General features: G+C 55.9%; 205 protein-coding genes, 4 tRNA genes and 37 pseudogenes (2 of these 246 cut by a window edge). 182 read left to right on the plus strand and 64 right to left on the minus strand.

Annotated elements, in window-relative coordinates:
- The 29 genes and pseudogenes from AU14_RS12220 to AU14_RS12360 all read left to right on the plus strand — a co-directional run.
- A protein-coding gene (locus tag AU14_RS12220) for a hypothetical protein (RefSeq protein ID WP_148312746.1) crosses the window boundary here: on the plus strand, positions 1–17 show its final stretch. The gene continues 1132 nt to the left of window position 1, outside the view; only the last 17 of its 1149 coding nucleotides appear in the window; its start codon lies beyond the left edge, outside the window; the stop codon is at positions 15–17.
- A gap of 246 nt (positions 18–263) precedes the next feature.
- A complete protein-coding gene (locus tag AU14_RS12225; RefSeq protein ID WP_201773475.1) occupies positions 264–1028 on the plus strand; it encodes a glycosyltransferase family protein in 765 nt (254 codons plus the stop codon).
- A gap of 58 nt (positions 1029–1086) precedes the next feature.
- Complete coding sequence (gene rfbB / locus AU14_RS12230; protein ID WP_041341173.1) at positions 1087–2145, plus strand: dTDP-glucose 4,6-dehydratase; 1059 nt, start codon at positions 1087–1089, stop codon at positions 2143–2145.
- A 14-nt stretch (positions 2146–2159) separates the two neighbouring features.
- Positions 2160–2294, plus strand: a pseudogene (locus AU14_RS23420) (sugar phosphate nucleotidyltransferase); the annotation flags it as partial.
- Positions 2274–2618: pseudogene (locus tag AU14_RS19715) on the plus strand (UDP-N-acetylglucosamine 2-epimerase); the annotation flags it as partial. The pseudogenes AU14_RS23420 and AU14_RS19715, both read left to right, overlap by 21 nt.
- 59 nt (positions 2619–2677) lie before the next feature.
- Positions 2678–3940 (plus strand): Vi polysaccharide biosynthesis UDP-N-acetylglucosamine C-6 dehydrogenase TviB, encoded by a 1263-nt coding sequence (tviB, locus tag AU14_RS12240; protein ID WP_041341178.1) that lies wholly within the window; start codon positions 2678–2680, stop codon positions 3938–3940.
- 139 nt (positions 3941–4079) lie between these two features.
- A pseudogene (gene glmS / locus AU14_RS12245) lies at positions 4080–5920 on the plus strand (glutamine--fructose-6-phosphate transaminase (isomerizing)).
- A 498-nt stretch (positions 5921–6418) separates the two neighbouring features.
- A pseudogene (locus AU14_RS12255) lies at positions 6419–7584 on the plus strand (nucleotide sugar dehydrogenase).
- A gap of 291 nt (positions 7585–7875) precedes the next feature.
- Complete coding sequence (locus AU14_RS12260) at positions 7876–8805, plus strand: undecaprenyl-phosphate alpha-N-acetylglucosaminyl 1-phosphate transferase (RefSeq protein ID WP_236744041.1); 930 nt, start codon at positions 7876–7878, stop codon at positions 8803–8805.
- 261 nt (positions 8806–9066) lie between these two features.
- Positions 9067–10117 (plus strand): annotated as a pseudogene (gene rfbB, locus AU14_RS12265) (dTDP-glucose 4,6-dehydratase).
- Positions 10114–10985: pseudogene (gene rfbD, locus AU14_RS12270) on the plus strand (dTDP-4-dehydrorhamnose reductase). Before rfbB (AU14_RS12265) ends, rfbD begins: the two co-directional pseudogenes overlap by 4 nt.
- Positions 10982–11853: pseudogene (rfbA, locus tag AU14_RS12275) on the plus strand (glucose-1-phosphate thymidylyltransferase RfbA). Before rfbD ends, rfbA begins: the two co-directional pseudogenes overlap by 4 nt.
- A gap of 9 nt (positions 11854–11862) precedes the next feature.
- Positions 11863–12423, plus strand: a complete 561-nt coding sequence (gene rfbC, locus AU14_RS12280; protein WP_041343950.1) for a dTDP-4-dehydrorhamnose 3,5-epimerase — start codon at positions 11863–11865, stop codon at positions 12421–12423.
- Positions 12424–13533, plus strand: coding sequence for a DegT/DnrJ/EryC1/StrS family aminotransferase (locus AU14_RS12285; protein WP_041341183.1), 1110 nt, complete (start codon positions 12424–12426; stop codon positions 13531–13533).
- Positions 13534–13536: 3 nt separating this feature from the next.
- Entirely contained in the window at positions 13537–14709 is a 1173-nt protein-coding gene (locus tag AU14_RS12290; protein WP_041341186.1) for an ATP-grasp domain-containing protein, read from the plus strand.
- A complete protein-coding gene (locus AU14_RS12295) occupies positions 14699–15835 on the plus strand; it encodes a Gfo/Idh/MocA family protein (protein ID WP_041341188.1) in 1137 nt (378 codons plus the stop codon). The genes AU14_RS12290 and AU14_RS12295 overlap by 11 nt, the downstream gene beginning before the upstream one ends.
- 107 nt (positions 15836–15942) lie before the next feature.
- The gene (locus AU14_RS12300; protein ID WP_158498319.1) at positions 15943–17358 is read left to right on the plus strand and encodes a lipopolysaccharide biosynthesis protein; all 1416 of its coding nucleotides are present in this window, start codon (positions 15943–15945) and stop codon (positions 17356–17358) included.
- Between the two features lie 31 nt (positions 17359–17389).
- A complete protein-coding gene (locus tag AU14_RS12305) occupies positions 17390–18316 on the plus strand; it encodes a hypothetical protein (protein ID WP_148312747.1) in 927 nt (308 codons plus the stop codon).
- Positions 18313–19296, plus strand: coding sequence for a glycosyltransferase family 2 protein (locus AU14_RS12310; protein ID WP_236744042.1), 984 nt, complete (start codon positions 18313–18315; stop codon positions 19294–19296). Before AU14_RS12305 ends, AU14_RS12310 begins: the two co-directional genes overlap by 4 nt.
- A 126-nt stretch (positions 19297–19422) precedes the next feature.
- Positions 19423–20541 (plus strand): glycosyltransferase family 4 protein, encoded by a 1119-nt coding sequence (locus tag AU14_RS19860; RefSeq protein WP_094191214.1) that lies wholly within the window; start codon positions 19423–19425, stop codon positions 20539–20541.
- Entirely contained in the window at positions 20538–21281 is a 744-nt protein-coding gene (locus AU14_RS12320) for a Wzz/FepE/Etk N-terminal domain-containing protein (protein ID WP_041341196.1), read from the plus strand. Before AU14_RS19860 ends, AU14_RS12320 begins: the two co-directional genes overlap by 4 nt.
- A gap of 3 nt (positions 21282–21284) precedes the next feature.
- On the plus strand, positions 21285–22271 hold the full coding sequence (locus AU14_RS12325; protein ID WP_041341199.1) for a hypothetical protein: 987 nt from the start codon (positions 21285–21287) through the stop codon (positions 22269–22271).
- Complete coding sequence (locus AU14_RS21705) at positions 22268–23932, plus strand: glycosyltransferase (protein ID WP_236744043.1); 1665 nt, start codon at positions 22268–22270, stop codon at positions 23930–23932. Before AU14_RS12325 ends, AU14_RS21705 begins: the two co-directional genes overlap by 4 nt.
- The gene (locus AU14_RS21710) at positions 23932–24462 is read left to right on the plus strand and encodes a glycosyltransferase (protein ID WP_236744044.1); all 531 of its coding nucleotides are present in this window, start codon (positions 23932–23934) and stop codon (positions 24460–24462) included. The genes AU14_RS21705 and AU14_RS21710 overlap by 1 nt, the downstream gene beginning before the upstream one ends.
- Positions 24459–25424, plus strand: a complete 966-nt coding sequence (locus tag AU14_RS12335) for an NAD-dependent epimerase/dehydratase family protein (protein ID WP_052472040.1) — start codon at positions 24459–24461, stop codon at positions 25422–25424. Before AU14_RS21710 ends, AU14_RS12335 begins: the two co-directional genes overlap by 4 nt.
- Positions 25421–25972: a sugar transferase gene (locus tag AU14_RS12340; RefSeq protein ID WP_041341201.1), complete on the plus strand. Its 552-nt coding sequence runs from the start codon at positions 25421–25423 to the stop codon at positions 25970–25972. The genes AU14_RS12335 and AU14_RS12340 overlap by 4 nt, the downstream gene beginning before the upstream one ends.
- A gap of 1 nt (position 25973) precedes the next feature.
- A pseudogene (locus AU14_RS12345) lies at positions 25974–27915 on the plus strand (polysaccharide biosynthesis protein).
- Between the two features lie 666 nt (positions 27916–28581).
- On the plus strand, positions 28582–29844 hold the full coding sequence (gene tviB, locus AU14_RS12355; protein WP_041341209.1) for a Vi polysaccharide biosynthesis UDP-N-acetylglucosamine C-6 dehydrogenase TviB: 1263 nt from the start codon (positions 28582–28584) through the stop codon (positions 29842–29844).
- A gap of 173 nt (positions 29845–30017) precedes the next feature.
- Complete coding sequence (locus AU14_RS12360; RefSeq protein WP_041341212.1) at positions 30018–30386, plus strand: histone-like nucleoid-structuring protein, MvaT/MvaU family; 369 nt, start codon at positions 30018–30020, stop codon at positions 30384–30386.
- Between the two features lie 74 nt (positions 30387–30460).
- Here AU14_RS12360 and AU14_RS12365 read toward each other — a convergent pair.
- Together AU14_RS12365 and AU14_RS12370 are read right to left on the minus strand one after the other, a co-directional pair.
- Positions 30461–31419, minus strand: a pseudogene (locus tag AU14_RS12365) (diguanylate cyclase).
- A gap of 3 nt (positions 31420–31422) precedes the next feature.
- Positions 31423–32457 (minus strand): response regulator, encoded by a 1035-nt coding sequence (locus AU14_RS12370; RefSeq protein ID WP_041341214.1) that lies wholly within the window; start codon positions 32455–32457, stop codon positions 31423–31425.
- A gap of 312 nt (positions 32458–32769) precedes the next feature.
- On the opposite strand from AU14_RS12370, the gene AU14_RS12375 reads away from it, so the two are divergent.
- Entirely contained in the window at positions 32770–33678 is a 909-nt protein-coding gene (locus AU14_RS12375) for a hypothetical protein (RefSeq protein WP_236744047.1), read from the plus strand.
- A gap of 24 nt (positions 33679–33702) precedes the next feature.
- Positions 33703–35148: an exodeoxyribonuclease I gene (gene sbcB / locus AU14_RS12380; RefSeq protein WP_041341217.1), complete on the plus strand. Its 1446-nt coding sequence runs from the start codon at positions 33703–33705 to the stop codon at positions 35146–35148.
- Positions 35149–35167: 19 nt separating this feature from the next.
- Here the strand turns inward: sbcB and AU14_RS12385 are convergent, their stop codons facing one another.
- Entirely contained in the window at positions 35168–37168 is a 2001-nt protein-coding gene (locus tag AU14_RS12385) for a tetratricopeptide repeat protein (protein WP_041341220.1), read from the minus strand.
- A gap of 253 nt (positions 37169–37421) precedes the next feature.
- Positions 37422–38915, minus strand: a complete 1494-nt coding sequence (locus AU14_RS12390) for a flagellin N-terminal helical domain-containing protein (RefSeq protein ID WP_041341223.1) — start codon at positions 38913–38915, stop codon at positions 37422–37424.
- A gap of 480 nt (positions 38916–39395) precedes the next feature.
- Here AU14_RS12390 and AU14_RS18685 point away from each other — a divergent pair, with 480 nt between their 5' ends.
- The 7 genes and pseudogenes from AU14_RS18685 to AU14_RS12425 all read left to right on the plus strand — a co-directional run bounded on the left by AU14_RS18685 (position 39396) and on the right by AU14_RS12425 (position 49778).
- The gene (locus AU14_RS18685) at positions 39396–40916 is read left to right on the plus strand and encodes a glycosyltransferase domain-containing protein (RefSeq protein WP_052472041.1); all 1521 of its coding nucleotides are present in this window, start codon (positions 39396–39398) and stop codon (positions 40914–40916) included.
- Between the two features lie 12 nt (positions 40917–40928).
- Positions 40929–43664, plus strand: a complete 2736-nt coding sequence (locus tag AU14_RS12400; protein WP_236744048.1) for a glycosyltransferase — start codon at positions 40929–40931, stop codon at positions 43662–43664.
- Between the two features lie 150 nt (positions 43665–43814).
- A complete protein-coding gene (locus tag AU14_RS23425; RefSeq protein WP_041341225.1) occupies positions 43815–45302 on the plus strand; it encodes a flagellin N-terminal helical domain-containing protein in 1488 nt (495 codons plus the stop codon).
- Positions 45303–45372: 70 nt separating this feature from the next.
- Positions 45373–45807, plus strand: coding sequence for a flagellar protein FlaG (locus AU14_RS12410; protein WP_041341227.1), 435 nt, complete (start codon positions 45373–45375; stop codon positions 45805–45807).
- A 213-nt stretch (positions 45808–46020) separates the two neighbouring features.
- Positions 46021–47994 (plus strand): flagellar filament capping protein FliD, encoded by a 1974-nt coding sequence (gene fliD / locus AU14_RS12415; RefSeq protein ID WP_041341230.1) that lies wholly within the window; start codon positions 46021–46023, stop codon positions 47992–47994.
- Between the two features lie 36 nt (positions 47995–48030).
- Entirely contained in the window at positions 48031–48429 is a 399-nt protein-coding gene (gene fliS / locus AU14_RS12420; protein WP_041341233.1) for a flagellar export chaperone FliS, read from the plus strand.
- Between the two features lie 138 nt (positions 48430–48567).
- Positions 48568–49778, plus strand: a pseudogene (locus tag AU14_RS12425) (argininosuccinate synthase).
- 13 nt (positions 49779–49791) lie between these two features.
- Here the strand turns inward: AU14_RS12425 and AU14_RS12430 are convergent.
- Together AU14_RS12430 and AU14_RS12435 are read right to left on the minus strand one after the other, a co-directional pair.
- The gene (locus AU14_RS12430) at positions 49792–50823 is read right to left on the minus strand and encodes an AraC family transcriptional regulator (protein ID WP_041341235.1); all 1032 of its coding nucleotides are present in this window, start codon (positions 50821–50823) and stop codon (positions 49792–49794) included.
- A gap of 392 nt (positions 50824–51215) precedes the next feature.
- Positions 51216–52187 carry a GGDEF domain-containing response regulator gene (locus AU14_RS12435; RefSeq protein ID WP_041341237.1) on the minus strand — a complete coding sequence of 324 codons (972 nt, stop codon included), beginning with the start codon at positions 52185–52187 and terminating at the stop codon, positions 51216–51218.
- A 151-nt stretch (positions 52188–52338) separates the two neighbouring features.
- Here AU14_RS12435 and AU14_RS12440 point away from each other — a divergent pair, with 151 nt between their 5' ends.
- The 4 genes and pseudogenes from AU14_RS12440 to AU14_RS19130 all read left to right on the plus strand — a co-directional run bounded on the left by AU14_RS12440 (position 52339) and on the right by AU14_RS19130 (position 54558).
- Positions 52339–52821 carry a YajQ family cyclic di-GMP-binding protein gene (locus AU14_RS12440; protein WP_041341239.1) on the plus strand — a complete coding sequence of 161 codons (483 nt, stop codon included), beginning with the start codon at positions 52339–52341 and terminating at the stop codon, positions 52819–52821.
- Between the two features lie 129 nt (positions 52822–52950).
- Positions 52951–53931, plus strand: a complete 981-nt coding sequence (locus tag AU14_RS12445) for an MFS transporter (RefSeq protein WP_407942801.1) — start codon at positions 52951–52953, stop codon at positions 53929–53931.
- Positions 53813–54247, plus strand: coding sequence for an MFS transporter (locus AU14_RS23915; RefSeq protein WP_407942802.1), 435 nt, complete (start codon positions 53813–53815; stop codon positions 54245–54247). The genes AU14_RS12445 and AU14_RS23915 overlap by 119 nt, the downstream gene beginning before the upstream one ends.
- Before the next feature lie 3 nt (positions 54248–54250).
- A pseudogene (locus AU14_RS19130) lies at positions 54251–54558 on the plus strand (MGMT family protein).
- Positions 54559–54738: 180 nt separating this feature from the next.
- Here AU14_RS19130 and AU14_RS12450 read toward each other — a convergent pair.
- A complete protein-coding gene (locus AU14_RS12450; protein WP_041341242.1) occupies positions 54739–55500 on the minus strand; it encodes an SDR family oxidoreductase in 762 nt (253 codons plus the stop codon).
- A gap of 96 nt (positions 55501–55596) precedes the next feature.
- On the opposite strand from AU14_RS12450, the gene AU14_RS12455 reads away from it, so the two are divergent.
- The 6 genes from AU14_RS12455 (at position 55597) to gspD (ending at position 62170) form a co-directional block, all read left to right on the plus strand.
- Positions 55597–56142 (plus strand): FxsA family protein, encoded by a 546-nt coding sequence (locus AU14_RS12455; RefSeq protein WP_041341245.1) that lies wholly within the window; start codon positions 55597–55599, stop codon positions 56140–56142.
- A 197-nt stretch (positions 56143–56339) separates the two neighbouring features.
- Positions 56340–56627 (plus strand): co-chaperone GroES, encoded by a 288-nt coding sequence (gene groES, locus AU14_RS12460; protein ID WP_041341247.1) that lies wholly within the window; start codon positions 56340–56342, stop codon positions 56625–56627.
- Between the two features lie 78 nt (positions 56628–56705).
- On the plus strand, positions 56706–58358 hold the full coding sequence (gene groL, locus AU14_RS12465) for a chaperonin GroEL (protein ID WP_041341250.1): 1653 nt from the start codon (positions 56706–56708) through the stop codon (positions 58356–58358).
- Between the two features lie 165 nt (positions 58359–58523).
- Positions 58524–59315, plus strand: coding sequence for a type II secretion system protein N (locus tag AU14_RS12470; RefSeq protein WP_041341253.1), 792 nt, complete (start codon positions 58524–58526; stop codon positions 59313–59315).
- Between the two features lie 72 nt (positions 59316–59387).
- Positions 59388–60167, plus strand: a complete 780-nt coding sequence (locus AU14_RS12475; protein ID WP_236744049.1) for a type II secretion system protein N — start codon at positions 59388–59390, stop codon at positions 60165–60167.
- A gap of 32 nt (positions 60168–60199) precedes the next feature.
- On the plus strand, positions 60200–62170 hold the full coding sequence (gene gspD / locus AU14_RS12480) for a type II secretion system secretin GspD (RefSeq protein WP_041341256.1): 1971 nt from the start codon (positions 60200–60202) through the stop codon (positions 62168–62170).
- Here gspD and AU14_RS21720 read toward each other — a convergent pair.
- The 8 genes from AU14_RS21720 to purE form a co-directional block, all read right to left on the minus strand.
- Entirely contained in the window at positions 62167–62508 is a 342-nt protein-coding gene (locus AU14_RS21720; protein WP_236744050.1) for a hypothetical protein, read from the minus strand. The genes gspD and AU14_RS21720 overlap by 4 nt on opposite strands.
- Before the next feature lie 32 nt (positions 62509–62540).
- A complete protein-coding gene (locus AU14_RS12485) occupies positions 62541–64178 on the minus strand; it encodes a M48 family metallopeptidase (RefSeq protein ID WP_236744051.1) in 1638 nt (545 codons plus the stop codon).
- Positions 64179–64189: 11 nt separating this feature from the next.
- Complete coding sequence (locus AU14_RS12490; RefSeq protein WP_041341259.1) at positions 64190–64777, minus strand: LemA family protein; 588 nt, start codon at positions 64775–64777, stop codon at positions 64190–64192.
- Between the two features lie 26 nt (positions 64778–64803).
- Positions 64804–65595: a putative bifunctional diguanylate cyclase/phosphodiesterase gene (locus tag AU14_RS21725; protein WP_236744052.1), complete on the minus strand. Its 792-nt coding sequence runs from the start codon at positions 65593–65595 to the stop codon at positions 64804–64806.
- Positions 65510–66766: a diguanylate cyclase domain-containing protein gene (locus AU14_RS21730; RefSeq protein WP_236744053.1), complete on the minus strand. Its 1257-nt coding sequence runs from the start codon at positions 66764–66766 to the stop codon at positions 65510–65512. The genes AU14_RS21725 and AU14_RS21730 overlap by 86 nt, the downstream gene beginning before the upstream one ends.
- Positions 66767–67127: 361 nt before the next feature.
- The gene (gene sodB / locus AU14_RS12500; protein ID WP_041341261.1) at positions 67128–67706 is read right to left on the minus strand and encodes a superoxide dismutase [Fe]; all 579 of its coding nucleotides are present in this window, start codon (positions 67704–67706) and stop codon (positions 67128–67130) included.
- A 70-nt stretch (positions 67707–67776) separates the two neighbouring features.
- On the minus strand, positions 67777–68895 hold the full coding sequence (locus tag AU14_RS12505) for a 5-(carboxyamino)imidazole ribonucleotide synthase (protein ID WP_041341264.1): 1119 nt from the start codon (positions 68893–68895) through the stop codon (positions 67777–67779).
- Positions 68896–68991: 96 nt separating this feature from the next.
- Positions 68992–69483 (minus strand): 5-(carboxyamino)imidazole ribonucleotide mutase, encoded by a 492-nt coding sequence (gene purE, locus AU14_RS12510; RefSeq protein WP_041341266.1) that lies wholly within the window; start codon positions 69481–69483, stop codon positions 68992–68994.
- Positions 69484–69655: 172 nt separating this feature from the next.
- On the opposite strand from purE, the gene AU14_RS12515 reads away from it, so the two are divergent.
- The 6 genes from AU14_RS12515 to AU14_RS12540 all read left to right on the plus strand — a co-directional run bounded on the left by AU14_RS12515 (position 69656) and on the right by AU14_RS12540 (position 72484).
- On the plus strand, positions 69656–70603 hold the full coding sequence (locus AU14_RS12515) for a coiled-coil domain-containing protein (protein WP_041341268.1): 948 nt from the start codon (positions 69656–69658) through the stop codon (positions 70601–70603).
- 144 nt (positions 70604–70747) lie between these two features.
- Positions 70748–71629, plus strand: a complete 882-nt coding sequence (locus AU14_RS12520; protein WP_041341271.1) for a DUF2846 domain-containing protein — start codon at positions 70748–70750, stop codon at positions 71627–71629.
- A 155-nt stretch (positions 71630–71784) separates the two neighbouring features.
- Positions 71785–71979: a hypothetical protein gene (locus AU14_RS12525; RefSeq protein WP_236744054.1), complete on the plus strand. Its 195-nt coding sequence runs from the start codon at positions 71785–71787 to the stop codon at positions 71977–71979.
- 195 nt (positions 71980–72174) lie between these two features.
- Positions 72175–72250 (plus strand) — tRNA-Val (locus tag AU14_RS12530).
- A gap of 67 nt (positions 72251–72317) precedes the next feature.
- A tRNA-Asp gene (locus AU14_RS12535) sits at positions 72318–72394 on the plus strand.
- Between the two features lie 14 nt (positions 72395–72408).
- Positions 72409–72484, plus strand: a tRNA-Val gene (locus AU14_RS12540).
- Between the two features lie 43 nt (positions 72485–72527).
- Here the strand turns inward: AU14_RS12540 and AU14_RS12545 are convergent.
- A complete protein-coding gene (locus tag AU14_RS12545; RefSeq protein WP_041341274.1) occupies positions 72528–73934 on the minus strand; it encodes a 3-oxoacyl-ACP reductase in 1407 nt (468 codons plus the stop codon).
- A gap of 190 nt (positions 73935–74124) precedes the next feature.
- Here AU14_RS12545 and AU14_RS12550 point away from each other — a divergent pair, with 190 nt between their 5' ends.
- Both AU14_RS12550 and AU14_RS12555 read left to right on the plus strand, forming a co-directional pair.
- On the plus strand, positions 74125–75465 hold the full coding sequence (locus tag AU14_RS12550) for an acetyl-CoA C-acetyltransferase (protein WP_094191215.1): 1341 nt from the start codon (positions 74125–74127) through the stop codon (positions 75463–75465).
- A gap of 99 nt (positions 75466–75564) precedes the next feature.
- Positions 75565–75641, plus strand: a tRNA-Met gene (locus AU14_RS12555).
- A gap of 242 nt (positions 75642–75883) precedes the next feature.
- On the opposite strand, the gene AU14_RS23920 is transcribed toward AU14_RS12555, so the two are convergent.
- The 10 genes and pseudogenes from AU14_RS23920 to AU14_RS12605 all read right to left on the minus strand — a co-directional run bounded on the left by AU14_RS23920 (position 75884) and on the right by AU14_RS12605 (position 86269).
- On the minus strand, positions 75884–76000 hold the full coding sequence (locus AU14_RS23920) for a helix-turn-helix domain-containing protein (RefSeq protein WP_407942855.1): 117 nt from the start codon (positions 75998–76000) through the stop codon (positions 75884–75886).
- A gap of 145 nt (positions 76001–76145) precedes the next feature.
- Positions 76146–76850, minus strand: a complete 705-nt coding sequence (locus AU14_RS19865) for a DUF6351 family protein (RefSeq protein ID WP_041341277.1) — start codon at positions 76848–76850, stop codon at positions 76146–76148.
- A pseudogene (locus tag AU14_RS19875) lies at positions 76850–78591 on the minus strand (DUF6351 family protein). The gene AU14_RS19865 and the pseudogene AU14_RS19875 overlap by 1 nt, the downstream one beginning before the upstream one ends.
- 518 nt (positions 78592–79109) lie before the next feature.
- Positions 79110–79673, minus strand: coding sequence for an EAL domain-containing protein (locus AU14_RS12575; RefSeq protein ID WP_041341283.1), 564 nt, complete (start codon positions 79671–79673; stop codon positions 79110–79112).
- A gap of 10 nt (positions 79674–79683) precedes the next feature.
- Positions 79684–81960, minus strand: coding sequence for a diguanylate cyclase domain-containing protein (locus AU14_RS12580; protein ID WP_041341285.1), 2277 nt, complete (start codon positions 81958–81960; stop codon positions 79684–79686).
- A gap of 18 nt (positions 81961–81978) precedes the next feature.
- Complete coding sequence (locus tag AU14_RS12585) at positions 81979–83226, minus strand: hypothetical protein (protein ID WP_041341288.1); 1248 nt, start codon at positions 83224–83226, stop codon at positions 81979–81981.
- Between the two features lie 82 nt (positions 83227–83308).
- A complete protein-coding gene (locus AU14_RS12590) occupies positions 83309–83677 on the minus strand; it encodes a hypothetical protein (RefSeq protein WP_148312748.1) in 369 nt (122 codons plus the stop codon).
- Between the two features lie 110 nt (positions 83678–83787).
- Complete coding sequence (locus AU14_RS21735) at positions 83788–84264, minus strand: amidase family protein (protein ID WP_041341291.1); 477 nt, start codon at positions 84262–84264, stop codon at positions 83788–83790.
- A 20-nt stretch (positions 84265–84284) separates the two neighbouring features.
- The gene (locus AU14_RS18690) at positions 84285–85265 is read right to left on the minus strand and encodes an amidase family protein (protein ID WP_236744055.1); all 981 of its coding nucleotides are present in this window, start codon (positions 85263–85265) and stop codon (positions 84285–84287) included.
- Positions 85262–86269: a hypothetical protein gene (locus AU14_RS12605; protein ID WP_041341293.1), complete on the minus strand. Its 1008-nt coding sequence runs from the start codon at positions 86267–86269 to the stop codon at positions 85262–85264. The genes AU14_RS18690 and AU14_RS12605 overlap by 4 nt, the downstream gene beginning before the upstream one ends.
- 159 nt (positions 86270–86428) lie before the next feature.
- On the opposite strand from AU14_RS12605, the pseudogene AU14_RS12610 reads away from it, so the two are divergent.
- The 4 genes and pseudogenes from AU14_RS12610 (at position 86429) to AU14_RS12615 (ending at position 91956) form a co-directional block, all read left to right on the plus strand.
- Positions 86429–88182: pseudogene (locus tag AU14_RS12610) on the plus strand (autotransporter assembly complex protein TamA).
- Complete coding sequence (locus tag AU14_RS21740) at positions 88179–88604, plus strand: hypothetical protein (protein ID WP_236744056.1); 426 nt, start codon at positions 88179–88181, stop codon at positions 88602–88604. Before AU14_RS12610 ends, AU14_RS21740 begins: the two are co-directional and overlap by 4 nt.
- A gap of 17 nt (positions 88605–88621) precedes the next feature.
- Positions 88622–89185, plus strand: a complete 564-nt coding sequence (locus tag AU14_RS21745) for a hypothetical protein (protein WP_236744057.1) — start codon at positions 88622–88624, stop codon at positions 89183–89185.
- Between the two features lie 47 nt (positions 89186–89232).
- Entirely contained in the window at positions 89233–91956 is a 2724-nt protein-coding gene (locus tag AU14_RS12615; protein WP_236744058.1) for a translocation/assembly module TamB domain-containing protein, read from the plus strand.
- Positions 91957–91958: 2 nt separating this feature from the next.
- On the opposite strand, the gene AU14_RS12620 is transcribed toward AU14_RS12615, so the two are convergent.
- The 3 genes and pseudogenes from AU14_RS12620 to AU14_RS12630 form a co-directional block, all read right to left on the minus strand.
- Positions 91959–92654 (minus strand): SIMPL domain-containing protein, encoded by a 696-nt coding sequence (locus AU14_RS12620; protein WP_052472045.1) that lies wholly within the window; start codon positions 92652–92654, stop codon positions 91959–91961.
- Positions 92655–92657: 3 nt separating this feature from the next.
- Complete coding sequence (locus AU14_RS12625) at positions 92658–93416, minus strand: gamma-glutamyl-gamma-aminobutyrate hydrolase family protein (RefSeq protein ID WP_041341295.1); 759 nt, start codon at positions 93414–93416, stop codon at positions 92658–92660.
- Positions 93409–94408, minus strand: a pseudogene (locus AU14_RS12630) (amidoligase family protein). Before AU14_RS12630 ends, AU14_RS12625 begins: the two are co-directional and overlap by 8 nt.
- Positions 94409–94615: 207 nt before the next feature.
- Here AU14_RS12630 and lexA point away from each other — a divergent pair.
- Positions 94616–95227: a transcriptional repressor LexA gene (gene lexA, locus AU14_RS12635; protein ID WP_041341298.1), complete on the plus strand. Its 612-nt coding sequence runs from the start codon at positions 94616–94618 to the stop codon at positions 95225–95227.
- Between the two features lie 41 nt (positions 95228–95268).
- Positions 95269–95759 (plus strand): annotated as a pseudogene (locus AU14_RS12640) (cell division inhibitor SulA).
- 21 nt (positions 95760–95780) lie between these two features.
- Here AU14_RS12640 and AU14_RS12645 read toward each other — a convergent pair.
- Both AU14_RS12645 and AU14_RS12650 read right to left on the minus strand, forming a co-directional pair.
- Positions 95781–96041, minus strand: a complete 261-nt coding sequence (locus tag AU14_RS12645) for a hypothetical protein (RefSeq protein WP_041341306.1) — start codon at positions 96039–96041, stop codon at positions 95781–95783.
- A gap of 45 nt (positions 96042–96086) precedes the next feature.
- Positions 96087–96587 (minus strand): DUF6586 family protein, encoded by a 501-nt coding sequence (locus tag AU14_RS12650; RefSeq protein WP_041341308.1) that lies wholly within the window; start codon positions 96585–96587, stop codon positions 96087–96089.
- A gap of 355 nt (positions 96588–96942) precedes the next feature.
- Between AU14_RS12650 and AU14_RS12655 the strand changes: the two genes are divergently transcribed.
- The 24 genes and pseudogenes from AU14_RS12655 (at position 96943) to flhB (ending at position 117545) form a co-directional block, all read left to right on the plus strand.
- Entirely contained in the window at positions 96943–97272 is a 330-nt protein-coding gene (locus AU14_RS12655) for a hypothetical protein (protein ID WP_041341311.1), read from the plus strand.
- Between the two features lie 70 nt (positions 97273–97342).
- Positions 97343–98794 carry a sigma-54 dependent transcriptional regulator gene (locus AU14_RS12660; RefSeq protein WP_041341314.1) on the plus strand — a complete coding sequence of 484 codons (1452 nt, stop codon included), beginning with the start codon at positions 97343–97345 and terminating at the stop codon, positions 98792–98794.
- 252 nt (positions 98795–99046) lie between these two features.
- Positions 99047–100285, plus strand: coding sequence for a sensor histidine kinase (locus AU14_RS12665; protein ID WP_041341316.1), 1239 nt, complete (start codon positions 99047–99049; stop codon positions 100283–100285).
- A gap of 12 nt (positions 100286–100297) precedes the next feature.
- Positions 100298–101764 carry a sigma-54-dependent transcriptional regulator gene (locus AU14_RS12670; protein WP_041341318.1) on the plus strand — a complete coding sequence of 489 codons (1467 nt, stop codon included), beginning with the start codon at positions 100298–100300 and terminating at the stop codon, positions 101762–101764.
- A 270-nt stretch (positions 101765–102034) separates the two neighbouring features.
- Positions 102035–102403: a flagellar hook-basal body complex protein FliE gene (gene fliE / locus AU14_RS12675; protein WP_041341321.1), complete on the plus strand. Its 369-nt coding sequence runs from the start codon at positions 102035–102037 to the stop codon at positions 102401–102403.
- Between the two features lie 15 nt (positions 102404–102418).
- Positions 102419–104125, plus strand: coding sequence for a flagellar basal-body MS-ring/collar protein FliF (gene fliF / locus AU14_RS12680; RefSeq protein ID WP_041341324.1), 1707 nt, complete (start codon positions 102419–102421; stop codon positions 104123–104125).
- Positions 104118–105161 carry a flagellar motor switch protein FliG gene (gene fliG, locus AU14_RS12685; RefSeq protein WP_041341326.1) on the plus strand — a complete coding sequence of 348 codons (1044 nt, stop codon included), beginning with the start codon at positions 104118–104120 and terminating at the stop codon, positions 105159–105161. Before fliF ends, fliG begins: the two co-directional genes overlap by 8 nt.
- Positions 105161–106081: a flagellar assembly protein FliH gene (locus AU14_RS12690; RefSeq protein ID WP_041341329.1), complete on the plus strand. Its 921-nt coding sequence runs from the start codon at positions 105161–105163 to the stop codon at positions 106079–106081. Before fliG ends, AU14_RS12690 begins: the two co-directional genes overlap by 1 nt.
- Complete coding sequence (gene fliI, locus AU14_RS12695; protein ID WP_041341331.1) at positions 106062–107459, plus strand: flagellar protein export ATPase FliI; 1398 nt, start codon at positions 106062–106064, stop codon at positions 107457–107459. The genes AU14_RS12690 and fliI overlap by 20 nt, the downstream gene beginning before the upstream one ends.
- Positions 107459–107896, plus strand: a pseudogene (gene fliJ, locus AU14_RS12700) (flagellar export protein FliJ); the annotation flags it as partial. The gene fliI and the pseudogene fliJ, both read left to right, overlap by 1 nt.
- Before the next feature lie 127 nt (positions 107897–108023).
- On the plus strand, positions 108024–108329 hold the full coding sequence (locus AU14_RS12705; protein ID WP_041341335.1) for an STAS domain-containing protein: 306 nt from the start codon (positions 108024–108026) through the stop codon (positions 108327–108329).
- Positions 108330–108355: 26 nt separating this feature from the next.
- A complete protein-coding gene (locus tag AU14_RS12710; RefSeq protein WP_041341339.1) occupies positions 108356–110122 on the plus strand; it encodes a PP2C family protein-serine/threonine phosphatase in 1767 nt (588 codons plus the stop codon).
- Between the two features lie 24 nt (positions 110123–110146).
- Positions 110147–110494, plus strand: coding sequence for an Hpt domain-containing protein (locus AU14_RS12715; RefSeq protein WP_041341342.1), 348 nt, complete (start codon positions 110147–110149; stop codon positions 110492–110494).
- Positions 110495–110608: 114 nt separating this feature from the next.
- Positions 110609–111139 carry a hypothetical protein gene (locus tag AU14_RS21750; protein WP_236744059.1) on the plus strand — a complete coding sequence of 177 codons (531 nt, stop codon included), beginning with the start codon at positions 110609–110611 and terminating at the stop codon, positions 111137–111139.
- 71 nt (positions 111140–111210) lie between these two features.
- A complete protein-coding gene (locus AU14_RS21755) occupies positions 111211–111837 on the plus strand; it encodes a flagellar hook-length control protein FliK (protein ID WP_236744060.1) in 627 nt (208 codons plus the stop codon).
- A gap of 205 nt (positions 111838–112042) precedes the next feature.
- Complete coding sequence (locus AU14_RS21760) at positions 112043–112261, plus strand: flagellar basal body-associated FliL family protein (RefSeq protein ID WP_236744061.1); 219 nt, start codon at positions 112043–112045, stop codon at positions 112259–112261.
- An 8-nt stretch (positions 112262–112269) separates the two neighbouring features.
- Complete coding sequence (locus tag AU14_RS21765; RefSeq protein ID WP_236744062.1) at positions 112270–112557, plus strand: flagellar basal body-associated FliL family protein; 288 nt, start codon at positions 112270–112272, stop codon at positions 112555–112557.
- 40 nt (positions 112558–112597) lie between these two features.
- Entirely contained in the window at positions 112598–113596 is a 999-nt protein-coding gene (fliM, locus tag AU14_RS12730; RefSeq protein WP_041341345.1) for a flagellar motor switch protein FliM, read from the plus strand.
- Positions 113589–114077: a flagellar motor switch protein FliN gene (gene fliN / locus AU14_RS12735; RefSeq protein WP_041341348.1), complete on the plus strand. Its 489-nt coding sequence runs from the start codon at positions 113589–113591 to the stop codon at positions 114075–114077. Before fliM ends, fliN begins: the two co-directional genes overlap by 8 nt.
- 1 nt (position 114078) lies before the next feature.
- Positions 114079–114524, plus strand: a pseudogene (gene fliO / locus AU14_RS12740) (flagellar biosynthetic protein FliO).
- A gap of 4 nt (positions 114525–114528) precedes the next feature.
- Positions 114529–115305 (plus strand): flagellar type III secretion system pore protein FliP, encoded by a 777-nt coding sequence (fliP, locus tag AU14_RS12745; protein WP_041341351.1) that lies wholly within the window; start codon positions 114529–114531, stop codon positions 115303–115305.
- An 8-nt stretch (positions 115306–115313) separates the two neighbouring features.
- Positions 115314–115583, plus strand: coding sequence for a flagellar biosynthesis protein FliQ (gene fliQ / locus AU14_RS12750; RefSeq protein WP_041341354.1), 270 nt, complete (start codon positions 115314–115316; stop codon positions 115581–115583).
- Positions 115584–115586: 3 nt separating this feature from the next.
- The gene (gene fliR, locus AU14_RS12755) at positions 115587–116372 is read left to right on the plus strand and encodes a flagellar biosynthetic protein FliR (protein ID WP_041341357.1); all 786 of its coding nucleotides are present in this window, start codon (positions 115587–115589) and stop codon (positions 116370–116372) included.
- A 36-nt stretch (positions 116373–116408) separates the two neighbouring features.
- Entirely contained in the window at positions 116409–117545 is a 1137-nt protein-coding gene (gene flhB, locus AU14_RS12760) for a flagellar biosynthesis protein FlhB (protein WP_041341360.1), read from the plus strand.
- A 358-nt stretch (positions 117546–117903) separates the two neighbouring features.
- On the opposite strand, the gene AU14_RS12770 is transcribed toward flhB, so the two are convergent.
- Genes AU14_RS12770 through upp form a run of 3 tightly spaced genes read right to left on the minus strand, consistent with a single transcriptional unit; the run spans position 117904 to position 120654 of the window.
- Positions 117904–118776, minus strand: a complete 873-nt coding sequence (locus AU14_RS12770; RefSeq protein WP_041341366.1) for a class I SAM-dependent methyltransferase — start codon at positions 118774–118776, stop codon at positions 117904–117906.
- Positions 118757–120013 (minus strand): uracil-xanthine permease family protein, encoded by a 1257-nt coding sequence (locus tag AU14_RS12775; RefSeq protein ID WP_041341369.1) that lies wholly within the window; start codon positions 120011–120013, stop codon positions 118757–118759. Before AU14_RS12775 ends, AU14_RS12770 begins: the two co-directional genes overlap by 20 nt.
- Positions 120014–120015: 2 nt before the next feature.
- Positions 120016–120654, minus strand: coding sequence for a uracil phosphoribosyltransferase (upp, locus tag AU14_RS12780; protein ID WP_041341371.1), 639 nt, complete (start codon positions 120652–120654; stop codon positions 120016–120018).
- Positions 120655–120880: 226 nt separating this feature from the next.
- On the opposite strand from upp, the pseudogene flhA reads away from it, so the two are divergent.
- The 14 genes and pseudogenes from flhA (at position 120881) to AU14_RS12850 (ending at position 135179) form a co-directional block, all read left to right on the plus strand.
- Positions 120881–123052 (plus strand): annotated as a pseudogene (gene flhA, locus AU14_RS12785) (flagellar biosynthesis protein FlhA).
- A gap of 60 nt (positions 123053–123112) precedes the next feature.
- Positions 123113–124405 carry a flagellar biosynthesis protein FlhF gene (gene flhF / locus AU14_RS12790; RefSeq protein WP_041341374.1) on the plus strand — a complete coding sequence of 431 codons (1293 nt, stop codon included), beginning with the start codon at positions 123113–123115 and terminating at the stop codon, positions 124403–124405.
- Between the two features lie 102 nt (positions 124406–124507).
- A complete protein-coding gene (locus AU14_RS12795) occupies positions 124508–125320 on the plus strand; it encodes a MinD/ParA family protein (protein ID WP_041341375.1) in 813 nt (270 codons plus the stop codon).
- 36 nt (positions 125321–125356) lie between these two features.
- Entirely contained in the window at positions 125357–126097 is a 741-nt protein-coding gene (locus AU14_RS12800) for an RNA polymerase sigma factor FliA (RefSeq protein WP_041341378.1), read from the plus strand.
- Between the two features lie 160 nt (positions 126098–126257).
- Positions 126258–126641 (plus strand): chemotaxis response regulator CheY, encoded by a 384-nt coding sequence (gene cheY / locus AU14_RS12805; protein WP_041341381.1) that lies wholly within the window; start codon positions 126258–126260, stop codon positions 126639–126641.
- A 20-nt stretch (positions 126642–126661) separates the two neighbouring features.
- Positions 126662–127447, plus strand: coding sequence for a protein phosphatase CheZ (locus AU14_RS12810; protein WP_041341384.1), 786 nt, complete (start codon positions 126662–126664; stop codon positions 127445–127447).
- 17 nt (positions 127448–127464) lie between these two features.
- Entirely contained in the window at positions 127465–129570 is a 2106-nt protein-coding gene (locus AU14_RS12815) for a chemotaxis protein CheA (RefSeq protein ID WP_041341387.1), read from the plus strand.
- 47 nt (positions 129571–129617) lie between these two features.
- Positions 129618–130771: pseudogene (locus AU14_RS12820) on the plus strand (protein-glutamate methylesterase/protein-glutamine glutaminase).
- Positions 130771–131510 (plus strand): annotated as a pseudogene (locus tag AU14_RS12825) (flagellar motor protein). The pseudogenes AU14_RS12820 and AU14_RS12825 overlap by 1 nt, the downstream one beginning before the upstream one ends.
- 18 nt (positions 131511–131528) lie before the next feature.
- On the plus strand, positions 131529–132302 hold the full coding sequence (gene motD / locus AU14_RS12830) for a flagellar motor protein MotD (protein ID WP_041341389.1): 774 nt from the start codon (positions 131529–131531) through the stop codon (positions 132300–132302).
- 207 nt (positions 132303–132509) lie between these two features.
- Positions 132510–133307 carry a ParA family protein gene (locus tag AU14_RS12835; RefSeq protein WP_041341392.1) on the plus strand — a complete coding sequence of 266 codons (798 nt, stop codon included), beginning with the start codon at positions 132510–132512 and terminating at the stop codon, positions 133305–133307.
- Positions 133300–134094, plus strand: a complete 795-nt coding sequence (locus AU14_RS12840; protein WP_041341403.1) for a chemotaxis protein CheW — start codon at positions 133300–133302, stop codon at positions 134092–134094. Before AU14_RS12835 ends, AU14_RS12840 begins: the two co-directional genes overlap by 8 nt.
- A 134-nt stretch (positions 134095–134228) precedes the next feature.
- Positions 134229–134717, plus strand: a complete 489-nt coding sequence (locus AU14_RS12845) for a chemotaxis protein CheW (protein ID WP_041341406.1) — start codon at positions 134229–134231, stop codon at positions 134715–134717.
- 69 nt (positions 134718–134786) lie between these two features.
- Complete coding sequence (locus tag AU14_RS12850; RefSeq protein ID WP_041341408.1) at positions 134787–135179, plus strand: DUF2802 domain-containing protein; 393 nt, start codon at positions 134787–134789, stop codon at positions 135177–135179.
- A gap of 30 nt (positions 135180–135209) precedes the next feature.
- Here AU14_RS12850 and AU14_RS12855 read toward each other — a convergent pair whose 3' ends face one another.
- Both AU14_RS12855 and fliK read right to left on the minus strand, forming a co-directional pair.
- Positions 135210–135521: an EscU/YscU/HrcU family type III secretion system export apparatus switch protein gene (locus AU14_RS12855; RefSeq protein ID WP_041341410.1), complete on the minus strand. Its 312-nt coding sequence runs from the start codon at positions 135519–135521 to the stop codon at positions 135210–135212.
- Positions 135518–136909: a flagellar hook-length control protein FliK gene (fliK, locus tag AU14_RS12860; RefSeq protein ID WP_236744063.1), complete on the minus strand. Its 1392-nt coding sequence runs from the start codon at positions 136907–136909 to the stop codon at positions 135518–135520. Before fliK ends, AU14_RS12855 begins: the two co-directional genes overlap by 4 nt.
- A gap of 138 nt (positions 136910–137047) precedes the next feature.
- On the opposite strand from fliK, the gene ccmA reads away from it, so the two are divergent.
- The 9 genes and pseudogenes from ccmA to ccmI all read left to right on the plus strand — a co-directional run bounded on the left by ccmA (position 137048) and on the right by ccmI (position 144259).
- Entirely contained in the window at positions 137048–137680 is a 633-nt protein-coding gene (gene ccmA, locus AU14_RS12865) for a cytochrome c biogenesis heme-transporting ATPase CcmA (protein ID WP_041341412.1), read from the plus strand.
- A gap of 82 nt (positions 137681–137762) precedes the next feature.
- Positions 137763–138418: pseudogene (ccmB, locus tag AU14_RS12870) on the plus strand (heme exporter protein CcmB).
- A 12-nt stretch (positions 138419–138430) separates the two neighbouring features.
- A complete protein-coding gene (gene ccmC / locus AU14_RS12875) occupies positions 138431–139177 on the plus strand; it encodes a heme ABC transporter permease CcmC (protein ID WP_041341414.1) in 747 nt (248 codons plus the stop codon).
- The gene (gene ccmD, locus AU14_RS12880; RefSeq protein ID WP_041341416.1) at positions 139178–139414 is read left to right on the plus strand and encodes a heme exporter protein CcmD; all 237 of its coding nucleotides are present in this window, start codon (positions 139178–139180) and stop codon (positions 139412–139414) included. It begins immediately after the preceding gene.
- 14 nt (positions 139415–139428) lie between these two features.
- Positions 139429–139901 (plus strand): annotated as a pseudogene (ccmE, locus tag AU14_RS12885) (cytochrome c maturation protein CcmE).
- 39 nt (positions 139902–139940) lie between these two features.
- Positions 139941–141940, plus strand: a pseudogene (locus AU14_RS12890) (heme lyase CcmF/NrfE family subunit).
- Positions 141937–142472 (plus strand): annotated as a pseudogene (locus AU14_RS12895) (DsbE family thiol:disulfide interchange protein). The pseudogenes AU14_RS12890 and AU14_RS12895 overlap by 4 nt, the downstream one beginning before the upstream one ends.
- On the plus strand, positions 142472–142951 hold the full coding sequence (locus AU14_RS12900) for a cytochrome c-type biogenesis protein (RefSeq protein ID WP_041341418.1): 480 nt from the start codon (positions 142472–142474) through the stop codon (positions 142949–142951). Before AU14_RS12895 ends, AU14_RS12900 begins: the two are co-directional and overlap by 1 nt.
- A gap of 48 nt (positions 142952–142999) precedes the next feature.
- Positions 143000–144259, plus strand: a pseudogene (ccmI, locus tag AU14_RS12905) (c-type cytochrome biogenesis protein CcmI).
- Positions 144260–144326: 67 nt separating this feature from the next.
- Here ccmI and AU14_RS21770 read toward each other — a convergent pair.
- The 8 genes and pseudogenes from AU14_RS21770 to AU14_RS19390 all read right to left on the minus strand — a co-directional run.
- Entirely contained in the window at positions 144327–144725 is a 399-nt protein-coding gene (locus AU14_RS21770) for a BatD family protein (protein WP_236744064.1), read from the minus strand.
- 35 nt (positions 144726–144760) lie between these two features.
- Complete coding sequence (locus tag AU14_RS12910) at positions 144761–146053, minus strand: BatD family protein (protein WP_236744065.1); 1293 nt, start codon at positions 146051–146053, stop codon at positions 144761–144763.
- Positions 145941–146984, minus strand: coding sequence for a tetratricopeptide repeat protein (locus tag AU14_RS23435; RefSeq protein WP_330217900.1), 1044 nt, complete (start codon positions 146982–146984; stop codon positions 145941–145943). The genes AU14_RS12910 and AU14_RS23435 overlap by 113 nt, the downstream gene beginning before the upstream one ends.
- On the minus strand, positions 146894–147859 hold the full coding sequence (locus AU14_RS23440) for a vWA domain-containing protein (protein WP_330217901.1): 966 nt from the start codon (positions 147857–147859) through the stop codon (positions 146894–146896). Before AU14_RS23440 ends, AU14_RS23435 begins: the two co-directional genes overlap by 91 nt.
- A pseudogene (locus tag AU14_RS12920) lies at positions 147852–148874 on the minus strand (VWA domain-containing protein). Before AU14_RS12920 ends, AU14_RS23440 begins: the two are co-directional and overlap by 8 nt.
- Positions 148868–149338 (minus strand): DUF4381 domain-containing protein, encoded by a 471-nt coding sequence (locus AU14_RS12925; RefSeq protein ID WP_041341419.1) that lies wholly within the window; start codon positions 149336–149338, stop codon positions 148868–148870. The pseudogene AU14_RS12920 and the gene AU14_RS12925 overlap by 7 nt, the downstream one beginning before the upstream one ends.
- Positions 149335–150131: pseudogene (locus tag AU14_RS23445) on the minus strand (DUF58 domain-containing protein). The gene AU14_RS12925 and the pseudogene AU14_RS23445 overlap by 4 nt, the downstream one beginning before the upstream one ends.
- A gap of 182 nt (positions 150132–150313) precedes the next feature.
- Positions 150314–150478 (minus strand): annotated as a pseudogene (locus AU14_RS19390) (AAA family ATPase); the annotation flags it as partial.
- A 196-nt stretch (positions 150479–150674) separates the two neighbouring features.
- On the opposite strand from AU14_RS19390, the gene rpsJ reads away from it, so the two are divergent.
- The 28 genes and pseudogenes from rpsJ (at position 150675) to rplQ (ending at position 164291) form a co-directional block, all read left to right on the plus strand.
- On the plus strand, positions 150675–150986 hold the full coding sequence (gene rpsJ, locus AU14_RS12935) for a 30S ribosomal protein S10 (protein ID WP_041341420.1): 312 nt from the start codon (positions 150675–150677) through the stop codon (positions 150984–150986).
- A 76-nt stretch (positions 150987–151062) separates the two neighbouring features.
- Entirely contained in the window at positions 151063–151701 is a 639-nt protein-coding gene (gene rplC, locus AU14_RS12940) for a 50S ribosomal protein L3 (RefSeq protein ID WP_041341423.1), read from the plus strand.
- Between the two features lie 11 nt (positions 151702–151712).
- The gene (gene rplD, locus AU14_RS12945) at positions 151713–152318 is read left to right on the plus strand and encodes a 50S ribosomal protein L4 (protein ID WP_041341426.1); all 606 of its coding nucleotides are present in this window, start codon (positions 151713–151715) and stop codon (positions 152316–152318) included.
- Entirely contained in the window at positions 152315–152608 is a 294-nt protein-coding gene (gene rplW / locus AU14_RS12950; protein WP_041341428.1) for a 50S ribosomal protein L23, read from the plus strand. Before rplD ends, rplW begins: the two co-directional genes overlap by 4 nt.
- Before the next feature lie 17 nt (positions 152609–152625).
- Positions 152626–153452: pseudogene (rplB, locus tag AU14_RS12955) on the plus strand (50S ribosomal protein L2).
- Between the two features lie 23 nt (positions 153453–153475).
- Positions 153476–153751 (plus strand): 30S ribosomal protein S19, encoded by a 276-nt coding sequence (gene rpsS / locus AU14_RS12960; RefSeq protein ID WP_007154011.1) that lies wholly within the window; start codon positions 153476–153478, stop codon positions 153749–153751.
- A gap of 16 nt (positions 153752–153767) precedes the next feature.
- The gene (gene rplV / locus AU14_RS12965) at positions 153768–154100 is read left to right on the plus strand and encodes a 50S ribosomal protein L22 (RefSeq protein WP_041341430.1); all 333 of its coding nucleotides are present in this window, start codon (positions 153768–153770) and stop codon (positions 154098–154100) included.
- A gap of 11 nt (positions 154101–154111) precedes the next feature.
- Positions 154112–154795 carry a 30S ribosomal protein S3 gene (gene rpsC, locus AU14_RS12970; RefSeq protein WP_041341433.1) on the plus strand — a complete coding sequence of 228 codons (684 nt, stop codon included), beginning with the start codon at positions 154112–154114 and terminating at the stop codon, positions 154793–154795.
- 12 nt (positions 154796–154807) lie between these two features.
- On the plus strand, positions 154808–155221 hold the full coding sequence (gene rplP / locus AU14_RS12975; RefSeq protein ID WP_008174875.1) for a 50S ribosomal protein L16: 414 nt from the start codon (positions 154808–154810) through the stop codon (positions 155219–155221).
- Positions 155221–155412 carry a 50S ribosomal protein L29 gene (gene rpmC / locus AU14_RS12980; RefSeq protein ID WP_041341437.1) on the plus strand — a complete coding sequence of 64 codons (192 nt, stop codon included), beginning with the start codon at positions 155221–155223 and terminating at the stop codon, positions 155410–155412. Before rplP ends, rpmC begins: the two co-directional genes overlap by 1 nt.
- A 1-nt stretch (position 155413) precedes the next feature.
- Positions 155414–155680 carry a 30S ribosomal protein S17 gene (gene rpsQ / locus AU14_RS12985; protein WP_041341440.1) on the plus strand — a complete coding sequence of 89 codons (267 nt, stop codon included), beginning with the start codon at positions 155414–155416 and terminating at the stop codon, positions 155678–155680.
- Positions 155681–155695: 15 nt separating this feature from the next.
- Positions 155696–156064: a 50S ribosomal protein L14 gene (gene rplN / locus AU14_RS12990; RefSeq protein WP_041341441.1), complete on the plus strand. Its 369-nt coding sequence runs from the start codon at positions 155696–155698 to the stop codon at positions 156062–156064.
- 17 nt (positions 156065–156081) lie between these two features.
- Positions 156082–156402: a 50S ribosomal protein L24 gene (gene rplX, locus AU14_RS12995; protein ID WP_041341445.1), complete on the plus strand. Its 321-nt coding sequence runs from the start codon at positions 156082–156084 to the stop codon at positions 156400–156402.
- A gap of 15 nt (positions 156403–156417) precedes the next feature.
- Positions 156418–156957 carry a 50S ribosomal protein L5 gene (rplE, locus tag AU14_RS13000; RefSeq protein WP_041341448.1) on the plus strand — a complete coding sequence of 180 codons (540 nt, stop codon included), beginning with the start codon at positions 156418–156420 and terminating at the stop codon, positions 156955–156957.
- A 13-nt stretch (positions 156958–156970) separates the two neighbouring features.
- Positions 156971–157276 (plus strand): 30S ribosomal protein S14, encoded by a 306-nt coding sequence (rpsN, locus tag AU14_RS13005; protein ID WP_041341451.1) that lies wholly within the window; start codon positions 156971–156973, stop codon positions 157274–157276.
- A gap of 88 nt (positions 157277–157364) precedes the next feature.
- Positions 157365–157757 (plus strand): 30S ribosomal protein S8, encoded by a 393-nt coding sequence (rpsH, locus tag AU14_RS13010; RefSeq protein ID WP_041341454.1) that lies wholly within the window; start codon positions 157365–157367, stop codon positions 157755–157757.
- Between the two features lie 9 nt (positions 157758–157766).
- Entirely contained in the window at positions 157767–158300 is a 534-nt protein-coding gene (gene rplF / locus AU14_RS13015; protein WP_041341456.1) for a 50S ribosomal protein L6, read from the plus strand.
- Positions 158301–158309: 9 nt separating this feature from the next.
- Positions 158310–158657, plus strand: a complete 348-nt coding sequence (gene rplR / locus AU14_RS13020) for a 50S ribosomal protein L18 (protein WP_041341459.1) — start codon at positions 158310–158312, stop codon at positions 158655–158657.
- 12 nt (positions 158658–158669) lie between these two features.
- Complete coding sequence (rpsE, locus tag AU14_RS13025; RefSeq protein ID WP_041341461.1) at positions 158670–159170, plus strand: 30S ribosomal protein S5; 501 nt, start codon at positions 158670–158672, stop codon at positions 159168–159170.
- 4 nt (positions 159171–159174) lie between these two features.
- Positions 159175–159363, plus strand: coding sequence for a 50S ribosomal protein L30 (gene rpmD, locus AU14_RS13030; RefSeq protein WP_041341464.1), 189 nt, complete (start codon positions 159175–159177; stop codon positions 159361–159363).
- A 1-nt stretch (position 159364) separates the two neighbouring features.
- Positions 159365–159799 carry a 50S ribosomal protein L15 gene (gene rplO / locus AU14_RS13035; protein ID WP_041341467.1) on the plus strand — a complete coding sequence of 145 codons (435 nt, stop codon included), beginning with the start codon at positions 159365–159367 and terminating at the stop codon, positions 159797–159799.
- A gap of 17 nt (positions 159800–159816) precedes the next feature.
- On the plus strand, positions 159817–161139 hold the full coding sequence (gene secY, locus AU14_RS13040) for a preprotein translocase subunit SecY (RefSeq protein ID WP_041341470.1): 1323 nt from the start codon (positions 159817–159819) through the stop codon (positions 161137–161139).
- Between the two features lie 29 nt (positions 161140–161168).
- A complete protein-coding gene (gene rpmJ, locus AU14_RS19145; protein ID WP_008174902.1) occupies positions 161169–161282 on the plus strand; it encodes a 50S ribosomal protein L36 in 114 nt (37 codons plus the stop codon).
- A gap of 140 nt (positions 161283–161422) precedes the next feature.
- Positions 161423–161779, plus strand: a complete 357-nt coding sequence (gene rpsM, locus AU14_RS13045) for a 30S ribosomal protein S13 (protein ID WP_012139789.1) — start codon at positions 161423–161425, stop codon at positions 161777–161779.
- 13 nt (positions 161780–161792) lie between these two features.
- Positions 161793–162182, plus strand: coding sequence for a 30S ribosomal protein S11 (gene rpsK / locus AU14_RS13050; protein WP_007153992.1), 390 nt, complete (start codon positions 161793–161795; stop codon positions 162180–162182).
- A gap of 18 nt (positions 162183–162200) precedes the next feature.
- A pseudogene (gene rpsD / locus AU14_RS13055) lies at positions 162201–162819 on the plus strand (30S ribosomal protein S4).
- Between the two features lie 35 nt (positions 162820–162854).
- The gene (locus AU14_RS13060) at positions 162855–163859 is read left to right on the plus strand and encodes a DNA-directed RNA polymerase subunit alpha (RefSeq protein ID WP_041341478.1); all 1005 of its coding nucleotides are present in this window, start codon (positions 162855–162857) and stop codon (positions 163857–163859) included.
- Positions 163860–163892: 33 nt separating this feature from the next.
- A complete protein-coding gene (gene rplQ, locus AU14_RS13065; protein ID WP_041341481.1) occupies positions 163893–164291 on the plus strand; it encodes a 50S ribosomal protein L17 in 399 nt (132 codons plus the stop codon).
- A 92-nt stretch (positions 164292–164383) separates the two neighbouring features.
- Here the strand turns inward: rplQ and uvrA are convergent, their stop codons facing one another.
- Complete coding sequence (uvrA, locus tag AU14_RS13070; RefSeq protein ID WP_041341483.1) at positions 164384–167206, minus strand: excinuclease ABC subunit UvrA; 2823 nt, start codon at positions 167204–167206, stop codon at positions 164384–164386.
- Between the two features lie 185 nt (positions 167207–167391).
- Here uvrA and AU14_RS13075 point away from each other — a divergent pair, with 185 nt between their 5' ends.
- From AU14_RS13075 to AU14_RS13170, 22 genes are all read left to right on the plus strand, one after another.
- The gene (locus AU14_RS13075) at positions 167392–168762 is read left to right on the plus strand and encodes an MFS transporter (RefSeq protein ID WP_041341485.1); all 1371 of its coding nucleotides are present in this window, start codon (positions 167392–167394) and stop codon (positions 168760–168762) included.
- A 58-nt stretch (positions 168763–168820) separates the two neighbouring features.
- Positions 168821–169348 (plus strand): single-stranded DNA-binding protein, encoded by a 528-nt coding sequence (gene ssb / locus AU14_RS13080; RefSeq protein WP_041341488.1) that lies wholly within the window; start codon positions 168821–168823, stop codon positions 169346–169348.
- A 369-nt stretch (positions 169349–169717) separates the two neighbouring features.
- Entirely contained in the window at positions 169718–170479 is a 762-nt protein-coding gene (locus tag AU14_RS13085; RefSeq protein ID WP_236744068.1) for a type IV pilus biogenesis protein PilM, read from the plus strand.
- Positions 170476–171081 (plus strand): PilN domain-containing protein, encoded by a 606-nt coding sequence (locus AU14_RS13090; RefSeq protein WP_041341493.1) that lies wholly within the window; start codon positions 170476–170478, stop codon positions 171079–171081. Before AU14_RS13085 ends, AU14_RS13090 begins: the two co-directional genes overlap by 4 nt.
- Positions 171081–171782, plus strand: a complete 702-nt coding sequence (locus tag AU14_RS13095) for an MSHA biogenesis protein MshJ (protein WP_041341496.1) — start codon at positions 171081–171083, stop codon at positions 171780–171782. Before AU14_RS13090 ends, AU14_RS13095 begins: the two co-directional genes overlap by 1 nt.
- A 1-nt stretch (position 171783) precedes the next feature.
- Positions 171784–172131 (plus strand): hypothetical protein, encoded by a 348-nt coding sequence (locus AU14_RS13100; RefSeq protein WP_236744069.1) that lies wholly within the window; start codon positions 171784–171786, stop codon positions 172129–172131.
- Between the two features lie 17 nt (positions 172132–172148).
- On the plus strand, positions 172149–173858 hold the full coding sequence (gene mshL, locus AU14_RS13105; RefSeq protein WP_041343977.1) for a pilus (MSHA type) biogenesis protein MshL: 1710 nt from the start codon (positions 172149–172151) through the stop codon (positions 173856–173858).
- A 1-nt stretch (position 173859) separates the two neighbouring features.
- Positions 173860–174699, plus strand: a complete 840-nt coding sequence (locus AU14_RS13110; protein ID WP_041341498.1) for an ExeA family protein — start codon at positions 173860–173862, stop codon at positions 174697–174699.
- Entirely contained in the window at positions 174696–175178 is a 483-nt protein-coding gene (locus AU14_RS18695; protein ID WP_052472047.1) for a hypothetical protein, read from the plus strand. The genes AU14_RS13110 and AU14_RS18695 overlap by 4 nt, the downstream gene beginning before the upstream one ends.
- 382 nt (positions 175179–175560) lie before the next feature.
- Complete coding sequence (locus AU14_RS18700) at positions 175561–175908, plus strand: hypothetical protein (protein ID WP_148312749.1); 348 nt, start codon at positions 175561–175563, stop codon at positions 175906–175908.
- A 2-nt stretch (positions 175909–175910) separates the two neighbouring features.
- The gene (locus AU14_RS13120) at positions 175911–177677 is read left to right on the plus strand and encodes a GspE/PulE family protein (RefSeq protein WP_041341500.1); all 1767 of its coding nucleotides are present in this window, start codon (positions 175911–175913) and stop codon (positions 177675–177677) included.
- Positions 177677–178906 (plus strand): type II secretion system F family protein, encoded by a 1230-nt coding sequence (locus AU14_RS13125; protein WP_041341503.1) that lies wholly within the window; start codon positions 177677–177679, stop codon positions 178904–178906. The genes AU14_RS13120 and AU14_RS13125 overlap by 1 nt, the downstream gene beginning before the upstream one ends.
- Before the next feature lie 59 nt (positions 178907–178965).
- Positions 178966–179484, plus strand: coding sequence for a hypothetical protein (locus AU14_RS13130; protein WP_148312750.1), 519 nt, complete (start codon positions 178966–178968; stop codon positions 179482–179484).
- Between the two features lie 31 nt (positions 179485–179515).
- Entirely contained in the window at positions 179516–180052 is a 537-nt protein-coding gene (locus AU14_RS13135; RefSeq protein ID WP_041341505.1) for a prepilin-type N-terminal cleavage/methylation domain-containing protein, read from the plus strand.
- A gap of 35 nt (positions 180053–180087) precedes the next feature.
- Entirely contained in the window at positions 180088–180615 is a 528-nt protein-coding gene (locus tag AU14_RS13140) for a type II secretion system protein (RefSeq protein ID WP_041341507.1), read from the plus strand.
- A gap of 117 nt (positions 180616–180732) precedes the next feature.
- Positions 180733–181179, plus strand: coding sequence for a type II secretion system protein (locus AU14_RS13145; RefSeq protein ID WP_041341509.1), 447 nt, complete (start codon positions 180733–180735; stop codon positions 181177–181179).
- Positions 181176–181676 carry a type IV pilus modification PilV family protein gene (locus AU14_RS13150; RefSeq protein WP_330217902.1) on the plus strand — a complete coding sequence of 167 codons (501 nt, stop codon included), beginning with the start codon at positions 181176–181178 and terminating at the stop codon, positions 181674–181676. Before AU14_RS13145 ends, AU14_RS13150 begins: the two co-directional genes overlap by 4 nt.
- Positions 181676–182110 (plus strand): PulJ/GspJ family protein, encoded by a 435-nt coding sequence (locus tag AU14_RS21785; RefSeq protein ID WP_236744070.1) that lies wholly within the window; start codon positions 181676–181678, stop codon positions 182108–182110. The genes AU14_RS13150 and AU14_RS21785 overlap by 1 nt, the downstream gene beginning before the upstream one ends.
- The gene (locus AU14_RS21790; RefSeq protein ID WP_236744071.1) at positions 182107–182454 is read left to right on the plus strand and encodes a hypothetical protein; all 348 of its coding nucleotides are present in this window, start codon (positions 182107–182109) and stop codon (positions 182452–182454) included. Before AU14_RS21785 ends, AU14_RS21790 begins: the two co-directional genes overlap by 4 nt.
- Entirely contained in the window at positions 182444–182851 is a 408-nt protein-coding gene (locus AU14_RS13160; protein WP_041341512.1) for a hypothetical protein, read from the plus strand. The genes AU14_RS21790 and AU14_RS13160 overlap by 11 nt, the downstream gene beginning before the upstream one ends.
- Positions 182848–184026, plus strand: coding sequence for a hypothetical protein (locus tag AU14_RS13165; RefSeq protein ID WP_148312751.1), 1179 nt, complete (start codon positions 182848–182850; stop codon positions 184024–184026). The genes AU14_RS13160 and AU14_RS13165 overlap by 4 nt, the downstream gene beginning before the upstream one ends.
- A gap of 133 nt (positions 184027–184159) precedes the next feature.
- Positions 184160–186874 (plus strand): LamG domain-containing protein, encoded by a 2715-nt coding sequence (locus AU14_RS13170; protein ID WP_158498320.1) that lies wholly within the window; start codon positions 184160–184162, stop codon positions 186872–186874.
- Between the two features lie 93 nt (positions 186875–186967).
- On the opposite strand, the pseudogene ntrC reads toward AU14_RS13170, so the two are convergent.
- From ntrC to glnA, 4 genes and pseudogenes are all read right to left on the minus strand, one after another.
- Positions 186968–188394, minus strand: a pseudogene (ntrC, locus tag AU14_RS13175) (nitrogen regulation protein NR(I)).
- Complete coding sequence (gene glnL, locus AU14_RS13180; protein ID WP_041341518.1) at positions 188391–189485, minus strand: nitrogen regulation protein NR(II); 1095 nt, start codon at positions 189483–189485, stop codon at positions 188391–188393. The pseudogene ntrC and the gene glnL overlap by 4 nt, the downstream one beginning before the upstream one ends.
- Positions 189486–189741: 256 nt before the next feature.
- A complete protein-coding gene (locus AU14_RS13185) occupies positions 189742–190266 on the minus strand; it encodes a DUF4124 domain-containing protein (protein WP_041341520.1) in 525 nt (174 codons plus the stop codon).
- A 193-nt stretch (positions 190267–190459) separates the two neighbouring features.
- Positions 190460–191860: pseudogene (gene glnA / locus AU14_RS23925) on the minus strand (glutamate--ammonia ligase).
- 544 nt (positions 191861–192404) lie between these two features.
- On the opposite strand from glnA, the gene typA reads away from it, so the two are divergent.
- From typA to AU14_RS13215, 6 genes are all read left to right on the plus strand, one after another.
- The gene (gene typA / locus AU14_RS13195) at positions 192405–194216 is read left to right on the plus strand and encodes a translational GTPase TypA (RefSeq protein ID WP_041341522.1); all 1812 of its coding nucleotides are present in this window, start codon (positions 192405–192407) and stop codon (positions 194214–194216) included.
- Positions 194217–194312: 96 nt separating this feature from the next.
- Complete coding sequence (gene pip, locus AU14_RS13200) at positions 194313–195275, plus strand: prolyl aminopeptidase (protein ID WP_041341525.1); 963 nt, start codon at positions 194313–194315, stop codon at positions 195273–195275.
- A 102-nt stretch (positions 195276–195377) separates the two neighbouring features.
- Entirely contained in the window at positions 195378–195815 is a 438-nt protein-coding gene (dtd, locus tag AU14_RS13205; protein ID WP_041341527.1) for a D-aminoacyl-tRNA deacylase, read from the plus strand.
- A 520-nt stretch (positions 195816–196335) separates the two neighbouring features.
- A complete protein-coding gene (locus tag AU14_RS13210) occupies positions 196336–197388 on the plus strand; it encodes a porin (protein WP_041341528.1) in 1053 nt (350 codons plus the stop codon).
- Between the two features lie 103 nt (positions 197389–197491).
- Complete coding sequence (locus AU14_RS22925; RefSeq protein ID WP_269079050.1) at positions 197492–197869, plus strand: CYTH domain-containing protein; 378 nt, start codon at positions 197492–197494, stop codon at positions 197867–197869.
- Positions 197755–198351, plus strand: coding sequence for a CYTH domain-containing protein (locus AU14_RS13215; RefSeq protein WP_269079051.1), 597 nt, complete (start codon positions 197755–197757; stop codon positions 198349–198351). The genes AU14_RS22925 and AU14_RS13215 overlap by 115 nt, the downstream gene beginning before the upstream one ends.
- A gap of 9 nt (positions 198352–198360) precedes the next feature.
- Here the strand turns inward: AU14_RS13215 and AU14_RS13220 are convergent, their stop codons facing one another.
- Positions 198361–199521 carry a potassium channel protein gene (locus AU14_RS13220; protein ID WP_041341530.1) on the minus strand — a complete coding sequence of 387 codons (1161 nt, stop codon included), beginning with the start codon at positions 199519–199521 and terminating at the stop codon, positions 198361–198363.
- A gap of 81 nt (positions 199522–199602) precedes the next feature.
- Between AU14_RS13220 and glnE the strand changes: the two genes are divergently transcribed.
- The 3 genes from glnE to AU14_RS13235 all read left to right on the plus strand — a co-directional run bounded on the left by glnE (position 199603) and on the right by AU14_RS13235 (position 204005).
- The gene (gene glnE, locus AU14_RS13225) at positions 199603–202506 is read left to right on the plus strand and encodes a bifunctional [glutamate--ammonia ligase]-adenylyl-L-tyrosine phosphorylase/[glutamate--ammonia-ligase] adenylyltransferase (RefSeq protein ID WP_041341533.1); all 2904 of its coding nucleotides are present in this window, start codon (positions 199603–199605) and stop codon (positions 202504–202506) included.
- A gap of 79 nt (positions 202507–202585) precedes the next feature.
- The gene (locus AU14_RS13230; RefSeq protein WP_041341536.1) at positions 202586–203512 is read left to right on the plus strand and encodes a branched-chain amino acid transaminase; all 927 of its coding nucleotides are present in this window, start codon (positions 202586–202588) and stop codon (positions 203510–203512) included.
- 88 nt (positions 203513–203600) lie between these two features.
- Positions 203601–204005, plus strand: coding sequence for a DUF6165 family protein (locus tag AU14_RS13235; RefSeq protein WP_041341538.1), 405 nt, complete (start codon positions 203601–203603; stop codon positions 204003–204005).
- Between the two features lie 62 nt (positions 204006–204067).
- Here AU14_RS13235 and AU14_RS13240 read toward each other — a convergent pair whose 3' ends face one another.
- Positions 204068–205132: a glycosyltransferase family 9 protein gene (locus AU14_RS13240; RefSeq protein WP_041343983.1), complete on the minus strand. Its 1065-nt coding sequence runs from the start codon at positions 205130–205132 to the stop codon at positions 204068–204070.
- Between the two features lie 157 nt (positions 205133–205289).
- Here AU14_RS13240 and AU14_RS13245 point away from each other — a divergent pair, with 157 nt between their 5' ends.
- Positions 205290–206021: a 3-deoxy-D-manno-octulosonic acid kinase gene (locus AU14_RS13245; RefSeq protein ID WP_148312752.1), complete on the plus strand. Its 732-nt coding sequence runs from the start codon at positions 205290–205292 to the stop codon at positions 206019–206021.
- Positions 206022–206043: 22 nt separating this feature from the next.
- Positions 206044–206727 carry a BUD32 family EKC/KEOPS complex subunit gene (locus AU14_RS13250; protein WP_041341544.1) on the plus strand — a complete coding sequence of 228 codons (684 nt, stop codon included), beginning with the start codon at positions 206044–206046 and terminating at the stop codon, positions 206725–206727.
- Positions 206728–206729: 2 nt separating this feature from the next.
- On the opposite strand, the gene AU14_RS18705 is transcribed toward AU14_RS13250, so the two are convergent.
- Positions 206730–207608 carry a glycosyltransferase family 2 protein gene (locus AU14_RS18705; RefSeq protein WP_052472051.1) on the minus strand — a complete coding sequence of 293 codons (879 nt, stop codon included), beginning with the start codon at positions 207606–207608 and terminating at the stop codon, positions 206730–206732.
- A 242-nt stretch (positions 207609–207850) separates the two neighbouring features.
- On the opposite strand from AU14_RS18705, the gene AU14_RS13260 reads away from it, so the two are divergent.
- The 11 genes from AU14_RS13260 to AU14_RS19580 all read left to right on the plus strand — a co-directional run bounded on the left by AU14_RS13260 (position 207851) and on the right by AU14_RS19580 (position 217014).
- Positions 207851–209095 carry an O-antigen ligase family protein gene (locus AU14_RS13260; RefSeq protein ID WP_148312753.1) on the plus strand — a complete coding sequence of 415 codons (1245 nt, stop codon included), beginning with the start codon at positions 207851–207853 and terminating at the stop codon, positions 209093–209095.
- Complete coding sequence (locus AU14_RS13265; RefSeq protein ID WP_158498321.1) at positions 209025–209852, plus strand: glycosyltransferase; 828 nt, start codon at positions 209025–209027, stop codon at positions 209850–209852. Before AU14_RS13260 ends, AU14_RS13265 begins: the two co-directional genes overlap by 71 nt.
- A gap of 86 nt (positions 209853–209938) precedes the next feature.
- Positions 209939–210937: a UDP-N-acetylglucosamine 4,6-dehydratase (inverting) gene (gene pseB / locus AU14_RS13270; RefSeq protein WP_041341550.1), complete on the plus strand. Its 999-nt coding sequence runs from the start codon at positions 209939–209941 to the stop codon at positions 210935–210937.
- A 2-nt stretch (positions 210938–210939) separates the two neighbouring features.
- Entirely contained in the window at positions 210940–212100 is a 1161-nt protein-coding gene (gene pseC, locus AU14_RS13275) for a UDP-4-amino-4,6-dideoxy-N-acetyl-beta-L-altrosamine transaminase (protein WP_041341553.1), read from the plus strand.
- Positions 212097–212804 (plus strand): pseudaminic acid cytidylyltransferase, encoded by a 708-nt coding sequence (pseF, locus tag AU14_RS13280; RefSeq protein ID WP_041341556.1) that lies wholly within the window; start codon positions 212097–212099, stop codon positions 212802–212804. Before pseC ends, pseF begins: the two co-directional genes overlap by 4 nt.
- Complete coding sequence (gene pseG / locus AU14_RS13285) at positions 212801–213907, plus strand: UDP-2,4-diacetamido-2,4,6-trideoxy-beta-L-altropyranose hydrolase (protein WP_041341559.1); 1107 nt, start codon at positions 212801–212803, stop codon at positions 213905–213907. The genes pseF and pseG overlap by 4 nt, the downstream gene beginning before the upstream one ends.
- On the plus strand, positions 213904–214431 hold the full coding sequence (gene pseH, locus AU14_RS13290; RefSeq protein WP_236744073.1) for a UDP-4-amino-4,6-dideoxy-N-acetyl-beta-L-altrosamine N-acetyltransferase: 528 nt from the start codon (positions 213904–213906) through the stop codon (positions 214429–214431). The genes pseG and pseH overlap by 4 nt, the downstream gene beginning before the upstream one ends.
- A complete protein-coding gene (gene pseI, locus AU14_RS13295) occupies positions 214421–215473 on the plus strand; it encodes a pseudaminic acid synthase (protein ID WP_041341562.1) in 1053 nt (350 codons plus the stop codon). The genes pseH and pseI overlap by 11 nt, the downstream gene beginning before the upstream one ends.
- Positions 215474–215612: 139 nt before the next feature.
- A complete protein-coding gene (locus AU14_RS21805) occupies positions 215613–216539 on the plus strand; it encodes a hypothetical protein (RefSeq protein WP_236744074.1) in 927 nt (308 codons plus the stop codon).
- A gap of 20 nt (positions 216540–216559) precedes the next feature.
- Entirely contained in the window at positions 216560–216868 is a 309-nt protein-coding gene (locus tag AU14_RS23930; protein ID WP_407942857.1) for a capsular polysaccharide export protein, LipB/KpsS family, read from the plus strand.
- Entirely contained in the window at positions 216817–217014 is a 198-nt protein-coding gene (locus AU14_RS19580) for a hypothetical protein (RefSeq protein ID WP_148312755.1), read from the plus strand. Before AU14_RS23930 ends, AU14_RS19580 begins: the two co-directional genes overlap by 52 nt.
- A gap of 8 nt (positions 217015–217022) precedes the next feature.
- Here AU14_RS19580 and AU14_RS18710 read toward each other — a convergent pair whose 3' ends face one another.
- The 11 genes and pseudogenes from AU14_RS18710 to lpxL form a co-directional block, all read right to left on the minus strand.
- Positions 217023–217676: a hypothetical protein gene (locus tag AU14_RS18710; RefSeq protein ID WP_052472053.1), complete on the minus strand. Its 654-nt coding sequence runs from the start codon at positions 217674–217676 to the stop codon at positions 217023–217025.
- A gap of 21 nt (positions 217677–217697) precedes the next feature.
- Complete coding sequence (locus tag AU14_RS13310) at positions 217698–218816, minus strand: glycosyltransferase (protein ID WP_236744075.1); 1119 nt, start codon at positions 218814–218816, stop codon at positions 217698–217700.
- Positions 218817–218854: 38 nt separating this feature from the next.
- Positions 218855–219685 (minus strand): glycosyltransferase family 2 protein, encoded by an 831-nt coding sequence (locus AU14_RS13315; RefSeq protein WP_041341570.1) that lies wholly within the window; start codon positions 219683–219685, stop codon positions 218855–218857.
- 100 nt (positions 219686–219785) lie between these two features.
- Positions 219786–220694, minus strand: a complete 909-nt coding sequence (locus tag AU14_RS13320; RefSeq protein WP_041341573.1) for a lysophospholipid acyltransferase family protein — start codon at positions 220692–220694, stop codon at positions 219786–219788.
- A 2-nt stretch (positions 220695–220696) separates the two neighbouring features.
- A pseudogene (locus AU14_RS13325) lies at positions 220697–222111 on the minus strand (mannose-1-phosphate guanylyltransferase/mannose-6-phosphate isomerase).
- Between the two features lie 162 nt (positions 222112–222273).
- Complete coding sequence (locus tag AU14_RS13330; RefSeq protein ID WP_041341575.1) at positions 222274–222942, minus strand: YrbL family protein; 669 nt, start codon at positions 222940–222942, stop codon at positions 222274–222276.
- 4 nt (positions 222943–222946) lie between these two features.
- Positions 222947–223990: pseudogene (locus AU14_RS23935) on the minus strand (glycosyltransferase); the annotation flags it as partial.
- A pseudogene (locus AU14_RS13340) lies at positions 223987–225101 on the minus strand (glycosyltransferase family 4 protein). The pseudogenes AU14_RS23935 and AU14_RS13340, both read right to left, overlap by 4 nt.
- The gene (locus tag AU14_RS13345) at positions 225098–225913 is read right to left on the minus strand and encodes an ELM1/GtrOC1 family putative glycosyltransferase (protein WP_236744078.1); all 816 of its coding nucleotides are present in this window, start codon (positions 225911–225913) and stop codon (positions 225098–225100) included. The pseudogene AU14_RS13340 and the gene AU14_RS13345 overlap by 4 nt, the downstream one beginning before the upstream one ends.
- On the minus strand, positions 225853–226077 hold the full coding sequence (locus AU14_RS21820; protein WP_236744079.1) for a hypothetical protein: 225 nt from the start codon (positions 226075–226077) through the stop codon (positions 225853–225855). The genes AU14_RS13345 and AU14_RS21820 overlap by 61 nt, the downstream gene beginning before the upstream one ends.
- Positions 226078–226117: 40 nt before the next feature.
- Positions 226118–227065 (minus strand): LpxL/LpxP family Kdo(2)-lipid IV(A) lauroyl/palmitoleoyl acyltransferase, encoded by a 948-nt coding sequence (gene lpxL, locus AU14_RS13350; RefSeq protein WP_094191219.1) that lies wholly within the window; start codon positions 227063–227065, stop codon positions 226118–226120.
- A 122-nt stretch (positions 227066–227187) separates the two neighbouring features.
- Between lpxL and waaA the strand changes: the two are divergent.
- Positions 227188–228440, plus strand: a pseudogene (gene waaA / locus AU14_RS13355) (lipid IV(A) 3-deoxy-D-manno-octulosonic acid transferase).
- Between the two features lie 34 nt (positions 228441–228474).
- On the opposite strand, the pseudogene AU14_RS13360 reads toward waaA, so the two are convergent.
- Positions 228475–229529, minus strand: a pseudogene (locus tag AU14_RS13360) (TolC family outer membrane protein) (it continues 324 nt past the right edge of the window).

Below are 229529 nucleotides of genomic sequence, written 5' to 3' on the forward strand. Positions count from 1 at the left end.
CATTGTATCGAATATAGTGCAATTTTTTAATTGGCTTACAGTGGCGCCTTTGATTTATGCTTTTGTGTTAAATTCGGTTTTAAAGGTGTGTCACTGAATTGCGTTTTTTGTTTCTTCTTAAATATATCATGTGAAGTGATTGTTGAATTAAGAAAATGGTGGTTTTAAGAGAATTAAGGCGCTTAGCTGCTTGGTGTGAGCGTTTTTTATGATTATTCCGATAGTCGGAATAATTTTAATTTGATATTTATTAGGGTCGTGCTTTGAGAGTATTCATTTCAATGGTTTCGCATGGTCACGGAAAGTTAATTGATAAATTAGCTGTGGCTTCCAAGCTCTCAGAAAGTAATTCTGTCGAGGTGATAATTCGGGACAATGTAGGTGAGAAATGCCTAGAAGATTTTTGTCGTTCGTCTAATATAGTCTACGCACGAAACTATACTGCCTTAGGGTTTGGTGAGAATAATAATCTGAACTACAAATATTTTCGGAATAATTTCAGGGTTGGCGGTAATGATCTCTTTTTGGTTTTGAACCCTGACGTCATTATTACTATTGACGATATTTGGTCCGTTGGCGGGAGAATGGCGGATAAAGGTGCTCGTCTTGGTACTTGCAATTTGTTTCTGGATGATAGCTTCAGTACTTATGATAATTCGATTCGAAGATTCCCCCGTTTTTTCGATTTTTTGAAGTCTTACCTTTGTAAAAGTAACCCGACCATTATTGAAAAGTCTGCAATTACCGAGCCCGCCTTTGTGGACTGGGCAGCTGGCTCATTTCTTTTGTTCAGTTTTGAACTTTATAATGCCCTCGCTGGTTTTGATACAGGCTACTTTATGTACTGTGAGGACATAGATATTTGTTGCAGAGCGAAGTCGTTTGGAGAGCCGGGGGTGCTTTATGTCCCGGAAGCTCATGCGATTCACATGGCCAAACGAGATAGTCGTAGAATCTTGTCGAAACATTTTTTTTGGCATTTGCGCAGCATGTTTAGATATCTAATTAAAAATTCAGGTCGAGTTTAAAATTCCGTGGTTTCTTTTTTCAAGCTTCTATTAATTCGTCGGAGTCTATTTTGTTAAGATTTTGGTTACAGGAGGAGCGGGCTTCATAGGCTCTGCAGTGGTTCGCTATCTTATCGATGAGACCGTCGCTTCGGTTTGTAATGCTGATAAATTGGCGTATTCCGGAAATCTAGACCCTCTGGCTTCTGTTTCAAGTTCACCTCGTTATTCGTTTGTTTGTGAAGATATTTGCAGTGGTCCCGCTTTAGATAACGTTTTCGAAAAGCTTCAGCCGATGCACGTAATGCATTCGACTGCTGAAAGCCACGTGGATCGATCAATCGATGGTTCTGGTTCCTTCATTGAGAGTAACATTGTTGGTACCTATCAATTACTGGACGCCGCACGTCGCTATTGGAGCTGCCTGTCGGAGGACTTGCGTCGAAGTTTTCGATTTCACCATATTTCTACGGATGAAGTTTATGGAGAGCTAGAAAGCGAAGGAGGTCTCTTCACAGAGGCTACTCGATATGCGCCTAGCTCACCATATTCAGCCTCTAAGGCGAATTCTGATCATCTCGTGAGAGCTTGGTTCAGGACCTATAACTTTCCAACTTTTTTCACCAACTGCTCGAACAACTACGGCTCTTATCATTTTCCCGAGAAGTTAATTCCTCACTCGATTCTGAATGCTTTGAGTGAGAAGCCGCTGCCCGTTTATGGAGATGTGAGCCAGATTTGTGATTGGTTGTATGTTGAAGATCACGCGAGGGCCTTGGTCAAGGTTTTGACGAACGGTCAGGTTGGCGAAACCTATAATATCGGCGGTCTTAATGAAAAACGGAACATTGACGTGGTTCAGGGTGTTTGCGATCTGCTGGAAGAGTTGGCACCTGATATGCCTGAAGGTGTTTTTGCATACCGAGACCTTATTTCCTTTGTAAGTGACCGGCTCGGCCATGACCTTCGGTATGCCATTGATGCCAGCAAGATTGAGGAGGAACGAGGCTGGAAACCACAGGAAACGTTTTCAACTGGTTTGCGCAAAACGCTCCAGTGGCATCTCCGTAATCGTGAATGGTGGAAAAGGGTTTTATCTGGAGAGTATCAGTTGATTCGGGTGGGCGATTCTGTTTAAACCATCTGATTGGAATGCGAGGGGTCGAATTTAGTAGATTCAAAGGGATTGTTCTGGCTGGAGGTTCTGGCACGAGGCTGCACCCAATTACCATGGGGATTTCGAAACAGCTTTTACCTGTTTACGACCAGCCGTTGGACTACTTGCCGTTTGTTTAACTGATGAATCGCGCTTATCTGATTCTGACGGGCTCCGGGGGAATTCAGGAGGAGGCTCCATCACTCGTGAAACCTGTTCTGGTTATGCGTGAAACCCCTGAACGGCCCGAAGCCATTGAGGCAGGCACTGTAGAGTTAGTTGGAACGAACGTTGAGCGAATTTGCGAAAAGGTAAGTATTTTGTTCAACGACGTTGACACCTACATGCGGATGAGTAGGGCGCATAACCCTTACGGTGATGATCAGGCTTGTCCGAGAATTTTAGACATTATTGGGGCTAAAGAGCTTCTGCAATTTTTATTCTTCATCCTTTGAAACTATTTAAAGTCAAGTCTTTTGAGTACTATCTCTTAATTTCGTAAGGCACTCTTTCTATGAAAAAAATAGCAGTAATCGGACTTGGGTATGTAGGCCTTCCTCTAGCAGTTGCCTTTGGTGAAAAGCGATCGGTGATAGGTTTTGACATCAATTCCAAACGGATAAGCGATCTGCGGGAAGGCATCGACACGACCCGGGAGTTAACGTTGCGGGAGTTGGCTGCGGCCAGCCGCTTGTCGTTTACAGACAGTCTGGGAGAGCTGGCGGATTGCTCGGTGTTTATTGTCACGGTGCCTACGCCCATTGATGAGTTTAACACGCCGGATCTGACCCCATTGGTTCGGGCGAGTGAGACAGTGGGTAAAGTGCTCAAGGTAGGGGACATTGTTATTTATGAATCCACTGTGTACCCGGGCGCCACTGAAGAGGTCTGTGTGCCGGTACTAGAACGGGTGTCTGGCCTGTCTTTTAACCAGGATTTCTACGCCGGTTACAGCCCGGAACGCATTAATCCGGGGGATAAAGAGCACAGGGTGACCACCATCGTAAAGGTGACTTCCGGCTCGACCCCGGAGGTGGCTGACGAAGTGGATGCCCTGTATGCGGATATTATTACCGCGGGTACGCACAAGGCCAGTTCAATCAAGGTTGCGGAGGCTGCCAAGGTTATTGAGAACACCCAGCGAGACCTGAACATTGCTCTGATGAACGAGCTGGCTATGATTTTTGCGCGTCTTGGGATTGACACCCATGAGGTACTGGCCGCTGCGGGAACCAAGTGGAATTTTCTGCCGTTCAAACCGGGCCTGGTGGGCGGGCACTGTATTGGTGTCGATCCCTATTATTTGACCCACAAGTCCGAAGCCATTGGTTACCATCCTGAGATTATTTTGGCGGGCCGGCGGGTCAATGACGGCATGGGACCTTATGTGGCTTCCGAGTTGGTAAAACACATGATCAAGGCCGGCCACGCCGTAGCGAATGCGCGGGTGCTAGTGATGGGGCTGACGTTTAAGGAGAATTGCCCGGATCTCCGCAACACTCGGGTTATTGATGTAGTCAGGGAATTGCAGGACTTCGGGTGCCAGGTTGATGTAACGGACTGCTGGGCCGATAACGCGGAAGCCCAGCAGGAATACGACATTTTCTTGGTGGAGGAGCTTATTCCCCAGCAGTACGAGGCCGTCGTGTTGGCTGTGCCTCACCGGGAGTATGCTGCCATGAGCACTGCGGACCTGCGCCAGCTTCTGAGCGCTGATGGGGTGCTATTTGACCTAAAAAGTGTACTGCCGCTTGGCGAGGCGGATCTCCGGCTCTAGGCGAGTGTCATTTGTCCGAGAACGTTTCCGGGCGTCTTCCATTCGGTGTGGAAGGCTTTTCCCTTATGCATTCATGAAACATAAAAATCCTGCGAGCGGGATTTAACCAAGGATATTAACAAGGATTGTCTTTTTTTTTATCTGGGGAATAGTTGCTGCTGTAAGCCACTTCGAAGTTGCTCTTTTCTGATAAATGGCCTTAAAACCTTGGAATACAGGGGCTATGACTCTGCCGGTGTAGCTCTCCTGAATGGGCCCCTTCACCGGGCCCGTTCCATGGGCAGGGTGGCTGAGCTGGAGTCAAGAGTGCTCGACGGGGGACTTTCCGGTCAGGTGGGCAATTGCCCACACTCGTTGGGCAACGCACGGTGTGCCAGCAGAGGGGGACGCCCATCCACACGTGTCCGGAGGGCTTGCGGTAGTGCACAACGGCATCATCGAAAACCACCAGGCTTTGCGAGAACAACTGGAGGGTCTAGGCTATTGCTTTACGTCTGATACCGATACCGAAACCATCGCTGACCTTATCGAGGCCTGTCGGGCGGGCCGGCGGATAGAGTCGGCAGAGGGTGACCTTTTCTCTTCTGTGCGGTGCGCCGTGGGCTACATCAAAGGCGCTCATGCCTTGGCGGTGGTGTCTGAAGACGAGCCCGAAAGCCTGATTGTGGCCAGGGAACGTTCACCGCTGATCGTGGGGCTGGGAGAGGACGGACATTACGCCGCCTCGGATGCCTCCGCACTGCTGTCAGTCACCCGCCGGATGATGTATCTGGAAAATGGCGATGTTGCCCGTTTGAACAGGAGTGGAATGGCGTTGGTGGATGGTGCTGGCGAAGCGGCAGTACGTGAGGTAATTACTTCATCGCTCAGTGCCGATGCGGTTCGGTTGGGTGAGTTCAGCCACTATATGCAGGAGGAGGTTTTCGAGCAGCCTCAGGCACTGGGTAATACGCTTGAGATGGTTGCCGGGACGAGCAAACTCCAGGCGGGTGTATTTGGTGCTGATGCTGCCGGGGTGTGTGCGGAGGTCGACTCCGTTTTAATTCTGGCTTGCGGCACGTCGAGTTACGCTGGAATGGTGGCCCGTTACTGGATTGAGAGTATTGTGGGCTTGCCTTGCAATTTGGAGATTGCCAGCGAGTACCGTTACCGAAAATCCGTCTTTCGGCCTCAGCAGTTGGTAGTGGCTATCTCCCATTCAGGGAAACGGCGGATACCATCGCGGCGTTGCAACACGCAAAAGCCCAAGGGCACCGTCATACTTTGGCCATCTGCAATGTGCCGGAGTCGGCCATCGTTCGGGAAGCCGCCTTGCGGTTCATCACCCGCGCTGGCCCGGAAATCGGTGTAGCGTCTACCAAAGCGTTTACCACCCGGTTGGCGACCCTTTTCCTGTTAACTTTGTTGCTTGCTCGGTCCCGAAACCAGCTGCCGCCTACGTCCGAAGAGGACTATTTGGCAGAACTGCGCCATTTGCCTGTTGCGGTGGAAAAAGTGCTTGCCCGGGAGCCTGAGATCAAGGGCCTTGCCCAGCAATTCGCAGCTCGCCGGCACGCTCTGTTCCTGGGACGTGGGCATTATTTCCCCATCGCTCTGGAGGGTGCCCTGAAGTTGAAGAAGGTTTCCTATATCCATGCCGAGGCTTATCCAGCGGGAGAGTTGAAACATGGCCCACTCGCACTGGTTGACGAGGACATGCCGGTGGTGGTTGCCCCCAATGACGATCTACTCGAAAAGCTTAAGTCCAATATGGACGAAGTTCGAGCCCGCGGTGGACAGCTTTACGTGTTTGCTGATGGTGACAGCCAGGTCAGAGCGGAGGAGGGTGTTCAAGTACTGAAAATGCCTGAACACTATGGTGTCCTTTCTCCACTCCTCCACGTAGTAGCTCTTCAGTTACTTGCCTACCATGTTGCATTGGTGAAAGGCACGGACGTGGATAAGCCAAGGAATTTAGCGAAAAGTGTCACTGTGGAATAGGTGAAAGAAATCGGGGCAAGGCATTTAGCTTGCCTGGCGTGATGCTGCATGCTGCTAGGATCGGAATGATGGAGCAGCGTAAGGTGCTTTCCAACTGCGCGATCTATTCTAACAGAGCGCAACATATCGCGATGCTTTACAGCGATGAGCTTTCTCCAACGCTTGATCAGCTGATGAGGGGGGCTGAGCTAGGCATAAGCCGCGTTTTGCTCGTACCGCTCTACCTTGCACATGCCCAGTTCTTTGCTGCTAGCTTAAACCCAAAAGCTGGAGTTTATTCCAGCAGGGACGGGTCATCTAATGCGTTCCCTTTAATTTTGTTGCACCTGGCTACCGACACTAATCAGCTGGAGGCATGGCCCTGTAGGTTAGTGGAGCGTGAAGTGTTCAGACAATAGCTCCCTCCTTTCTCTGATATGTCGGACCTCTTAGCTCGCCCCCCACCCCGGGAAGGAATTGGGGGGTGAAGATTCATGAACCAAAGTGAAGATAAATCCCATGAAGATCGCGATCGCCGGTACAGGATATGTAGGCCTTTCCAACGCCATGTTGTTGGCCCAACACAACGAAGTTGTGGCTCTTGATATTGATCCAAGAAAGGTTGAGCTACTTAACGACCGCATAAGCCCGATTCTAGACTTAGAAATTGAAGACTTCTTGGTCAACAAGAAACTGAACTTTACCGCTACTCTGCATAAAGAGCAGGCGTTTAAAGGCGCGGATTACGTAATCATAGCGACGCCTACGGATTACGACCCGCAGACAAATTACTTCAACACCAAAACGGTGGAGTCGGTGGTTCAGGATGTGGTGGCCGTCAACCCGAGCTCGGTGATGGTAATCAAATCCACGGTGCCGGTAGGCTACACCAGAGACGTTTGCGAGCGGTTCGATACCAGCAATATTATTTTCTCACCAGAATTTCTGCGTGAAGGGAGTGCGTTGCACGACAACCTCCATCCCTCGCGCATTATTGTCGGCGAGCGTTCGGAGCGCGCGGAAGTGTTCGCTCACTTGTTGAAGCAGGGGGCCGTAAAAAAAGACGCTCCGGTGCTGTTCACCGACAGTACCGAAGCGGAGGCTATCAAACTGTTTTCCAATACTTACCTGGCCATGCGTGTGGCCTATTTTAACGAGCTGGATACATACGCTTCGAGCACGGCCTGAACAGCCGCCAGATAATCGATGGCGTGGGCTTGGATCCGCGCATCGGCGACCACTACAACAACCCGTCGTTCGGCTACGGCGGCTACTGCCTGCCCAAAGACACCAAGCAGCTGCTGGCGAACTACGAAGACGTGCCCAATAACCTGATTAAAGCGATTGTGGATGCCAACCGCACTCGCAAAGACTTCATCGCCGACGACATTCTTAGCCGCAAACCAAACGTGGTGGGTGTGTATCGCCTAGTAATGAAATCCGGCTCTGACAACTTCCGTGCCTCGGCCATTCAGGGGATCATGAAGCGCATTAAAGCCAAGGGCATTGAAGTGATTGTGTATGAGCCGGAGCTGCACGAAGATGACTTTTTCAATTCCCGTGTCATTACTGACCTCGATGCCTTCAAGCAAGAGGCTGATGTCATCATCGCAAACCGCCGCAGTGAGAACCTGGCGGATGTGGAAGAGAAGGTTTATACCCGCGACCTTTTTAAAAGCGACTGATCAAAAATTCCGGGCGCCTAAGTGGAGCGCAATTCTCTCGCTTGCCCTACGGCCTCTTCGTCGAGGCGGGTCACAATCGGTTACTGGTCACAAAGAGTGAAGTTAAGTTAATCTGCGCGCGGTTTTTAAATGCCAGTACGTAACTGCGAAAGTCGTCTATGGGCTTTGTAGGCTTTGGGCAATTTGGGCCTGCAGTTACCCGGTTCTTTCTGGTTAATATAGTCAAGTCTTTTGGTCTGGTTAAATCAACTGCGTAGCTCGTGTATATTACGTCTCCTAACTGAAACCTTGGTGGTCTTTAATCCAATTTGGTTTCGGTTTTTCGTTCTGATTCATTTTTCAAAAGGCATGTCCATGGACGCGGCTAGTGTAACGGGTCTTCTCTCGGGTTTTCTTGCGCTCTTTTTTTTGCTGTTGCTCAAACCGCTTGCGGTTCACGTCGATTTGATGGATCGTCCGGACCATCGAAAGATCCACAGTGGGGCTGTACCACTTGTGGGCGGCCTCAGTGCATTTTTAGGGCTGTGCGTGACGTGGCTTTTGGAAATGCCTCTCTCCGACGGCTACGGCCTGTTTCTGGCTTGCGCTGCACTGCTGGTGCTGATGGGAGCGGTGGACGATGCGTGTGATTTGCCCGCCAATTTTCGTTTGGGTTCCCAAATAGCACTGGGCGCGGCGTTGGCCTACGGCTCTGGCATTTCTCTAGATTCGTTTGGCAACCTGCTAGGTTTTGGCGTTATTGAACTCGGGCCGCTGGGGCCCATTGTTACCATCGCGGCAATCATTGCGGCTACCAATGCATTCAATATGGTTGACGGGATTGATGGGCTGACAGGTAGCTTGTCCCTCGTTGCCTTGTTGTCATTGTGCTGGCTCTTTTCAGCATCGGGCCGCTTCCCGTTAGAGCTGACGTTTTGCCTGGCGCTCGCGTTCGGCCTCGCTCCGTACCTCATGGCGAATCTTCGAATCTTTCCGTTTAAGAGGAAGATTTTCATGGGCGATGCTGGGTCGATGTTTGTCGGTTTTGCGGTGGTCTGGTTGTTGGTTCAAGGCACTGATTTGGAGCGCAGTGCGTTCCGGCCGGTTACGGCACTGTGGCTGGTTGCGATTCCGTTGATGGATATGGTAGCTATCATGGTACGTCGTGCCCGCAAGTCAATCGGTCATGATGCCAGATCGGGACCACCTCCATCATATCTTTCTCAGAGCCGGGCTTACTGACAGGCAGGCACTCTTGATCATAACTTTTCTGGCAATCTGTCTGGCGGGGTGGCTTAGCCGGAGAGGTTAAGCAGGTACCTGAAGTTATTATGTTTTCGCTGTTTCTCTGTGTTTTTCTGACTTATAACTGGTCTCTGAGTCACATTTGGCGGTTGCTGGTTCTGTTTCGCCGGGTTGGGTCAAAAGCTGGCCGTAGCTGATCCAGCTGTGCGTCGCTCCTAATGTGTGAATGTTTCAAGTGCTGTTTGGATGTGATTTGATATGAAGCTACTCGTAACCGGTGGCGCCGGTTTTATTGGCTCTGCTGTTGTACGGCACGTCATTGGCAACACGGGCGACAGTGTGATCAATCTCGATAAACTCACCTATGCAGGCAATCTCGAGAGTCTGGCTGGAGTGAGTGGTAATGATCAATACGGCTTTGAGCAAGTGGATATCTGTGATCGTGCTGAGCTGGAACGTGTTTTTGAAGAGCACAAACCTGATGTGGTTATGCACCTGGCGGCAGAAAGTCATGTAGATCGTTCCATTGACGGCCCAGCCGCGTTCGTCGAAACCAACATTGTTGGTACTTATACCTTATTGGAGGTTGCCAGGCAGTATTGGAATGGGCTCACCGGGGAACGCAAGGCTGCTTTCCGTTTCCATCACATTTCCACCGATGAAGTGTATGGTGATCTGGAAGGGCCGGAAGCGCTGTTCACAGAGCAAACACCCTACGCCCCCAGTTCACCTTATTCTGCCAGTAAAGCGAGTTCTGACCACTTGGTGCGGGCTTGGTATCGCACATATGGTCTGCCGGTGCTGGTGACGAATTGTTCCAACAACTATGGTCCCTATCATTTCCGGAAAGTTGATTCCGTTAATGATTCTTAACGCCCTCGAAGGTAAACCTCTCCCTGTTTACGGCAAGGGAAATCAAGTCCGTGACTGGCTGTATGTCGACGATCACGCCCGAGCACTTTACAAGGTGCTCACTGAAGGCGTGATTGGAGAAACTTACAATATCGGTGGCCACAATGAGAGGCAGAACATTGAGGTGGTTCAGACTATTTGCGACATTCTTCAGGAGCTGCGGCCGCAGAACGAAAGCTACAGGGCGTTGATTATGCATGTGGCAGACCGCCCTGGCCATGATCTGCGTTACGCTATTGACGCAGGCAAGATTGAGCGTGAATTGGGGTGGGCGCCGGAAGAAACGTTTGAAACCGGTATTCGAAAAACGGTTGAGTGGTATTTGAATAATCTGGACTGGTGCCGTCGTGTGCAGGATGGTAGTTATCAAAGGGAGCGGTTGGGTTCAGGCGCATGAACATTTTATTGCTGGGCAAAACCGGCCAAGTCGGCTTCGAACTCCATCGTACTCTTTCTCCCATGGCACTATCATTGCCCCCGGCAGGAAACCTTGGACCTGTTGGACGAGCATGCTGTCACCAACTTCCTGGGCGCCAATAAACCAGACTTGATCGTAAACGCCGCCGCCTGGACAGCCGTAGATGCAGCGGAAGTGCATCGAGATGCGGCCGAGCGTCTCAACGCCGGTCTTCCGACGCAGCTGGCGGAATACGCTGCTTCCAACAACGCCCGGCTGGCCCACTACAGCAGCGACTACGTCTACCCTGGCAGTGGTAAAGCCCCTTTGCAGGAAATCAGCTACTGGCCCACTTAGTCACTATGGAGCAACCAAACTCCAGGGTGATCAGGCGATAGAGCAAAGTGAGTCGGATTACCTCATCTTCCGCACCAGTTGGGTCTACAGCGCCCGTGGTAACAATTTCATGAAAACGATGCTGCGTCTTGCCAAAAACAAAAGCGAGCTCAACGTAGTAGCGGACCAGGTCGGTACCCCGACACCCGCGAGACTGATAGCCAACGTCACCGCGTTGGCTATCCGTAGTCAACTGAAAACAGGTCTTTACAACTTGACCGCTAGAGGAGCGACCAGCTGGCACGGATTCGCCAAAGAAATCTTTGAACTGGCTACCGTAACAGGGGAAGAATTAACTCTCAGTTCCGAGAATGTCTATCCAATCCCAACCAGTGACTACCCAACCCCTGCAGAAAGGCCACTTAACTCAAGGCTCGATGTAACCAGACTCGAACAGGCTTTGAGCATTCGGCTCCCGGATTGGCAAAACCAGCTGGTACTCACCTTGGGCGAATATCTGGAGAAGCGATGAAAGGCATCATCTTGGCCGGCGGTTCCGGCACCCGTCTTTACCCGATCACGAGGGGCATCTCCAAGCAGTTGCTGCCCGTGTATGACAAGCCCATGATTTATTATCCCTTGTCCGTTCTTATGCTGGCGGGAATTCGGGAAATTCTTGTCATTACAACACCGGAAGACCAGGATGGATTTAAACGGCTTCTGGGTGATGGCAATCAATGGGGTGTGGACTTGAGCTACGCTACCCAACCCAGCCCCGATGGCCTCGCGCAGGCTTCATCATTGGCGAAGATTTTATTGCCAATGATAGTGTTTGCCTTGTTTTGGGCGACAACATTTACTATGGCCAGGGTCTCAGTAAAATGCTGCAAACAGCTTCCAAGCGTGACAAGGGAGCCACTGTGTTTGGTTATCAGGTCACAGATCCGGAGCGCTTTGGCGTGGTGGAGTTTGACGAGCATCAGCGGGCTGTGTCCATTGAAGAAAAGCCCAAGAGCCCGAAATCTGACTATGCGGTTACCGGCCTTTACTTCTACGATAACGATGTAGTGGGCATTGCTAAACAGGTAAAGCCCTCTGAGCGGGGCGAACTGGAAATTACCAGCATCAACCAGGCATACCTTGAACGGGGTGATCTGTGTGTGGAGCTGTTAGGTCGGGGCTTTGCCTGGCTAGACACAGGCACTTTTGACTCTCTGCATGACGCTGCGAGCTTTATCGAAACACTGGAAAAACGCCAGGGCCTCAAAATCGCTTGCCTGGAAGAAGTAGCCTTCAGAATGGGCTTTATTGGTAAAGAGAAACTGCTGTCAGAGGCAGAAAGCCTTGAAAAGAACAGCTACGGCACCTACCTGAAAAAACTTGCGAAAACAGTCAAATAAGTGATCTACATGAAAATCATCGAAACTAGGATTCCAGACGTAGTGATAATCGAACCTTCGATTTTTGGAGATGAGCGCGGTTTTTTTATGGAAACCTGGAACGAAAAAGCCTTTCGAGATGCGGGGATTAATGCCGCTTTTAAGCAGGATAACCATAGCCGGTCCGTCAAAAACACTCTCCGGGGTCTGCATTACCAAATCGAACAGCCTCAGGGCAAGCTGGTGCGAGTAACCTGTGGCGAAGTTCTCGATATAGCAGTAGATGTTCGCCCGAAATCATCCACTTTTGGCCATTGGGTAGGGGAGTACCTTTCGGAAGAAAACAAACGCATGCTTTGGGTGCCACCAGGATTCGCACACGGTTTTCTTGTAACCAGTGAAACCGCGGATTTCCAGTACAAGTGCACTGACTTCTATGCACCTGACCAGGAACGTACAATCCGCTGGGATGATCCGGTACTGAATATAGATTGGGGAATAGAGAACACCGAAGGCCTTTTATTGTCTGCAAAAGACCGTCAGGGACAAACTTTTACTCAGGCTCGGGAAGAGTTAAGAGAGCATTACTGAATGATACCCGTCACCAAACCGTTCCTTCCCAGCAGAGAGAAGCTCGATCAGTACCTTGATGGTATATACGAACGGCAGTGGCTGACCAACAACGGTCAGCTCGTGCAGGAGCTCACGCGCCGCCTTGAAGAGTATCTGGAGGTGGATAATCTGCTGTTGGTAGCGAATGGCACTCTTGCACTTCAAATCGCTTACCGCGCTCTTGGTGTTAGCGATTCGCGGTCGGACCAGCACCCGGAGGCAATAACTACGCCCTTCAGTTTCATTGCAACGGCCAGCTCTTTAAAATGGGATGGAATACAACCCGTTTTTGTGGATATTGATCCGAAAAGCTGGTGTCTGGACCCTGATCGGATCGGCAAGGCAATAACTGATAGAACTCGGGCTATCGTTCCTGTTCACGTATTTGGCAATGCCTGCGAAGTTGAGGCCATTGATACCATTGCTCAGAGGTATGATCTGAAAGTCATTTACGATGCCTCCCACGCCTTTGGTGTAAAATATAAAGGCGAAAGCCTGCTCAAACACGGCGATGCTGCGACTCTCAGCTTCCACGCGACCAAACTTTTCCACACCGGAGAGGGTGGGGCCATCGTGTTCAAGCGTAAGGAAGATCTGGAGCGCGCGAAAAAAATGATTAACTTCGGAATCACCGGGCCGGAAACCATCGAGGAGTTGGGAATCAACGCCAAGATGAATGAGATGCAGGCGGCGATGGGGCTGTGTGTGTTGGATGAAATTGCAGATAATATGTCCGCACGTCAGCATGTGTGGGAATTCTATAAAGATAATCTCACTTCAAAATGCCAATTCCAGCAATGGAATAGTAATGCTACTCAAAATTATGCTTACGTTCCCATGGTGCTGGGTTCAGAAGATAAAACTTTGTCTGTAGTGAAAGGTTTGGGAGATATTAACGTTGGCGCCAGACGATATTTCTATCCGTCTTTGGATGAAGTCGACTTTATAAGCACGGCGAGCGGTGGAGTCCCAAACTCAAGAATGATTTCAAAAAAGATCATATGTTTACCCATCTATTCTTCCATTAAAGATAAAGATTTGTCGAAAATAATAAGCACAATTAATGGATTCGACGAAGTTAAGGGGTAATTTATGCCAACGACGCTGCTAGTTGATACGAATCGTGCTGCGGTCCCCTTATATCAGGCGCTCATAAAAAAAGGGCATGACGTTTGGGTTGTAGGCAAAAATCCAGAAGAAACACTGGCTAAAATGGCAGAAAATTACTGCCAACTGGATTATTCAGATGCGAGTGTCCTTTCAAAGTTTATCGAGGAAAGGAATATTGATTTCCTGGTTCCTGGATGCACTGACCTTTCATATACAATGTGTGCAAAGGTTGGCGACGGGAAATTTCTGGGTATTGATACCGTCGAAAATACTCACAAAATAAATTCAAAAGATGCGTTTAAAGAGTTAACCCGAAGGTTGTCAATTCCGGTGCCAAAGCTGCTTCTTCAGGATGAGGCAGTGAATTATCCATCTGTAATAGTCAAGCCAGTGGATTCTTTCAGCGGTCAAGGTATCCAAGTCCTGAGATACCCGGATGCTCAGCAATTGGGTACCGCTATTGATGCGGCGTACAAAGTTTCAAAATCAAAAACCGCACTGATAGAGGAGTACATAAGCGGGCAGCTTTACAGTTATTCCTGTTTTTTTCAGGCAGGCAGGGTTGTAGCAGGATTTTTTGTTCAGGAGGATGGCAGTGCCAACCCGTTTACGGTGGATACCAGCCAAGTTACAAATGATCTCGCAGAATCGCTGCAACTATCTTTGGAGTCTGATGTTTGTAAAATAGCCGAAGAGCTTGGCATCTCCGATGGCCTGGTGCATCTTCAATTTTTAAGCGATGGGGATAAATATTGGGTTATTGAAATGACACGGCGCTGTCCGGGAGATATTTACGCATTATTGATTGAATATGCAACAGGTTATGAATATTCGGATTCTTATATAGCGCCCTTTATTGGGGAGAAAGTTAAAGCTGCACCGCGCCCTGAGATAAAGAGGAATATAATCCGACACACGGTTACGTCGAAGCCAGGACAAACCTTTTGGGGGCTTCAGTTTGAACGAGCTACGAACGTCATTCTTTTTGTACCTTTAGTCACGTCTGGAGAAGCCGCAAAACCGAATGACTGTATTAGGCTGGGTGTTATGTTTATTGAATCTCATTCAAAGGAAGAGCAGCTACAATTGTATGAGCATCTAATTTCCAGAAGTCTGTACCAGTTAAACTTTCCAGGAGGGAGTAATGAGTCGTAGAAAAACATTGAAGCTTGGATTTGTTGGTGGTGGACTGGATTCGGCCGTAGGGTATGCTCATTTTGTAGCATCAAGAATGGACAATTTGTGGTCGCTAGATGCTGGAGTTTTAAGCTTGGAAGAGGAAAAAAACTTTCAGGCAGCCGAAGTATACGGAATAGAAAAAAAACGCGTTTACCGCAGCCTGTCGGATTTCTTATCGCATGAAAAAGATGTTATCGACGCTGTCGTCATTCTGACACCAACGCCGCTTCACTATGGGATGATTCTAGATTGTCTGCGTGAGGGCATGCCAGTTATCTCAGAGAAAGCACTCTGTCTGACATCCGAAGAAGCCTCGAAAATAAAAGCGATAGCCGAGGAAAATAACAGCTTTCTAGCTGTAATATATAACTATTCAGGTTATCCGATGGTAAGAGAGATGAGGAGGTTCATCCAAGATGGAACTTTAGGCACAGTCCAGCATTTTCAGGTGGAAATGCCCCAGGAGGGGTTCCTGCGTCGTAACAAAGATGGAGATAAGGCTACACCGCAATATTGGAGAACGCAGGATGGCGAAATCCCTACTCTGCATTTGGATTTGGCCGTTCACTTACACGAGCTGATTTATTATTTGACTCGTGCACGACCGCTGGAAGTGGTGGCTGACCAGTCGAGTCACGGTTGGTTCAATGTTGTTGATAATGCATCGTGTATGACACGGTATTCTAACCGCATGACAGGAAATGCCTGGTTCAGCAAGGCCGCCCTAGGTAGTCGAAACGGGCTAAAGTTAAGGCTTTATGGTGACGAGGCTTCCGTTGAGTGGATTCAAACTAACCCAGAGGAGCTGTTGGTCTCTTATAGCAACGGATCCAGGGAGATCGTAGATCGGGCGTCTTCTGTGAAAGTGGCCGATGCGCCGCGTTACACACGTTTTAAAGCCGGACACCCCGCCGGTTTTAACGAGGCGCTTGCGAACCTATATGCAGATATTCATGAAGCTCTGCTTGATTACCAGTCCAAAGGAACATTTGAGTCGTCAGAGGTTTTTGGGCCTGATTTGGCACTGAATGGGCTTCAGTGGCTTGAGGCAATGGTTAAATCGATAGATTCGGGAACCTGGGAAAAGTGCGACCGCCAATAAGTCGTGAGTGTTGTCGGAATAGACATAATAAAGATTAGGTTAGCTGATATTCTCGTTGTAACAGGCTTTAACGTATGAGCGCGATAAACCGGAAGATCGGAGTGGGGGTGCTCTGGAACCTGGTGAGTCTGTTTATGACACGTGGGGCCAGCACAATTTTCATGTTGTTTCTGGCTCGCCTGCTGGCACCTGAGGCCTTTGGTCTCATTGCAATGGCAACGGTGGTGTTTGAGTTGGCGAATGTGTTTGTGAATTCCGGCCTTGGTATAGCGCTCATCCGAAGCGAAACCGTGACCGATTCAGATCTCAATACGGTGTTTTTCAGCAATCTTTTGCTCAGCGGGCTGGCCTATGCTGTCCTGTTTGCGGCCGCTCCCTTCATCGCAGACTTCTACAGCCAGGCAGAGCTGTCTACAATCATTCAGGTGATGGGGCTGGTCGTATTCATTAACGCCGCTAAAGTGGTTCAAACAGCCGTACTCAGTCGTCGGATGGACTTCAAATCCCAGATGAAGGCCAACACCTTAGGTGTGGTGTTTTCTGGCTTCCTCGCTATTTCAGCTGCTTTCTATGGTTGGGGCGTTTGGAGTTTGGTGGTGCAAGTACTCAGTTCTGCGTTGATATCCGCACTTGTGCTCTGGTTAGTCAGTAAGTGGCGCCCGGCCTTGGAGTTCAGTCGCGAGTCTTTTTCAAGGCTATTCCGTTTTGGTAGAAATCTGCTGATGGAAGGACTGCTCGAGATCTTGTATCAAAACTCCTATGTTGCGGTCATTGGACGCTTATTTAGCGCGGAAATTACGGGGCTATTTTTCCTCGCAACAAAAATCAGCAATCTGGTTTCGCAACAACTAACTAACGCCGTTCAGCAAGCAACTTTTCCTGCTTTGTCCACTTTGCAGACGGATAACGGTAGTCTTAGGCGAAAGTTTAGGCAAATTATGCAGATAATGATGTTCCTGATTGCGCCGGTAATGGCTCTGTTGGCCGGGCTTGCAACTCCACTGTTTACAATCTTTCTTGATGAGCGGTGGGTGGGCGCAGTCCCTTATTTACAACTGTTGTGTGTCGTAGGTGCACTTTACCCTGTGCATGCTCTGAACGTTAATTTACTCAACGTAAAAGGCCGTTCGGATTTGGTTTTGAAGGTGGGGTTAGTAAAAAAAGCAGTAAATCTTGCTTTATTGTTTCTCGCAATACCTTTTGGGGTCCTCGGTATTGTTGCGAGCATGGTAGTTGGTTCGTTCCTGTCGCTGATTCCTAATACCTATTTTTCCGCGCGTTTGGTCGGATATTCTTTATTTGATCAAATAAAAGATGTCATAAAACCCCTTATCTCTGGTGTTGTTGCCGGAGCGGGGGCGTGGTTTTTAGTCGGACAACAGGGAAATGTTGAGTTTCTTGAGTTAGCGGGTGGTGGAGTTTTTGGAATTGGGATTTACATCGTCGCAACACTCCTGTTACGAGGAGAAGGCCTGAGTGTGCTGATCAGTGAGATCAAGAAGCGCCGGCTAGGTATATTATAGTAAAGGTAAGAAAACACTTGAGGTTGGCTATTTGAAATTTGTTATTTGGACACCAGTATACCGAGATAGCAGCGGCGGAATTATAGTGCTCCACAAGTTAGCGAGCATGCTGCGCGATTCAGGACACAATGTATCAATATGGCCAGCACCAAAACCTACGCGGCGGGACTTACGATCGTTGCGAGGCTGGGTCAAGTTATTTAGATGGTTTAAGTTATTGTTGATTAATTATACTAAAAAACGTAGTATTAAATCTCCTTATAATTTAAAAATTTCTAAAAAAAGCGACCTGAAAGGCGCGATTGTTATTTATCCCGAAATAACGGCAGGGAATCCCTTAGGTGCAAAATTTGTCGTCCGATGGCTGTTAAATAAGCCCGGGGTGATTAATGGAAACAAAGATTTTGGAAATAAAGAAATATTTTTTTTCTACGACTCTATCTTTAATGACTGGGATTTGAATCCAAATGAGGGACACCACTTGATTGTGTCGGAGTTGAAGTCAGACATCTATAGAATTAACAATGAAAGCGGTCGCGCTGGCCAGTGTTATATGATCAGGAAGGGTAGGGATAGAGCATTGGATTATCATGAGCCCGGTGCCATAAATGTGGACGGCATGACTCACGAAGAGCTGTCTATAATATTTAATGAGTGCAAGTATTTCATTTGTTATGACCTTTATACGATGTACAGTCGCTATGCTGCAATGTGCGGGTGTATTCCGATAGTTGTGCCTCAGACAGGCGTCTCGCTTGAAGAATGGTATCCTGACGTGGAAAACCGATATGGCATTGCCTATGGATGGGATAATGTGTCTTGGGCTGTCGAGAGCCGGGAAAAACTTCTTGAAACTCTCGCGGAAAAAAGGATTGTTGAATTAGAGTCTGTGGATCGTTTTGTATTGACTACTGAACGATATTTTTTCGACGAACTGAATAAAACGAGTGAGCTTTGAAAAAAGCAATGAAAATCTCTGTTGCTCTCGCCACCTACAATGGTGCCCAATACATCAAAGAGCAACTCGAAAGCTTTGTAGACCAGACCCGGTTACCGGATGAGTTAATTATCACCGACGACTGTTCCACGGACCAAACTGAAGCTCTGGTCAGTGAGTTCGCCAAAACAGCTCCCTTTAAGGTAGAGTTTCATCGTAACAAAAGAAATCTGGGCTATTGCGGCAACTTTAATGCGGCATTAATGAAAACGACAGGCGATCTGGTGTTTCTTAGTGACCAAGATGATGTATGGTTCCCCGACAAAATTCAGCACATGATAGAGCTGGCCGAGTCACATTCTGATGCACTGGTCATGATGAATGACGCGGTACTCACGGACTCGGACCTTAATGAAGTTGGGCTTACCAAGCTCGGTCAGATCCGTTCGGCGGGTATACCTCTGGAACGCTTCGTAATGGGCTGTTGCGCGTGTGTGCGCAGGGAGCTGCTGGATTTCTGTCTACCGATTCCCAAAGCAGTGAGGGGGCATGATGATTGGCTGGTCGGTCTGTCGGGTGGCCTGAATGCAAAGTTGGTAGACCCCAAACCACTCCAATACTATCGTCGGCACGAATCTAACGAGTCGCAGTTTATAGCTAACAGAACATACAAAGTGACTCGGTCACTGGCTTTTTTACATGCCGTTCAGACTACGTTCAAAAAAGATGCGCCTGAAAAAGCGCGGGCAAGTATTGACCAACAAAAGGTCTTTCTTAGGCATCTGACGGAGACCCAACAAAGAGCACCTGCTAAATATCACTCAAAATTCGTGGAGTTCAGAAAATCGACTGAAACCAGAATTGAAAGAGAAGAACGGCGTGTTGCGGTTCGCGAGCAATGGTTTGTGTCAAGGTTTTTAACGGTTTTTTATATGCTAGTGAAAGGTGATTATCGGCAAAGCAATGGCATTAAATCTGTTTTAAGGGATCTCGTGGGATAATACGAATCATCTGTCAGGTTTTGTGTCACCAATTTTTGAAGTAAACTGCCCGTTTTTCCTGTCTGCTCGTAGTCAGATTCTTCGACAATCCCATTTATCCAGAATGCTCTAAAAGAGGTGCCAATTGTGAAAGTTTTGGCGGTGATGCCTAGCTACCGAACTGCAAGCTACTCTGGGAATGTCGGTGGTGGGGAAATATCAAACCGTCTTCTCTTTCAAGGATTGGTGGAAAATGGGCATGAGGTAGTGGTTGTTACTACGAACGCAGGCGGTTGCGGTAATTGTACAGAAAATGGCGTGGACATTGTCGAACTCAGTGAACCTGCAAACTCCGTTTTTTTATATGTGAAATCGCGACTTCAGTTTCGGCGCAAGGTTCACAAGATAGCTTTGGCGGTTGTTAAACCTGATGTGATTATCACCTCTACAGAAGCGTTGGGAGTTGCACTCTCGCTCAAGAGTTCTGCGGGCGTGCCTGTGGCCCTCTTGGTGAGGGCGTATGAGAATCTTGATAATCGAGAAACACTCCCCGCAATGTTTAAGCGCATTTTTAAGAGCATTTTACTAGGTTGTTTTGGGCCGAAGTCGGTCGCGAAGGTGGACCTTGTTCTTCCGAACAGTGACTATATGGCCAGTATTTGTAACAGCTATATTCCGGCCACAGTTATGTCGAAGATTGTTTATCCGCCCGTCGATTATGAGTTGGTTCCGATGGATGAAGGTCGGTCCCTGAAAACGGTATCGATGGTGGGTACCAGCACCAAAAAGGGGACAGCGCTCGTTGAAAGGTTGGCAGAGCGTTTCCCGGATTTGAACTTTCGGATGGTTGGATGTCCGGGTGCGAATGTCCATGGAGAGCAAGCAAAGAACAACCTGACACTGGTCGGGTGGTGTGATGTCCGTAAAGAGTTTGAGGACAACGCAGATATTGTTCTTGTTCCCTCATTGTGGCCGGAACCCTTCGGAAGAGTTGCGGTTGAAGCATTAGCTGCCGGTAAAATTGCCCTGGTTTCGGATATTGGCGGGCTGCCTGAAGCTGTCGCATTTCAAAAAGTTCTGACTTTGGAGCCGGGGGACGAGGACGCTTGGTCAGAGGCCCTCCGCTGTGTTCTGCAAAACCCTGCACCTTTTTATGAGGCGATGGAAGTAGCACGTGCGCAGATCAATAGGTTTAGTGTAAATGAACAAGTAGAAGGCTTGGAAGACGCCTTGAGACAATTAGTAACCGCTGGCAGACAATTATGACGCAGTATTCGAATCAGAAGATGGAAAAGCCTGAAGAAATCGGGCTTGTTGATTTAGCGGCAATCTTAGTTGTCCGCCGTATGGTGGCGATTTCTGTCCTGCTATTAACAGTGTTTGCCGGGATTCTCTATTTTCTGATAGCTCCCGATCAATATCAGTATCGTAGCCTCTTCCTGGTGGCTCAACAAAATGGCGCAACGCCGGCTCAATCTACTCAATACTTGGTTTCAAAACTTGAAACATTTTGGCTACCGGACATGGAAAGTCTTTATCAAAAAGAGGGTAAACGTCTCGTGGGAAAGCCGACCTTTGATCGCACATCTGGGTCCACTATGATCGAATTTGAATCTCTAGCTACTCTTGAGGACGAAAGCTTGGTTCGGGAGTTACATGAGAACCTCCTTGACCGGTTACTTAAAGAGCAGCAAAAGTATCTTTCGGACCAAAAGGAGAGTTTTCAACAGCAGTTAAACTCATCAGATGAACTGATACAAAGGATTTCGGGCCTGGAGAACGAACAGTCGCTAGCGGCTATCGTGCAGGTGAGAAATGAAATCAAGCTCAAGCTTGATGGGTTGCGACCTGCAGAGGTCTTAACAACAGCGCGCCGCAGTCTGAAGCCAGATGGGCGTCCCGCATGGCAGATACTCGTGGGATTTTTAGTGGCAGGTGTTGTTTTGGGGATAATGGCCGCTTTCGTTGCGGAATTCGTCGCGAGAGTTCGGGCTAAATTGCAGTAAGGTATGGACACTAGCCACAAACTAGATGCCAGCCGCCTTGCGGTGGTATTGTCGTTTTTTTATGCATATATTTTGGCGTTTGTACTGCCAATCGCTGCCTTCAAAGACCGAGAAAATTATCTGGTTTATGCCGCCGACGCCGGTTCAGCGATGGCTCGCTATTTTGATGCAGGGATTTTGGCATTTCTTGTTAATGAACCCGTATTCCTTCTTGCCAACTATGTGCTATCTCTGTTTATGGGGCCTGAGTCAGTTCTTTCCCTTCTGATATTCAGTTTTGCTTTTCTGTTTGCTTATTCGATGCTGGGTTTCAATCGTAAGCTTATTTTCTTGTTATTGATTGCACTTCTCTTGCCTCAGATTCTGAAAAACCATGTTGTCCAGCTGAGACAGGGATACGCCGTCGCCATATTCACCTACGCCTGGCTCTATCTGGGTAGGTCGAAAAAGTGGTTCATGATTGGTTTGACTCCTTTTATTCATGCCTCCTTTTTCATCGTCGGGTGCTTTCTGGTGGTTTTCTGGTTCTCGTCATGGGCAAGAATGAAGTTTGATCTGAAAGCAACAGTATTTTTTGCAATATCCGTTTTCTCTGTATTTCTGATTTTCTTTGTTGCAGACCTGTTTGGCTCACGGCATGCATTACGATACTCCGGTTTCGATTTGAACGTCTCCGGCAGTGCATTTTTATTTTGGAGTCTGGTGTTCGCAATTTTTTGTTTTCAGTCACGTGAGTGGTATGCCAAGCACTCTTTCGCTGCGCTGTTCGTGCTCGTTTATCTTGGGATGTATTTTACTTTCCCATTGTCCGGCCGTGTTTTTGAAAGTGTTTTGCCAATAGTGCTGATCGCCGGTTTCTCAACTCGAGGGTATTATCGGTACGCCTTTATTGGCTTGTTTCTTATGTATTCTCTGATTCAAATATACATTGGGCTTGGCCAGCCATTGCTTGGTTTTGCGAGTCAGTCCTGGGAAGGTGCTTTACTATGATTTTGCATGTAATAACCACGCCATCAGGCGGTGGAGCGGAGGTTCTTGTACGTGAGCTCAACCAACGCAATCAAACTCGGGGAGTAGAGTCGGCAATTGTTTTTTTCAATGACAATGGGGGCAGTCTCAAGGCAAACGAAGTCTCCCTAGATTCTGGAGTTCGATCTGTTTCCAATATCTTCAAGCTGAGGTCAGCAATCTCTCGGCTACGAAAGCAGCATCCGGACCTCATTGTGCATGCCCACCTGACGTGGCCCTTCATATACGTCGTTCTGGCGACGCTCTTTATTCGGGTCAGACTATTTTACACTGAGCACAACACTTATAACCGACGTCGAGAAATTCCAGGCTTTAGGCTGATCGACCGTTTCCTATATTCCAGATACGAGAGAGTAATCTGCATTAGTGATGGTGTACATAAATCACTGTCGAGTTGGATTGGTCAGGGTTTGTCCGGTGGGCAGCTAATTACCGTTCCTAATGGTGCTCAACTCAATGAGATCAATGTGCGGACTCCAATAAATGGCAGAAAAATCTCTGTGGTTTCCGTTGGTTCTCTAACAGAAAAGAAAAATTTTACTGTGGCTATTGAGGCAGTGTCGCAATTACGTGATCGGATTGAAGAGTATGTGATTGCGGGAGAGGGGCCCGCGCGCACCAAACTCGAGAATTTGATCAACAGCCGTGGGCTTTCTGATAGTGTGTTGCTGCCGGGGTGGTCGGATGATGTGGAGGGTTACCTCTGCCGTGCGGATCTGCAGCTGATCCCTTCTCAGTGGGAGGGGTTTGGTTTGGTTGCTGCAGAGGGAATGTCGACGGGCCTTCCGGTTGTTGTTTCTGATGTTGACGGTTTAAGAGAAGTCGTAGGGCCAGAAAGCGAAGCTGTGACGCTTGTTCCTGAGTATCGATCTGTCTCTGCCTGGGTAAATGCCATTAACGATGCAATCACTAAGTGTGAAAAGTCGGGCCCGCCTGAGATATCGATGGCAGCAAGTAGTCAGGCAGGAAAGTTTTCATTAGATAAAATGGTATCTGGCTATCTGGACGTCTATGGAACTAGTAACCCCCAAAAATCGATACTCTTGTTCGTAGTGAACTGTCCCGCGTTTTTTATATCCCACCGTCTAGCGATTGCTCTCGCGGCGAGGGAGCAGGGGTACGATGTTCATATTGCAACGGGGCCGGGGCAGCAGGTGAATGCCATAGTCGACCATGGTTTTTATCATCATTTATTGCCGCTCAATAGAGGTGGTCAGCAATTGTGGGCAGAGATGAAAACCTTTCTGGAAATCAAACGGCTCTTTAAGAGTTTGAAGCCGGACATTGTCCACTTGGTAACGATCAAGCCTGTGATTTATGGCTCCATAGCCGGGAGGCTGGAAAAGGTTCCCTCTGTGGTAGCGGCCGTTTCCGGGTTGGGGACAGTCTTTCTTGCAGACTCGATGCTTGGGAGTATTCGTCGAAAGGTTGTGCTTACTATGTATCAGCTTGGCTTTCGGCACCCAAACCTTCGAGTCATTTTCCAGAACAATGATGACCGCAGGGTTTTGGAGTCGACCAGAGCTATGAAGAACAACCAGGCGCGACTAATTCGCGGTGCGGGTGTGGACCTTGATAAATGCGAGTTTAAGGTAGAGCCGAGGGGACGCCGATCGTTGTGATGGCTGCAAGATTGTTAAAAGATAAGGGGATATATGAGTTTGTGGAGGCTTCAAAGGTTCTTGCCCGACGGGGTGTCGCAGTAACCTTTCGTGTATTGGGTGATGTGGATCCACATAATAGCTCTTCCGTAACCGCAGCCGACCTTGAGCACTGGAAAAAGACAACTGGCGTTGAGTTTCTGGGATACAGGGAAGAAATTTCGGAGCAGTATGCTCAGGCTCACATCGTGTGTCTGCCCTCGTATCGGGAAGGCTTGTCGAAATCGCTTCTTGAGGGGGCTGCCTGCGGCCGGGCGCTTGTTACTACGGACGTTCCTGGCTGCCGAGATGCGTTAGAACCTGGGAAGACGGGTATCCTTGTTCCTGTGAAGGACTCAGTTGCTCTGGCTGATGCTATTCAGGAATTGGCAGAGAACCCCACGCTGCGTAGGAGTATGGGTGAGTCGGGAAGAGCCCTTGCGGAGAAAGAATTTTCAACCGAGAAAATCGTTGGGCAGCATTTGGCAATATACCGGGAGTTGTGTAAGTGATTAAAAAAACAACTGTGCTGGTGACAGGGGCTAATGGATTTGTTGGTTCAGCAGTTATGAACCAACTGCAGGGGCTCCCAGGGAAGAAATGTATCGGGGCCATACGAGATGCTTCGTCAGTTGGAAGTGTTAAAGATAATATTTTCGGGGTCGGACATATCGATGCGCACACGGATTGGCGTGCTGCGCTGGGAAGTGCCGGTACCGTTGTCCATACAGCTGCCGTTACCTATGGAGGGGGGCAGCTAGGAGATGAACAGAAATCTCTTCTGACTAAAGTCAATGTTGATGGGACCCTGGCCCTTGCGCGACAAGCTGCTTCTAATGGTGTTCATCGGTTTATATTTTTAAGTTCCGTGAAAATCCATGGAGAGGAGTCTTTGCCTGGCAGGCCCTTTTCGGCTTCTACGCCAGCGAACCCCAGAGATGATTACGCGGTTTCTAAGTGGCAGGCCGAGCAGGGGTTGCGAGAGATCGGCAGGGAAACTGGGATGGACATCGTTGTGGTCCGGCCCCCCTTAATCTATGGTCCGGGGGTAAAAGGTAATTTTGCGAGCTTGATTAATATCTTAGCAAAGGGAATTCCGCTGCCGTTCGGAGCCATTGAGAACAGTCGATCACTGGTAAGCCTCCCGAATCTCGTGGGCTTGATTGTTCGTTGCATTGATCATCCGGGGGAAGTGAATCAGGCTTTTCTTGTTTCGGACAACGAGGATGTTTCTACGCCTGAACTGTTGAGAAAGTTGGCATACGCGATGGAAGTCAGACCGCGGCTTTTGGCTGTTCCGCCAAAGTTGTTGTTATGGGGGGTGACTCTGCTTGGTAAAAAAGATCATGGTCTCCGCCTTTTGGGTAACTTGCAGTTGGATATTACCGACACGGTAAACGTTTTGGACTGGGAACCGCCAGTCTCGTTGCAACAGGGATTGGAGGAATGTGTCGGGAATGGGGGGTACGAGTGATTCGTTTTTGTGATGTTCTTTTTGCTATTCTTGGCCTGACTCTGGGATTCCCGGTTTTGTTGTTAATTTTACTCATTGGCGTTTTTGACACGGGTGCCCCCCTATTCCGACAGAAACGAGTAGGCCGCAATCGAAAACCCTTCACGTTGTTGAAATTCCGTACTATGAAACCAGATACTGCATCCGTCGCTAGTCATCTGGCAGATGCCTCAGCCATTACTCCTCTGGGCCGCTTTTTACGTCGAACCAAGCTGGACGAGCTTCCCCAGCTCTGGAACGTTCTTAAAGGTGAGATGAGTTTGGTCGGCCCTCGCCCTTGCTTGTTCAGTCAGACAGAACTCATAGAGGAGCGTTACCGTCGCGGCGTTCTGGCGGCAAGACCCGGAATAACTGGATTGGCACAAATTAAAGATATCGATATGTCTACACCACGACTGTTAGCAGAAACAGATGCTAAGATGCTTGCCGGAATGTCCCTGAGACACTATTTCTATTGCATCTTCATGACGGTTTGTGGGAAGGGCGCTGGTGATCGGGTGAATAACTAATATGATCAAGAAGTTTCTCGGCTTGCCTAGGTATATAAGCGCATAATCTCTGTCATTTCTGACGTGTTTTTCCTGTCTTTTGCATTTTGGGGTGCCTTTGCTCTTCGGTTAGAGCAGCAAGCCTGGTTGCCGACGTTTGATCAATTGCTGGTTTGTGTTGTCACTGTAGTTTTGACTATTTGTGTTTTCATCAAGTTGGGGTTGTATCGGGCTGTAATCCGCTATCTTAGTGACAAAGCCTTTCTGACAGTTGTGTACGGGGTAATAGCATCGGCGCTTTGCATGATTGTGCTGGGCTACCTTATGCAAGTGTTTATTCCGCGATCTGTCCCAATCATATACGGTGCGCTGGCTTTTGTTTTTGTTAGTGGTACTCGCCTCGGCGTTCGTATGATGGTTAACCACCCCAAGCAACGAGCGAAAGAGGCGGTTGCTATTGTAGGTGCGGGTGAAACGGGTATGGCCCTGGCGTCAGCTTACGCCAGGGTACCGAGTACCGCCCTGTAGTGTTTGTCACGTTTAACCGCGCTAACCACAAATCGATGGTGGATGGCCTGCCGGTAGTCAGTATCGAGCTGATCGCCAAAAATATGAGCAAGTACGGTGTGCGCCGAATTCTGCTGGCACTCGATTCCAATTCACAGGTTGATCGCAAGAAGCTTCTAAAGCAATTGGAGCCACTGTCTATCCCGGTCCAGACCGTTCCTTCTGTATCTGAGCTTGTTGCCGGCCAGGCTCGCATCAATGATATTCGCGATCTGGAGTTGGAGGATCTTCTGGGTCGCGACCCAGTTCAGCCCGACAACGCCGTAGTAGCGGAAAGTCTGTATCAGAAAACGGTAATGGTAACGGGTGCCGGCGGCTCTATTGGCTCGGAATTATGCCGGCAGATTATCCGGCACCGGCCTAAGGTGTTGGTGTTGTTCGAGCAATCCGAGTATTCCCTGTACGCCATTGAGCGGGAATTGCAGGCGATCAATCGCGTTGCGGATCTGAGTGTGGAGCTCCATCCGCTGCTGGGGAGTGTAGTGCACCGTAGGCGTTGCGAGGTGGTTATGAGAGCTTTTGGCGTTGAGACCGTATACCACGCTGCCGCCTACAAACATGTGCCACTGGTTGAACATAATGTGATTGAAGGCGTTCAGAACAATGTCTTTGGCACTTTCCACGTGGCCGAGGCGGCCATTTCGGCAGGTGTCCAGAGGTTCGTGCTGATATCCACCGATAAGGCGGTTCGCCCCACCAATGTGATGGGTGCCAGTAAGCGCCTGGCTGAGCTTGTACTGCAGGGACTGGCCCAGCGGCAGTCAGATACCATCTTTTCCATGGTGCGCTTTGGTAATGTGCTTGGCTCTTCCGGCTCTGTTGTTCCGTTGTTCCGGGATCAGATCCGCGACGGCGGGCCGGTTACGGTCACTCATCCGGATATTATCCGGTACTTCATGACCATCCCTGAGGCCAGTCAGTTGGTTCTTCAGGCTGGCAGTATGGGGCAGGGCGGTGAAGTGTTTGTTCTGAATATGGGCGAGCCCGTAAAAATTGCTGACTTGGCCCGCAAGATGATTCACTTGATGGGGTTGATGGAGAAAACAGACGATCGACCGGATGGGGATATCGAAATTATTTTCTCCGGGCTGCGTCCGGGTGAAAAGCTGTATGAGGAGTTGTTAATTGGTAATAACCCGCAGGGTACTGCTCATCCACGGATCATGATGGCCAGAGAAGTATCAATGGCGTGGGATGAGGTGGAGCAAACACTGAACCGGTTGATGCGGGCAAGCCATGAATTTGACTGCGAGGATGTCATCCTAATTCTGAAAACGGCGCCCACAGGATTTGCTCATAATGGGGGTGTGGCGGATCTGGTTTGGTGCAACGGCAATCAGGAGCTGGTTGGCGAGGCAAGGGATGCGGATAAGGTCTGTCGGTTGCCCTTGGCCTAGGATATAACCTGGTCACGTGATTTAGTGACAGGGCTTGATTGCCTCCGTTTTCGTTATTCAACAGGGATGTTGGTGATGACTGATCTTTTGCACCACAGCGGCCATTACAGGAGAGGCGGGCTCCTGCAATGAGCTAACTCTCGTTCCGAGTATGAAAAGGGGACTGCCCTTAACTTCACGACATCAAACTCCGCAGGCACTCTGATTGACTGCCGCCTGTTCCCGAGCCAAGACGAAGGCCGCGGGTTTTGAGAGGCCGATTACCTGTTCCTAGCCTTTCGCTATGATGCTGCCGGAAATTCTGGAGGGTGCCCTAGAGACTGGTTTTGCCCGGGACTGTTGGCTGATTGAGTGGGTGTTGGGGTCGATTCGTTCCCTTTTGGGGCCGGCATGTGCGCCGGTGGCAGGGTGGAACTGGATTGTGAACACTACGAAATACGGGCCCGGGTTAATCAGGTTGGGGGCTATTCAGCATGTGGGGAAGAGCGATTTAATTCGGTTTGTGTCGGGCATTTCTCTGCCTCTCGGAGAAATTCGCGTTGTCTATGGCGACGAGGACGCAAAGGAGGCATTGAAAGGTGTTTTCAATGCCGTTTCGACGGAGACATAATTATTCCATCTGGATAGAGTGGCTATGCTCGAATTTATGCCTGAAAAGGACGCTACATGAAGAAAATTGCAGTCATTGGTCTCGGTTACGTTGGTCTGCCACTGGCCGCGGCTTTTGGGGAAAAGCGCGAAATTGTTGGGTTCGATATTAATACCAAGCGGATTGCGGAGCTCAAAGTGGGTGTGGATTATACCCGCGAAGTCTCCCGGGAAGAGCTGGCTGCCGCATCGGGTTTATCATTTACCGATAATCTTGAAGGTATTCGAGATTGCCAAATTTATATTGTCACGGTGCCAACGCCCATTGATGAATTCAAGACACCGGATTTAGCGCCGCTGGTAAAGGCCAGTGAAACCGTTGGGCAGGTTCTCAAACAGGGCGATATCGTGATTTACGAATCCACGGTATACCCCGGCGCAACGGAAGAAGTGTGCGTGCCGGTATTGGAAAAAATCTCCGCTCTTGCGTTTAACAAGGATTTCTTTGCAGGCTATAGCCCAGAGCGAATCAATCCTGGTGATAAGGAGCACCGAGTCACCACCATCAAGAAAGTAACCTCAGGCTCAACCTATGAGATTGCTGAAGAGATTGATCAGTTGTATGCCGATATCATTAAGGCCGGTACTCATAAAGCCAGCTCAATAAAAGTGGCTGAGGCTGCAAAAGTTATCGAAAACACGCAGCGAGACCTGAACATAGCCCTTATTAATGAATTATCGATGATTTTCTCCAGACTAAAAATCGATACACACGAAGTCTTGGCGGCCGCTGGAACCAAATGGAATTTTCTTCCGTTCAAGCCTGGGCTCGTCGGTGGCCATTGTATTGGCGTTGATCCCTATTATTTGACTCATAAGGCGCAGTCGATTGGCTATCACCCAGAGATTATTCTCGCGGGCCGTCGTGTCAACGATAGTATGGGGCCATACGCTGCATCTGAGTTAGTAAAGGCAATGATCAAAGCTGGTCATACAGTGTTCAATTCACGTGTATTAATCATGGGCTTTGCCTTCAAAGAAAATTGCCCCGATCTACGCAATACCCGAGTTATCGACGTGGTAAGAGAGCTGCAAGAGTTCGGGTGCATTGTCGACATCACAGATTGCTGGGCTGAATCTGCTGAAGCAGAGCACGAGTATGGTGTGACGCTTCTTGAATCACCGAAAAATGGTGATTATGACGCATTGTTATTGGCGGTCCCACATCGCGAATACGCTCTGAAGTCCTCGAAGGAGTTGCGCTCTTATTTAAAAGAAGATGGAGTGTTGTTTGATTTGAAGGGTGTATTACCGCTCGGCGAGGCTGATTTGCGATTGTAGATTCAGCGCGTTGGTTCGAATATTCGATAAAAAGCCGATCAATAAGATCGGCTTTTTAATTAAGATATGACAATAAACTTTGCCAAATTGCGTTAAATTACTTATTATATTTTACGACTTATAGTCAACTCCGAAGTATTTTAAAACCATTTTTTGATTAAGGTTTTATTTCCATGGCAAAGATCAACGATTACTACCAGAAAAAGCAGCTTATGGAAAAGCTTGCCGCAGAGCTGGAAAAGCTTGAAGAAGACCAGGCTCTGAAAGGTGAACTGGAGTTCGAAAACAAGGTTCGTGACTTGATGAAGGAATATGACAAATCACCGAAAGATGTCCTGCAGATCTTGTCTGCCATTGATCCGTCTGTTGGCGGTGCAAAGGGTGAGGCGGCTGCTGGTGGTCGCGCCAAGCGGCCCATGAAGACTTATAAGAACCCGCATACCGGTGAAGTGGTTAAAACCCGTGGTGGCAACCACAAAACGCTTAATGAGTGGCGTAAAAAGTACGGTAAAGAAGCGGTTCAGGGCTGGCAGGAAAACTAAGTTTAGTTTGTCAGTTTGTTAAAAAGCCCGGCTAATGCCGGGCTTTTTAATGTCTCTTCACTTTCTATGTCCCTTCAATTGCCGGATATCATCACCTGATTTCTCCCACCTTCTTTGGCCGCATACAACGCTTCATCGGCTAATTGCATCCATTGCATATAATTCTCGGGCGCTTTGGTTAATTGGGCAATGCCCATGCTGATGGTGTATTGAATCGGCGCTACGCTGGTTTCAACCACGCTCTGTGCGATGTTTTCACGAATTCTCTCACAAATAATGCGAGCGCCTTCGGCGTCGGTCTCGGGTAGGATAATCCCGAATTCTTCACCGCCGTAGCGGCCTGACGTATCCGATTGCCGCAAATTACCTTTAGTGATCGCCGCCGTGTGTTTGATGACCTCATCGCCCGCCAGGTGGCCATAGCTGTCGTTCACCTTTTTGAAGTGATCAATGTCGAACATCACCAGGGAGGTGGCCTGGCCATAGCGTCGGAAACGTTCGTACTCCGCATCCACCAGGTTTTCCCAGGTGCCCCGATTGAGCAGCCCGGTGAGGCGGTCGGTCATGCTGAGTTTGGCCAGCTGTTCGTTTGCGCGCTCTAGAGCTCGCTTGCTGCTGGCGATGTCGGTGACGTCGTACACCATCAGGCATACCTTCTCAACCTTGCCTGTTGTCCCGGATAGCGGCTGATGGTGAGATTCTGGAACATGAACTCTTCGGTGCCAGTAATCGGGCGGGTATTTCGGAACTTGAACAGGTAAGGGCGCTGTTCCCAGGAGGTAAATGCCTTGGTGTTCAGTAGCGCAACGGCATCGACTTTCCGAGCCAGCCAAGCCTGAGGAATGTCCGGGAAGACATCGAAGATGACCTTGTCGCGGATTTTGCTGGCGGTGATGCCGCTGTGATTTTCCATGAACCCGTTCCAGGCCTGCACCCGGAAATCGAGGTCCAGCACCACAAGCCCGACTTCAACGGACTCGAGCATATCTGCCAGCCAGTGAAACGAGTTGGCTTCTGTTTCATTAAAGGCCATTGATCAGTCCACCAGGTATTCGAGGCGTTGTTCGAGGAAGGGTACGGAATCTTCGGTAAGCAATATAAGCACATCGCATTGGATATCCTGATCCTCCAGGGCATAGCTGATTTCGATGCACAGTAGGCGTTCATCCCGGGTGCTGTGATGTTCAAGGAGTTCGGAGATCTGTCGATGCTGGCCCAGAACCGTTGGGTGGCCGAGTCCTAGTCTCAGGTCCAGTTGATCTCCAATGCCTTTGAGGAAGGCGCCGAAAAGGATGCTGGACATGTCCATCAATACTTCGACATTCACCGCTTCGCCGTCGAGCTCTTCGTAATGAAGCATCTCGGCCATTTCCTTGAAACTGGCATCGGCAAACAACAGCAGCGCTTCGCCCGCGATGCCGGCACCGGTGAAGCCCTGGCAAACGGCCGAATAGGTATCGCTGTGTTGGGCCGCCGATATCGCCATGTGCAGTTCAGAGTTGGCGATAAAGGCCACTTTGGGGATGGGTTGCTTGACGAACACTTTGAGCAGGCGCGCCAGCAGGTCCGATGAGCGGCCCATGGCAACGTTGGAAATTTCCTGCAGGTAATCGTTCAGGGACACCGAGATGTCGCTGACTCTAGTACTGGATGACTCGGATTTCAGTGCACTGTCGTTGAGAGCCGTGTCTTCCAGCTCACTCGGGCTGTAGAAACCGTAGTCTTTGAGCAAGCTCAGAATCAGGCTGGATTCCGTCGGTTTTTTGATGAAATCAATGGCGCCCAGCTTGCGCACTCGCTCGCGGGCTTCCGGCTGAATGTCACCGGAGACCACAATGGTCAGTACCGGGAGGTCTTCCTTGCGGACATGCTCCAACACCTCATAGCCGTCCATTTCAGGCATGTTGAGGTCGAGGAACATCAGATCCGCCTGATGATTACGCAAAAGCTCGAGGGCTTCTTTCCCGTTGCTGGCGAATACGATGTCGGCACCGAAGCCTTCAGGGAGCGCGCGGGCCATTTGTTTTCTGGCGAGCGCGGAATCGTCGCAGACGAGGATGCGGGTGGTCATGGAGGTTGTCATAGCGCCAGTGAAAATTTGAACGAGTATATCAGGCCGTTACGTTGTGTACACATTTGCTACAGCTGCGTAATGTTTTGTGAAGCCGGTCATACTTGATTCTTGCCATGCCGGTCAGTACCCGGTGATTGTGATGAAGCTCACTCTATTGGCGAACTCGCCTCAGCTATAGTGCATTCGCGGCCTACAAGAAAGCAATCAGCAAAACCAGCCGCCGGTTGAGCCTCGCTACTAATGAACAAAGGCGCAACCGCAGAGTGAGCGTCGAAACTGACTCTTGAATATTAATCAGAGGCACACGTTATGAAGCATCATGCCTATGGATGCGCTGGTTTGGTCATGCTTTGCCTGGGGGTTGTGCCGGTTACCCAGGCTGAGCTGAAACCTATTTCTGACCAAACCATGGGCGAGGTTACCGGGCAGGCATTTATGCAGGTCGAGAATCTTGCCGATGGCGCTCATGACTTCACCCGTATGACGCTGGGCGTAGACGTGGAAACCCGGGTAAACATTGACGATGTCAAAGTGGGTGAAATAGATGGCGGCTCCGACTTTGCCGCCACCCACCTGGCGTTGGGCCATATTGCTCGTCAGGACGGTGTGCAGTACAACGGTCAGAACTACACCCAAGGCGAGACTGTGCCGTTTGAAGCCACGCAACCGTTTATTGAGCTGGCGGAGGACGCCAGTGGCTTGGCGGGCTTCCGGATGGGTTTCGGTCAGGCTCGTGGGTCTGTGTCCTCATTGACCACCAGTCTGAGCGGGAATATCGGCCTTAAATTGCGTGACTCGGCGGGCGTTGTTCACGATGCGGCCCTGTTCGACGCCAGTAATCAGGCGACCAATTATCGTGGGACACAGATTGGCATTGCCGATAGCGCAAACCCGGCAACCTGCAGTGAGTGTGCGTCCCTGAGCAAAGTGCAGTCGTTGTTTGTGGGCACGGCGCAAGATGACGGGGCCGGTGGCACAGTCACGGGTTTTACCGATGATTTCTTTATCGGTTTTCAGCGGGACGACGCGGGGGTTAAATGGCAGAGCCCGGACGGCGCCAATGTCATCAATGCCGGAAAAGGCGTCTTCATCAATCTACCCACCAGTATGACAGTCGACATGAGCCAACTGACCGGCTTCGGGCTTGTCCAGACTGCAGACTCACCAGACCGATATGGGGACTCAGCTGTTTTAAATGCTAAACTCCTGCCCAATTGACCCATCACCGGCAGGAGTTTTCCCTTGATTCGCTCGTTCTACTGGCACGACTACGAAACCTTTGGCGTAGACCCGGTCCATGACCGTCCCTCGCAGTTTGCCGGAGTCAGAACGGATGAAAATCTCAACATCATTGAGGATCCGCTGGTCATCTACTGCAAGCCAGCGGACGACTACCTGCCATCCCCGGAAGCCTGCCTGATTACCGGCATCACGCCGCAGAAAGCCTTGCAGGATGGCTACCCCGAGGCTGAGTTCATCGCTCAGATCAATGAAGCTTTCAGCCAGCCCGGCACCTGCGTGGTGGGGTACAACAGCCTGCGCTTTGATGATGAAGTCACCCGCCATACCCTGTACCGAAACCTCCGGGACCCTTACGCCCGCGAATGGCAGAACGGCAATTCCCGGTGGGACATCATCGACATGGTTCGGCTGACCTACGCCCTGCGCCCCGAGGGCATCAACTGGCCGAAAAAGGAAGATGGCAGCCCGAGCTTTCGCCTGGAAGAACTAACCGCTGCCAATGGCATTGCCCATGAAAGTGCGCACGATGCCATGTCGGATGTTGAGGCAACCATCGCCGTCGCCAAGCTGATCAAAGAGAAACAGCCCAAACTGTTCGATTTTGTGCTGAACAACAAGGACAAGCATTCGGCGCGGGCGATGCTGGATACTGGCACTATGAAACCGGTGTTTCACATCTCCGCCAAGTACCCAGCCTCTCGTGGTTGTTGTGCGATGGTGGCGCCGGTGGCGGAGCACCCGACCAATAAAAATCTGGTCATTGTTTATGATCTTCGTGAGGATCCCTCGGAGCTGATCAACGCCACGCCTGAGCAGATTCGTGAGCGGGTATTTACTTCCCGGGCGGATTTGGGCGAGGGCGTTAGCCGGTTTCCGCTCAAGGGCGTGCAGCTGAACAAGTGCCCGGTACTGGCACCCGGCACCATGCTGAAGAGCCTAACTAAGGAACGCTTGGGCGAGCTAGAACTCGACGGCGATACTCTGCGGGCCAACCTTGCATTGCTTAAGCAGGCATCCGATTTGCCGGCGCGAATTGCGCAGGCCTTCGACCAGGCCCACGAAAGCGATCTGACCGACCCGGATGAACAACTCTACGCCGGTGGCTTTATCGGCAAGGCCGATCGGGAGAAGCTGAACTGGGTGCTGGAGCAGCCGGTGGAAACCCTGGGCGAGCAGGACGTGCAGTTTGCCGATGAGCGGCTGACGGAATTGCTGTTTCGCTATCGAGCCCGGAATTACCCGGGTTCATTACTGGGGGAGGAAATGGAGCGTTGGGAAGAGTTCCGTTCCCAACGGCTGATGCATCCGAAGAAGGGCTGGCGGTCTCTTGAGGCTTTTGCGCATGAGCTTCAACGGCTGGCCGCCGATCCGGATCTTACCCCGGAACGACGGCACGTGCTTGAGGACCTGCACTTGTACGGCGAATCGTTGATGCCGTACGTGTGAGCGTCTAGTTAAGGGAGCCTTACCGGCGTTTGCTGAAGTAAACGCTCAGCCCCTGGCCGACCAGGCTCTGGACTTCGCTACCCAAAGCCTCGGCTTGAATCTGCCGCTGCACCGGTTGGGTTGCCAGGCTGTGGCCATCGGCATCCCGCGCTTTTACCAGTTTCCAGTCCACTTCATTGCTGACCATCGCCATCAGTTGCTTCAGCTGGGTGCCATCCTGCGGCCGGAACCATCGATCGCGACAGCCGCCCAGGCTGAAGAAATCATCCTCCTGGGTCAGTTCCTTCCAGTTAGCGTCCAAAGGGTTGGCGAGCACCATGCGGCGTAACTGACGTAGCACCGTACGGCTTTCCGGCAGCTTGTGCTCGGCAATCAGGTTGCGAATGTGCCGGTCGCCGGCAGTCTGCTCACCAATGGCAGTGTGCATATGCACCACCGCACCGGCTGAGCTGGCGTCGTTCACCAGTGAGGCCAGAGACACTTCAGTCATGGCCGGTGAGGGCAGGCGCCCAACCTCAATCCAATGCACCTGATGACCATCGGCAACAAAGCGCTGGGCAATGGACCATGGCCAGAACACAATATTCTCGATGCCCATGTCACTGGCCATCCGAGTGCCTTTGGCGACATTTGCCAGGGATTCGTCCACCGCAATCACCTCGACATCACTGAGGTAACGTGCCAGTTCCATGGCGCGCTGGCCGGACTGGGCGCCACACACCAGAATGCGAAGGGTGTCGGGCAGGTTGTCAGTAGCAATGCCCAGCTCCGACGCCATGACATTCTTCAGGCTGCTCTCGGCCCGGAAGGCAAGTTGAGACCAGGCCGGCCAGGCTTGAGGAACATCCACCTTATCCATGCAGAGTTCGGCGGACTTTTCATCGAAGTTTTGTTTGATTGCCTCTTCATTGGCACGGTCGTAATAGCTGGCGCCCATGACCGGCTGCAGCGCCAGCGGCCAATCGGTCAGGCTCCACTGCCCGAGCTGAACAGCAAAACGCTGGTGAAACAGCGCACCGTACATGGCGCTGATGATCAGGGAACCGACCATTCCGTCTTGCGGCTCGCCCATCGTAAGCTGGGCCTGGATACTCTCGTTGATGGTGGCAATCAGGCGTTCTTCGTCATCGTCGGCGGCCAGGGCGTAACCGGTGCGGTCGGCATACTGGCCAATGGCTAAGGCCAGCTGCTGCAATTCATCACGCAGCTCCACCGTTTGTGCCACTTCCGCAATAATGGCGCGACGCAGCATGACCACCAGATTCTCAACTGCCGGGTTCGGCATCAGTGTCTTTTGCAGGCCAAGAATCAACAGTTCGTCTTCGCTGGCGGCATCCAGGAAGATCTCGGCATTGGGGTTATCCAGATCGTATTGCTGATGCACGATGGCAGCAACGAATCGGCCCAATTCCTGATGGGGCAGTCCATCGCGGCTTAGCAAGGCAATGGCGTCCCGCGCCAGCTCGCCGTCAGCGCGGTCCACCTGAAGATGCTGCGCACAGCTCAACATGCCGCTGTAGACCGAATCCCAATCCTTGCCCATTTCCAGCAGCTTGCGATAGTGCAGGTAAGCCACATCGAACTGGCCCTGCAAGCGCTTGGCATGCGCCACTCCGCAGAAAGCGGCGGCGGATTGCCGGTCGCAATCCAGAGCTTCCAGGAAGTGCTGCTTGGCCAGAGCCGGGCGTTCAGATTTCAGAGCCCAGTAACCCAGGTTGGCGTGCTGCTGGGCTTGGCCGGGTTGGGCAATCAGGCTGGCATTGAACAAGTCCTGAGCCTTCTGAAGCTCACCATCGTCCATCTCCACCCGTCCAAGCAGGCCGAGGGCGCCCGGGTTCGCTGGCTCCAGTTGCAATGCCCCTGCCAGGTAATCACGGCATTCCTGTCTGGCCCGGAGGCGCTGAATGAGGCTCAGCTCACTGTTGTTGGATTCGCCATAGGCCAGGTTTGCCTGCAACAGGAGGCGGGCCGCCTGCGCCTGATCGGAGCCAGGGTTCTGAACGTGATGCTGTGATTGCATGGGACACCTCGTGATAATAGCCGCATTCTGGGGCGGCAAAGGTCTGCAGTTTTTGACGGTTTGCCGTGCTTTGAGAGGGGTGTTGCGAAAGGTGTGCCAGATTTACAGAATTTTGGGCTTGGAGGCTCAGCGAGGCGGTTCACCTTGGGGGTGCGCAGCTTGTCAATGGTGAGGGTTGGCGTCGGTTTGGTGTAGGTCTCAAAGTAAAACGGCCGGGTTGTATGCCCGGCCGTTTTTGGTTCTGCTGGTGCTTTTAGCCCTGCAGTAGCTGCAACACTTGCTGCGGTCGGGCATTGGCCTGGGCCAGAACTGACAAGCCGGCCTGCTGGAGAACCTGAGTACGGGCTAAGTTAGCAGATTCTGCCGCAAAGTCGGCATCCTGAATGCGAGATCTTGCTGCTGTTAGATTTTCTGAGGTGGTGCTCAAGTTTGCAATGGTTGATTCAAGGCGATTCTGTACCGCGCCCAAATCTGCTCGGATGCTGTTAATAGTCGCGATCGCAGAGTCGAGGACTCTAATTGCACTGCTGGCATTTTCAAAGGTCGTGATATCGACATCTGCTAGTTTTTCGGGAGAAGAGCCAAAGGTGTCGGTGGTCGCAAATATGCCCCCAGCAGAGCCCGCAACTGTGGAAGAAGCGGCGAAACTCGAGGCTGAGTCAAAGTTGATTTCTCCGGCTATGCGAGCGCTGTCAGTGCCATCGGTAGTCAGTGTTTCTGTGTCCTGCGATGAGCCTGCGAGATCTATCGTGGGGGTGCCGGTGCCGTTGCTTGTGAAGCCTTCGACAACTATATCTTTCCCGCTCTCCTGGATAAGTGTGAGGGTGCCACCATCAACCTCCGCTGTGATACCGGTTCTACCGCTACTGGCGTTTATTTCTCTTGCCAGTGGTTCAAGGTCGCTCGTATCTGACACTTGGGCGGAAATGGTCGCTTCGTTGCCATCCCCAGTTGAGAGGGTCATAGTGACCGTGCCGCTGGCAGTGAGGTTAGAAAGCTCAACCGAGGTGCGGGCACTTGCAGTGACCCCCGTTGTTTCTGCAGCCTTGTTAATCTCAGCGGCGATAGATTCTGCTGTTGCGCCCGACGCCGTAATATTCACGGTTTGTTCATCCAGTGAACTGGAAATAGTAATGTCTTGCGGCTGAATACCGTTCAGTGCTGGAGCAGCACCACCGGAAGCGACTGCTATCGACCCCGTCGCGCTGCCGCTTGCGACGGTCTCAATAGTATTGTTAGCGAGCGAATCAATCCGTGTGCCAGTAATTGAAACAGATATGGTCTGATTTTCGTTGGCGCCTGCTTGGAATTTCTGCGCCTGAAAGGTCCCATCCAATAATTTTAGGCCGTTGAATTCCGTTGTAGTGGCCACTCGTTCCAATTCCTGCTTGAGCTGGTTCACTTCTGCTTGCAGCGCCTTGCGGTCAGATGCAGAGTTAGTGGCATTTGCCGCTTGAACCGCCAGTTCTCGCATCCTTTGGACAATGTTGCCTGACTCACCTAGAGCCCCCTCGGCTACCTGAGCTAGAGACACACCATCGTTCGAGTTGCGAACAGCCTGATCAAGACCCTTTATCTGAGAGGTGAAGCGTTCGGCGATAGCGAGGCCTGCCGCGTCATCTTTTGCGGAATTGATCCGCAGGCCAGACGATAGGCGTTGAAGGGTTGTGTCGGCTTCACGCTGTGACGCATTCAGGTTGCGCTGGGCGTTCAGTGAAGCAATGTTCGTGTTGATGATCTGAGGCATTTCTCTTCTCCCTGCTCAAAGGTGCCGGAAACGTGAGCTTGAGCTCCCCAAAAGGAGCTGCCCTCGCCGGCGGAATACGTTGAATTGCCGTTTGACGAGCTATAAGCGAAACTCGTGCCAGTTTAATATTGTTCCTGTAAAATAATGTTTTAATTATATTTTTACTGTTTCTTTATTTGGGGGGAGACGAATAGAGGGGCTTTGACACTGCGGGGAGGAAAGCAATTGCCGGTTTTGAGTGTTGCTCATTGGTAGCGTCGCCTAGGCGAATGGTTCAGTTCCGAGCTTTCCTTCCTCCGCACGCTCGCCTTAGAATTCTGGTATCTTTGTGGCTGATTTTGTTGTCAGTGCTTTGCAATCAGGTGGCGCTAATCAGCGAAGCCTTCCGCGCGACTTTTTGTGCCGAATTTGAAAAGTTATGCAGAGCGGTAAAAGCCGCAAGTTCTACTCCTAAATTATTCATTGACGAGGGTCTGAGTTGTGACAGAGAGAGTCAAGCGTCGCGCGATTTACACGGCTTTAATCGGAAACTATGAGAGCTTTTCAGCTCCCGACTACAGCGTGGATGAGGATACCGATTTAATCTGTTTCACGGATTCGGATAATGTTGCTTGCTCTGGTTGGAGGGTTGTAAAGGTTGAGCCGAGATTCCCCAACGATGAGGTGCGAAGTGCTCGATATTTTAAAATAATGGGGCCGCTACTTTTAGAAGATTATGATGAGTCGCTATGGTTAGATAATACTGTATTTTTGAAAGTAGCGCCTGACGCATTCGTTGATGCATTGTTGATGGATGAAGATATTGCGTTGCCTATGCACAGTTTTCGAGAATCGGTGGCTGCCGAATTCGATGCAGTTAACGCGGCTGGCTATGACGATGTTTCGAGAGTCTATGAGCAGCTTTTCCACTACGCGCAGAGCCATCCTGATGTTTTGAGTGAGAGACCTTTTTGGACAGCGATTATTGCGCGCCGCCATACCAAGAGCGTCAAAGCCCTTATGGCTCATTGGTGGGACCATGTTCTAAGATATTCGAGGCGAGACCAGTTATCCTTCAATTGTGTACTTATGCAATCAGGGTTGAGTTTTACTGGTCTGGATATTGATAACCACGAGTCTGACTTCCATCGGTGGCCGGTTGAAACGAAAAGAAATTATAATAAAACCAAAAAGAATACTGCCCATGAGGCGATCTTTTCAGCACCTGTTAGTAAGCTTGCGAAACTAGAGAATGAGCTTGGTTATTTGAGGCAAGAGGTTGCTAGATTGAATAGCTTAAGTAATGGCAGTTCGTCGATTCCTCAAGACCTCTTTCGACAAGTTTTAAAGTCGCTTTTAAGCTCTAAAGAATTAAAGATTGTTCAAGTCGGTGTTTGTGATGGGGTGATAAACGATCCGCTGTACGATATCATTATGCAATTTAAAAATAATAGTAAAATTGTCTTGGTAGAGCCGCAAGAAAACTTGATCGACGTTATCAAAGAAAATTATCGTTTGCATCCTGATGCCTCTATATTTAATTGCGCCATTGGTGCGCCTGGAACGCTTTCTTTGTACAGTCTTGATGAAAAGTATTATGACGTTTTTGATAGAAAGTATCTCAAAGATGCGCCGTCGTATCGCGTGCCTTCAGGTTTCGTTTCTTCTGATATCGAACATGTTAGGAAGCATCTAAAGGGTAACCTTCCATCAGAAATAAATTTGGATGAGGCGATAAGAGAAATTAAGGTTCCTAGTAAGGATTTGGTGTCAGTGTTATCTGATTTATCTTGGCAGTCGTTTGATGTTTTACAGGTTGACGCTGAAGGTATGGATGACGATGTACTGGGTTGTTGCAATTTGGAAGTTTTTAAGCCTAGCGTCATAAACTTTGAGCACATGCATCTTCCTAGAGAGCGAAAAAAAATGTTGTACGATATGCTTGAGGGTCTTGGTTACAAAATATTTGAGTATTCTGAGAGTGATTCTCTTGCTACCACTTTGAATTTGAAATTTGATTAATTTGGTGATTGCGTGTCGATTATTTCAGAAAGCGAACTGTTAAAGAGAATTAATGCGAGATCTGAAAAAAGCGCTGGCTTGGAACAGTGGTATCGATCCAGAAGTTACTCGCGCACAGTCGAGAGGAAATTGGTTGACGTAACTAACGATAATTCTTTGTGCGTCATATTCATCGCTCCCAATCAAGGGGTGGATGAGTTAAACAGTTCGATGGAGTCTTTTGCGTCAATCAAAGGCCTGGAGTCATCGTTAACCTGCAAGTTAATCGTTCCAGAATCAGCTAAATACTCATTAGACCATTTGCAACATTTCAGTATATCGAGATGTTCTCAGAGCGATGTGCCCGCAACGTTAAATCATCTGATTTCTAACGAGATAGAGTCTGACTGGGTAGTGGTATTGAAAACGCCGGCGAAAATACTTGGTCTCGAAATTTTGACACTGCTGGCCGAGTTAGCTCATGCGCCGGATCAAATATCTGCGGTTTTTGGTGACGAATTAATTGAAAATAGAAACCAAATAAGTAGTGGTTTTTTTCGTCCCGCATTTAATTTGGATATGTTTTTGAGTTTTCCCTCAGAAATGTCGAGACATTGGATCTTTAGGCGAAAGCATCTAATCTCAGCCGGAGGCGTCGACGAAGGCGTGGGGGATGTTCTTGAGTTTGAATGGATACTAAAGATTGTGGAAGAGAATGGTATTGGCTCGATCGGTCGCGTCGACCAACCGTTTTTTTCGGTGCAATCTCATCGAGAGCGTGAATCTCTTGCCCCATACAGCGAAGCCGTAAAACGGCATTTGCAGAGAAGAGGATACGAGAACGCTCTGATCGCAGAGGCGCAAACCGCGGGTACTTTAAAAGTCCAGTACGGTCATACGACCTGCCCGTTGGTGTCAATTATCATCTCCACTAGAGATGAGCTCTCTTTATTGCGGACTTGCGTAGAGTCCATTCTCGAGAAAACGGCTTATCAGAATTACGAATTGTTGATTTTGGATTACTGTAGCGAAACGACTGAGACATTAACGTGGCTTAGAGGGCTTGAGGAGATGGCCGTGCCCAATATTCGGGTGCTGCGCTGTTCTCAGTCTGTAAATGTTTCGGCAAACAAAAACTACGGGATCCAAATGGCAAAGGGGGACTATGCCCTCTTGCTTGATAGTGGTCTCGGTATTATACGCCCAGAGTGGCTTGATGAGCTGATGAATCACGCGCAGCGGCCGGAGGTTGGCGTCGTGGGCGCAAAAGTTCTAACCGTTGATGGCAAGATTGAGCATTCCGGCATTGTTTTGGGCATGCGAGGTCCTGCAGAGGGTGTCTACTCAGGGGAAGCGCTAGATGACCTTGGTTATATGAACCGTCTGATCGTTGACCAGAATTGTTCGGCGGTGTCTGGCTCTTGCATGCTGATCCGAAAGTCCGTTTATGAACAGGTTGGTGGTCTGGATGAAGAAGTCTTTGCGGTTTCTTATAACCACGTCGACCTTTGCCTAAGAGTTGCTCAAGCTGGTTATTTAACTGTTTGGACACCCCGTTCTATTGTGATGCAGGTTGCTAAGGAAAATTCTGACCCATTCAACAATGCTGTTGATGATGAAAAAAGCGCTGACGGGAGAGCGGAGAAAGAGGCTATGTATGAACGTTGGTTGCCATCCATGGGGGATGATCCTGCCTTTAACCGTAACCTCTCGTTGCGTGCCCGTGGGTTTGAGGTGGAGCATCGAGTTGAGTTGAATTGGCAGCCGCAAAAATTGCTTAATTTACCCACGGTTCTCGTTCACCCCGCAGATCAGTGGGGTTGCGGGCACTATCGCATAATACAACCTCTTGAGAGTATGAAGGCGCAGGGCGTCTCGGGTGGGATGATTGCAGCGGAATTTCTAACGGTCCCTGAAATGGCTCGGTTAGATGCAGATTCTTTCGTATATCAACGCCAGCTTACTGATGGCGCTGTTGAAAATATGCAACACGCCCGTCGTTTTCTCAATAAGCCGGTGGTGTATGAGTTGGATGACTACTTGCCGAATCTGCCGTTGAAGAGCGCTTATCGTAAACATATGCCCAAAGATGTTCTCAAGTCATTGAGGCGGTCTCTGAAGCATGTCGACCGCTTTATAGTGTCTACCCATCCTCTGGCAGAAGCGTTCGAGGGATTACACCCAGATATCCGTGTAGTGGAGAACCGTCTTCCGGTGGACTGGTGGAAGGATTTGTCTGCGTCAAAGCGTGAATCTGTAAAGCCTAGAGTTGGGTGGGCTGGCGGTATGGGGCATACGGGTGATCTGGAACTAGTGGAAGCTGTCGTTAGTGATCTTGCCGATGAGGTTGACTGGGTGTTCTTTGGAATGTGCCCTGACAAGCTGCGGCCATATGTCAAAGAGGTACATGAGGGAGTCGATATCGCGCTGTACCCCCAAAAACTTGCTTCTCTGAATCTGGATCTCGCAATTGCGCCCCTTGAGGACAACTTTTTTAATCGCTGTAAAAGTAATCTCCGGCTGCTTGAGTACGGAGCCTGTGGTTTTCCTGTTGTCTGCAGCGATGTCGAGCCATACCGAGAGCATGACCTGCCGGTGACTCGGGTGAAAAATCGCTACAAGGATTGGTTGGATGCCATCCGCATGCATTTGAGTGACCTTGATGAAGCGGCGAGAGCAGGTGAAGAGCTTCGAAAAGTGGTGCGGCGGGACTGGATGCTCGAGGGTCAGAACCTTCAGAAATGGTTGGATGCTTGGACGAAATTCTGATCTCTTACATTTTGTTACGAAAGAGGCAAAAAAAAATCTAAAGAGAGCCGGTGGAGTGCCGTTAAGTGTGATAACAGGTTGGCGTTCCTTATTTGCACCGGGCGCCTGACCATATCAAGAGAAAACGACACCAGTCGAAGGGGAAGCACTATGGCTCTCGGTATTAACACGAACGTTGCATCACTGTCCGCTCAGAATCAGCTGAATCGCTCCCAAGAGCAGTCCAACCAGGCGCTGGAGCGTTTGTCCTCTGGCCTGCGCATCAATTCAGCCAAGGATGACGCCGCCGGTCTTGCAATCTCCAACCGTTTTGAAGCTCAAATCCGTGGCCTGAACCAGGCAACCCGAAACGCGAATGACGGCATTTCGCTTGCACAGACAGCTGAGGGTGCCCTTGGGGAAACTGGTAACATTCTGCAGCGTGTGCGGGAGCTTGCGGTTCAATCCGCAAACGCTTCAAACTCATCTTCAGATCGTCAAGCGCTTCAAGATGAAGTCAACCAGCTGGTATCTGAGCTTGATCGAATCGCGACGACCACTAACTTCAACGGCCAAAAGTTATTGGATGGTTCGTTTGGTTCGGCGACCTTCCAGGTCGGTGCGAATGCCAATGAGACGATTACAACCACTACATCCAATCTGCAAGCAGATAGCTATGGAAACAACCAGGTACTGGCTAATGGCGCTGCAGCGGGCGCGGCAGCATCGGGTGGGGCAGCTGTTAATGGTGTCAGCTCTGGTTCTGTGGCTATCAACGGATACCTTGGTTCAGAAACGGTCAGCATCGCGGGTAACGCTCAAGCGAATGATATTGCAAGCGATATCAATTCCAAGACTGACAGCACAGGCGTAACTGCCACGGCCCGAACAGAGGTCGACTTGGAGTTTGGCGCGGCGGGCAGCTACACGCTGAATGTCACTGGCGAAAATACCACTGCGCAGACTGTGTCGTTTACTCTTGATGCGAATACCGGACAAGACTCGTTGTCTGCCGCAGTCTCCGCAATCAATGATCAGTCCTCGAAAACAGGTATAACGGCGCAGGTTTCGGAAGATGGCTCTTCGGTTGTCCTGAGTAATACGACGGGTGCGGACATAACGGTTGGTGACACAGCTGTCGCAAATGCCGGCGCTGTGACCGTTGAGAAGCAGGCGCGAAATGCTGACGGTGAGCTAACTGCAGTAACCGGTCCTCAAGCACTGGCTGCAGATACGACTGCTGAAGACGTGGTTACAAGCGGTTATATTCAGCTCGATTCTGACCGTTCCTTTGCAACTGAGGTCACAAATTCCAACGCGTTTAGTAATACCGGTTCGACTTTGAACAAAGTTTCTGAGCTCGATATCACCTCTTTTGAGAGCGCTACCCAGGCACTCAAGACAGTCGATGCGGCATTGAATACTGTCAACTCGCAGCGTGCGAAGTTTGGTGCAGTGCAGAGCCGCTTCGAGAGCACCATCTCCAACCTGGAGTCCACCAGTACCAACCTGAGCGCCGCTCAGAGCCGGATTCTGGATGCTGACTTCGCGGCCGAGACAGCCAAGCTGTCCAAGGCTCAGGTGCTGCAGCAGGCCGGTATCTCCGTCCTTGCCCAGGCGAACGCCCGTCCTCAGCAGGTATTGTCTCTGCTGCAGTAAGGGCTTAACGGTAATAGCCGGGACCTTCGGGTTCCGGTTTCCCGCCGTTTTGGGATAGCGAGGTAAAGCTATGAATGACGTTAACCTGAATAACCCGGATCTCAAGCTAGTTCGCTCTGGCGCCCAGGCTCCGGCTAAGGCAATTTCGTCATCTCAGGCCGAGGGTAAAAAAGCCCCTGACTTTGCTGCTTCAAGTTCGAAGGGCTTAGCGGTTCAGAGCCCGCAGGCAACGACCGAGGCGTCCAAAGCTGAGAAGCTTCAGGCCAGGTCGGAAGAGCAGCGGGATGAGTTGAATGATGCCGTGAGCCAGCTGAATGATTTCGTGCAGAATGTGCAGCGTGATCTTCAGTTTGAGGTGGATAATGAGATGGGGCAGACCATTGTTAAGGTGGTTGATCAAAGTACCCAGGAGGTTATTCGCCAGATTCCGGACGAAGTGGCAATGAGGTTGGCAGAAAAATTGCAGCAAGATGAACCGCTGACGTTGTTTAACATCAAGGTGTAAAAGCTTGCCGCTTTAACGCGAATGCACGGCAACGGTATTTCAGCACCGCCGCTCCCGAGAGGGGCCGGCGGTGTTCTGCGTTTGAAGGAGGTGCGCAGAACGGATTTTGGTTACTTGTTGTTACAAATTGGTCGTAGGAATAGGCAAAGTTTTGCCGCCGCCTGCCGATAAACTGATCAACAAAGAGGTTCGCCCCCTCTAGGAGGCACGGTTATGGCAAGTATTTCTTCATTGGGTATTGGTTCTGGAGTCTTGAACTCCGATCTGGTCGATCAGCTGGTGAGAGCGGAACGGGCGCCTACTGAAAATCGTCTGGATAGCCGTGCTCAGCGGGCTGAAACGCTGATTTCAGCCTACGGCACCCTGAAAAGCGCCATCACTGAACTCCGTCTTCCGATGCGCCAGCTCAGCGCACCTGATAATCTCAAGGCGTTTTCGGCTTCGTCATCCAATGAAGACGTCGCTGTCACCGTTGATAGCTCCAAAGCCGGCCGTGGCACCTATAATGTCGAGGTTTTGAGCCTTGCACAGTCCCAATCCCTGGCCTCGGACCCCTTCGCAGACCGCGACAGCACTTCCGTTGGTACTGGCACGCTAACCATCTCATCTGGAGATAACACAGCCTCGCTGACAATTGATGGTTCTAACAATACCTTGCAGGGATTGGCAGACGAGATCAACGGAGCGGGCATTGGCGTTTCCGCCGGTGTGATTGACACCGGCAACGGTTTTCGGCTGGTGCTTTCCTCAGAATCTACAGGTGAAGCGAATGCGGTTTCGATTTCTGTAACTGACGACGATGGCGTTAGCGATGATGGGGCAGGTCTTTCTCAGTTTGTGTTTAACGAGAACACCCAGAATATGCAGGAGACAGTGGCGGCGCAGGATGCAAGGGTGAAAATCAATGGTATTGAAATCAGCCGCTCGACTAACTCGTTTGCTGATGTGATTGATGGATTGAGTTTTGAGGCGAAAGCTGAGGGTGTATCTTCTACCATCAAGGTTGAACAGGACTTCGGCGCAGTTGCTGATCGGGTTGGCGCGTTTGTAGAGAAGTTCAATGCCTTGCAGTCTACTATCAATGGCCTGTCGGGATTTAACGCTGAGACAGGTCAGGGTGGGATTCTTTCTGGAGATACCGCAATTCGGTCGGTTCAGTCCCAGTTGCGAAACGTACTGGGGCGTGTTGTGCCAGGCCTGGAGAACGCCAGTGTCCGGACTCTTGCCGATGCCGGTATAACGACGAACTTTGAAACTGGTGGGTTGACCTTCGATCGTGCGAAGTTTGAAGAGCAGTTGCGGAACAATCCCGATGATGTAACGGCGCTCTTTGCAGAGCAGGGGCGCACCACCAATGCCAATGTTGAGTTTCTGTCATCCGGTATAGGTACTACGCGTGGCAACTACGCTATCGATATCACTCAAGCTGCAACGCAGGGTGGAGTGCTTGGTGACACAGCCTTGGCGGATGGCGTTGTAATTGACGCCAGCAACGACGAGATTGAATTCACTGTCGATGGGTCCACCAATTTTTCTATCCAGCTGACCCAGCAAACCTATAGCTCGGCCCAAGATCTGGTGGCCGAGATCCAAAGCCAGCTTGACAGTAATGCCGCTCTGAGCGCAGCTGGCCAGTCTGTCCGGGTTGGCCTGGACGCCAATGGTGTTCTTCAGTTCACCTCTGGTGCTTTTGGAAGCCGATCAAACGTAAGCGTTATGTCGGTAGAGAATGGCGCGGCGCTTGGTCTTTCTGTGAAAACCGGCACTCTTGGCAAAGATGTGGCTGGCACGGTAAATGGTCAGGAAGCATCAGGTGATGGCCGCACTCTTGCGGTAACTGGTGCTGGCGGTGCGCAAGGCATGCAGCTTCAGGTCGCTGGGTATACCGATGGAGATCTTGGTCGGGTAAATTATATTGAGGGTATTGGTGAACAGGCGGTTAATCTGGTTACCGATATCGTGGGCGCTGATGGGATTCTTGATACCAAGACAGAGAGCCTTAATCGAGATCTGGAACGAATTGAGGAAGAACGAATTCGCCTTGAAGATCGGATTGAGTCTTATCGGGAAAGATTGGTAAGTCAATTCTCCGCCGCGGATTCCCTGATTTCCCAATTGAACAGTACTGGCGATTACTTGACGCAGCAGCTTTCGGCGCTTGCACCCCAAAACAACCGGAACAACTGATCGGCGTTCGCCGGTTAGCGAATGAAGAGGTCTTATATGAACGGTTTACAGGCATATCAGCGCGTAAACGCTCAAACCAGCATCACCGATGCAGATCCACACAAGCTGATCCAGCTTTTATACAACGGTGCTCTTGAGCGCATCAACATGGCAAAGGCGCGGATGCAGGCGAAGGATTACGAAGGCAAGGGCAAGCTGATATCCAAGGCGATTGAGATTATCGGCGGCTTGCGCAGCTTCCTGGACTTTGAGAAGGGCGGCGATCTGGCTGTTCGGCTGGAAGGTCTCTATGACTACATGGAGCGGACGCTGTTCGAGGCCAATGCAAAGAATGATGCTGCCAAGCTTGATGAGGTTGCTGATCTGCTCCGAGCGATTAAAGAAGGCTGGGATGGAATCCGTGAAGAAGCTGTTGGTCGACAACAGGCTGTCTAAACCGATGACTTGATTGTCATGCTATCCGCGGCTATTGGGCAGCGTAATACCCCAGCCCAATAGCCATTCCCCCCGCTCTCCCGTACAATATGCGCCTTATTTTCGATACATCCATACTGTTCAGTCTGGAGCAAGGGCATGTCTGATATTAAGAAGGTGGTGCTGGCCTATTCCGGTGGCTGGATACTTCCGTCATCGTTCGGTGGTTGCAGGACACTTATAACTGTGAGGTGGTGACCTTCACCGCCGACATCGGCCAGGGTGAGGAAGTGGAGCCGGCGCGGGCGAAAGCCGAAGCGCTGGGAGTGAAGGAAATCTACATCGAGGACCTGCGCGAAGAGTTTGTGCGCGATTACGTGTTCCCGATGTTCCGCGCGAACACCATCTACGAAGGGGAGTACCTGCTGGGTACTTCCATCGCCCGTCCATTGATCTCTCGCCGTTTGATTGAAATCGCCAACGAGACCGGCGCCGATGCCATCTCTCACGGTGCGACCGGCAAGGGTAACGATCAGGTTCGCTTCGAGCTGGGAGCCTACGCACTGAAGCCTGGCGTAAAGGTAATTGCACCCTGGCGCGAGTGGGATCTGAACTCCCGCGAGAAGCTGCTGGCTTACTGCGATGAGCGTAACATTCCGGTGGAGAAGAAGAAGGGCAAGTCCCCTTACTCCATGGATGCCAACCTGCTGCACATCTCCTACGAAGGCATGAACCTGGAAGATCCCTGGGCTGAGGCCGAGGAAGACATGTGGCGCTGGAGCGTGTCTCCGGAAGCCGCTCCGGATAAGCCGACTTACGTTGAGCTGACTTACAGCAAGGGCGATATCGTCGCCATCGACGGCCAGGACCTGAAGCCTCACGTAGTGCTGGAAACCCTGAACAAGATGGCGGGTGACAACGGCATTGGTCGTCTGGACATCGTTGAGAACCGATACGTGGGCATGAAGTCCCGTGGCTGTTACGAAACACCGGGCGGTACCATCATGCTGCGCGCCCACCGCGCCATTGAGTCGATCACGCTGGACCGCGAAGTGGCCCACTTGAAAGACAGCATCATGCCGCGCTACGCCGAGGTGATTTACAACGGTTACTGGTGGTCTCCGGAACGTGAAGCGCTGCAGGCGCTGATCGACCAGACCCAGACCTACGTGAACGGCACCGTTCGCCTCAAGCTCTACAAGGGCAATGTTGAGGTTGTTGGCCGGAAGTCGGATGACTCGCTGTTCGACGAGAAGATTGCCACCTTCGAAGAAGATCAGGGTGCGTACGATCAAAAAGATGCGGAAGGCTTTATCAAGCTTAATGCGCTGCGTCTGCGCATTGCGGCAGGAAAAGGCCGTAAGCTCTGACTTTCGCCTTTAGTTAGCCTTTGGACGCCCGGAACTCTCCGGGCGTCTTTCCTTTCATTGCCTTGAATTTCCGGTGAAACGATGTGGTTTCACTGAATCCCAGCCGTAACGCAATATCCGGAATCGCCAACTCGCTGTTGAGTAGATAGTCCTCGGCCATGGTCTGCCGAACCTCATCCAGTAATTTCTGATACGACACGCCTTCCTGGCTCAGCCTGCGTTGCAGGGTCCGGCTGTTCATGCCGAGCTGGTCCGCCACCACATCCTGCCTTGTGACTCCCTGCATCAGCTGCTGCCGAATGCTGCCCTTTACCTGTGAGGCCAGATCGCTCTCAGTGTCGGAGCTGGTTTCGAGCGATGCCAGCTGGGTGAGAGCGTGTGCCTCCAGGGTTTTGCGCAGCATCGGGTCGGGTTGGCGCAGCCGCGTGTTCAGCAGTTCCTTGCGAAAGGTCAGGCTGTCTTCATCGGCAGAGAAGTGCACGGGGCAGTTCCAGCGTGACCGGTACGCTTGCTCGAGTTCTTTGCGCGGCGATGGCCGTTTCAGTTTCACCAGGCTGGGCGCGGCGGCCTCGTCATCGGCCAGCCAGCGGGCGTAATTCACCCAGGATGAGAATACGTTATCCACCAGGTGGGGCCGCACGGCGGGATTGTCGTAATTGCAGTGCCACAGCAGCTTGATGTTGTCGCCGGCCATGGCGAGGCGGGTGGTGCCCATATCGCCCACGAGTTTTTCGTAAGGCGCGATGCGGGCCACGGCTTCACCCAGGGTGGCGCAGCTCATGGTGATGTAACCCAGCACGCTGTAGGAGCCGGGTTGAACGAAATCGCCGGTCTCCAACCCGAGAATCGGATTGCCGGTCTGATCCACCAGTTGCTCGATGAATGCCTCGAATTGCTCGCCGTCGATGCGGCCGTCGTTGCTGTCCAGGATGGCGGCATCTAGCCCGGCTTTGCTGAACAGTGGAGCAGTATCGACGCCGGCAGATTCGGCGGCGCGAACATACTGGCGAAGTGCGGCAACGGATGTGGTTCCGAGGGATTTCATGGCTACAACACAGTGTCTTGGAGTATTTGTTGCTTATTGTTGGTGTGAGTATAACGGATCTGTGCCGTTAGAACTTCGGTGGTAAGAAGCTTTCGCGGTAACAACCTGGTGCAGCAGCAGTGGGAGCAGGGCAGTGGGGCTAAAAACAAAAAGGCCAGCTGATAAGCTGGCCTAAAGATAAGGAAAGAACGAAAGTGCCTGAAAAATTCGTTAATCCGGTGGATCTCTGTCAGTAACCTGGCCCATATGGCGGCGGAGGTACTACACGGCCCCTCCGCCATGGGGGATACTGCTTAAATCCACAATCCCAGAATAGGGCTTTCGCTTCTTAGTGTCTGTGGGTTATGTGTGTCGCACTGTTACGGAGTGTTCGAAAACCGATCAACTGCGTTTCACGCCTCGGTTGCCATCTCCGGCGCCGTTTCGGTGAATCGACGGGTTTCATAGGCGTCCACCAGGCCTTGAACGGCGGTGCGCTCCACGTCCTGCACCGAAGGCGTGCCGTGCTCGGCATCGGCCTTGCACAGCACCATGCCCGCTTCTACCGAGATATAACCGGCGGTGGTTTTCAGGGCCTTGTGGTTGATGCCATCAAACACTCGCCGAAACGCCGCGGTGGTGCAGTGATCGCTGTTCGGGAAATGGGCAATCAGGGCGTACTGGTTATCGCCAACCCGGCACAGGGAATCGATAGGGCGCACCAGGGTGGTTAGACGCCGGGCGATGCCCACTGCCAGTTCGCTCATCACCGCGGGGGAATGCTTGCGTTTGAGCTCCTGCCAGTTGCGAATGCCGCACAGTACATAAGCGCAGGCGCCACCGCGGGATTCGGCATGGCGCAGCACTTTTGCCAGACGGTCACGACCGTAGCGGCTGTTGCCAAGGCCGGTTTCCAGATCAATGATGTTGGTGGCTTCCAGCTCGCGGTTGTTCTCCACCAGCAGGGCGTTGGCCCTGAGCAGGGTGTTCTGCCGATCCGCCATGCGATCCGCCGCGAAGATCCGCGGGATCAGTTGCTTGGTCATGTCGGACTTGTAGATGAAGTCGTCCACGCCCCGGTCGAAGGCTTCCGACAGGGCTTCGATGCTCTCCCGGGCGGTCAGCAGAATCACATAGGTGTAGTGGTTATTCTGCTCATCCTGTTGCCGCACCTGGTCGGTGAGCTGCAAGCCGTCCATCTCGGGCATCAGCCAGTCGGCAATCAGCACGCTGACTGGCCGTTGCTCCATCAGCTCCAGTGCGGCGGAGGCATTATTGACGATGCGCACGTCGCGATATCCGGCCTTTCGCAGCGTTCGGCCAACCACCATGCTGCTGAATTTGGCGTCGTCGACGACGAGGATCGGGAGGTCCAGGTTTGGCATTGGTATCGACTTCTCATCAGTCCATTGTCAGATGCGGCAACCTTTGCCGGGTGCGGTCCGGCGTGGGTCTTGTTATGCTTTGGCACCTTGAACATTCGGGAATAAATTTAGGCCACAGTATACCCTCAGTGGCCGCTGGAGAATAACGACCATGCCTTCTTTTGACATAGTTTCTGAGATTGATCTGCACGAAGTGACCAACGCGGTGGACCAGGCCAAGCGCGAGCTGGGCAATCGCTGGGACTTCAAGAACGTTGAAGCTGACATCGAACAGGACGACAAGGGCCTGACCATCAGTGCCGAGCAGGAGTTCCAGCTGGAACAACTGATGGACATGCTGCGGATGGCCTTTGCCAAGCGCAACATCGATGGCCGCGCTATCAGCGAAGACGGCGAAAGCAAAGCTGGCAAGCTGGTGAAGCAGCACCTGTTGCTGAAGCAGGGCATCGAGACCGAAATGGCGAAAAAGATCGTGAAGATGATCAAGGACGCCAAGCTAAAAGTGCAGGCCAGCATCCAGGGTGACAAAGTCCGTGTGACCGGCAAGAAGCGGGACGACCTGCAGGCTGCGATGGCGATGCTGCGTGAGGCAGAGCTCGACATCCCGCTGCAATTCAACAACTTTCGCGACTGAGCGGGAGGTTTTACCATCTTCTCCAGCGACCGCCGCGCCCTGATCCGGGAAGCGCTGTACACCTACACGCGATGGCAGGTTATTGCCCTGCTGTTTCTCGGATTCTCGGCGGGGCTGCCGTTCCTGCTGGTGTTTTCCACCCTGAATGCCCGGCTTGCCGACGTGGGCGTGGAAACCGCAACCATTGGCTTCTTCAGCTGGCTGGGGATTACTTATTCCATCAAGGTGTTCTGGGCACCGGTGGTGGACCGGCTGAAACTGCCGCTACTCGACCGCCTGCTGGGCAAGCGGCGCAGCTGGATAATCCTGGCCCAGACGGGCATCGCCACCGGGCTGTACCTGATGGCCCAGGTGGACGCCACTGCGGCGCCGGAAATGATGGCCCTGTGTGGGCTGCTGGTGGCCTTTTCCTCCGCGACCCAGGACGTGGCCATCGATGCCTACCGCATAGAAATCGCCGAAGAGCGACTGCAGGCCGCGTTGGCAGCCACCTACATCTTCGGCTATCGCCTGGCGTTGCTGGTGGCCGGTGCGGGTGCGCTTTACCTGGCCGAGTTCTGGTCCTGGCAGGTTTCTTACGAAGTGATGGCCGCGTTGGTGGGAGTGGGCATGCTCACGGTGCTGATCGTGCGCGAACCCACCGTCAATCATTTCGCTGCGGCTCAGGACATCGCCCACAAAATCGAACAGGAAGCTGCCAAGCGCGCTCATCTCAATCCCCGCGTGGCACGCGCCGTTGGCTGGTTCTACGCTGCAGTCGCCGGCCCCTTCGTGGATTTCTTCCGGCGTTACCGGGAGCTTGCCGTGCTAATCCTGGTGATGGTGGCGGTCTACCGCATTTCCGACATCGCCATGGGCGTGATGGCCAACCCCTTCTATCTGGACTTCATGGGCTTCAGCAAAACCCAGGTGGCAGACGTCACCAAGATCTTTGGCTTCTTCATGACCATCGCCGGCTCTGGCGGGTGGTGTGATGGTGGTCCGTTACGGCGTGCGGAAAATCCTGCTGCTGGGCGCCATCATGACCGCCGCAACCAACTTGCTGTTCGTTCTGCTGGCCCAGTACCCGCCCGACATCGTCACTCTGGCGGTGGTGGTCAGTGCCGATAACCTCAGCGGAGGCATCGCCAACGTCGCCCTCATTGCCTGGCTCAGCAGCATGACCAGTGCCTCGTTTACCGCCACCCAATATGCCTTGTTCAGCTCATTGATGACGCTGCCGGGTAAATTTCTCGGCGGCTTCTCCGGCATCGTCGTGGCCGATTTCGGCTACGCCCAGTTCTTCCTGGTTGCCGGGGTCATGGGCGTACCCGCCATCCTGTTGGCCATCTTCATGATGCGCCAAGGCAAAAGACTCGACGCGTTGGCCCCAAGAAAGAAGGAAGAAATTGAGCCCGGATCAGAACCCGCGCTTCGGGAGTCCTGAGCAGTGGAAGCCACAAAAGACCAAAAAATCTGGCAGGTAGTCCTGTCAATTCCAGAGGGAAAAGTCGCCAGCTACGGGCAAGTCGCCAGCATGGCTGGACTAGGCCGCCAAGCCCGCTACATCGGCCGAGCCCTGGGCAAACTCCCGGCCGGCCACACCGTTCCCTGGTACCGAGTAATCCGCAGCAACGGCCAAATAGCTTCCCAGAAGGCACCGAAACGTTTGCTACGCAAAAGAAGCTGCTAGAGCATGAGGGAGTAGAAGTTAAAAACGGAAAGGTACACATGGGACGCTATCAGTGGCGCCCCTAGTTTTTTCTCTTTTTCAGTAAGCCTATCGAAATGGTTCGTAAGTCAGGGGGTGGGGTGTCTTTTCTGCCGGAAAAAAGATGTCTGAGCGAAGCGAGTTCGTTTTCCAAAAGAAAAGACACCCACCCCCTGGCCAGCCCCCAAACCCAACAAGCTAGGAGGCCAAAGCACAAAGCCCGAAGCCTAAAGCCGAAGCGCCCCATCCACCTCAATCATCCGCCCCGACATATAATCGTTCTCAAAAATAAACGCCGCCGCCGAAGCAATCTCCTCCGGCTTGCCCATCCGCTTCAACGGAATCCCGGCCGTCATCTTCTCCAACGCCTCCGGCTTCATCGACGCCGTCATCTCCGTCTCAATAAAGCCCGGCGCAATCCCCATGCACCGAATGTCATAACGCGCCAGCTCCTTCGCCCACACCGGCACCAGGGCAGACACCCCAGCCTTCGCCGCGGAATAGTTACTCTGACCCATGTTGCCAGCCCGGGAGATCGAAGCAATATTAATGATCACACCCTGATCGCCATTCTTGATCATCTGGGTAGACGCTTCCCGGCCACACAGGAAAACCCCGGTCAGGTTTACATCAATCACCGCCTGCCACTGGGACAACTCCATCCGTTTTACAATCTGGTCGTCCTCACCCTTGACCATCAGGCCGTCCCGCAGAATGCCGGCATTGTTCACCAGGCCATTCAGCTGGCCGAAATCCCGAACGATGGCCTCAAACGTCTGCTCCACATCCTCTTCTTTTGCCACGTTGCAGACGTAAGTCTTGGCATCGCTGCCAGCCAGCTTGCAGGCCTCGGCCGCTTCGGCCAGTTTCTCCGGCATCAAATCAATCAGCGCCAGTCGCGCACCTTTGGCGGCCAGATACTCGGCCATGGCACGGCCAAGCCCCTGGCCGCCGCCGGTAATTGCAATCACAGAATCTTGAAGTTTCATGTTTCGCCCTAATCAACAAAGCAGATAGTGTTGCGTGTACTGAGTGCGCGGAGTATACCAGACCTTATCAAACCCACTTCAGACCCTGAGGTTCTGATGTCCGTGTTCCTTTTTCTATTTATCGTTATGCCAGTGGCCGAAATGGCGGTGCTCATCAAGGTGGGCGGCATCATCGGCGTGCTGAATACTATCGGGCTGGTGTTGTTGACCGCAGTCATTGGTGCCTGGTTATTGCGGCAGCAGGGCCTGGCCACGTTGCTGAAGGCCAATCAGCGCCTGAACAGCGGTGAGTTGCCCGCGAAAGAAGTCGCCGAAGGGCTGATCCTGGCGGTCGGCGGCGCACTGCTGCTTACTCCTGGTTTCATCACCGACACCATCGGCTTTTTGTGCCTGCTTCCGGGCTCTCGTCATTGGCTGGCGTCCCAGGCCCTGAAGCGCATGGTGGTTTCCGGCCAGAGCCGGGGCTTTCATTTTCGAGCCGGTGGGGGCACAGGTCCGTTTGGTCAGGATCCCTTCGGTGGAGCCGGTGAAAACCCCTTTGGCCGGCAGCGTCCGTTTGATCGGGACAGCGAGGGCAACATCATCGAAGGCGAGTATCAGGATCAGACCGAAACCGATCATGATCGCATCGAAAAAAAGTGAAAATTTTTGAGTCAGGGGTGTTGAAAACCCCTACGCAAACCCCACATAAGTTGCACAAGTTCGCTGCGGGCTGATAACGGCTGGAAAACAGCAAGTTAGGCAGCCGGGCAATTTGGCCGGATGACGCTTTGCAAGTCCGACCTTTTTAACAGCAAATGTCATTGCCACATTAATCTGACTATTGGAGAAGCCGAGCAATGAAAATTCGTCCGCTACACGATCGTGTTGTCGTGCGCCGTAAGGAAGAAGAAGAGAAAACTGCAGGTGGCATCGTGCTGCCGGGTAACGCCAAAGAGAAGCCTTCCCAGGGCGAAGTCGTTGCCGTAGGCAACGGTCGCATCCTGGATAACGGTGAAACGCGCGCGCTGGCGGTAAAGGTGGGTGACACCGTGGTCTTCGGCCAGTATGCCGGTAACACCGTAAAGGTCGACGGCGAAGAGCTGCTCATCATGAGCGAAAACGACATTTACGGCGTGCTTGAGTGATCGCTGAGGCGACTCGCACGAACCCTCATTAATCCGATTTATTCAGTAACTTCGGTTTAACGAACAGGAATAGAAGACATGGCAGCAAAAGACGTTAAATTCGGTGATAGCGCTCGCAAGCGCATGGTCGCAGGCGTCAACGTACTGGCAGACGCAGTAAAAGTGACCCTCGGCCCGAAAGGCCGCAACGTGGTTCTGGAAAAATCTTTCGGTGCGCCGACCATCACCAAAGACGGTGTGTCAGTAGCGAAAGAAATCGAGCTGCACGACAAGTTCGAGAACATGGGCGCCCAGATGGTCAAGGAAGTTGCTTCCCAGGCCAACGACACCGCCGGTGACGGTACTACCACCGCAACCGTTCTGGCCCAGGCCATTGTTAACGAGGGCGTGAAGGCAGTGACTGCCGGCATGAACCCGATGGATCTGAAGCGCGGTATCGACAAAGCCACTACCGAAGCGGTCAAGGCAATCCGTGACATGGCCAAGCCATGCGACGACAGCCGCAACATCGCCCAGGTAGGCACTATCTCCGCCAACGGCGACGAGACCATCGGTAAGCTGATTGCCGACGCCATGGAGCGCGTAGGTAAAGAAGGCGTCATTACCGTTGAGGAAGGCCGTGGCCTGGAAGACGAGCTGGACGTAGTCGAAGGTATGCAGTTCGATCGCGGCTTCCTGTCTCCGTATTTCATCAACAACCAGGACAACATGTCCGCCGAGCTGGATGACCCGTACATCCTGCTGGTCGACAAGAAGATCTCCAACATCCGCGAACTGCTGCCGGTGCTGGAATCTGTTGCCAAGGCTGGCAAGCCGCTGATGATCATCGCCGAAGATATCGAAGGCGAAGCGCTGGCTACCCTGGTAGTGAACAACATGCGTGGCATCGTTAAAGTCGCTGCAGTTAAGGCGCCTGGCTTTGGTGATCGTCGCAAAGAGATGCTGCAGGACATCGCCATTCTGACCGGCGGTACTGTGATCTCTGAAGAAGTGGGTCTGAGCCTGGAAAACACCACCCTGGATGATCTGGGCACCGCCAAGCGTGTCAACATCACCAAGGAAAACACCACCATCATCGGCGGTGTGGGTGCGCAGGCCGATATCGAAGCTCGCGTTGAGCAGATCCGCAAGCAGATCGAAGACAGCTCCTCTGATTACGACAAAGAGAAGCTGCAAGAGCGTGTTGCCAAGCTGGCTGGCGGTGTTGCCGTCATCAAGGTAGGCGCAGGCTCTGAAGTAGAAATGAAAGAGAAGAAGGCCCGCGTTGAAGACGCGCTGCACTCCACCCGCGCTGCGGTTGAAGAAGGCATTGTTGCCGGCGGTGGCGTTACCCTGATCCGTGCTATCGCAGCACTGGATGCCGTGGATGCGATCAACGAAGAGCAGAAAGCTGGCGTGAACATCCTGCGTCGCGCTATGGAAGCTCCGCTGCGTCAGATCGTATACAACGCCGGTGGCGAGTCCTCCGTAGTTGTTGCCAAGGTTCGTGAAGGCGAAGGCTCATTCGGCTACAACGCCTCTACCGAGCAGTACGGCGACATGCTGGAAATGGGTATCCTGGATCCCGCCAAGGTAACCCGTTCGGCACTGCAGGCAGCCGCTTCTGTTGCGTCTCTGATCATCACCACTGAGGCGATGGTTGCAGACGAGCCGCAGGAAGAAGGCGCCGGCGGTGGTATGCCGGACATGGGTGGAATGGGCGGAATGGGAGGCATGGGCGGCATGATGTAATGCCGGCCTGATCCCAGTCACGTTCGGAGCGATCCGGACGTGGCCCGATCTACCTAAAAACCCCGCGTCAGTTCGCACTGGCGCGGGGTTTTTGTTTTTTTCTCATGAACTTGCCTCAGGCCTTTGCTAGACTCGGCTACCGGTCAATTGTCTGTGTGTACCCGAATGAGCAACGCTGAATCCAAATCTTTTCTCCGCCCCGGCAAGCTGGTTCTGTTGAGCTTGCTGGCATTGGTGGTGTACGCGGTGGCCTTATTGGTTTGGGTGCCGGCAGGATGGGTATGGCAGCAGGTCTCCGGCCAGGTTTCTCTTCCCCAGCAGGTGGAGGTCCGGCAGGTATCCGGGCGCGTTTGGGACGGGGCTGCCGGGTTGATGGTGGCGGGTTACCCACTGCGCGTGGACTGGCAGCTCGGCTGGCCCTCCCTGACTGAACTGTCACTTCCTGTCGATCTCTCTATTGCCTCATCCCAATCTGAAATTGAAGGTGATATCACCGTCGCCTGGCCCCAGCGGGCCGAAATCAATGCCAATGGCCAGGTGGTGGTCAGCGAGTTTAAAGACCTCATTCGTCGCGCTGGTGGCGCCATGATCGAGGGCAATGTTTCCATCGATCGGCTGAATCTGGTGTGGGAAGATAACCGCGTTACCCTGGCTGAAGGCCTTGGCCGCTGGGCTGGTGGCCAGGTTTCCTGGCCAATGGGTAATCGGACCGGGCAGGCCCGGTTCCCGCCCATGCAGGCCGAGCTTGATACCACCCAGGGCGGCGTTGCCTTGACGGTGGCGGAGCAGGGCGGTGATGGCCCGGCGGCCGATGCGCAAATCTTGTGGAACGGCATGATGGAGCTTCGCGTCTATAAACGCATGGTGGATCTGGCGGGGCAGCCCTGGTCGGATTCCGCGAGCCCCGGCGATGTGGTGTTCCGGGTCCGGCAGCCATTGCTGCCAGGAGCACGCTGATATGCCTGCGATGAGCGCACAGACCCAAAGTAAAATTTCCAGAATCCTGGCCAACCTGCTGCTGGTAGCCTGGTGATCTACCTCGGAATAGCGCTGGCCAAGGTGACCTGGCTCGCGGCCTGGGACGACAGGCCGGTGCCGGTCGCGCCCGTGGCAGCTGGTGGCACTGGCACAGACGGCTCGGGCTTGTCGTTCCCCATGGCCAGCTTTGAATTTTTCGGCCGGCCGCCAAAGCAGGCGGGCGTGGCCGAGGTGGTCAAGCGATCAGCGCCCGAGACCGGCCTGCGGCTGCGGCTTGAGGGCGTGCTTGTAGGACAGCGCCCAGAAGACTCCGGTGCTATAGTTGCAGGAAGCAATGGAGAAACGTCGTACTTCCGGGTCGGCGACATGCTGCCGGGCAATGCTGAGCTGGCCGAAGTGGAGCCGAGCCGCATCCTGATTCGCCGCGGCGGTCGCTACGAGTCACTGACCTTCGAGGAATCCGAATCGGGTGGGCTGGTTGCAGAGGCCACGGGGCAGCCGGCAGAATCGTCACCGGATGCCTTTCTGGAGAGTGCCCGGTCACAGTTGGACAGCCAGGGCGTGGCAGCGCTTAATGCCTATGGTCTGAGCCCGGTGGATGATAGTGGAGCGGCTGGATATGTTTACAACGGTTCCAATGCCATGCTCAATGCCGTTAACCTTCAGGCCGGCGATGTGATCACCGCCATTAATGGCCAGCGTCTGGGCGACATAGAACAGGACAAATCCCTGCTTGAGAGCTGGCGTGGCCAGGCTCAGGTGGATATAGAAATCGAGCGTGACGGGTCCATCCTCACCATCAGTTATGCCATACCCGAGCAGTGGCGCTGACCGGGTTCATTGATACAGGACGAAATCGCCACATGTATAACCACAAGACCAATATTCTGCGGGCGTTTGCCCTGCTTATTCTTCTGCCTCTCATGTCCGTGGCCCACGGGCAGGAAGAAACCTGGCGACTGAACCTGAAGGATGCCGATATCCGGGCCTTCGTCACCCAGGTGGCAGACATCACCGGATACAGTTTTGTGGTGGACCCCCGGGTCAAAGGCAAGGTAACGGTCCTGTCCAGCGCCCCGATGAACAAGGACGAGATCTACGATCTGTTCCTGGCGGTGTTGAATGTCCACGGCTTTACCGCCATTCCCGGTGAGGAAGTGATCAAGGTGGTGCAGCAGGTGGACGCCAAGCAGTCGGCTGAATCCATGTCCCGGTTTGAAGAGATTCCCTCCGAGCAGCTTATTACCAGAGTGATTCAGATCGATAATGCCAACGCTCTCGAGCTGGTGCCGATCCTGCGTCCGCTGGTGGCCAAGTACGGGCACCTTGCCGGTGTCGCCGCGGCCAATGCCCTGATCGTCAGTGATCATTCCTCCAACATCCAGCGCATCGAACAGATCGTTCGTGAACTCGACAGCCCGTCCAAGTACGAAGTGGAAGTGATTCAGCTGGATGAAGCCTGGGTTGGCGATATGGTCACCCTGTTGCAGGAGCTGGCGCCGGATGAGTTGGGTCGTGCCGGTGGTGAGAATGCCGCACGTAAGTACAGCGTGACCGCCGATGAACGCAGCAACCGCCTGATCCTGCGCGGCGACCAGAATTTCCGTGACAAGATGCGCGGACTGATCCGTCAGCTCGATCAGCCTTCCGCCTCTGGCGGCACCACCAAGGTGCTCCGCCTGAAACACGCCGATGCCAAGAAACTGACCGAAATCCTGAAAGGCGTAATGGGTGAGCTGGCTAAAGAAGGTTCCGGGGGCGGCAGTGGCGGATCTGGCGGCACTAAGCCGGGCAGCAATTTCGCGGTGTTTGCTGATGAGGGTCTGAACGCTCTGGTGGTTCGGGGTGAGCCTTCACTGATGCAGGAAGCCGAGCAGATCGTTGCGCATCTGGACGTGCGCCGGGCCCAGGTGCTGATTGAAGCAGCCATCGTTGAAATCAGTGACGACCTTGGTCAGGACCTCGGTGTTCAGTTTGCCGTGGGCGATGAGTCTGGTGAGTCGACGCCGGTCGTTGGAACCAATTTCAGCAACGTTGGCCGAAGCCTCAGCGAAGTAATCGGTGCCTTGGCCTCTGATTCGATCATTGGTCCGGCTGCGGGTGGTGTCACCATTGGCGCTGGCCAGCGCGATAGGGATGGTATTACCTGGGGTATTCTGTTGCAGGCCCTGTCGACGTCTGCAGCCGCTAACCTGTTGTCCACGCCAAGTATCATTACCCTGGATAACCAGGAGTCAGAGATTATCGTGGGTCAGAACGTGCCGTTCCGAACCGGTGAGTCGACTGTGACTGGCGACGGCACCACGAACCCGTTTACCACTATCGAGCGCCGTGACATTGGCCTGACCCTCAAGGTGACCCCCACCATCAGTGCCGACGGACTGGTGCGGCTGGTGGTTGAGCAAACCACGGAAAACGTTGCGGACAGCATTGAGAACGCCTCTGACATCGTGACCAACAAGCGGGAGATCAAGACCACCGTGCTGGCGGACGACGGTGAGACTATCGTTCTGGGCGGCCTGATCCGTGATGACTACCAGATCAACAAGAGCAAGGTGCCCCTTCTGGGTGACATTCCGTTCATTGGTCGCCTCTTCTCGTCCGAGTCCGAGCGACGGGTCAAGCGTAACCTGCTGGTATTCCTGCGCCCAACCATCATGCTGGGCAAGACTGAAGCTGTAGCCGTCACCGACGACAAGTTCCAGGAGCTGTGGGAAGTGAATCTGGATATCCGGAAGAAGCTGGATCTGCCGCCGGTAGACGCCAGCCCGGATATTGAAGTGCTGTTCGATGGCCGCAAGCGCCAGGAGATGGGTGAAACAATCAATCCCTAAGCCGTGAGTGGTGGCATCGGGCAGTCGATCTGGTCGGCCACCAGTCTCATCAGTTCGTATTCACGCACATCGACACGGCCATCGTGGGTAATGCAGTGCCCACAGGCATCAATAATAGCGGGCTTGAGCAAAGGCGAGAGCCCGTTCAGTGTGGTCAGCGCCTCCCGTAACTGGCGCATGGTTACCTTCTCAAGAACCGCTTGATCCTGCCCCTTCGTGTTCTGCCTCTTGGTATTATCAAACCCTGCCATTGCCTCCCGGTATAACGACTCGGCATCCGAGGCGCTCTTCGTTCCAGCGCGGGCAAACAGACTCAGCAGCCTCTGAATTGCCGGCATTACCGGACGGTATTTCCGGTACCGAACCGGCATTACCTGACCGGCGCTGCGCCCAGGTGGCGTGACAAGAAGCTGGTCAGGGCCAGCTCGAACAGCGACATACGGTTGTCTGCCGCAACCAGCTTCTGGACGTTGGTGATCAAACCTTCCCGTTCCTCCGGGTCCAGTTTCCGCAAGGCCGGCATGGCCAGTTCAAGGGCGGGGAATCGCACCTCCTCGCCGATCGATTTCAGGGCGGGAATCAGCTTGTCCAGAAGATCCTGCTGGCCGCCCAGCACCGGGTGGTCGGGAATCATGGCCAACAGCCGATGTTGCTCCTCCCGCGATACTTCAGCAATCACCAACCCATAGCAGAGCTGGATAGCGCCGGCGCGGGTATACAGCAGGCTGCGAAACGTAGCGGGTAGCCGGGCCAACAAGCGAGTGGCGAAAGCCTCGCCCTGGGGCGATACGGTGCCAACCCGTTCTGACAGCTTGCCGGCTGCTGAAGAAGGGGGAGCCGCATTGCTAGAGGCCAGGGGCGAGGTACTGGTGCGTCGCAGCGGTGCCACCACCTCTGCCCCCAGGCCGGCAAAGCCGGTGGCCTGGGCCGGGCCTTGAGAGCTGGTAGCGGCGCGCAGGTCAGCTCCGGGCTGGCTATCCCTAAGCCGGCTGCGGAGACGGGCCAGCATGCCCGGCTGAATCTGGTTGATGCGCTCATCGATGGGCGGGTGTGAGGCCAGCAGGGAGGCGAACTTCATCCGCGCACTTTCCCCGAAGCACATGTGGTTCATGTCGCTGGCGTGGCTGGTGGTGTCCAGGTAGCCGCCTTTCAGGCCGATCTTGAACAGGGCCCCCGCTATGCCCTCGGGGTTGCGGGTAAATTGCACTGAGGAGGCATCGGCCAGTAATTCCCGTTGCCTGGACACTGCCGCCTGAATCAGTCGGCCAAAGAAAACGCCAACGTAGCCAATGATCAGCAGCGCGATGCCAATTACACCAATGGCGGCCTGGCCTCGATTATCGCCCGACGAGCGCACAGACCTGTGGCGGCTGTAGAACGACATCCGCATCAGGAAACCGCCAATCTGGCCAATCATCAGAATCCCGGCCAGCAGGGCAATCAGGCGAACGTTCAGGCGCATATCACCGTTGAAGATATGGCTGAATTCGTGGCCGACCACGCCCTGGAGTTCATCGCGGTTAAGTTGAGTCAGGGTGCCATGAGTGACCACCATAACGGCTTCGCCCGGCGTGTAGCCGGCCACAAAGGCATTAATACCGGTTTCCTGATCCATCACGTATAGCTCGGGTACCGGTACGCCACTGGCGATGGCCATTTCCTCGACCACATTCCGGAGCCGTCGCTCGTCTCGGTCTTGGGTGTCAGGATCAATGGGGCGGGCACCCACCATCTTGGCAACCCGCTCACCGCCGCCGGCCAGATCCACCCAGCGAATAAGCGAAGTCACGCCGATCAGGGTGACCACCGTTGCAGCAGTGAGGAGGCCATGGCGGGACAGCAGCCAATCGAGAAAGGCGAGGCCGGAGGACTCACTGCGAGTGACGAAGTAGCCGACCAGGGAAACGGCCAGCATGATCAATACCACCGCCGTCAGGAACAGCAGGACCAGCACGCTGGTGTTGCGCCGGGCACTGGCCTGGCGCTGGAAGAAACCGGGATGAGCCATGGGTCAGGGCGTCAGAAAGCGACTTTTGGTGCCTGGCGGGCCTCAGGTGTTTCAAGTTCGAGTTGGGCGGTCTCTTTGAACGCACACATGCCGGCGAGAATGTTGTTGGGGAACTGTTCGCGGAAAATGTTGTAGCTCATAACGCCATCGTTGTAGGCCTGGCGCGCGAAGGCGACGCGGTTCTCGGTGCTGGATAGCTCTTCCATCAATTGCTGGATGGTTTCGTTGGCCTTCAGCTCCGGGTAATCCTCGGCCACCGCATAGAAGTTCGCCAGGGCTTTGTTCAGCAGATTCTCTGCACTGCCCAGGCGCTGGATCTTGGTGCCGTCGCCGGGATCGCGGGCCGCGTCTTTCTGGGCGCTGACAGCGTTGTTACGAGCTTCCATGACCTGGGTAAGGGTGGTCTGCTCATGGGTCAGGTAGGCCTTGGCGGCCTCAACCAGGTTAGGGATCAGGTCGTGTCGACGTTGAAGCTGCACGTCGATCTGGGCGAAACCGTTCTTGAACTGGTTTCTCAGGGACACCAGTCGGTTGTAAATAAACACCAGGTAGATGACTACGACGGCGATAACAATCAGGCCAATAACAGTTGTTCCCATGTTAGCTCCTCGGGGGATTCAATTGGTTAAACGTTGTTCTCGACCAGCTGCTCATGAAAGTGTTCTACGAACCGTTCGAAGTCATCGGGCAGCAGTGGCTTACTGAAGAAATAACCCTGCGCGAGCTTGCAGCCGCGCTGAGTCAGATAGTATTCCTGCTCGGCAGTTTCCACACCCTCAGCTACCACCGAGAGATTCAGGCTCTTGCCCAGATCAATGATGGTGTTGGCAATTCGGGTGTCGTCCTCGTTCACCAGCAAATCGCGAATGAACTGTTTGTCGATCTTCAGGTGCTGGACCGGCATCTGTTTAAGGTAAGTCAGCGATGAGTAACCGGTACCAAAATCGTCAACGGCTATATGGATGCCGGCCTTGTTCAAGCGATGCAGTTTGGCGACGGCATCCGACAGGTTGGTCATAAAGCTGGTTTCGGTGACTTCCAGCTCAAGTCGGCCAGCGGGGATATCGTGCCGGTGCAGCGTGTCCAGAATATCGCCGACAATGCCAGCCTGGCGCAGCTGCACGGCAGACAGGTTGACGGCAATGCGCAGTGGCGTGCCCTGGTCGGCCCAATGTGCGGCCTGGGCGCAGGCCTGGTCCAGAACCCATTGGCCAATTTCAACAATGATCCCGTTGGCTTCGGCAATAGGAATGAAGTCGTCCGGTGGCACCAGGCCACGCAACGGGTGTTCCCAGCGGATCAGCGCTTCGGCGCCGATAACACGGCGGCTCTCAAGGCTGATCTGGTTGATAGACCAGGTGAAATTCTTCGTTGGCCAGGGCCTGGGACAGGTCCTTCTCCATCTGCCGGCGATCACGAATTTCCTGATCAATGCTGGCAACGTAGAACTGGAAGTGATCGTTGCCGCTCTGCTTGGCCAGGGTCATGGTTTGCTCGGCACTCTGCAGCAGGCGGTCGGCCTTATCGGCGTCAGCCGGGAACAGGGCCACACCAACGGTAGCCGTCATCGCCACGTGCTGGTGCTCAACCATCATCGGGCGGCCGATGCAGGCAAGAATCCGTTCGGCAGTGTCAGCCGCCTGAAAACCATCTCGCAGGTTTTTCTCGACGATCACGAACTGGTCACTACCCAAGCGCGCAATGGTGAAACGGGAGCTGCCGAGCTGGCCTGTGAGGCGGTCAGCGACGGTCTGCAGAATCAGGTCACCGCTGCGGAAGCCACACTGCTCGTTCACGGATTTGAAGTCGTCAATACCGCACACCATCAGCGACAAAATGCCTTTGCGGGACTCCGCTTCCTGGATGTCCCGGGCGAGCAATTCCATAAAGGTGTCGCGGCTGGGCAGGCCCGTCAGCTGATCGTAGCGGGACAGGCGGCTGACCCGATCCTCGGCCTCGCGATGACGTTTCTGGGTGTCGGCGATGGCGACCAGTAGATTATTGGTGGCGTTCACCCACAGTCCCAGTTCATCCCGATCGTGTCCGGCCGGGATAGTCACCAGGCGGTCGTCCGGGTGTTCCGGGTCCACTGCTTTCACAGAGTGCACTATGCGGAGTAGGGGCCGGGTCAGGAGGAGGTGGAAAACAAGATAAAGTACCACGCCGAGTATAAGTGCGGTCGCGACCCCGGAGGCAAAGGTGACGGTTGCCCGATTGAGCCAGGTTCTGGCAGCGGGAACGGTGTCGTAATGAACTTCGAGATAGCCATAGACCGTTTCCGGTGCTTCATCACGAACCAGGGGGACCCGGTAGGTTCGGTCGGCATCAAAGATCGGATCGGTCATCGGTCGGAATGATGTTTGGTGTAAAGGGCGGTTGCGGGTGCCAAGAGCCTCGTCATCGGGATGGACAATGGCGGCCAGGTGCACGGCATCCATGGCGAAGAGGCCATCCACCACTTGCTGGGCCAGCTCTGAATCAATACTGAAAACTGCCTGGGTAGCCGCGTCCCTGACCATGGAGATGGTCTGCGCAGCCTGGCTATCAAGGTCCCTGGAAACACGCCCGGCGTCCAGGATCACCTGCACGGTGCTGATAATGACACCACTGATAAGCTATAGCGAGAATGCGCCCGAAGATGCGGTAGCCCAGGCGATGCTCAACCTTGAAGGAGTTTTTCATTCAGGTCTGTCTGTAATCGTGTTTATCAAAGATTCATGGTCGCACATGAATCGCTGTTTTCGCGACGACTGGTCCACGTTTCGCCGAGGAGGCTGTCCCACTCGCTTAACCTGTCTGAGTATCGGCGATTTTTTCAGATAATGCAGGACGAGGGTGTATCAATTTGTAAGGCTTTGGGTCATCCAGACACACAAACGCCCGCACAAGGCGGGCGTTTGAGCTTGTACAGCCTATGGCTGCGGCCTTTTGGCCAACCTGGCCAGGTAATCAGGCCAGGTTTTCGTTCACGAAATCCCAGTTCACCAGGTTCCAGAACGCTTCCAGGTAGTTCGGACGGGAGTTGCGGTAATCGATGTAGTACGCGTGCTCCCAAACGTCTACCGTCAGTACCGGCTTGTCGGCGCCGGTCAGCGGAGTTTCGGCGTTGCTGGTGTTGGCGATGGCAACGCTGCCGTCTGCCTTCTTCACCAGCCAGGTCCAGCCAGAACCGAAGTTATTGGCGGCCTTGTCGTTGAACTCTTTCTTGAAGGCATCGAAGGAACCGAAGGCTTTCTCGATGGCGTCCTTGGCTGCACCAGTGGGCTCACCACCGCCGTTCGGGCTCAGGCAGTTCCAGTAGAAAGTGTGGTTCCAGACCTGCGCGGCGTTGTTGAACAACGGACCGCTGGCGCTCTTGATGATGTCCTCGAGCGACTTGTTGGCGTTGTCCGTACCTTCAACCAGGCCGTTCAGCTTGGTTACGTAAGTGTTGTGGTGCTTGCCGTAATGGTACTCAAGGGTTTCCTGAGAGATGTGCGGTTCCAGAGCGTTCTTTTCGTAAGGTAGTGCGGGAAGTTCAAATGCCATGAGGTCGTTCTCCCTGTCTCTCTGTTATGTGAGTGTACAACTCGTCAATATAAGGTCGATCTAATGTATATCAACCCCTTGGTGTTAAAGAGCTTTTAAACTCCGGGCTGCCGGGCAGGAACTGGGCGCAGTTGCGCACGCGCCAGACCAGCTCTTCGTAACTGTCTGCCAGAACATTCACGTGGCCCAGCTTGCGCCCGGCACGTTCGCCTTTGTTGTACAGGTGCAAGTGGGCGTACGGCAGCTCGAGAATGCGTTCCGTCTCGCCATGTTCGCCAATGATGTTGATCATGCAGCTCAGGCCCCGCGCTTCAACGCTGCCCAGATGATGACCACTCACCGCCCGGATATGGTTTTCGAACTGGCTGGTCATGGCGCCTTCGATGGTCCAGTGCCCGGAGTTGTGCACTCGTGGTGCCATCTCGTTGGCAACCAGCCCATCTTCGGTTTCAAACAGCTCGAGGGTCAATACGCCGACATAGTTCAATTCGTTCAACAGGGCGCGGATATACCGCTCGGCATCGTCCTGAATGGAGGCCTGAAGGTCCGGCGCTGGCGCGATGGAGTAGCGCAGAATGCCCTCGTGGTGGCTGTTTTCAGCCATCGGGTAGAAGGCCAGGTCGCCGTCTTCTGCCCGTACCGCGATGATCGACACTTCGCGCTTGAAATCGACAAATTTTTCGACGATCAGGCGCGGGTGTCCGATGTCCGCCCAGGCTTGTTCGGCGTCGTCGGGGCTGCGCAGAACCGCCTGACCTTTGCCGTCATAACCTTCGGTGTTGGATTTGGCCACAACCGGGCAGCCCAACTCTTCGGCAGCCGCTTTCAGTGATTCGGCGCTGTCCGCAATTTTCCAGTCCGGGGTTGGTATGCCGAGCTCGCCAAACAGGGTCTTCTCCAGCTCGCGATTCTGGCAAACCTGCAGCGCCCTTGGGCAGGGGTGAACCGGCTTTTCTTTCGCCAGTTTTTCGGCAACGTCGACCGGCAGGTGTTCAAATTCGTATGTCACGCGATCAACCCGGGACAGGAAATCGTCCTGGTACTGGCCTTCTCGGTCAATAATCACTTCGCCGAGTCCGGCGCTGGGGCTGCCAGACATGTCGTAGAAAACAAAGGTCTTGGCCAGTGGATAGCCGGCCAAGGCTAGCATACGTCCCAGTTGGCCTGCGCCTAAAACACCAATTCTCATCTGTATTCTCCTGCCGGTTTCTGGCTGCTGAATCGTCGGTGTGTGCGGGTTGAAGTGCACGTGTTGCAACCCGCTCAGTAGGGCTTAGCTTGGAAGTTACTGCTCTCGCGGGTCCGGATTGTCCAGAATGGTCTGGGTCTGGGTGCTTCTGAACTCATCGACGGCCTGGCGCACGTTTGCGTCGCTGGTGCCAACAATCTGAGCCGCCAGCAGGCCGGCATTGGTGGCGCCAGCGTTGCCGATTGCCAGTGTACCCACGGCGATACCACCAGGCATCTGAACAATGGACAGCAGTGAATCGAGACCGTTTAGCGCCTTGGACTGCACCGGAACACCCAATACTGGCAGTGACGTCTGCGAGGCAATCATGCCGGGCAGGTGAGCGGCGCCGCCGGCGCCTGCAATGATCACCTTCAGGCCACGCTCGGCTGCGGTTTTTGCATAATCAAACAGCAGGTCTGGGGTACGATGCGCTGACACCACTTTGGTTTCGTAATCGACGCCCAGCTTTTCAAGCATCTTGGCGGCGTGTTCCATGGTGGGCCAGTCGGATTTGGAACCCATAATGAGTCCAACAAGCGGCTGCATAAGCAACTGTCCTGTGATAATTGGAAAGCCGGCCATTGTATGTTTTGGCTACGGGCCATGCAACAAAGCCCCGTCAGGGTTTCGGCCGCGACAGCAACGCCATTTCACCCCTTCTATAACTGCATGTATTATCCGCTGTTAAGATTCAGTCCGTCCATAGCCAGGAGAAGTAATGGAACCCATCCGTCCAGACGACGATGAACTGCGAGCCGAGGCACCGTTTGGTGCTGCTGACAGCCGTGAACCCGAAGCCAGAAAAGCGAAGAGCGGAAGTGGTAAAGCGCGAAAGGTGCCTGGCGGGGGAGACGGAAATGGCAAGGGCCGCGGCAGTGTGTCCTTGCTCTGGCTTCTGATCATTGGCCTTGCGGGTCTGGCCGTTGCCGGTTGGTATGCCCAGAATCAGAGGATTGTGGCCCTGGAAAGCCAGGTTGAGGAAGCCGACTACTGGGCCCGGCAAAGCAAGTTGGCGCTGGCCCGGTTCGAAGGCGAACTGACGGAAACCGGCGAAAATCTGCAGGAGCGTGGGACCTCGTTGGCCGAGCAGATCGCTGCCAATGACAAGGCCCTGAAAACCGCCAACAGTGAAATTCGTAAGCTGTGGGTGGTGGCCAATGAGCGCAACAAGGAACGTCTGAACGAACACCAATCTCGATTGAAGGATCTGGAGAGCACCCAGGCTGAAGACGTCGAGGCCCTGGCGGCCGTGAAGGTTTCGGTCGACAAGGTTCGGTCCTCGCTGGCGGCAGACATTGCTGCTATGGAAGAGCAGGTGAAGACCTCCATTGTGGCCCTGCAAGATGCCAACCGGCAGGCAACGGAGCAGCTCACTTCTCTTAGTCAGCAGATGGCGGACGTGGATCAAGTGGTCGAAAATCGCATCCGTCGGTTCGAGCAGGAGCAGAAACTGGGTATACAGGGTATGGAAGGCCGGATTGCGGCGCTCGAAAAGGAATCGGGTCGACTCGCCGGGGCCGGTAGTGTCCAGTCCCTCAAGAACGAGGTGGCCAGTCTGAAGCGCACCATCGATGCGGTGGATGCGTCCCGATCCCAGCTCACATCACGCCTGGTTCGGCTTTCAGAAGAGGTTAACGAATTGCGGTCCCGGATGGCCGCGCAGTAACCGGTCTTTTTAAAGCGGGTGGCGCGAGCTAGCGAAGGCCGGTGTGTAACGGTTTGTAGTCATCCCTTTGCGGTAGCTCTCATTTCTGTCGGCGAGCAGTTGTTATCATCAGGCAACTCGCGGACAAGTGAAGAGTGAACAACCATGAAAAGCCCTACGCCCCCCGCTGTCCGGCTGCCTTTCCTGGCGAGCCGGGTAGTGCTGATGGCCGCCTTGCTGCTCGGCTCCGGCTGCACGATCTATCAGTCCATTGGCAAGAGTGTGGGAGGCTTCCTGCATCCCGTGTCCGGTCCCGATTTTGTGCATATCCCCAATGACCAGTGGGACCGAAAGAATGCCCTGGTGTACTTCTACCGAACCCATTCCCAGTGGGCCGCTGAAGAGATTGAATCGCCCAGCGTCTATATTGACGACAAGCACTACTTCAATATCCGAAATGACAGCTACACCTGGCTGGAGGTGAGCCCGGGTGAGCGCCACATTGCCATGCGACGACCGCTGCTGGGGCTGGAGGGATTAAATTCTTTCAGTTTAAGTCTGATCGCCGATGCCACCTTAACCACCGAGCCGGGGCGCATCTATTATCTGCGTTATAACGAGCTGACCGAGCCCGAGCAACCTCACCCGGTTCTTGATCCGGAGCACCCACTGGCTCAGGGCGATCTTCAGCTGGTCACCCGTTCCTACGCCATGCAGGCGGATCAGATAGTCAGCACCCGCTTCCTCAACAGCGATCTTCTCGCGCCCAATCATGCCGCCACCTCCATTGTCGAGATCAACGAGGACATGGACTACGAGCGCCGCATGGTCCTGCTTGAGGAAGAACGCGAACTGGAAATCGAGCGGTTAAAAAAGGAGGGGCAATACCAATCAGCATCCTGGTTCTGGCCGTTTGGTGGCGGCCCCACAGTGCCGTTAGAGGCCGACCGTAAAATCCTGCAGCTTGAACAAGACTACGCGCAGTTGGAGCTGGAGCGTGAACGTAAAGCCGAGGCAGAGTCTCGCGGTGGCTGGTGGATCTTTTAATCGATTGGTAAATAGCTGATTGCGAAATTGTCGGATTGGCATCCCGTTACTACACTGAGGGCGGTTGTAACCACTGTCATGTCAGAACCGGAACGTCATCGCCATGTCATTCAAGGATTCGTTAAAGTAGATTCGAAAAGCTGGCCGAAGACATAATGCCGCCTTTGGTCAGCAGCTGGAAAGAGGTTCAGCGGCGTCTGGATGAGCTCAACTGCTCGCTGGCGAATCGCTCGGTGCCGGAGGGTCGACGCTCCAGGGTCAGCGAGCTTTCGCTGCAGGAGAAAGCCCAGCAGGCAGGGCAGGGGCGGGCACCAGCCCGGAAGCGACGGACCAAGCCAGGCAAGCCCTAGGAATTGATCGAAAAGTGTCCGGTTTTGAATGGCTTGGAAGTTTTTATAAGTTTTTTAGGTAAAACGTTTGACACCGCCAGCGAAATGCTTAAAATGCGCGTCTCACTTGGTTGAGACAGAAACTCTGAATCAACAAACAACGCTCAGCGTTGCAAGTGAATGTCCCTTACAGGGCATGGAAGTAAGTCGAAAGTTGGGTGGTTAGCTCAGCTGGGAGAGCATCGCCCTTACAAGGCGAGGGTCACTGGTTCGATCCCAGTACCACCCACCATTTTCGACGCGCAGCACCGGGTCACCCCATCCGGTTGCAGATTCAGGGCTCAGGTCCGAATCGATGCGGAGCGGTAGTTCAGTTGGTTAGAATACCGGCCTGTCACGCCGGGGGTCGCGGGTTCGAGTCCCGTCCGCTCCGCCATTTTTTCTTTTCCCGGGTGGTTAGCTCAGCTGGGAGAGCATCGCCCTTACAAGGCGAGGGTCACTGGTTCGATCCCAGTACCACCCACCAGAATTCGAAAAAGGCAGGCCTCAGGGCCTGCCTTTTTTATTGCCTATTTGCCAATCAGCGATTGGCCACACACCCGCACTACGTTGCCGTTTACCCCGTTAGACCCAGGGCTGCAATACCACGCGATGGCCTCGGCCACGTCAATGGGCAGGCCACCTTGAGACAGGCTGTTCATTCGGCGCCCGGCTTCGCGAATCGTTATCGGCATGGCTGCCGTCATCTGGGTTTCGATGAAGCCCGGCGCGATGGCGTTAATGGTCACACCATTTTTCAGTTGCTTTGCCAGGGCCTCGACATAGCCGATAACGCCACTCTTGGCAGTGGAGTAGTTGGTCTGGCCAAAGTTGCCGGCAATGCCGCTGATGGATGAAATGCATACTATCCGCCCATTCTCCCGCATCAGTTCGCGGTGCATCAATTCCTCATCAATCAGTTCTTCGGCACTCAGATTTACCGCAATGGTCATGTCCCAGAAGTGCTCAGGCATATTACCGAGAGTCTTGTCCCGGGTAATACCGGCGTTATGGATAACCAGGTCGATGCCGTCGAAGTGTTGCTGAACAAAGTCGGCAATCAGCTTGGGGGCTGCCTTGTCGGTAATGTCGCACGCCAGCGCCTTGCCGTTGATAGCATCGGTCACTTTCTCCAGCTCGGCCATGGCCGGTGGGATGTCCAGGCCGATCACCGTGGCGCCGTCGCGGGCCAGGGTTCCAGCGATGGCAGCGCCAATGCCGCGGGATGCACCGGTAACCAGGGCGACCTTGCCAGTGAGGGGAGCGACCGGGTTGGTGGTAGGTGCTGCGGTGCTTTTGCCAATACGCACCACTTGGCCCGATACATAGGCCGAACGGGGCGACAGGAAAAAGCGCAGGGTGGAGTCCAGCTGTTTCTCAGCGCCCGGCGCCATCCACACCAGGTTGGCGGTGGAGCCCTTCTTGCCGATTTCCTTGCCAACACTGCGAACAAACCCTTCCAGCGCCTGTTGTGCTGCTGCCTGCGGTGCTTTGCGGCAGGTCGATGGATTCTGGCCAACCACCACGACCCGGGCATTACGGCCGAGCTTTTTGATGGTCGGATGGAAGAAGTCGTAGAGGGCCCTGAGGTCATCCGGAGTCTTCAGGCCGGTGGCATCAAATACCAGGCCGGAAAAAGTTGGCTTGTCGTCTGCGTCAAGCTCCAGAGCCTTGGCTTTGTTGCCCGCCTTGGCGGAGTCAACGAGGGAATCGATGCCGCTGGCATGGTGCACGGTAGCGGCACTTGCGTTCAGAATGCCGCCCAGGGTGGCAATGGCTTTGGCGCCGTTACCCGCACCCACCAGGACGTCACCCTCGATAAATGGCTGGTCCGGACGTCTCAGGCGGTTCAGGGGGATGGGCGCGGGCAAACCCAGCGACTGCGCAGCGGTTTTGCCAACCGGAGTGTTTACAAATTTCAGGTACAGGTCAGACATAGAATCTTCCTTGTGGTTGCTATAGTGCATCTCGAATGCATAAAGAGAGCGGGTCGACCTACAGGGTAAAGAATCGGTCAGTTTTTGTATTGACTCAATGCCGTCGGCTCATTGTCAGGCATGCCAATGAGCGGCTGGCCTGTCAGGTTAGACTGCTCGCCAGTTAACCATTTTCTGAAAGGACATCATCATGGCACAGGCATCGAAAACCACCCAGTCAAAGGCGCCGACGCGCTCAAAAAAGCCAGCGGCACAGCCCAGTGGTGTGCGTCGTGTCGCGATCATTGGTGGCAACAGGGTTCCGTTCGCCAAGTCGAACACCGCTTACAGCAAGATCGGAAACCAGGAGTTGTTGACGTCCGCGCTGCGCGGGCTTGTGGATCGTTATGGTCTGCAAGGTCAACGTCTGGGTGAAGTGGTAGCCGGCGCGGTGATCAAGCATTCCCGGGATTTCAATTTGACCCGGGAAGCCGCATTAAGTTCTGGCCTGGCCCCGGAAACGCCGGCGTACGATATTCAACAGGCCTGCGGTACCGGGCTTGAAGCAGCCATCCTGGTGGCCAACAAGATTGCCCTTGGTCAGATCGAATGCGGTATTGCTGGTGGCACCGACACCACCTCCGATGCCCCTATTGGCGTCGGTGAGGGGCTGCGTGAAATCCTGTTGGACCTGAATCGAGCCAAGACCCTGGGCCAGCGCCTCAAGATTCTCGGTCGTTTCCGGCCCGGACACCTGGTGCCGGAGGTGCCTGAAAATGGAGAGCCTCGCACCGGTATGTCCATGGGTGATCATGCCCAGGTCACTGCCCATGAGTGGAACATTGCCCGGGAGGACCAGGATCAGTTGGCGCTGGAAAGCCACCAGAAACTGGGGCAAGCCTATGAGGATGGATTCTTTAGCGACCTGATGACGCCGTTAGCAGGACTGGAGCGTGACAACATCCTTCGGCCGGATACCACGCTGGAGAAACTGTCGTCGCTGAAGCCCTGTTTCGATCATGAGCAAGGCACCATGACAGCGGCCAACAGCACCGCGCTGACCGACGGCGCCTCTTGCGTGCTGTTAGCCAGTGAGGAGTGGGCAAAAGCCAACAATCTTGAGGTTAAGGCGTGGCTGACGTTCTCGGAAGTGGCCGCGGTGGACTTTGTCGACAAGAAAGAAGGCCTGCTGATGGCCCCGGCTTACGCCGTGCCGCGCATGCTTGAGAAGGCGGGTCTGAGTCTGCAGGACTTTGACTATTTCGAGATTCACGAAGCTTTTGCGTCACAGGTACTGTCGACACTTAAGGCCTGGGAAGATCCGGAATTCTGTAAGACCCGCCTGGGGCTGGACCAGCCGCTGGGCAGCATCGACCGCAGCAAGCTGAATGTGAAGGGTAGCAGTCTGGCGGCCGGGCATCCGTTTGCCGCCACCGGTGGTCGCATCGTGGCAACCCTGGCAAAACTGCTGGAGCAAAAGGGCAGTGGCCGTGGCCTGATCTCGATCTGTGCCGCCGGTGGCCAGGGCGTTACCGCGATTCTGGAGCGCTAAATTTCGAGAAAAGCGAAATTGGCTTTGACAGACGATGCTCCACCCCTTAATATGCGCGCCACGTTGATCGGGGATAACCCGAAAGACAACCAGTTTTGATGCGGGGTGGAGCAGTCTGGTAGCTCGTCGGGCTCATAACCCGAAGGTCGTTGGTTCGAATCCAGCCCCCGCTACCATATAAGAGAAAGGCAGATCAGTAACTTACTGGTCTGCCTTTTTTGCGTTCGGGATAGCAGAAAGTTTCTGTGACGTATATGTGCCAAAGCTTAGGACGCCTCGATTTGCTGTTAAGTACAAAATGACCGTCGGTCACTTTTTGCTACAGAACATTATGAGTTTGTCCAAATAGCAGAATTGCCCTCCTGATTTTACTGATCCGTCCCTGGATTCTGTCTTTACTCCCAGGCGATTCAGTTTATTACTCTATCTGGAATTCGAGAAGATCGCCCAACTCACATTCAAGCAAGCTGCATAGCTTGTTGATTGCATAAAGGTCTACGCGTTGCAGCTGTTTCTTTATAGAGCAGGGGCACAGTGTTCCTGTTCAGGCCCTCCTCTATAGCCACATCCACGATCTTCAATTTTTTGCTGGCCCCTTCATTCGTTCTGACAAAATGAATGAAGGGTATTAGAGGGTTGACTAAAAAGGGGCAGAGAACTCTACCCCCTTTGACGTCCGATCAAAGACTGGTTCTAGGGTTTAATTCCACCTCGAACGCTGGTGAAGCCCAGCCTAGAACCATTCCGGTTCTGGTAGTTAAAGGCTCGCCACCGGTTTTCACTTTGCGTTCATCACCGTATTGCAGCCAAGTCAGCGTCGGCACTGTACCAATTGGCGGTTTACTGTAGTCACATACGCCTTCAGGGAAGACGTCAGCTACTTGCTGCGCGAATTCTTCCGGCGTAGATGTTGTGCCTAGGATGTTGGCAGGGTAGTCGGTCGGATCTACTGGTTTCAGCTGACATTTGTTGGTAAGCGTGGTGATTGAATCCCCGGCAACCGTGCGTGGAGTTCCGAAGCGGGTCTGAACGATGAGTGCCTGTGCTTTAATCACCTCATCGGTAATCGGCTGAAGTGGATCAATGATAACCTCTGGTAGTCCCAGCGCCCCGAGTTCCAATCCACAAACTTGCCCGGTGGCAACGTCCAGTATTTGCCCAAGCTCAGCCGGCAAGTTTGGAATCTGACCCGAATCCAGACCATTGAGCCGGGGTTCCGGGTAAAGCAGGTTGCCGGTATACGGTGCCTTGGGGCCCTCGGCAGAGAACGGTGCAGATAGGGAAAGGCAACGATCTCTTGCCGTAACTGGTTTGTTGTCGAGTACCTTAGCTGATACCGAGTTCTGTGAATCATCGGCCTCCATGCCCGCCAGCCATTGATCCATCACCAGCAAGGCTCCGTCGTGAAGACGGTGTCCCCGGCCAGTGGGAAGGCGCCATACCAGATTACGTGGTTACGGGCATGGCCCTGGGTTTCTTGCAAGCGGGCACGCATCTGCCAAGAATGGAACGCATCATGGGCTATCCCTGGGTCCGGCCCGCGCAGGTCGATAATCGGCACGTTGGCAAGGTTTTCCGCAGTATTGATCGCACCGGTGCGGTACGCATTTTCAAGGGCCTCTGGATCAGCATTGATTCGCTCTGGCTGATAGTTGATGTCGACATCCAGGCCGCCTATGTTGCGGTTGACTGCCAAGAACTGAGCCCCAGTGATAACACCGTCATGCAACGCCTTGAGGCCATACTGTACCCCGGTATTGTCCAGTGGAATTCCTGCGAAACCCTTGGATAACAGTTGCTCGTTGGGTGACCACACTTCCGGAGTCCGCGTGCCAAACTGATTGACCATGTAATCTATCAGTCCGCACCTTAGGCCATCTGGCGGGTCTCCGGATCATACACTTCGGTTTTTCTTGCAAGCCCTGGGCAATTCTCCTGATCTGGAGAGGCAGAGGGGAAGAACGCCAGGTCGGACACAATCGGATTGACGGGTAGATGCCCGTAAAACGCTGGCCATTGAACGGCCAGTACGGGGTCTTGGAGTAGGCTTTCAACAAAGGTAACCAAGTCCGCTGGGTCTTGGGCCACCTGATTGCCCAGATATTCGTTCAACAGATTGTAATCGGCAAACTGAGTGGCGGTGGTCCATACATCAGGGTAAGAGCACTGAACAATAAGCCCCTGATAAATGCCCGGATAAGCGTTAGCAATGTGCTGTTGAGCAATCGAGCCGCCGGAACAACCGGTTCCAATGGTGTAGCGTACAAGGCCGTATTGCTCAACGATGTGCTCCTTGGCCATAACCAGCGATTCGGCTGCGGTCACCAGATTGACGTTGTGGCCGAGATTTGCCTGTGCGGTGGACAGGGTTACAAAGCCTCGGGCGAGGGCGACGGAAATGCTGTCTCCGAGCAGAGGTTCTGCTCCCTCCGGCGCAGTGCCCGAAATATCCCCATTGGGCGGTTGGCCCATGCCGTAACTAACCCCCACATTGCCACCATGATGAATCAGAATCTTGCTGTTCCACTGCTCCTGAGGAGACAGTGCGTTCCACTGCTGACCCGGTTGGAATAGCGACATAATCTGATAGCGATCACGATTCATTACTCCTGTTTCGATCCGTACGATGAACGGAACGGTGACGCCCTCGTCAGTGGTGACTTGTGCGATGTCTTCAGAAGGGGGTGGGTTTCCGGGATCGTAGGGCAAAAAGGCCCCAGGTAAACCTGGCGACTCGGGATCAAAGCTTTCCGCAAACAGATCAAACTGCGACTTTGGAACGTACTTGAACTCGAACTTCGCCGGCTGGTTACATTTGTCGTCTACCGCTTTCTCGTTGGTGCAGGTCCATGGCTGAACCTGTGGGCCAGAGAATACCGGGCCGCCTTTGGGATGATTGGTGACGATTTCCCGCAGCACTCCGCCTTTACCAAGAGTAACCTTCAGTTCGTTCTCTCCCAGCTCCAGGCCTTTGATTAGCCCGCGCAGGGTGGCATCATTAATCTTCACCATAGCGTTGCTGATATCCCGCCCGTTCAGAAAAATTTTCGCCTTTTCGAGATCGGGAGACACTACCTCAACCAGGGCATCGCCACCGCTAACCAGGTCAGCGCGGTTGGATATCACACGAATGGTGCCTTCACCAACGAGTTCCTCCTGCTTGGGCCCTGGGGTGTTGTCTGGTGGAGAATTCTCCGCGATCTCGTTGCTATTAGGCCCTGAATTCGACGAGCCGTCGTCAGACCCGCAGCCGACTAAGGTAAGGCAAGTGCCATAGCAAGTGCTGACTTTTTTAAGATGGGGGATAAGTTCATGGCTACCTCAGTTTTGTTCTTGTTCACTTGGCATTTTGTTTATATCTCCGTCACTAGACCACAGGCCTGACCTTTGGGCTTTGGCCAGCCAGACATCAGGTATCGTCAATGGTGTTAACGGACATAGGCTTGCAGGGGCGTCTCGTCCCCGGTATCTACAGAGTTTTGGAAGGGTGTTGCCTTTCGGAAAGTGGAACTCGATCCTATGGCGAGGGGGCGTTAACAAAAGGGTGAAGGTATAGCGACTACTTGCAAGGCTATAACTTGGATCAGTCCGTTGCGGACTGATGTGTCACCGACTCGCTGAAAGAGGGAAAACTATGGCAGCCGTTAACTGGTTCCGGCAATAGAAACGGTCCCTGATACCATTTCCAAAAGCTTGGGTGAAGGCTTACCGATATAGTAGCCTTGAGCATATTCAACGCCCAGTTCTTCTAGTTTTCTCAGCGTTACCTCATCTTCGACAAACTCTGCAATCGTTCGCATGCCGAAGGCATTGACCATCTTGTTCAGGCTTTCAACGAACACCTGATTGTCCGGGTTATTCTCCAGATCCAGAATGTAAGAGCCGTCCAGCTTCACGTAGCTCAGTGGCAGCTTTTTCAGATAGCTGAACGATGAAAAGCCAACTCCAAAGTCGTCGAGAGCAACCAATAACCCCGCGTTGCTGATGCGCTCCAAATTAGAGAGCACCATCTGGAAGTTCTCGATATATGCGGTTTCAGTAAGTTCCACTATGACATGTCCGGGATCCACTCGGTATTTGCGCACTAATCCGATCAGAATGTCCGGAAAACCGCTGGATTGAAGCGTCGGGGCAGACACATTGATAGAGAAACTCAGCCGGCGCCCGGTCTCCCAGGTAGCAGCAAGTTTTTGAAGAGCCTTGTCCATAACCCACTCGTCAACGAGACGGATCAGCCATGCGCTCGGCGGCTGGAATGAAGTCACTGGGGTACACTGCGTTGCCCGCGGTGTCTTTCAGTCTGAGTAATACTTCGTAATGGCTCACGGTCTCATTTTTGATCGCAAAAATGGGCTGGAAGTTAAGTTCAAACAGGTCGTTACGTTTGAGCGCCAACTTCAGCAATGAGGTGAGGTCGTGGTCTCGACGTAAGTTGGCGAGATCGCTGCTGGCTGGATCGAAAATCTGCCATTGACCACCGCCTTTTTTCTTAGCCTGATACATGGCCATATCGGCATGAACGATCAGCTCCTGTTCGGTGTCACCGTGGGAGGGAATTAGCGCCGCACCGACACTGACGCTGTATTCAACAAAGCGCTCCTCTCCCGGTAGACGAAGTTGTCCGCTCAGCTGGTCCGCTAGCTTCTGTAGCAGTTTCTCGAGTTGGCTCTGCTCAATCCCGGGCAGCACCACGGTAAATTCGTCACCGGCCAAACGGCTGATCGAATCGCTCGACCGGACACTGCCGCTCAGTGACTCGGCAATCTTTATAAGTACATTGTCGCCCACGGTGTGGCCGTAGAGGTCGTTAATCTGTTTGAAGCGATTAATGTCAATGAACACCAATGCGCCAGAACGCTGAGTGTCCAACACCTTCTGAAGGTCATGCTGAAAACCGCGGCGGTTACCGATACCGGTTAAAGGATCGTTATTGGCCAGCCACTCCAGAGCTTCTTCGTCTCGTTTTCGCTGGGTGAGGTCGATGCCGATGGCCAGGATTACTTGTTGGCCTTTTTCGTCTTCGACGATAGAGCATGTCCAATCGAGGTAGATTGGAAATCCCTGGTCATTGGCGAATTCTGCGTCTACCTGAATGACCTCGCATTGTTTGCTTAACAGAAGATCCACTCGTTGCTGGAATACTTCCTGGCTCTCACGGGAAGTAAAAAGCTCGGTGAAATTCTTAACCGGGCGCTTAAATTCCTTCGCAAACCGGACATTACTGGTGAGTATCGTGCCGTCCAGCCTCTGGGTTGCGATAAATAGATGGGAGCTGTCGATCAGCCGCTCCAGGAACGCGCGTGAGCGGGTGATAACTGCAATTTGTTCTTGCAGGGATTCGTTTTTGTTCTCCACCTCAATGTGGAGGGCCTCCAGTTCACGAGTGACAAACTTTGTGCTTTTTTCGAGCAACGACAATTCGTCCTGCAGGTAGACCGCTCCGTGATTAATCTTTGCGTTGGCTTCCCTGTATTGGTGTTTGGGGAGCAGGTTCAGAGCCTCAACCACTGAAAAAAGGCGACGCAATGGGTTGAGCATGATCAGTATCAGAATGAGTTCTGACACCACCAAGGCCAGGGCGCCAATGAGAATGCTAATTTTTACCGAGTTGACGAGGTTATCGTGCTGCTGGGTCTCATCGCTGATCGCGAGAAATTCAGGTTGTTGTCCGTAGGCTCGGTATTGGGTCAGTCGTAATCGGTTTAGCAGTAGTTTTTGATCTTCAAATTCTGATGAATCGTTGTCATCAAGGGCTTGAAACGGCGTTTCTTGCTGGATAGCGCGAAGTTGAGTAAGGGTTTGCTGGAACTGACTGGCTGCCCACAAACGCCGATTCCAGGACTCCAGCGACCGGTTCGCTTCTCCTGAGTTAGCGGATTCAGGCCGTGATGGCAGCAGCACCGCCAGATCATTATTGGAAACCTGTTGATAGCGCTGGATGATGTCGGAAATGTTTTGACCGGTCAGGATCAGAGCTTCGGAGCCGTTGCTAAGGACAAAGGGTTCGATTACAAACTGCGAACAGCCAAAACCACAGAAAAGGAAAGACCGGGGTGCTTGGGTTCCATTGGTTGCCATGGCTTGAGAGATGGCGCTGCGTAGCTGTTTTTGATGCTGGAAAAGCAGGTGACTAAAGGCGGAGCCAATGACTTCTCCGTCGATCGAATAGAGGCCGATGTAATCAATGCCCGTGTTGATGTTGAGCTTTATCCATTCGCTCTCCAGGTATTGCTGGAGCGCATCATTGGTTCCCGATTTCTCTGCGCGCTGGATTTCCGGCATTTCTGCGATGAGCTGGGACAGTTGTGACAAGCGAAGGAAATTGTCTTCTAGCAATTGGTTCAGAATGGATTGCTGTCGGACTTGAAGGTCTTCAAGGCGTTTATCGTAGGTGCTGATGGTTTTGTAAATGTGCTGGCCGACCCAGACTCCGGTCAGGGAGATCAGAACAAGGCTGAGAAAGACAACGGCTTTCCATTTGAGACTCAAGTACATAATTGAGTAACCGGCGAATCAGAATTGATAATTCAGCGATAGCACGTAGTAGTTCCAGTATTTATCAATATCTTCATCTTCGATCCCTTTGTAGCTTGGCAGCCAGGCGGTACCCTCATTGAAGCTAGCCTGGCCAACCATTGACCAATTGTTCGTGAATTGCCATTTGCCTCCGACGGTCCAACCTTTGCCGAATCCACGATATGGATTATTTGCCGTAGCGGACCCCTCACCGGATCGATCATCATTGTTCAGGTATAGCTCTTCGTAGCGCGTGAACCAGGAAGTTTGCGCTGATGCCAGCCATTCAAGCTGCAAGTAGTAACCTTCTGTCGTTGAGCTTTGTGAGCTATCAATGCCGGCAAATTGCGCGCTAAAGTCGCTGTCGAGGTTCAGATACTCTGCGGTGACAATCCAGTTTTCAAAACTGTACTGAGCCGAGAGGATGGCAAGCAGACCCTCGATCTTCGCGCCTGTGACGTAGTTTAGGGGGTTGGTGAAGAAATCACTTGGGTTGCTCATAAGAGCTGCCTGAGCTTCGGCTACAGACAAGGTGTCTTCAAGCTCGATTTCCAGATCCACCAGGCTTAGGCCCAGGCGTAAATCTCGCTGGAAGGACGGCACGAGGTTTACATTCAATATCTTGAGTGGAACGTCATCGGCCTCACCCTGGGGTAGAGGTTGTCCGAAGGCAAAATATTCGAAGTCCTCGCTATCAACATTTCGCTGGCCGACGGAGAGTTCCCAGGTCAAAAGGTTGTCACTGAACAGGGCGGAACCATAAAGATTCACGCCATCGATGGATAGCAGGGTGTCTCGGAACGCGTCGAAATAGATAGAGTCGGGCACGTTGTAGCCGGGCCGTGCCGATGGAATATCGCGGATCGCGTTGTAGAAGCCGATGTTGTTCTTTACCCGGCCGGCACGAACACCTAGCGATGCGCTTTGGTCGCTGAAGAGCAGGTAATCGGCCAGCAAGAAGTCGACCCTTATATCGCCGTCGTCGGCCTGATCCTGTCGCCGGCTGAGCACTTGGCCCGCCAGCCGAAAATCGGGTGAAAATTCGGTGAAGCCGTTGATGCCGATTTCACGAAATTTCAAAGAACCGTCGTTCGCGTCTGTTCCCGCGTAGGGATTGTCGGGGCTGTATAGATAGGCTTGATTCACGAATCCATGGATTTGAGAGGATTTGCCAAGCTCGATGGCCAACACCTGAGGGCTTGTTACAAAAGAGAGAGCAAAAAGGCCCTGTAGTAGCTTATTCATGGCTGGTCTCCTACCAACACCCGTACTCCGTCTGCTGGGTACTCCTTAGAGACGTATCCGACTGCCCCTGGCGTTGTCTGGATCATTTGCAACATTGCATCCTCGGAATCGACACGGTTGGCGCCTTGCCTGTGCCGGTGAACAGCATCCGGTTCCAGATCCGATCAAGTTGATGCGCCTGTATTTTCAGGCGATCAATCACGAATTTTCGGTGCAGACTGCTGGTGCTGGGCAGGATAAAAACTTGAATGGCCTGGCCGCTGGGCCACTTTCTGATTTGCATGGCAAAAATCTGATTAAGGTAGGCGGAATCAAGATTGGTGAATTCGACACTTTCATTAAGCACTATTTTGGGTGTCGCGAACGCCGCCTGAGCGAGTGTCAGTAAGGCGCTGAACAACAGCCATCGAATGCCGCGGGTGCGGACTAGAGGTCGGTACGTTGCATCCATGTAAAAGCGTCGCGTTTTAGAACTTTTGCTTATTTGTAGTTCATCATCCCGGAAAATGCATTGAATTTCTGTAAATTTTTCCGAGCCTTGTGTGCATTACTGTAGCCTGGCTACTTGCTTTGTCGAGGAGGGGTAAACGCTGACAAACCCGAATTCTCCAATAAAGAGGCGAATCTTAGAGTTGTCAGATCCTGGCCCGGACCGCCGATGATCTGGATGTTGTAGGGCAAGCCGTCCGCGGAAACTCCCACAGGCACCGACGTGGCCGGCAGGCCGAGCAGAGTGGCCAGGGCAATCCAGCAAAACTGATCCATGTACGCCCGGGGTTGCCCCGCCACCATGATTCTACGCTTGAACACCGGCTGGCTGTGATCGTGCCGGATCGCCGTAGTGGGGGTAATCGGCGTAAGCAGCACGTCGAATTCCTCGAACAGGGATTCGATCTCGACCCGCATTTTCTCGCGAAGTTCGTTCCAGGTGGCCCACTGATGCGCAGCCTGATTCACGCCACGGGCGTATTCGCCAATAAACGGAGTGACCGGGCCAAAGAACTTTAGCCAGGGCTCCAGGCGGGCAATCCATTTCATTTGGCGGCGCTGTGAGGGTTTCAGTGAAGTGGCGAGCAAACTGCCCAACAAATTGAAGTAGGCGGGCAGTAAGTGTTCGAGATTGAGTAGGCGATGGTTCGGCTCTGCCACCAGGCTCCCAGGCCTTCGAGTTTGCCCGCCAGGTCCCGGTAGCCGGCACTGAGTTCAGTCTCAATTGGGCACAGGGGGTCGTCCAGCCAGAGCCCAACCCTGGCCTGTGACAGTGTTTCCAATTTAGCGGGCTCCATTGCCAGCGCCCAACTGCGGGCGTCAGCCGGGCGGGGGCCCGCAATAACGTTCAGCAGTAGCTCCAGGTCCTGGCTGCAGCGTGCCATGGGGCCGCCCACGGCCAGATCCGGTCGCGACTGGGTCCCGGGCGGGCCGGGGATATGGCCTCGCAGCGAAACCAGATCCCGGGTCGGTTTATGGCCGAACACCCCGCAGAAATGCGCCGGTGTACGAATAGAGCCAGCCAGGTCACTGCCCACTTCCAGCGGTGTCATGCCGCTGGCCAGGGCAGCGGCGGCACCGCCGGACGAGCCACCGGGGGTGTGGTCGGTATTGTAGGGGTTGTTGGTTACGCCAAAGAGCTTGTTGTAGCTTTGCAAATCGGTGGCGTAGATCGGCACGTTTGTCTTTGCGATGATAATGGCCCCGGCCGCTTCCAGACGTTGGGCAATGTCGGCGTGCTTTTCCGGCACGTGGGTTTGCAGCGCCGATGCCCCGGCGGTGGCGGTCATGCCAGCCACTTCCCAGGTGTCCTTAAGGGTCATCGGCAGACCATGCAATGGCCCGGTGGCCTGACCGGCTGCCCGCTGTTGATCTGATTCCCGGGCCCGGCTCAGCGCCCGTTCCTCGTCCAGAGTCACTACGGCGTTGATGCTGCTGTTTTGCTGGTGAATGCGTTCGAGCAACGCCTTGGTCAGGCTCTCACTGGTAATGCGCCCGGCTTCCAGTTCAGTCAGCAGCTTATGTGCGGGTAAGTAATGCATCGAACTCATGGCAGGTCCTCGCGCCAATATTTCACTCTAACCTGGGCTTTGACCGCATCGATGATTTCGACGATCAGGTTGATCAGGGCCTCGTTCTCGGTTTCGTCCGATTCAACCTGATCCGGGCTGGGCAGGAAGACGTTGACGATGTCTTCAATGAAGGCATGGTTGGAGGCTGAGGCAAGATCCTCAAGAATCTGATGAATAACGTTGGCAACGATATCGCCAACCGCCTCTTCAAGAGTTTCCTGGATGGTCGGGCCGACCACCGGCAGGAACTTCAGGCGCGATAGCTCAAGGTTTTGCTTCAGGGCGCTGTCGACCCGATCCTCAAGGTAGCTTCGCAAGGCACCCCGATTAGGTACATAGCCTTCTTGGGCGGCTTCGGCGACACGGCTGGAGATCCAGTCTGTCAGCATGTCCCGGCGCGGGTACAGAATGTCCTGCTGGATTTTGTCGAACAGCGGCGAGCCCCGTTTGACTTCCTGTTGAACGCCGCTGAGCACCTTCAGAACGATGCGGTCGGACAGCTCCTCCATGAAGGCCTCGTAGTAGAAGTTTACGAAGCGGTAGAGCTTGGTGTTGGTGACATCAATGATCTTGTATTGATGCAGGCGGTAGATGATCGAGATGACGCGCAGGATCCGCAGGAAGCGCAGACTGCCGACCGGGATACAGCCCACCAGGTCGTACCAGTGAATGAACGGATAGAAGTACCAGCGGTCATAAACTTTGGCCTTCACCGCGTAGCCCCAGCGAAGGAAGAATTCGCTCAGGAAAATCGACACGAAAATCATGTCGTAGAAGATGAAGCGATCGTGGATCGGGTGATAAAGGCTTTGCAGGCCAGGAGCGTATTGCTTGAGCAGATCCTGCACCGCCACAAAGTTGTAGATGGAGTCCCAGATAATGAAGGCCAGGTTTATGATCAGCAGCCCCAGCATGAGGAAGTCGACGATAAACCAGATCAGTTGGTGGCTGGACTTGAGATTCTCTCGGTTGATGCGCAGCATTCAGGACTTCCAGTTACCTGTCAGGACGTTATAAGCTCCTGACAGATTAGCGTATTTCGGCTCTGACGACGACCAGGGGCGGATTAACTTGACCACCTGTCGTTAAACTCGCAGGCTTGAATGAACCTTCGCTCACGATTCCAACGCTGAAACCGCCGGATGCTTTCTAGAAACCATGTTGTGACAACAGGCCGGCGCCGGCTCCTAGCACTTTTGATCCTGTGGTTGCCACTGTCCGGTTGGGCTCAACAGGTCGAGGTCAAAGTCGAGGGCGACTTTCCGGCACTCAAAACCAACGCTGAAGCCTTTATCGGCGAGGTTGAGGGACGTAACGCTACGAATCTGCGGCGGTATGCGTCGACGGCGGTCGACCAGGCGAGCAAGGCCCTGCGGGCACTGGGTTACTACGAGCCTCAGATCACCTGGCGCGTGGAGGAGGGCGATTCCGATGACGGCGCCCGACTGATCCTGACCATCCGGCCGGGTGAACCCGTACGGGTGATGTCGCGTACAGTGGAAATCCGCGGTGCAGCCTCGAGTGACGGCCAGTTTACCGACAACCTGCCCAAGCAGCCTGCCGAGGGCGATGTCCTCAATCACGGCGAGTACAATAACCTGCGCGACACCATCCAGACTCGTGCCCGTCAACGGGGTTATTTCGATGGCAGCTTTGTTGAAAAACGCCTGACGGTAAATCCCGAAGATCGCACCGCTGAGGTAACTCTGGTGTACGAAAGTGGTGAGCGATACCAGCTGGGCGAGGTCACCTTTACCGAGGGCCATTATTTCGAGTTCGATCTGCTCCATGATTTCGTTACCTTCGAGCCCGGCACTCCCTATCACACTGACAAGATTGCCGAGCTGAACCGGGATCTCTCCAGCAGCGGGTATTTCTCAGGGGTCGATATTGATGCCGTGCCAAGCCAGGCCGTGGATGGCGTGATTCCCGTGTCTGTAACTTTGACCCAGCGCCCGCCGCGATCGGTCGGTGTAGGTGTGGGCTTCTCGACCGACGTCGGGCCCCGGTTCCGGGCCAACTGGCGCGAGCATTGGATCAACCCCATGGGTCACAAGCGTGGTGCAGACACCGAGCTGTCCGTGCCGCGTCAGAACGTGAGTGCCTGGTACGAACTGCCGCTGGAGCCCCCCATGACCGATCTGATCCGGCTGACTGCCGGATATCAGCGGGAAGATATCGAGAATGTTGAGTCGGAACTGCTGACGTTTGGCCAGCAATGGCAGCATGAGCTGGACAACGGCTGGCTTCAGGTGCTGTCGGTGCGCTGGAAGGTGAGCGCTACAACATTGGCGATGAGGAGTCCGGCACCAGTAGCCTGTTTTTACCCGGAGCGGGCTATTCCAAGCGTTACGCCGATACGGCACTGGACCCGTCCAAGGGTTACCGCCTGCAGTTTGATGTCACAGGCGCCCATCAGGCGGTGTTGTCGACTGTGGATGTGCTGCATGCCAGCGCGCTGGCCAAGGGGCTGTATACCATCTTTGATAATCACCGGTTCCTGGGGCGCCTTCAGGCCGGGGGCGTTGCCACCAACAGTTTCGAAGATGTACCGCCGTCGCTCCGTTTCTTCGCCGGTGGCGACCAGAGCGTGCGCGGCTATGGTTATGAAACCCTGTCGCCTGAAAACGAAAACGGGGTTCCGGTCGGTGGTCGTTTCCTGCTGGTGGGCAGTGTCGAATATCAGTATCAGTTTGCCGACCAATGGCGAGCGGCGCTGTTCGTGGATCACGGTAACGCTGTCAATGATCTGTTCGATCCCCTGGCTACCGGTGCCGGCATTGGTCTGCGTTGGATCAGTCCCGTGGGGCCGCTGCGCCTGGATGTGGCGAAAGGCTTGAATCCGGAATTTGGCGGTGGCTGGCGTATCCACTTTTCCATGGGGCCTGAATTATGACCGAACAGCGCAAGCCGGTTGGCCCCGACCAAGAGGGTCAGGACACCAACACTCAGGATAAGGCTCGCCGATCCGGCTGGTTCTGGCTGCTGGTGGCCCTGGCCGTTTTGATTCTGTTGCCCGTGGTGCTGATGGTGGCGATCTTGCTGGCACTGAGATCTGAAGCTGGCACCGCGTGGGTAATTGACCAGCTCCCTGGCTTGGAGGTGACAGACGGCCGCGGCTCATTGCTGGGTCAATGGCAGGCGTCCGAGGTGGTCTGGCAGGGTTTTGGTGTGAATGTGGAAGTGGAGTCGGCGCTGATTGACTGGTCCCCCTCCTGCTTGCTGCAAGCCCAGATTTGCCTCGATACCCTCCGGGCCCAGCGTCTGGACGTTCAGGTTCAGCCCTCGTCCAAGACTGAAGAACCCACCAAGGAGTAGACCTGCCGGGGTTCGAATTGCCGGTTGGTGTCCGCGTAGGCGACGTTAACCTGGGCCTTTTCAGCCTGAATGGCAGCCGGGTTTGGGATCGACTGGAGTTATCGGCTGGCGGTTCAGGTGCCGACTGGCAGTTGGAGCGCGGGCTCTACCAACTCGGTGATTATCAGGTGACAGCCTCCGGCCGGGTGACAACCCGTCGTGATTGGCCTGTGGACCTCCATGTGCAAGCGACCCTGCCGCCGCCGTCCGGTGATCGCTGGTTGGTCGACTTGAATCTGACCGGCAGTGTAAGGGATCTCAGGGTCTCCGGGCAGAGCAGTGGCTATCTGGATGCCGCGCTGGAAGGTGAGGTTGCACCGCTGGATACAAGCCTGCCGGTCCGCCTCCGCATCACGTCAAAACAGTTCAGGGCCATGGATTCGGTGCCCGATACCCTGGTGTTGAAAAATTGGTTTGTGACGGCCGATGGCAGTCTGGCTTCAGGATTCCAGACCCGAGGTGAGGCAACCTTGCCGGGCAGTGAAGGCCGATCGCGCTTTCTCTGTCAGGCAAAGTCGACACCGAATCCGCCACCGGCGTGAATCTGGTGCTATCTACCCGCACTTCGGAAGGGGAAGGACAGGCGAGCGTGCGCGGACAGGTCAGCTGGCGGGACGGACTGGAGGCCAGTGCTGATCTGGCACTTGACCGTTTCCCCTGGTACTCGTTGTTGCCGGATATCGAGAAACCCGCTGTTGCGCTGAATCGGGTGGATGGCTCTGTGAGCTGGTCAAAAAGCCAATATCAGGCCAGTGTCGAGGCGGATGTAGAGGGACCTCAAGGCAAGGCAACACTGTCCTCGGAAGTGGACGGAGACCTGGAAAAGGTCACGTTGAACGACCTCCGGGTAGAAACGGAGGCGGGCTCTCTGTCCGGCAAGGGCAGGGTGGCGTTTGCTGGCCCTGTGTCCTGGCAGGCGGCGCTGAAACTTGACGATTTCAACCCCGGTTATTGGCTCCCGGCACTCACCGCGAGCCTAAGCGGGGATATCGAGACTGAAGGCCAGATTCGGGAAGGTGCCATTCCGCTGGTCGAGGCTCGCTGGGATCTGGGTGGGCAATGGCAGGACCAACCGGCAAGTGCCAGCGGCACCCTGGATACCTCTTCCGGGAACTGGGAGGTCTTTGGGCTTCAGGTGTCGGTTGGGGAGAACGAACTGGCGGGTTCCGGGGCCTGGGGCGATCAGCTGCGTGGTCAGTTCAACCTGGCGTTGCCGGCTCCAGGTCACCTTCTGGAGGGCCTGGCGGGCCAGCTGAATGCGGAGCTGAATGTTTCCGGTACGCCTGACGACCCCACCGGAACCTTGACTGCCAGCGCGAAAAAGCTGGCCTGGCAAGACACTGTGACCGTCGCCAATCTGGACGTCGATGCCGCGGTGAAGCCCGGTCTCCGGATCAAAACGTCTATTCGGGCGAAAGAAGTCGCGGCCTCGGGGCAGACTCTCGAGTCGCTGGATATTGCCGTCTTAGGAACTCGTGACGAGCATCGATTGGAAGCCCTGCTTGAGCATGCTGACGCGTCGGTTCGCGTGCTGTTCAGGGGTGGTTTTGACGGTGACACCTGGACCGCCTGGCAGGGTGAGCTCGCCGAGGGGCTGATCGAAATTCCGGACCACGATCAACGCTGGACTCTGCAAACTCCGGCAGCCCTGGCCTACACGGCGACAGGAAAGGGTGAGCTTACGGTGGGCCAGCACTGCTGGCGTTGGCAGCAAAGTACCGTTTGCGCCGAGGATCAGACCCTTCTGCCGACGCCAGACCTGGCCTATCGGATTAACAACTTCCCCGCTACGGCCCTCGATCCCCTGCTGCCAGAGCGTCTGCGCTGGCAAGGTCGCCTGAATGGCGAAATTGACGTCACCCTGCCTGACAGTGGCCCAACCGGTCAGATCAGGATCGATGCAGGCAGTGGGGAGTTCGAGATTCAGGTGGAAGAGGCGTGGGAGCCTCTCAGTTACGATCGTTTTGTTACCGTTTTAAAGCTGAAACCAGACCGGGCTGATCTCGACGTTCAGCTGGCCGGGCCGAAACTGGGGGAGTTGTCAGTACAGGTAGCGGTCGATCCCAGATCGGCGAAGCGTGAGTTGGAGGGACAGTACAGCCTAACCGGACTGGATATTTCCCTGGCTGGTATTTTTGCCGGTCTGGAAGAGGTGTCCGGCCGGATTGATGGCCAGGGCTCTTTGTCCGGACCGCTGATGAAGCCGGCCGTGAACGGCCAGCTGGACCTGACCAATGGGCGTGTCGTTGACCCGACCTTGCCAATTCCGCTTGAGGACGTGGCGATCGGTCTGGCATTGAACGGATACTCGGCGGACATCAGTGGCAAAGTTCGCAGTAATGACCGCAGTGAGATCATCCTGGAAGGATCGGTGGACTGGGCGGATGCTCCGGAAGGGCAGGTGCGGATTTCGGGTGAGCGGATTCCGTTCAGCCTCGAGCCCTATGCCCAGGTTGAACTGGCGCCCGATCTCACCATTGGCTTCCAGCGCGGCGAACTTCGGGTTGCCGGTAAAGTGGGCGTGCCCCGCGGCAGCATTGAAATCAGGGGGCTGCCGGAGCAGGCGGTTACCGTCTCCGAGGACGAGGTGATCGTCGGGGTGGAGCGGGAAGAGCCGACGATCAAGAATCTGGATATGGATGTCACCGTAGTTGTCGGTGAAGATCAGGTTACCTTTGATGCCTTTGGCGTAACTGGCGATCTTGAGGGCACGCTGCGGATTGGCAATAACCTGGACACCCGGGGCACCCTGAGGCTGGTCAACGGCACGTACGAGAAGTTTGGCCAGGAACTGGAGCTGCGTACCGCCCGCATCCTGTTCGTCGGCAATTTGACCCAGCCTTATCTGAACATCGAAGCAGTGCGCACCGTGGACACGGTGGTGGCGGGTATTCGATTGAGCGGACCGGTGCAGTCGCCCACTACCGAGGTTTTTTCGACGCCGGATATGCCCCAGACCGACGCTCTGTCCTACATCATTCTCGGACGCGCACCGGAGAGTCGGGGTGATGAAGGTCAGATGAGTGGTGCTGCCATTTCCCTGGGGCTGACCCAGGCAAATAAAGTGACCGGAAAGCTCGGGGAAGAGTTTGGTATTGATCGGCTGACACTTGAGGCGGAGGGCAGCGGCGAACAGACCTCAGTGGTGGCCAGTGGCTACCTGACCGAGGAGCTCAGTGTCCGTTACGGGGTCGGTGTGTTCGAGCCGATCACCACCGTGGCCCTGCGTTATGATCTGGGCCGTTATTTCTATCTGGAAGCGGCCAGTGGCCTGGCCGCTTCCCTGGATATCTTCTACACCCGGGATTTCTGAAGTCAGTTCAGCTTGAAGGTAGCATTGACTGCAGCGGTGACCTCCCGGATACCCACGTTGGTCACAGTGTCGGCGCTACCCTTGGCCTCTGCCATCATCATGGGCATGGGTCGGAAACCGCCATCCACATTGATCGAAACCACCTCGCCGCAGCTCTGTTGCAACTGTTCGGCCACAAAGTCGCAGCGCGAACGGGCATCGGCGATGGCATTGGCCAGGGCCTGGCGTTCCAGCCCGTCTTCGTCGGAGTGGAAAAACTGGTTCGGCCCCAGGTGATAGGTCAAGCCGATGGACTGGGCCTGCTCAAGCAAGGGGTTGAGCAGGGCAAGATCGTTGATCTGGAACGATACCGTTTGTGAGGCCACGGCACGGGTCCGGGGCTCTTCATCGCGGTCCCGGGAGGGCAGGGTTCGACTGTATAGATTCACGTTCGCGTCGGAATAGTCCTGAAGCCGGGCCTGGTATTCGTCGATGGCCTCGCGCCACTGACTCATGAGTGTGGCGACCTGTTCGGTGGCCTGCTGCGGTAGTTCATGTTCAGCACTGGCGGTAAATTGCAGTCGGGCGCTGTCGGGCTGATAGCGTACGCTGCCTTCTCCTTTAAGTGACACTTCGCCGGCTAGGGCAAGCGCGGGTAAAAAGACCGGTAGAAAGGCCAGTGGGGTGCAGAGCAGTCGTAGGCAGGTCTTTGGGTTCATCGATTATCCTTCCTGTGAACGCAATTCGAGCCCGGACTCTTCGGTTTCCGGTTCCAGGCGACTCAGCTTGAAGTTCAGGGCGGCCTGGACGAACTCCTGAAAAATTCGACGATGGCCGCTGTGGTAAAGCAGATATTCTGGATGCCACTGCACACCCATCAGCCACTGGTGGTGGGTGTTTTCAATGGCTTGCACAAAATGATCGTTGTCGAGGGCGACCACCCGGAGATTTTCGCCTAGCCGTTTGATGGCCTGACTGTGGATGCGATTGGCGCCGATCACCGAGGACTGCATCAGGCGCCCAAGCCGGCTAGGGGTCACCAGACGCACCGTTTGCATCGGCAACAGCAGTGGTCGATGCCGCGTATTTACCCGCAACGGGGTGACGTTCTGGCATAGGGAGCCACCGTGGAATACATTGATAAACTGGGCGCCGCGACAGATACCCAGCACCGGAATCCCTATGCGCTCGGCCTCTTCCAATAGCCGCCGGTCGGTGGCGTCACGCTTCAGGTCGTAGTGGGCAGTTACCTGTGGCTGCTGGCCATAGCGCTCCGGATGCACGTGGGTACCGCCGGACAGAACCAGGCCATCTAGCAGCGGTACGTTGGTGTTGGAACCGGGGCGAATGTAATGGGTGCGAGCACCCTGCATTCGCAAACCCAGGCTGATCAGGCGCTGGGCGGTTCCTTTCCGGGCCGGGCCGCTGATGCCAATGGTGAGTCCTGGAATTTCCCTGTCCATTTCCTTGCGCTCAGACATAACCTCTGCTTTCTAGCCACTCGGTAGTGGTCTCTAGCCAGCTGTGTGTCAGGTTGTGCAGGTTGATCTTGCCGCTCTCCCGGTAGAGCGCCCGAAGCTCGGCCAGTTGCGAGGCATTGCCGGCGATCTGTTCCAGGATCACCCAGTCGTTCCAGACACTGGAAAAGTGCCAAGAAGGGTTATCTATGTCGCAGTCGGGCAGCCGGTAGTGCAGGGTGGGGCGGCTCTTGATTCGCGGATCGACCACGTACTCACTGAGCAACTCATCGTCCAGGTGGGCGAACAGCGGCAACAGATCAAGTGCCGGTTCCGGGTCGGATTGGAATCCAGATAATCGCGCATCAGCTGCGCCTGGTCCGGGTTGTACTCGTCCTTCATTAATAGGTCGACGTACTTGCTGCTCCAGGGTTCAATGTAGGTGGTGAACTTCCGGCTGATATCCAGCTGGTGGCGGGATTTTAGCCAGTCGTAAAGCACCGCGAACGCCTGAAAATAACGCACCAACGTACCCGGCTGCAGGTCCGGAAGCTCCGGGTTCAGCTGCAGGCCGAAGGCGTAATAGATGGCTTCCCGACTACCCAGTGCACCTTCTCGCGCAGTGTCTCCATCAGCGCTTCCACCCGGGTCACGTGGGAAAACGGCACCGGTGGGCTGATGATCTCAAGTGGCACGATGCGCTCAGCGGCGGCGTCGATTACTTCCATGGCCTGGCCGCCCAGTTCGCGGATGGAATCAGGCAGGCGCTCATCGGCCAGATCCAGATCCTTGATCGGGTCGGAATCCAGCTCAATGGTGAAGTCACCCAAGTCTGTTGCCAGCTTGGTCACATAGCGGGAATCAAGCTTGGGTTCAGCGTTCAGGCAGCGCGCCACCAGTTTTACCAGCGCCTCGTAGCCGAGCCCCGACAATTCGATCTCAATCCCGACGCGGCGTTCGTCGCCACCTTCGGTGTTCATGATGTCTGGCATCTTGCAGTCACTGGATTGAGTCATAGCACTCCCTAGCACGGTAGTTTTGGTGGATTCACCATACCACACTCGCCATTACGTTAAGGGTTACGCACGCGATAGAAAATCCGATGTCGGCCTTTACACTGGATAAAACACTGTATATAGTCATTTTACTGTATATAAAAACAGGGCTGGCAAAAGGTCGCCGGTTCCGGGATCCATGTAATGGACGTGCAATGGAGTAGCTCAATGAAGCTGACAGCAAGGCAATCTCAGGTGCTGGATATTATCCGCCGCTATCTGGACGAAACGGGTTATCCGCCGACCCGTGCGGAAATTGCCGCGGAGCTTGGGTTTCGCTCCGCAAACGCCGCCGAAGAGCATTTGCGTGCCCTGGCCCGTAAGGGAGCCATTGAAATGGTTCCCGGTGCCAGTCGCGGTATCCGGTTGCCGGAAGCAGAGGAAGATCTGGGTTTGCCGGTTATTGGTCAGGTGGCTGCGGGTAGTCCAATCCTTGCCCAGGAGCACATTGAAGATCACGTCACGCTCCAGCCTAATTTCTTCTCACCGTCAGCGGATTACCTGCTGCGAGTGCGGGGCATGAGTATGAAGGATATCGGTATCCTCGACGGCGATTTGCTGGCGGTACACCGCACTCAGGACGTCCACAACGGTCAGGTAGTAGTGGCCCGAGTGGGTGAAGAAGAGGTCACGGTCAAACGCTTCCGTAAGGAAGGGTCGAAGGTCTACCTGATTGCGGAAAACGATGAGTTTGCGCCTATTGAGGTGGATCTTACCGAGCAGCAGCTGTTTATCGAAGGGTTGGGAGTGGGTGTGATCCGTAAGTCGGATCTGCACTGATCCTGTCAGATTGCCACAGAGAGTCGGAAAGCGGGTGAATCATGGAACAATTGAGCTTCAATCAGAATATGGCTTATCAGCACGGTGCCCTGTCTCGTGCGGTCCCGCCTCTGCGGCCGCTGAGCGACGTTCTGTGATACGCGCCCGTCGCCGGACCGAGAAAGCCGAGCCTGCGGTGACTGGCAACGTTACCGAGATCATTCTGCCGGAAGGGCAGGTTGAAAATTTCCAGCTCTTGCTGCCGATGTTGACCCAGCTCAATCAGGAGCGCCGTTGGTTAGCCTGGATCGATCCGCCGCAGGCGTTGGTGAGCAAGTGGCAAACCATGCACGGTATTGTAACCGGCGAGTTGCTGGTCCTGAGATCCACCGCTGACCACTCAGCGCAAGAGTTGGCCGAGCGGGCACTGAGTGCCGGAACCTGCCACGCGGTGGTGCTGTGGAGCCGAAAGCTTGCAAAGCCAGCGTTCGAGGCCCTGCAAAGGGCGTCAGCGACCGGTAACAGTCATGGTGTGGTCCTTCGGCAGCGCTGAGGCCGCGCCTTAAAAGAAGTCTCAGTGCAGGGTGTAGGAAGGTTGGGGCTCGGCTGCCTCAAGTTCATCGTCTTCCCAGTCAATGTCGTGGGCGACGTTGCCAACTGCTTCAATGCCAGCGGCGATCATCGCCTTGGCCACGTTCATATCCCGGTCTTCCATCATTTCCCGTGCTTCATCGGAAAAAGAGATCTTCACAAGCGGTGCGCTATCGTCGTCAATGCGGCGCAGTGCATAGTCGCCGTTGCTTAGTTGTACAATTTCAAAAAATGACGGTGACATTCGTTAAACCTTTCAATTAGTGAGGCCTGGGGTGCCAGCGGTTGGTTACCACTCGCTGTGCTGTTCTTCCAGGGCATCGGCAAAAATTTTCATGTCGTTCAGCGTCTGGTGCAGGGCGTCGATGGAACGGTCGGGCCCGGTATCGGCAGACACCGCAATGATGTTCTCCGCAGACACTGACTTGCGGGTGACCGGTGGCCGAGCCTGGGATGCTGCCAGTTGATCGAGATGGTTCCACCAACTGTTGGCCTGACCTGCCAGTTGCTTCAACTGCGAGACCTCACTGGTCTCATCTCCGATCAACGCCGCCAGCTCATCAAGCGTTGCTGGTTCTTCCGTGCGGTGCTGGTAAAGACGAGCGGTCATCACCAGCAAAAGTCCGCGAGCACGCAAAAGCAGCTCAATGGAGCCCTGTTTCACCGCTTCACGGCCAAGGGCCTGCGCCGCCTCGTAATCCGATTGCGGGGCGCCGGAAGTCGCCTGGCTCAACAGAACCCGCGCCAGTACCAGTTTCTGCGACACCAGTGAATGCCATTGTGAGGCCATGCGTTACCTGCGATTCCGATGCGGTTCATACAACCCGTTTAGTCAGTCAGCCAGCTTAACATTTTTGGCTGGAAACTTCTTCCCCCCAGATATGTAAGACAGTAACTGGGCCTCTGGGAGGCAACTGAGTAAGCTGTTTCGGTGGCACTGTGTTCTGAATTACCATGGGATATAGGTAAGGTCTGCACTCGATACGGTTTTGGATTAGGTGTTTGAACGACGGTTTTCCGGCATATTGCGCTAATCTTGGTATTTGCGGCGGCTCTTTCACAGCTTTTGCCGCGTACTGACATCTAATTTTTTGTTTGTGAGCGGCGTAGATCCGTCCTCACGTGCATCTACAGGAGAAAGCAGTATGGCTGATCCCCGGGAACACCTGGATCGTTTTGACCAGCTGATGGCAGACCTCGGACGTGCGCTGAGCGACCAGGACTGGGATCGGCTCGTGAAACTGAATCGCCAGGTTCAGCCTGCGGCCGAGCCCTTGATGGCGGCGCTGGAAGCTCAGGAATTGAGCGCGGATGAGGTGCGGACCCGGCTGGAGGAGATGCAGCAGCTGGTCGAGGCGATGGATCAGGGCGCCGTTCGGGCCCGGCAAGAAGCGCAGGATGCATTGAAAGGTGTAAACCAAAATCGCAATGCTGCGAAGATGTATCAAAACGTTTCTTCCAATCGTCCAAAATAGCGTCATAAAATTGACTCTGAGACCTGTAGAGTCTTAAATACCGCTCAAATCCTTCAAGAGATCTTGGTGAATGTCCAAAAATAACAAGGTGCTCGTGCTGAGTGACGATGATGCTAGACGCAGGGACATGGTCACAATTCTTGAGTTTATTGGCGAAGAGCAGGTCGTTGACGGCGCTGGCGCGTTCGAGCTTCTGAAGTCTGCTGATGCCGAGAGCCTTAATGACATTGGAGTTGCCGTCATCAATGGCGAGGACGACAACGTTGTCGATACCATTGCCTCCATCTGTGCGGGCACCCAGGGTGTTCCACTTCTGCTGGTTGGTGATCCTCCGCTCAAAGGTTTGTCCACCGAAGACACCGCCCGGGTGATCGCGCGGATGGAATGGCCGCTTAATTACACCAAATTTGTTGATTCGCTGTATCGGGCCCAAATCTATCGCGACCAGTTCAGCCGTTCCCGAGAGCGTGGCCAGCAACGGGGCCTGCAGCTGTTCCGGAGTTTGGTCGGCACATCTCGCAAGGTCCACCAGGTGCGCCAGCTGATGGAGCAGGTCGCCGATAAGGACGTCAGCGTGCTGATTACCGGTGAGTCCGGTACCGGCAAGGAAGTGGTCGCCCGCAATCTGCATTATCACTCGGCACGCCGCGACAAACCGTTTGTGCCGGTGAACTGTGGCGCTATTCCGGCGGAGTTGCTGGAGAGCGAGCTGTTCGGCCATGAAAAAGGGGCGTTTACGGGTGCTATTACGGCACGGGTAGGGCGCTTTGAAATGGCAGAGGGTGGCACGTTGTTCCTGGACGAAATCGGTGACATGCCGTTGAACATGCAGGTCAAGATTCTGCGTGTGCTTCAGGAACGGACCTTTGAGCGGGTTGGCAGCAACCGGACCTTGTCTGCGGATGTGCGGATCATTGCGGCGACCCACAAGCATCTGGAAGACATGATCGAGTCCGGCGACTTCCGTGAAGATCTGTATTACCGCCTGAACGTCTTCCCCATCGAAATGCCGGCACTGCGTGAGCGGGTGGAAGACATCCCGCTGCTGATCAACGAGCTGATCGCGCGCATGGAAAAGGAAAAGCGTGGCTCGTTGCGGATGAATTCAGCGGCGATCATGAGCCTGTGTCGCCACAATTGGCCGGGCAATGTGCGGGAACTCGCGAACCTGGTGGAGCGGCTGGCCATCATGCATCCGTACGGGGTGATTGGCGTCCAGGAGCTGCCAAAGAAGTTCCGGTACGTGGACGACTACGACGAGAACCGCCCGGTGGAAGACACCGGAATGCCATCGGCAATTCCGGGCCTGGTGGGGCTGGATGCACCAGCGCTGCTGCCGGTCAATGGCATCGATCTGAAGGATTACCTGTCGAATCTGGAAAAGCAGCTGATCCAGCAGGCTCTGGATGAGGCTGGTGGTGTGGTCGCCCGGGCGGCCGAGAAGCTCCGGATCCGGCGAACCACTCTGGTGGAGAAGGTTCGAAAGTACGGGCTCAGAGAAGAAGAGCCGGAAGAATCCTGAGTATGAGTTGGGGCACTTTCTGGCGACAGAAAGCCCCGGGGCCCTCCTGAATTGCGGCGTCAAAGGTTTGTAACCGATGGCGCCGTTCGCGTTTCTGGCCGACGTAAAACCGTCACGGTCTGTCTTTTGGATTTCCTTTCTTACTGATAATTAACGAAAAAACTGAGTTGGCACGGTGCTGGCTTACTATCCCTGCAAACGAATAATCCGAATGGTGCGGCCTAACGGTTGGGCCGGTCAGGGGGCGAAGGTATGAGTCAGGCACATTTTGTTATCCAGTCCGAGGCACAGAAGGCCGGGGCGAATGCAGCGGCAGACGTCAACGATAAGGTCACGGCCCTGTTCCCGGAGCAGGACGACGAGGCGGTAGATTCGGCGTTGGAGCTGTTCAACCGCATGTCCCGGCAGATTACCGATTCCTACCGTACCCTCGAATCCCGGGTGAATCAGCTATCCGGTGAGCTGTCCCAGGAAACCATGCAGCGCCAGCAGGAACTGGAAGAAAAAGAGCAACTTGCTGACCGCCTGTCGACACTGCTGAAGGCACTACCTGCGGGCGTGGTGGTACTGGACAGTCAGGGTGTTGTGACCCAGACCAACCCAGCGGCCATTTCGCTGTTGGGGGAGCCTCTCGACGGCGAGCGTTGGGTAGATGTTATCCGTCGGTGTTTCGCACCGCGTCGGGACGATGGCCACGAAGTTTCCCTGAAAGACGGTCGCCGGGTGAGCATTGAAATCCGGACCATGGAAAACCAACCCGGTCAGCTGATCCTGCTGACGGACCTGACAGAAACCCGCCAGCTCCAGTCGCAGCTTTCTCATGCCCAGCGCTTGTCTGCCATGGGCAAGATGGTGGCTTCGCTGGCGCACCAGATCCGTACTCCTCTGTCAGCAGCCATTTTATATGGCGGCCATCTGAGCCAGGAAGATCTTGATGAAGAGATGCGCCAGCGCTGCGCGTCCCGCTTGATGTCCCGTCTCACGCACCTGGAACAGCAGGTGCGCGACATGCTGATTTTCGCCCGTGGTGAGACCCGGCTGGCGGAGGAGTTGTCCGCTGAGACCTTGGTATCGGCGCTGGACTCTGCGGTAGAGGGTCTGAAACTGAATGCAGGAACCACGGTATCGATTGTGGACGAGGTTTCTGGCGATTGCCGGTTGATGTGTAACCGCGATGCGCTGGTCGGAGCTTGCACCAACCTGGTCAATAACAGCCTGGAAGCCGGCGCCACTGCGGTTGCCGTGCAGGTGGTGGCCGAGGGCAGTGAGCTGGTCATCCGGGTGGTCGACAATGGCCCGGGATTCCCGTCCGCGGAGGCTGGGCGTTTACTGGAAGCGTTCTACACCACCAAGTCCCACGGTACCGGTCTCGGCCTGGCGGTTGTCCAGGCTGTGGTAAAGGCCCATCAGGGCCAGTTCCATATTGAAGCGCTGGGGCAGGGTGGCGCGGTTGCCACCTTGCGCCTGCCGCAACTGAAGAATAACTTTTAATCGGAGGCAACCATGGCCAAGGCCCAGATTCTGATCGTTGAGGATGACCATGACCTGCGTGAGGCGTTGGTGACCACATTGGAGCTGTCCAAGTTCCGGGTGCGCGAGGCAGCCAATGCCCAAGAGGCGCTGGCCCGCCTGGCAGAAGCGCCGGTGGACATGGTGGTCAGCGACGTCAACATGCCGGGGTTGTCTGGCCATGAACTTCTGGCCGAAGTGCAGCGATTGTACCCGGGCCTGCCGATGATGCTGATTACCGCCTACGGTCAGATCAGTCACGCGGTCTCCGCCATGCAGGCTGGTGCCATCGATTATCTGGTCAAGCCGTTTGAGCCTCAGGTTCTGGTGCAGGCGGTGAGCAAAATCGCCGGCGGCGTGCGTCAGAAGTCCTCGGATGCGCCTGTGGCCGAAGACCCGATCAGCAAACGCATGTTCCAGCTGGCTACCAAGGTGGCCGGCAGTGATTCGACGGTGATGATCTCGGGCGAAAGTGGCACCGGCAAGGAGGTGCTGGCCCGCTTTATTCACCAGCAGTCTCCCCGGGCTGAACAGCCGTTTGTTGCCATCAATTGTGCGGCCATTCCCGAGAACATGCTGGAAGCGATCCTGTTCGGTCACGAGAAAGGCGCGTTCACCGGCGCGGTGGCAGCCTCGCCGGGTAAATTTGAGCAGGCCAATGGCGGTACGATTCTGCTGGATGAAATTTCGGAAATGGACCTGGGGCTGCAATCCAAGTTGCTGCGGGTGCTGCAGGAGCGAGAGGTAGAGCGCGTCGGTGGTCGTAAGACTATCACCCTGGATGTCCGGGTGGTTGCGACCACCAACCGCGATCTTGGCGATTACGTTCGCGAAGGCAAATTCCGGGAAGATCTTTACTACCGGCTGACCGTGTTCCCGATGCACTGGCAGCCCTTGCGCGAACGTCCGTTGGACATCATGCCGTTGGCCACGTCGCTGCTGAAAAAGCACTGTAGCAAGATGAAGCTGACTGGCATCACCTTCGCTGCCGATGCAAAAAACGCGTTGATGGGTCATCCCTGGCCCGGCAACGTGCGGGAACTGGATAACGCGATTCAGCGGGCGCTGGTTCTGCAGCAGGGCAATGTTATTCATACCGGTGATCTGTGCCTGGAGCTCGGCATCACTGGTCGGCCCGTCTCGCCCGCACCGGTTGCAGCAAGGCCAGCACCTGAAGAAGGTGTTGAACAGGCCGGCGCATCGGAGGGCTACCTGCGTGGTCAGTCGGCGGACGATGAACTGCCGGCACTCGGTGCCGATGAGCCCTCGGCGGCCAGCTCCTTGGGCAGTGATCTGCGCCAACAGGAGTTCCGTATCATTATTCAGACACTCAAGCAGGAGCGTGGGCGTCGAAATCGCGCAGCGGAGCAGCTCGGCATCAGCCCGCGGACCCTTCGTTACAAGCTTGCTCAAATGCGCGATGCAGGTATCGATCTGGATACCGAACTGGCCACGGCCTGACCTCTGTTAAAGACTCCTTCATTGGGCACTCATATGAGTGCCCTTTTTTATGGACCTTAATGTCGCTCCGGGCGCTTCCTACAGGCGCCTCCTGTAATCGCTTCAGCGCTGTCAAAACTCCGTCGCACGCTGATCGCCGCTCCCTGAATTACTAATTAACTTTCTGATATATATCGTTAAAGTTTAGTTGGCCCGCCGATTGCTTTTATTACATTAATATAATTCCATGAGTAACTCCGCCATGGCTAGCGGCGGAATTGGGAGAGAGTTATGGTCCAGCGTGCCGACATCAATAGCGTCCTGTCAGACATTCGCTCACTGCGTTCCCAGATGATGCAGAATCAGCAAATCCAGCAGGATCAGTCGGTGCGAGGTCGAATTGACGGCCCGCGCCAGGTTCAGGAAACACAGGAAACATCGACCTTCAGCGATATGCTGGGCAAGGCGGTGAATAATGTGAATGAACTGCAGCAGACCACCGGCGAACTCCGGACCGCCTATGATATGGGCGATCCCAATGTGGACATCACCCAAGTGATGATTGCGGCCCAGAAATCCTCTGTCTCCTTCGAAGCACTGACCCAGGTTCGTAACCGGGTGGTTCGCGCTTACGAAGACATCATGAACATGCCGATCTGATAACGGAGCAGAGCAATGGCCAGCGTTCCTGCACAAACCACGTCTTCCAATGTTCCGGCATCCCAGGCATCCGATGGCCCTGAGAGCGGCAGCGATATGTTCCTGGGCTTTAATCGTCTGAACCTTCTGCGTCAGATTGGCCTTATGGTCGGCCTGGCGGCCAGTGTGGCGCTGGGCGTTGCCGTAGTGTTGTGGGCGCAGGAGCCGAATTACCAGCCGGTAGTGGGTGACCTGTCCTCGTACAACCCCCAAGACGTCACCACCATCCTCGAAAGTAACGGTATCGACTACAAGATGGATCCCAGAAGCGGTGCGCTGCTGGTTCCGTCCGATCAGGTCTACAGTGCACGCCTCAAGCTGGCCGCCGAGGGTGTCACGGATCAGCAAACCATGGGCTACGAGCTGCTGGATCAGGATCGCGGTCTGGGCACCTCGCAGTTCATGGAAACAATCAGTTATCGGCGCGGCCTGGAGGGTGAACTGGCCCGTACCATCAGTGCCATGCGCGGCGTTCGCAGTGCCCGGGTGCACCTGGCCATTCCTGAGCGTTCGGTGTTTGTCCGGGACGCCCGCGAGCCATCCGCCTCTGTATTCCTCGAGGTGTTTGCCGGTCGTCGTCCGGAGCAGGAGCAGATCAATGCGGTGGTGAACCTGGTAGCCGGCAGCATCCCGATGATGAAAAAAGGCAACGTTACGGTCGTGGACCAGAATGGCAGCCTGCTCACGGGCCAGGAAGGCGGCGGCGAAACCGACCGCATGCAGGATCAGTACGAGTACACCTCGAAGGTCGAAGAACGACTGAGCCGGCGAGTGACATCGCTGATTTCACCCATCGTGGGTGAAGGCCGGTATCGGGCCGAAGTTTCCGCGGATCTGGATTTCTCCTCGGTGGAGCAGGCGGAAGAGTTGTTTAACCCCGAACAGCAGGCGGTCCGCAGTGAGCGGGAAATGACCGAGCAGAGGGTGTCCGGAGCAGGGCCATTGGGTATTCCGGGTGCGCTGTCCAATCAGCCTCCGGCCGACGCCACTGTGCCTGAGCAAGCCGCCGCCGGCGACGGTGAAGAAGCTGCTCCGGCAAAGCCCATGGATGTCCGGCGCGAAGCAACGCGCAACTATGAAATGGACCGTACCGTCAGCTACGTGCGTCAGGAGTTGGGGCGTATCAAGCGGGTGACCGTCGCGCTGGCCGTGGACGACATGAAGGTGGTGGATCCGCAAACCGGTGAAGTCAGTTTCCAGCCCTGGCCTGAGCAGGAGCTGCAACGCCTGAGCATGTTGGTGCGGGATGCGGTCGGCTATTCTGCGGCCCGTGGTGACAGTGTTACGGTAATGAACACCGCCTTTGCGCCGGAAGAATCCATTGAATTCGAGGCCCCGGGATTCTGGGAGCAGCCCTGGTTCTGGGACTTGATGAAGCAGGTGCTGGCCGGCCTGGTTATCCTGGTCCTGGTGCTGGGTTTGCTGCGCCCGACCCTGAAGAGCTTGTCCGGTAGCGGTCAGCGTGAGCGCAGTGGTTCCGACAGCGATCGTGGCTACGGCGACCTGGACAGCATCGAAGGCGGCCAGGAATTGCGCCAGGCTATGTCGGGCCAGGACGATCTGCTTTTGCCCGGCGCCACTGACAGCTATGATAGGCAACTGAATTCTTTGAAAGGCCTGATAGCAGAAGACCCCGCCCGGGTTGCCCAGGTCATGCGCCAGTGGGTGAACGTTGATGACTGATCAAGATAACCAGCCAGGAGCCGGCGCCCCCCAGAAGCCGCAGCGCAAAATCTCGCGGGTCGAGCAGGCCGCTATCCTGCTGATGTCCCTGGGCGAGGCCGATGCAGCACAGGTGCTGAAGCACATGGGCCCGAAAGAGGTCCAGCGTGTGGGTGTGGCCATGGCCCAGATGAAGGATGTCAGTAAAGACGACGTTACCTTTGTGCTGAACCAGTTCGTTGACGCCGTGGGCGGCCAGACCGGTCTCGGCGTGGGCAATGACGATTACATCCGTGCCATGCTGACCCAGGCCCTGGGCGACGATAAAGCTGCCAGCCTGATTGATAGAATTCTGATCGGGGGCAACACCACCGGTCTGGACACCCTCAAGTGGATGGAACCCCGTGCCGTGGGTGACATCATTCGTTACGAGCACCCTCAGATTCAGGCCATCGTTATCTCCTATCTGGACCCGGATCAGGCCGCCGAAATTCTCGCCACCCTGGACGACAAGGTCCGGCTCGATGTGATGATGCGGGTGGCCTCCCTGGAAAGTATCCAGCCCCAGGCCCTGCAGGAGTTGAATGACATTCTGGAGAAACAGTTCTCCGGTGGCTCCGCCGCGCAGACCAGTCGGATTGGCGGTATCAAGCGTGCGGCCGACATCATGAACTTCATGGATCGCAGCATCGAAGGCAACCTGATGGATTCCATCAAGGACATGGACCCGGATCTGGCGTCGACCATCGAGGACCTGATGTTTGTCTTCGACAACCTCAAGGATATCGACGATCGCGGTATCCAGGCGCTGCTGCGGGAAGTGTCTTCCGAAGTGCTGGTGGTCGCGCTCAAGGGCGCCGACGATGCGGTTCAGGAAAAGATCTTCAAGAACATGTCCAAGCGCGCTGCCGAGCTGCTGCAGGATGACCTGGAGGCCAAGGGCCCGGTTAAGGTCAGCGAGGTTGAGGGAGCACAGAAAGACATCATCACCGTGGCCCGACGGATGGCTGAAGCGGGTGAAATCTCACTCGGCGGTGCCGGCGAAGAAATGATGTGATGAAAGATTCCTCCAAGGATCTCAACCGCATACCGAAGGAGCAGCTGACCGCGTACGAACGCTGGGAGTTGCCCCTGCTGGATGCCCGTGGCAATGAAATTGCCCGGGAAGAGGAGCGTGACGTCAAACCTTTGACCGCCGCCGACCTCGGGGAGATCCGCAAGGCGGCGCGCGAGGACGGCTACAACGAGGGCCGGGAAGCGGGATACCAGGCCGGACTGGCCGAGGGTAAGGCTGAGGGCCACGAGGAAGGGCTTCAGACTGGCGTCGCCGAAGGCTGGGAGCAGGGCGAAAAACAGGGCTATGAAGAAACCCGCAAGGAAATCGACACCAAGCTCGATCGCCTTGAACATCTCATGAGCGAACTGCTGCTGCCAATTCGCCGCCACGAAGACGAGGTGGAAACCGCGCTGGTGAATCTCACCACGGTCCTGGCACGGGCGGTGGTATTCCGGGAGTTGTCCCTGGATTCGTCCCAGATTCAGAGTGTGGTACGGAAGGCCCTGGCGGCGTTGCCATCAACCGCTGAAAACCTACGCATTCATATCCACCCTGACGACGAAACCTTTGTGCGCGAAGTGACCGCGCGGCTGGATTCGACCGCCTCGGTCGTTGCCGACGACACCATTTTGCCCGGTGGCTGCACCGTCCAAACCCGCCACAGCCTGGTGGATTTCACCGTTGAGAAGCGTTTTCAGCGCGCCGTCCAGAGCATGCTGGCGCAGCAAGCCGACGATGGCGAGGCTGGCGACGTGGAAGAGTTGGATGCCCTGATGGGCGATCTCACCGATTTTCAGCGCGACGTGCTGAGCACTCCCGAACCGCAAGACCTCTCTCCGCAAGTCCCCTCTCCGCAGGACGAGCCGCAGGATGAGTCGAACGACGACAAGGACGCAGGCGATGACCTCACGTCTGGCTGATCGGCTCAATAAGTTCCAGGATTTTCTGGGTGACGAACCAACTCCGGAGTTGTCCGGCCGGCTTACCCGCATGGTCGGACTGACCCTGGAGTGTGTTGGTTGCCCCATGGTGGTGGGCGATCGGTGTGTCATTGAGAGTCAAGGCGCCGGCACCATTGAAGCGGAAGTGGTGGGCTTCGAGGACGACCGGGTTTATCTGATGCCACTCACCGCCATTGATGGCCTCAAGCCGGGTGCCCGGGTGGTGCCGGTGTCGGCTGCCAGTCGCGTTCCCGTAGGTCCGCAGATGCTCGGGCGTGTGGTGGACGGCAGTGGCGAGCCGCTGGATGGCAAAGGGCCGTTGCAGGCTGAAGCCCGGGTAGCGCTGACCGGCGATATCATCAACCCACTGAACCGTGCGCCGGTGCGGCAATCCATGGATGTCGGTATTCGTGCCATCAACTCCCTGCTGACCGTTGGCCAGGGCCAGCGCCTGGGGCTGTTTGCCGGCAGTGGTGTGGGTAAAAGTATGCTGCTGGGTATGATGACCCGGTTTACCGATGCCGATATTACCGTGGTGGGCCTGATCGGTGAGCGGGGCCGGGAGGTCAAGGAATTCATCGAGGACATCCTGGGTGACGAAGGCCTGTCCCGATCCGTGGTGGTGGCGTCGCCTGCCGACGATTCCCCGCTCATGCGCTTGCGTGCAGCCATGCTGACCACACGAATCGCCGAGTATTACCGGGATCAGGGCAAGCGGGTGTTGTTGTTGATGGATTCACTCACTCGCTACGCCCAGGCCCAGCGTGAAATCGCCCTGGCTGTCGGCGAGCCGCCGGCAACCAAGGGCTATCCGCCCTCTGTCTTCGCCAAATTACCCCAGCTGGTTGAGCGTACCGGTAATGGCCGGCCCGGTGGTGGTTCGATCACCGCGTTCTACACCGTGCTGACCGAGGGGGATGATCAGCAGGATCCCATTGCCGATGCCGCCCGGGCGATCCTCGATGGCCACATTGTGTTGTCGCGCCGCCTGGCGGAAGAGGGTCACTATCCGGCCATTGATGTCGAGGCTTCCATCAGCCGGGTTATGCCTCAGGTCACCGAAACCGAACACTTTGCCCGCGCCCAACGGTTCAAACAGGTTTATTCCCGCTATCAGCAGGCCCGGGATCTGATCAGTGTTGGCGCCTACGTCAAGGGCTCGGATCCGGAAACGGATTTTGCTATCGCCCACATCGCCAATATGCGCCAGTTTCTTCAGCAAGGGCTGAATGAGAGTGCTCCGCTGAAAGACAGCATTGAGCAGTTGCTTGCGGTGGTGCCGGAGCGGCGGTCACCTGATCGCATCAAATCGGCGGCGGTGAATTCCCCGCCCGGCGGCTCTGGGGCTAGAGGCTGATGCTTCGTTCCCGGCGCCTGGAAGTCGTGTTAACCCTGGAGGAGCGCAAGGAGCAAGAGGCGCTCGAGCGCATGGGTGAGGCTCGCAAACTGGCAGAGCAGCAGCGGGAGCAGGTCAATAACCTGAACCAGTACCAACAGGAATATCGGGATCAGATTCGTAACAGCCAGCAGGGTGTCGTTGACGTGCGCCGCCTGCAGTCCTGGCAGGCTTTTATCGCCCAGCTCGATCAGGTCATTGTTCAGCAGCAGAAACAGCTCGACCAGGCCGAGAAAGTCTTCGACGCCCGGCGGGCCGAATGGCAGCAAGCCTACGAGCGCAAGCGGGGAATGGAGAAGTACATCGAGACCTGTCGCCAGCAGGAGCAGCGTGAGCAGGACCTGAGTGAACAGAAACTGGCCGATGAAGCGGCGGGTCGGGCCTTTGTTCGCCGGCGCGATAAAGGTTGTAAAACGTTGGATTCTGACCAGTGCAATTTAGTCGTGTTGGGCTATCCTTACCCCAAGAAGATTCGCCCGGAACCGGGTCGTTCAAGCTACAAAGAAACCCTTCGGAGGTTCGGGAATGCCGATTCAGACACGTCGTGGTGAAGACAGCCAGACTCTGATCATAAGTATTGTGGGTCGATTCGACTTCAGCACCCATCAGGCCTTCCGTGATGCTTACGAGCACGGTGATGAAAGTATTCGCTACTACATCGTTGATTTGTCGGATACCACCTATCTGGATAGTTCCGCGCTTGGTATGTTGCTCCTGCTCCGGGATTACGCCGGCGGGGATGGCGCAAGCATTTCCATCGAAAACTGCAATAACGACGTCCGTCGGATCCTGTCCATCTCCAATTTCGAGCAGTTGTTCGCCATCCGCTGATTCATGCGCACTGCCCGGAGTCCATCGTGGAAGAATCCATTGCGGAACCCAAACCGCTCACCATCCTGATTGCCGATGACAGCGAAACTGACCGCCTTATTTTGACCGCGCTGGTGCGCCGGTTGGGGCATGTTGTTTTCGAGGCGAAGAATGGCCAGGAAGCGGTTCAGCTGTTCCAGGACTGCGATCCCGATATCGTGTTGCTGGATGCCCTGATGCCAGTCATGGACGGCATGGAGGCGGCCCGGCAGATAAAGATTCTGGCGGGCGAACGGATGGTTCCGCTGATTTTCCTGACGTCACTGTCCGAGGCTGAGGAGCTGGCCAAGTGCCTGGATGCCGGTGGTGATGACTTCCTGAGCAAGCCCTACAACCGGGTTATCCTTGAGGCCAAGATCAATGCATTCAATCGCATGCGGTTGATGCACCGGGCCCTGTCCAGTCAGCGGGATCTGATCCGGGAGCGCAACGAGCAGTTGTTGCAGGAGCAGGAGATCGCGAAAAGGGTCTTCGATAACGTGGCTCACACCGGTTGCCTGGACGCCTTCAATATTCGTCACCACGCCTCACCGTTGGCCCTGTTCAACGGCGATGTCTTGTTTGCGGCACCGTTTCCGGCCGGGGGCATGCTGGTCTTTATCGGCGACTTTACCGGTCATGGCTTGCCCGCGGCCATCGGTGCCATGCCCTTGGCAGAGATTTTCTATGGCATGGTCACCAAGGGATTCAAGGGTGCAGATGTGCTGCGGGAATTTAATCAAAAGCTCAAACAGATCCTGCCGCCGGGCATGTTCTGCTGCGGCGGCATGATCGAGGCCGATTTCAAGCATAACCAACTGCAGGTGTGGAATGGTGGTCTGCCTGATGGTTGGCTGGTGCGGGCCAACGGCGCCCTTGAGCTTGTGCCTTCCCGGCATTTGCCGCTCGGCATTCTTTCTTCAGACCGATTTGACGACAGCATGGACATCCTGCCCACTGAGCCAGGCGACCGCTTATTGATGCTGACCGATGGCTTTCTGGAGTCCCGCAACACTGAGGGCCGGTTGTTTGGGGACTCGGGCATTCAGTGGGCGCTGGAATCACGGACGGTGAATCAGCATCCATTTGACGCCGTACTGGAGGCCGTGCAGAATTTTTCCGCGAGCGCTGCCGACACTGACGATCTGACCATGTGCAGTGTCGAGATGGTCGACGAGGTTGGCATCTCCATTATTCAGGATCGGACTGAGCCGTCACCGCTGCCCGGGCCAATGGAGTGGCATTGCGAGTATGAAATCCGTGAACGCACCCTCGGGGATTTCAGCCCCTTGCCGTTGCTGCTGCATATCTGCATGGAAGTGCCAGGCTTGAGGCGCAAGAGCGGCGAGATCTACACTTTGCTGGCAGAGCTCTACAGCAATGCACTGGAACACGGTGTATTGGAGCTGCCATCGCACTGGAAACAGTCGGCCGATGGCTTCGACCAGTACTACGAAGAGCGTCGCCGCCGGTTGAGCCGGGTTGAGGGGCATTTTATCCGGTTCAGTCTCAGCCACTCCATGACACCATCCGGCGGGCGGCTGCGCATTGTCTGTGAAGACAGTGGCTCGGGCTTCGATTTCCACAACCATTCCATCCTTGAATCAGACCTGAGGCCCGGAAAGGCAGGGCGCTACGCCGGTCGCGGTCTTTTATTATTGAAGCGGCTGGCTGAATCCGTCACGTTTCACCAGCAGGGAAATCAGGTTGAGATCATTTTTGATTGGGAGGCTGCCGGTAACTCATCGAATCCGGCGTCATCACACCGGCTGTGACCGGTTTACGAACAGGGAGTAGGTATGACTGAAAAACCGCACCTTGACGACGAGGCACTGGCTGAGCTTCAGGATGTCATGGAGGATGAATTTGACGTACTGATGCGCACGTTCTTGTACGATTCCCGTGAGCGAATCGCCAGCTTGAAACAGGCGGCCAGTGAGCAGGACGCTGAGGCATTGGCGCACACGGCCCACAGCTTCAAAGGCAGCTGCATCAACATTGGCGCGCCGCAATTGGGCGAGTTGTGCCGGGCAGCCGAAAGCGCCGGAAAAGAGCAGCAATTGGCTGACTTGCCAGCCATCATTGAAGCCATTGAGGCGGAATTTCGCACTGTGACCGAACTGCTCGAGAAGTTCATGGTTCGCTGAGAAGCGATTGTTTGTTTGGCATCGCTTTTGCAGATCTCAAGGAAACAGCCCCCAAACCAGCGCTAAGCCGGCAAGGTTTGGGTGTCTCAGAGACGAAAGCGGCAAGAGGTTGCCATGCCCCAGATGGTTCTTCCCCAGACTCCCGCACCAGGGATGAAAACTGACGTTAACTCCTCGAATTCCGGTTCCGCCAGGGAGCCGGATGGCGAAAGCCGTTACGAATCGATATCCCGCGCAGAACAAAAACGCCTGGACCGTCAGGAATCCGATCGGCGATCAGAGCAGGCTGCAAACGATGCCCGCAAGGCCGACAATGATCGATCTGCGAAGCCGGCTGAGCAGCAGGCGGCGGCCGACAGCAAGAAAGCAGACAATGCCGACAAGGTTAGCGCCGATAACAGCGCTCCGGACGAACCTGCTACTGGCTCCACCGGTAAGGTTGAGGTTGGTAAAGAATCCGGTAAGGCGGCGGGTGAGGCCGTTGAAGGTCTGGAAGAAACTGTTGTCCCTCCGACGTTTGCCGAACTCCAGGCCTTGCTGGCCCCGGCGTCAGGAATGGCGGGCATGGCGGTCAGCGGCAAGGCGGCTGGGGTGAGTGGTACCACTGAGCCGCTGCCCACACTGATGCCTGTCGCCGGTGCCTGAACGCGGGTTCGGGAGGTAAACCGGGACAGATCGGTCAGGCAGGACAGAGTTCCCCTGGACTGACCGCCGGGTTGCAGCTGACAGAAGCGTTGGCCGCTACCGTTGGCTCAGAAACCAGCCGGCCTGCTGATCCTGCTAGCCTGATTGCCTCTGGTCGTTTTCAGTCCAGTCTGGAAGTAGCAAGCCAGCAAATTGCGAATGCCTCTGCGGCCAAGGTGCCTGCCGAGGCTGCCGTGCCGTTGAAAAGCTATGCCACCTCCATTGATACGCCGGTTGGCCAGGCCGACTGGGGCGACAAACTGGTGGGCAAGCTCAGTTGGTTGACCGCCAGAAATATGTCAGTGGCTGAAATCCACCTGACACCGGCGGACCTGGGGCCGATGGAAGTAAAAGTTCGGGTGCAGAACGAGCAGGCCAACATCACCGTGCACTCAGCCAATCCGATTGTCCGGGAGCAGCTGGAACAGCAGTCTCACCGACTCCGTGACATGTTGGGAGAACAGGGCCTGAACCTGGCTCGGTTCGACGTCTCCGATTCGCCGCAGCAGCGCAGCGGTGAACAGTCCTCGGGCGAGGAGCAGGGCAGTGGCAAGGGTGGCAACTCGGGTGATTCCCTGTTGGCCGACGCCGATGAGGCCGACATTCAGGCCGGAAGTCTGGACCTGAGCTGGAAGGGCGAAGTTGACGTCTTCGCCTGACAGCTGGGGTTCGTTCTCTGCCCTGTACTGTAAGTGATTCCGACTTTCGAGATTTCTCTCCAATCTGTTTTGCCCATCCTCCCGCGCAACGCTAAACTGCTGTTCTTGACGGGAGGAGTGGGTTTTCTGGCCCACCCTTTGCATCGGATTCATAAAAGTCGCGGAAAAACCCTCCGTCCGACGGATTTCTGGCAAAGCGAAGACTATGGCTGAAAATAACGAACCTGCAGCGGAACCGGCCCAGAAAGGCAAACTGAAAATGATCATCATGTTGGTGATCATTGTTGTCCTGGCAATAGCGCTGTCAATCGTGGGCACGCTCTGGTTCCTCGGCGGCAGTCTGCCGGGCATGGCCAGCGATGAGGCGAAGCCACCGAAGAAACCGCAGAAGAAACGTTCATACCCAGCACTTACGTTGAGCTGAAAAAGGCTGTGGTGACCACAGTGCAGGCCGGCGGGGGCCGCCAGCGATACGCCCAGGTGTACCTGGCCCTGGAGGCAACGGACCCGCAGGCCCTGGCCGCAGCGGAATTGCACATGCCGTTGATCCGGAGCCAGTTGGTGACGGTTCTGGGCAGCAGTAAGTTTGAGGATTTACAGACGCCGGAAGGGCGTCAGGGCCTGGCCGAACGAATGTCGACAACGGTTAACCAGGTGCTGGAACAGGAAGGCGAGCCCGCCATCAAGCGGGTATTGTTCAGAAATTTTGTGGTGCAATAGGACCCCGAGCGGGTAAGGCATCTCAGGGGCAGGACTACGTATGCAGGACTTGTTGTCACAGGATGAAATCGATGCCCTTCTCCATGGTGTGGACGATGGGGATATCGATACCTATGAAGAGACCGACGATACCGGCGTAAAGTCCTACGACCTTGCCAGCCAGGATCGCATCGTCCGTGGCCGGATGCCGACACTGGAGATGATCAACGAGCGTTTCGCCCGTTATACCCGGATCAGCCTGTTTAATCTCATGCGCCGCAACGCGGATGTTTCAACCGGTGGCGTGCAGATCATGAAGTTTGGTGAGTACATTCATACCCTGTACGTGCCCACCAGTCTCAACCTGGTCAAGGTTCGTCCGCTGCGTGGCGCCGGACTGTTCGTCCTCGATGCCAAACTGGTGTTCAAGCTGGTCGACAACTTCTTTGGTGGTGAGGGCCGGCACGCCAAGATTGAAGGCCGGGAATTTACCCCGACCGAAACCCGAATTGTGCAGATGGTGCTGGATCAGGTCTTCACCGACATGAAAGAGGCCTGGCAGGCGGTCCTGAAAGTCGATTTCGAGTACCTCAGTTCAGAAGTGAATCCGGCCATGGCCAACATCGTCAGCCCCAGCGAAGTGGTAGTGGTGAGCACCTTCCACATCGAACTGGACGGGGGTGGTGGTGAGCTGCATTTCGCGCTGCCGTATTCCATGATCGAACCCATTCGTGATGTGCTCGATGCCGGTGTGCAAAGTGACATCGACGATGTGGACGAACGTTGGGTTAACGCCCTGCAGGAAGACATCCAGGATGTGAACGTGCCGGTGAACACTACCGTGTGCCGGCGCCGGATTTCACTGCGGGACATTGCCAAGATGAAGGCGGGCGACATTATCCCGGTGGAGATCCCCGACCATCTGACGGTGACCGCAAACGGTATTCCGATTTACAAGGCCACTATGGGCACGAGGGACGGCAAGCTGGCCCTTCGAATTCAAGAGAGGGCATCGCTGCCCAAGGTCAAGAAACAACTGAAGGTGGGACGCAATGGCTGACGACAGCAAAGGCGAGCAGCAGCTCAGCGAAGACGAAAAGCTGGCCGCGGAGTGGGAAGCGGCCATGGAAGAGTCCGGTGACGACGCTGATTCTGGCGAGGACGAGTGGGCGGCGGCCATGGCTGAAGCTGGCGAAACTGGAAAGGACGAAGATGTGCAGGCCGCGCCGATGGAAGAGTTTGATCACGTGAGCCAGTCTTCCCAGGGCAATGGGCCAGCCCCGGACATGGACGTGATTCTGGACATTCCGGTAACCATCTCCATGGAAGTCGGCAACACCCAGATTCCGATTCGCAACCTGCTGCAACTCAACCAGGGCTCGGTGATTGAGCTGGACCGGCTGGCGGGCGAACCGCTGGACGTGCTGGTGAACGGTACCCTGATTGCCCACGGTGAGGTGGTCATGGTGAACGAAAAATTCGGTATTCGCCTGACTGACGTCATCAGTCCGGGCGAACGCATCAAGCGGTTGCAGAAATAACATGTGGTCTAAGCTGGTCGGTCTGACTGCGCTCACGCTGGCGAGTCCACTGTGGGCAGAAGAGGCCGGAAAAGCGGCCCAGGAAATGCCGACCCGCGCCCCGGATACCATGGGTACGATGGTGAGCCTGGGCCTCGGTTTGATCGCGGTGATCGCGCTTATCTACGGCTGCGCCTGGATTATCCGGCGGATGAATGGCATGACCGGATGAACAACAACGCCATCAAGGTGGTGTCGGTCATGGCCCTCGGCGCCCGCGAACGCCTGGCCCTGGTTGAAGTGGGTGGCCAGCAGATCCTGTTGGGCATCACACCCTCTGCCATCCGCACGCTGCATGTGTTTGATGAGCCGGTGGTTGATGCCAGCAATCCGCCTTCCGGTGAGTTCGCCCGCCGGCTTCAGGGCATGATTGGTAAATCCTGGACTTCGCCCGCAAGGAAAGACTGACTCCATGCCTGCTTTGCTTCTCAAACGGTTTGCTCCGGTACTGGTGCTTTTGCTCGGCGTTATCTGGGCGCCTTTGTCTGTGGCCCAGGAGTCCGGCGGTATTCCCGGCATTCCGGCCTTTACGGTTGAGCCTGGTGAAGGTGAGGGCGTTCAGGAATACTCGGTAACGCTGCAGATATTGGCGCTCATGACGGCGCTGACCTTCCTGCCGGCGATGCTGATGATGATGACGTCTTTCACCCGGATCATCGTGGTGTTCGCCATCCTGCGCCAGGCCCTTGGCCTGCAGGCAACGCCCTCCAACCAGATTCTGCTCGGGCTGGCGCTGTTCCTGAGTATCTTCATCATGAAGCCGGTACTGGAAGAGGCCAACCGAGTCGGCTTGCAACCCTACCTGCAGGAAGAAGTCACTTCGCTGGAGGCGGTGGAACTGGCCAGCGTCCCGTTTAAGAAGTTCATGCTGGAGCAGACCCGGGAAAGCGATCTGGCGTTGTTCATGCGGATGGCCGATGAGCAGTATCAGACCCCCGACGACGTGTCGTTCTGGGTACTCATGCCGGCCTTTGTCACCAGTGAGCTGAAGACCGCATTCCAGATCGGGTTTATCCTGTTTATCCCGTTCCTGATCATCGACATGGTGGTCGCCAGTGTCCTGATGGCTATGGGTATGATGATGCTGTCACCGATCATCATCTCGCTGCCGTTCAAGATCATGCTGTTTGTGCTGGTGGATGGCTGGGCCCTGATCATGGGCACGCTCGCCGCCAGTTACGGAATATAGGGGGCGCAATGACTCCGGAAACCGTTATCGATATTCTTCGTGAGGCGCTGTGGATGATCGTGCTGCTGGCGTCGGTCATTATCGTGCCGGGCTTGCTGATCGGTCTGGTGGTAAGTACCTTCCAGGCCGCAACCCAGATCAACGAACAGACCCTCAGTTTCCTGCCGCGGCTGCTGGTAACCCTGATCGTCATCATCGTGGCCGGGCCCTGGATGCTGACCAAGTTGCTGGACCACGCCAACCGGCTGATCTCCAGCATTCCCTACCTGATTGGCTGACGGATGATACCAGCGGAATTCAGTGCAGATCTGCTGGGGCAGTGGGTAGGCCAGCACCTGTGGCCGTTGTTCCGGCTGGCCAGTTTCCTGATGGTGATTCCCATCTTCGGCACCCAGTTGGTGCCCGCCCGGGTTCGTCTGGGCCTGGCGCTGCTGATGACCATCCTGATTGTTCCGCTGATCCCGCCAGTCCCCCAGGTTGAAGCGCTCAGTGCTGATGCTGTGGTGATCACGCTGCAGCAGATCCTGATCGGAGTCGGCCTGGGCTTCGCCTTAACGGCCCTGTGGCAGTTATTTGTCGTTGCCGGCCAGATGATCGCTATGCAGATGGGCCTTGGTTTTGCGTCCATGGTGGACCCGGCCAACGGCGTTAATGTTCCCGTGCTGTCGCAGATTTACACTATTACTATCACGCTGCTGTTTCTGGCTATGAACGGTCACCTGGCCGTCTTCGAAGTATTCATTGAAAGCTTCCGAACCTTGCCCATCGGCCTGGAAGGCCTGGGGCAGGGTGGCGTCTGGGATCTGGCCCATCGCATCAGCTGGATGTTCGCCTCCGCCATGCTGCTGGCGCTGCCGGCGGTAACCGCCGTGCTCATCGTCAGCATCTCCTTTGGCGTGATGACCCGCGCCGCACCTCAGATGAACATCTTCGCACTGGGTTTCCCGATTGGCCTGATTTTTGGATTATTTTCCATCTGGGTACTGCACGCCAACTTTCTGCCGCACTTCGATCAGTACACGCGGGAGACCTTTGAATTCATGAGGCAGTTGCAGGGGCGGCCGTAAAGGCCTTTCTCCTTTAGCTTCCGAAGACGCTGAGCCATGGCCGAAGAGAACGACAACAGTCAGGAAAAAACGGAAGAGGCCACGCCCCGAAGGCTTGAAAAAGCCAAGGACGAGGGCCAGACCGCCCGTTCCCGTGAGCTGGCCACCATGGCTGTGCTGATGGCGGGCGCTGGCGGCCTGCTGATGTTCGGTGCCAGCTTGGGTGCCAGCCTGGAAGCCATCATGCGCGACAGTTTTGTGCTGGAGCGCTCGGCGATCTTCGATACCCGTCACATGAGTGTTCAGCTCATTGCCTCCGCGAAAGAAGCTGCCTGGGCGTTATCACCGATTCTGGTGGTCTTGCTGATTGCCGCGATCCTCGGCTCCATCGGTATCGGCGGCCTGCTGTTCAGTGGCAAGGCGATTGCGCCCAAGCTGAATCGGATGGATCCCATCAAGGGTCTGGGCCGCATGTTCTCTGCCCGTTCTTTGATCGAGCTGGTAAAGGCCATCGCCAAGGTTGGACTGGTGATGTCGGTGGCCGTTCTCATCCTGAACCTCAGAACCGAAGATCTGCTCAGCATTGCTGAGGAACCAGCGGTACCGGCTATGGAGCACGTTTTGTGGACGCTGGGTTGGAGTTTCTTCCTGTTGTCCTGCGCCACCATCATAATTTCGTTGATCGACGTACCGTTCCAGATTTACGACCACCAGAAAAAACTGCGGATGACCAAGCAGGAGGTGAAGGACGAGTACAAGGACACCGAGGGCAAGCCGGAAGTCAAAGGCAAGATCCGCCAGCTCCAGCGCGAGATGGCCCAGCGCCGCATGATGCAGGACGTACCGACCGCCGACGTGGTGATCACAAACCCGACTCACTATGCGGTGGCGCTGAAGTACGATCAGAAAACCATGGCGGCGCCGATAGTGGTTGCCAAGGGTGCCGACGAGGTGGCCTTCAAGATCATGGAGATCGCACGCGAACACAAGGTAGAAGTGCTGCGTACGCCTCCGCTCACCCGGGCGACCTACCACAACGCCGACATTGGCGACGAGATCCCCGACGGTCTCTACATGGCCATCGCCCAGGTATTGGCCTACGTATTCCAGCTCCGACAGTTCCGCAAGGGGCGTGGGGAGAAACCTGGTATGCCTGAGTTCCCGATTCCTTCGGATTTGCGGCGTGATGTCTAACTCTTGAGCGCCTAGCCTTCAAAGTTGGTGCCAGTGGACGTGCGGGAAGGCTTTCCAAAACCCGCTCAAGCACGTCCATGTGACGCTTGAGCTCCGCCATCCATGGCTCCGCACAGTTTTGGAATGCCTTCCCGCACCTCCACGTCAGACTCACTGCGTTATATCAGCAAGACTCCCGCTGGTGAATTGATCGGTCTTTTTAGCGATATCAGTGGTGCTGAAAGGTGTTTGTGGGCCGCCCTCGCAAAAATGTTGGAGGCCAAGGATGGCCGGAAACAAGTGCACATGGACGTGCTCGTAGCGGTTTTTGGGAGGGCGGCCCACAAACGCCATACTGCCCTGCTATCAGGCTAGGGTATCAGTGCGACGGTTCTGCTCCGGAGCTACAGGCAACAACCCGAACCATAGGCTCCCCCCGGCTCTCGGGTATCGGCAGTTTGCCGTACCAAACCCGTGGATCGTGGACGGTGGCTGAGTCGAAACCACAGGACAGGAAATGGCGCCGGGCTTCGTCGTCAGTTTGGAAGTGAAACGATACCTGACTGCGAGTGGCGGTGCCGAGCAGGGCGCCGAGTGCCTTGAGGGCGCCGTTCAGCAGGGGGTGCGCGGGGCGGTAGTAGCTTTCGGTCAGATACAGCGAACCGGGGCGATCCGCCATGACCTTTGCCAGGCGGCTCCAGAAGTCGCTGATGACATCCAGTGAGAAGTAGCTGGTCAGGCCCTCGGTGACGATGATCACCGGCTTGGTGTTGTCGAACACGCGATCAATGACTTTTTCGATCTGGTATTCGCCATGGTCGGCCAGGATATCGATGGGTGTTACCTGATGATGCTCGCCCAGGCGTCCCGCTGCCAGAAGACGCATGGCCTTGCGACCGGCCATGTCGGGAAGGTCGGCTTCAACCATATGTAATAGAGGATATCGTTGCCGCATGCGGAGGCCTCTGGGAGACATACCGCAGGCTATTTCCAGAACCTGGGTTGTGCCGGTGTCGTGAATCGCCTGATCAATCAGCTGGTCCATGATCAAATGGCGTTGCAGCAGGAAGGTTCGGATATTGCCGCCGATAACCGCCTTGCTGGCGGATTCGAACGGGGTCATCAGGTGGTAGAGCCAGCGGCCCTGTTCAGTGGCGAGGATATCGTCGGAGAGACCATGCCGGTGCCAGACGGCACCGGTATAAAGTGCGGTGAAACTGATGCCGGAGCTATTAGTCGGCTTGCTGCTCATACACCGCTTTGCCCCAAGCCTCGCGGCTGCCGGGCAGGATCAGGTTCAGGACAATGGCTGCGACCGCGCAAAGGGCAATGCCTTCGAGGTGGCCCAGCACCATGCCGCCAATACCGAACACCAGGGTCACGCCCACGATCACCAGGTTACGTGACTGGGACAGATCCACCTGGTGGCGAATCAGGGTATTCAGACCCACCACCGCGATGGAGCCGAACAGCAGGCACAGGATGCCGCCCATGACCGGAACCGGAATGGTTTGCAGGGCGGCGCCAAACTTGCCAACGAACGCCAGCACGATGGCAACCACGGCGGCCCACCACATAACCCGCGGGTTGAAGTTCTTGGTCAGCATGACCGCACCGGTAACTTCCGAGTAGGTGGTGTTGGGTGGTCCACCCAGAGCGGCTGCAGCGCTGGTGGCCAGGCCGTCGCCCAGGAGCGTGCGGTGCAGGCCCGGCTTTTCCAGGAAGTTCTTGCGAGTGACGTTGCCAATGGCCAGAACATCGCCGATGTGCTCGATCGCCGGGGCGATAGCCACCGGAATCATGAACAGGATGGCGCCCCAGCTGAACTCAGGCGCAACGAAGTTCGGTACCGCCAACCAAGGTGCTTCCTGGATGGGCGTGGTGTCGACGATGCCAGCAAAAGCGGACAGCACGTAGCCGGTGATGACACCAAACATGATCGGGATCAGGCGGAAGATGCCCTTCGCCCAGACCGACATAATGATGGTCACGGCCAGGGAAATCATCGCGATCCAGATAGCGGTGTCGTAAGGGATCAGCTGGCTGGAACCGTCGCCGGTTCGGCCGGAGGCCATGTGTACGGCAACCGGTGCCAGACCCAGGCCGATGGTCATGATGACCGGGCCGATGACCACGGGCGGCAGCAAAGCGCGTACAAAGCCGGTGCCGCGCAGGCGAACCAGGCCACTCAGGAAGATGTACAGAATACCGGCTGCCATAAGGCCGCCGAGGGTCTCTTCCATGCCGAAGCGGCCCTTGGAGGCAATAACTGGCGCGATGAAGGCAAAGGACGACGCCAGGAAGATCGGGATCTGGCCGCCAGTGACAATATGAAAGACGATGGTGCCCATGCCGGCGGTGAACAGGGCGACGTTCGGGTCCAGCCCTGTGATCAGTGGCATCAGCACCAGGGCGCCAAAGGCCACCAGCAACATCTGGGAACCGGCTAGCGCCTGTTTCCAGACTGGTTCGTTAGTGTGTTCCTGCATGCTCAGACGTCCTTCTGCTTGGTGCCGAAGATCTTGTCACCGGCATCGCCCAGACCAGGCAGGATGTAGCCTTTTTCGTTCAGGCGCTCATCTACAGATGCGGTGTAGATGGATACGTCCGGGTGCGCTTCCAGTACCTTCTCAACGCCCTCAGGCGCCGCAACCAGGATCAGGGCGCGGATTTCGGTGCTGCCGGCTTTCTTCAGCAGGTCGATGGTCGAAATCATTGAGCCACCGGTGGCGAGCATCGGATCCACGATCAGGGCCATACGCTGGTCCAGTTCGCCCACCAGCTTTTCCAGGTAGGTGCTGGCTTCCAGGGTTTCTTCGTTGCGGATCTGGCCGACTACGCTCACCCGGGCAACCGGGATCAGGCTCAGAACACCGTCCAGCATGCCGAGGCCGGCACGCAGGATGGGAACGATGGTGATTTTCTTACCGTGGATTTGCTGCACATTGACCGGGCCGGCCCAGCCTTCGATGGTCTTGTCCTGCAGGTTGAAATCCTTGGTCGCTTCGTAAGTCAGCAGGGCGCCAACTTCTTGTGCCAGCTCACGGAAATTCTTGGTGCTGATATCCGACCGGCGCATAAGGCCGAGTTTGTGCTGGATCAGGGGATGTTTAACCTCGTGAATTGGCATGGGTCACCTGTGAGTCTGGTTTGTCTTAAATGGATTTGCAGCGCGTTCAAATGGCGCAAGGATACCGCATCTGGACGGGTACGTCAGGCGACAGTCTCGGAAAGCTCATGGAAATTGAGTAAGGAGTGGTACGGATCTTGCCACACCAGTCTGAAACGACGCCTTTGCGTCAGGTTTTCGACCCTGAGCACGCGGTCACGCACAGCCAATCGGAGAAGTATCCGGCATGGACAGAGCTTTAGTCCTTCATAACGTCAAATCCCTGACGCGGGGAAATCTCGGTGTCCCGGTCATGCTGATGGGGCTGCTGGGCATGATGATCCTGCCCATGCCGGCCTTCCTGCTGGACGTCTTCTTTACCTTCAACATCACCCTGTCCATCGTCATCCTGCTGGTGTGTGTCTACGCCATGCGTCCGATGGAGTTTGCGTCGTTCCCGACCGTACTGCTGGTGGCGACACTGTTGCGGCTGGCCCTGAACGTGGCGTCAACCCGGATCGTATTGTTAGAAGGGCACGAAGGTGGCGACGCTGCCGGTAAGGTTATCGAGTCCTTCGGTGAAGTGCTGATCGGCGGCAACTACGCGGTTGGTCTGGTGGTGTTTGCCATCCTGATGATCATCAACTTCCTGGTGGTGACCAAAGGTGCCGGCCGGGTCTCGGAAGTCAGCGCCCGCTTTACCCTGGACGCCATGCCCGGCAAGCAGATGGCGATCGATGCCGACCTGAACGCCGGCTGATCAATCAGGACGAAGCCAAGCATCGCCGCTCTGAAATTGCTCAGGAAGCCGACTTCTATGGTTCCATGGACGGTGCTTCCAAGTTCGTGAAAGGCGATGCGGTTGCCGGCCTGCTGATCCTGGCCATCAACATCATCGGTGGTGTTGCCATCGGTATGCTGCAACACGATCTGACCTTCGGGCTGGCAGTGGAGCGTTACGCCCTGCTGACCATCGGTGATGGCCTGGTCGCCCAGATTCCGTCGCTGCTGCTCTCTACCTCCGCCGCCATCATGGTGACCCGGGTAACCTCCAGCCAGGACATGGGTGGGCAAATCCTGAGCCAGATGTTCAGTGCGCCCAAGGCCCTGGCCATTGCCGCTGGAATCCTGATTATCCTGGGCCTGATTCCGGGTATGCCCCACGTTGCCTTTCTGGGTCTCGGCAGTCTTGCCGCCGGCGCGGCCTGGTATATCTGGAAACATGATCGCCAAACCGTCGAGGAAGACGGAGCCTTCCCGGTGCGTGGTGGTTCCGGTGGCATGCCCCGGCCGGCAGGTACCGACTTGCCTCCGGGCGGCGATGGCGATCATGGCCGAGAGTTGCCAGCGCCAAGTGAGACCAAGGAACTGGGTTGGGACGATGTGGCCACCGTCGACATCGTGGGTCTTGAGGTTGGCTACCGGCTGATTCCCCTGGTCGATAAATCCCAGGGTGGTCAGCTGCTGAGCCGGATCAAGGGCGTGCGCAAGAAGCTGTCCCAGGATCTGGGCTTCCTGATGCCATCGGTCCATATTCGCGACAACCTGGACCTCATGCCCAACGTTTATCGAATCACCCTGATGGGCGTCACCATCGCCGAGGCTGAAATTCACCCTGAGCGGGAGCTGGCCATCGATCCGGGCCAGGTGTTCGGCAAGATCGAAGGCATTGAGGCAAGGATCCCGCCTTTGGCCTGGACGCCAGCTGGATCGAGCCGGACAAGAAAGACCAGGCCCAGACTTTGGGTTACACCGTGGTAGATGCCAGCACTGTCGTGGCAACCCATCTCAACCAGGTGCTGCAGAAGCACGCCCATGAACTGCTGGGTCACGAGGAAGTTCAGAAGTGGCTGGATCAGCTTGAGAAGGTGTCACCCAAGCTGGCTGAGGAACTGGTGCCGACCACGGTATCCATCAGTCTGTTGCTGAAAGTGCTGCAGAACCTGCTGAAAGAAGAAGTGCCAATCCGGGATATGCGTTCCATTGCCGAGGCCGTGGTTAACGTGCATCCGAAGAGTCAGGACCGAAATTACTGACCACGGCAGCCCGCCAATCCCTGCGCCGCATGATCGTTCAGAGCATCTGCGGCAACGAGGCCGAGATACCGGTTATCACCCTGGATCCAGATCTGGAACAGTTATTGCTGAAGTCTGTTCAACAGAGTCAACAATCCGGCGGTCAGGATGACATTGGGTTGGTTCTCGAGCCGAACATGGTGGAAAAACTGCAGCGCTCCCTTCAGGAAAGTGTGCAGCGACAGGAAATGCTTGGGAAACCCGCCATCCTGCTGGTCTCCGGGCCGCTTCGGCCGGTTCTGGCGCGGTTTGCGAGTTACGGAGTCGAGCGTTTGCACGTGCTCTCGTACCAGGAAATTCCGGATAACAAACAGATCACTATCGTGGCGTCCGTTGGCCAGTAAGCCCACGGACCCCAGTACGGACAACGCCCAGGCGGCGGTGCCGGTGGAGGATGAGGCAGCATGAAAGTAAAACGGTTTTTTGCTCAGAGCATGGCAGAGGCGCTGAAGCAGGTCAGTGAACAGATGGGCCCGGATGCCGTGATTCTTTCCAATCGCCGTGTCGATGGCGGCGTCGAAATCGTGACGGCGCTGGACTACGACGAGAATATGGCGCGCCAGCGTCTGGGCGAGCAGGCCGAAACCGCCACCAACGGATCGCGGCTGGCGGAAATGCAGGCCGACCAGCATCGTCGCCTGGAAGACGAATTGGGCCGGTCTCGGGATCGTATTCGTGACGTCCGCGAGAAACGGGCTCAGGCGGGCGCCGGCTATGCCGGCGCATCGTTCGCAGAGCTGAGCGACGCGGTCATGGCCGATGCCGAAGAGCCGATTGCCCGGACAACCGGCGGCACTTCCGGCTATTCAGATGAATTGGCGCAGATGCGAGCCGAGATCAGCTCCTTGCGGGATTTGATGCATGGGCGGGCGGCTGAGCCTGCCAAACCTGCCAGTAACGCTGTGCAGCAGCGACTGGCGGAACGGTTGCAGGAGTTCGGGTTGAGCAGCGATCTGGCGGCGTCTCTGTCACGCCGGCATAAAGGCGGCCGGCTCGATGAGGGCTGGAAGCAGTCCCTGAAGATGCTCGCCACCGGAGTGCGCACGGCCCGTGAGGAATGGCTGGACGAAGGAGGCGCCTATGCTCTGGTAGGTCCCACCGGCTCCGGGAAGACCACCACGATCGGTAAGCTGGCAGCGCGCTACGTGCTTCGTCACGGCGCCGATTCGCTGGCGCTGGTGACCACCGATCGTTACCGCGTGGCCGCCCACGAGCAGCTGTTCGTGTTTGGGCGCATTCTCAATGTGCCGGTGCGGGTCGTTGACGAAAGCCACTCGCTGGATTCCATCCTCGATGAATTGTCCGACCGCCACATGGTTCTGATTGATACCGCGGGCCTGACCAGTTCAGACAAAGGCTATGAAGAGCAGTTATCGGAGTTGGCGCAAAGTCATCACAACATCCGGACTCATCTGGTGGTGTCCGCCACCAGTCAGCCGCGCATCATGAAATCCGTTTGGCATTGCTATAAGATGGCAAATCTTGCGGGCTGCGTGATGACCAAAATTGACGAAGCCCTTACCCTGGGCGAGTCGCTGGGGTTTGTCATGGAAACCGGGTTGCCGGTGGCCTATTACACGGATGGCCAAAAAATCCCCGAAGACCTGCATCACGCAGAGGCCGTTCCGCTGGTTCGGTTGGGTGTGGAGCGGTTAAAAAGCATCCAGCAAGAGCAATCGGTGGCTGAAGGGGCTTGAGTATTGTGACACCTGTATCGGATGATGGAGTATCCGGCGTGCAAAGCGGGCGCTGTTTGGTAAGACGAGCTTCGACGAAACTGGCGAGAGACAAGATTCAACATGAGCAGAGCAAATCCGGTACAGGTGATTGCGGTATCTGGTGGAAAGGGCGGGGTCGGCAAGAGTAACGTGTCGGTCAACCTCGGTATCGCCCTTGCACAGAAAGGCCGTCGCGTGGTGATCCTCGATGCCGACCTGGGTTTGGCCAACATCGACGTGCTGCTCGGTATTACCTCCAATCGCAATATCTCGGATGTGCTTTCAGGCGAATGTGACCTGAAGGACGTACTGGTCAACGGCCCCGGTGGCATCAAGATCGTCCCGGCCTCATCCGGCACCCAGCGTATGACCCATCTGAGCCCCATGGAACACGCGGGCCTGATCAACGCCTTCAGTGAACTGAGTGATCAGATTGACGTGTTGATCGTTGATACCGCTGCCGGTATTTCCGAGTCAGTCGTCAGCTTCCTCCGCGCCTCCCAGGAGCTGCTGTTCGTGGTATGCGACGAACCTACCTCTATTACGGATGCTTATGCTCTCATCAAGCTGATGAACCGGGAGTACGGCACAAACCGTTTTCGCATCCTGGCTAACCAGGTGCGCAATGAACAGGAAGGGCGTCACCTGTTCGATAAACTGACCCGGGTCACTGAACGTTTCCTTGATGTTGCGCTGCAGTACGTGGGCATGGTGCCTTACGACGAGGCCGTCAAGAAGGCGGTGCAGCGCCAGCGCGCCGTGCTGGACGTATACCCCCGCGCCAAGGCCTCGCTGGCAATCAAGGCCCTGGCGGACAAAGTAGACAGCTGGCCGTTACCTTCTTCCCCTCGGGGACATCTCGAGTTTTTTGTGGAGCGGCTCGTCGAAGTCTGAATCTGATCCAGTCAAAACAACACCGGATGCACGACATTGACGAATAACCTGGGAATCTACCAGCAGGCCGGCGCTTCGGGTCAGGCCCGTCTCATTGAAGAGCAGGCCCCGCTGGTCAAGAAAATAGCGCTGCACCTGATGGCCCGACTACCGGCCTCGGTGCAGTTGGAAGACCTTATACAAGCCGGCATGATTGGCCTGCTTGAGGCTGCCCAACGCTATAGTTCCGCAAAAGGCGCTACCTTCGAAACCTATGCCGGTATCCGCATCCGCGGCGCCATGGTGGATGAAATCCGCAAGGGCGACTGGGTGCCCCGATCCGTTCACCGCAATGCCCGCCGTATCTCTCAAGCGATCAAGGCCGTGGAAGACCGCGAAGGCCGGGAAGCGCAGGACCTGGAAGTTGCTGAAGAGCTGGGAATGGAGCTGTCGGAATATCACGCCTCGCTATCGGACGCGAACAGCGGACGACTTTTTAGCCTTGATGAGCTCAATGAATCGGGAGAGCTGCCGATAGAAGAAGCAGAGACCAGTGATAATCCACTGGATGGCCTCGCTTCCGACTCGTTTCGACGCAACCTGGCACACGCCATTGAGGAGTTACCGGAGCGCGAGAAGCTGGTTCTGAGCCTGTATTACCAGGAAGAGCTGAACCTGAAAGAGATCGGCGCCGTGCTCGGGGTAAGCGAAAGCAGGGTCAGTCAGATTCACAGCCAGGCCGCACTGCGATTGCGCGGTCGGCTGTCCGACTGGCAGCGGGACGCCAGCGAGCAATGACAAATAACGTGTGTCCGGTTCATGGCGCTGTGTAGTTTTTGGTAACCAGCGCTTTACATGGTCATCAAAGATCAGACAATACGTGGTTTAAAAAGACGGCCCGTTAGGTTTCGAGCTCAAGGGTCAAACGAATTCCGGGTGTGACTAACTGGAGGTCCCTTTGGACAAGAACATGAAAATCCTGATCGTGGATGATTTTTCCACGATGCGACGGATCATCAAGAACCTGCTGCGTGATCTTGGGTTCAGCAACACCGATGAAGCCGACGACGGCAATTCTGCACTGCCGATGCTGAAAAGCGGCAAGTACGACTTCCTGGTAACGGACTGGAACATGCCGGGCATGTCTGGTTTTGACCTGCTGAAAGCCGTGCGCGCGGACGAAAGCCTGAAGACCCTGCCGGTGCTGATGGTGACCGCGGAAGCGAAACGCGACCAGATTGTCGCTGCCGCCCAGGCTGGTGTGAACGGCTATGTGGTCAAGCCATTTACGGCCGCGGTGCTTAAAGAAAAGATTGAGAAAATCTTCGAACGTATTCAGTAACCAGAGGTCGGATGGCTCTCATGAGCGATAGCAATACGAACCATCGGAACCTCGATCCGGAGGTGACTGAAAAGCTCCAGCGTCAGAGTGAGGAGTTGGCCAAGAGTGTGCAGGCCGGCGATTTTGCTCAAGCAATGACGGTGATTAACGAGCTGAGCGAGGTCAGGGATCAAAGCCTGTACCGTGAGGTTGGACGCCTCACCCGGAGTCTTCACGAGGCAATTCGGAATTTCCAGATAGATCCGCGCAGTGCGGAGCAGCAGGAAGCGCTGTCGAAGATGACCGACGCCTCCGATCGCCTGGAATACGTCGTTCAGATGACCAGCCAGGCTGCCAATCGCACCATGGATCTGGTTGAAGAGACCATGCCGGTGGCAAACGCCGTCCGCAATGAAGCGACGGAACTCCGGGACGAGTGGCAGCGCCTGCGCAGGCGTGAAATGCAGCCAGCGGAATTCCGCGAGCTGTACGGCCGGATTGACCGTTTCTTCGTCAGCCTGACCGCCGACGCTGACAGCATGTATAACAGCTTGTCTGAAATCCTGCTGGCCCAGGATTTTCAGGACCTGACCGGCCAGGTGATTCAGAAGGTCACTGCGCTGGTGAAAGAAGTCGAAGAACAGATGCTAAGCCTCGTGGTGATGGCCAGCCATGTCGACCAGCTGACTGGCACCGTGCACAAGATTGATGAAACTGAGGTTACGGCAGAGCAGGGTGTAGGGCCGCAGATCAAGGCCGAAGAGCGTGAAGATGTAGTGTCGGGGCAGGACGACGTTGATGATCTGCTGTCCAGTCTCGGTTTCTGAACTAATGAGGGTTACCCATGGCGTTTGATGCCGATGATGAGATTCTCCAGGACTTCCTGGTGGAAGCCGGTGAGATTCTCGAAAAACTGTCAGAGCAGTTGGTAGATCTTGAGCGAAATCCTGATGACAGTGATCTGCTCAACGCCATATTCCGTGGTTTTCACACGGTAAAGGGTGGTGCCGGCTTTCTGCAGCTTGAGGCGCTGGTCAACTGCTGCCACTCGGCTGAGAACGTTTTCGACATCCTGCGCAACCACAAGCGCAAGGTGGATTCCGAACTCATGGACGTGGTGCTGGAAACCCTCGACCATGTCAACGCGATGTTCGATCAGGTTAGAAACGGTGAGTCATTGACCCCCGCCCCTGACGAGCTCATTGCCTCCCTCGACGCTTTCGCTGAGCCCGCTGGTGAAGCGCCGTCCCGTGAAGACGCACCGACTGGCGCGCCGCAATCGGCGGAAGATGGGGGCGATATTACCGATGAAGAATTTGAGCAGTTGCTGGATGCGCTGCAGGACGGCAGTGCCGCTCCGGATTCTCCAGCGACGGCTGCTGATCCGGTTCAGGCCGAGCCGGCTGCGGGCGGTGGATCTGGCGATGACGACATCACCGACGATGAATTTGAAGCCCTGTTGGACCAGCTCCATGGCAAAGGCCAGTTTGCCGGTGCCGTTGCCGCGGATGAGCCCGCGCCGGCAGCTGATACCAATGCTGCGGCCAGCACCAGCGAATCAGCTGCTGCGGGTGACGATCTGATCACTGACGATGAGTTCGAAAAGCTGCTGGACGAGCTGCATGGCAAAGGTGGCGCGCCGACTGCTGCGGGCACCGGTGAGACGGAAAAGCCAGCCGAGGAACCCGCCAAGGCAAAGCCGGCTGCTCCGAAGAGTGAACCGAAGAAACCTGAGTCCAAGCCAGCGGCTTCCGCAGCCCCTGCGCCAGCTCGAGATGCGTCCCCGGTCGCAGAGACCACCGTGCGCGTAGACACCAAGCGCCTGGACGACATCATGAACATGGTGGGCGAGCTGGTTCTGGTGCGTAACCGTTTGCAGCGCCTGGGTGCGTCCAGTGAAGACGAGCACATGCACAAAGCCGTCTCCAATCTCGATGTGGTCACGACCGATCTGCAGGCGGCGGTCATGCAAACCCGCATGCAGCCGATCAAGAAAGTATTTGGCCGGTTCCCGCGGGTGGTTCGGGACCTGGCTCGCAGCCTGAAAAAAGAAGTGAACCTCGTGATGCACGGGGAAGACACTGATCTCGACAAAAACCTGGTGGAAGCATTGTCCGATCCGCTGGTCCACCTGGTACGAAACTCTGTGGACCACGGTATTGAAGCGCCCGACGTTCGGGAAAAAGCCGGCAAGCCGCGCCAGGGTACCGTTACCCTGTCCGCTGAGCAGGAGGGTGACCATATCCTGCTGGCCATCGAGGATGATGGTGCTGGTATGGACCCCGATGTGCTGCGTCGCAAGGCTGTCGAGAAAGGCATCTACGAACAGGATGCCGCCGATCGCCTGACCGATAACGAATGTTTCAACCTGATCTTCTCCGCCGGTTTTTCCACCAAGGAGCAGATTTCGGATGTCTCCGGGCGCGGCGTTGGCATGGACGTAGTCAAGACCAAGATTGGTCAGCTCAACGGCCAGATCAGCATTGTCTCGGAATTGGGTAAGGGCTCCCGGATCATCATCAAGGTACCGCTGACCCTCGCGATCATGCCGACCCTGATGATCATGCTCGGCGACCAGTCGTTCGCGCTGCCGCTGGTCAATGTGGTGGAAATCTTCCACCTGGATCTAACCAAGACCAACATCGTCGACGGGCGCGAATGCATTGTCGTACGGGACAAGGTGTTCCCGCTGTTCCATATCAAGCGCTGGTTGGTGGGTAAGGGCCAAGGTCAGGAAGAGCCGACCAACGCCCATGTGGTCATCGTTGCCATGGGAACCAAGCAGGTGGGCTTTGTGGTGGATCAGCTGGTGGGCCAGGAAGAAGTGGTCATCAAGCCGCTGGGCAGGGCGCTTCAGGGTACCCCGGGTATGGCGGGAGCCACCATCACTGGTGATGGCCGTATTGCCCTGATTATTGACGTTCCCAGCCTGCTGCAACACTACAGTTGACGCCGGTCCGGCTCAGACGTGGAAGCGGACTTCGTTAGGAGAAATGGATGACAGTTGCTGTCCTGGTCGTGGATGATTCAGGTTTCTTTCGCAAACGGCTGACGGAAATTCTGACAGGCTCCGGCCAGATCAAGGTAGTAGGCGCGGCCACCAATGGCCGCGAGGGTGTCGAGCTGGCGGCGAAATTGCGGCCGGATGTCATCACCATGGATTACGAAATGCCGGTCATGGATGGCATCTCGCAGTCCGGGAAATCATGAAAAAGCACCCGACACCGGTGCTCATGTTCTCGTCGCTCACCTACGAAGGCGCCAGGGTAACCCTGGACGCGCTGGAAGCCGGGGCGGTGGATTTCCTGCCGAAGAATTTCGAGGAAATCGCCCGTGACGGCGGTCAGCTCCAGCGTATTCTGATCGATCGCATTCTCGACGTTGCCCGTAGCCAACCTGGCGTCCGTCCGAACTCAGTCCCGGTCACCAAGTCCACGGATCAAGCCGCTCGAAACAACACCGCTGCGCGCACTCGTACACCGTCATCTCCAGCACCCCGCCCAGCACCTGCTCAGCGACCACCAGAGGCTGCCGTCGAGGCGGAAGTCAGCCGGCGTTCCTATCGGCGCGGGCCCGCCAAGCACTACACCGCTGTTGGAATTGGGACTTCCACCGGCGGCCCGGTGGCCCTGCAGCGTGTTTTGACGGCTTTGCCGGCATCCTTCCCGGCACCGATTGTGCTGATTCAGCACATGCCCGCCAGCTTTACCCCGGCCTTTGCCGAGCGCCTCAATAAGTTGTGCAAGATTGAAGTTCGCCAGGCCGAAGACGGCGACATGCTCAAGCCGGGCCTGGCGTTGCTGGCACCCGGTGGCAAGCAGATGATGATTGAAAACCGTGGTGGCCAGGGTCGGGTTCGTATCCTGCCTGGCGATGAACGCCTGAACTACAAACCCTGTGTCGACGTTACCTTTGGCTCACTGGCACGCAGTTTCCCCGGTAAGACTCTGGGAGTAATCCTCACTGGCATGGGTGCGGACGGCAAGGATGGCTGCCGGATGATGAAGCAGAGCGGCTCCGACGTCTGGTCCCAGGATGAAAAATCCTCGGTCATCTATGGCATGCCCATGGCGGTGGCGAAAGCCGGACTCAGCGATGAAATTCTGGCACTCGACGAAATCGGGCCTCGGCTGGTGGAAGGCGTTTCCTGATGGATATTCTGAGTCTCCTCGGCATAGTACTGGCGTTTGCCGCCATCCTGGGCGGCAATCTGCTTGAGGGTGGGGCGCTCAGTTCGCTGTTCAATGCCCCGGCAGCCTGATCGTGGTGGGCGGAACTCTGGCAGCAACTATTCTGCAAACCTCCTGGCCGATTCTGAAGCGGGCCTTTCAGCAGGTGCGCTGGGTGCTGGTGCCGCCGTTCATCAGCATGGAAGACGGCATCGGCAAAGTCATTGATTGGAGTGTAAAGGCCCGCAAACAGGGCCTGCTCGGGCTGGAAGGCCTGGCCGAGCGGGAGCCCGAACTGTTTGCCCGCAAGGGCCTGCAGCTGCTGGTGGACGGCGCAGAAACCGAGACCATTCGCGGCATCATGGAAGTGGATCTGGAATCCCGGGAACAGCGTGATCTGGAGTCCGCCCAGGTCTTCGAAGCCATGGGTGGGTATTCACCGACCATCGGAATTATCGGCGCGGTCATGGGCCTGATTCAGGTGATGACCAATCTCGAAGACCCACAATCCCTGGGTAGCGGTATCGCCACCGCCTTTGTTGCCACCATTTACGGGGTGGCGCTGGCGAACCTCTTGTTCTTCCCGGTTGCCAACAAGCTTCGCGGCATTGTCCGGGAGCGAACCCGATACCAGGACATGATGATCGACGGCATTATTGCCATCGCCGAGGGGGAAAACCCCAAATCCATTGAAATGCGACTGCGGGGCTTCCTGCAGTAGTCATGGTCGGGGCATCGTATGCGACGTCGTAGGCAGTCCCAGCAAGATCTTCACAACAAGGAGCGGTGGCTGATTTCCTATGCGGATTTCATAACCCTGCTGTTCGCGTTTTTTGTGGTGATGTATTCGGTGTCCTCGGTGAACCAGGGTAAGTACAAGGTGCTTTCGGAAACCTTGACCGGGGTGTTCAATGCGCCTCAGCGTTCCTTCCAGCCCATCGAGGTGGGCGATCAGCCCCAGCCGTTGGTCAGCGATGCCGTCATTCCACCGCCCGTCTCCGAAGCGCCCCGGAACCCCGAGCGTGAGGCCGAGGTGCGCAGCAGGGCACTCAGTGCCATGGCCGATCAGCTAGCCCTGGAATTTGAAGAGTTGATCGGCCAGGGGGTTATCACCCTGGAATCCAGTGATCGCTGGCTGGAACTGAACCTTCCCAATAGCTTGCTGTTTGGAAGCGGCGATGCCGAGCCGCACTACGATGCCTTCGCCGTGATCGAGAAAATCGCCACGGTGCTGCGCAATCGTGATAACGCGGTAAAGGTCGAAGGGTTCACCGATGACCGGCCCATCAGCAGCCAGCGTTTTCCCTCCAACTGGGAGCTGTCCGCAGCTCGGGCCGCGGCGGTGGTGCGCATGTTGTCGATGGAGGGCATTGAGCCCGAACGATTGGCCGCCGTCGGTTACGGTCGGTTCCAGCCGGTTGCTCGCAACGACACCGACGAGGGCCGTCGTCGTAATCGCCGGGTCGTCCTGTTGATTTCCCGTGATGCCAATGTCCGTGGTGCCATGCGCTGACAGCGCGGATCGGCGGCACTTGCGTATGGCAGCGTTGGCACGGTTCCTGTATTTACTCATGGCAGTATTCTTTCCCGGCAACCGATTGCCGCCGCAGCCTGTTTGCAATGCGTCATCGGTGTTCAAGTTGCCGGGCAAGTGGCCGATAAACCGGAATGCAGCAGCGTTCGTCGCCGCTGCCATGGCGTTTTCTTTGGAGAAACATACGTGCGAATCTGGGCAGTAGCCAATCAGAAAGGTGGTGTTGGCAAAACCACATCCGTGGTGGCGTTGGGCGGCATGCTGGCCGAGCGCGGCAAGCGGGTGCTGGTGGTGGATCTGGATCCGCACGGGTCTCTGACGAGCTGGTTTGGTTACGATCCCGATACCATTGCGCACAGCGTGTTTGATCTGTTCCAGCATCAGGGCAAGGTGCCCGAGGGTCTGTCGGCCCAGCTCATCACCGAAACCAGCTGCCGTGGCCTGTCGCTGCTGCCCGCAAGTACCGCGCTGGCGACGCTGGAGCGTCGGATGGTGGGTGTTGAAGGCATGGGGCTGATTATCTCCCGGGCCCTGGCCCAGCTGTGGGACGATTTTGACTATGTCATTCTCGACAACACCCCCTCGCTCGGCGTGCTGATGGTCAATGCCCTGGCGGCTGCCCAGCATTTGGTCATTCCGGTACAGACCGAGTTTCTCGCCATCAAGGGTCTGGAGCGTATGCTGCATACCTTGAAGATGATCATGCGGTCCCAGAAGAACGAACTGACCTACACCATTGTTCCGACTCTCTACGATCGCCGCACCCAGGCATCGGTGAAGAGTCTGAACCTGTTGCGGAAAACCTACCCGGACACGCTGTGGCGCTTTGCAATACCGGTCGACACCAAATTTCGGGACGCCAGTCAGGCTGGCATAGTCCCTTCGGCCGTGGATGCCACCACCCACGGTGTTCGGGCCTACACCAAACTGCTTGACGATCTTTTGACGCGGACAGGATCGGTCAAGGAGCGTCAGCATGGCTGACGAAAAAATGACAAAGCTGGCGGACCCGGCCAGCGCCATCGCCAATTACCTGGACGATCTGCTGCACACGGCGACGGATTCGGCGCTGCGCGAAGAAGTCAGTGTCGAGGTGCCGGCGCCGGAGAAAAAGGTGAAAGCCCAGCCGATCGAGCAGCCGGTGGCAGCACCGGTTCCAGAGCCAGAGCCAGAGCCAGAGCCAGAGCCAGAGCCAGAGCCAGAGCGGCCCGCACCTCCGGAGCCTGTAATGGCTGAGCCCGAGGTGGAAGTCCGTCATGCACCGGAGCCAAAGCCGGCGGAGCAGGCGCCGCTGGCCCGGCCCGATTGGTCAGAGGCGCCCTTCGAGTGTCTGATTTTTACCGTTGCCGGACTTCAGCTAGCGGTGCCACTGATTTTGTTGGGCGCCATTCATAAGGTTGAGGACGACAGCGAGATCCGGCCGATTCCGGGCAGTCCGCGCTGGTACATGGGTATGCGCCCGGACCGTGATCACAACCTGAGGGTGGTGGACACGGCGGAATGGATCATGGCCGGACGGGTTCCGGAGAATGCCCGGGACAACTATCGGTTTGTCATTCGTCTGGATAACAGCGAGTGGGGCCTGGCCTGCGACGACGTAGCCCAATCGTTCACCCTTCGACCCGACGAAGTGCGCTGGCGAAGCGCGCGCAGCAAGCGGCCCTGGTTGGCCGGAACTGTGATTGATCATATGTGTGCGCTCATTGATGTGCGCACCATGGCCGACCTATTGGTGCGGGCCGAACGCGAACAACATCTGGATCTGAGCTGACGAAAACGTCGGTTACCGATTGAAACCGTGCCACGCTGGCACGGTTTGTGCCCTTAACTATAGTATTGGGCACTGATGATGACTTTTTGACGAACAGGTTGCCCGCCGGGCAGCCACAGAGGAGATACAGTGCTATGGCATCCCCGAGCGGACAACACAATCAGGTCCAGGACGATCAGGTACTGCAGTACGTGACCTTCCGATTGGATGACGAGACCTACGGTCTGGACGTCATGCAGATTCAGGAGGTGCTGAGGTACACGGAGATTGCCCCGGTTCCCGGTGCGCCCGATTACGTGCTCGGCATCATCAATCTGCGGGGTAACGTGGTCACGGTCATCGACACCCGTCGCCGATTTGGTCTGGCGGATGCAGAAGTGACCGACGCAACGCGGATAGTGGTGATGGAATCGGCCAATCAGGTCATGGGAATCCTGGTGGATTCGGTGGCTGAAGTGGTCTACCTGAAGTCCAGCGAGATTGAGACTGCACCGAACGTGGGTAACGAGGAAAGTGCCAAGTTTATCCAGGGCGTGTGCAACAAGGATGGTGAACTGATCATCCTGGTTGAGTTCGACAAAATGCTGTCAGAGAACGAATGGGCGGAAATCTCCGCGCTGTAAAAGAGGGCCTTCGGGTCCACAGTGCCAAAGATGGACGCCTTTCGAGTTAAATCACGGGAGACGTCCGTCATGTTTGCAGAAATTCCTTCCTACCTGCCTTGGGCTATGACCGCTGGTGTTGGTGCGTTGTTGGTCATCCAGGGCTTCGTCCATGGTCGCCAGATCCGGCAACTGAAAGCGTCACTCAAAAACCGCTGCGATACCCTGGGCCGAGAGTTGCATGCCACCACGAGTGGCAGTGTGGGCATCGGCCAACGGCTGGTGGGCTGTGAGCGCCAGTTGCACGAACTTCGCACGACGCTCGATGAAATGCGCCAGAACGACCCCCTGCGCATCTCCTACGACGAGGCCTCGCGCCTGGTGGACCTGGGGGCCGACATTGAGGACCTGATGAACACCTGTGGTATCTCACGCCCGGAAGCGGAGCTGGTCTCAGCTCTGAAGAAGCGGCAGGCGGCGTAAGCGTCGAATGGACGGAAGTCCGGTCGCCGGTTAAGTGGCGGCGGGATCGTCTTTACGGCCGGCGTCTTCGGGCGTGCGGCCGCGGATGTGGAAGGCAAACGCCAGAATTTCGGCAATCACCCGATACAGGCTCTCCGGAATCTCCTCATTCAGCGAGAGCCGGGCCAGGATGCTGGCCAATTCTGCATTTTCGTACAGGGGCACGCCGTGCTCCCGCGCTATTCTGACAATCTCCTGTGCCAGTTCCTCGGTTCCGGTAGCCGCAATCGTGGGCGCCTGCTCACCATCGTATTTCAATGCCACAGCCGCGTGAGTGGGCTGGTGTGACGAACGTTCACTCATGCTCGGGTATCCACCAATCTGTGCTCAAGCCGGGTGACCGAGCCTTCGGGGCTGCCGCGCCGGCATTCCAGGTCGGTCACCTCCAGGCCGAGGTCGGTCAGGCTCTGCCGTAACAAGGGTAGTTCCTCGTTCACCTGGCGCAGAGTGCTTTGTTTTTCCGCCCAGACCCTGGCACTGACCGATTGCTGACGCAACGCCACGTCAAAGTGCAGGGGGCCGGCATCGTCCAGGTCCATGGCCAGTGCCAGTCGCCACTCGCTGGTCGCGGCTTTTTTGGAGTCCCGTTTGTCACTGCGTTCGTCCGGGTGCTGGTCGATGCGCAGCTGCGCCACTTTGGGCTCGTTCTGGGGGGTGACCCAGGGCAGTTCCAGCAACACCGTGCTCAGTGGCGCCGGCGCGTCGCCGGCGCCCCGGGCCGCCAATACCTGGCTGTGCAACTGGTTAACGGTAATCCGGTTGAGCATGCCGGCCAACAGCCGCAGCATCTGGCCCACGGTGGTGGGTTCGCTGGAAGCCGACGCAGGCGAGGGCGTCATGGCCTGGGGGAATTGCAGCGGTGCCTGAACCAGCTCGGGGCTGGCCAGCGGGGTAATGCGGGTGAACTGTTCCGGACCCTGGCCCTGTTGGGCTAGCAGGGCGGTAATCACCCGGCCGATGGCCAGTTTCAGGTCGGGCAGTGCGGCCGAGGGGGTCTGGGCCAGCCGGGACTCGGCAAACACACCACTCTCGGCGATCCACTGTTTAACCTGCTGCAGTGGCTGCTCCTGGCCTCCGCTGCCTGGCTTCAGGCTAGTGGCCGTGGGCAGATTCGCCAGCACCTGCTGAATGCTCTGGCGGGCAGCTTCCGGTAGCGGTTGCGTCACACGAGCAGATGGCAACTGCCCAGGGCTCGGGTCCGGTTTCAGGCCCTGGTTCAGGCTGGCCAGCATCCGGCTCAGGCCGCTCTCCAGGTTTTGTTGCCAGGGCAGGTGTTGGGCCAGCGCCCTGGCGACCACGGTGGCCTGGGCTGGAGCCAGCTTGCCCATCAGTTGAAGTTCGTTGCCGGCCCGCATGATCTTTACCCAGTCGCCTGGCTCCAGCGAGGTTTTGCCAATGGCTGCGTCCACCGTCAGGGATTTGCCGCGCACATCGAGCAACAGTTCCGATCGTTCCCCAGCCTGGCGATTGATCACTTCGGCGACTCTGGCCAATGTGGTTTGCCGGTTGGCCAGCTGCAGCGCATCGAGTTGCTGACGGGCGGAAACCGGTAGATCGGCGACGGCCTTCTGGCTCTCAGCCGTGCTTGAGGGCTGCGGGCTAGAAGAGGGCACGGTAGGCTGGGGCGGCTGTGGGCCAGTCGGTAGTTTCATCGCAATTGGTTTGGTGTCGGGCGATTTGGTATTGGGCAAGAGTAATCCGCCCGGGGTTTCGTTATAATACGCCGCGCCGGCGGGTCTTGCCGTGAAAAAAATCTCTGCACCCGCCTTGTCCGTGTTGAATGCATCCGATGCCGCGTGTGCGCGCATCGTCCTGGTTACGGGGCCCTGATGTCTGAGCCGATCCTACAGGCTACCAATCTGCAGTGTGAACGAGATGAGCGGATGCTGTTCCGTGACCTTTCATTTTCCATACTGCCCGGTACGGTTACCCGTGTCGAGGGGGCAAACGGAACCGGCAAAACCACCTTGCTGAGAATCCTTGCTGGCCTCAACGATGCCTGGTCCGGCGAGCTATTGTGGTGCGGTAAGTCCCGCAGCTGGCATCGCGAGGAATTTCTGCGCAATGTGCTGTACCTTGGGCACCGCCCGGGCATCAAGGCGCTGCTGTCTCCGATGGAGAACCTGCGCGCCCTGGTGGCCGCCCGCCGCCCGGTCGCCGATTCGGTTCTGCGCCAGGCGCTGTCCGGAACCGGACTGGATGGCTTTCACGATGTTCCCTGCCGCCGCCTGTCCGCTGGCCAGCAGCGCCGTGTCGCCCTGGCCCGCTTGCTGATCGCCGACGAACCCCTGTGGCTGCTTGATGAAGTGTTTACCGCCATCGACGCCAAGGGCGTCAGCGCCATTGAGGCATTGCTGCAGCAACGTGCCGCCGAGGGCGGGGCCGTGGTGGTGACCACACACCATGACTTGCAGTTGCCCGGCATGCGCAGCATCAAACTGGGTGAGGTGGCGCCGCAATGAATGCTGAAACCCGTCCACTGATCAAACCCCAGGAATCTGCCGTAAGCACTGTTGCTGCCATGAGGCGGTCTTCAGCCGGGATATGAAAGTGGCCTTCCGTCAGCGCCAGGATCTGCTCAATCCCCTGTTGTTTTTTGTCATGGTGGTGACCCTGTTCCCCCTCGGGGTAAGCCCGGAAGTGTCATTTCTGCGCGAGGCGGGTGCGGGCATTCTGTGGTGGCAGCACTGTTGTCCGTACTGCTGTCGCTGGACCACCTGTTTCGCCATGATTTTGATGATGGCACTCTTGAGCAACTGGTGCTTCAGCCGCAGCCACTGTTCCTGCTGGTGCTGGCGAAAACCCTGGCGCATTGGGTGCTGACCGGCCTGCCTCTGGTGCTGTTGGCGCCGATACTGGGGGTGATGGTGCACCTGGACGGGAACTCCATCGCGGTTTTGTGTCTAACGCTGCTGATCGGAACACCGGTGCTGAGCCTGATCGGCTCCATTGGCGCGGCACTGACCCTGGGCCTGCGCTCAGCCGGTGTGCTCTTGTCTCTGCTGATCATCCCACTGTACATTCCGGTGCTGATCTTTGGCACCGGCACAGTGGCCGCAGCAACGGAGGGCGCTCCGGTCGGGGCATACGTGCCTGATGGGGGCGTTTCTGGTCCTGGCGATAACACTGGCACCATTTGCAGCCGCGGCAGCGCTGAAAATCAGCCTGTCGAACAGCTAGGAATAATTGATGATGTTTAGGGTATCCGTCTGATGTGGCAGATTTTTCATAAACTGGGTTCGCCCAAATGGTTCTTCGGGATCGCATCCCGATTGATGCCGTGGTTGCTGGCGGGCGCACTGGCCTTGCTGGCCGTGGGCCTGGTCTGGGGCCTGGCCTTTGCACCCAAGGATTACCTCCAGGGCAACAGTTACCGGATCATCTTCATTCACGTACCCTCAGCGTTTCTGGCGCAGTCGGTGTATATCATGATGGCGTCGGCCGCGGTGGTGACGCTGGTCTGGCGGATGAAGCTGGCCGATGTCTTCGTCAAAGCGGTTGCTCCGGTTGGCCTGGTGCTGACCTTTCTGGCCCTGTTCACGGGTGCGGTTTGGGGCAAGCCGACCTGGGGTACCTGGTGGATTTGGGATGCCCGGCTTACCTCAATGCTGATCCTGCTGTTTCTTTATGGCGGAGCAATCGCCCTGGATCGGGCCATCAATGATGAAAAATCGGCGGCTCGGGCGGTCGCGGTACTGGTATTGGTCGGGGTGGTAAATATCCCTATCATCAAATACTCCGTGGAATGGTGGAATACCCTGCACCAGCCTGCGACGTTCAAGCTGACCGAAAAACCGTCCATGCCGGCGGAAATGTGGGTGCCTCTGTTGCTGTCGGTCCTGGGCCTGTACCTGCTGTTCGGCTGGCTTGCCTGCCTGCGCATGCAGACAGAAATCCTGGTTCGTGAGCAGCGCACGCGTTGGGTCAAAGAACATGTACTGTCGCGGAGGGCTGGTTAAATGGCATTCGACTCGTTTACCGCGTTCATCGCAATGGAAGGCCACGGTCCTTATGTTTGGGCCTGTTATGGCGTCTTTTTCCTGCTCGTGGCGGCGATGATGGTCTGGTCATGGCGTCGACACCAGGCGGTGCTGAAATCCTGCCGCCGGGTGCACGAAACCGCAGACGACAGCGGACGTGGCTCGGCGCAACCGACACCGGCGACGTTTACCCGGGTAAAAGTTTCCCAAGACTGAATGGCAGATACTGAATGCATCCTATCCGTAAAAAACGACTGACCATCGTTCTGTTTCTGATGGCAGGTATTGCACTGGCGGTCGGTTTGACCACTTATGCGTTGCGCCAGAACATCAATCTGTTCTATGACCCGAGTCAGATCTCCGCCGGAGAAGCACCGGTGGATGTCCGCATCCGCGCCGGTGGCATGGTCGAGGAAGGCTCGGTGGTGCGTGATCCGGAGAGCCTTGAGGTGGAGTTCCGGGTAACCGATTTCAGTGCCTCGGTGCCGGTGGTTTATGTTGCATTCTGCCGGACCTGTTTGCCGAAGGGCAGGGCGTGGTTGCCATGGGTAAGCTGAACGGCGAAGGTCGCTTTGTCGCCGATCAGGTACTGGCGAAACACGATGAGAATTACATGCCACCTGAGGTGGCGGAGGCGTTGGCGAAATCCGCCAAGGCGCGGGGTGAGAACGGTGAGGGCACCGGGACGTCATCCACGTATTGATTATTAAACTACAAACGGCCATGTGGCCAGAGGGCTTTGATGTATCCGGAACTCGGACAGCTCGCACTAATTCTTTCGCTGCTGTTGGCAGTGCTCCTCTCGGTAGTTCCCCTGGTGGGATCGATTGCCGGACGGGATAACCTGCAGGGGTTCGGTCGCCCGCTCGCGACCGGTATGTTTGTTTTTGTCGCCCTGGCGTTCGCGGTGCTCACCCACGCCTTTCTCACAGACGACTTCTCAGTGGCCTACGTGGCTAATAACAGTAACAGTCTGTTGCCTTGGTACTATAAATTCAGTGCGGTCTGGGGCGGCCACGAGGGCTCGCTGCTGTTGTGGATTCTAATGCTGGCGGGCTGGACATTGGCGGTGGCGGTGTTTAGCCGCCGGTTGCCCTCGGTGGTGGTGGCCCAGGTGCTTTCGGTCCTCGGCATGGTCACCGTGGGTTTCATGCTGTTCACTCTGATTACCTCCAACCCTTTTGATCGCCTGCTGCCCAATGTGCCTGCAGACGGTGCTGACCTGAATCCGCTGCTGCAGGATTTCGGCCTGATCGTACACCCACCGATGCTCTACATGGGGTACGTTGGTTTTGCTGTCGCCTTCGCGTTTGCCATTGCCGCACTGATCAATGGTCGTTTGGATGCTGCCTGGGCTCGCTGGACAAGGCCATGGACGACCGTGGCCTGGTCATTTTTGTCACTCGGAATTGCGCTGGGTAGTTGGTGGGCCTACTACGAATTGGGCTGGGGTGGCTGGTGGTTCTGGGATCCGGTCGAGAATGCTTCGCTGCTACCCTGGTTGTCCGGTACCGCACTGATGCATTCCCTGGCGGTGACTGAAAAACGCGGTGTCTTCAAGAGCTGGACCGTTCTGCTGGCCATTGTCACCTTTGCGCTCAGCTTGCTTGGAACCTTCCTGGTGCGTTCCGGTGTGCTGACCTCGGTGCATGCCTTCGCTTCTGATCCCGAGCGTGGTGTGTTCCTGCTGGCACTGCTGGCGGTGACCGTCATTGCCAGCCTGACGCTTTACGCATTCCGGGCACCGGTGGTGCATGTTCGTGCCAGGTACGGATCAATGTCCCGGGAAATCTTCCTGCTGCTGAACAACGTGATGTTGGTTTCCGCCACGCTGCTGGTGGCTATTGGCACCCTGTATCCGCTGGTGCTCGATTACCTGGAGATGGGCAAGCTGTCTATCGGCGAGCCGTTCTTCAACATCACCTTCAGCCCCCTGGCGGTCGCAACCGGCCTGCTGATGGGCGCGGGTATCTTCTCCCGCTGGAAGAAAACCGATGGCGGCTGGCTTGGTCGCAAGCTGTTGTGGCCGCTGGCGATCAGCCTGGTGGCTACTGCTGCGGTACTGGTTGGTTACGGAGCTTTACGCCTTGGGCTTTTGCCGGAATTTTCACCGCCATGTGGGTCGCCGTGGCGACCTTCTGGGACCTCTGGGAAAAGTCCGCGTCACGCAAAGGGCGCCTGCATGGCCTGAAACGCCAGTCGCGCAGCTACTACGGGATGGTGTTGGGTCATTTGGGCCTGGCCATCGTCATGGCCGGTGCCACTGTTGTGTCCAATTATGGCATCGAGCGAGATGTTCGTATGGTGCCGGGTGATGTGGCCACTGTGGGCGATTACCAGTTTGTATTCCGGGATATCGGTGAGCGCCGGGGTGCCAACTTTACCGCCCAGTACGGCAGCTTTGATGTGCTGGTGGACGGTGAGAAGATCGCCGACCTGCACCCGGAGAAGCGTCAGTACTCTGTGGGTATGAGCGTGATGACCGAGGCGGATATCGACGCCGGTCTGTTCCGCGACATCTTTGTAGCTGTCGGCGAGCGGATTTCGGACAACGCCTGGGCTATTCGGTTGCAGTACAAGCCGCTGGTGCGCTGGCTTTGGTTAGGCGCCATTTTCATGGCAGCCGGTGGCTTCCTGGCCATTTCCGATCGACGCTACCGGGTGCGTGAACGCTCGGCCCAGAAAGCAACGACAGGTGCCCGCCCTGGCACCGCGACTGAATCCGCAGGAGCAGTGTCATGAAGCGTTTTTTACTGTTTTTGCCGCTGCTGATTGCCGTGGTGTTGGGCGTGGTGCTGTTCGCTGGCATCGGCAAAGATCCCACCAAACTGGAATCGGCGCTGATCGGCAAGCCTGTTCCGGCGTTCAGTCTGAAGGATCTGAATACTCCGGAGACTCAGCTCAACGAAACCCTGTTCAAGGGCAAGGTGCAGTTGCTGAACGTGTGGGGCACCTGGTGTCCGGCCTGTCGTGACGAGCACGACGACCTGATGTGGTTGGCCGAGGACGAGGGCGTGTCCATCGTTGGTCTGAACTACAAGGACAACCGGGATGATGCCCTGGTCTGGCTGGACCGTCTCGGCAATCCCTACAGCACATCAATCTACGATCCCGGGGTACCCTGGGTTTTGATCTGGGCGTCTATGGTGCGCCGGAGACCTTCGTCATTGATGAGCAGGGTGTGGTGCGCTATCGCCATGTTGGCGTGGTTAATGAGAAGGTCTGGCAGGAGACCCTGCTGCCGGTGATCAACGATATCCGGGAGAATGGCTGATGTCCCGCTTTGCCCTCGTTGCCGTGCTGCTGTTGCTGGCCCCCATGGCCAGCGCGCAGGTGACCGATGTCTATAACTTTGAGACCACACAGCAAGAGCAGCGCTTCCAGGATCTGATTGATGAACTGCGTTGCCCGAAGTGTCAGAACCAGAACATTGCCGACTCCAACTCGCCCATCTCCAAGGACATGCGCGCCGAGGTTTATCGCCGAATGCGCGCGGGCGAGAGTAATGATCAAATCGTCGATGCTCTGGTAGATCGCTTTGGCGAATTCATTCTGTACCGGCCCCAGGTCGAAAAACGTACCATTCTGCTGTGGGCAACCCCGGCCATTGCCGTACTCGGCGGTCTGCTGGTGGTGATCGGTGTCATTGTGCGCTCCCGGCGCCAGACTGACGAGACACCGGAACTGACGGCTGAAGAGAAAGCCCGCGTGGCTAGGATTCTTGCAGAGGACGATCAGGACAATCGGGCCTGATTCTTTTCTCTGCGCTGCACTCATGACTGAACCTGTGACGATATCTCCATGACTGAAACCTTCTGGATTGCCGCAACGGTACTCATCATCCTGGCCCTTGCGTTTGTGTTGTATCCGGTGCTTTTTCACAGCTCAGCGGCGAGAGAGCGAGCTGACTTCAGAAACCAGAACCTGATGGCCTATCGCAGCCGGATGAAGGAACTGGATGCCGAATACGAGGCCGGGATACTGGACGACGACAACTACCGGCAGCTGAAAGAGGAGCTCGCCGGCGCCATGCTCGACGACGTCCCGGATGAGACGGTGATGGGGCCCGCCCTGAGCGGCCGCAAAAGCGCCATTGCCGTGGGTTTGATGGCCATTCTGCTGGTGCCTGCTGCGACCTATTATCTTTACCAGGAGTGGGGCGCCATGGATGACGTAGAACAGCTCATCACTATGCAGGCCATGGGGCAGACTGACAGCGCCCGCCAGAACCAGATGGCTGAACTGGCAGAACAGCTCCGGGAAAAGCTCGAGGCCAGCCCCGACAATCCCGATGGCTGGGCCATGCTGGGACAGAGCTACATGCGTCTGGAGCAGTATCCGGCTGCGGCCTCGGCCTTCCGCCGTCTTTCGGAATACGCGCCCAATGAAAACGCCCGCGCCGTCGCGCTGGGTCTGGCTGCACAGGCCCAGTTCTTTGACAGTCGGGGCGCTATGACCGCTGAGGTGAGGGCGGCCATTGAGGCGGCCCGCGAACTGAATCCCGACGAGGTGAACGCCTGGGCCTGCTGGCATTCACGCCTTCAGCCAGGAAAACTACCGGGAAGCGATCAAGTACTGGGAGCGCATTGTCGCGGTGGCGCCGGATCATCCTCAACTGGCTTCGATTCAGGGTGGTATTCAGGAAGCCTACGGTCGTCTGGGTGAAACGCCACCCACTTTCGAGACTGCGGAGCCGAGGGCCCGGGTGTGACTGTCCGGGTGAGCTTGTCCGAGGCGTTTCGGGATCAGGTTCCGGAGGACACCGTGCTGTTTGTGTTCGCCCGTGGTCAAGGTGGTGCCGGTGGCCCGCCCCTGGCGATTACCCGACTGACCGCAGACGCCCTGCCGGCTGAGGTGCGCCTGGATGACAGCAAGTCGATGTCGCCGGAGGCGAAAATCTCCAGCGCCGAGGCGGTCATGGTGACGGCCCGCCTGAGCCGCTCAGGCAACGCCATCGCCCAGCCCGGAGACTGGCAGGGAAGCCTGGAAGTGCCGGCCGCGGTTAGTGAAGAGGAGGGCGAGCCGGTCGAGTTGGTGATCGACCAGCAGCTCACTCAGTAACGGAAAGTCTCTCGAGAGAGTCTTATTGAAAAGGAGCCCCGGATAATCAGAACCGGCTTCGCCACACCTACGCCGACAGGCTGTCGGGATACAGTGGCGGCAGCTCGGAACCCAGGGGCTCTTCCGACTTGCGCTGCTCACGCACCTGTTGCAGCGCTTTCGCCAGGGCACGGCCGTCCCAATTCTCTGCAGTATCAGCGCCCGGTGCGAACAGGCGAGCCTGCAGGCGCCGCAGTTCGGCGCTCAGGGTGGCATTATTCAACCCCGCCAACACCTCCGACGCGGTCTTGAAGTTCTGTCCGGCAAAGCGCTGGTTCGCCCACTGCACCAGCAGCGCCGGGGTGGAGGCCGATCCCTTGCGGGCGGCTTGGATCAGTTGCTCGAACAGCTTGTTTTCCCGATGGTCCGGTTCAGCCGGCGCTGACTCGAACCGATTACCCGCGGTTCGGGCTCGCCACCACAACACCAGAGTGGCCAGCCAGAGTGCAGCCAGTACCAGGCTCAGCCATTGCCAGCCAGATGCGTCACCGTCCGAAGTTCTGGCTCAGAAGTGCCAGAGGCGCCTGTGTCGTTATCGGTGCTGGAAGGCGTGGCTTGTGATGCCGTTTGCGCTGAGGCACCGCCCACCTGCAAGGTCTTGGCCGGAATGATGGCAACCTGCTCGCTGTCGGTGGTGGTATCCCACCAGGTGATCCGCATTTCGGGCAGGGTCAGCGGGCCGGATTGTACCGGCACCAGGGCACGGGTCTGGCTCAGGCTCGAGGCGAGCCCGGCCGGTGTGATGTCGGTTTTCCGTTCCGGTGCCTCGGGGTAACTGCGCAGGCCTTCCGGAGCAAGTTCCGGCAGCGGAGGCAAAGCTTCGGCCGGCAGGCCTGCCGCCCGCAGGGTGATGTTGCGGGTCAGGTTTTCGCCGGTTTCCACCTGCAGGGATTCGGGCAGGCCGCTCTCTTCCAATGTCAGGGCGCTGGCGGGCAGCCAGGTATCACCGGTGTAGCTGGCGGGGACATCGTTCACCGGAACAGGATAGAGTTGCTCGCTGTCGCGCAGGAAAATCAGTTTGCCGCTGGCATCGCGGGCCTGTCCTTCAAATTCGATCGGAGGCAGGGTCAGTTCGCCCGGTTGTTGCGGAAACAGTGCATAGCGGCGTTCCACCACCCGGTAACGGACACCATCGCGGTAGCGGGAGTATTCCCGCTGTTTGCCCAGGGGCTCGATGATGGCATCCGGGTGGTCCGGCTCCGACAATTCGCCGCGCACCAGGTTGCCGCTGAAGAACAGGCGGATGGTCATGGTCAGTTGTTCCTGCACATAGACCTCCGCCTTGTCGGCCGATAACTCGATGAAGCTGTCCCGGCTGGCGGCCGCTTTCTGGTCCGGTGGGCTTCCGCTCACCACCTGGATGTTGACCGGTTTCGAGGTCGAGTCCTTGAAGCTGAGTGACGGAATGGTCAGCTTGCCGCTGCGCTGGGGCGCCAGCTGATAGGTCCAGGTGATCTCACCCACCATGTCATTGTTCACGGTGCGAATGCTGTAGCGCTGGTTCTTGCCCAGTATCTCGAACGCCGGTTCCACCTTTTCGATGTCGGGCGAGGGCAGGTTGGACAGGTCCAGATTGAAGAGATTGCTCAGGTTGATGTCCAGTTTCATCGACCCGGTCACGGTCAGGGTCAGCACTTCGCCTTCATAAAGCCGAGTGCGGTCTGGTTCGACCTTGAGTTCCCCGGCGTGGAGAAAGGTGGCCATCGCCATCAGAACCAATACGCGAATGGCAGAGATCACTAGCCGGTTTACCATGGTGTATCGCCTCATCGGATGGTGTCTGGCGTTCCTGATACTGCTGCAGGAATTTCCGCTTCAGCAGGCCGCCGGGATTATCCGGAACCCGTCGCAGCCATTGTTCCTGGCCCTGGGACAGGGGCTGCTCGGAAATCTGGGCCGGTGCTTCAACTTGCCCGCTGCCGTCGGTGCCGTCACCGGATTGCGCCTGCTGCTGTTGTTCGGGCCCAGTGTTGTCCTGGGAGTCGCTGGCATTGCTGTCGGTCTCGTTGGAGCCGTTATTGGATGATGGCTCCGACGGCTGGCCCGGGTCCTGGCTGTTCTCGGATTGGCCGGATTCCTGGGGTTGCTCCTGGCCTTGATCGCCGGGGGACTGATCGGACGAGCCGTTTTGCGAATCACCATTCTGTTGCTGTTGCGATTGCTGTGACTGGTCCTGGCCTTGTTGCTGGTCCTGCTGTTGCTGTTGATCGAGTAGCTGTCTGACCAGTTCCCGGTTCTCGCGGGCGTCTGTCATGCCAGGGTCTTGTTCAAGGGCCTGATCGTAGGCGGCCAGCGCCTGTTCCAACTGGCCGGCCCGGGCCAGGGCATTGCCCCGGTTGTAGTCTGCTCGTGCGCCCTCGGCGGCGGAAAAGGCCTCTGCGGCCTGTTCGAACTGCTCCGAACGGTACAGCGCACTGCCGCGCCATTCCGGATCGTCCAGGCGGCTGGCGGCGTCGGCCGGGTTCTCACGGATCAGCTTCGGCGCCCGCTGGTCTTCCCGTTGCCAGAGTTCTCCCCAGTCCATGGCCTGGGCCGGCTGAGGTGTGAGTGGCAGCACGGTGAGGGCAAGGACGGTAAAGGCGCCACGGCGCCAGCCTAGCAATAATAGCGGTAGCACCAGCCAGAGCAGCCAGTAGCCGTCATCCTCCAGCGGTTCACCGTCAGGCCAGAGTCGGTTTCCTGCCAATCGTCGCTCTCTGTGGGTTCCAGCTTCAGGGCCTGGATATCGCCTTCATCCAGGGTGAGTCGCTCGCTTGCGCCCCCGTTCTGCTGGGCCAGACTGGCCAGGGATTCGGAGTTGGCGCGGGTGATGACGATATCGCCGTTTTCGCGGATAAAACCGCGCTTGGCCAGGGGAATAGGGCCACCTTGTTCGGTGCCCACCACCAGGGTATCCAGGGACAGGTCGGTGCCTTCCAGGGTTTGCGAAATGGCGGCGTGGTAGCGTTTGGGCACATCGTCGGTGATCAGCAGGATCCGGCCCTGGCCCGGCGCACCCTGTTGCAGCAGATCGCGGGCGCGGGCAATGGCAAGATCGGCCCTGTTGCCCGGGGCCGGCATGATCACCGGTTCCAGGACATCCAGCATGCCTTCGATGGTTTTGCCGTCGTCGGTCAGCGGTGCAACCACGTGGGCGTCGGCGGCGAACACGATCAGGCCGTTCAGGCTGCCCTCACGGGCGTCCAGAATATCGCGGATCTTGCGTTTGGCCAGGGTCAGCCGATTTGGTTCAAGGTCGGTGGCGAGCATCGACAGCGACAGGTCCAGCACGATAACCAGGCTATCTCCGGGCTGTTTTAGCGGCGTGGGTGCCTCGCGCCAGGCGGGACCGGCAAGGGCAATGGACAGGGCGATCACCGCCAGGGACACCGGTAGCATCGGCGATCGCTGCTGTTTGCCGGAGCTGCCGTCGTGGCGGATAACGGGCGTCAACAGTCGTTCAGGAATGATCCGGGCCCAGCCGCTGTCGCCAAGACGCAGGTGCCGGAGGGTGAACACCAGGATGGGCAGGCTCAGTATCAGCAGCAGCCAGAACGGACGGAGAAAATGGAAATCAGCCATCGGTTTCCCTCCTCACTGTCGGCTGGCCAAACTTCACCAGCGAAGAGCCGTGGCGGAGCAGTAGCAGGACCAGCCATAGCAATGCTGCCAGGCCCGCCGGCCAGGCAAAGAGTTCGGTGACCGGTCGGTAGAGCTTGCCCTCCAGTTCAATTGGCTCGAGCTGGTTGATGCTTTCGTAAATCAGTTCCAGTTCCGGCAGGCTGCGGGCCCGGAAGTAGCGGCCGCCCGTCTGCTCGGCCATGCGGGTCAAGAGCGCCTCGTCCAGATCCCGCGATGGATTCACCCGCCGCGAGCCCAGAAAGCCGCGCTGAACCATGGATTCGGCGCCGATACCGATGGTGTAGAGGCGGACACTGGCGGCTTGGCAATCTCGGTGGCTTTGTCCGGGGTGATTTCACCGGCGGTGTTGGCACCGTCGGTAAGCAGGATAACCACTCGCTGGTCCTGTGGCCGTTCCCGCAGCCGCTTGATCGATAAGCCCACCGCGTCGCCGATGGCGGTGGCACGGCCGGCCATACCCAGGCCCGATTCCCGCATCAGGTCTTCACGGTGGCCAGGTCAAAGGTCAGAGGCACCTGCACGTAGGGTTGAGTGCCAAACAGGATGAGCCCGAGGCGATCACCTTTGCGCTGGCTAATGAAATCATCCAGCACCACTTTTACCGCCTGCAGCCGATTTATGCTGCGGCCCTGAATGACCATGTCCTGTTCGTCCATACTCGGGGAGATGTCCACCACCAGCATCAGGTCGCGACCGGATACCGGTAGTTGTACCTGCTCGCCAACATGCTGTGGTCGCGCCAGCGCCACCACCAACAGACACCAGATCACGAACAACAGGGATTTCTGCCATAAAGGAGTGGCGCTGCCATGACGCTGACGCCGGGCAGGTCAGACAACCAGTGACCAACCGGCAGCATGGGTGCGTCCACGGCATGTCCCGCGGGCCGCCGCCATTGCAACAGCAGCGGTACCAGCACCAAAAGCATCAGCCAGGGATAAGCCAGACTCACCATGCCTGACCTCCCAGCCAGGAGCGGGCAAACTCCATGGCCTGTCGGGGGTCGGCGCTGGCCTTGGGTTGCCAGCTGCTGTGCACAATGGCTTCAACGATAGGCCGTGAAGCAATGCGATCCTTGGGTGCCGTCGCCAGTAAAAACGCTACCCAGGCCTCGCCACTCAGGGATTCTGGGTGTTTGTCCGGATACCGCTGGCGCGCCGCGCGTTTCAGCAGGCTGTTCAACTGGGCAAACCACTGGGGTTCCGGACTGGCCTGATGCTCCAGGCCAGACAGTTCGGCCTTGGCCAGGCGTAGCCAGCGGTTACGACGACGACGGCGATGTAAGAGCCAGACCAGTCCGGCAAGCGCCAGTAATACAAGCAGGGCCAGTAACCACCAGCCCGGTGCCGGTGGCCAGAAGCCGCCCGTTGCCGGCAGGTGAATGTCTTTTAGTTGGCTTAGCGGATCTTGCGGGTTCATCCGATCCGGCCTCCCGGCCCCAGCAGGGCTTTCATTGCCACCGCAGGTTCTTCGCCGGTCGAAACCATGGCGGAGGCCACGCCCGAGGTGCGGAAACAATGTTCCAGGCGAGCCTCATGGGCATCCACCTTGCGTTGCCAGGCTTGTTGGAAACGGGCATTTGCGGCATCAAACCAGACCGGGCCTTCGGGACCGGCAACTGCAAAGCGCCCGCTACTGGGCAGCTCGCGCTCAAGGGGGTCCACGATGCGGATGGCACTGACAGAATTGTGACGGGCCAGGGCACCAAGCAGGGTTGGGGTGTCTTCAGTAATGCCGAGGAAATCGCTGATCACGAAAATGCGACTGCCGGTGTGAGCTACCCGCCGGGCTTCGGCGAGCGCCTGGTCGAGGCCATTGGCGGCGGAGGCTTCGGATGTGGTTTCGGGTTGGGCACCCGGCTGTTGCTGATGTTCAGCCAGGGTATCCAGCAGGCGCAGCACCGATTTCTTGCGCCGGGCCGGGCGCAGCACCCTCAACGAGCGCTGGTTGAAGACAATGCCGCCCACCTGGTCACCAGCCAGAGCGCCAGCCAAGCCAGCAGGCTGGCAACCTGCGCCGACCGCACCTGTTTGTAGGCGCCGGTACTGGCAAAGAACAGGGTCGGGCCCAGATCACAGAGCAGCAGCACCGGGCGTTCCCGTTCTTCCTCATACAGCTTGGTGTGGGGCGCTTGCCGCCGTGCGGTCACGCGCCAGTCGATGCTGCGGATGTCGTCACCGGGCTGGTACTGGCGGACCTCCGCGAAAGCCATGCCCCGGCCCCGCTGTGGTGACTGCTGCAAACCGGCCTGGCGGGTTTTCACCGGGCGGGCCGACGGCAGCTTCAACGCACGGGCATCCGCCTGCAGGCGGATCAGGTCCGGCAGACTGATGTGGGTTAGAGCGTCGGAGTCAGCATGGTGGCGGTGTCAGTCTGTCGCATCGGTGGAGATCATCAGGAGGTGACCGGTACTCGCTCAATCAGGCGTTCGATAACCGCGTCGGCGGTCATGCCCTCGGCCTCGGCTTCGAAGGTCAGCAGAATCCGGTGCCTGAGCACATCAAAGGCCATGGCCCGGACATCGTCCGGGGTCACGTAGTCGCGGCCGTCGAGCCAGGCAGGGCACGGACACTCGTGTGATCAGGAAAAAGGGGCTGAATTATTCAGCCCCTTTTTCTGTTTCAGTCGCGATGCTTGTGCCCGACCCGGTCAAACAGGATGCCTGTTGACAGGGTTGGGTATTATGCATACAATGCGGCTCCTTTTTTTGAAGGTCGGCTAACAAGTAGCTGCTACGAGTGGAGTTTGGTGCATCATGCAAAGCCAAAAAATTCGAATCCGGTTGAAGGCGTTTGATTATCGCCTGATCGACCAGTCCACACAGGAGATCGTCGATACCGCGAAGCGGACCGGCGCTCAGGTGCGTGGACCTATCCCTCTGCCGACGCGGAAGGAAAAGTACACCATTCTGGTTTCTCCGCACGTCAACAAAGACGCGCGCGACCAGTATGAAATTCGTACGCATAAGCGTTTGCTCGACATCGTTGAGCCGACGGAAAAGACAGTAGATGCTTTGATGAAGTTGGACCTGGCAGCAGGTGTAGACGTTCAGATCAGCCTCGGCTAATACCGCCAGGTATTAGTCTGTGTAACTGTCATAAGGCCATAGAGGGTGCGAGCCCCGTACACTTAAGAGGTGAAACATGGCAATTGGTGTTGTCGGTCGTAAGGCCGGTATGACCCGTATTTTTACGGAAGATGGGCAGGCACTGCCCGTAACGGTAATCGAGGTTGAACCTAACCGGATTACCCAACTTAAAACTCTTGAAAGCGATGGTTACCGTGCCGTTCAGGTCACTGTAGGCGCCCGTCGTTCCTCACGTGTAACCAAGAGTGAAGCTGGTCACTATGCTAAGGCGGGCGTTGAAGCCGGTCGTGGTATGTGGGAATTCCGTCTGGCTGAAGGCGAGGGTGAAGACCTGGCCGCCGGCGGCGAGATCACAGCTTCAATCTTTGAAGACGGTCAGGTGGTTGACGCCATCGGTCGGTCCAAAGGTAAGGGTTTTCAGGGCGGCGTAAAGCGTTGGAATTTCTCCATGCAAGACGCTACCCACGGTAACTCCCTCTCTCACCGTGCTCCGGGCTCCATTGGTCAGAACCAGACTCCGGGTAAGGTATTCAAAGGCAAGAAGATGGCGGGCCAGATGGGTAACGCGCAGGTAACTGTGCAGAACCTGAAAATTGTCCGTGTCGACGCCGAGCGCAACCTGCTGCTGGTGAGTGGTGCCGTACCCGGTGCTACTGGCGGCGACGTTGTCATCAAGCCTGCAGTTAAAGCCTGAGGAGCGGTGCGATGGAATTGACTATTACAGGTAGCGGCAAGGGAATTTCTGTTTCCGACGCTGCATTTGCCAAAGATTTTAACGAGTCGCTGGTGCACCAGGTTGTTACTGCTTACATGGCAGCTGGCCGCCAAGGTACCAAGGCTCAAAAGACGCGTTCTGAAGTCAGCGGTGGTGGTAAGAAGCCATGGCGTCAGAAGGGCACTGGTCGTGCCCGTGCTGGTACTATCCGCAGCCCAATCTGGCGCGCCGGTGGTGTTACCTTTGCAGCCAAGCCTCGCGGTTTTGAGCAGAAGGTAAACCGGAAGATGTACCGCGCAGCAATGCGTTCTATTTTTTCTGAGCTGGTTCGCCAAGAGCGTCTGGTAGTTGTTGACGAGTTGAATGTCGACAGCCCGAAGACCAAGGCGTTCACCGCTAAGCTGAAGGATCTCGGTGTAAGCAATGCGCTGATCCTGTCTGAAAGCGTTGAGCAGAACCTGCACCTTGCTTCACGCAACATCCCGCACGTTGATGTTCGTGATATCGCAGGTCTTGATCCGGTTAGCCTGGTTGCTCACGACAGCGTCGTGATCACTGTGCCTGCTCTGAAGAAGATCGAGGAGATGCTGGGATGAATCAGGAGCGTATTTACAAGGTCCTGCTTGGACCGCACGTATCTGAGAAAGCTTCTCTGGTGGCCGAGCACGGCCAGGTAGTGTTTCGGGTAGCCCCGGACGCAACCAAGCCCGAGATCAAGAAAGCCGTTGAGCAACTGTTCAACGTCACCGTCGAAGGTGTTCAGGTTCTGAACCGTAAGGGTAAGCTCAAGCGCACTATCCGCGGGTTCGGCAAGCGTAATGACATTCGTAAGGCTTACGTAAAGCTGGCTGAAGGTCAGGACATCGATTTTCTGGATGTGGAATAAGGTAAAGGGGTCGTAATATGCCGATCGTCAAAACCAAACCAACATCTGCCGGACGCCGTCACGTTGTAAAGCTTTACAACCCGGATCTGCACACAGGCGCCCTTACGAGCCGTTGGTAGAAAGAAAGAATAAGACGGGTGGACGTAATAATGCGGGTCGCATTACCACACGTCACACTGGTGGTGGTCACAAGAAGCACTACCGTGTAATTGATTTTAAGCGGACCAAAGATGGTATCCCAGCGGTCATTGAGCGCCTGGAATACGATCCTAACCGCTCTGCGCACATTGCACTGGTCAAGTACGCCGATGGCGAGCGTCGTTACATTATCGCTCCCAAAGGTATGCAGATCGGTGATCCTGTGCGCTCCGGTATCGACGCGCCGATTAAAGTGGGTAGCACGTTGCCGCTCCGGAATATTCCGGTCGGTTCTGTAATCCACTGCGTTGAACTCAAGCCTGGCAAAGGTGCTCAGCTGGCTCGCTCTGCGGGCGCATCCGTACAGCTGGTAGCGCGTGAAGGTGCATATGCCACCATCCGCCTGCGCTCAGGTGAAATGCGAAAGGTGCTTGTAGATTGCCGCGCAACGTTGGGTGAAGTATCCAACAGCGAGCACAGTCTCAAGCAGCTTGGTAAAGCGGGTGCATCACGTTGGCGCGGCAAACGCCCAACAGTACGTGGTGTTGCTATGAACCCAGTTGACCACCCACATGGTGGTGGTGAAGGGCGTACCTCTGGCGGACGTCACCCGGTTACTCCGTGGGGTGTTCCGACCAAAGGGCATAAGACTCGTAAGAACAAGCGTACTGATAAAATGATAGTACGTCGTCGTTCGGCCAAGTAAACGACTACATAGAGGTAATTGCTGTGCCACGTTCTTTAAAGAAAGGTCCTTTTATAGACCTGCATCTGTTGAAGAAGGTCGAGGCAGCTCTGGAAGCTAACGACAAGCGACCGATCAAGACCTGGTCGCGCCGGTCGACAGTATTTCCGGAGATGGTAGGCCTGACCATTGCAGTCCACAACGGCAAGCAGCACGTGCCGGTTTATGTCACCGAAGATATGGTTGGACATAAGCTGGGTGAGTTCGCGGCAACGCGTACTTATCGTGGTCATGCGGCCGACAAGAAAGCTAAACGCTGATTGTGAGGGAATAGAAATGGAAGTAGCAGCCAAGTATAAGGGCGCTAACCTCTCAGCTCAGAAAGCACGTCTTGTCGCTGACCAAGTACGCGGCAAGGCGGTTGAGGATGCCCTGAACATTCTGACTTTCAGCCCAAAGAAGGCGGCGGTTGTACTCAAGAAAGCTCTTGAGTCTGCCATCGCTAACGCTGAGCACAACGAAGGTCTGGACGTTGACGAACTGCGGGTTTCCACCGTAATGGTGGATGAGGGTCCGACGCTCAAGCGAATTAAAGCTCGAGCCAAGGGGCGCGCTGACCGGATTTTCAAGCGCACCTGCCATATCACCGTCAAGGTCGCCGACAAGTAGGAGATGCTCAGATGGGTCATAAAGTAAATCCAACCGGCATTCGCCTGGGTGTGATCAAAGAGCACAACTCAGTCTGGTATGCCGACAAAAAGGAATACTCACAAAACCTGCTGAATGACATTCAGGTTCGTGAATTCCTCGACAAGCGTCTGGTTAAGGCGTCTGTCAGCAAGATTGTGATCGAGCGCCCTGCTCAGAACGCCCGTATCACGATCCATACTGCCCGTCCCGGTATTGTTATCGGTAAGAAGGGTGAAGATGTTGATCGTCTGCGTCGCGAAGTCAGCGACATGATGGGTGTGCCTGTGCACATCAACATCGAAGAAGTCCGCAAGCCGGACCTGGATGCCCGCCTGGTAGCGCAAAACGTTGCCGGTCAGCTGGAGCGTCGTGTGATGTTCCGTCGTGCTATGAAGCGCGCGGTACAGAACGCCATGCGTCAAGGCGCCAAGGGTATCAAGATTCAGGTAGGCGGTCGTCTCGGGGGTGCTGAAATTGCGCGTTCCGAGTGGTATCGCGAAGGTCGTGTACCTCTGCACACACTGCGTGCAGATATTGATTACGCAACCTACGAAGCGCATACCACTTACGGCGTAATCGGCGTCAAGGTATGGATCTTCAAAGGTGAGATTCTTGGTGGTATGGAGCAGGTCCGTGCTGACAAGAAAGCCTCTGGGAAGAAAGGTTCTAAGTAAAGGGGCACTCTTATGCTGCAACCAAAACGCACCAAATTTCGCAAGGTAATGAAAGGCCGTAACACCGGTCTTGCTCACCGCGCTAACAAGGTGAGCTTCGGTGAATACGGATTGAAAGCTACCAGTCGTGGGCGTATAACTGCGCGCCAGATTGAGGCAGCGCGTCGTACCATGACTCGTCGCATTAAGCGTGGCGGGAAGATCTGGATCCGGGTGTTCCCGGACAAGCCGATCACTGGTAAGCCGCTGGAAGTACGAATGGGTAAAGGTAAGGGTTCTGTCGAGTATTGGGTCGCTGAAATTCAGCCAGGCCGCATGCTCTACGAGATGGAAGGTGTATCTGAGGAAATCGCTCGTGATGCCTTCACTCTCGCTGCGGCCAAACTGCCGGTACAGACCACCTTTGTAACGAGGACGGTGATGTGATGAAAGCAACAGAGCTGCGTGAAAAGTCAGTCGAGGAGCTGAACAAAGAGCTGATCGACCTCCTGAAGGAGCAGTTCAACCTGCGCATGCGTAAGGCGACAGGTCAGCTGAATCAGTCTCACCTTCTCGGCAAGGTGAAACGTGAGATTGCTCGCGTGAAAACAGTATTGAATGAAAAGGCAGGACAGTGACATGACTGAAGCTACCCAAACTGCCAGAACTCTGAGCGGCAAGGTCGTGAGCAACAAGATGGAGAAGTCCATCGTCGTTCTGGTCGAGCGTCAGGTGAAGCACCCTCTGTACGGTAAGTACATGAAGCGCTCAACCAAGATTCACGCTCACGATGAGAGTAATCAGTGTAACGTCGGTGACACTGTGACCATCCAGGAAACCCGTCCGGTCTCTAAGACCAAGAGCTGGGCCCTGGTGGCAGTCACCGAACGTGCATCCAAGGTGTAACGCCGGAGAACAACCATGATTCAGACTCAAACAATGCTTGAAGTCGCGGATAACAGCGGTGCGCGTCAGGTGATGTGCATTAAGGTCCTGGGCGGTTCACATCGGCGTTATGCCAGCGTAGGGGATATCATCAAGGTAACCGTTAAGGAAGCCATCCCCCGCGGTAAAGTGAAGAAAGGCCAGGTCCTGAAGGCTGTGGTGGTGCGCACTCGTAAGGGTGTTCGCCGTCCCGACGGTTCGCTGATCCGTTTCGACGGAAACGCGGCGGTACTTCTGAACCCTCAGGACGCTCCTATTGGTACCCGTATCTTCGGACCGGTTACCCGTGAGCTGCGTAATGAGAAGTTCATGAAAATTATTTCACTGGCACCCGAAGTACTTTAAAGGACCAGAGGCCGGTTATGAAAAAGATCAAACGAGATGACGAAGTAATCGTCACCACGGGGAAAGATAAAGGCAAACGTGGTAAAGTCCTGAAAGTTCAGGACGATGGTCGAGTGCTTGTTTCTGGGATCAACATGATCAAGAAGCACACCAAACCTAACCCGATGCTGGGCACCCCAGGTGGCATCGTCGAAAAAGAAGCACCTATCCAGGCTTCCAACGTGGCTATTTTTAATCCGCAGACCGGCAAAGCCGATCGTGTTGGCTTCCAGACCAAGGAAGACGGCGCTAAAGTGCGGATCTTCAAGTCCACGAACGAAGCTGTCGATAACCAGTAAGCGGTGGTGGTTACGATGCTTAACATGAAAGAGCAGTACAGTAAGGAAGTGGTACCCGCCCTGCAGAAAGAGTTCAGCTACAAGAACATCATGCAGGTGCCGCGTATCGAAAAGATCACCCTTAACATGGGTGTCGGCGAAGCGGTTGGTGACAAGAAGCTGATTGAGAATGCCGTGGCGGATCTAGAGCGCCTGGCAGGTCAAAAGGTTGTTGTTACCAAGGCACGTAAATCCGTTGCGGGTTTCAAAATCCGTGAAGGTTGGCCGATCGGTTGCAAGGTTACTCTGCGCGGTGAGCGTATGTGGGACTTCTTTGATCGCCTGGTTCACATTGCGGTACCCCGCATTCGTGACTTCCGTGGTCTGAATCCCAAGTCGTTCGACGGTCGTGGTAACTACAGCATGGGTGTGCGTGAGCAGATCATTTTCCCTGAGATCGAGTACGACAAAGTCGACAAGATCCGTGGTCTGGACATCACCATTACCACTACTGCCGGTACCGACGATGAAGGTCGTGAACTGCTGAAAGCCTTCGGCTTTCCGTTCAAGAAATAAAGGAACGAGTGTAATGGCTAAGGTTTCCATGAAAAACCGTGAGCTGAAGCGCGAACAAACCGTTGCGAAGTTTGCAGCGAAGCGTGCTGAGCTCAAGGCGATTATCAAGAACCCGAATACCAGCGATGATGACCGTTGGGACGCACAGATGAAGCTGCAACAGCTTCCTCGCGATGCAAGCCCCTCGCGTCTTCGGAATCGTTGCCAGGTGACTGGTCGTCCCCACGGCGTTCTCCGCAAGTTCGAGCTTTCACGGATTAAACTTCGTGAATACGGCATGCGCGGTGACGTTCCGGGCCTGACTAAGGCAAGCTGGTAAGATAGGCACCCTGACTTCGGTCAGGTGCCTGTTGGTAAGCGGTGCGGCACGCCGCTGCACAACTAAAAAGATCAGGAGCCTCATACCAATGAGTATGCAAGACACGCTTGCGGATATGTTTACTCGTATTCGTAATGCACAGATGGCGTCTAAGACAGATGTTACGATGCCGTCTTCAAAGATGAAGATTTCCGTAGCCCAGGTCCTTAAGGACGAAGGTTACGTGGAAGACTTTTCCGTTTCAGCCGACGCGAAGCCCGAGCTGACGATCACTCTGAAATACTTCGGCGGCAAGCCGGTTATTGAAGAGATCAAGCGGGTCAGCCGTCCGAGTCTGCGCCAGTACAACGGCGCTGGGGAACTACCGAAGGTATCCGGTGGTTTGGGAGTCGCGATTGTCTCAACGTCCAAGGGCGTTATGACAGACCGCGCCGCACGAGCTGCTGGCGTGGGTGGCGAAGTCATCTGCACCGTATTCTAGGAGATACACATGTCCAGGGTTGCCAATAATCCTGTCGTGCTGCCTTCCGGTGTTGAGGTTAAGCTGAACGGACAGGAAATTAGTGTTAAGGGCTCCAAGGGAGCACTTGAAATCACCATTCACCAAGCGGTCGAAGTAACGCAGGACGAAAACGTACTGCGCTTTGTTGCCCGTGATGGTGCTAAACAGTCCCGCGCTCTTGCTGGTACTACTCGTGCACTGGTCAACAACATGGTGACTGGTGTATCCACAGGCTTTGAGCGCAAGCTCCAGCTGACGGGCGTAGGTTACCGTGCCCAGGCGCAAGGTAAGAAGCTCAATCTGACACTGGGTTTTTCACACCCGGTTGAATATGAGCTGCCCGAGGGGATTACCGCAGAAACTCCGTCCAATACGGAAGTAGTTATCCGCGGTATCGACAAGCAACAGGTTGGCCAGGTCGCTGCTGATGTCCGCGCGTTCCGTCCGCCCGAGCCTTATAAGGGTAAGGGTGTTCGTTATGCGGATGAGCAGGTCAGACGCAAAGAAGCCAAGAAGAAATAAGGCGGGACTATGAGCGCGAATAACGAAAGATTGCGTCGCGCACGCAAAGTGCGCATGAAGATTCGTGAACTGGGTACCAATCGCCTGTGCGTTCATCGCACACCGCGTCACATGTACGCCCAGGTTACGACTGCAGATGGCAGCAAAGTGCTGGCTTCTGCCTCCACGTTGGATAAGGAACTGCGCCAGGGTGCAACCGGTAACGTGGACGCTGCCAAGAAGGTCGGTCAGCTGATCGCTGAGCGTGCCAAGGCAGCAGGTGTTGAGCAGGTCGCTTTTGACCGCTCCGGTTACCGTTATCACGGCCGTATTCAGGCTCTGGCCGACGCAGCCCGTGAAGCTGGCTTGCAATTCTAAGAGGTGGAGAAGATGAGCGTTAACGAACAGAAGGCGCCTGAGCTCCAGGAAAAGCTGGTTCAGGTCAATCGTGTCGCCAAAGTAGTAAAAGGTGGCCGTATTTTCGCCTTCACCGCACTGACTGTAGTGGGTGATGGTAAAGGTCGCGTTGGTTTTGGTCGTGGCAAGGCACGTGAAGTGCCGGTCGCTATCCAGAAGGCTATGGAAGCTGCGCGTAAAAACATGGTTGATGTCCCGCTGGACGGTACTACTCTGCAGTACGCGGTGAAGGCACAGCATGGCGGCTCCAAGGTCTACATGCAGCCGGCTTCCGAAGGTACCGGCATCATCGCCGGCGGCGCGATGCGCGCTGTACTGGAAGTGGCAGGTGTTCAGAACGTACTGTCCAAGTGTTACGGGTCTACCAACCCGGTCAACGTGGTACGTTCCACCATCAAGGGTCTCCAGGCAACGCAAGCGCCTGAAGATATCGCAGCCAAGCGCGGTAAGACCGTGGAAGAGATTCTGGGTTGAAGTCATGGCGAACGCAAAAACGATCAAAGTAACTCTGACCCGCAGCCCAATCGGCTGCCAGCCCAAGCACAAAGCATGTGTGAAGGGCCTGGGTCTTCGTAAAATCGGTCACACCGTGGAAGTGGAAGATACACCTTCCATCCGCGGCATGATCAACCGGGTAGATTACCTGGTTCGGGTTGAGGAGAACTAAGATGCGTCTGAACGAACTTAGTCCGGAACCCGGTTCACGTCAGGCTCCTAAGCGAGTTGGTCGTGGTATCGGTAGCGGTCTCGGTAAAACCGGTGGTCGTGGTCACAAGGGTCTGAAGGCCCGTTCAGGTGGCAGCGTAGCTCCTGGTTTCGAGGGTGGTCAGCAGCCTCTGGCTCGTCGTCTGCCGAAGTTTGGTTTTACCTCTCGTCAGCAGCGCTACGTTGCCGAAATTCGCCTGAATGAACTGGCGAAGGTCGAAGGTGATGTGGTGGATCTGGAAGCTCTTAAAAAGGCGGATATCATTCGCGAAGAGATTCGCGAAGCCAAGGTTATCCTGTCCGGCGAACTGAGCCGTGCAGTAACCGTTAAGGGCCTTCGGGTAACCAAAGGCGCACGCGAGGCAATTGCCGCCGCGGGTGGTAAAGTCGAAGACTAAGGCGAGTCGAGGACTAAATGGCCAAGACAGCATCATTGCCTGCGGGCGCGGGTAAAGGACTGGCAGAGCTGCGATCGCGGCTCTGGTTTGTCTTCCTGGCATTGTTGGTGTACCGGATCGGTGCCCATATTCCGGTGCCGGGGATCAACCCCGACCGTTTGGCGGCACTGTTTGAACAGAATCAGGGCACGATCCTGAGCATGTTCAACATGTTTTCTGGTGGTGCGCTTGAGCGCATGAGTATCTTCGCTCTCGGTATCATGCCGTATATTTCGGCTTCGATTATCATGCAGCTCATGACTGCGGTTAGCCCGCAGCTTGAGCAGCTGAAAAAAGAAGGCGAGGCTGGTCGTCGCAAGATCAGTCAATACACGCGGTATGGTACGGTTATCCTCGCCCTGGTTCAGGGCGCTGGTATTTCTGTCGGTCTGGCATCACAAGGCGTGACCTTTAACGACAGCTTCAGCTTCCACTTCGTGGCAGTTGTTTCCTTCGTGAGCGGTGCAGTCTTCATGATGTGGCTGGGTGAGCAGATCACTGAACGCGGCGTTGGCAACGGGATTTCCCTGCTGATTTTCGCGGGTATTGTGGCCGGCTTGCCTGGCGCCATTGGTCAGACTCTCGAGCAAGCCAGAAATGGCGAGATGAGTCTCCTGGTGGTACTGGGAATTGGTGTTCTCGCGGTAGCCGTCATCGGCTTCGTGGTGTTCATGGAGCGTGGTCAGCGTCGTCTGACCATCAACTACGCCAAGCGTCAGCAGGGTCGCCGTGTGTTCGCACAGCAATCCAGCCATCTGCCACTTAAGGTGAACATGGCCGGTGTTATTCCGCCGATCTTTGCTTCATCCATTCTGTTGTTCCCGGCGTCGATCGGGCAGTGGTTTGGTCAAGGCGAGGGCATGGAATGGCTCAGCGATGTTTCCCAGGCATTGGCGCCCAGCCAGCCGTTGTATATCATCCTGTTCGCAGCAGCAGTTGTGTTCTTCTGCTTCTTCTATACAGCGTTGATGTACAATCCGAAAGAAGTTGCGGATAACCTCAAGCGCTCTGGAGCGTTTATTCCGGGCATCCGTCCGGGCGATCAGACAGCCAAGTACATTGATGGTGTGCTGACTCGCCTAACGCTGTTCGGTGCAATGTACATTGCAGCAGTGTCCCTGTTCCCACAGTTTCTGATGGTGGCCGGGAATGTACCGTTCTATCTGGGCGGCACCTCACTGCTGATTGTGGTAGTCGTGGTGATGGATTTCATGGCGCAGGTACAGTCACACCTGATGTCTCATCAGTATGAATCGCTGATGAAGAAGTCCAATCTCAAGGGCTATGGTCGGAACGGCTAAGCTGTTCCCCTTGAAAACTGGAGTCGACAATGAAAGTACGCGCTTCGGTAAAGAAAATTTGCCGTAACTGCAAAGTAATTCGTCGCAATGGCTCAGTACGAGTCATTTGCTCGGAGCCTCGCCACAAGCAGCGTCAGGGTTAATCCTTCGGGACAAAACCTGATAACGCAAAGGGGTTCGGAATACTGGCGCTTGACTTCGACAGGAGTCAGGCGCTATTATTTCGCGCCCTTTTTGTGGCGGAAAATTCACACAGCAAAGCTTTGAACGCGGAGTAATTTGGATGGCACGTATAGCCGGTGTCAATATACCCGATAACAAACATGCTGTTATCTCGCTGACATACATCTTTGGTGTTGGCAAGACAACAGCCCAGAAGCTTTGCGATGCAACCGGCGTTAAGCCGGACGTCAAGGTCAAAGACCTTAGCGACGAGCAGCTTGAATCACTTCGTACCGAAGTGGGCAAGGTGTCTGTCGAAGGCGATCTGCGTCGTGAAGTACAGATGAACATCAAGCGTTTGAAGGATCTCGGATGTCACCGTGGTCTGCGTCATCGTCATGGCCTTCCGGTCCGTGGCCAGCGCACCAAGACCAACGCTCGCACCCGTAAAGGTCCACGCAAACCTATTCGTAAGTAACAGGTAGGCAAACATGGCAAAGCCAGGTACACGTACCCGTAAAAAGGTGAAAAAGACGGTTGTTGATGGCGTCGCGCACATTCACGCGTCCTTCAACAACACTATCGTGACCATTTCTGACCGTCAGGGCAACGTCCTGTCCTGGGCTACCTCTGGTGGTTCCGGTTTCCGTGGGTCACGCAAGAGTACACCTTTTGCTGCGCAGGTAGCAGCTGAAAGAGCCGGTAACGCGGCTGCTGAATACGGCCTAAAAAACCTGGACGTAGAGGTTAAGGGTCCTGGGCCCGGACGTGAATCTGCAGTTCGTGCGCTGAACGCGTGCGGCTACAAGATCACCAACATCACAGATGTGACGCCGATTCCCCATAACGGCTGTCGTCCGCCCAAAAAGCGCCGCGTCTAACACAGGAGACAGTGAAATATGGCTCGTTATATAGGCCCGAAGTGCAAGCTGTCTCGTCGTGAAGGGACAGATCTTTTTCTAAAGAGCGGTGTTCGCGCGCTCGATTCCAAGTGCAACATCGAGACTCCGCCGGGTATGCACGGCGCGCGTCGCGGTCGTCTGTCCGAGTACGGCGTTCAGCTTCGTGAAAAACAGAAAGTTCGTCGTATCTACGGCGTGCTTGAGAAGCAGTTCCGTAACTACTACAAAGAGGCAGCCCGAGGCAAAGGTGCAACTGGTGAAAACCTGCTGCAGCTGCTGGAAGGTCGTCTGGATAACGTTGTATACCGCATGGGCTTTGGTTCTACCGTGCTGAATCCCGTCAGCTCGTTTCTCACAAAGCGATCCTGGTGAACGACAAGGTAGTGAACATTGCTTCCTACCAGTCAAGCCGGGTGATGTTGTGAGCGTGCGCGAAAAGGCTAAGAATCAGCTTCGCGTAAAAGGCGCGCTGGATCTGTCTGCAAGTCGTGCACCGGTGAGCTGGGTAGAGGTCGACGCCAACAAGATGTCCGGCGTTTACAAGGCAGTGCCTGAGCGTACTGAATTGCCGGCCGACATCAACGAGAACCTCATCGTCGAGCTTTACTCTAAGTAAAGCCCAGTTAGCAACGATAGCAGATAGGGGCGTCTATGCAGCGTTCAGTACATGAGTTATTGACACCTCGTACCATTGACGTGAAAGAATCCAGCGCCACGCGTGCCAAAGTGACGCTCGAGCCTCTGGAAAGAGGCTTTGGGCACACTTTGGGCAGCGCGCTGCGCCGTATTCTCTTGTCCTCGATGCCGGGCTGCGCTGTAACTGAAGCGCAGATCGATGGCGTCTTGCACGAGTACAGCGCCATTGAGGGTGTCCAGGAAGACGTCATCGAGATTCTTCTGAATCTCAAGGGCGTCGCCGTGAAAATGAACGGCCGGGACGATGCCGAGCTAACGCTCAGCAAAAAAGGCCCGGGCGTTGTCACCGCCGGTGATATCAAGCTCGACCATGATGTTGAGATCGCCAACCCGGAGCACGTGATCTGTCACCTGAGCGAAAATGGTGAAGTGAACATGCGTCTCCGTGTTAACCGCGGTCGCGGCTATGAGCCGGCAGACCAGCGTGGTCTCGACGAGGACGAAACTCGCGCCATTGGACGCCTGCAGCTGGATGCAACTTTCAGCCCGGTTCGTCGTGTGGCTTACTCCGTGGAAAGTGCACGGGTAGAGCAGCGGACTGACCTGGACAAGCTGGTGATTGATCTGGAGACCAATGGGACGATTGATCCGGAAGAAGCAATTCGCCGGGCCGCGACCATCCTCCAGCAGCAATTGGCGGTGTTTGTTGATTTCGATCATGAGAAAGAGCCAGAGCGCGTAGAGGAAGAGGAAGAAATCGATCCGATCCTGTTGCGCCCGGTTGATGATCTGGAATTGACAGTGCGTTCAGCTAACTGCTTGAAGGCTGAGAATATTTACTACATCGGCGATCTGATCCAGCGCACTGAAGTTGAGCTGTTGAAGACGCCTAACCTTGGTAAAAAGTCGCTGACCGAGATCAAGGACGTTTTGGCGTCTCGTGGTCTGTCTTTGGGCATGCGTCTTGATAACTGGCCGCCGGCTAGCCTTCGTGGCGACGACCGGGTGTTGGGCGGTTAATCGCCGATTAGTTTAAGGTAAGGAATAAGAGCAATGCGTCATCGTAAGAGTGGTCGTAAGTTCAGCAGGACCAGTGCGCATCGCAAGGCCATGTTCCGTAACATGACTGCGTCACTGGTTGAACACGAGCTGATCAAAACAACGCTGCCGAAAGCGAAAGAGCTTCGTCGAGTAGCTGAGCCTTTGATCACGCTCTCTAAGAATGATTCGGTCGCGAATCGTCGTCTGGCGTTTTCTCGCCTGCGTGACGATGCAGCGGTTGCCAAGCTGTTTGATGAGCTTGGCCCTCGTTACAACGAGCGTCCGGGTGGTTACCTTCGTATCCTGAAGTGCGGTTTCCGTGCTGGTGACAATGCCCCGATGGCATTTGTTGAGCTGGTCGGTCGTCCGCTGGATATCGAAGCGGAAGAAGTGGACGAAGGCGAGGAGTAAGTTCCTCGGCTTCGGCCAATAAAAAACCGGGTTCCGAAAGGTTCCCGGTTTTTTTGTGTCTGAAGGATGGGCGGGGGTTACCCGCCCGCCGGTTACTTACTCAGCATCGATTTGAGGTACTTGCCGGTGTGCGAGGCAGTGTTGTCCGCGACGTCTTCCGGTGTCCCTTCGGCAATGATCTGCCCGCCGCCTGAGCCGCCCTCTGGCCCCAGGTCAATAATCCAGTCAGCCGTCTTGATGACGTCCAGGTTGTGCTCGATCACCACGATGGTGTTGCCGTGGTCGCGCAGGCGTTCGAGGACGTGCAGCAATTGCTGAATGTCATAGAAGTGCAGGCCGGTAGTAGGTTCGTCCAGAATGTACAGGGTCTGGCCAGTGTCTCGTTTGGACAGCTCTTTCGCGAGCTTGACGCGCTGGGCTTCCCCGCCGGAGAGGGTGACGGCGCTCTGGCCCAGGCGAATGTACGAGAGGCCGACATCCATCAGGGTCTGGAGTTTGCGGGCGAGAAATGGCACCGCATCGAAAAACTCCCGGCCTTCCTCGACCGTCATGTCCAGGACTTCGTGGATGTTTTTGCCCTTGTACCGGACTTCCAGGGTTTCCCGGTTATAGCGCTTTCCTTTGCAGACATCGCAGGACACATACACATCGGGCAGGAAGTGCATCTCAACCTTGATGACACCGTCGCCCTGGCAGGCCTCACACCGTCCCCCTTTGACGTTGAACGAGAAGCGCCCAGGCTTATAGCCCCGTGAACGAGCCTCCTGGGTACCGGCGAACAGTTCGCGAATGGGGGTGAACAGTCCGGTGTAGGTGGCCGGGTTGGAGCGCGGTGTGCGGCCTATCGGGCTCTGGTCAATATCAATGACCTTGTCCAGGTGGTCCAGGCCCTTGAGTGATCGGTAAGGGGCGTGGCTTAGGCTGGTGGCCTTGTTCAACTTGGCAGCCGAGACCGGATACAGGGTGCTGTTGATCAGGGTCGACTTGCCAGAGCCGGAGACACCGGTGACGCAGGTCATGATGCCCAGGGGCAGGTTCAGGGTGACATCCTGCAGGTTGTTGCCTGTGGCACCGGTCAAGGTCAGCGATTTGCCGTTGCCTTTGTTTCGGGTCTTGGGCACCGCAATCTCACGGGTACCATTCAGGTATTGCCCGGTCAGCGAGTCGGGATGGTCGATAATCTGTTGGGGCGTGCCCTGGGCGATGATTTTGCCGCCGTGGATGCCGGCGCCGGGGCCGATATCAATGACGTGATCGGCTGCCCGAATGGCATCTTCGTCGTGCTCGACCACGATCACCGTGTTGCCGAGATCCCGCAGATGGGTCAGCGTGGCGAGCAGGCGATCATTGTCGCGCTGATGCAGACCGATGGACGGTTCGTCGAGAATGTACATGACACCGACCAGGCCGGCACCAATCTGGCTGGCCAGACGGATGCGCTGGGCCTCGCCGCCCGAGAGGGTATCGGCACTGCGCTCCAGGGTCAGGTATTCCAGGCCAACATTGACCAGGAACTGGAGGCGCTGGCGCACTTCTTTCAGGATCTTTTCTGCGATCTCACCCTTGCGGCCGGGCAGGGCCAGATGCTCAAAGTAACGATGGGCCTCGCCAACCGGCAGCCGGGTTACCTCGGGCAGGTTCCGTTTTTCGATAAACACGTGGCGGGCACTGCGACGCAGCCGTGAGCCATGGCAGGCCTTACAGGGCTGGGTGCTCAGGTTGCGGGCCAGCTCTTCTCGCATGCTCTGGGATTCGGTTTCCCGGTAACGGCGCTCGAGGTTGGGCAGAATGCCTTCAAACGGGTGCGCCTTCTCCATGATGTGGCCACGGGAGTTCACGTACCGAAAAGGGATGTCCTCTGCGCCAGAGCCGTTCAGCAGAACTTCCTGGAACTCTGTGGGCAGGTCGATCCAGGGCGTTTCCAGGTCCATGCCGTAATGGTCGGCAACACTGCCGAGCATCTGGAAGTAGTAAACGGCCCGGCGATCCCAGCCCTTGATGGCACCGGCGGCCAGAGTGGCTTCGGGGTGTTGGATGATCTTTTCCGGATCAAAGAACTGCTTCACGCCCAGGCCGTCGCAGGTAGGGCAGGCGCCGGCAGGATTATTGAATGAAAAGATCCGTGGTTCGAGTTCGCTGAGGGAGTAGCCGCACTGCGTACACGCGTACCGCGCCGAAAAGGTGTGCTCTTCACCTTCGCCAGTCATGGGCGCCACCAGTGCAATGCCATCGGCCAGTTCCAGGGTGGTCTCGAAACTTTCTGCCAACCGCTGTTCCAGGCCGGGTTTGACCTTGAACCGATCAACCACAACGTCGATCTGGTGTTTGCGCTTCTTGTCCAGGGCCGGAACGTCGTCGATATCGTAAACGGTGCCGTCGACCCGCAGGCGGATAAAACCCTGGCTCTTCATGGTATCGATGACCTGCTGGTGTTCGCCTTTGCGATCTCGAATCACCGGGGCCAGGATCATCAGCTTGCTGTCTTCCGGCATGGCCAGCACCTGGTCCACCATCTGGCTGATGGTCTGGGCTTCCAATGGCTGGTCATGGTCCGGGCAGCGGGGTTCGCCGGCGCGGGCAAACAGCAGTCGGAGATAATCGTAGATTTCGGTGATGGTACCGACGGTTGAGCGGGGGTTGTGCGATGTCGATTTCTGTTCAATGGAAATCGCCGGCGACAGGCCCTCGATGTGGTCGACGTCGGGCTTTTCCATCATTGACAGAAATTGGCGTGCGTAGGTCGACAGGGATTCCACGTACCGGCGCTGACCCTCGGCGTAAAGGGTATCGAAGGCCAGGGACGATTTGCCGGAGCCGGACAGGCCGGTGACCACAATCAGTTTATCCCGAGGCATATCGAGGTCGATATTCTTCAGGTTGTGGGTGCGTGCCCCTTTGATCTGGATGTGGTCCATAGTACCTCGCTCAAATAAAAACGAAAATTATACCGCGTTCGAGTGGCTGCGGCGAAGAAACCCGACGTTTGGCCGCCCGGGTGGCTGTGCCGTGATCGGCTGCCTTCTGATACAATGCGCCGCCTGCGAAGGCCTGCCGCTTTTGCGCCCATCTGCTTCTCAACCCCAGCTGAGGTAGTGCTTCAATGAACGCGCTGGAAAAACGATCGGTTTCAGCCCTGGCGTCTGTCTATGCAATGCGGATGCTCGGCCTGTTTATGGTCATGCCTGTGTTCATGTTGCTGGGTAATGATCTGGATGGCGCCACCCCGGCGCTGCTGGGTTTTGCCATTGGCGCCTATGGCCTGAGCCAGGCACTGCTGCAGATTCCCTTCGGCATGCTGTCCGATCGGGTTGGCCGCAAGCGAATGATCTACATCGGGCTGGTTCTATTCGCCGCCGGCAGTCTACTGGCTGCCTCCACCGACTCCATATACGTTGTGATCGCTGGTCGGATTCTTCAAGGCGCCGGAGCGATTGCCAGTGTGCTGATGGCGCTGCTGAGTGACCTTACCCGGGAAGAAGAGCGAACGAAGGCGATGGCGACGGTCGGGATTTCGATTGGTCTGTCGTTTTCGGTGTCGCTCGTAATGGGGCCGTTGATCGGTTCGGTCTGGGGGCTGTCTGGCATTTTCTATGTCACCGCTGCACTCGCGGCTATCGCCCTGGTGGTAGTCCATCGGGTGGTGCCAACGCCGCATCAGCATCGAATCAGTGCCGATACCCACCCGGCCCGTGAGATGCTGGGCAAGGTACTGTCGGATCGCCGTCTGCTGCGTCTGGATTTTGGGATATTCGCGCTTCACCTGGTGCTGACAGCTCTGTTCCTTGCGTTTCCCTCTATCCTCCAGGACAGCCTGGGGCTGGCCAGTCGCTCTCACTGGTGGTTTTACCTCAGTGTCATGGTGACGTCATTCTTCGCCATGGTGCCGTTCATCATCATTGGTGAAAAGAAGCGCAAGATGAAGCCGGTGCTTTGCGGTGCCATCGCTCTGCTGATGCTGGCGACCGCGGGCCTGGCCAGTGTCGCGGTGGGATTGTTGGCGGCGTGGGGCTTGCTGTTTTTCTTCTTCATGGCATTCAACCTGCTGGAGGCAAGTTTGCCGTCGCTGATCAGCAAGGAGGCGCCAGCGGCCAGCAAGGGCACTGCGATGGGGGTCTATTCCACCTCCCAGTTTATGGGCGCCTTTCTGGGTGGGGCGCTGGGTGGCGTGCTGCTGGAGCAGTTCGGGCTCACCGGCGTGCTCTGGTTTATGGTCGCGGTTCTGGGGATCTGGTTCCTGGTTGCCCTGACCATGCCATCGCCGGGATACACCTCCAGTTTCGTGTTACAGTTGCAGCAGGCTATAGCTGGTCAGTATGACGAAATCGACGACAGCTTGCGCCGGCTTCCCGGTGTCCAGGATGTGGTCATTGTTGAGGGTGCTGCAACTGCCTATCTTAAGGTGGATCGGCGGCACTTTGATGAAGCGTTACTGGCGGACTTTTCCTTTGTTCGGCACGGTAGCAAATCTTGAAATTTGGAGACCCGCAGGGAGCGCGGGTCGTCCCTGAAAACAGAGTCAGGAGCGGAACATGGCACGAGGCGTAAACAAAGTCATTCTTATCGGGAACCTTGGTCAGGATCCCGATACCCGTTATACCCCGAACGGCAATGCGGTGGTCAACCTGAACCTTGCCACTGACGAGAGCTACAAGGATCGTCAGACCGGACAAATGGTGCCAAAAACCGAGTGGCACCGTATTGTGCTGTTCGGAAAAGTGGCCGAAGTGGCGGGGCAGTACCTGCGCAAGGGTTCCAAGGTCTACATCGAAGGCAAGCTGCAAACCCGGAAGTGGACGAACAAAGAAGGCCAGGACGTCTACACCACCGAAGTAGTGGTCGATATCAACGGCCAGATGCAGATGCTGGACAGCCGCGGTGAAGGCGGCATGAATCAGGGTGCACCCGCGGGGCGTCCTCAGCAGTCCAATTACAACGCACCGGCGCCGCAGCAGAACAACAACCCGCCGCCACAGCAGCAGTCGGGTGGTTATAACCAGCCTTCTCAGGGAAGCATGCCTGAGCCGGTGGACGACTTTGATGATGACATCCCCTTCTAGGAAGGGTTGTAGAGGCCTCCGTTTTCGGGGGCCTTTTTGTTAAAGCGGGGCAAAAGCAGGTGAAATTAGCCTATAAACGTGGAGTTAGGTCCAGTTTCTAATTTATGATGTCATTTAATGTAACAAGCAGTGCTATTACGCTCTAAAAAATAATAAATTAGGGTCGGCGAATGGCCCAGCATCTACCTGAAAGACCTTCATGACAAAACGCTCCATTCTTAAGAAGATCACCGATAAATTCAGTGGCTCTAATGGTCACCTGCGCGTCGGGCTTGAAATTCGACCTGACGGCATAGCCTGGGCGGAAGCTCCGGTACCACCATTCCAGGATTTGGTTTCGAAGATTGTCGGCCGGCCAAGCGTGCGCAGGTGTTACAGGATCTCGTTGGTAAGCGCGGTTGGACCGGCGCGATCACTACCCTGGTGTTGCCGCTGGACCAGTATCAGGTGTTCCAGATGGAACGCCCGGATGGTATCGACGAATCCGAGTTGAGCGACGCCCTGCGATGGAAGCTGAAAGACCTGCTGGATTTTAGTCCCACCGATGCAGTCTCCGATGTTTTTTCTTTCCCCGAAGATGCCTCCCGCGGCCGCGGCGAATTGGTCAATGTGGTTGCCGCGCGAAAGTCCCTGGTCAGCGAACTGGTTGCTCTGGTGAATGGCTCTGGCCTGCAGCTGGAATGCGTGGATATTGCCGAGCTGGCGCTACGTAACCTGGTCAGTCGGTTGGATAACAATCAGCGCGGCGCAGCACTGGTCCATCTGCGGGAGAGTTATGGCCAGATGGTGGTGTGCCGCGAAGACACCCTGTACTTGTCCCGTCGTCTGGATGTCGCCGCAGAAGATCTGCGCGACGCCGGCCGCCAGGAAAACGCGGTGCAGTCGCTGGCACTGGAAATGCAGCGATCCCTGGATTATTACGAAAGTCAGTTGGGGCAGGTGCCGCCGGCGATGATCAGGTTGGTGGCTCGCGACAGTGCGCTGCCTCTGGCGTCCATGGTGTCCTCTTATGTTGCGGCCGGTGTAGAGATGCTCGATTGGGCGGCGTTGGGGGTCGAACGGCCGGTTGATAGCCGCTGTCTCCCTGCCTGGAGTGCCAGCCTATCGAAGCAATCGGGGGAGCTGCCATGACCCAGCAAGTGAATTTGTACACCCAGGAGCTAAGGCCCCGGAAGGAAACCCTGCAGGCCGGCGCACTGGCAGCTCTGGTGGCCGTTTTGGTGGTTGCGCTTGGAGTTGCTTCAGCGTTTGTCCGCTACCAGAACAGCGAGCTTGAAGCGCGGGTAAGCGCACTGGAATCGCAGACCCAGACTCTGGAGCAGAATGTGGTCGAACTGTCAGAGCGTGTCAGTGCCCGGCAACCCGCACCAGAAATCCAGGACGCGCTGGATCGAGTTACTGAAACTCTGGCCCGTCGTCAAAAACTGCTCGAGAGAGTGGAGGGCCTGATCCTGAATGATGGCGGACGATTCTCTCCCCAAATGGCGGCGCTGGCCCGGCAAATCCCGAAGGATGTCTGGTTGACCGGCATCCGGCTCGATGCCCAGCCGTCGCTGGTGACTATCGAGGGTCGAGCGCGTTCAGGTGCGCTGGTGCCAACCTACCTTGAGAATCTTGGAAACGAGCCGGTCTTTACCGGGCAGACATTTGGTGCCTTTCGGCTGACGCGGCCCGAAGAGGGCCGCTGGATTGAATTCCATGTGGCCACGGAACGGGCAGGGGAGAACAACTGATGGCAACTTCCTGGCGCGATTCTTTGCAATCCGGTGCCGACCTGTTTAATGAGCGGCCGATACGGGAACGGGCACTGATCACCGTTACCCTGCTGGTGTTGATGTTGTTTATCGGCTGGGAGCTGGCCATTACCCCGGCCATGAATCAGCAGGACCGGCTCGAATCCCGGCTCGGCACACTGTCGGCCAACAGGGACAGCCTGTTGGCGCAGCAGCAGGGCCTGACCAATCAGCTGGCTTCCGACCCGTCCGAGACGTTGAGAGATCAACTGGACGCACGGCAGAAACGACTGGAGCGGCTGGATCGCCAGATTGCCGATGCCACCGGCAAGCTGATTGCGCCCAGGGCGATGGTGTCCCTGCTCAAAGACATGCTGGCGGCGCAGGCGTCGCTGGAACTCCAGACATTTGAATTAAAGACGCCGACGCCGGTGTACGGCCCAGGGGCTGAAGGGGCAGATGCCAAGACGACAGCTGCCGAACAGGAAAAGCAAGGTGGCCCGCTGCTGTATGCTCATGATGTGGAGCTCAGCATTCTGGGCAGCTATCTGGACGTGCTGGCGTATCTCAAGCGTCTCGAGGGCCTCGATAACCGGCTTGGTTGGGTGGTGTTCGAATACGATGCGGAAAACTGGCCAGCGGGTGAGGCTATTATCCGGGTTCGGACGCTCAGTCTTGAACCAGCCTGGTTGGGGGTGTGACATGATTCGATCGAACACGGGCAGTCGGCTCTGGTTCGCCCTGATGCTGTTAGGATGCGGCTTTGGATTGGCGGCGCCGGCCTCTGCACTCCAGGATCCAACCCGGCCCCCTGGCTTTAATGACGCACCGGCAAAAGCCGCGCCCCTGGCCGACCTTGCCCTGCAGTCTATTCTGGTAGGCGCGGAGCGTCGGGTTGCTGTTATTAATGGCGAGCCCCGTGCCGAGGGCCAGTCCTTCGATGGCATCCGTGTGCGCAGAATCCATCGGGACCGGGTTGAGGTTATCGACCGCGGGCGCGTTCGCACGCTGTATCTCGACAAGCTACCGCAGGTACGCAGAACCCAATGACCAATGAACGGAAAATCATGACTTCGATGAGACCAATGGCTGTCCTGCTGATCGCAGCGACCCTGACGGCGTGCAGTAACAATCCGCTCATGCGTACATCCAATGCGACGTCGACCGATGTGGCTGATGACATTGAACGCAGTTTGGCTGAGGCCGAGCGGCAGTCGGTAGCCGCCGATGTTGCTGACAATAAGTCCGCAGCTCTGCCTGCCGAGGTCAGTGCGGCTCTGTTGCCTCCTTTGTCTCAGGGCCAGGACCTGGACGAACGGTTTGATGTGAATGCCAGCGGCATTCCCGCAGGCAGTTTCTTCGAATCCCTGGTGGATGGCACCCGCTACAACGTGGTGGTTTATCCGGGGGTCGAAGCAGTCATTGATCTGCGACTGCGGGATGTGACGGTACCCGATGTTATGGACATTGCTGCCGACCTCTACGGTCTGGATATCCAGCGCAGTGGTCGGTTGTACAAAGTGAATGGCGACCGGGTTCAGACCCGGATGTTCCCGATCGACTACCTGCACTTCAAACGCAAAGGTGGCTCGGAAACCCGGGTTAGTTCCGGTCAGGTGAGCGGAACCCAGAGCAACAACGGAAATTCCTCCAACGGTGTGGACGATAACCGCGGTAGCGAGACTCGAAACCTGGTGGGCACCACCATCTCTACGGCAACGGAATCGGACTTCTGGTCCGACATTGATCAGGCCTTGAGCATGATCATCGGTCGTGCCGACGATAGCCAGGTGATCGTTAATCCCGGAGCCGGCCTGGTGATGGTTCGTGCCGGTGCCGACGATTTGCGTCTGGTGGAAGAATACCTTCGCCGCACTGAACTGATCATGCAGCGCCAAGTGGTGCTTGAGGCGAAAATCCTCGAGATCATTCTCAACGAAGGCTACCAGCAGGGCATCAACTGGTCTGATCTGCAAAGCGCTTCCAGCGTTACTGACTCCGACGGCCTGCCCGAAGATTTTACGGCCCAGGCGTTGAGCGGGCAGGTGATCCGGACCTCCGACATTGGCGGCCTGTTCTCGGCAAGCGTTCGCGCCGGAGACTTCACCGCACTCATCGAGTTGCTGGGTGAGCAGGGTAATGTGCAGATTCTCTCCAGCCCGAGGATTTCTACGGTCAATAACCAGAAGGCAGTGATCAAGGTCGGCACTGACGAGTTCTTCGTCACTGATATCGACTTTGATGATGACAATTCTGCCGTGACAGGCGCCGACAGTACCTCCACTTCGGTAGAGCTGACGCCATTCTTCTCCGGAATTTCCCTGGATGTCACGCCGCAGATTTCCGAATCCGGCAGCATCACCCTGCACGTTCACCCCTCGGTGACCGAAGTGGACGACCAGAACAAAGTCATCACCATTGGTGAGCGCGATGTCACCCTGCCGCTGGCGATCAGCACCGTGCGGGAAACTGACAGTGTGATCCGCGCTGAAAGCGGCCAGATTGTGGTCATCGGCGGCCTGATCCAGAACAGCAGTGAAGACACCAACTCGGCGGTGCCGTTCTTCAGCGACATCCCGGTAGTGGGTGAGCTGTTCAAGCAGCGCCGGTTCAAATCCCAAAAAAGCGAACTGGTTATCCTGTTGCGCCCGGTGGTCTCAGAACCTGCTCGAGTTACCGCGGACATTGCGGCCAGCCGTGAGCGCATGAATGTGCTCCGCGAGCTGCTGCAATCGTCGAAATCTGTTACCCCGGAACCGGAGAAAGCCCGTCGCTAGCATGTACGAAGCCCATTTCGGACTGCAGGAAGCACCGTTCGCATTGACGCCCAACACCCGTTATTTTTTGCGGGCGCCCAGCCATAGTGATGCGTTGGAGTTGCTGTTGGTGGCGTTGAGTGAGCGCGAAGGCTTTATCAAGATCACCGGCGAAGTCGGCACCGGCAAAACCCTGCTGTGCCGATTGCTGCTGAATGAGCTGGAACAGAAAGCGCATACCGCTTACATCCCGAACCCGCACCTGGATCCCGACACCCTGTACGAAGCGGTCGCTGAGGAATTGGGGGTTGATGTCTCGGCCTGTGCCAACACTCATCAGATCCTGAAAGCCCTGAACGAAAAGCTTATTGGCCTGGCGATGGGGCAGAAACAGGTGGTGCTTGTCATAGACGAAGCCCAGGCAATGCCGGAGGCCACCATTGAGGCCCTTCGGTTGCTGACCAACCTTGAGACCGAGAGCGTACGGCTGCTGCAAATCGTTCTGTTCGGGCAACCGGAGCTGGACGCCCTGCTGCAGAAAGACAGCCTGCGCCAGTTGCGCCAGCGCATTACTTTCCATTACCGGCTAGCCCCGCTGGATCGACAGTCGGTGGCCCAGTACCTGCGCCACCGCGTGTCTCTGGCTGGCTATAACGGCGGTGACCTGTTCTCAGCTGCGGCGTTGCGTCTGATTACCCGATCGTCTGGAGGCATTCCCAGGTTGGTGAACATACTGGCGCATAAGGCCATGCTGTCCGCCTGGGGCGTGGGTGATCGGCAGGTGAATCGTCGGCACGTGGCCCGGGCGATTCGCGACACGGAAAGCGTCCGGTATCCCGGCTTGTTGGCGAGGTGGCTATGAGTCTGCTCAATGATGCTCTGCGAGCCGCCGAACAGCGTCAGGGCCGCCCGGATGTTTCGACTGCCTACACCGGTCAGGTAAATCGTCAGCCCGCGGCTCATCGCTGGTTGGTTCCGGTTATGGCGTTACTGCTGGTCATTCTTGTGGTCGTCGCTGTGTATGGCTATTTCTTCCGTGCACCGGTTACCCAAAGTCAGGTCACAGAGCGCACCGAAAATGCGCAAAACGAGACTGCGGATGAACCGATGCCCGCAGAAACCCCAGTAGTGTCGAAGCAAGTGAGCGACCCTGCGCCGAAAGCAGAACCCGAATCCGAACTCGCGCAAACGCCTGAACCGAAGCGATGCTGGCAGCGAATTCAGATGATAGCCCAGTATCTGACACGGCGCCGGCGTCAGAAGCCACCCGCCCAGAGCCCGAAGCTGTCTCCCCAGAGCCACAAGCCGAGCCTGAGATTACCGACACTGCGCCGATATTAACGCAACCAGCGCCACAGCCACGCGCGCCATCCAATAAAGCTGAGGCAAAACGCCAGCCTGAGGAACCTGCAAAGATAGCCTCCCAGCCGGCTGAACCGACGCCGGAGCCCGAGCTCGAATCTGCAGGGGCTCAGGCGCCGGCGGTCAAACAGGTTCGCGAGACCGCGGAGACCATCGATCTGCGGGTGAGCCGGGAAATTGCCCGGCTGCTGCGAGCGGGTGAATCGAGAGCGGCTGAACAGAGACTAACGGACGTGGCCTCTGATCAAGTGGCACCGGTGAGTCGGGGCGTCTACGCTCGGGCCATGTTGGTGCAGGATTCTCCAGGGCGGGCGCTGCCTTGGGTCTCCGGCGAGGAAGCCAGGGCTTCCCTGAGTTACGTTTGCTAAGAGCCCGGGCATTGCTGTCGATGGGCCGGTTGAATGAAGCCGTGACTACCTTGTCCCAGGATGTTCCGCCGGTGGCTGACAACATTGAGTACCGGATTACGCTAGCCACCCTGACGCAGCAAGCCGGCCAGAACGTTGAAGCGGCACGGCACTGGTCAGCGTTGATTGCCGTAGACGACAGCCAGCCAGCCTGGTGGGTCGGCCTTGCCATAGCCCTGGAAGCAGGGGGGCAGGCTGCTGGCGCCTTGAAGGCTTACACACAGGCGGCCCAGCTGCCCGGTTTGTCGCCGTCGCTGGCGGACTATGTTCGTAACCGTATGACACTTTTGCAGGCAGGATAGAGATGACGGAGCACAAGAAAAAAATCCGCATAGGTGACCTGCTGGTCCAGAATGATGTCATCACTGAACAACAGCTGATGACCGCTCTGCGGGAACAGAAGAACACCGGGCGCAAGCTAGGCCGTACCCTGATTGATCTGGGCTACGTGGATGAAGATAACCTGCTCAACATCCTGTCCCGGCAGCTTGAGGTTCCCTTTGTTCAGCTGCGGCACTACCAGTTCGATAATGAGCTGGTGAAAAAACTGCCGGAAGCGATGGCCCGACGTTTCCGCAGTATTGTGCTGGCGGAGCAGAGTGGCGACCTGCTGGTTGGCATGGCCGACCCCCTCGACATTTTCGCTTACGACGAGCTGGTTCGAATTCTCAAGCAGCCAATCAGGCAGGCGGTGGTGCGGGAGAGTGAACTGCTCAGCACCATTGATCTGGTTTACCGTCGTACCGAGGAAATTGCCTCGCTGGCGGAAGAATTGGAAGACGAGCTAGGCGATGATGCCTTTGACCTGGCCGACTTGTCCGCCGAGTCCGAAAGCACCGAAGCGCCAGTGGTCAAGCTGCTGCAAACGTTGTTCGAAGATGCGGTGCAGGCCCGCAGTTCCGATATTCATATCGAGCCCGATGAAACCGTGGTCCGGATCCGTCAGCGGGTCGATGGCGTCCTTCAGGAGCAGGTGATGAAGGAAAAGCGCGTCAACGCCGCGCTGGTCCTGCGTCTGAAACTGATGGCAGGGCTGAACATTTCGGAAAAGCGACTGCCCCAGGATGGCCGATTCAATATTCGTGTGAAAGGACGAAGTATCGACGTGCGGATCTCCACCATGCCGGTCCAGTATGGCGAATCGGTGGTGATGCGACTGCTGGATCAGAGCCAGGGCATGTTGAACCTGGATGCCACAGGCATGCCGGCGGAGCTAATGGAACGGTTCCGCCGCATGATCCACAAGCCTCACGGCATGATTCTGGTCACCGGGCCGACCGGTAGCGGTAAGACCACCACACTTTACGGCGCGCTGAGTGAGCTGAACCGACCGGAAGTGAAAATCATCACTGCAGAAGACCCTGTGGAATACCGATTGCCGCGAATCACCCAGGTTCAGGTGAACCCGAAAATCGGACTGGAATTTGCCGGCGTTTTGCGTTCTGCGCTGCGTCAGGATCCCGATGTCATTCTGGTGGGCGAGATGCGTGACCAGGAAACCGTGGATATCGGGCTCCGCGCCGCCATGACCGGTCACCTTGTACTCTCAACCCTGCACACCAACGACTCCATCAGCAGCGCCATGCGCCTGATTGATATGGGCGCACAACCCTTCCTGGTAGCCAGCTCACTGCTGGGTGTGGTTGCCCAGCGCCTGGTGCGGCGGATCTGTGAGAACTGTTCCGAAACCTATGAGCCCACCGATCAGGAACAGATCTGGCTGGACAGCTTTGATCTCGACCCTCTGGATCGGGAGGCCGGTTTTGTTCATGGGCGAGGCTGCTATCAGTGCAGTAATACCGGCTACAAAGGCCGTGTCGGTGTCTACGAGCTGCTTGAAATGAACGAATCCATGCTTGACGCCTTGCGTCGCCAGGACGTTTCCGGATTCACTCGAGCGGCTCGCCAGGGCGAGCTTTACCGCCCGCTTGGCCATTGCGCCATGGATTATGCCTTGCAAGGGGTAACCACCCTGGAAGAGGTAGCCCGTGTGGCCGCAACCTCGGAAAGCGACTTTGAAGACACTGCCGAAGTGCCACTCCTGGGTGAGCCTGAGGGGAGCATCGTCTGATGCAGTTCAGGTACCGGGGCAAGGATGATCGCGGAACTCTGCAGCAGGGGTCGCTGGTGGCGGCCAGTGCGGATGCGGTAGCTTCGGAATTGGTGCGTCGGGGCATTACCCCGCTCACCATTCGCGAGCAGCACGAGCAAGCGTCCTTGATCGATCGGCTGAACAAGATGCCGCTGTTCCGGCAGAAGGTCACGCTGGATGAGCTCATCGTTTTTTGCCGCCAGATGTACGCTCTTACCAAAGCCGGCATACCGCTGATTCGCACTATGCGTGGGTTGGCCGATACCACCCGGTCACCGGTGCTGGCGGAAGTGCTGGAGGATGTTACCTCCAGGCTGGAAGGCGGCACCACCATGGCGACTGCCATGCAGGCGCACCCGGACGTGTTTTCGGAGTTGTTCATCTCCATGATCCACGTAGGTGAAAACACCGGTATGTTGGACGACGCCTTCAAGCGGCTGTCGGAGATCCTGGAGCTGGAGCGAGACACAAAACGCCGGCTCAAGCAGGCTCTGCGTTACCCCACATTTGTGGTGGTTGCCTTGCTGGCCGCGCTGATGGTGGTGAACTTTCTGGTCATCCCAAAATTCGCTGCGGTGTTCAATAAGCTGGGCGCGGACTTGCCATTCCTGACGCAGGTACTGGTAGGCACCTCGAATTTCCTGATTGGTTATTGGTACGTGATGCTGTTTGCGGTCGCCGCGGGTGGCCTTCTGTTGCGCCAGTGGAAGCGCACGGAGCAGGGCGAGTTGACCTGGGACAGGTATAAATTGCGAATGCCAGTCATTGGTCCGTTGTTGGAGCTAATAACGTTGAGCCGGTTCGCTCGCAACTTTGCCTCCATGCTGGCGGCGGGCATGCCGGTAACCACCGCTTTGACTGTGGTGGCAGATGCCACAGACAATGCCTGGATATCCAAGCACATCAAAGACATGCGATTAGGCATCGAGCGCGGCGAAAGCCTGTTGCGTACCGCTCGTCAAAGTGGCATGTTCACGCCCCTGATCCTACAGATGATTGCCGTGGGAGAAGAAACTGGTTCCGTGGATGACATGCTCAACAATGTTGCCGATTTCTACGACGAAGACGTGGATTACGGCCTCAAACGGCTGGCGGAATCTATTGAGCCGATCCTTATCGTGGCCATGGGTGTGTTGGTGCTGATTCTCGCACTGGGCGTGTTCCTGCCGATCTGGGACTTGGGAGCCGCCGCCATGGGGCGGGGCTAGGAATAGTGAGCGCCTCCGACGCTGCTACTGATCAGGCCAATCGCCTATGGTTCCGGTTTTTGGTTGCCCTGATCATCATGGCGCTGTTGTGGTGGTGGGTACTTGGAGCCCTGGATCGCAGGGCTGGCAGCGTGGAACAGGTTGCCGTTGATAGTGAACTGAGCCAGCTCAGGGCAGCGGTTCTGATCAAGAGCGCAGAGGCAATGCTTGAGCGACCGCAGGGCTTTTATGCTCGTGTTGGTGGCAATCCGTTCGAGTGGCTAAAGCAGGAGTGGCGCCGCTATCAAGGGGGTTGTGACGGTAGCTACCCACCTGTTGGGCACTGGTGTTTTTGGGTAAGTGTACAAAAAGAAACAATAAATCACCCTAAAGGGTGGTTGATTTATCGACCGAATCGGCCGATAACCCTAGCAGGTCGACAGTTTGGTCCAGTTGCTCCGGCAGCTTGGCGTGTCACGGTTGAGCACGTTGGCGTTCCAAACGATGCCAGCAGGAACTCTGGCAGACGAGCCGGCGGCTTGTTACTTGAGATGGTTAACCCAGACACCGGTGAGCCAGTGTTGCAAGCGCAACGCTGATTTATAGAAAGCAGTGCGATGGAGCATTTGGATGCAGGCACAATCAATTAATGAACACAGCGGGTTCACGCTTATCGAGCTGGTGGTCGTGATCGCCATACTCGCAATTCTGGCTGCGTTTGCATTGCCTCGTTTTGCACAGTTGTCGGAACAGGCGCACCAGTCCAGTATCCGAGCCACGGCAGGCGCGCTCGCCGCCGGCGTGGCGTTAACCAAGACGCAGTGGGTATCAAATGGTCTCACTGTGGCGGCAACTAACGTGCAGGGCTTCGGCGCGGGTAATGTCGATGTCAGTGGGGATGGCTGGCCAACCGCGACCGATGATAGCGGTGACCCTAACAACCCAACGATGACTGAGGCGCGGTGCCAGCAGGTTTGGGTCGGCGTATTGCAGTCCAACGCGCCGACAGTCGCCACAGCAACACCCGCAGACTATGTTGTGAGCTTGTCGACGGACCCGGATGCCGGTCAAGGAAGTGACTGTGAGTTCACTTACCAGCCAGACGGACAGCTCAGCACCATTAATTACGACGCCGATACTGGCGAAATCACAACAACCATAAACTGATTTAACGCACTCAACACGACAAACGGAGCAGTACCATGAAAGCGATGGCCGCAATTCAAACAAAGAAAGAGAAAGGTTTTACCCTCATCGAGCTGGTGATGGTAATTGTGATTTTGGGGATTCTGGCGGCGTTTGCTTTGCCGCGGTTTGCGGACTTTGGAAATGAGGCGCGCGCTGCCTCAATCCAGGCGCTTGGCGGTGCATTGAAGTCCGCCTCGGGAATCGCGCATGCGCGGCAGTTGGCGGACGGCGCCAGTGGAAGCACTCCGGTAGTTTTGGAAGGCCAATCGATAGCAATGGTCGGTGGATATCCAACGGCAGATACGGACGGAATTCTCCTGGCCGCTCAGGTTGATGCCACACTATCAACTGCTACTGGTGGTGATTATGAATACAGTGGAGCTGCTGCTGGTGCGGGGACTACGATGACTCTGATTGCCAAAGGGTTCTCAGGCTCAAACTGCCAGGTCGAATACACGGCCGGTAACCCCGATCCCGATAATGATCCCGCCACAAATGATGCGACTTCATCAAGTGTTGTTACAGATACAAGTGGATGCTGAGTAGGGCGCAACAGGAAGAGGTACTCGGTTTCGTCTCGAGCATTGTGTAATGTGATGCAGGCGCGGGCTCTGGTAGCGGAGCGGGCATAAGGAGTCGGGAGATTGGTGACTGGGGGCATGTCAAAGTCGGAAGGCTTCACTCTGGTTGAGCTGGTCGCAGTGATCATCATTGCCGGAGTAGTCTCCGCTCTGGGGATTGGCCTTTTCGCCAACCGCTCTGCCTTCTCTCCGCTCCTGGCCACTCAACAACTCGCCTCCGCCACGCTGCTAGCCCAACAGGCAGCGCTGGCGGGCAATCCGGCCAACACCCTCCAAATTGAACAAGGCGGCGATGCCTTTCGTTTCACGGTCGGTCCTGGTACAGCTGTCCCAAGGGTATTCGAGCTTGACCGCGCCGGCACGTCCTTGAGCGTCGCCAGTGCAACCCTCCCACTCACCGTTTCTTTTGACAGCCAGGGCGCACCTATCTCAGGCAGCAATCTGGACTTCACCTTTTCCGGCGACAGCACCTTCAACACCTGTCTCAGTTCTCTGGGTGCGGTCTATAGCGGGAGCTGTCAGTGATTCTGCCGGCCCACCGCGGTGCCACCCTCGTTGAGCTGGTGATCACCATCGTCATCATCAGTGTGGCGATTGCCGGCGTTGTGGGCGCCTTTGCGCTGATTTCCGGCCGCAGCGCCGACCCATTGAATCAGACTCGCGCCGTGGAGCTGGCCCAGCTGTACATGGATGAGATCATCACCAAGAAATACGATGACGCCACGCCGCAGGGTGGGCAACCCCGATATACGGGGGGTTGCAATATCGGCCCGGAGGGCAGCGAGGATCGCAGCACCTACGACGACGTCGATGACTACAACGAAATCGATGCCGAAGCGCCGCGCAGCGCACTTGGCCCCATCGACGGTTATTCGGGGTTCACAGTGACCGTGGATGTCCAGTGTGCCGGCGGTGACGCCGGGGTCGATTTACCCTCGTCCCAAGCCAAGCGCATTGACCTGACCATCACCATTCCTGGCGGTGGTGACTTTGTGTTCTCCGCTTACAGGGCGAATTTCTGATGCGTCGCTCAACGGGCTTTACGCTGGTGGAGCTGGTCATCGTCATCGTGCTGTTGGCCATCGTCGCCACGATTTCGGTTCAGTTTGTCGCGCTCTCAACGCAGGGGGCCATTGATGTCAGCTCCCGCCAGCAACGCTCGCTGGCGGGTGCAGTGATCAGCGAACAGATCAGCCGGCAGCTTCGAGAAGCCCTGCCGACCTCGGTCAGGGCCAATGGGGCTTGCCTAGAGTGGATGCCGATCACGGCGGCGTCTAACTACCTAAACCTCCCATCGGGCGCGTCACCGAATTCATTTGAGGCCGTACCACTGCCTTCCAGCCGCTCGGCCAGTGGGCGGGTCGTGGTTTATGGCTATGGCAAAAGCGTGTACGACACCAGCAGTCCTGGGCCGATATCACCGCCGGCCACCATGCCCGCGGCTCATCGCCTGTGACGGTGACCTTCGACGGCGGCGCCACCCATCGATTTGCTGAGAAGTCTCCTGAAAAAAGATTTTATGTTGTCGACGATCCGGTCACCTTTTGCCAGTCAGGGCAATGGCTCTATCGGTTCAGCAGCTATGGCATAAACTCGTCAATAACCGCGGGGCCACCGGTGCCGGGAAGCGACCAGGAGGTTCTGACGGCCACGCTCCAGCCGGGATCACTGACGTTCGAAGTAACACCACCAACACTTCAGCGCGGGGCGGTAGTGTCTTTCTCGTTTGTTCTGGAGGACACCGCATCGGGTGAGACGACGGCGGTCAGCCAGGAGGTCCAGATACGCAATGTGCCCTGAACATCTTGCTTCTAAGCAGCGCGGTGCAGGCCTGCCGGTGGCGATATTTATCATCACCGTACTGGCGCTGATCGTGATCGGAGTGGCTCAATTGCAGCAGTCCAGCGGTGAGTCCGTCAGCTTGCAGATACAGTCCCAGCGTGCCTTCTACGCGGCGGAGTCGGGTGCGCAGATTGCGGTACGTAAGGTTCTTGAAGCGGACAGCTGCAGTGCCATTTCAAGCCCCTTCACTTTCGGCGCCGGCGCGCTCTCGAACTGTTCTGCAGCGCTGGGCTGCGAGTCAGTATCGGCGGCGATAGGTGGAGGTGGTAATACGGTGTATTCGATAGAAAGCGTGGGTCAGTGCGGTGCCGGGCTTGATAGTGCTCAGCGAATTGTCGAGGTCAGGGTGCGATGATGGTAAAGCAAAGCTTCGCAAAAATTGGTTTTTTTTTATTCGCGGTCTTTTTCAACCTGGACGCTATAGCCGCACAGTGCACCGACGTATTTCAGGCAAACGACGGAATCAACGAGGATTTGCCGGAAGATAGGCGTTTAACCTACGACTCTGACGACTGGCCTGATCCTGATGACTGGCCAGATTCGGGAGCCGAGTTATCCGGTGGTGACTACTATTTCAAAAAAGAGGAGTTGTCACAGGGTTACGAGTTGTCGGTCTCGCCGGGAGCGGCAGTGCGGATATTTGTTGATGGTGATGTGAGTTTCGGCAATTCTTCCATTATCAATACGCCGGCCTCTTCTGACCGGCGCGGTGAGCTGCTGTTGCTAGTTGACGGAAAAGTTGAGTTCAAAAAAGGGGCCGTTTTTACCGGAGTTGTTTACTCTGCAGGCGAGCAAGAGCTGAAAAACGATGTTCAGATCAATGGCATCGTCGCTATCGAGGATGACGATGGATTAGATCAAAAAAACAAAGCGGACGTGAACTATGTTCCAGAGACGCTGGATCCCCGTCTTTTTGATCAACTATGCGAGATCGAACAGCCAGCGACTCTGCCTGCGTTTGACAATTTTGAATCTTACTCTCCGGGGTCGATCGACGGTAACGACGGCGGCTCAAACTGGGGCGGCCCCTGGACCGGTCAGGACGGACAGGTTGTAGTGGATACCAGCGACTCCCCCCTCGAATTCGTCGATTCGGAAGACCGCAGAATACGCTCAGCGACCTCGCTCGAGATAGCCGGCAACGGTAACGAGGTGGTTACACGCCCGCTCGACGGGACGTTCAGCGGCGATTCGGTGTTTTTGAGTATGTTGGTTCGCTTCAATGGTGATCCAACGAATAATGATTTCGTCGGATTTTGGGTTGAAAACTCCGGGTTTGGCGCGTCTCCTCAGTTCGGTCTGAAAGTCAACGAAGGTAGCGGTGGGGTAAACGACTTTTTCGTTCGCCTCGACCAGACCGCCGACTATGCAACGGACATCGAGGTGGGTGAGACCTATCTGCTGGTTGCTCAGTACACCAAGGCACGGAAGATTACTTCAGTAACGCCAAGCTCTGGGTTAACCCTGCATGTGGCCCAAGCCCACCTACCACCGTGTCTGCCCAACGCAGCTCAACGAACAACCAGTTGAGAGAGTTTCCAGGATTGGCGTGCGCGCAACCAATTTTTCTGGCGATGATGCCTTTCAGATAGGTCAGGTCGCCGTGGGAACGAGCTGGTCAGATGTCGTGAAGTGCTCGCCCGGACCGCTTGTGGAATATCGGTTGGAGCAGACGTCCCTCGACGGGAGTTCTGGGGAAATAATAGATACCAGCGTTAATGGTAATAATGCCACTTCTGGAGGGGGGCTTATTACCCGCATTGAAGATCCGGCAATTGCTGGTAACCCCGGGACCTGCCGCTACGGTGACTTCGATGGCGTAGATGATCTTGTTACCGACACAAACGCCGGCGATTATCTGAATGGATTGGAGGCCATCACCGTGATGGCCTGGGTTTACAACACGGACGAGCTCGCTGGAAACGATCGAGGGGTCTTTTTCACTGACGACCCAAGCGGTCAAGACAACCGCTTGGGACTGCGCTACGACACGGACGGATTGTATGGCGACGGCAACAACGTCATCAAAGCCAGTGTCTTCACCGACGAGTGCGACGCCACTGACGAATGCCTCCAGGTTGAAACCGTCTCTGACGTTATGGTTCAAGACCAGTGGCAACATGTCGCCATGACCTGGACAACCCAAGGTGAGATCAAAGTCTACGTGGACGGAGCAGAAGTTGAGACCTCTGGAACTCGGGGCAGTGGAGGGACCGGCGCGCTTGCCAGTATAGAGCGTCTCGATATTGGTGAAGGCGCAAAAGGCGATCGTTGGCAGGGGCGCATCGACGAGTTCAGGATTTATGGCGTCGCGCTAACTGAGGCCGAGATTATGGCGGAAATGAGCCGTGCCTTCCCCTGTTCAGGTTTTGGTCCCAACCACATCAGGCTTTCCCACCCAGGGGAAGGGTTGACCTGTTCATCGTCGCAAATAACCGTCTCGGCCTGCGCCAATGAGGATTGTTCGGAATTGTTTGGGGAGCCCGTGGAGGTGGAGTTAACGTCTCCTTTTGATGGCTGGACGCCAAACCCGGTCACCTTCACCGGCAGAACGGATGTCGATCTCAGCGTTACTCAGCCATCCACCATCAGTCTCGACGCTAACGCGGTGAACCCATCGGCCCAGGAGCTGACGCGTTGCTTCAATGGCGGAACTGAAACCTGTGAGATGGACTTTTTTGACACCGGCTTTGTCATTAACGTGCCCGATCACATTGCCGCCGTCACTACAGCCAGTACCATTGCAGCGGTGCGCAAGGACGACGACAGTCAGCAGTGCGTGCCCGGGTTTTCGAATGAAACTCGCGAGGTCGGCTTCTGGTCTGGCTACTCTGACCCCGCGACGGGAAGTACGTCGGTCAGTGTGGATTCTGACTCGATTTCTCAAACCAGCCCCGGCACCGGTATTGAACTTCAGTTCAACGCAAATGGCATTGCAACGTTTGATCTGTCCTATCCGGATGTTGGGCGGCTATCCCTGAATGCCCGATACGAGGGCAGTTCCGCCAACGGCGATGAGGGTCTGGTAATGGCAGGCACAACCGAATTTGTAGTGCGCCCCGATCGTTTTCTGCTTGATGTTCCCGGTAATCCGGGGGCGACTGATGCCAATGGCGGCGTGTTTACCGCGGCTGGAGAGGCCTTTGAGGTTACCGTTTCCGCACTCAATGCAAACGGCGACCAGACGCCTAACTTTGGCCAGGAAGCCACGCCCGAATCGGTTCGCCTTGAATCGTCGTTGGTGGCTCCTGCTGGCGGCGATGCCCCGTTCGTTAAGGGCTCTTTTGGTGCCTTTGGAGAGGCCTGTGACGGAAGCGCGGCCGCGGCGGGTTCCGCTTGCGGTGAATTCAGTTGGCCCGAGGTTGGCATTTTCGCGCTGACGCCGCGTCTGGCCGCGGGGTCTGGTTATCTTGGAACAGAGGATGTAATCGGCACGCGGCTTGACTACGTTGGTCGATTTATTCCGGCTAGGTTCGACATCACGGTCTCGGAGCAGGGCATCGTTGAGCCTTTCTGCACAGCGGGTGCTGCTGATTTTGCCTACACCGGCCAGGACCTGAGTTGGGAAAGCGGTTTTGCGCCAATCATTATCGCGGAAGCGCGCACGGTCTCCGGTGGCGTAGCGCAAAACTATACCAGGGGTGGCTTCATGAAACTGGATGAGCTTGATCTCATCAGAGCGCCCGCCGCCTCTGACAGCTCGGCCATTGATGCACAGGGCGATCCGTTCCCGGTTACCGCGACGCTCTCCGGGATGGCGTTATCGAACCTCGGCGCTGGAAGAGTGCAGTACGTTTTTTCCGCCTCAGATACCCTGAGTTTTGACAAGGCTGTGGATTCGAGAGTAGCCCCGTTTACCCCCGACTACTCCATTGCGCTGAGCGCCCTGATGGATTCTGACATGGTGTCCGCAGCGCCTCAGACACCGGTTAACGTCAGGCCTTCTTTCGGATTTGATGTTCGATACGGCCGATTGAACCTTGAAAACGCTTATGGGCCGGAAATTTCCGGTCTCACAGTGCCGTTCAATGCCGAGTACTATACAGGAGCCGCTTTCGCGCTCAACGCGGCAGATAGTTGTTGGGCCTACAATACCGGGGCAGACGTGGTGCTGGATGACTCGGGGCTGTCCGGTGGCAGCACCTCGGTCGACTCAAAGGCTGACACTCTGGCGTCCGGGGTGCCGCCGTCTGGCAGCGAACTCAAACTCACCGCTCCTGGGCAGGGAAACACAGGCGACGTTAGCGTAACCTTCGGCGTGCCTAGCTGGCTAAAGGGCGATTTTGATGGCGATGGTGGCCTCGAAAACCCATCTGCACTCGCCACATTCGGCGTTTATCGCGGCCACGATCGCGTGATCTACTGGCAAGAGCGTTAGCGCCGGCCCTGCGCTTAGGCGTCCAGCCGGCCAGCAGGCCACAAAAAAAGGGGCAGCCCTCTCAGACTGCCCCTGAAAAACGAGCCCGGTGGCTCAATCGTCATCTCCTTCGGGGTGGTCCAGCCCCAACTCATTGATCTTCCGCGTCAGGGTGTTGCGGCCCCAGCCCAGTAGCACGGAGGCATCCCGGCGTCGGCCGCCGGTGTGCTTCAGGGCGGTTTCAATCATGATCTTCTCGAATTCGGGTATCGCATTGTCGAGAATACCTTTCTTGCCCCGCTTCAGTTCCTGTTCGGCCCAGTTGCGCAGGCCTTCCTGCCAGGTGGTGCCCACGGAGGGTGTTTCCGCCTGGTGCAGCAGTTCTGGTGGCAGGTCATCGATGTGGATCTCGCGGCCACTGGCCATTACTGTCAGCCAGCGACAGGTGTTTTCCAGCTGGCGGACGTTGCCGGGCCAGGGCAGGGTGGTGAGGTATTCCTCCGCGTCTGGGCGGAGGATTTTCGACTCTACCGCCAGTTCCTTGGCTGCCCGCTTCAGGAAGTGCTGCATCAACCGGGGAATGTCTTCACGCCGTTCTGCCAACTTGGTAGATGCACCCGGATAACATTCAATCGGTGAAACAGATCCTCCCGGAAGGAACCGGCCTGAACCAGCCTCTCCAGATCCTGGTGCGTGGCGGCGATGATGCGCACATCCACTTTGATTGGGGTGGTGCCGCCGACCCGGTAGAACTCGCCGTCGGCGAGTACCCGCAACAGACGGGTCTGGGTGTCGGCGGGCATGTCGCCAATTTCATCCAGGAACAGGGTGCCACCGTTGGACTGCTCAAACCGTCCCTGACGTGCCGCGCCGGCGCCGGTGAATGCGCCTTTCTCATGCCCGAACAGTTCGGATTCAATCAGGTCTTTCGGGATGGCGGCCATGTTCAGGGCAATAAACGGATGCTTGGCGCGCGGGCTGTGATTGTGCAGCGCCTGGGCAACCAGCTCTTTACCGGTGCCGCTCTCACCGTTGATCAGCACCGTGATGTTGGAGTGTGACAGCCGGCCAATGGCGCGAAAGACCTCCTGCATAGCAGGGGCTTCGCCGATGATCTCGGTATTGCGCTGGGCGCTTTCGGCAAGCGGCTCGGCACTGGCTTTTTTCTCATGGCTGTGGGCTACGGCCCGTTTGGCCAGCGCAACGGCGTCATCCACATCGAACGGCTTGGGCAGGTACTCGAAGGCGCCGGTTTGGTAACTGGTCACTGCGCTCTCAAGGTCCGAATGCGCGGTCATGATGATCACCGGCAGATCGGGATGAGCCTCAACAATCTGGGACAACAGGGTAATGCCATCAACGCCGGGCATCCGGATATCGCTGATGATGGCGTCTGGTTGTTCGTGTTCGAGACGCATCATGATGCTCTCGCCACTCTCGAAAACCCGGGGCTGCAAACCGGCCTGGTTAAGGGCGCGCTCCAGCACCCAGCGAATACTGCGATCGTCGTCTATGATCCAGACGTTTGCCGGTTGGCTCATGGGGTTTCCTCCAAAGGCAGGAAAATGATGAAGTCGGTTCGGCCGGGCTCGCTTTCGCACTCGACCAGACCGCGATGTTGCCCAATGATGCTTTGGGTGATGGATAGCCCCAGGCCGGTGCCACTAGCTCGGCCACTGATCATTGGGTAGAAGATGTTTTGCAGTAGATCCGGCGGAATGCCCGGCCCGTTATCGATCACGTCGACCCGGCAGACCAAACGATGGCGCCGGTTACCGATGGTGAACTGGCGCAGGGCCCGGGTTCGGAATGTGATAGTGGGCGGTGCTTCATCCCGGTGACCGGTCTGGTTCTCAAAGGCCGCCTCCATAGCATTGCGGGCGATGTTCAGGAACGCCTGAATCAGTTGTTCCTTGTCGCCTGGGAATTCTGGAATGCTTGGGTCGTAGTCCCGGCGGAATAAAAGGCGACCTTTGCTTTCAGCTTCCAGCAATGTGCCAACCCGTTCCAGCACCTCATGCACGTTGGTTTCAGCCAGCTTGAGGGCCTTGTTCGGGCCAAGCATGCGGTCGACCAGACTACGCAGGCGATCGGCCTCGTCGATGATGACTTGAGTGTATTCGCGCTGGCCGTCGTCATTGAGTTCGCGGTCGAGCAGTTGTGCTGCACCGCGGATGCCGCCCAGCGGGTTTTTGATCTCGTGGGCCATGCCGCGCACCAGAATCCGGGTGGTTTCCTGCTGCGAGATAATGTCCTCTTCCCGGCTGATTCTGAGCAATCTGTCCCGGGGCTGAATTTCGACCAGCAGTTCAACCGGGTCCAGGTTGGTGGGGGTTACCGAGTAGTCCACCGTCAATCGTGAGCCGCTGGCCAGCACGAATTCGGCCTCGCGGCGGGTGTAGGATTGGCCATTTTCAGCGGCAGCATGGAGGGTTTTCAGGGCGTCTTCGGAATCAATCAGAATGTCATCGAACATCTGACCCTGGCTCCGGGTCATGCTGGTTTCGAACAGGCTTTCTGCGGCCGGATTGAAGTAACTGATCTTCAGGCCTTCCTCCAGAACCAGGACTGCTGTGGTCAGGCTGTCCAGGATGCGCTTGTCGCCATTTGTGGTGGCCGTGGGCAATGCCATGTATCAATCCCGTTGGTTCGACATTGTGAGTGTGATGACCTTCCTATCTTTGCGATTCTGCAAGAAGCGAACCACTTTGAAGGTCAGGGCAAAAAGAGTGGGCAAACTGCGGGCATGTGCGTCAAACAGCGCCGAGCTGTGCCGTACGCTGGTGCGTCAGTCGAGGGAAGTAGGTGACCAGCCCGGCAGTTGCGCCCTGTTGCTGGTCAGAGTATGGCGTGTTTGTGGTGCGAGCGCACCAAAATAGTGCGAGAGCTTAGTTGGCGACGGACGGGCGATGAACAGTAAAACTGATGGCCGGGCCGGTTTTCACCTGAACACCGTTTTCATCAACGATGTGTACGCGGGCATCGTGAGTGCCACGAAACACATTGCGGACGCTTACAGAGCCTGAAGTGCTCTGGCCTACCGGTTGTCCGTCCAGGGTGACCTCGTACTTATGGCCGGCCTGAAGGCCCGGAGTGCTGCGGACTTCAAACTGGATATCGCCGCTGCCGCTGTGAAAGGCCTGATTGTTTTCGGGGTAGGCGAAGCCAACGCTGTCGTACACCGAACCTTCGCGTTTGACTTCTTCACGCAGCTTGTCGGTTTCGCGCACATTTTGCGGCTTCGGTAGAGTCACGGTGGTGACGGGCTTGACCTCCACGGCCTTGGAGCCCTTCGTCGGTTCGTCGGAGAAGGTGACATTGCCTTGGGCATCCACATTCCGGTAAACCTCTGCGACCGCAGGGCCGGTTAGCAGGATCAGGGCTGCGGCGAATAGTCCGGTCCTTGGTTTCATAAGCACACCTGTGTTGATGTTTTATTCGATTATCTGCGGCCCCCGACGTCATTTCAACGCCCTTGAGGCAGGTTGTTAGTTACATATCGTTAAGGACGGCAGACACTTTTAATTAGGCCATAAAAAAGCCCCGCACTGGGCGGGGCTTCGTCACAAACCGGAGGGGCCGGTTTGTTCTAGCAGAGCAGACTGCTTAGCAAGAGTAGTACAGCTCGAACTCGACCGGGTGAGTGGTCATGTTCAGGCGCTCTACTTCGCCGCGCTTCAGGTCCACGTAGCCCTGGATCATGTCTTCAGTGAAGACGCCGCCACGGGTCAAGAACTCGTGGTCTGCTTCCAGGCAATCCAGTGCTTCTGCCAGAGTTTCGGCAACAACCGGAATGTTCAGTGCTTCTTCCTTCGGCAGGTCGTACAGATCCTTGTCCATGCATCGCCAGGGTGGATCTTGTTCTGGATGCCGTCGAGGCCAGCCATCATCAGGCCGCGAAGGCCAGGTACGGGTTGGCAGAGGCGTCCGGGAAGCGTACTTCGATGCGACGTGCTTTCGGGCTGTTCACGTACGGGATACGGATAGAAGCAGAGCGGTTACGGGCAGAGTAGGCCAGCATAACCGGAGCTTCGAAGCCCGGAACCAGACGCTTGTAAGAGTTGGTGGAGCTGTTGGTGAAGGCGTTGATGGCCTTGGCGTGCTTGATAACACCACCGATGTAGTACAGAGCCGCTTCGCTCAGGCCCGCGTAGCTGTCGCCGGCAAACAGGTTCTTGCCGTCTTTGCTCAGGGACATGTGAACGTGCATGCCTGAACCGTTATCACCCACTACCGGCTTCGGCATGAAGGTGGCGGTTTTGCCGTAGGCGTGGGCAACGTTGTGTACGCAGTACTTCAGGATCTGTACTTCGTCGGCTTTCTTGGTCAGGGTGTTGGCGCCAACACCAATTTCACACTGGCCAGCTGTACCCACTTCGTGGTGGTGTACTTCGATTTCCAGACCCATGGACTCCATGGCGGCACACATAGCGCCACGCAGGTCATGCAGCTGTCGACCGGAGGAACCGGGAAGTAACCGCCTTTAACACCCGGGCGGTGACCGATGTTGTTGCGGTCGAAATCTTCGCCAGAAACCCAAGCGGCTTCTTCGGAGTGGATGGAGTAGCCAGCACCTTTCATGTCTACTTCCCACTTGACCGAGTCAAATACGAAGAACTCCGGCTCCGGGCCAAAAAGGGCGCCATCGGCGATGCCGGTAGACTTCAGGTACTCTTCAGCACGACGGGCAACAGAACGCGGGTCGCGCTCATAACCTTGCATGGTTGAAGGCTCAACGATGTCGCAGGTGATGTTGAGAGTGGTTTCTTCGGTGAACGGGTCCAGGACGGAGCTGGAATCGTCTGGCATCAGAATCATGTCGGATTCGTTGATGCCTTTCCAACCAGAGATTGAAGAGCCGTCGAACATCTTGCCGTCTGCGAAGAAGTCCTCGTCTACCTCTGAGGCAGGCAGGGTCACGTGCTGCTCTTTACCACGGCTGTCGGTGAAGCGCATGTCTACCCACTTCACTTCGTGTTCTTTGATCAGATCAATTGTCTTGGACATTGTGCATGCTCCGTTAGTTATCCCGCGTTGGCGGGCAAATACGTGTTCGTTTTGCCGGATCGTTCAGTGTGACTGATATCCGATCTTTTATTCAGGCATTGCAGCTTAGCAAAAGCCCCAGCCACTTACCTGCAAATTTCGGCTGACTTGGGTAAAGCAAGGCGCTTGCCAATTTTTGGGGCGTGCGCCAGAAGCGCACAGTGGTGCGGCCTGCAGCGCTTTTATGGGTATGGTAGGGCTTTGTTCTGGCGCAAGCTCAACCGGTAAGCGCACCAGTGTGGTGCGTAATTAGCCGGCCGTGATCACTTGTGGTGCAGCCGCTCGGCGCAGATATAGTCGTTTATCTGCATATAATCAGTGTGGACTTTTCGATATACTGCCCGCCGCCTCATTTGCTCCCGGACCTTTTTAGCTGGCTGGGACGCGCCGATGCCGCCCGGTATCGGACAATGGGTTCACTTTACGGATTTGAGACGGCATGTGAGAGGTTTTACCTCCTTAAGACCCTCTCAGGTCAAAGAAAGCATGCCGCAGGATTATAGTTGTGATTGAAAAGCTTCGTAATATCGCCATCATCGCGCACGTCGACCATGGTAAGACGACCCTCGTTGACAAACTGCTGCGCCAATCCGGCACGTTGGATCGTAAAGAGCTCGAAAACGAGCGCGTTATGGATTCCAACGACCAGGAGAAAGAGCGTGGTATCACCATTCTGGCCAAGAACACGGCCCTGAAATGGAATGAGTACGATATCAACATCGTCGACACCCCGGGCCACGCCGATTTTGGCGGCGAAGTGGAGCGGGTGATGAGCATGGTGGATTGCGTGTTGCTGGTGGTCGATTCTATCGATGGCCCGATGCCGCAAACCCGCTTTGTAACTCAGAAAGCATTCGCAGCCGGCCTGCGTCCTATTGTTATCGTGAACAAGATCGACCGTCCGGGTGCGCGTCCGGATTGGGTAGTGGATCAGGTATTCGATCTGTTTGACGCCCTCGGTGCCACCGATGAACAGTTGGACTTCCCGATTGTTTACGCCAGCGCCCTGAACGGCATCGCCGGTATGGATCACGAAAACCTCGACGACAACATGGATGCTGTATTCCAGGCCATCGTCGACCACGTGCCCGCGCCGAACGTTGATATGGACGGCCCGTTCCAGATGCAGATCTCCCAGCTGGACTACAACAGCTTCCTGGGCGTGATCGGTATCGGCCGCATCGCGCGGGGTAAGATCAAGACCAACTCTCCGGTAACCGCCATTGGCGCCGACGGCAAGAAGCGCAACGGTCGTATCCTCAAGATCATGGGTCACTCCGGTCTGCAGCGGGTTGAAGTTGATGAAGCCCAAGCGGGCGACATTGTTTGCGTCAGCGGTATGGATGAGCTGTTTATCTCCGATACCCTGTGTGATCAGTCCCAGGTTGAAGCGCTGCCGGCACTGACCGTCGACGAGCCGACTGTTTCCATGACCTTCCAGGTCAACGACTCGCCCTTCGCAGGTAAAGAGGGCAAGTACGTGACCAGCCGCAACATTAAAGAGCGTCTGGAAAAAGAGTTGCTGCACAACGTAGCCCTGCGTGTGGAGGAAGGCGAGTCTGCCGACAAATTCAAAGTGTCCGGTCGTGGCGAGCTGCACCTGTCGGTTCTGATCGAGAACATGCGTCGTGAGAACTTCGAGCTGGCGGTTGGCCGCCCGGAAGTAGTCATTCGCGAAATTGACGGCGTGAAGCAGGAGCCGTACGAAAATGTCATCGTCGACATTGAAGAGCAGCACCAGGGTCCTGTCATGGAGCAGATGGGTCTGCGTAAGGGCGACCTGACCAACATGGTTCCGGACGGAAAAGGGCGCATGCGTCTTGATTACACCATCCCGGCCCGTGGCCTGATTGGCTTCCGTAACACCTTCCTGACCATGACTTCAGGTACCGGTATCCTGACGTCCACCTTCAGCCATTACGGCCCGATCAAGGTCGGTGACGTCACCAGCCGCCAAAACGGTGTTCTGGTGTCCATGGCAACAGGTACAGCGCTGACTTACTCGCTGGAAACCCTGCAGAGTCGCGGCAAGCTGTTCCTGGATCCAGGCCAGGAAATCTACGAAGGTCAGTTGTGCGGCATTCACAGCCGTGACAACGACATGGTCATGAACCCGACCAAAGGCAAGAAGCTCGACAACATGCGTGCTTCGGGCAAGGACGAGGTTATTGGCCTGGTGCCGCCGATCAAGTTCACTCTTGAGCAGGCGCTCGAGTTCATCGATGACGACGAGCTGGTAGAGGTGACGCCCAAGTCCATCCGCCTGCGTAAGAAGTTGTTGACGGAGAACGAGCGCAAGCGCGCCAAGAAGAAGTAAATTCCAGTAGGAATTTCAAAGGGGCGGATCAGGTTTGATCCGCCCCTTTTTGTTCATATCAGCTAAACTCCGGTTAAACCTTTGCCGGATCGCGTCATGCTCACCCTCTATCCCGACATCAAGCCCAATGCCCAGCACCGCATTGCGGTGGACCCACCCCATGAACTGTATGTGGAAGAGAGCGGGAACCCGGAGGGCATCCCCGTGCTGGTGGTACACGGTGGGCCCGGTGGTGGTTGCGAGGACTTTCACCGGCGCTTCTTCGATGCCGAGCGGTTCCGCATAATCCTGATGGATCAGCGCGGGGCAGGGCGCTCCTCACCTTTGGCTGAGCTTGAGGGTAATAGCACGGACAAGCTCATCGAGGATATGGAAACGGTGCGCTCTTTTTTGGGTGTCGATAAGTGGCTGCTGTTCGGCGGTAGTTGGGGTTCTACCCTCAGCCTGGTGTATGCGCAGACTCATCCGGAGCGAGTCCTCGGGCTGGTGCTGCGGGGCATCTTCCTGTGCCGTCCTCGCGATATTCAATGGTTTTATCAGGATGGCGCCAGCCGGGTGTTTCCGGACTACTGGCAGGATTTTGAAACCCAGATACCCGTCGAAGAACGGGGCGACATGGTCGCGGCCTATTACAAAAGACTAACCAGCGCTAACGAATTGGAACAAATTCAGGCAGCCAAGGCCTGGTCCGTCTGGGAAGGGCGCTGCGCTACATTGCATCCTAATCCGAGGGTGGTGGAGCATTTTGGGCATCCGCACGTTGCCATCGCCCTTGCACGCATCGAGTGTCATTACTTCATGAACAAGGCCTTCCTTGAGCCAGATCAGATCGTGCGGGAGGCGCACACGCTGGCGGATATTCCGGGCATTATCGTCCATGGCCGCTACGACATGGTCTGCCCGCTGGATAACGCGCTCGCGTTAAGCAAGGCCTGGCCCGGAGCAGATCTTCGGATTATCCGGGACGCCGGGCATTCTGCCTCTGAACCCGCAATAGTTGATGCCCTGATCCGGGGGGTTGAAGAGGTCGTCGCCAAATCTGGAGAAAGTGCGAGCTAGTCGTACTTTTTGATGGTTGCGGTTCGTTAATCCTGCCGATAGACTCAGTAGCCATTCGACATTCTCCCGCTTAACAATTCCTAGAGAAGTGCATGAAAGCTTATCCAGCGAGTATCGGAAGCCAGTGTCGTCGTGAGCAATCAACAGGTTGGTGCCATCAGGGCGGGCCTGCTTCTGTTGTTAGGCGTTGAACGTGGCGATGCGGATGCACAGGCCAGGGAGCTGTGCCAAAAGATACTTACCTATCGAGTGTTTCCTGATGACCAGGGCCGCATGAACCGGAGTCTGCTGGATACCGGTGGCGAGCTTCTTGTTGTCCCCCAATTTACCCTTGCTGCCGACACGGCCTCGGGCACACGCCCCGGTTTCTCCAGTGCGGCTGCTCCTGATTTGGCAGAAACGCTCTATCGCACGTTTATAGCGACTGCACAGGCTGAGCTTGGCAGCGAGCGCGTAGCCGAGGGTAGGTTCGGTGCGGATATGAAAGTGCGGCTTGTTAATGACGGCCCGGTAACCTTCATGCTGGAGGTTAAGGGATGAGCAAGGTTTTGGTAAGAATCGCGCTCTGCTCCATGATGAGGCGAGCCAGCCTCTGGTGTATTTGATTGGTGCGTCTAACAGCGCCTCATCATGAGGTCAGAGGTTAAGTAACAGATTTGTAATTTTTAAGATTCTGATTTTAAAGGGTTAAAATAAGTTTGGCCCCAATATTGTAAAAAGAACGTCAGATGGCTTCTGAGTGCTGGATCGCATAAACACTTGCCTTTCTGGTGCAAAACGAGCTAAAAATGCAACGCTAAAAGTTTGCAAAAACAGATGGCTTGTATTAAAACAGGTTCATCATGCAGGGCTTTAACAAAGACCTGTAAGTGACTGAGCTGAAAAGATCTGCTGGGAGGCGGATCTTAATAACTAGAAGAAAAGTTATCCTGGGTGTCATGAAACTGACATAGGGGTAATACAGAATCGGGCCTATCCAGCGAAGACTGGTAGTGCCTTACAAAATCGGGACAAAAACCCGTCGCTAAAACCTGAGTTAACTCAAAAAGGAAGACGCAAAATGAAAAAAACGCTCATCGCATCCGCTATTGCAGCCGCGACCTTCTCTGGCGCAGCCTTCGCAGCAGACGGCAACATGTCCGCTTCTGAGCTGGCAGCCAAGATGGATTCCATGCCGCAGGTTTACGGTAACATCCAGTACGCCGTTGACTACACAGACATCGACGGCAGTGGCTCTGGTCTCGACCATTTCGACAATGGAACCACCTTGGGTGTGAAGCATGATCATGAAATCATGCCTGGCCTGACCGGTTTCCTTAAGTTGGAGCTTGAAGGCATCAACGCAAATAACAAAGCTTCCAGCTCAGGTATCGATTCCTTAGATGAAGCCTACGTCGGCGTGATGGGCGACGGCTTTGGTCAGCTGTGGGTCGGTTCGGACGACTCTCTGTACGAGAGTTCAATTGCAAAGATCGCTAACTTTCACGAGATCGGAACGGGCCTGGACGGTAGCTACACCACGGGCGAAGGCGACCTGATCCAGTATAAGACTCCATCCTTCGGCGGTTTGACATTGGGAGCTGCTGTCCAGATCAACGGTGAGACTGATGCTGAGAGCAAGTCCTATCCTTACCAGTTGGCAGCCACCTACGCTGTAGATGCTTTCGAACTGGCGGTTGCCATGGACTCCAATGATGGTAATACCGGCTACTCCAAAGACGGATTTGATGGAGAGGTTGTTGATCCCGCTGAGCTGGATGACAACAATGAGAACACCTATGGTGTGCGCGCGACATACTCCATGGACAATGTAAGCGTTACCGGTGAGTATCAGACTCGCAAAGACGTAAGCAAGGAGTTTGGTGTAATTGGTGTTTACAGCATGGGAGCTAATCAGTTCTCTGCCGCCTACCAAGTGGTTGAGGACGATGCGCCGGGTGCGTCCAACGGTGACAAAGAAGATGTGATCGCCCTGCAGGCGCTGCACAACGTCTCTGATCACATGTACGTCTATGTCGAGAGCTTCTTCTACTCTGCTGACAATGACAATGAGTACGCCGTGGGTGCCGATCAGAAAACTCGTACAGCTGTTGGTGCTGTTTACTACTTCTGATCAGCTAACCAGCTAGTTCAGATTTAGTCGAAAACCGGCGACCTTTCGGGTCGCCGGTTTTTTTATGTATTCTGAAATGATCGAAACGACCGGGAGCGCAGATATGGCAGAAGAGCTGGAGATCAAACTGACGCTGACAGATGAGGCTTTAGAGCGGGCTTTGGCCTGGCTGCGGAGTCAGCAGGAGGCTAGTCTTGGGCCGGTGAAGACCCTGGTAAATATTTACTACGACACGCGGGATGCTGCCCTCAATGGGCAGAGGGCAGCACTGCGAGTGCGCCAGGCTGGCGATCGTTATATCCAGACGCTGAAAACCCAGGGTGATTTTGTCGGCGGAGCCATCGGCGCGAGGAGTGGGAGTGGCCGTTGCCTTCGACAGACCTTAATCTGGTTCTGCTGGCCGATACGCCTTTGGCTGATCGCGTTAACATTGCCGACCTTCGGCCGGTATTCGAAACCAACTTCGAACGCCAGGTTGTAATGATTCTGGACGGGAAGACCAGCATCGAAGTCGCGATTGATCGTGGTCAGATTGTGAGTGGCACGCGACAGTTACCCCTGAATGAGCTGGAGTTGGAACTCAAGGCTGGCGATTCGGCGGCGTTGCTCGTCTGGGCCAAAAAGCTGGCCGAGCAGGTTCCGGTCTTTCTTAATCTGGTGAGTAAAGCGGAGCAGGGCTATTACCTGGCTGGACTACACGAACCAGACTTTCCAGGGCCGCCCGACAATGAAGTCCTGTCGGTGAGCGATTTCCTGCATGGGCTGAGCCAGTCGTGTCTAGTCGGTCAGCCATGTCCGATAAGTCGCTGGAATCTGACCGAAGTCAGGGCCAGGGCGGCAAAGGAAGGCGTGAGCGAATCGCTGCAGATGGTTGAAACCGCACTTCAACGAGGCGCGCGCATTGCCGATCTTGCTCGCGAGCCAGTGCTCGGACAATTGCAGCTGGCCATCGCGAGTGAATAAGGCGAAAAACTACGGCATGTCGGCCTTGCGGTCGTCTGCTTTGCCATTGCTTTCATGCCACCGAGCCAGGAAATCCCGGTACCGGTCCAGGGCTTCCTGAACTACTTCCACGCCTGGTGTGTCTGTCGATTTTACCAGTACGATCAGGCCGCTCCCCTCAATTTCGTCATGGGTTGAGGGGTGACAGATAATTTCATTGTCGTTATCGATGTAGGCCAGCGCGGTTCCGATGTCATGGCGTATCAGCGCGCTGACGATGTCGGCCCAATTCAGGTCGTCCAGCTTCAGATCGTAACGGTGCGGGTGGTCGTGCTCATAGTTGAACATGTCCTCCAGAACCTTTTCTGACCCCGGCGCCACCACCGAGCGCACCATGATTTCCGGGTAGGTTCGCACCGGCCGTATTATCGTGCGAATGCCCAGAGCCTTGAAGCGCCCCCGATTACCGTCTTCCACGCATTCCAGTGTGGTATTGCAGGCCAGGTTCTGTTCGCTGAGCCGGTGGGCAATGTCGAACGTCAGGCTGTCTGACTGCAAATCCGTCTCGTCTGAGGCCAGCACTACGATGTGCCGAGCACTGCCCGCGTGCACTGCCTTCAGCGCCTCCGGTTCGAAACCAGAGCCGTGGTAGTGAATGAGGCCCATATCGGCAAGCTCAGTAGGCAGTCCTTGTGGAAACTGCCTGGTCAGAAGCATGATTGGGATAGTTTCGTACTCGGGTATCGAGCGAATTTGGGAAGCAAAACGCATGAAGTACTGCTCGCCCCCGTGTTTCGGGGTATTTATAACAATGATGTGGCCTTTCATTTTATAGATCCAGCGTCCGGTCAGAATGCGTTCCCGGCGGTAGAACCGGTACTCGATAAAGTCACTGACAATGAGAGTCAGCAAAGTGATGGCGCCGACAAACATGATCAGGATGGTGCTTAAGCGCCCTAAGGTTGTTTTCGGTGCGAAGTCGCCATAGCCAACCGTTGATACGGTGGTCATGGTGATCCATATGGATTCGAAGAGGCTGAGATCTTCGACATTCCACATTATCAGGACTTGGGTACTTAGCAGGCCCGCCAGAATTAGGAAAAGCCGTTTTACCCGTTTGCGGATCAGCCCACCCATCGGAAGATGTGTTTGCTCGTGCTCCGGGTTCAGTGGGCGTCGGTTTCTCAGCATTCCGGGAGTCAGGCCTGTTTAGTCGCGGGTGAGTTCGTTATACAGTACCGGAAATATAACAGAGAGACAGGGGTTTGCATTATGTCTGAGCCGTGGAGCTCCCTTCCGACACCCTTAGCTGACGACGTTGCCTCGTGCTGGGATTCGGTGTTCCCTGAAGGCGTGCCTGGCTGGCTGACCTCCAAGGCCGGACAGTCGGAAGAAACCATAGCCGGGGCCGTGGCGCGAAGTGTTTTCGTGCGTCAGGTGCTGGAGCGGTATCCCGAGCATGTCCAGATCATGGTGCAAGCCCATCCACTGACAGAGCCGACAACTCCCGAGTTTCTGACACAGCGCTGGCAGGATTACCTGGGCCCGGTGAATGACGAGTCGTCCCTGCACTCGGCTCTGCGCCAGTTCCGCCGCGAGGTTCAGTTCCGGATTATCTGGCGCGACCTGCTGCGCTGGGCTGACCTGGCTGAAACCGTTGCGGCAACCAGTGCCTTTGCCGATACCTGCATTGAGGGTGCGTTGCACTGGCTTTATCAGGATGCCTGCGAGCAGTCTGGCACGCCCTATGGACCCGACCCGGTCACCGGCGAGGATGCACCCCAGAGAATGGTGGTGCTGGGCATGGGTAAGCTCGGCGGTCGCGAGTTGAATGTGTCTTCGGATATTGACCTGATTTTTGCCTTTCCCGATAAAGGTGAAACCCGGGGCGGCCGCCGCTCCGTCGATAACCAGACGTTCTTTATCCGCCTTGGCCAGCGCCTGATTCAGGCGCTGGACCAGATCACCGCCGATGGTTTTGTCTTCCGTGTGGATATGCGGCTCCGTCCCTATGGCCAAAGTGGCGCGCTGGCCCTGAGCTTTGCCGCACTGGAAGCTTATTACCAGGATCAGGGCAGGGACTGGGAGCGTTACGCCATGGTGAAGGCCCGTGTGGTCGCCGGTGACCAGGCTGCGGGCAAAGTGCTGATGGAGACTCTGCGCCCCTTCGTGTACCGCAAGTACATTGACTTCAGTGCGTTCGAATCGTTGCGAAGCATGAAAGCGATGATCGGCCGCGAGGTTCGTCGCAAGGGGCTGGAAAACAACATTAAGCTCGGTAGTGGTGGCATTCGGGAAATTGAATTTGTGGTCCAGGCGTTCCAGCTGATTCGCGGTGGCCGCGATCGGGAGCTCCAGCAGCGCGAATTGCTTGTCATTCTCAAGGAGCTTGAGGAACTTGAGCTGCTACCGCCAAACGTCGTTAAGGAATTGAAAGAGGCATACGTCTTCCTGCGTAACCTGGAGCATGCGCTGCAAGGGATGGCCGACAAGCAGACCCAGTTGTTGCCCGAGGATGACCTGAACAAAGCGCGGGTCGCACTGATTATGGGCTTTGACGATTGGCAGAGCTGTGAGTCGGCATTGGAAGCCCACCGCCAGCGGGTTGCGACCCATTTTGCCAACATCATTGCGACTGAGGACGACGATGAAGAGGGGGCTGGCGCTCTGGAAGAAGGCTGGCAGGAGCTTTGGCTGGCGGAGCTGGATGAGGAGGCCTCCGTCCGCTGGCTGGCCGACCACGGCTACGAAGACGCGCCTGGCAGCTATACGCTGCTGCGGGAGTTGCGGGAGAACCGGACGGTTCAGACTCTTCAGACCCAGGGCCGCAGACGTCTGAACCAGTTCATGCCGATGTTGCTCGACGCTTTGACCCAGGTCGACAACCCTTCCGAAACCCTGTCCCGCGTGCTGCAGTTGGTGGAAGCCATCCTTCGGCGAACCGCTTACATGGTGCTGCTGCTGGAAAATCCCGGTGCCTGTACGCAACTGGTCAGTCTCTGTAGCGAAAGTCCCTGGATCGCCCAACAGCTGGCAGAAACCCCGTTGTTGCTGGACGAGTTGCTGAATGCTGAAAGCCTGTATCACCCGCCGGCCAAAGCCGAGTTGCAGGATGATTTGCGGCAACAGATGCTGAGGATTCCGTTTGAGGATCTGGAAGAGCAGATGGAGTCCCTGCGCCACTTTAAAAAGGCGCATCTCTTACGGCTGGCCGCATCGGAGCTGAAAGGCACGCTGCCGCTGATGAAGGTCAGTGATTATCTGACCTGGCTGGCGGAAGTGGTGCTGGACCACGTGGTGAATGTGGCTTTCTCCAATCTGGTGAGCCGACACGGATACCCGAAACGCGCCGATGGCTCAGTGTGTGAGACCGACTTTGCGATCATCGGGTACGGCAAGCTCGGTGGCATTGAGCTCGGCTACACCTCGGACCTTGATCTGGTGTTTGTTCATGGCGCCGATCCCGAGCTCGCAACCGATGGTGAGAAATCGATTGATAACGCGGTTTTTTACACCCGGTTAGGGCAGCGCATTGTCCATATCCTGAACACCCAGACGCCTTCGGGCCTGCTGTATGAGGTCGATATGCGATTGCGGCCCTCGGGCAATTCGGGCCTCCTGGTCAGCACGTTGCACGCGTTTGAAAAGTACCAGCGTAGCGAAGCCTGGACCTGGGAGCATCAGGCCCTGGCTCGCGCCCGCGGGGTGGCGGGCTGCCGGGAGACACTGGAGGCGTTCGAATCGATTCGACACGATATCCTGTGCCAGTCTCGGAACCGGGAAAAGCTCCGGCAGGAAGTGGTCGATATGCGGGAGAAAATGCGCACCAGCCTGGGCACGCCGGAGTCCCGTCAGCAAGACGTCTTCCATATCAAGCACGACACCGGCGGCATCGTCGATATCGAGTTTCTGGTGCAGTACCTGATGCTGGCCAATTGCGCCGACCACCCGGAGCTGACCCAGTGGTCGGACAACATTCGCCAGATGGAGGCATTGGGGCAGGTTGGGGTGATGTCGGTAGCGGATACTGAGAAGCTGCGCGATGTCTTTATCGCCTTGCGGTCGACCATTCATCGGCGAGCACTGCAGAACCTGAACAGTGAGGTGGAGGCGGGTAACTTCCCGGGGGAGCGTGACTACGTTCGGAGGCTTTGGCAGGATATCATGATTGGTTAGCTTGCTAAGTTTTCTTCCTGCGAAGTTTCCTGCTAGAATGCCCAATCCCCGAAAACCGCTTTTTTAGGAGCAACGAAGAATGTCGATGGCTGATCGCGATGGCCACATCTGGCTGGATGGTGAAATGGTTCCCTGGCGGGAAGCCAAAACTCACGTGCTTACCCACACCCTGCATTATGGTCTGGGCTGTTTTGAGGGCGTGCGAGCCTACAACACCGCCAACGGTCCGGCTATTTTTCGTCTGAAAGAGCACACTGATCGGCTGTTCCGCTCCGCTCACATCCTCAACATGAAGATGCCGTTCAGCAAGGAAGAACTGAACGAAGCGCAGTGCGCAGCCGTACGTGAAAACAACCTGGACGAAGCCTACCTGCGTCCCATGGTGTTCCTGGGCTCCGAAGGCATGGGCCTGCGCGCCGATAACCTTAAGGTTCATGTGATGGTCGCGGCCTGGAGCTGGCCCTCCTACATGTCGCCGGAAGCCAAGGAAGTGGGCATCAAGGTGCGGACGTCGTCCTACACCCGTCACCACGTCAATATCACCATGTGCAAGGCGAAGGCGAACGGCAACTACATCAACTCCATGCTGGCGCTGAATGAAGCCATTGCCAGTGGTTGTGAGGAAGCGTTGCTGCTGGATAACGAAGGTTATGTGGCGGAAGGTTCGGGTGAGAACATCTTCATTCTTCGCGACGGCGTGCTGCATACGCCTGAGCTCACCTCCTGTCTGGAAGGTATTACCCGACAGACCATCCTGGATTTCGCCAGCGAGCTGAACATTCCGGTGAAAGAGCGTCGCATCACCCGTGATGAAGTGTACATCGCCGATGAAGCCTTCTTCACAGGCACCGCCGCTGAAGTTCTGCCGATCCGCGAACTGGATGGCCGTTCCATTGGTGCCGGCAAGCGTGGTCCGGTCACCGAAAAGCTGCAGGCCATGTACTTCGATGCCGTGAAGGGCAAGCTTGAGAACCGCAGTAGCTGGCTGACCCACGTTAAGGTCTGATCAGCGAAGGATTATCCAGGCCGCCTCCTGTGTTGCTGCAGTCAGGCGGCTTTGTTGTTTAAATTCACTCTATTTTCAGGAACAGCACATGGCAGACGTCATTAAAGTCCCCGTCTCCTTCGGCGAGGTTCTCGACAAAATCACCATCCTCGAAATCAAGTCCGAGCGCATCAAGGACGAGGCCAAGCTCAAGAACGTACGTTTGGAGCTGGACGAGCTCAGTGCCACCTGGGACGAAGCCGTTACCGATCAGAGCGCAATCGCCGACCTGAGGAAGCAGCTCAAGGCTGTGAACGAGGAACTGTGGGTGATTGAAGACGATATCCGGGATCAGGAAGCTGCGCAGGATTTTGGCGACCGCTTCATTGAGCTCGCCCGAGCGGTCTATGTAACCAACGACAAGCGTGCAGCGATCAAGAAAGACGTGAACCTGGCCCTGGGCTCACGCTTCGTGGAAGAAAAATCCTATCAGGATTACACCGCTCGCAAGTGACTCTTTAGTCACTGAGATCCGGATTCATCCGGTGTAAAGCGGACATCGAAAACGGCGTTGGATCAGCTCAGGTCCGACGCCGTTTTTGGTTCTGCTGCACGCCGGCTCTGAATCCACTTGTCCAGCATGTCGGTGGCATCCTGTACTGTCACCAGTTCCATCGCGCCTTCAAACTCCGCTTTAGCGCCCCATCGAGACTGATCCACGGTTTTGCCGGTGAACTGTTCCAGCGCTTCCGGATAGCGGTTTACACACCACTCCAGTGAGTTGTAAGGGCCTGAACGGTAGGGGTTGCTGGCGGCGTAGATGCCGAGGACATCAGTACCCACGGCACTCGCTATGTGGGCCGGGCCGGTGTCTGGCGCTACCACCAGATCGGCGTGGGTCATCAGGGCCGTTAGCTGCTTCAGCGTATCCTTGCCACAGATGTTGTGGGCCTTTTCCTTCATTGCGGCTTCAATGGCGTCGCAGTACTCCGCCTCGAACGGCGCCGGGCTGCCGACAAGGATCACTTTCATGCCATGCTCACGGATGGCGTGATCCGCCAGTTGTGCATAGCGTTCCGCGGGCCAGTTTCGCAAGGTGTGGCTGGCGCACGGGCTGATCATAAGATTTTGCCGATCGGCTGCCAGCTGCTGGCGGGCGAACTCGTGGTCACCCTCGCTGAGCGGGATGTTCCATTGCGGCGCTGCGGGTAAAAGTCCGAGCGGCTCCAGGAAGCTGGCGAGGCAGTCGCGAACGTGTTGCTGTGGCGCAGGCGCAATCCGCTTGTTGATGAACAGGCTGTGCAGGTCTTTACTGCGGGCCTGGTCGTAGCCGACTTTCACCTTGGCCGGGATGCAGGCTGCGGCGAGGTTGGCCCGCAGTGCCACCTGCATGTGCAGCAGAGCGTCAAAGCTGCGGCCTTTCATCTGTTTGCGCAGATCAGCGTAGCCCTGACGGCCGGCTTTCTTGTCGAAGACAATAAACTCAACGCCCGGAAGATCGCCAATCAGCTTCGCCTCGATCTTGCCAATCACCCAGGTGATTTTCACGCCCGGCAGCTGCTCCTGAAGGCTCAGGACAACCGGAATGACGTGGGTGACGTCGCCTATGGCGGAAAGGCGGAGGATGCAGATGGAGGTCATAGGTGAGGCGATCATCGATGAAGGAGGCATTCCAAACTTTTGGGTATGGGGTGTAGAGCCGTTAACAGCACGTTGGTAAACTGAGCGCCATTCTAGCCTACAAGGCTACTAACGTCTTTACCTGGGGGCGCTGCTCAGGAGTGGGGATAAGAATTTCGTGACACGGCTTACCGAAAAGCGTTTTGGTGCAGGAGCTATGCAGCTCATTGTCTCGCCGGGCTACGAGCAGGTTACGGCGTCGTGGTTTTCACCGGACTTCTGGGGAAGAAGTGCGGCTCCTGTCTCCGCCGGTGGTCGAGGTGGTGCCTGGTTTATTGAGTCAGATACTTCTGAGCTCGTGCTTCGTCACTATCGCCGAGGCGGCTTAGTAGCTTCCTTAGCCGAGAAAACCTATTTTTTCACAGGGTTTGACCGAACTCGATCGACGGCGGAATTCAATTTGCTCCGGAAGCTTAGAGAGCTTTCTCTGCCCGTGCCCGAACCTGTTGCAGCTATTACTTGGAAGTACAGAGCGCTCTGGTATCGGGCGGCGATTCTCGTCAAGCGTATTCCTGGGGCGGTCACATTTGCGGAGTCCGAGTGCCTGGAAGAAGCCACTCTCTGGGCTGAGGTTGGGGCCTTGATCCGTCGATTCCACGACGAAGGCCTGGACCATGTTGACCTCAACTGCGACAACATCCTGGTATCAAGAGGTCGAATTTACCTGATTGATTTTGATCGCTGCCGATTAAGGGCTGGCGTTGAGAATAGCGCAGATGCTGAATGGAAGCGGAAGAATCTCGATCGGCTTTACCGGTCTGTGGAAAAGCGTTGTTCCCGGCTTGATTCAGAGAAGCGAGCTACTTGTTGGGCCTCCCTTTTGCGCGCTTATCAGAAAAAAAGTTCCTGATCTAACGAAAGCCGGATCACTAATGGTTAATGTCGAACTCGAAGAAGAGCTGCATTCCAATACGCGACGAACCCGAATTACCTATCGGGCATTCGTTGACGGTCAGGAAGTGGCGATCAAATGTTATCGAAAGCCTCTTTTCGGTCTTATCCATTGGCTGCGGGCAGTTCGTCGCGGGAGAAAAATCCGGCGGGCCGGCGGGCCAGTGCCCGCCATTGTCTACGCTGGCTGGGTCGCGTCGTTACGGTGCTTTGGGTTTAGTACATCGTATCTGGCCGGGTACCGGTCCTTGCGAGAGGTTCTCAATTCTGAATCCTCAAAATCGAAACAGCTGATAGTGATTGAAAAGTTAGGGCGTGCCGTGGCCGATATTCACGCGCGAGGAATTGAACAGCCTGATGGTAATCTGACTAACTTTTTGGTCAGTCCGGAGGGCTCTATGGCGATGGTGGACGAAGATGATATCCGGGTCTTCCGTTCGTGTCTGCCAGGGAAAAGAGCGGCATCTAACCTTGGCAATATAGCCGCGCGGCTCCCCGATAGGTCGATGAGGGAGCGGCTGCTTGCAGCGTATAAGCAAGAGATGTCCAAGTCATCTTTGAATCCTATTGATGACGCTTTGTATTGGTCTAGTGTTGCCGCGTGGCGTTCTCAGTTGGAAGATAAAAGGGCTAGCCGAAACATTGCGCCCCGACAATTTGATTAGGCTTAACGGCGCGCAAGGATCAGCAGGAATAGCCGCTTAAGCGCACGCACATCAAAAGGCTTGATTTTAATAAGAGCTAGCAGCGTTGCTCTGTATTCTGACCAGAGCCCTGCCTTTTTCTGTCGGCGCGCAAGAAGGTTCAGGTATCGGGACGCGAGCGATGGGTGCTTCTCAATAAAGTGTCCGTGTCTTTTGGCAATCATTGCGTCGCATCTGGCCTGTTTGGCCAGATTGTCGTTCGTGCTCAATCTCGGGCTTGGATGGACAAAGAAGTTGACGAGAGGTGCGTTGAGTAAGCCACAACCGCAACCATTATCCAGCATTCTGAAAATAAGCTCTCGATCCTCTGAAACAGCAAGGCTCTGATCGAAGCCATCGTTTTGCCGTATGGATTGAGTCAAAAACATCATGCCTGTCGTCCGAACGTATGTTGTTGCAACAAAGGACTTTTCAGTTCCCTTTTGAGGCCTTTTGATCAGGCACGGCTGAGTCTGGGCTTGGGAGCGTTTTCCATTGCAGGTGTTCAAAACATTCAGTATCGGCCATGCGAAATCTATCTCATTGCTATGGCAGCGCATGAACTCCAGCATTTTGGCAGCGTAGTCCGGCTGCAGTGTGTCGTCATCGTCGAGAAATGCCACATATGAGCTTTTGGCGATGGCGAGGCCCTTGTTTCTTGCCGCTGACACGCCCTTGGGTGCTTCGTGTCGATGGAGTGAGACTCGCGGGTCGTGATTCTCGATCGCTGCTGGCGGTGTGCTTCCATCATCGACAATAATTACTTCCAAGTCCTCGATAGTCTGACTCAACGCTGACCGAACAGCGTCGCTTAGCTTTTCGGGACGATTATGAGTCGGAATAATGATGGTAAGTTGGGTCATGCGACGTCAGTAGTGATGTATAAGATCGTGATTCTATCTGATGATAGTTTCAGATTCAGGCTCTGTACGGCTTGAGATTGAAAAGAAGTGTACAATTCTGCGTTTAAAGGTTTTGCCCTGAAGGTTACAGGCAACCATTGGCCTGCGGGCATCAGCGTCACCAACTTAGATTTAAGGGAACGGATTTGCATTTGTCACACCAGGCTAGAAGCTGGATCTTGCTTTGTTGGGCATGTCTTAGTTTGTCGGTCGTTTTTTCATCCCACTTGTGGCAAAGATCGACGGGTGCCGGTCTGAACCTGTTTGACGGCTTGATCACCCTGCCAACAATATTTGTCCTGATACCTCTTATGATCCGGCGAGGTTTGGTAGGCGGAGGTTTTCTGCTAGCTGCCTCGCCACTGTTTGCTTATCTAGCGCTCGCGCTGAGTTCAATGCTCTGGGCAGAGAACCCTGATAGTTCAAAGACTTTTAGAGCGGCTACTCAGCTCTTGGCGTTGTTTGTTCTCTTTTCGTACCTGAGGCTCACTGATAACACCTTCGTACTCAGGCGCGCCCTTTTAATTGCCTGTATGTGTACCGCTGTAGTTGCGGCGTGGCACCTGATCGTGGTGTACGGGGTTATGGAGGCGCCATGGGCGACCGTTCTCTATGGGGTCAATCAGCAGGAATTGGCGTTGTATGGAGTCAAACCTGTTAATGCCGTGCTGGCTACGCTTCTGGTCGTCCCTCAGGCTGCGTTATTGTTGGGATTGCTGTTGGAACAGCCTGACCGCAATCTCTGGCTCCGAGGGCTTGGATATTTGTCGCTCCTTGTACTAGTAACCATGATCATCGCACTGGAAAGGCGCACGGGGCAGGTTGCTATTGTTGTTGCCATTGCAGCCTGCGCTGTGCTCTATCGAAATCGAATCTGGTACATGCTTCTGGGGTTGGCGGTTTTTGCTGGCCTGCTCATCTTGATCTTTTTCCCAGATTTTATTCTTAGTCGAGGACTTTCCTGGCGTCCGTCTATCTGGCTGGCGACGATTGACGAAATTGGCAATGCTCCATTCTTTGGGCACGGTATAACCAATACTGTGCGGCCAGTGGAAGTCTATGACAGTGTAGTGGGGGTGATGAGAAATTTTCGCCATCCTCACAACATGGCACTCTCAGTCACTTATGCCTTAGGTTTTCTGGGGCTGATTCTTTGGTTGGCCTTGTGGGTGCCTGGTGTTCTTGCACGGGTTTTTTCGGGCCAAAGAAGAGTTGAGGAGCTATACATCTTACTACCGGTCATCGTAGGTGTTGTTGCGCTCATGTTCGATGGTGGTGAGCCGTTATCAACGTTCCATTTCAACTGGTTCTGTTTTTGGATTCCAATTGTTTTGCTGCTCTCAAGCCAGGCATTTTATGGAGCGATGGTCTCCTCCGATGAGATGCCATCTCGTATTCGGCGTATCTTCCCCTCTGCAGGCGTATCGAACTCAGGTCTTCTCTTATGAGTGTTATTCCCCGAAAACTACATTTTGTCTGGTCGGTGATGAGTCGGCGCGGCCGGAAGCTCACATTGATACTTGGCGCCACCAGCATCCGGACTTCGAGGTGAAAGTCTGGGGAAATGACGACTGGAAAGAAGGAAGCTGGGTTAATAAGAAACATATGGATCGGATTGCGACCATGGATCGGGGCCTTGCAGGCGTCGCAGATCTGATGCGATGGGAGATCCTTCTGACCGAGGGAGGGTTTGCGTTAGACGCGGATTCGGTGTGCCTGAGCAGACTTCCAGAGTGGATTTTCAATTGTAATCTGTTTGCGCTCTGGGAGAACGAGCACTGCCGTCCCGGCCTTATTGCGAATGGATACGTTGGCTCCGTTCCAAATCATGAGATCATTCGCACAGTTGTGAATAATATAAACGATATCCCTGACATCAGGCGCCGATTTGTCTGGAAAAAGCTTCGTTATAAAAAACGCAAAGTCTGGCAAACGACCGGTCCGGTACCATTCACAGATGCGTTTTTCTCCTCATCCTCCAGGGATGCGACGATTCTGCCGAGCCACTTTTTCTTGCCTTTGCATCATTCCGGGGTGGCTTATACGGGCGACGGCCCAGTCTACTCCTGTGAATTTTTTGCCGGGACCAAATCGAAATACAATGAGATGACAGAAACGGATCCGGCCAAGCTTGTCCAGGCAACGCGACAAAGGTTGGCTGACGAGACTGGTAATAAATGGCGCGGGCATACTACGCCAGAATGATTTGTCCGCCTTTGATAAACTCGAGTTATTGCGCTGGACACACACCCGATAATAGTTTTACACCGACATAGATCTGGATACCCACCATGTTGAAAGGCAAAACAATCCTGGTTACCGGCGGAACCGGCTCCTTTGGTCATAAGTTCATCCCGATGACGTTGGAGAAGTATGAGCCGAAGAAAATCATCGTATTCTCCAGGGATGAAATGAAGCAATGGGAAATGGCGAAGCTGTTTCAAGGTGATGATCGTCTTCGATTCTTCATTGGCGATGTGAGAGACCGCGATCGACTTTACCGGGCACTTGATGGTGTCGATTACGTCGTCCATGCGGCAGCTACGAAGATTGTTCCAACTGCTGAGTACAATCCATTCGAGTGCGTAAAAACCAACATACATGGTGCAATGAACCTTATTGATGCGGCGATTGATAAAGGCGTCAAAGGCGTTGTGGCATTGTCCACTGACAAGGCCAGCAGCCCGATCAACCTGTACGGTGCCACCAAGCTGGCGTCAGACAAGCTCTTCGTTGCTGGAAACTCCTACTCTGGTGGCCACGAGACGCGGTTTTCAGTGGTTCGCTACGGCAATGTGATGGGTTCGCGAGGATCCGTGATTCCATTTTTCATGTCGATCAAGGACAAGGGCGTCTTGCCGATCACCGACAACCGAATGACTCGTTTCATGATTTCTCTCGAGCAAGGGGTAGAGCTGGTTTGGCATGCCTTCGAGGACATGGAAGGCGGTGAGATCTATGTGAAGAAAATTCCATCCATGAAAGTGACCGATCTGGCGCGAGTCGTCGCGCCTGATGCAAAGCAGGAAGAGGTTGGCATTCGCCCGGGAGAAAAGCTCCACGAGCAGATGATTGGTGCTGAAGATGCGTATTACACCTACGAGTACCCGGAGCATTTCAAGATTCTGCCCGCAATTAATAGTTGGGATAAGGATGCCAACCGAATCAAGGACGGTAAAAAGGTTGCTGAAGGTTTCGTGTATTCCAGTGAGAGCAACAACGAATGGATGACAGGCGACCAGCTGCAGCAATGGATTGATCAGCACTACAGCGAGATAGGAAAGATCTGATCATGATTCCATATGGGAAACAGGACATAAGGCAATCCGATATTGATGCCGTTGTTGAGGTCTTGAAGTCTGATTTTCTGACTCAGGGGCCGGCGGTGCCGAGGTTTGAGCAGGCGGTTGCAAGCCATGTGGGCGCGAAGCATGCCATTGCTGTGAATAGCGCAACCTCTGCGCTTCATATCGCCTGTCTTGCGCTTGGTCTGAAGGCGGGGGACTGGCTCTGGACATCGCCTGTCACGTTCGTAGCCTCAGCCAATTGCGGACTTTACTGCGGCGCCAATATCGACTTTGTCGACATTGATCCTGTTTCCTACAACCTGTGCCCGAAGGCGCTTGAGAAGAAATTGGCAGTTGCTGAGCAACAAAACCGCCTGCCCAAAGTTGTGGTTGCGGTTCATCTGTGTGGGCAGCCTTGTGATATGGCTGCAATACACTCACTGTCAAAGCGGTACGGATTTGCGGTTATTGAAGACGCATCTCACGCCATTGGCGGTAAATATCGCGGTGAGTTCATTGGTAACGGCAGGTATAGCGACATTACAGTCTTCAGCTTTCATCCGGTGAAGATTGTAACGACTGCTGAGGGCGGGCTGGCTCTTACGCAGAACAGCGATTTGGCCCGGCAGATGGATCAGCTTCGCAGTCATGGTATTACCCGTGATCCTGCGCTGATGTCTCGTGAATCTGACGGGCCCTGGTACTACCAACAAACGGGACTTGGCTATAACTATCGGATGACAGATCTCCAAGCTGCGTTGGGTGCGAGCCAAATGACGCGGTTGGATAAGTATGTCAGCCGTCGCCACGAGTTGGCGGACGAGTACGATCGGCTGCTGGCCAATCTGCCTGTTAAAACTCCGGTCCAGCATCCGGACGGTTATTCCGGTCGCCACCTTTACGTCATCAGGCTTCGGTTAGACGATATTAACCGAACCCGGCGAGAGGTGTTTGAGTCCCTGAGGGCAAAAGGCATCGGTGTGAATGTGCATTACATACCGGTTCACACACAACCTTTTTATGCCCAGTTCGGATTTCAAGAAGGCCAGTACCCGAACGCTGAAAATTACTACTCTGAAGCAATCAGTCTCCCGCTGTTTCCGGGAATGTCAGCTGACGATCAAAGAGAAGTGGTTGCAGCACTGGCAGAGGCTCTTGGCGTATGAATCTCGCGGTAATACCGGCGCGCGGAGGTAGCAAACGAATTCCCCGCAAGAATATCAAACCCTTCTGCGGGCAACCTATGATTGCGTGGACCATAAAGGCAGCCATCGACAGTGGCTGTTTTGATCGGATCGTTGTCTCTACTGACGACGAGGAAATCGCATCTGTCGCCAGGGCCTGGGGGGCAGAGGTTCCCTTCATGCGGCCCGCAGAACTCGCCGACGACCATGCGGGTACCATGCCAGTGGTAGCCCATGCCATCCGCGAGCTCTCTCAGGATGATCCGCTCGAAAGTGTCTGCTGCCTATATGCGACTGCGCCCTTTGTGCGTCCCGAGGATATTGCCCGTGGGCAGAATACCCTCAACAAATCCGCTGATTGTGATTTTGCATTCACAGTGACGAGTTTTGCTTTCCCCATCCAGCGCGCTTTGAAAATGACGCCCAAAGGCCGCGTCAATATGTTCTGGCCTGAGCACTTTCAGACTCGCTCTCAGGACCTTGAAGAAGCCTGGCACGATGCAGGTCAGTTTTATTGGGGGCGACCGGATGCCTGGCTGGAGTCGCGCCCTCTGTTCTCCTCGCAATCATGCCCCATTGTGCTGCCTCGTCATCGGGTGCAGGACATTGATACTCCGGAAGACTGGGTTCGCGCAGAGTGGATGTTCAAGGCACTGCAACATGCTGAGAGTGGAACTCTGCAATGAGGGTTGTTTTTCGGGTCGATGCATCCCAGGAGATCGGTTCGGGTCATGTGATGCGGTGCCTGACCTTGGCTGATGAGCTCACCAATAGAGAGGCTGAATGCCACTTCGTGATTCGTCAGCAGTCGGGGGATATGATTGACCTGGTCGAGGCGCGTGGCTATCGGGTGCATCGTCTCGCTGAACAGGTTGATGATAGCTCAAGCCCGAGCCGGGCCGGCATGGCCGACGGCAATATCGGCCTTGCCCACGGTCATTGGTTGCTAGGCGGAGCCGAGCAGGACGCAGCCGATACGGCCAGTGTACTCGGCCTGCTGCGCCCAGACTGGTTGGTGGTAGATCACTATGGCATTGATTGGCGCTGGGAGACGGCTCTTGCCGGATTTTATGGTCGCCTGATGGTGGTCGATGATTTGGCAGACCGGGAGCACGTTTGCGATTTGTTGTTGGATCAGAATTTGGGACGCAAAGCGGGCGACTATGACGGCTTGGTTCCTGAGCGTTGCCGTGTTCTCACAGGGCCCGCGTACGCCTTGCTGCGCCCGGAGTTCAGGGAAGAGAGAGCTAAAAGCCGTGCACGTTACCGGGAGGGCGAACACCTTCTCATTAACCTCGGCGGAGTCGACAAAGACAATGTGACGGGCGATTTGCTGCTCGCCCTGAAAGCTTGCAGCCTTTCAGAAAACAGTCGCATCTCTGTCGTCATGGGGCGATACGCGCCATGGATACAGGGTGTGAAGGAGCGTGCAGAGTCTATGCCCTGGAAAACCCACGTACTCGTAGGTGTTGATAACATGGCAGAGTTGATGGCAAGCGCAGATGTCGCACTGGGTGCGGCCGGTGGAACTTCCTGGGAGCGTTGTTGCTTGGGCCTTCCATCGATTCTTGTTGTGCTGGCCGATAACCAGCGTTCGGGAGCTGCCGCCCTCGCTGAGGCGGGAGCGGCACTCGTGGGCGGAACACCTGAGCAATCAGTGTCCGATTTATGTCAGTTGTTGGCGGAGGTCCGGTCGCGTCGATACGATCTTGCATCGGCCTCTTCGGCTCTGTGTGACGGAGCGGGCGCTCCCCGGCTGGCAGATGCGCTGGCAGAGTTTGCACCATGAGCGAGAATACACTTCGCCCGATGACCGCGGCTGATCTAGAGACGGTGTTCCGTTGGCGCAATGACCCTCAGATCAGGCGGTTTATGTACACCACTCACCAGTTAGAATGGACAGAACACTGTGCTTGGTTCGAGCGTACACTGAGCACAGGCGGCGCCCATTTATTGATCTATCAATCGGATCAGACGCCCTTGGGGTTTGTGAACATTAGTTGCAAACGTTCGAAAGGCGTTGCGGATTGGGGGTTCTATCTCGCACCGGAGGCACCTGTTGGAACGGGCAGGTCCTTGGGTGCTGCCGTATTGAGATTCAGTTTTGATTCGCTTCGGCTGCACAAATTGTGCGGTGAGGTACTGTCCTTCAATGAACGGTCGATACGATTTCATCAGCGCCTCGGTTTCACCCAAGAGGGGCGGCTCAGAGAGCAGCACTTCGACGGAGACCGCTATCACGATATTGTCTGTTTTGGGCTGTTAAAGTCTGAATGGCAAGCGTTTTCACAAAGGGGGAACCATGTCTCTTAAGGTCATGTCGATTGACGGGCGTAAAATATCTAGGGAGGACCCGCCCTATATCATCGCGGAACTCTCGGCGAACCATAACGGAAGCCTAGAAACTGCCTTGAAAATCATAGAAGAAGCTCAGAAAGCCGGCGCTGATGCCGTAAAGCTGCAAACGTACCGTCCTGACACCATTACACTGAATTCTTCAGGACCTGATTTTCAGATTCATGGTGGGCTGTGGGATGGGCGCACGCTTTACGAGCTCTACGAAGAAGCGCACATGCCATGGGAGTGGCATAAGCCCCTATTTGAGCATGCGAGGTCATTGGGAATAACGATTTTCAGCTCACCGTTCGACACGACCGCTGTTGATCTGCTGGAAGAGCTGGGTGCCCCAGCCTACAAAATCGCCTCTTTTGAAGCCGTTGACCTTCCGCTTATCGAATACGTGGCTAAAACCGGCAAACCGATGATTATATCTACCGGAATGGCGGATGCCGAAGAAATTCAGGAAGCCATTGATGCTGCCAGAAGGGCAGGCTGTCAGGAACTGGCGGTTCTACATTGTGTCAGTGGCTACCCTGCTCCGGCAGAGGACTACAATCTCAGAACCATAACGGACATGATGGAGCGATTCGGCGTGGTGACGGGACTGTCCGATCATACGCTGGACAACACCACGGCAATTGCCAGTGTGGTGTTGGGCGCGTCGTTGATCGAAAAGCACTTTACACTGGACCGCGCCGGTGGCGGACCGGATGACAGCTTTTCTTTGGAGCCTGACGGACTCGCCGAATTGTGCCGCAATAGTAAGACGGCTTGGTCTTGCCTTGGTCAGGTCAACTATGGTCGAAAGTCCAGTGAACAGGGTAACGCGCAGTTCCGTCGATCGCTTTATTTCGTTGAAGATGTGAAAGCTGGTGAGCTCATACAGGAATCCGCCGTTAGAAGTGTCCGTCCGGGGTTCGGATTGGCTCCGAAACATTTGAAATCGGTGATTGGCAGGCGTGCGGCCGAGGACATCCCTTGCAATACACCCGTTTCCTGGAACAGGTTGGCATAGTGAGCTTGTAGGCGATTCCGGGGCAAATTCCAAAATGAGCACTAATTAAAGGTCGGTTATGTCATCGAGAGGGCTTTTTTTTATCACGAACCACGAGAACGCACCGCGTATCTCGCGCGCCCTCACGCACGCGTTTCCTGTGGTGATCTCCCGTGAGCGGACAGATCTGTCGATAGATCCGGACGCGGAGTTCCAGTTTTTTTCGACCGAGTACATAAAAGCGCCTTTTGCTGAGCGAGTCGGAAGTGCGACCTACAGGGAAATTGAGCCAGTGCTCGACCTGGCTCTTAACAATGGCCACACGTTCTACATTCTGGAGCGTTTGCGTTATTTCAATGGCGGCCAGAAAACCGATCCTTTCCGGAACTGTTTTAACTACCTGCCTCATTTGCAAGAAATGGTATTGCGGGCTACGGATCTGGTGTTGGCCTCTGAGGCGGACTACTTGGTGTTTAGCTCAACACCTCATGACATTGAGGCCTGGTTAACCTTTTTGGTAGCCGCTAGCCAGGGCAAAAAAGTATACGCCGTGGGCCAGAGCGAATTGCCATGGCGCGCTTATGTAAAGGAAATAAGGCCTGACGCGTCGCTAGGATGCCGTACTGTCGATTATTTTCCCCAAAGAACTGGCGATCGGCCTTCTGCTAGCCATGCTCCGTCGGAAGACGTCCGTCGTTACATTGCTCGAAAACAGAAAGACTACGTAGACGCAGAGCCCGACTACATGAAGAATCAGAAGTCTGGAAAAACCCGCAAAGATCGGGGTGCCCGATTAAAAAAATCCTTGCGTAGAGCATTTGAGGGACGGGAACCTAAGAATCGGGATTCGATCTCAAACGTTGATCGCGAAATCTCTAAATTGTTGACCAATTTTCGCTCAAGGAGGCTGCGGGCGGCTTTGAGTCGATTTGCAGTGAGTCGCTCCCGGAGTCGCCGTTTGTCACGGTGTTCCTTCACTTTCAGCCGGAACGGACGTCGATTCCTGAAGGGGGGCGATACGCGCCGCAGATCAACGCTGTCAAAGCATTGCGTGACGCACTGCCCGAGGCCACTGAGCTTGTGGTGAAAGAGCATCCGTCAATGTTCATGCTGAAAAGCAAAAGGTCGTTCAGGCATCCGGACTTTTATCGTATTCTGGCCAGTATGCGGGGAGTAGCTTTGGTCGACGAGCGAATGGCGTCATTTGATCTTATTGACGAGTCCGAGGCCGTTGTTACTCTGACCGGTACGGTCGGGTTTGAGGCGCTGTGCCGGGGAACGCCTGTTATTGTGATGGGGGATGCTGCGTACCGGTCATACCCTGGAGTGGTTGATTTGTACGATCGGCCTATGGTGGAATCGATTTGGCAAATGAAATTAAGCTGGCGCGGCAAAGTCTTTCAGTTAAAACGGTGATTGAGTCTTCTGCCGGATATACCGAGGCGGTAACGATTTCTGACGAAAAAGTCAGCGAGTTGCTCAGTGGTGAAAGTATGGGTCTTTGTCTGCATCAACTGGCTGACCACATAAACCAAGGAAGAGGTGATGTGGCCGCTGAATGACCCGATGTTCAGTGGTGCGTCCGTTGCCGATAGTTCAACAAATGCCCAATGGCTGGCCTGTAAGTTGCGCCTAGCTGTACCGGAATCACACTGAACTCGAGAGCTATTGCCATGGCCAGCCGATGGTGACCTTTCTTGCCAAAGACTGGCTCACCATCGGGTCCGATGTGAACAAGTATGCCGCCTTCTTCTCGGAAATTGCCCGGGATAAAGTCCTGACGACTACTGAGCATTCCGGCGCGTTTAACCTCGCGAAAAAGCTCGTCCAGTTCTTGGTAACGGGTTTTCACCTCCTCATGGGTGCGTAGGCGATCAACCTTACCGTTGCGGCGAATCTGCGCCATCATCAGATCAATTATGCCAGAGTCTTCCCAGCTTACCCCATCACGCCAGTGCGCTAAGCAGGCCCTTAAAGAGGGTAGGTCGCTGACCATCGAGTAACCTTTCTCTGGCCAACTCGCAATGACGGCGCCACTCTGTTTAGAGCTTCCTATCTTTAACGCTCTTTGAATGCGGTCTGTCGGAACCCAGAGTTGTTCCGCGAAACGTGGAGCGTCCTCTCCATATCGTTTTTGATTTTGCCTATCAGTTTTCCAGGCCCGAATCCGACTGTTCCAGTTCCTGCGGATCTGCTCAAATCTGGATTTTTCCGTAATGCTCATGTGGCTTGGCGCCTTAAATCATCATGAAGAAGTTGTCGCTTCCGGTGTCGCAAGAAAAGCAGCAACCACTACCTGGCTCTGGAACGGTGCCAGCCATTCTTCTTTCACTGTTACTGGCAGTCGCCCGACCACGGACGATAATCCCTCGGCAAGCCCGTCTATGGTTGGCTCTGTCAGGAATAATTCCAGTTTGCCACGAAATACATCCCTAACACCGCCGCGGCTATCAACCGACATGATAGGGGTGCCGCACGCCAACGCCTCGGTCAGCACAATGCCCAGCCCCTCGTATTCCGAGGCAAGTACGAAAAGTTCGGCGTTTTTCATCCACGGGTAGGGGTTGGATCGCTGACCGGCGAAGATGACACGGTCAGCGATACCGAGCGCTTCGGCATGCTGTTCCAGTTCTTGGCGCAGCGGACCTTGACCGACGATCACCAATTTTTGAGGAAGTTGGGCTTTGGCAAAGGCTTCCAAAAGGAGTGCGTGGCCTTTCTGAGGAACCAGTCGCGCTACGTTCACGATGTAGGGTTCGGCTGGAATATCCGGGTCGTCTTGCTCTGCAAGTTCCCGAATTTGCTCAACGGGGCAGGGGTTAGTAATCACCCGCAGGCTCTTGGGCTGGATGTTGCCTTTAGTAAAGGCCTCGTGGGCTGACTCGGCAACACCTGATGATACGCAGGCAAGGTGGCGTTGGTCGAAAACCAGCTTCCACTCCAACTTTTTCTGCCATAAGGGGCGGTCGTAGTGAATGACGTTCTCCAAGACATACACGCAGCGGTCGTCGCGCAGCGACCAGAAGTACTTGAAGGTGCCCAAGCCGCGGAAAACTATCCGGTCGAAGCGACCATAACGATGCTCCATCTTTTTAATTTTGCGCTTCAGCAGCCAGCCACTCAGCCAGCCCACCCACATAAAGTGGGATTTAGGTAGGACAACACCCAGCAAAAGCCGTGAAAGCAGGAACACGGGAATGCCAACCACCGACTTCAGGAGAGCTTGTGCCTGATCGAAATGATGCAGCGTTACCGAGTCATGGGACGGCTTTAAGTCATTGGGCCGATTTCGACAGGAAAGCAAATGGCTCTCATGCCCCTCTTCGGCGAAAGCGTCTGCCAGGTTGACCGCAACGCGCTCCATGCCTCCCATTTTGAGGCTGTGAATGACAACGAGGGTTCTCATGCTGTGGGCTTCTTGTCGATTCCGTTGACCGCCCAAAAGGTGCGGTTGTCTTTGACCGCTTTCCGAATTGCTCGATTCTTCGCCCAAATCTCAGGCTTTGAATAACCCCGGGCGTGGTCCAGGTGCAGGCACACGGTGCTGTAGCGGATCTGCTTGGATTTGTGGCCGTAGTTCCACAGGCGCTCGCCCAGCTCCCGGTCAAGCCCCCCGTACTGCATGTCTTCATTGAAGCCGTTAACCGCGATCAGATCTTTGGTCCAGGTAGAGCTGTTCATGCCGTTCCAGCTGGACGCTGCAGGCGTCACGGCGTTCATCAGTTTTTTAACCAGCGGGGAGGGTGACAGCTTCCAGAGCTTGTGGTTTTTTGGCTGGCCATGTTCGACGAGCCATTCTGGAGTGAAGATCACGCCGGAGCGAATGTCGTCATCAGAGATTTTTTCCGACACCGGCATGGTGAGTTTGATGTACCCACCTGAAAGGAAATGTCCGGGCTCTGCCAGGGCGCGGTGGGTCTCGATAAAGCGCGGCTCGGGAATGCAGTCGCCATCGGTGAAGATCAGATAGTCACAGCTGGTTTCCTGAATGGCCTTGTTCAGAATTTGGCACTTTCGGAAACCGTCGTCCTCATGCCAGACATGGTCGATGGCAAGGATGCCGCGTTCCCGGAAACTTTCAATCAGCTCCCGGGTTTGTTCCGTGGAACCGTCATCGGCCACGATGACCCGAAAGTCTTTCCAAGTCTGGTTTTCATACCCGCTCAGAACCTTGCCAAGCCACAAGGGGGAGTTGTAGGTGGTAATAACCACGCCGATGGATTGTGGTGTCATAACGTTGTTGGGCCCGTGACGGTTCGCATGAAAATTTGGGGCCTAGTATACACGCGCGAGGTGCTTGTTGCCTGTCAGGACTTCTTACCATCCGGTAGGTTTAGCGGCACAGTTTTTTCGGATTGTAGGGGTTAGGGGTTCCCGGTGTGAGGTGGCGGAAACGCTTGTACTCCCATTGGTACTGCTCGGGAATTTCACGCACACAGTTTTCAATGGACAGGTTCATCGCAGTGGTCGCAACGATAGGGTCAGTGGCATCGAGGTCTGGTTCGCATTCGCGAATCACCAGCCGAAAACCCTTGCCGTCTTTCAAACGCTCACAGAAGCCCATCAGCGGAGTAGCCCCAGACTTCTGAATGAGTTTGGACACCAGGGTCATCGTTCGCACGTTGAGGCCGAAAAATGGCGCGTGGGCCACGCCTTTCGCGCGAGGGCTCTGATCAGGCAGGATTCCTGCCACACCCCCTTCCCGCAATAGGGTAATCAGGCGGGCGAGCCCGCGCCGGTCACCCCGCACTAATTCCGAACCAAGGCGTCCGCGGACCCGAATCATGTAATCCTCGAACTCACGAATGTGGGGCGGGCTGTAGAGCGCCGCCATTTTGTGGTGTGAGGAAAAATACAGACCAGTCAGCTCCCAATTGCCAAGATGGGGCGCCAGCAACACGAGGCCCTTGCCCTTGGCAATAGCCTCGTGGACCAAATGCTCACCCTCGACTTCCCGAATCAATTCGAGACAATCCTGCACCGGCCATTCCCACATCAGTGGAATTTCCATCAGGGTTTGGCCGGTGTGCCGAAGGCTTGAGCGGGATAGATCCCGGCGCTGTTCTTCGGGCATGTCCGGAAAGCAGATGCGAATGTTGGTTTCCGTCACTTTGCGCGACCGGCTATTGAGAACCCAGCCCAGAGTACCGAGTAGGCGGCCAATCAATTGGGCGCATCGCAGGGACAGCTTGCCGGCCAGCTTGAGCGCAAAAATCAGGAATGTAGCTTTCGATAACGCCATGATTAATTGCGGCCGTACCGATCTTCGAACCGGACTATGTCATCTTCACCTAGGTAGGAGCCCGACTGCACCTCAATCAGCTCCAGGTCTATCACCCCCGGGTTCTCCAGGGAATGAACCTGGCCAACTGGAATGAAGGTGGACTGGTTTTCAGTGACAAGATAGGTTTTTTCGCCATTGGTCACCCGGGCGGTGCCGCTGACCACAATCCAGTGCTCAGCCCGGTGGTGGTGCATCTGCACCGACAGCTTGGCTCCGGGCTTAACGGTAATGCGTTTAACCTGATAGCGGGTGCCGTTATCAATTGAGTCGTAGACGCCCCAGGGACGGTAGACCTCGCGATGGTTCATGTGCTCATGGCGACCATCGTTGCGGATCTGCTCGACCACGCTTTTCACGTCCTGAACTTTGTCCTTGTGAGCCACAAGGAGTGCGTCCTTCGTTTCGATGATCACCAGGTTATCGACACCGACCGTTGCGACCAGACGGCTGTCGGCGCGCACCAGGGTATTCTCGGTGTCCCGTGCAATCACGTCGCCGGTCAGGCTGTTGCCGGCTTCGTCCTTTGAGCTGACATCCCAGAGTGCTGACCAGGAGCCAATGTCACTCCAACCCGCGTCGAGGGCAACCACGGCTGCTTTGTCGGTCTTCTCCATAACCGCGTAGTCCACCGACTCAGCCGGGCACTGGGCAAACAGGTCGGCATTAACCCGGGTAAAGTGCAGGTCTTCGCTGGCGTCGGCGATGGCCGCCTTGCAGGCAGACAGGATGTCCGGCCGGTGCGTTTCCAGCTCCTTTAGGTAGTCGCGGGCGGAGAACAGGAACATGCCGCTGTTCCAGAGGTAGTCGCCGGAGTCGAGGTAGGCATTCGCCGTATCCAGGTCCGGTTTTTCGACGAATTTGTCGACCGAGTAGCACTCGGTGGCGAGTTCAGCCCCCCGATGAATGTAGCCATAACCGGTTTCCGGATGGCTGGGTACGATACCGAAGGTGACCAGCTTGCCTTGCTCCGCTAGAGGGATGGCCCTGGCAACGCCCTGCTGGAAAGCTTCGGTGTTCTGGATCAGATGATCCGCTGCCAGTACCAGCATCAGCGGGTTGTCGCTACCAGCACTCTCGCACAACTGGATAGCCGCCAGAGCGATGGCTGGCGCCGTGTTGCGCCCGCAGGGCTCAAGAATAATCTGGACATCGTCCTGGCCGGACTGCCGCATTTGCTCAGCAGCAAGAAAACGGTGTTCTTCATTGCAGATGAGCAGAGGTTTTTCTGCTTTTAATCCCTCAAGCCGAGCTACCGTTGACTGCAGCATGGACAGCGGGCTATCGGTCAGTTTCAGAAACTGCTTGGGGTTCAACTGTCGTGACAGGGGCCAGAGCCGCGAGCCGGTGCCGCCAGCATGATGACCGGATGAATCATAGGTTCACTCCAAGCTTGAGGTTGAGATGCCCGAAAAAATCTGTGTAAGGGGTGGGCATATTATCATATGGGCCTGACAGAGCCAGTGGCCGCGCCCTTGCAGACGGGAGAAAACCCGCCGGCCAAGGTGACTGAAGGGGCTGAAATTGGCACCGTGAAGGCCTAGAGTTTTTGTGAAAGCTCCCACGGCTCCTCTCTATCTCCGATTTCCCACTCGATGCGTTTGTAGAACCGGCGAATGCGCCGATCAATGTAGTGTAGCCGCCAATTCCGGCTGGTCGATAGGAGGCTCGGTATTAGCGGGGCACCGAGGCCATCCACCAGAAACAGCCTGAGCTTTTCGTTTCGCACGCCAAGCACCAGATTGTGTGGCAGCAGGTTGCGGGTCAGGATTCCTGTGCGTTGCAGCCAGTCGGTGAATTCCTCGACCAAGGCCTGGGCTGTTCCGTCAAAGCCAGCACGGGTCAGATAATGCTCGAAAGTTTCTGCAGCGCCGCCCTCAGGATTTGTTAGAAATTCGCTTTCATTGGCAGGGCCCTGTGCCGTGGCCGTCTGGCCATAAAAACGGGGCAGGTGGGCCCAGACCAGGTCTTCCTGACCTTGCTTCAGAAGGTGCTGAATGACAGTTTGTTCGTGGGCCTCGAGCTCCTGAAGGTTGTCGTTCAACCGCTTTTTCCCCAACAGCTTTTTCAGTGCCGGCTGCCGTTGGTAGCGGACCTCGATATTGTCGGGACGAATAACTTTCAGGCAGCGGTCGGGATAAATCGGGTGCCGGTAGCAATGGCGGTTGGAGCCGGAAGCAAATGGTGTCTGGTCGGACAGGTCGATCACGTCATGGCCTCCCGATAAAGCCTTTCAATGTTGTCCACCATGGCCTCGATGGTAAAGGCTGTTTTGACTCGCTGCATAGCTGGCACTTGCGCCTGTCGTGTATGCGTCAGGTCGGACAGGGCCTGGTCGATGACCGCCCGAAGGCCCTCGGCGAGGCCGTCCTGGCTCAATGCAGTTTTTGGCAGCAGCTCCACCGGTCCAGCCACCGGAGTCGAGACCACCGGGCAACCTGCCGCAAGGGCCTCGATCAGGACATAGGAGAATCCTTCCCGCTCGGAACTGATGATGGCCAGTTCTGCGTGCCGATAGACAGACCGTAAATCTTCGCAATAGCCGGGCAGAGTGACGTCGTTGTTCAGATTCAGGGTGTCGATCAGGCGTTCAAGCGAGGCCGTTCAGTGCCTTCGCCATAAATCGTCAATTGTGCCGGCTGTGTCAGCTGTGCCCAGGCTTCGATCAGTGTGTGGAACCCCTTCACCGGCTCCAGCCGGCCAACGGCTATGCATCTAGTTGGGGTCGCGTCGTCGGTGGTGGAAGCGCGGTCGTCATCGGGGCAGGGCGCGCGCTCTGAAACGTCTTCAGGAGTGATACCGTTGTAAATCAGGTGTTTGTTGTCGTGTTCCAGATTTTCGAAAACCCGGGGGCTGACCGCGATCACCGCGTCCTGACGCAGGAAAGCCCTATGGCTTTTCTTGATACCATGCACGGTGCCAACGCGCAGCGGCGCGAGGCCCGGTGGCGCTTGTCCGGCAAGTTGGGCCGCTTTGTTGCCGTGGGCATGCAGGACATCGGGTTTGATCCGGCGAAGGCATTGCCGCAGGGCAAAGCGAAGCCTTGGGTTCAGACGGCTGCATTCAACCGGTAGCGGATGAAAATGCACCTTGGCTGGAAACCGGTTCTGATAACTCCGGTGTGCCATGACGTGCACGCTGTGGCCGCGTCGGTTCAGCTCGAGGGCGAGATCAAACGTATGCTTTTCCATTCCGCCCCAGCCGGTGCCCGGCGTTGCAAACAGAAGCGCAATCGTCAGTGGCCGCGAGCGGTTCATGGCTGGGGTTCGCGCTCTGCCAGTACGGATTCGTAGACCTGAAGCGTGGCCTCGGTTTGCGCCTGGAGCTGAAATCGGTAGGGGATTTCAATAGTGGCTGGCCCCGAATCCAATAGCCTAACGACCGCCCTGGCGAATTCTTCGGTATCGTCCGGTGTTACCAGTCCGTCTCGAAAACACGCCTGCAGTGTCTCGGCCGCTCCGCCCCGATTGTAAGCAGCCACCGGTGTGCCCGAGGCGAGTGCTTCGGTAACCGTGCGCCCGAAGGGTTCCGGTTTGGTGCTCATGTGGCAGACCACATCTGCCAGCAGGTACAGCGTGGTCATGTCATTGCGCTGGCCCAGGAAGCTGACATGATCGGTCAGGTTCAGGCGGGCTCGTTCTTTTTCCAGCTCTTCCAGGAACGGTTCTTTACCCGGTTCGGCGCCGCCCACCACGATGCCGTGGCAGTCCGGGCGCTGGCGGATCAGTTCCGCCATCATCGCCAGGAAGTCCAGTTGACCTTTCCAGCGCGAAATCCGGCCCGGCATCATGATGATTTTCTTGCCGGCCAGCTGCGGGTACTGTCGAAACCATCGCTGCCGCCATTGTGTGCTGAGCTCGCGCTGGCGAAAGGCGCTGAGGTCGACCCCACGCTGGATGACCGTGAGTTTGTGTTCGGGAACCGGGTAATTGTCCAGTACGTAATCTCGAACACAGCTCGAGACCGCAATCAGGTGGTCAGCGCGGGTCATGATGGCGCTGTAGGGGGTGACCGAGTACATGCCGTGAAACGTGGCTACTACCGCCGGCCGCTCGCTGGCGGGGATGCCTCTGAGCGCCAGTCGGATGATCCAGGCGGGCATGCGCGACCGGACATGAACGATGTCCGGTTTCAGCTCCCGCAAGAGCTTGCGCATAGGCAGGATCTGTCCGAACGATGCGGGTGATTTTCGGTGGATGGGCATGAAGATGTGGTGCGAACCCTGGCCGCGCAGCTGCTCGGCCATTGGGCCACCCTTGGAGACCACGTAGGATTCATGGCCACGCTTGACCAGATCAGACGCAAATTCACAGTGCCTCGTTCCACCCCTCCGCTGTATAACGCGGGCAGGGCCTGGAGAATTCTCATCCGTTTGTCCTTTTGTTCGCCGGTGGGTTTGCTCTAAAGGTGGGCAAGTGCCGGTCAATGACCCAGCGTGCCGCCCGATCGGACTCCCAAAGTGTGGTCGTTGGAACGGTCTTCTCGGCCATGACGGCAACGTGATCGGTCCAGCGGGCGATTCGTCCGTTTTCTACCAGGTGGCCAATACCTTGGGCGACGCGGCTGGCAGGGCGAGCGGCGAGCTCGAAAATACCGGTTGGCACCCCCGCCGTTGCCGCCTCACACACCATGGACATGCTGTCCGGGGTGACCCAGGCGGCTCTGGATGCGGCCAGCTGGTGCGAAAGCCAGTCCTGGTAAGTGTCCTTCGGGTGAACAATGGAAATTTTGGGGCCTTGCAGCTCTACCAGTCGGGCCAGCAGTTCCTCCGGAGTTCGGCGGGAGCCGCCGATGGTCCAGCGCCATGCCGGGTATTGCCCGATCAGATTATTGATCTGTCCGAGCAGCACGTCATTGTCCCACTCAAAATGCGGCGACGGGCCACCGATGAGTATCAGGGCCTCTGGTTTGTCGGTGATGCGGGCCAGAGGCGTGATCGAATTAAGTGCGCCCTCGGTGAGCAGAACGTGTTTGCTGTGGATGGCATCGTGGGCCGGGGTGATCACGCCGTCGACCCAGCTAAGGGGGAAGCCGGGTTTCATGAGGGTTAGCGTCTTGGCGCGGCCGACTCTGCGCAGGGACAGCAACAGCCGGTGGGTGCCCGTTCCTGCCGCGACAATCAGGTTCGGCGATGGCAATTCGGCATCAAGGTGGGGGCGATGCCCAGCAGAGCGCGCCATACGGGTACCGAAACTTCGCTGGCATCAATCCAGTGTAGGCTGGCGCCGGTGAGCACGCGAAGGCGATTGCCTAGCCCCTTTAGCTGACTCCGGTGGCCCGCTTTGTTGTCGGTCAGCAGCCAGACCACAGGCGTGCCGTTGTTACGGTCAGTGGGATTGGTCATGGGCTCCAGTCATAATAACCGGCCTCCGTAGGCGTGCTGGTTAGTGGCGTCCATAAAAGCCTGGGTCGCCGACGTTCGGGCGAGTCTTGAAGCGGCGGTGCATCCACAGATACTGCTCCGGCGCCCGGCGAATTTCCCGTTCAATGGTGCGGTTAACGAGCGTGGCATCCTGTAGATCATCGCCGCTGGGAAAGTTCTCAAGAGCCGGATGAAAGTAGATATCGTATCCGGGCTGGCCTTCACGGCGGACGTGGCTAAAAGGCACGACGGCACAGCCGCTGCGCTCGGCAATGCGGGATGTGGCCGTTATGGTGCCTGCAGGGATGTCGAAGAACGGGGCAAAGACAATGTCCTTGCGGCCGTAATCCTGATCGGTGGCGTACCAGACCGCGCGATTGTTTTTCAGGCTTCTGAACAGACCGCGCAAATCCCTGGCACCGAGGACCTTGCCGTACCGGCGCTCCCGTGCCCGCGTCATCACCGCATTCATCAGGGGATTGTTGTGATCCCGCTGCATGACATCGGCATTGATGTACTCGGTGACCAGGCTGCCTCCGAGATCCAAAGTGCTGTAGTGGCCGCCAAGCAAAAGAACACCCTTGCCGCGAGCGAGGGCCTGCTCAAAATGTTCGAGCCCATGAACGGTGGTAATGGAGGTTAGCTTAGCGGGATCTCGGAACCAGGCCAGGCCCAGCTCCATCAGGCCAATACCATTGGCAATGAACGACTTGCGAACGAGAGCAGCTTGCTGTGCAGAGCTAAGTTCTGGAAAACACAGGCCAATGTTAATTTCGGTGATGTGGCGGCGGCTGCCTGCCAGGCGCCACGCCAGCAGTCCGGCGATTTTTCCGAGCAACCATTGAACCCGAATCGGTAGCTGCGCCAGCAACCACATCAGGCCAATGCCGATCCAGGTTGGCCACCACCGGGGGTGGCGGTAGGCGGAGTATTCGGTATTTCTCGGGACTTTTCGGTGTTTCTTCTTCACGGGAATAATGACCCTGCCTGTCCGTGAAACCGGCCGCCATCGCGGGCGAATGCCAGCATCAATCAGAAGTAAATCAATGGGTTTTCGGCTATGATACCTTACTGTTTTATCCGGAGTCCTGTGTGCTGCAATTTATCTATTCCCAGTTGATACGGTTACTTTTGCCTTTCATTTTGTTACGTCTATGGTGGAACGGTCGTCGGGCTCCGGAGCTTCGTCGAAACTGGTACCAACGGCTTGGCATAGTGCCTCGCTATGAGGGCGCTGTGGTCTGGGTGCATGCGGTATCTGTGGGTGAAACCATTGCAGCCGGCCCCATGGTTCGCCGCCTGTTGGCCCGCGACCCCAGTATCATCATCCTGATGACCGCAATGACCGACACTGGCCTGGCCCAGGCCCAAAAAATGTTCGGTGACCAGGTGCACTACGCCTACGCGCCCTATGATACGCCTGGCTCCATCCGACGGTTTCTGAAGCGGGCGCAACCCCGGATTCTGGTTATCATGGAAACCGAAATCTGGCCCAACATGATCCGCCAATGCCGAACGCTTGAGGTGCCGGTGTTCCTGATCAATGCCCGGCTGTCCGAGCGCTCAGCCCAGGGCTATGAGCGCATCAAGAGTCTCGCTACTCCGATCATGCGCAGCATCAGCTGGGTGGCCGCCCAGGCTGAAAAAGATGCCGAGCGCTTCTGCCGCATCGGCGTTGCAAGCTCGAAAGTTGCCGTCACCGGAAGCGTTAAGTTCGACGTGGATATCACCGAAGAGGTTCGCAGCGCATCGGCAGAGCTACGGCAGTCCCTCTCCAGGCCGGCAGTATGGATCGCCGGTAGCACGCATGAGGCGAAGATGCCCAGTTGTTGGAAGCGCATCGGAAGGTGCTTGCCGTCCATCCGCGCACTCTGCTCATTATTGTACCGCGCCATCCCGAGCGCTTTGAGTCGGTAGCCGACAAAGTTGAAAAAGCCGGTCTGACGCTGGCACGCCGTTCAACCGGTAACGGCGTAGCGTCGGCGGATGTTTATCTGGCCGATACCATGGGCGAGTTGATGATGCTCTACGGCGCCAGTGACATGGCGTTTGTGGGAGGGTCGTTGATCGAGCGCGGCGGCCATAACCCGCTGGAGCCGGCGGCCTGGGGAATTCCCGTTTTTTCTGGGCCGCACGTGTTTAACTTCGAGACCATCTACCAGCGACTGCTGGACGATTCCGGTGTAAAACTGGTGGCCGACGCCGATGAGTTGTCGTCCCACCTTGTCCAACTGATCAGTGACGACAATGAACGCCAAACCCTTGGTGACCGGGCGCTGGCGGTCGTCAACAAGAACCGGGGAGCGCTGGACAAGGTTGTCGACGGGATCGTAGAGCGGATTTAAGGCGAGCCCGGGGTTGTCGAGCCCGCCTCACGTTTTACTGAGCCGGGTTGTCCAGAACCTTGTCTTCGTTGGCCAGCGCTTCAATGCCCGGCGCCGACTCACTCAGCCAGTTGTTCAGTGCAACCAGATCCTGAGGGCTCAGCGTGCCGGCAGCCTGCTTGAGCTGCAGGGTGTTGATTACGTAGTCGTAGCGAGAGTTGGCGTAGTCCCGGAGTGCCACGTAATAGGCCCGCTCGGCATCCAGAACCTCAACGATGTTTCGTGTGCCAACCTCGTACCCGGCCCGGGTGGCGTCCAGGGCGCTGCGGCGGGAGACAATGGTCTGCTCAAGGGCTGAGGCGGTCTCGATGTTGTTGTTTACGGTCAAAAACAGGCTGCGCGTGCTCACCCGTACGTCACGACGAACGGTTTTCAGTGACTGCTCGGCCACGGTGACCAAGGATCGCCGCTGGCGAACGCCGGCCTGCGTACCACCACCGGTGTACAGTGGCACGTTCAGAGTCACGCCAATCACGCCCTGGGTGGTGGTGCCGTCCCTTTGCGCCTGAAAGCGCTGGGGTCTTCCAGGCCATCAGTCTTGGTCTTTCCGTAAGAGGCGGTCAGGTCCAGGGTAGGAGAGTGGCCAGCCTTTGCAGACTTGAGATTGGCCTCACTGACATTCAAATCGTACAGGGCCGATTGGACAGACCAGTTCTGGTCGAGTGCTGTAGCTTCCCAGGCTGAAGGATCCATCGGTTCCGGACGACCCAGTGGGAAATTCTGCCGCAGATTTTCAATCTCTTCCGGGAACTCACCGGTCAGTCGAGCTACCTGCTCCTGGGCAATGTTGAGCTGGTTTTCCGCGACAATGCGCTGGCTGCGAGTGTCATCGTAAGTGGCGCGTGCCTCGTAGACCTCGGTAATAGCAATCAGGCCAACGTCAAAGCGTTCTTGGGCCTGCTCATACTGACGCTGGATTGCGGCTTCGGCCGCGCGGGTCGTGATCACGGTGTCTCTGGCGCGGAGCACGTTGAAGTATGCGGTCGCCACATCCAATATCAGCTGCTGTTGAGCCAGGTTGTAGTCGGCGCGCGCAGATTCCGTCTGAAA

Source organism: Marinobacter similis, from assembly GCF_000830985.1.
Lineage (GTDB): Bacteria > Pseudomonadota > Gammaproteobacteria > Pseudomonadales > Oleiphilaceae > Marinobacter > Marinobacter similis.

What these genes read in the sequence shown, in the direction of transcription:
- tviB (WP_041341178.1), top strand. Translation starts at nt 2,678, where the DNA reads ATGAAAAAAATAGCAGTAATCGGACTTGGGTATGTAGGCCTTCCTCTA.
- rfbC (WP_041343950.1), top strand. Translation starts at nt 11,863, where the DNA reads ATGAAAATCATCGAAACTAGGATTCCAGACGTAGTGATAATCGAACCT.
- AU14_RS12285 (WP_041341183.1), top strand. Translation starts at nt 12,424, where the DNA reads ATGATACCCGTCACCAAACCGTTCCTTCCCAGCAGAGAGAAGCTCGAT.
- AU14_RS12290 (WP_041341186.1), top strand. Translation starts at nt 13,537, where the DNA reads ATGCCAACGACGCTGCTAGTTGATACGAATCGTGCTGCGGTCCCCTTA.
- AU14_RS12295 (WP_041341188.1), top strand. Translation starts at nt 14,699, where the DNA reads ATGAGTCGTAGAAAAACATTGAAGCTTGGATTTGTTGGTGGTGGACTG.
- AU14_RS12320 (WP_041341196.1), top strand. Translation starts at nt 20,538, where the DNA reads ATGACGCAGTATTCGAATCAGAAGATGGAAAAGCCTGAAGAAATCGGG.
- AU14_RS12325 (WP_041341199.1), top strand. Translation starts at nt 21,285, where the DNA reads ATGGACACTAGCCACAAACTAGATGCCAGCCGCCTTGCGGTGGTATTG.
- AU14_RS21705 (WP_236744043.1), top strand. Translation starts at nt 22,268, where the DNA reads ATGATTTTGCATGTAATAACCACGCCATCAGGCGGTGGAGCGGAGGTT.
- AU14_RS21710 (WP_236744044.1), top strand. Translation starts at nt 23,932, where the DNA reads ATGGCTGCAAGATTGTTAAAAGATAAGGGGATATATGAGTTTGTGGAG.
- tviB (WP_041341209.1), top strand. Translation starts at nt 28,582, where the DNA reads ATGAAGAAAATTGCAGTCATTGGTCTCGGTTACGTTGGTCTGCCACTG.
- AU14_RS12360 (WP_041341212.1), top strand. Translation starts at nt 30,018, where the DNA reads ATGGCAAAGATCAACGATTACTACCAGAAAAAGCAGCTTATGGAAAAG.
- AU14_RS12370 (WP_041341214.1), bottom strand. Translation starts at nt 32,457, where the DNA reads ATGACCACCCGCATCCTCGTCTGCGACGATTCCGCGCTCGCCAGAAAA.
- AU14_RS12375 (WP_236744047.1), top strand. Translation starts at nt 32,770, where the DNA reads ATGAAGCATCATGCCTATGGATGCGCTGGTTTGGTCATGCTTTGCCTG.
- AU14_RS12385 (WP_041341220.1), bottom strand. Translation starts at nt 37,168, where the DNA reads ATGCAATCACAGCATCACGTTCAGAACCCTGGCTCCGATCAGGCGCAG.
- AU14_RS12390 (WP_041341223.1), bottom strand. Translation starts at nt 38,915, where the DNA reads ATGCCTCAGATCATCAACACGAACATTGCTTCACTGAACGCCCAGCGC.
- AU14_RS23425 (WP_041341225.1), top strand. Translation starts at nt 43,815, where the DNA reads ATGGCTCTCGGTATTAACACGAACGTTGCATCACTGTCCGCTCAGAAT.
- AU14_RS12410 (WP_041341227.1), top strand. Translation starts at nt 45,373, where the DNA reads ATGAATGACGTTAACCTGAATAACCCGGATCTCAAGCTAGTTCGCTCT.
- fliD (WP_041341230.1), top strand. Translation starts at nt 46,021, where the DNA reads ATGGCAAGTATTTCTTCATTGGGTATTGGTTCTGGAGTCTTGAACTCC.
- fliS (WP_041341233.1), top strand. Translation starts at nt 48,031, where the DNA reads ATGAACGGTTTACAGGCATATCAGCGCGTAAACGCTCAAACCAGCATC.
- AU14_RS12430 (WP_041341235.1), bottom strand. Translation starts at nt 50,823, where the DNA reads ATGAAATCCCTCGGAACCACATCCGTTGCCGCACTTCGCCAGTATGTT.
- AU14_RS12435 (WP_041341237.1), bottom strand. Translation starts at nt 52,187, where the DNA reads ATGCCAAACCTGGACCTCCCGATCCTCGTCGTCGACGACGCCAAATTC.
- AU14_RS12440 (WP_041341239.1), top strand. Translation starts at nt 52,339, where the DNA reads ATGCCTTCTTTTGACATAGTTTCTGAGATTGATCTGCACGAAGTGACC.
- AU14_RS12450 (WP_041341242.1), bottom strand. Translation starts at nt 55,500, where the DNA reads ATGAAACTTCAAGATTCTGTGATTGCAATTACCGGCGGCGGCCAGGGG.
- AU14_RS12455 (WP_041341245.1), top strand. Translation starts at nt 55,597, where the DNA reads ATGTCCGTGTTCCTTTTTCTATTTATCGTTATGCCAGTGGCCGAAATG.
- groES (WP_041341247.1), top strand. Translation starts at nt 56,340, where the DNA reads ATGAAAATTCGTCCGCTACACGATCGTGTTGTCGTGCGCCGTAAGGAA.
- groL (WP_041341250.1), top strand. Translation starts at nt 56,706, where the DNA reads ATGGCAGCAAAAGACGTTAAATTCGGTGATAGCGCTCGCAAGCGCATG.
- AU14_RS12470 (WP_041341253.1), top strand. Translation starts at nt 58,524, where the DNA reads ATGAGCAACGCTGAATCCAAATCTTTTCTCCGCCCCGGCAAGCTGGTT.
- gspD (WP_041341256.1), top strand. Translation starts at nt 60,200, where the DNA reads ATGTATAACCACAAGACCAATATTCTGCGGGCGTTTGCCCTGCTTATT.
- AU14_RS21720 (WP_236744050.1), bottom strand. Translation starts at nt 62,508, where the DNA reads ATGCCGGCAATTCAGAGGCTGCTGAGTCTGTTTGCCCGCGCTGGAACG.
- AU14_RS12485 (WP_236744051.1), bottom strand. Translation starts at nt 64,178, where the DNA reads ATGGCTCATCCCGGTTTCTTCCAGCGCCAGGCCAGTGCCCGGCGCAAC.
- AU14_RS12490 (WP_041341259.1), bottom strand. Translation starts at nt 64,777, where the DNA reads ATGGGAACAACTGTTATTGGCCTGATTGTTATCGCCGTCGTAGTCATC.
- sodB (WP_041341261.1), bottom strand. Translation starts at nt 67,706, where the DNA reads ATGGCATTTGAACTTCCCGCACTACCTTACGAAAAGAACGCTCTGGAA.
- AU14_RS12505 (WP_041341264.1), bottom strand. Translation starts at nt 68,895, where the DNA reads ATGAGAATTGGTGTTTTAGGCGCAGGCCAACTGGGACGTATGCTAGCC.
- purE (WP_041341266.1), bottom strand. Translation starts at nt 69,483, where the DNA reads ATGCAGCCGCTTGTTGGACTCATTATGGGTTCCAAATCCGACTGGCCC.
- AU14_RS12515 (WP_041341268.1), top strand. Translation starts at nt 69,656, where the DNA reads ATGGAACCCATCCGTCCAGACGACGATGAACTGCGAGCCGAGGCACCG.
- AU14_RS12520 (WP_041341271.1), top strand. Translation starts at nt 70,748, where the DNA reads ATGAAAAGCCCTACGCCCCCCGCTGTCCGGCTGCCTTTCCTGGCGAGC.
- AU14_RS12525 (WP_236744054.1), top strand. Translation starts at nt 71,785, where the DNA reads ATGCCGCCTTTGGTCAGCAGCTGGAAAGAGGTTCAGCGGCGTCTGGAT.
- AU14_RS12545 (WP_041341274.1), bottom strand. Translation starts at nt 73,934, where the DNA reads ATGTCTGACCTGTACCTGAAATTTGTAAACACTCCGGTTGGCAAAACC.
- AU14_RS12550 (WP_094191215.1), top strand. Translation starts at nt 74,125, where the DNA reads ATGGCACAGGCATCGAAAACCACCCAGTCAAAGGCGCCGACGCGCTCA.
- AU14_RS19865 (WP_041341277.1), bottom strand. Translation starts at nt 76,850, where the DNA reads ATGGATCAATGGCTGGCGGGCATGGAGGCCGATGATTCACAGAACTCG.
- AU14_RS12575 (WP_041341283.1), bottom strand. Translation starts at nt 79,673, where the DNA reads ATGGACAAGGCTCTTCAAAAACTTGCTGCTACCTGGGAGACCGGGCGC.
- AU14_RS12580 (WP_041341285.1), bottom strand. Translation starts at nt 81,960, where the DNA reads ATGTACTTGAGTCTCAAATGGAAAGCCGTTGTCTTTCTCAGCCTTGTT.
- AU14_RS12585 (WP_041341288.1), bottom strand. Translation starts at nt 83,226, where the DNA reads ATGAATAAGCTACTACAGGGCCTTTTTGCTCTCTCTTTTGTAACAAGC.
- AU14_RS12590 (WP_148312748.1), bottom strand. Translation starts at nt 83,677, where the DNA reads ATGGATGCAACGTACCGACCTCTAGTCCGCACCCGCGGCATTCGATGG.
- AU14_RS21735 (WP_041341291.1), bottom strand. Translation starts at nt 84,264, where the DNA reads ATGAAATGGATTGCCCGCCTGGAGCCCTGGCTAAAGTTCTTTGGCCCG.
- AU14_RS18690 (WP_236744055.1), bottom strand. Translation starts at nt 85,265, where the DNA reads ATGAGTTCGATGCATTACTTACCCGCACATAAGCTGCTGACTGAACTG.
- AU14_RS12605 (WP_041341293.1), bottom strand. Translation starts at nt 86,269, where the DNA reads ATGCTGCGCATCAACCGAGAGAATCTCAAGTCCAGCCACCAACTGATC.
- AU14_RS21740 (WP_236744056.1), top strand. Translation starts at nt 88,179, where the DNA reads ATGACCGAACAGCGCAAGCCGGTTGGCCCCGACCAAGAGGGTCAGGAC.
- AU14_RS12620 (WP_052472045.1), bottom strand. Translation starts at nt 92,654, where the DNA reads ATGAACCCAAAGACCTGCCTACGACTGCTCTGCACCCCACTGGCCTTT.
- AU14_RS12625 (WP_041341295.1), bottom strand. Translation starts at nt 93,416, where the DNA reads ATGTCTGAGCGCAAGGAAATGGACAGGGAAATTCCAGGACTCACCATT.
- lexA (WP_041341298.1), top strand. Translation starts at nt 94,616, where the DNA reads ATGAAGCTGACAGCAAGGCAATCTCAGGTGCTGGATATTATCCGCCGC.
- AU14_RS12645 (WP_041341306.1), bottom strand. Translation starts at nt 96,041, where the DNA reads ATGTCACCGTCATTTTTTGAAATTGTACAACTAAGCAACGGCGACTAT.
- AU14_RS12650 (WP_041341308.1), bottom strand. Translation starts at nt 96,587, where the DNA reads ATGGCCTCACAATGGCATTCACTGGTGTCGCAGAAACTGGTACTGGCG.
- AU14_RS12655 (WP_041341311.1), top strand. Translation starts at nt 96,943, where the DNA reads ATGGCTGATCCCCGGGAACACCTGGATCGTTTTGACCAGCTGATGGCA.
- AU14_RS12660 (WP_041341314.1), top strand. Translation starts at nt 97,343, where the DNA reads ATGTCCAAAAATAACAAGGTGCTCGTGCTGAGTGACGATGATGCTAGA.
- AU14_RS12665 (WP_041341316.1), top strand. Translation starts at nt 99,047, where the DNA reads ATGAGTCAGGCACATTTTGTTATCCAGTCCGAGGCACAGAAGGCCGGG.
- AU14_RS12670 (WP_041341318.1), top strand. Translation starts at nt 100,298, where the DNA reads ATGGCCAAGGCCCAGATTCTGATCGTTGAGGATGACCATGACCTGCGT.
- fliE (WP_041341321.1), top strand. Translation starts at nt 102,035, where the DNA reads ATGGTCCAGCGTGCCGACATCAATAGCGTCCTGTCAGACATTCGCTCA.
- fliF (WP_041341324.1), top strand. Translation starts at nt 102,419, where the DNA reads ATGGCCAGCGTTCCTGCACAAACCACGTCTTCCAATGTTCCGGCATCC.
- fliG (WP_041341326.1), top strand. Translation starts at nt 104,118, where the DNA reads ATGACTGATCAAGATAACCAGCCAGGAGCCGGCGCCCCCCAGAAGCCG.
- AU14_RS12690 (WP_041341329.1), top strand. Translation starts at nt 105,161, where the DNA reads ATGAAAGATTCCTCCAAGGATCTCAACCGCATACCGAAGGAGCAGCTG.
- fliI (WP_041341331.1), top strand. Translation starts at nt 106,062, where the DNA reads ATGACCTCACGTCTGGCTGATCGGCTCAATAAGTTCCAGGATTTTCTG.
- AU14_RS12705 (WP_041341335.1), top strand. Translation starts at nt 108,024, where the DNA reads ATGCCGATTCAGACACGTCGTGGTGAAGACAGCCAGACTCTGATCATA.
- AU14_RS12715 (WP_041341342.1), top strand. Translation starts at nt 110,147, where the DNA reads ATGACTGAAAAACCGCACCTTGACGACGAGGCACTGGCTGAGCTTCAG.
- AU14_RS21750 (WP_236744059.1), top strand. Translation starts at nt 110,609, where the DNA reads ATGCCCCAGATGGTTCTTCCCCAGACTCCCGCACCAGGGATGAAAACT.
- AU14_RS21760 (WP_236744061.1), top strand. Translation starts at nt 112,043, where the DNA reads ATGGCTGAAAATAACGAACCTGCAGCGGAACCGGCCCAGAAAGGCAAA.
- fliM (WP_041341345.1), top strand. Translation starts at nt 112,598, where the DNA reads ATGCAGGACTTGTTGTCACAGGATGAAATCGATGCCCTTCTCCATGGT.
- fliN (WP_041341348.1), top strand. Translation starts at nt 113,589, where the DNA reads ATGGCTGACGACAGCAAAGGCGAGCAGCAGCTCAGCGAAGACGAAAAG.
- fliP (WP_041341351.1), top strand. Translation starts at nt 114,529, where the DNA reads ATGCCTGCTTTGCTTCTCAAACGGTTTGCTCCGGTACTGGTGCTTTTG.
- fliQ (WP_041341354.1), top strand. Translation starts at nt 115,314, where the DNA reads ATGACTCCGGAAACCGTTATCGATATTCTTCGTGAGGCGCTGTGGATG.
- fliR (WP_041341357.1), top strand. Translation starts at nt 115,587, where the DNA reads ATGATACCAGCGGAATTCAGTGCAGATCTGCTGGGGCAGTGGGTAGGC.
- flhB (WP_041341360.1), top strand. Translation starts at nt 116,409, where the DNA reads ATGGCCGAAGAGAACGACAACAGTCAGGAAAAAACGGAAGAGGCCACG.
- AU14_RS12770 (WP_041341366.1), bottom strand. Translation starts at nt 118,776, where the DNA reads ATGAGCAGCAAGCCGACTAATAGCTCCGGCATCAGTTTCACCGCACTT.
- AU14_RS12775 (WP_041341369.1), bottom strand. Translation starts at nt 120,013, where the DNA reads ATGCAGGAACACACTAACGAACCAGTCTGGAAACAGGCGCTAGCCGGT.
- upp (WP_041341371.1), bottom strand. Translation starts at nt 120,654, where the DNA reads ATGCCAATTCACGAGGTTAAACATCCCCTGATCCAGCACAAACTCGGC.
- flhF (WP_041341374.1), top strand. Translation starts at nt 123,113, where the DNA reads ATGAAAGTAAAACGGTTTTTTGCTCAGAGCATGGCAGAGGCGCTGAAG.
- AU14_RS12795 (WP_041341375.1), top strand. Translation starts at nt 124,508, where the DNA reads ATGAGCAGAGCAAATCCGGTACAGGTGATTGCGGTATCTGGTGGAAAG.
- AU14_RS12810 (WP_041341384.1), top strand. Translation starts at nt 126,662, where the DNA reads ATGAGCGATAGCAATACGAACCATCGGAACCTCGATCCGGAGGTGACT.
- AU14_RS12815 (WP_041341387.1), top strand. Translation starts at nt 127,465, where the DNA reads ATGGCGTTTGATGCCGATGATGAGATTCTCCAGGACTTCCTGGTGGAA.
- motD (WP_041341389.1), top strand. Translation starts at nt 131,529, where the DNA reads ATGCGACGTCGTAGGCAGTCCCAGCAAGATCTTCACAACAAGGAGCGG.
- AU14_RS12840 (WP_041341403.1), top strand. Translation starts at nt 133,300, where the DNA reads ATGGCTGACGAAAAAATGACAAAGCTGGCGGACCCGGCCAGCGCCATC.
- AU14_RS12845 (WP_041341406.1), top strand. Translation starts at nt 134,229, where the DNA reads ATGGCATCCCCGAGCGGACAACACAATCAGGTCCAGGACGATCAGGTA.
- AU14_RS12850 (WP_041341408.1), top strand. Translation starts at nt 134,787, where the DNA reads ATGTTTGCAGAAATTCCTTCCTACCTGCCTTGGGCTATGACCGCTGGT.
- AU14_RS12855 (WP_041341410.1), bottom strand. Translation starts at nt 135,521, where the DNA reads ATGAGTGAACGTTCGTCACACCAGCCCACTCACGCGGCTGTGGCATTG.
- ccmA (WP_041341412.1), top strand. Translation starts at nt 137,048, where the DNA reads ATGTCTGAGCCGATCCTACAGGCTACCAATCTGCAGTGTGAACGAGAT.
- ccmC (WP_041341414.1), top strand. Translation starts at nt 138,431, where the DNA reads ATGTGGCAGATTTTTCATAAACTGGGTTCGCCCAAATGGTTCTTCGGG.
- ccmD (WP_041341416.1), top strand. Translation starts at nt 139,178, where the DNA reads ATGGCATTCGACTCGTTTACCGCGTTCATCGCAATGGAAGGCCACGGT.
- AU14_RS12900 (WP_041341418.1), top strand. Translation starts at nt 142,472, where the DNA reads ATGTCCCGCTTTGCCCTCGTTGCCGTGCTGCTGTTGCTGGCCCCCATG.
- AU14_RS12910 (WP_236744065.1), bottom strand. Translation starts at nt 146,053, where the DNA reads ATGGTAAACCGGCTAGTGATCTCTGCCATTCGCGTATTGGTTCTGATG.
- AU14_RS23440 (WP_330217901.1), bottom strand. Translation starts at nt 147,859, where the DNA reads ATGGCTGATTTCCATTTTCTCCGTCCGTTCTGGCTGCTGCTGATACTG.
- AU14_RS12925 (WP_041341419.1), bottom strand. Translation starts at nt 149,338, where the DNA reads ATGAACCCGCAAGATCCGCTAAGCCAACTAAAAGACATTCACCTGCCG.
- rpsJ (WP_041341420.1), top strand. Translation starts at nt 150,675, where the DNA reads ATGCAAAGCCAAAAAATTCGAATCCGGTTGAAGGCGTTTGATTATCGC.
- rplC (WP_041341423.1), top strand. Translation starts at nt 151,063, where the DNA reads ATGGCAATTGGTGTTGTCGGTCGTAAGGCCGGTATGACCCGTATTTTT.
- rplD (WP_041341426.1), top strand. Translation starts at nt 151,713, where the DNA reads ATGGAATTGACTATTACAGGTAGCGGCAAGGGAATTTCTGTTTCCGAC.
- rplW (WP_041341428.1), top strand. Translation starts at nt 152,315, where the DNA reads ATGAATCAGGAGCGTATTTACAAGGTCCTGCTTGGACCGCACGTATCT.
- rplV (WP_041341430.1), top strand. Translation starts at nt 153,768, where the DNA reads ATGGAAGTAGCAGCCAAGTATAAGGGCGCTAACCTCTCAGCTCAGAAA.
- rpsC (WP_041341433.1), top strand. Translation starts at nt 154,112, where the DNA reads ATGGGTCATAAAGTAAATCCAACCGGCATTCGCCTGGGTGTGATCAAA.
- rplP (WP_008174875.1), top strand. Translation starts at nt 154,808, where the DNA reads ATGCTGCAACCAAAACGCACCAAATTTCGCAAGGTAATGAAAGGCCGT.
- rpmC (WP_041341437.1), top strand. Translation starts at nt 155,221, where the DNA reads ATGAAAGCAACAGAGCTGCGTGAAAAGTCAGTCGAGGAGCTGAACAAA.
- rpsQ (WP_041341440.1), top strand. Translation starts at nt 155,414, where the DNA reads ATGACTGAAGCTACCCAAACTGCCAGAACTCTGAGCGGCAAGGTCGTG.
- rplN (WP_041341441.1), top strand. Translation starts at nt 155,696, where the DNA reads ATGATTCAGACTCAAACAATGCTTGAAGTCGCGGATAACAGCGGTGCG.
- rplX (WP_041341445.1), top strand. Translation starts at nt 156,082, where the DNA reads ATGAAAAAGATCAAACGAGATGACGAAGTAATCGTCACCACGGGGAAA.
- rplE (WP_041341448.1), top strand. Translation starts at nt 156,418, where the DNA reads ATGCTTAACATGAAAGAGCAGTACAGTAAGGAAGTGGTACCCGCCCTG.
- rpsN (WP_041341451.1), top strand. Translation starts at nt 156,971, where the DNA reads ATGGCTAAGGTTTCCATGAAAAACCGTGAGCTGAAGCGCGAACAAACC.
- rpsH (WP_041341454.1), top strand. Translation starts at nt 157,365, where the DNA reads ATGAGTATGCAAGACACGCTTGCGGATATGTTTACTCGTATTCGTAAT.
- rplF (WP_041341456.1), top strand. Translation starts at nt 157,767, where the DNA reads ATGTCCAGGGTTGCCAATAATCCTGTCGTGCTGCCTTCCGGTGTTGAG.
- rplR (WP_041341459.1), top strand. Translation starts at nt 158,310, where the DNA reads ATGAGCGCGAATAACGAAAGATTGCGTCGCGCACGCAAAGTGCGCATG.
- rpsE (WP_041341461.1), top strand. Translation starts at nt 158,670, where the DNA reads ATGAGCGTTAACGAACAGAAGGCGCCTGAGCTCCAGGAAAAGCTGGTT.
- rpmD (WP_041341464.1), top strand. Translation starts at nt 159,175, where the DNA reads ATGGCGAACGCAAAAACGATCAAAGTAACTCTGACCCGCAGCCCAATC.
- rplO (WP_041341467.1), top strand. Translation starts at nt 159,365, where the DNA reads ATGCGTCTGAACGAACTTAGTCCGGAACCCGGTTCACGTCAGGCTCCT.
- secY (WP_041341470.1), top strand. Translation starts at nt 159,817, where the DNA reads ATGGCCAAGACAGCATCATTGCCTGCGGGCGCGGGTAAAGGACTGGCA.
- rpmJ (WP_008174902.1), top strand. Translation starts at nt 161,169, where the DNA reads ATGAAAGTACGCGCTTCGGTAAAGAAAATTTGCCGTAACTGCAAAGTA.
- rpsM (WP_012139789.1), top strand. Translation starts at nt 161,423, where the DNA reads ATGGCACGTATAGCCGGTGTCAATATACCCGATAACAAACATGCTGTT.
- rpsK (WP_007153992.1), top strand. Translation starts at nt 161,793, where the DNA reads ATGGCAAAGCCAGGTACACGTACCCGTAAAAAGGTGAAAAAGACGGTT.
- AU14_RS13060 (WP_041341478.1), top strand. Translation starts at nt 162,855, where the DNA reads ATGCAGCGTTCAGTACATGAGTTATTGACACCTCGTACCATTGACGTG.
- rplQ (WP_041341481.1), top strand. Translation starts at nt 163,893, where the DNA reads ATGCGTCATCGTAAGAGTGGTCGTAAGTTCAGCAGGACCAGTGCGCAT.
- uvrA (WP_041341483.1), bottom strand. Translation starts at nt 167,206, where the DNA reads ATGGACCACATCCAGATCAAAGGGGCACGCACCCACAACCTGAAGAAT.
- AU14_RS13075 (WP_041341485.1), top strand. Translation starts at nt 167,392, where the DNA reads ATGAACGCGCTGGAAAAACGATCGGTTTCAGCCCTGGCGTCTGTCTAT.
- ssb (WP_041341488.1), top strand. Translation starts at nt 168,821, where the DNA reads ATGGCACGAGGCGTAAACAAAGTCATTCTTATCGGGAACCTTGGTCAG.
- AU14_RS13090 (WP_041341493.1), top strand. Translation starts at nt 170,476, where the DNA reads ATGACCCAGCAAGTGAATTTGTACACCCAGGAGCTAAGGCCCCGGAAG.
- AU14_RS13095 (WP_041341496.1), top strand. Translation starts at nt 171,081, where the DNA reads ATGGCAACTTCCTGGCGCGATTCTTTGCAATCCGGTGCCGACCTGTTT.
- AU14_RS13100 (WP_236744069.1), top strand. Translation starts at nt 171,784, where the DNA reads ATGATTCGATCGAACACGGGCAGTCGGCTCTGGTTCGCCCTGATGCTG.
- mshL (WP_041343977.1), top strand. Translation starts at nt 172,149, where the DNA reads ATGACTTCGATGAGACCAATGGCTGTCCTGCTGATCGCAGCGACCCTG.
- AU14_RS13110 (WP_041341498.1), top strand. Translation starts at nt 173,860, where the DNA reads ATGTACGAAGCCCATTTCGGACTGCAGGAAGCACCGTTCGCATTGACG.
- AU14_RS18695 (WP_052472047.1), top strand. Translation starts at nt 174,696, where the DNA reads ATGAGTCTGCTCAATGATGCTCTGCGAGCCGCCGAACAGCGTCAGGGC.
- AU14_RS13120 (WP_041341500.1), top strand. Translation starts at nt 175,911, where the DNA reads ATGACGGAGCACAAGAAAAAAATCCGCATAGGTGACCTGCTGGTCCAG.
- AU14_RS13125 (WP_041341503.1), top strand. Translation starts at nt 177,677, where the DNA reads ATGCAGTTCAGGTACCGGGGCAAGGATGATCGCGGAACTCTGCAGCAG.
- AU14_RS13135 (WP_041341505.1), top strand. Translation starts at nt 179,516, where the DNA reads ATGCAGGCACAATCAATTAATGAACACAGCGGGTTCACGCTTATCGAG.
- AU14_RS13140 (WP_041341507.1), top strand. Translation starts at nt 180,088, where the DNA reads ATGAAAGCGATGGCCGCAATTCAAACAAAGAAAGAGAAAGGTTTTACC.
- AU14_RS13145 (WP_041341509.1), top strand. Translation starts at nt 180,733, where the DNA reads ATGTCAAAGTCGGAAGGCTTCACTCTGGTTGAGCTGGTCGCAGTGATC.
- AU14_RS21785 (WP_236744070.1), top strand. Translation starts at nt 181,676, where the DNA reads ATGCGTCGCTCAACGGGCTTTACGCTGGTGGAGCTGGTCATCGTCATC.
- AU14_RS13160 (WP_041341512.1), top strand. Translation starts at nt 182,444, where the DNA reads ATGTGCCCTGAACATCTTGCTTCTAAGCAGCGCGGTGCAGGCCTGCCG.
- AU14_RS13165 (WP_148312751.1), top strand. Translation starts at nt 182,848, where the DNA reads ATGATGGTAAAGCAAAGCTTCGCAAAAATTGGTTTTTTTTTATTCGCG.
- glnL (WP_041341518.1), bottom strand. Translation starts at nt 189,485, where the DNA reads ATGGCATTGCCCACGGCCACCACAAATGGCGACAAGCGCATCCTGGAC.
- AU14_RS13185 (WP_041341520.1), bottom strand. Translation starts at nt 190,266, where the DNA reads ATGAAACCAAGGACCGGACTATTCGCCGCAGCCCTGATCCTGCTAACC.
- pip (WP_041341525.1), top strand. Translation starts at nt 194,313, where the DNA reads ATGCTCACCCTCTATCCCGACATCAAGCCCAATGCCCAGCACCGCATT.
- AU14_RS13210 (WP_041341528.1), top strand. Translation starts at nt 196,336, where the DNA reads ATGAAAAAAACGCTCATCGCATCCGCTATTGCAGCCGCGACCTTCTCT.
- AU14_RS22925 (WP_269079050.1), top strand. Translation starts at nt 197,492, where the DNA reads ATGGCAGAAGAGCTGGAGATCAAACTGACGCTGACAGATGAGGCTTTA.
- AU14_RS13220 (WP_041341530.1), bottom strand. Translation starts at nt 199,521, where the DNA reads ATGCTGAGAAACCGACGCCCACTGAACCCGGAGCACGAGCAAACACAT.
- glnE (WP_041341533.1), top strand. Translation starts at nt 199,603, where the DNA reads ATGTCTGAGCCGTGGAGCTCCCTTCCGACACCCTTAGCTGACGACGTT.
- AU14_RS13230 (WP_041341536.1), top strand. Translation starts at nt 202,586, where the DNA reads ATGTCGATGGCTGATCGCGATGGCCACATCTGGCTGGATGGTGAAATG.
- AU14_RS13235 (WP_041341538.1), top strand. Translation starts at nt 203,601, where the DNA reads ATGGCAGACGTCATTAAAGTCCCCGTCTCCTTCGGCGAGGTTCTCGAC.
- AU14_RS13240 (WP_041343983.1), bottom strand. Translation starts at nt 205,132, where the DNA reads ATGACCTCCATCTGCATCCTCCGCCTTTCCGCCATAGGCGACGTCACC.
- AU14_RS13250 (WP_041341544.1), top strand. Translation starts at nt 206,044, where the DNA reads ATGGTTAATGTCGAACTCGAAGAAGAGCTGCATTCCAATACGCGACGA.
- AU14_RS18705 (WP_052472051.1), bottom strand. Translation starts at nt 207,608, where the DNA reads ATGACCCAACTTACCATCATTATTCCGACTCATAATCGTCCCGAAAAG.
- AU14_RS13265 (WP_158498321.1), top strand. Translation starts at nt 209,025, where the DNA reads ATGAGATGCCATCTCGTATTCGGCGTATCTTCCCCTCTGCAGGCGTAT.
- pseB (WP_041341550.1), top strand. Translation starts at nt 209,939, where the DNA reads ATGTTGAAAGGCAAAACAATCCTGGTTACCGGCGGAACCGGCTCCTTT.
- pseC (WP_041341553.1), top strand. Translation starts at nt 210,940, where the DNA reads ATGATTCCATATGGGAAACAGGACATAAGGCAATCCGATATTGATGCC.
- pseF (WP_041341556.1), top strand. Translation starts at nt 212,097, where the DNA reads ATGAATCTCGCGGTAATACCGGCGCGCGGAGGTAGCAAACGAATTCCC.
- pseG (WP_041341559.1), top strand. Translation starts at nt 212,801, where the DNA reads ATGAGGGTTGTTTTTCGGGTCGATGCATCCCAGGAGATCGGTTCGGGT.
- pseH (WP_236744073.1), top strand. Translation starts at nt 213,904, where the DNA reads ATGAGCGAGAATACACTTCGCCCGATGACCGCGGCTGATCTAGAGACG.
- pseI (WP_041341562.1), top strand. Translation starts at nt 214,421, where the DNA reads ATGTCTCTTAAGGTCATGTCGATTGACGGGCGTAAAATATCTAGGGAG.
- AU14_RS23930 (WP_407942857.1), top strand. Translation starts at nt 216,560, where the DNA reads ATGCTGAAAAGCAAAAGGTCGTTCAGGCATCCGGACTTTTATCGTATT.
- AU14_RS18710 (WP_052472053.1), bottom strand. Translation starts at nt 217,676, where the DNA reads ATGAGCATTACGGAAAAATCCAGATTTGAGCAGATCCGCAGGAACTGG.
- AU14_RS13310 (WP_236744075.1), bottom strand. Translation starts at nt 218,816, where the DNA reads ATGGAGCGCGTTGCGGTCAACCTGGCAGACGCTTTCGCCGAAGAGGGG.
- AU14_RS13315 (WP_041341570.1), bottom strand. Translation starts at nt 219,685, where the DNA reads ATGACACCACAATCCATCGGCGTGGTTATTACCACCTACAACTCCCCC.
- AU14_RS13320 (WP_041341573.1), bottom strand. Translation starts at nt 220,694, where the DNA reads ATGGCGTTATCGAAAGCTACATTCCTGATTTTTGCGCTCAAGCTGGCC.
- AU14_RS13345 (WP_236744078.1), bottom strand. Translation starts at nt 225,913, where the DNA reads ATGGCGCGCTCTGCTGGGCATCGCCCCCACCTTGATGCCGAATTGCCA.
- AU14_RS21820 (WP_236744079.1), bottom strand. Translation starts at nt 226,077, where the DNA reads ATGACCAATCCCACTGACCGTAACAACGGCACGCCTGTGGTCTGGCTG.